The following is a 227,095-nucleotide window of genomic DNA, read 5'->3' as shown; positions in this document are numbered from 1 at the left end:
AGCCATCAAAGAACGTGTTTTCGCCCATTCTGCCGCTGTGTACATGGAGCAGAGCGGCTCCATGCCAAGCCATTTCTGTTCCTTTCCGCCAGTGAGCATCGTCATCTGGCTGACCGGACTCGTCGTTTCATGGCAATCGGGCAGAACTTGACGGCAAACCAACAAACGCGGCTGTAAAAAGTTTCATGAACGGTTTTTATGTGAGCCTGAAGCTTGCACCCGGGAAAGCAACAGGCGCTGGCTCAGAGCAGAAAACGTTAACCATCGCTTTTAACCAAGCCGCAAGGATGTTGGGCCAGTGTCTGTTTCAATCCATGAGGAGGATCTGAGATGGACGAGTGGTCGGGGCGCAAGTGGGAGCCTGTTACCGAGGAGCGTCTGCTCCGGGCAATCGATGTCCTCGTCGACATCGCCAAAGAGCATGGGTCAGCCTTCGACCCTGTTCTGGAGACGGTGAGGCAGGAGCTTCACGATTTCCGCCGCCGGCATTCAGCCTCCGGACAAGCCGAGCATGAGACGGACATTCTCCTCCGCAAGGCAGGCTAAGTCATCCTGCATGGCGGTCTGCCAGGACCGCCTGCGGTGACACTATGCCGAAGCTTTGGTTAGACAGGCCGCAACTGCTCTTCACGGACGAGACGCGCAGGACCCTCATGGGTCCCTCGCACGTGATACTGGAAGCCTGCCTGATCGGCCGGCAATAGACGGGTGACCTCCCATACGTCGTCAGGGCGTGTCGCATCGGTGGTTGTCACCATGTTCAGAAAAGCTTCGACCGTGTTGGTGCTTGCAAGCTTGACCAGATGTACTCGGTCTCCGACTTTGAACTTGTGCGACGTCATGGCGCGATCCCCCGCTCGATAACCACCTGAGCAGTAGGAACTAACATAGGTTAGTTTCGTTCCAAGCCTCATGATGAACAGCTATTCACACCGCTCTCCTGTCGTTCTGCTGGTCGAAGATGAACCGCTTGTGCGCATGGCAGCGGCCGACGATCTGCAGGATGCCGGTTTTCACGTCCTTGAGGCTGCTAATGCCGATGTCGCCTTGGCGGTTCTGGAATCGTGCTCCGATGACGTGCAGGTTCTCTTTACGGACATCGATATGCCAGGTTCCATGAACGGGCTCGACCTCGCTGAGAACGTCCAGCAGCGTTGGCCGCACATCTCGCTCCTGATTTCCTCAGCTTATCACCGTCCAGGTCCTGAGACGCTTCCCGATGACGGGCGCTTCGTGCCGAAACCCTATTGCAGCGATGATGTCGTGAAGCAGATCCGCGACCTCGTGACGAGCCATTGAATTTCAGCCAGTCGTTTACACCGGCGACCGACCGGGAGGCTTGACAGTTACACCGATTGCGAAGCGGCGCGTTTCTCCAGGCTGAATGGAAACAACCCCGGGCTTCTCCGAGAATTCGCCCGCAAAGTCTTGCGGATCCGCATGGCCCTGCCAAGGCTCGATGCAGATGAAACCTGCTCCCGGTTTGGTCCAGATGCCTAAATGCGGCATTTCAGGAAAGTCGACGCGAAGCGAGGCGCTGTCATGCGCGCCATACTCGACGGAACGGCTTCTCAGCTGATCGAACACAAGAGCATCCGTCTCGAAGAGATCGTCACGCAAAGCAAGGGTGCGCCCCTGCACAGGTGATGGTTCAGGTTCACGCTTCATCAGACCTTCAAGAGGCCGCCGGATCGGTGCCGTTTCCTCCTGCTCGAACTGAATGTCATGGGCCGCGCGCGGGGCGTCATAGGGCAGGGGCCACCGAAAGGCCGGGTGGAAGCCAAATGAGACAGGCATGCCGGAGGAGCCGGTATTCGTCACGCTCGCGGCGATGCCCAAAGTGGCGCCCTCAACCGCATAGCTCACATCGAGCTGAAAGGGAAACGGATAGCGCGAGAGCGTGGCTTCGTTGGAGCGGAGACGGAAGCGGCACTGAGATGGATGAGCTTCTTCTATGTCGAAGCGTGACGTGCGGGCAAAGCCATGCCTGGGCAATCCGTACTCTCGGCCATCGACACGAATGCGGTCATCCCTCACGCGCCCGACGATCGGAAAGAGCAGGGGAGAGCGCCCGGTCCAGACGGCAGGGTCTCCGTCCCACAACCAGTCACGTCCCTGCTCATCCTGAAGCCGAATGAGCTCGGCCCCATCGGCAGACACCTGTGCACGCAGCTGTGAACTGGAGATGACGACGCTCATTCTTCAAGCTCCCTTTTCCCTTGATGCCGGTCTTAGCATGAAGGCGCAGACAGGCAGATGGGGCCGGAAGCATGATGGACAAGGCAGAAGGGGGCTCAAGAAGGCCGGGCACCTTTCTCTGTCTCATCACACGCTGTGTGCCATGCCTAGTTGCCGAGCAGTTTTGCCATCTTGTCGGAGCGGGGCCTCACAAGCATGGAGTTCCACCGGCTGACGAGATCCGGAACCTGCGAGGCGGCCATGGGCTTCGCATACAGAAAGCCCTGGGCATGATCGCAACCCAAATCGCGCAGTCGCCTGGCCTGTCCATGCGTCTCCACCCCTTCGGCCGTAACCTGGAGCTGCAGGCTCTTTCCGAGGCTGATAACCGCCGCAACGATCGCCTCGTCATCGGAGTCCTGTTCAAGATCCCGGACGAAGCTTCTGTCGATCTTAATATGATCGACCGGAAACTGCTTCAGATGTGTCAGGGAGGCATATCCGGTTCCGAAATCGTCCAGCGCGATCTGGATCCCCTGCCGGCGGAACTCAGCGAGGGCCGAAGACACGTTGTCCGAGTTCCTGCCAAGAAGAACGGTTTCCGTAACCTCCACCTCGAATGTTGAGGCTGGCACACTCAACCGGTCAAGCGTTCGCAGAAGGTTGTCGACGATGGCCGCTTGGCTGAACTCAGCCGGTGAGAGGTTCAGGGCGACCCGGCCAAACAAGAGGTTCTGATCCAGCCAGCCGCGCACATCTGCAGCAACCTTTGTGATCAGCTGCTTGCCGATTGATGCTGCGATATCATGATCCTCGAATACAGCGCCAAAGTATCCCGGGGTAAGAATGCCCTCGACCGGATGCTGCCAGCGTGCCAGCGCCTCAAGTCCGATAATCTCCCCTGTCGTGAGACAGATCTTCGGCTGATAGAAAGGAACAATCTCATCGTTGGAGATGGCCTCGCGCATGTCGCGCCCGAGAGAAACGCGCTGCTCGATGACGTTCCGCATCTCAGGAGTGTACGTAATGACCCGGTTCCGCCCCTGAGACTTCGCCTGGTACATCGCGATGTCGGCATCCTTGATGAGTTCAGCCGGATTCCCGTCATGATCGGGATAGGCGGCGATGCCGATGCTCACGCGGCTGATCAATGTCCGCTTTTGATAGATGAAGGGCTGTCGAAGCAGTTCGGCAATCAACGAACCAAGCCTTGTCGCGTTCTCCAGCTTCAGCGGATCGACGACGAGTACTGCGAATTCATCTCCGCCAATTCGCGCCACGGTATCGCAGCCACGCACCATGGTAGAGAGGCGGCGAGCCGTTTCCTGTAGCAGAGCGTCCCCGGCATCGTGACCAAGGGTATCGTTGATGTCCTTGAAATCGTCCAGGTCGATCAGGAGCAGGCTGACACTTGTGCCATTTTGCCGTGCATGATCAAGAGCCGCATCGAGCCGATGCTGGAACAGGGTGCGGTTCGGAAGACCGGTCAGAGCATCGTGATTGGCTGAGCGCCAGATTTCCTGTTCCGCTTCCTTCTGCTCGCTGACATCGAAGGTGACGCCCACGATGCGATCAGGCCCGGCCTGCTCGCCTCGTGCACGCAACCATCGTATCTCTCCGCTGGGCAGGACATAGCGGCACTCGGTGGAACTGGCTCCCTCGGACTGGATCTCCCGCAGGAAGCTTTCGACCTTCTGATGGTCATCGGGGTGGATGCCCGTCATGAAGGTCCTGTCGGCACCGGGCCTGATGCCAAGCAGCGCCAATGAGTTCTCGGAGCGGGTGGTTGCTCCCGTTTGCGGGGTGAACTCCCACGCGATCATGTGGGCGGCCTTCAAGGCGAGTTGCAGACGCTCCTCGCTTTTCCTCAGAGCCTGCTCCGACTGCTTGCGTTCGTGAATGTCCATGGCAATGCCGAACCATTGCTCAGTCCGACCCTGCTCGTTCTTCAAGGGTTGGCCACGCACGATGAACCAGCGGTGCATGCCATCCGAGGCACGACGCAAGGGCATCTCTATTTCAAAGGATGTGCCTTTGCCGAGGGCGTCCTGCCATACACCGAGGATCTGCTCCCGGTATATGGGATCAATAACCGAAATCCAGCCACCAGTCGGCCCGTCTTCGGAGCGAAAGCCGGTGTATTCGTACCAGACATCGTTGCAATAGGTGAAATCTCCATCCGGAGCGCTAAACCAGACAATCTGCGGGGAACTCATGGATGCAGGCATTGCATCCACAAGGGTACGGAGACGCCTTTCGCTTCTCCGAAGGCGCTCCTCGGTTGCGCAAAATTCGGTGATGTCCCGTGAGATGCAAAGGAAACCCTGTGGGATGCTATCTTGTCCCATGATGGGAGTCACAACGACATCCCACCACTTCTGGGTTCCTGTCATCGTTGCGCATGGGCCCTGAAAGCGCCCGATCCCACCCGACTTCACGGCTTTGATGGCCGCGCTGGTGTCCTCCCCGGCAATGTTGCTCCAGATCTCAGTCCAGTGGCGGCCCTTGATCGCATGGAAATCCTCGACTTCCATGGCACGCATGCCGCCTTGGCTCATGAAGCGGAGACGCCCCTTCAGGTCGAAAACCTTGATGCAGTCGTCGGAGCTTGCCAGAAGGCGACGCGTGAACTCCTCGCTTTCCGCTGCCGCCTTGCTGGAGAGTTTTAACTCAAGCTGGCACATGACGGCTTGGGCAAGCGTGGTAAGCGCTTCTCCCTGCTGTTCAGTGAGGCCCTCAGGGCGTGCGACGTGATCGAGAACGCAGAGCATCCCGAGTGGCAGGCCATCCCTCGTTCGGAGTGGAACTCCTGCGTAGAAACTTACGTCTGGCTCGCCTTCGACACGAACCCTGTCCTTGAAGCGGGGGTCACGGCTCAAATCGGAAACGACAGAAAGCCCAGGCTGCAGGATGGCATGATTGCAAACCGAGTTCTCGCGAGGAGTCTCTGTCAGTTCCAGTCCAATCCTGGCCTTGAAGCGCTGCCGATGTTCGTCAAGGAACGAAATATAGGCGATCGGGGTACTGCAGATTTCAGCCGCTATCTTCGCAATATTGTCGAACTCAATTTCCGGAGTGGTATCCAGAATGTCGAACCTCTGGAGCGCAGCCAAGCGTTCAACTTCTTCCCAATGTGGCAGTTCGCTGTGACCAGAACACTCTTGCATGTGAAAACTGCCCGTTGGGAAGCATAGGAGCTTTTCAGAAATGTCGGATGTGCCGACTCAACGGAGGGGCATCATGCCTCGAGCATTCACTCGATCCGTTGCAAACCTATGATCCGGGCTGACCGGTAAAATGGCAGTGCGTCATGCTGATCCTCAGCGAGGACCTGCCATAGTGCTGATAAACTCTTGGTTCTAATGATTGAAAGATTTTCAAACAAATGAGGTAATTGCCACCTTTCGTAAGGTCAAGAAGTGGCGCCGTGACACCACGCTTTAGGGTTAACAGAGGCCTCACATCCGGCTCACCCGCTGCGTCTACAGGTGCCCGCTCGGTATTATGGCACACCGCCGTCACTAGCGCCTGCAGGAGTTCTTCCTCTCAGTAATCTGGGTCATGTTTCACGCAATCCGACCTCGAACAGCTGCTGTCTTCGCAGACCGCGTAGGTGGTTCTACGTAGGCTCGAATTTCGGGAACTACGTAGTTACATGAAATCATAACGGCTCCTCCGGAAGAAACATGGGAGGGAACTGAGTTCCATCTCTCGAAAAATCTTAGATCCTTCAATCCCTTGAGCCTTCTGCTCGCGCGTTCCTGACAAGATCGCATGAGACATTCTGCCTATGAAAGCTTTGATTAACGTTCGTTAAGGAGCGTTAACCATAAGCGAGTAACAACTCCCATTATTTACGTATTGTCCGTTGAGGGGCCAAAATATAGTTTCTGCCTCAGCCGCTTAACGAAACTGAATCAAGTAAATAAACGTGAGCGGTAAGCATAAGATCATTAAACGCACTTAATTACTAAGGCGGGGCAGAAAACATGTATATCGTCGTCGATGACCGGCAGATGGTTACGTCCGGATATGTTGCGAGCTTCAAGCGTGAAGGCATATCCTCCCTTGGCTTATACGCAGACGAGTTCAGCGATTGGCTTGAGACGGCTTCCGACTCCGATTTGGAAGCCGTTCAGGGCTTCGTGCTGGGCACCTTCGAAGAGCGGGTTCATTCCGCCGAAAGCATCCGGCGCTATTCGAAGGCACCCATCATTGCCTTGAGCGACGTCCGCTCTCTGGAAGAGACCCTGGAACTCTTCACCGCGAAGTTTGATGATGTTGTCCGTAAGCCCGTTCATGTCCGGGAAATTCTCGCACGGACCGAAGCCGTGTGGCGCCGCGTGAACGCAAGCGCGGGAAAGAAGGCCCAGGACAACAGCGACAGGCTGAAGGTCTTCTTCGATGGACGTGATCCGGAGATCGATGGTCTTCCCCTTTCTCTCCCACGCCGTGAGAGGCACATCCTAGAGTATCTGGTCCGCAAGAAGGGGCACCGGCTCACCAAGAAGCAGATCTTCGACGCGGTCTACGGGATCTACAGCGATGATGTCGAAGACAGTGTTGTCGAGGGGCACATCAGCAAACTCCGCAAAAAGCTGCGGCAGCGCCTCGGCTACGATCCGATCGATGCCAAGCGGTACATCGGCTATTCCTACGTAGGAATCGCGGCCTAAAGTTTCGTCGGTAGAATGTACAGCTCCCTCAACTATCTGCGGGAGCTGTATGCGTTTGACGCTCGTACAGGACAAGAGCGATCCCTGGAAGCTTTCAGGCTTGGTTCAAGCCACCCACTGCAAGGTGAGCCGGCAGCTCGCATCCCCGACGTGATCATACTTGCCGAGCCTGTGATTTCTGACTGCATCGTGCATTGCTAACAGCTTAGTATCTGCGGACCCTTTGCGACACTCCAGCACTGAGATCCTCTCGCTGATCGACGGATCCTTCAGATTGAATGTGCCAGACCGCTACGGATGGCATTAATGACCGCGGTAGAAGATACATCGGGGCCTACAGACGTGGGAGCAGTGTCAAACGCAACAATGATGCTGTTTCGCAGGGCGATTTTATCTGAAATCACGTCGATTCAGCATTCATCCTCCCCGGACGTTAACTCTATTGCAGGAAACGCCGCCTTATTCTTACTCAACGTCATGGCTGCGACCCAAGAGGCTTAAAGCTCAACGGATCAAAGTTTCGTCTGAGAACAATCGAAGCAATGATCGAGGCCAGCAGACCAGCCTCGGTGGCTGACAAAGTGATGTAGTGAATGAGGCGTACTGGGGCATTGTCATAACGATTAGAACTCGCGGGTTGCCGTTTGCATGCAGCTGATGCGCAGCGGGCACTTCCCTGATCTTCAATCTTAAACCGACACCTGCCTTTCAGTTCCCAGGCCTGAACATGAGGTTCAGCGCTTTATTGCCGGCGTGAAGGCCGAACGATTCTCCCAATCTGAAGCGCCAGACAACCGGCGCCGTTCAGTTCACATAGTAAGAGTTGAGACACGGCAATGGACGACCTTCTTCTTGAGTTTCTTACCGAGACCAATGAGCACCTCGAAACGGTCGACGTGGAGATGGTTCGTTTCGAGCAGGATCCAAACAACGAAGCGATCCTCAGCAACATCTTCCGCTTGGTTCATACAATCAAGGGAACCTGCGGCTTCCTTGGTCTGCCCCGGCTCGAAGCACTGGCCCATGCCGCCGAAACGCTTATGGGCAAGTTCCGGGATGGAATGCCGGTCACGACTCCTGCCGTTTCGCTGATTCTTGGCACCCTTGATCGCATCAAGGAAATTCTCGGGGAACTCGAGCGTCAAGGAACCGAGCCAGAAGGATCCGACGGCGACCTCATCGCATTGCTGGACAAGATGGCAACGCAAGAACCACCTGTTCCGGAAGCCGCTCCGGCTCCGCAGACGGTGCAAACCTCGGCCCCCGTAGTTCTCCAAGTGCTCGAACGGGAGCTGAAGCCGGGCGAGGTCTCCCTCGATGAGTTGGAGCGCGCCTTTCAGGAGGCTCCTGGTCCAGCGAAGGACGTGACGGCTGGTACCCTCACTTATCAGGTGCTTGAGCGCCCGTTGAAGGCTGGCGAGGTTTCACTCGATGAACTGGAGCGCGCGTTCCGCGAGGCCCCGGGGCCGGCTCCTCTCGTGATTGACAAGCCCGCGGAGAAGGCACCAAGCCAGGCGCCCACAATTGCCGCCACAGCGCCTGCAGCTCCCAAGAAGAGCGGCGAACCAGCCGAGGCTGGAGAGGCCGGAGAAGGGCTCTCCGGCAAGGTTCAGACGATCCGCGTCAATGTGGATACCCTCGAACACCTCATGACGATGGTATCCGAACTCGTTCTGACCCGGAACCAGCTGCTTGAGATCGCCCGACGCAGCTCGGAGGATCATGGCTACAAGGTGCCGCTGCAGCGTCTGTCGCAGGTTACGGCCGAGTTGCAGGACGGGGTGATGAAGACCCGGATGCAGCCGATCGGCAATGCATGGCAGAAGCTGCCTCGCGTCGTTCGCGACCTCTCGAACGAGCTCTCGAAGAAGATCGAGCTCGTGATGCAGGGCGCGGACACGGAGCTCGACCGGCAGGTCCTGGAGGTCATCAAGGATCCTCTCACCCACATGGTCCGCAACTCGGCAGACCACGGAATCGAGAGCCCGGCCGAACGAAAGGCTGGCGGCAAGCACGAGAAGGGCACGATCCGTCTCAATGCCTACCATGAAGGCGGTTCGATCACGATCGAGATCGCCGACGATGGCAAGGGGCTGAACTTCGCGGCCATCAGGAAGAAGGCCGCTGAACGCGGAATTGCAAGCGATGCCGAACTAGAGCGGATGAGCGATGCCCAGGTGGCGAAGTTCATCTTCCATCCTGGCTTCTCGACAGCCGCGAAGGTCACATCCGTCTCAGGCCGCGGCGTTGGCATGGATGTGGTCAAAACCAACATCGAACTGATCGGCGGAACCGTCGATATTCGCTCGGAGCAGGGTCGAGGAACAACCTTCACGATCAAAATCCCACTGACGCTCGCCATCGTGGCAGCGCTCATCGTGTCGTCCAAGGATCAGCGCTTCGCCATTCCGCAAATAGCGGTATCGGAGCTCGTCCGGGTGTCGCCCACCTCCGAGCATTCCATTGAGCGCATCAACGGAACGCCGATCCTGCGCCTGCGCGACCGCCTGCTGCCAATCGTGCCGCTGTCGAAGGTCATGGGACTGTCGGGAAATGAGGACGCCAATCATGGCTTCGTGGTGGTGACGCAGGTTGCTCATCAGCGCTTCGGCATTCTTGTCGATGGTGTGTTTCACACCGAGGAGATCGTGGTGAAGCCGATGTCCTCGAAGCTGCGGCACATCCAACTCTTCTCAGGGAACACTATCCTGGGCGACGGCGCCGTCGTGCTGATCATTGATCCCAATGGACTTGCGCGCATGGTGGGTTCGGAGTCGGACCGCAACGAGTTCCAGAGCGACGCTAACCCTGAGCAGGCGGTCGTTGCTGCGGACGAAATGACAAGCCTACTTGTCTTCCGTGGCGGCAGTGAGAGCCTGAAAGCTGTTCCGCTCTCTCTGGTGACGCGCCTTGAGGAGATCGAAGCATCCACGATCGAGTGGTCGAGTGGTCGCCCCGTCGTTCAATACCGCGGGCGCCTGATGCCCCTGGTCTCCTGTGACGAAGAACTCGCGATCAAACGTGAGGGCATGCAGTCGCTTCTGGTGTTCTCGGACGGAGATGTGTCGATGGGTCTGGCCGTGGCCGAGATCGTCGATATTGTGGAGGACAAACTCGATATCGAACTTCTCGCCGAACGCTCTGATCTCGTCGGTTCAGCCGTTGTCAGAGGTCGAACAACCGAGATCGTCAATGTCGCGCACTACCTGCCGATGGTTCTTGAAACATGGTCGCGCAAGGAGCGAAAGGGCGGACCGGAGCGGTCTCTGCTCCTCGTCGACAGCTCGACCTTCTTCCGGGATATGCTCGTGCCGGTTCTCAAGGCATCTGGATACCGCGTCCAGACCGCCTCGACCGCCCAGGACGCTGTTCGCCTGCTCTCGAACGGATTGCATGTTGACGTGGTCGTCACAGATCTTGAGCTTTCAGGTCATTCCGGCTTTGCCCTGGTTGCCTCTTTGAGGGCAGACCCACAACACAGCGCAACCCCTGTAATCGGCCTGACGGTCAAGCCTGATCCGCAACAGATTGCCTTGGCGAGAAAGCTGCAGATTTCCGAGATCGTCTCGAAGATCGACCGCAGAGGCCTGCTCTCCGCTCTCGCTGAACTCAACGGAACGCTCGAAGAGGCCGCCTAATCATGAAGCTCATAGATTCAATCCCTTCGGGGACCGTAAAAACAGCCTCCAAGCAGATGGAATTCGTCACAGTCACGGTGGCCGGGCAGCTGCTGGGCCTCCCCATCAGCCGCGTACACGACGTCTTCGTTGTGAGCGAGATGACCACCGTTCCTCTCGCGCCAGGAGAGATCGCCGGTCTCTTGAACCTTCGTGGACGGGTCGTCACAGCAGTGTCACTGCGCCGCCGTCTAGGGTTGGGCGACACCGCAGAGTCTGGGCGGCGTATGGCTGTCGGCCTTGAGAACCAGGGCGAGGCTTATGGGCTTCTCGTAGACGAGGTCGGTGAGGTTCTCAAGCTGGATCCGGACGAGATGCAGCCGAACCCGGTTCACATGGATCGGGGTTGGGTGGGACTGTCGCAGGGCGTTCACCAGTTGCGGGACCAACTGCTGATCGTGCTCGATGTTGACGCCGTCCTGGCCTTCGAGACGGAGCGTGAGGCTGCGTAAGCTAAAATCGTCGAGCGCATGTCCTCCAGTTTATGTAATCAGAATACAGGAAATTTGCCGTGAGCCTTGATCTATCCACCCCTGTTCTCATCGTTGACGACTATCAGACGATGCTGCGCATTATCCGCAACCTGCTGAAGCAGATCGGCTTCAACGACGTCGACGAGGCGAAGGACGGCTCGGAGGCTCTGGGCAAGCTCAAGGAGAAGAAGTACGGGCTGGTGATCTCCGACTGGAACATGGCGCCCATGACCGGCTTCGAGCTGCTGCAGCAGGTGCGCGCCGACGCGGAGCTGGGCAGCCTTCCCTTCATCATGATCACCGCCGAGGCCAAGACCGAGAACGTGGTCGCGGCCAAGCAGGCGGGCGTCAACAACTACATCGTCAAGCCCTTCAACGCCGATACCCTGCGGTCAAAAATCAGCGCTGTCTTTGGTGCGTAAGCGGAACGAGAGCGAGATCATGATCCATAGAAAAAGCTATCGTATCGAGGCGAATCTGGGCGTTGTTTCGCAGGACGAAGGAGTTCTGGAGCGCCACTCCGAAGTTATAGGGCTCCTGGCCGCCATCAAGGAGTCGATCGTTCCTGCAAAGGACATCTCGACCTCTCTGCTGGAGGAGCACCGCCGTGACATGCAGGAGGCTCTTCGCCTGAAGGCAGAGCTCGATTCGATCTATCAGGCGATCGAGCGCACGAAGATAGAAATCGCCACGCTTCGATATGCCGGTGCTCAGGGAAAAGAGATCACCCGAGTCACGGACGAGCTTGGCGCCATCGTCACCGGAACGGAAACAGCTACCAATTCCATTCTGGCAGCGGCGGAAAGAATTGACGATCTCTCCAGCAATCTCTCGTCCAGACTGGCTGGAAGTGACCAGGACATCGCCCGTGAGATCCTCGATCACGTGATCAATATCTTCGAGGCCTGCAACTTCCAGGACATTACCGGCCAGCGCATCAGTAAGGTGGTCGGCGCGATGAGGTTCGTTGAAGAACGTGTTCATCACATGATGGAAATCTGGGGTGGCATGGAAAGCTTCAAGGATGTCGAGACCATCGACGATCCGAAGCGTCAGGGAGAGAAGGCGCTTCTGAATGGACCCGCTTTGGCCTACGACAATGGCGTGACATCTCAGGACGACATTGACGCACTGTTCAACTAGCCTGAGCGAGAGGCAATAGAAGCTATATCTCACTTGAGCCCAGCCATTCGAGGCTGGGCTCTTCTTTTAAGTCAAGCGCAGTTCTGCGGAAGAGCTAGACCAGCAGGTCCTGTACCTGCTGCGAGGCAATGACGTTCATCAGGCTCCTCAAGCTTTCTTCCGTTATTGCAAGGATCACGCCGCCGCAGATGTCTGATGCACCGTTAAAACCGTAGCTCAGCACATTGGCAGGCTTGAGGCCGCCAGTGCCATTTGAGAGATAGCCCTGCATGGATCCAGCCCGGCCGGGAGACCCATTCTGAACCTTGAAGCCGGTAAACTGTCCTGCAAAAGAATGAGGAACAATGCGCAGCCTATCCCGCTTGTGAAAAGCGATGGCGAGATTACTCTTGGCAAGGGCAACAGCGATATTGTCTTCAATATGAAGGTGGGCTTCAAAGCTATTAGAGGTTTGCGAGGATCGAAAGTGATCAAGGATAGCGACAGCGTTCATGTCATCCATGCACACAAAGATGCGTGAATGCCTGTAGCAAGGACCATGCACGTTTGTGCCGATCCGAACTGCATGGGCGTTGTCTAGGGAGCGTGTTACTTCAAGCCAACCAAGACCCGCAGTCTGCTCGCGAGAGTTCGGGATGGCGACATTGTGGGCGCGTGACGAGAGTAGGTACTGACGCACAGGACCCGCCTCCATAGATCCTGATCCACCCGGATCTGTGATCCACTTTACTCCGCGAGCGGAGTAAACAAAGGAGGTGCAATCGTGATGTCCGTTGTCATGCTTCTGCTCGTTGATCGAAGCGCAAAGATGGCTCCAATCCGGTTTCTGCATGTAGTTTCGAATGGTGATAAGCCCGGCGTGATCTGATGCGTGGAGCCTTGGGCCCAAAGGGTACGCTAACTCTTCCGCGAGCGCCTGATCCGACAGGAGATGCCGTCCATATCCAGAGATGAGGCGCCGGAGCCAGGAGGCGTGATGGAGCGTGCTCGGAGAGTCTCCAAATGGAGCAAGCATACCTGCTGGGTTTGTCGCCGCAACAACGGATTTCAAACTGTCCTTCAGACGATCAGCAAGAAGCTGCCGGAGGTCCTCAGCTTCATGGTAATCCTTAAGGTGCTGCGCCAAGATCATGCCAATTGAGATGAGTTCCAATCGGTAGTGCTGGGACTGCTCATTCGATGATCCGTTAGGGCCGAGAAGATGGTCGAACCCGTTGCGAAGTTGAGCAAGGGCTACTGATTTCCAGTACAAAGAGAGAGGGAAATTTGAGAGGCCGGTCGAGGCGCTCAAAAGGGCGCAGGCGACACGAACCTGCAGCATGGAATGCACGAAGATGTTCTGGCTCAGAATCTCGGCAAGTGCGAAGCCATGCTGAATGACCTCCGCAACGAGCATGCGCAGCTTTCCGATCGGCTTGTTCTTGTGCGCAGTCGTAGCCGCGAGCAGCCGAAGCAGAACCTCTGTGCGTGTGGCAGCGGACGCAGGATAGGCACTAAGTGGATCTTTAGGACGGCCTGATGGATTTTCGTGGGACCAAGAAGCGGCCAAGTCCACGGCCTTGTTTACTCCGCTCGCTCCCTGGTGGCCAATTAGGTCCAGGAGCCAGGACAAGGACTGATATTCCATGCGCCATGCAGGTGACTGGTAAGGATCTTCCGTCCAGTCCAGTGCTGAAGGCAGCGACCACGCCGGAAAGCTGCCAAGAGTAAGCTGGCTTCCGACAAAGGCCCTCGACTGACCTTGCTGAACCGCCTGTAGCTTGTCTTGTATGGTTGGAGCCGCTGCTAGGGTCCGGTGATCGATCAGACGGTCAATAGTGTCGGTATCTTCGATCATAGCTCTAGAGCTAGGGGCGGCACGAAGCCGTCTGAAGATCTCGCCGGCAACAGCAGAGGAGTCTAGGATCTCTTCGCCGACGATGCTTTCAAGCAGAAGATCATCGTCTAATGATGTCTCGAGGGGTGTCACAAGACTGATCAGCGCCTCATCGCGCCAGACCTGAAAACCAAGATCCACCGTTTCTGCCTGATCCGGCGGGCTGAGCTCAAGCGTGAAGCGCCTCGTCTGCCGGTTGACCGGAATATCAATGTATGCGCCGACGATAGGCGAGGTCGGCAGATCGTCCTGCGACGCGACGATTTCTCCGCTCCTGTTGCGAAAGACCACACGGGCCAAGGCACCCTCGGCGCTTCCACTCTGGTTGATCAACTGGCCACGGACGAAAAGTGTCTTGGCTGGAACAACTCCGTAGGTCAGCCATGTTGGTTCAGTCTTCAGCCGGATCCAAGAACGGCGAGGGTCATTCGGGGTTGGAGAAGGAACCGGTCGGGCTGAATCGACTTGAACATCATCACCTGTAGGTTGGACAACCTGCAGGAGCTTCGGATCGAGAATCGTGAACGGATGGGAGTTGCGCCAACTGCGGACGTTCACCGAGATGTGTTTCGTTGGAGAAGGAAGCAGAAAGGTGCAGTGAACCCTTGCCGAATGCGTCAGGTCGCTGCTTGGGTCATAGTAGTCAGGTCCGGCAATGTGGCAGCTCTGAGGGTCAATCTGAGCTCTGGTTAAGCCCGGAACATTGGCGAAGTCGATGCTCGACCCGTCCTCTGTCAGGAAGTCGATCCCGATGACCGCAAAATCATGCGCTGTTCGGCTTTTCTCTTCAGGGTGCCAGCAAATCTGAAAAGCCAGCTCACACCAGGCATCCTGAGAAAGATCTCTAAATTCGAGGGTGGCTCTCGACCAGCGGTTCTCGTTCGAGACAATATATTGCCGGATGCCGGTCTCTTCCTGAAGGGAATCGCCGCCATGATCTCGAGGCGTCGGAAGGATTTGTCTGACATCGGCCATCGAGGCACCAGAATTCCAGGTTGGAATTAATCGAGAGGGGTTTGCCTTCACGCCTGCGCTGAGCCACAGGCTCTGATAAGATTTATTGTGCTTCCGGCAGGTCCGGGCGTCAGTCAACTCTACCTTCGCGGTTTCGCTGCGGCGCGGCGGACTGAGCTTTGACGCTGTCTGGCGGCGCGCCTAGATCCCTGTCGCGACCTCCAGGAACAGGGCCATACGGATCAGTTCAGACAGACTCTTGGCTTCCATCTTCGCCATGACATTTGAACGATGAATCTCGACAGTCCGGATGCTGATGTTCAACTCGTGAGCAATCATCTTGTTGGCCTTGCCGGCAACCAAACCGTCCAGCACCTGCCGCTCCCGCTGCGATAGAGATTGCAGCCGTGCCTGCGTTCTGAGGAGTTCCTGGTTCCGGCGAACGCTCTTCTCGTCGCAGACCAGCGCAAAGCGGACCACCTCCAGGAAGCGGTCTTCCCGGAAAGGTTTTTCGAGAAAGTCGATAGCTCCGGTCTTCATGGCTTCCACGGCGAGGGGGATATCCGCATGGCCAGTCATGACGACAACAGGAACATTCAGCCCGCGTGCATTGAGGCGCCGAATAAACTCTAGGCCGTCGATGCCGGGCATCCGCACGTCCGTGACAATGCAGCATTGTCCGGGATCGCTGACCTCGTCGAGAAAGGCTTTGGCGGACTCATACAGGCGAACGTTCAGGCCAGCGGACACCAGCAGGAAGGAGAGGGCCTTTCGCACTCCGACATCATCATCCACCACATACACGATCGGCGTGTTCGACACTGGCCATGTCCTCCTTGTCGACAGTTCTCAGAGTAAAATGAAAGGTGGTGCCTTCACCGGGAAGCGACTCGGCCCAGATTTTTCCGCCATGGGACTCCACGATCGTCCGGCTGATTGAGAGCCCCACGCCCATGCCGCTGCGCTTCGTGGTGGTAAATGGCTTGAAAAGGTTCTTCAAGACCTCTGGGGCAATCCCGGATCCGGTGTCCTGAACGCTGACCTGGACCGTTGACTCGAACGGCACAGGCTTCGCCCTGATCACCAACTCACGAAGGTCCGATTCCTGCATCGCCTCGATGGCGTTGCGGATCAGGTTGAGCAGAACCTGCTGGATCTGAACACGATTGACGAACACCAGTGGATTGTCGGACGGAAAGTCGTATTCGACCTTCACGTCCTTTTCCTTTGCGCCCACAAGGGCCAAGGCGCTGGCCTCTTCCACCAGACGCTGAAGCCCTTCGATCTGGTGCTCGCTGCCTCCCCTGGCCACGAACTCCCGCAACTGCCGGATGACTTCTCCGGCGCGCAAAGCTTCTTCGGCAGCCTCGTTCACAGCATGACGGACTAGAGAGATCTTGTCGCCTTCCACATCGCTCAGAATGAGGCCACAGCCCTTCAGGTAACTTGTGATGGCTGTCAGAGGTTGGTTGATCTCATGGGCCAGCGTCGATCCCATCTCTCCCAAGGCGGTGAAACGGGACATGTAGGCAAGTTCGGCTTGCAATTCCTGCATGCGCGTTTCGGTGCGCTGGCGCTCCGTCAGATCACGAATGAACGCGGTGAAGAAGCGCTCCCCGTCCGATTCCATCTCACCGACCTGAACCTCCATCGGGAAGGTCGAGCCGTCTTTGCGCTGAGCAACCACCACGCGCCCGCTTCCGATGATCCGCCGTTCTCCTGTCTCGCGATAGCGGCGGATATAACCATCATGCTGCTCGCGGTAAGGCAGAGGCATCAGGAACTTGACGTTCGTGCCGATGACCTCCTCGGGCTGATAGCCGAACATGTTCACGGCTGTCGCGCTGAACGACCGGATAATGCCGCTCTCATCAGCCACAACCATGGCGTCGGGAACGGTCTCGAGAATGGACCTGAGATGAGCCTCTCTGGTCCGCAGGCGCTCTTCGCTCGACCGCAGGGCATTCTCGGCCAGCTTGCGCTCTGTGATGTCCTGAACCGTTCCGATTTTGCGGATGGGCCGCCCGTCATCATCAACCAAGGTGCGGCCGATAGCCGTAACCCAGCGCTCCTCGCCCGTATCGGCGCGAATGATCCTGAAGCTGCCGCTATAGGTCAGGTCGCTGCCGGGCTGGTCGTCATAGAAGGTCATCGCCATTCGATTGCGATCATCGGGGTGAACGCAATCAAGGATGGCCTCGCGTGTGATGGTCACATCCGGTGCCAAGCCAAGGATCTGCCGCGCCTCGGGCATCCATTGACGTCGGCCGGTGATAAGATCCTGATCCCAAATGCCGAGGGCCGTCGTCTCGATGGCCAGGCGCAACCTCTCTTCGCTGCTGCGTAGTCTTATCTCGGCCCGACGCTGATCGTGGATGTCCGTGACGGTGCCAACCCATTCCTGAACTTGGCCGTCCTCATTCAACAATGGAACTGCCCGAGCAAGCATCCAGCGGTATTTGCCATCGAGGCGGCGGACGCGGTACTCAAGCATCCCCGGCTCTTCCGCCGTGCGGATACCTTCCCACTGGGTAAGAAGCTTTGCCCGGTCGTCCGGATGGACGGTGTTGAGGAACCCGAAGCCCGTATAGTTCTCATTGGACTGGCCGCTGAAGGTTTCCCACCCCCATACCTTGGTGATTGCTCCATCTGTCGCCGCGCGCCAGACGATGGCGGACCCGGCTTCAATCAGGGCGCGATACTGCTCTTCGCTGCGGCGCAGCCGTTCAGCGGCCAGCTTCTGCTCATGGATGTCCGTGACAGTTCCAATCCATTCCTGAACCACTCCATCTGCGTCGTGAAGAGGAACGGCTCTCGTCAGGACCCAGCGGTATTCGCCGTCAGGCGCAAGCACCCTATATTCGTCAGTGCCTGCTTTCTCCGAAGCCAGCGTTTCCAGCCACGCTGCGGTCACGCGCTCCCGATCTTCAGGATGAACGGCATCCAGCCAGGCATAGTCTCCGCCATTCTCCGGCGATGTAGAGGGAGAGGCCTCCCAACTCAGCGACCCGTCAACGATCATCCCGCTAGCGTCTGCACGCCAGACCATTGCCGAACTTGCTTCGATGAGAGCCCGGTAGCGCTCCTCCTGGGTTTTCAGGGCCGCTTCCGCAGCCATGAAGCGGCTGATGTCCCGAGCCGTCAAAACAAAGCTGCAATCTGCGCCTGCCATAGGGCTGATTGCATCAAGGGTCACCCGGCACAGAATATGAATGCCGTCTTTCGTTCTGCAGCGTATCTGATCGCCGGAGTGTCCGGACATGGCTGCCGTGTTGAGATCTTGAAGGGGCTTTTCGCGAAGCTGAGCATCTGAAGAGTAGAGAAGAGAGAAGTGGCGGTTCAATATCTCATCTGATCGCCAGCCAAAAATACGCTCTGCTCCAACATTCCACGATATAATATTTCCGACATGGTCGAGCGTGATCAAAGCAAAGTCGGTGACCCCGTCGAGAACGCGGGCAGGATCAGGGCTCGCGTGAACCGCGGGCCCATTCACGATGCCCGTTAACGCAGATATGTGAGTCATAACCCCCCAACCCAAGAGCTGCGTTGCTTGCAGGTTTTTAACCGATTGGCAATTGGTCGCGCAAATCGGTAGCCTCGACTGGATCACCCATCATGGGACACTGTTTCGACAACCGCGCTCTTCATGAGGATAGCTGGCTGAAAAGCAACTGATTCGGTTGCGACATGGTATCGCTCAGAGGGCTGTCGTAACGTGGTTTCGTTTCGACAAATATGGAATAGAGTTGCACAAAGTCCATCGAAAATCAGCAACGCATATGTAGGCCAGAGTGAACCTCTGAAGACGTTGCTTGGCCATAGCCAACCTCCCGGCCTCTGAAGAGCCCAAGTCAGCCTCGTGCAAGGTTGGAGGCTTAAATCCCTCTTTACCATGTTTGCTCGGAGATTCCTGTGACGGCACCTGTCTATCTGTTCGATCTGGCATCGCGACAGTCTCAGTGGCTTGCGGCTCGCCAGACGACGATTTCCGGCAATGTCGCCAATGCCAATACTCCCGGCTATCACGCCCGCGATGTCGAGCCTTTTGCTGACGTCTTGGACAAGACGAAGCTGGTTATGGCGGCGACGAACAACGGACATATCGGGATTTCTCCTTCGCGCACCGAAGCCACGAAGGTCAAGAAATCTGAGAGCTGGGACACGGTCTATTCGAAGAACTCCGTAAGCCTTGAGCAGGAGCTCATCAAGGCAGGCGAGGTCAATCGCCAGCACACCCTGAACACGACCATCGTCAAGTCATTCCACAGAATGCTGCTGACCAGCGTGAGGACCCCGTCATGATCGATCCGTTGATTGCTTCCGGCAAACTGTCCAGCGCCGGCCTGGAGGCGCAGTCGGCGCGTCTGCGTGTGGTATCGGAGAACATCGCCAACGCGAACTCGACCGGTCGAACTCCGGGCTCCGATCCCTATGCCCGCAAAACCATCACCTTCCGCTCCGAGCTTGAGCGAACACTCGGTGCTGCTTCGGTATCAGTGAAGGATGTCGGACAGGACGAGGCACCTTTCCCGGTAGAATATGACCCCGGCAACCCGGCCGCCGACGAGAACGGGATGGTCAAGAAGCCGAACGTGAACATGCTGATTGAAATGGCCGACATGCGTGAGGCCAATCGATCCTATCAGGCCAACCTGCAGATGATGAAGCAGGCGAGAGCCATGATCTCCGCAACAATTGACCTCATGAGAGGCTGATATGATCAGTGCCGTATCCTCCATCTCTTCAATGATCGACAGCCCTGCGGCGGTCACGGCCGTTCCAGCCTTCGGCACGACAACGCCGGCCGCCGGAGCCGTTGCCGGCGCATCGCCCGTGAGCTTCAGCGACATGATGGCTCAAGTGGCGACGTCAGCCGTCGACACCATGAAGGCAGGCGAGGCTGCATCGATTGCCGGCATCCAGGGAAAAGCCTCTGTGCAGCAGGTGGTCGAAGCCGTGATGTCCGCCGAGCAGACCCTTCAGACAGCGATTGCCATCCGCGACAAGGTGGTTGCGGCCTATCAGGAAATCGCCCGGATGGCGATCTAAGAGGATAAGATAATGAGAGCGCTTGCGATTGCCGCCACCGGAATGAATGCACAGCAGCTGAATGTCGAGGTGATCGCCAACAACATCTCGAACGTCAACACCACCGCCTTCAAGGCGGCACGGGCGGAGTTCACGGATCTTCTGTACCAGACCGAGCGTTCGCAGGCCGTTCCGAACCAGGCGGGCTCCAGCCCTGTTCCTGAAGGAGCCATATTGGGCCTCGGCGTGAAGACGGCTGCCATCCGCAATCTTCACCGGCAGGGCTCCCTGACAAACACAGCGAACCAGTTCGACCTTGCTCTCAACGGTCGCGGCTGGTTCCAGGTGAACGCACCGAGCGGTGAGATCGTCTACACCCGGGCGGGATCCTTCAATAAGAATGGCGATGGACAACTCGTCACCCTCGACGGTTATACCCTCAACCCGCCGATTATCGTTCCGCCCAACACGCTTGACGTGACGATAAACGAATCAGGCGAGATCTTCGCGAAGATCGCCGGGGAGGCTCAGCCCCAGAACCTGGGTCAGCTGACGCTCGCGAACTTTGCCAACGATGCGGGCTTGGAGCCTATGGGAGGCAACTACTATCGTGAGACTTTGGCTTCGGGCGCTCCTGCCGTGGGCATCCCGTCCGATCCCGGCTACGGAAAGATCCACCAGGGATATCTCGAAGCCTCGAACGTGGATCCTATCAAGGAAATCACGAATCTGATTTCGGCCCAGCGCGCTTTCGAGATGAACTCCAAGGTCATCCAGGCTGCCGACGACATGGCCGGTACCGTCTCAAAGGGCATCCGCTAAAGGCGGTATCCGGGTGATTTCATCATGAAGCATTTTGTCCAACTCGCTCTTGCCGCGACCATCGTCAGCATCGTAACGCTGCATGGTGCGGTTGCCGAGGATCGCATTCTCCCGGTTCCCGCCGTGACTATCTATGCGGGCGATACGATCCAGGAGTCGATGCTCAAGGACAGAGCTTTCCCGGAGAACTACCGTTACCGTACCGCAGTTGTTGAATCCCCACGCGTTCTGGCCGGAAAGATGGCGCGCCGGACGCTTCTGCCGGGCGAGCCCATCCCGATGAATGCGGTCGACGATCCCAAACTCGTCACACGGGGCGTTCAGGCTCAGATCGTGTTCGAGGAAGGCGGGCTCTCGATCATGGGGATCGGCATTCCTCTGCAGTCCGGCACCATGGGTGAGACGATCCAGGTGAAGAACGCTGACAGCGGGCGCATCATCACCGGGCGCGTTCAGGCCGACGGCCGAATCCGGATTGGAGTCTATTGATGCTCCGCGTTATCCTCTTTCTCTTCGCCGCTCTGTTTGCCGTGCAGGCTCAGGCTGCCACCCGCATCAAGGATGTGGCGTCGGTTCAGGGCGTCAGGGACAATCAGCTGATCGGCTATGGGCTCGTGATGGGCCTGCAGGGCACGGGTGATACGCTTCGCAACTCCCAGTTCACCGAGCAGTCCCTGCAATCCATGCTCGATCGCATGGGCGTGAACGTTCGTGACATCAACCTGCGCACCCGCAATGTCGCAGCGGTCATCATCACGGCCGACCTGCCACCCTTCGTTGGAACCGGATCTCGCATCGACGTGACCGTCACGTCGATGGGCGATGCGACCTCGCTGAAAGGCGGCACCCTCATGCTGACTGCTCTGCAAGGCGGCGATGGACAGGTCTATGCGGTTGCTCAAGGTGCGATCGTGGTGTCTGGGTTCTCCGCGCAGGGTCAGGCCGAGACGCTGACCTCCGGCGTCGCGACGGCAGGCCGCATTCCGAACGGTGCGTTGATCGAACGTGAGGTCCAGGGGGGCTTTGATGCCGTCGGCGGATTAGCCTTCGAGCTCAAGAATCCCGATTACAAGACAGCGACGCTGATCACCGACGCGATCAACCAATATGCCCAGCAGCGGTTCGGCGTTCGTGTCGCATCTCCCCGCGACTTTCGAACCGTCGTGCTGCAGAAGCCGAAGAATATTGCGGCGACGCGCTTCATTGCCGAACTCGGTGACCTTGAGATCAGGCCCGATACGCCGGCCCGCATCGTCATCGATCAACGGACCGGAACGGTTGTGATCGGCAAGAACGTGCAGATTTCGACTGTGGCCATAACCCACGGGGCTCTCACGATCCGCGTGACGGAGACACCCGAAGTCTCGCAGCCGGATCCATTTTCCATGGGCCAGACCGTGGTGGTGCCGCGTACGCAAATCACGGCGGCAGAGGAGCGCGTTCCCCTCGCGATCGTCCGGGGTTCGGATCTGCAGACCCTCGTCAAGGGCCTGAACCAAATGGGCCTCAAGCCGTCCGATGTCATCGCGATCCTCCAGGCGGTCAAGACGGCCGGAGCTCTTCAAGCGGAGTTGGTGATCCAATGATCTCTCGCACGATGTGCCAGACAGCGCGGCGGATGGCAGCCTGTGGCTTGGTTCTGGGAGCCATGGCTTCTGGCGGTGCTCAGGCGCAGGAGGCAAATGCGCCTGCCAAGAACAGCCAGTTTTGCACCAATATCGCCGATGCGGCCTCCGATGCGCGCTTTGCGCTGCAGAAGCAGGCCCTTGCCGACATGGAAAAAGAGATCGAGGGCCGCATCAAGGTCCTGGAGGCAAAGCGCGCCGAGTATGAGGAATGGCTCAAGCGCCGAAACGAGGTGCTGGAGAAGGCGGATGAGACGATCGTCATGATCTACTCGCGGATGCGCCCGGACGCGGCGGCTCTCCAGCTCATGAACATGGATGAGGAGATCGCGGCTGCTGTCATCGCCAAGCTCAATCCGCGGGCCGCAAGCGCGGTTCTGAATGAGATGGAGCCGGCCCGAGCCGCTCAGCTGGCTAACGTGATTACCGACGCTCCCAAGCGCGAAAAGAACCCCGTGAGGCAAAATTGAAGCATCTTGTTGCCATCCTTGGTCTATGTTTCCTCGCCGCGTGCGCAACAAGGCCGGAGGAAATAGGGCGCGAGCCAGGCATGACGCCTGTGGGCTCAGGTGTCGCTGTCGACCGCGAACCGCTCCCGCACCTGTTCAAAGGCAGCGGCCCGGCGGCTGCGAACTCCACCTGGAGCAATGCCAGTGCCGATCTCTTCACCAGCCCGCGAGCCCGGCAGGTAGGCGACATCGTGACGGTGAACATCCAGATCGATGACAAGGCGGAGTTCGAAAACGCCAGCGACCGGTCGAGGCGCTCCTCGGTTAGCGCTGGCCTCGACTATGCACTCTCGTTTGAGGGCTGGAACGCGGATGGCACGGCGGATGCCGGCATCAACTCCTCATCCAACTCGAAAGGGCAGGGGACCATCGACCGCTCGGAGAAGCTGCGCCTGTCGGTCGCCGCGGTTGTTAATGAGGTCTTGCCGAACGGCAACGTGGTGATCAGCGGCTCGCAAGAAGTGCGTGTCAACTACGAACTCCGTGTGCTCAATATCGCTGGTATCGTTCGGCCCCGAGACATTTCGCCGAAGAACACCATCAGCTATGACAAAATCGCCGAGGCCAGAGTCTCTTATGGCGGCCGTGGGCGCCTCATGGAAGTCCAGCAGCCTGCTTATGGGCAGCAGTTGTTTGATGCCGTGACACCCTTCTAGGCGGCATAAGAGGATCAGAACGATGGCCAAGGCACTGGCACTTCCGGCACCAGCCGACAGCGCACCGGCTCGCGAGGGATCGTTGAGGTGGCTCCTGACGCTCGGCCTCCTGACCCTGCTCTCCGCAGCGATCGGGGGTGGGTTCGGCCTCGTGATGGTCTCCGGCATCGAGAAGCGGGTCGAGGAGAAGTACAAGGCCCAGCCTGAGAAGACCGAGGTTGCAAGCCCCTATGCTGGCAATATCGGGATCAAGAAACTCGCTCCGGTCGTCACGAATCTCGCCGCCTCGACCGAAGATTGGGTGAGGGTGGAAGCTTCCATCGTCTTCAAGACGAGCGAAGAGCAGAACCCGGATGTGATGGCCGGCGAGATCCGGCAGGATATCCTGGCCTATCTCCGCACCCTGTCGCTGGCGCAGATCCAGGGGCCGAGCGGCCTTCTGCACCTCAGGGAAGACCTGAACGAGCGCGTCAAATTGCGCTCGAAGGGTGTCATTCAGGAGCTTGTTCTCGAAACCCTTATCGTTCAGTAGGTCGAACGCAATCTGAATTTTCAAGCCGCCTGTTCATTCTCCCGAAAGATCATTGCCATGCCTCTTCGTCTGATCCTTGCCGGCGCATTCATCCTGCTGGCGTCTGGCGCCCATGCCCAGCTGGCGGATCTCCAGGCTCTGCTCCCTTCAGGAGAAGGTGCGATCAGCGGACGCATGATCCAACTCGTCGTTCTCCTGACGGTACTGTCGCTCGCGCCGGGGCTTTTGATCATGGTGACGAGCTTCACCCGGTTCGTGGTAGCCTTCTCATTCCTGCGCTCCGGACTCGGCCTTCAGAGCACCCCGGCCAACGTCTTCCTGATCAGCCTGTCCTTGTTCATGACCTTCTTCGTCATGGGACCGACCTTCGACAAAGCGTGGAATGAGGGTGTTCGGCCGCTGACGGAGAACCGCATCTCCGAAACCGAGGCGTTCACCAAGACGACGGAGCCTTTCCGGGACTTCATGCTGACGCATGTGAGACCGAAGGACCTTCAGATGTTCAGCGATCTGGCAGCGGTCAATTACCCGAAGCCCCAGGAGGGCGAGAAGATCGACCTGCGAATCCTGATCCCCGCCTTCATGATCTCCGAACTGAGGCGCGGGTTCGAGATCGGCTTTCTCATCGCCCTTCCGTTCCTCGTGATCGACATGATAGTCGCCACCTTGGTGATGTCCATGGGCATGATGATGATGCCGCCGACCGTTCTGGCGTTGCCGTTCAAGATCCTCTTTTTTGTTCTGATCGACGGGTGGAATATCCTCGTAAGCGGTCTCGTCCGCTCCTACTTCTGATCTCTATCGACACCACCAGTCCCTCAGCAACGATTTGATCGATATCTGAGGGGCAGCAACCTTCGCACAAGGTTGGCGACGCAAAAGTAATCTCGATAACCTTTACCAGTACCGAGATTCTTCATGCCTGGTCGTCAACAAGCCGAAAGACTCTGGAGTAGTTTGCTGCTGCTGGGGCCGCGTCGCCTGGCCGCCTTGGCCGCTATCGGCCTTGCCGTCTTCCTGTCCGTCGGTATCGGGGCCTATTACCTCAGCCGCCCGGCTCAGGAGACCTTGTACACCGGCTTGGATCGCGAAGATGTCGGCCGGATGGGCGCCGTTCTCAAGGATGCCGGCATTCCCTTCGATGTGAGCGCCGACGGAACGGCTCTTCTGGTCAGCTATGGCAATACGGCCTCCGCCAGGATGCTGCTTGCCGAGAAGGGGCTGCCGCACAGCACGAAGTCCGGCTACGAACTTTTCAACGATCTCGGCTCTCTTGGCCTGACCTCGTTCATGCAGGAGGTCACGAAGGTTCGCGCTCTTGAGGGAGAACTGGCGCGCACCATCCAGGGGATGAAAGGAATCAAGGCCGCCCGCGTCCATATCGTTCTTCCGGACCGTGGCTCCTTCCGTCGTGAGCAGCAGGCGCCCTCCGCCTCCGTGGTCATCCGCACCTCGCCGGCCGATGATGCTTCGTCGGCCCAGGCGATCCGGCATCTGGTTGCGGCTGCCATCCCGGGCATGGCGGTGGACAAGGTGACCGTCATGAACACGGACGGCACTCTTCTGATGTCCGGGGATGACGCCGCCAATGCCACGACGGGCAAGATGGCCCGCCTTGAAAAGACGGTGGGCCTGGAGATCCAGGACAATGTCCGCCGAACCCTTGCTCCCTATCTCGGCACCGGCAATTTCGAGATCAGCGTGGCCGCTCGCCTGAGCACGGACAAGGTCAACACCAGCGAGACGATCTTCAATCCTGAATCGAAGGTCGAGCGCTCGGTGCGCACGGTCAAGGAAACCGAAGTCGCGCAGAACAGGAGCGGCCAAAAGCCGACCACCGTTCAGCAGAATCTGCCGGACGAGAGCGTCCGTGCCGAATCGGGAGACAGCTCGAGCGAAGACAACCAGCGCCGCGAGGAGCTGACCAATTACGAGATCTCGTCGAAGACGATCCAGACCATCAGCGACGGCTATCAGATCAAGAATCTCTCGGTTGCCGTGCTGGTGAACAGGTCCCGGATTGCCTCCCTGCTGGGTGAGAATGCCACGCCTGCAGAGATGGATGCCAAGATTACGGAGATCGAGCAGCTGGTTTCATCGGCCACAGGCTTCAGCAAGACCCGAGGCGACCAGATCAAGGTCGCGGCTGTGAGCTTCGTCGACGATGGCGGCATGCTGCAGCCGGTGCCTGGTCCGTCCCTGACCGAGATCCTGATGCGTCAGTTCGGCACGGTCGTGAATGCCCTCACCATCCTGGCTCTGTGCGCGATGATGATCTGGTTCGGGCTGCGTCCAGCGGTGAGAATGCTGATGGCCCGTCATCAGGCCGAGCTCGAGCTCCAGCGCGAGCAGGCAGCTGCTCTGGCCGCAGCCGAGGCCGAGGAAGCCGAGAATGAGTCTGGACGGCAGGCATTGCAGGCCGCTCTTGATCGGGAGGAGCAGAACCTCATCGAGATGCCCCGCACGCCGCAGCGCAAGCTGGAGCAGATCATTGAGCTCAGCGAAGAGCATGCTGCCGCTGTCCTGAAGCAGTGGCTCGGGCGGGAGGCCGCGTGATGGCAGGAGCAATCGCCAGCCTGCTGGAGGATTTCTCGCCCGGTCCCCGGAGCGAGCCAGTCGGGATCGGTGTTCTGCGTGCCGTCAAGGCCTCAGCCGAACCCGACCCTGTGCCGCCGCCACCGGTGGTGGACCGGCAAGCCGAACTCATCAAAGCTGTCGAAGCGAAGGTGAGAGCTGAGGAAAGGGATGCTGCTCGGCGGCAGCTTGACGAGGCTGTGTCAGCCGAGAAGGTCCGCTGCGAGGAAGAGCTGGCGTCACAGCGCGTGATCTGGGTGGAGCAACAGGCAAGCCAGCTCTCGACATTGATCGTGGAGGGCATCGGCCGGATGGAAGACATGCTCTCGGAGAGGGTTGCGAACATCATGAAACCGTTCGTTTCCGAAGCCTTCCGGCAGCAAAGCATCATCGAGTTCAAGGAGGCTCTCGCAACGCTTCTTCTCGGCGAAGGGACAGGGCCGATGAAGATTGCCGGACCCGAGGACCTCTTGCTGGCTCTGAAAGAGAACCTTGGCCCTCACGGAGGCGCGATAGAGTTCCTTCCAGGCGACCATGTCGAGGTGAGCGTCACCGCCCGCGATACGACCGTGCAAACCCAGTTGCAGGCTTGGTCTGATCGGCTGGAGCAGGTTTTGAAAGCTGAGTCATGATGTCGAAATCGGATAAGCAGGAAATCATCATCGTCAGGAGAGGCGACGACGCTGAGGATGTTGTAAAGGGTGGTGCGTGGAAGATCGCTCACGCTGACTTCATGACCGCCATGATGGCTTTCTTTCTCGTCATGTGGCTCATCAGCTTGACCGATGAAGAAACGCGCAGCGGCGTGGCCAATTACTTCAACCCGGTGCAGCTTGCGGAATCGACTCCGAACAAGAAGGGACTCGACGACCCACAGAACGTGCCGCCTGACAACGAGACCGACAACACGAAGGACGGCAAGGAGAAGGGAAGCGGCGAGGGTACGGGCGGAAAGTCCCACCAATTGCAGAAGCCTCGGTTCAAGGAAGGGGCTCTGTTCCAGGATCCCTATGCCGTGCTTGCCCGAATCGCAGACGAAATCGAGGCAACGCCGCACGACACGCTCGGTGCCGACGTCACTCCCGGCGAAAGCGACGTGCCTGGGCTGAAAGCCGGTGAGGCTTTCCGCGATCCGTTCGACCCGCTCTATTGGCAGGTGGCACCCATCGAGGAAATGAAGACGGACAGCCCGTTGAAGCCGGGCACGGCGCCGTCTGCACCGTCCAAAGCTGTCATGGATGCAATTGCGTCCTTGAGCGAAAAGCCCCAGGCAGGCCACAAGGCGCAGTCGCAATCGCAGGCGCCGTCAGCAGGCGGTCAGGCCGCTGCTCCCGGATCTTCCGGAGAGCAGACCGCCGCAGAGGCGAATGCCGCTGATCAAAAGGCTGCGGAACTGAAGCGCGAAATCTTCAAGGCTGTCCAGACGACGAAGGATGTTACGCCCCAACCACATATCGAGGTTCGCCGCACTGGTGCAGGAACCCTGATCAGCCTCACGGACGATTTTGATTTCACGATGTTCGCGGTCGGATCCGCGGAGCCGCACGCCAAGGTCGTACGCGCCATGGCCGAGATCGCCAAGATCCTCCAGGCCCGACCGGGCAAGATCGTGATCCGTGGTCACACCGATGCCCGACCCTTCAAGTCAGCTAATTACGACAACTGGCGCTTGTCCCATGCCAGAGCTCAGATGGCTCTGTACATGCTCGTGCGCGGAGGCTTGGACGAAAAGAGAATCGTGCGCGTCGAAGGGCACGCAGACCGTGAGCCGAAGATGCCGTCCGATCCGAATGCCGATCAGAACCGGCGCGTCGAGATTCTTTTGCAGGAGTGATGACGGTGGAGGTGCGCCAGCTCGCTGCTCTTGGAATGACTCTGCTGTTTGCCGCGGGTGCAGCCGCCAATGAGAGCAGCCGCCCTACCCATGCTGCGGCGGACCCAGCCGTCGAGCAGGAGGCTCGACCGTTGTCGGCTCCCAGCCCCCTTCAGATGGTGCGCACGCTGCACCTGATGCAGGATCAGATCGCAACAGGCTCGACGGAAGCTCATATCGGGCAGCGAGGCCTGTTGGGTGTCCTGGACATGCGGTTCATGGAACTCGCGCCGGAGGCGTGGCAGAATGGCAAGAACGTTCATGCCGCCGTGTCCTTCGTTCTCAGCGGTGGTAATCCCGGTCTCTTGAGGAAGCTCCTGGATCTGGGCTCGTCCGTGGTCACGGAGAATGACAGGCCCCTTGTCGAGGGCGCCCTTGCCTATGTGGAGGGACGGGAAGAGGCCGCCTACAACGCCCTGGTGTCCCTGGACCCGCGCACCTTTCCCCCGACCATGAGTGCGCAACTGTCATTGGTCCAGTCGGCGCTCGTGGTCAGGAAGGATCCTGCGAAATCCGATCAACTCCTCGACTTCGTGCGTCTCCAGGCTCCTGGCACACTTCTGGAGGAGGCTGCGCTGCGTCGACAAGTTTTCGTTGCGAGCCAAACCGGGCATGTCGAGAAGTTTCAATCCCTTGCAACGGATTATCTGAGACGCTTCCGGCACTCGGTCTATGCCGGCAACTTCCGGCAGCGTCTGGCTTCGGCGACGACGCGCATCGATTTCGGTCAGGATAAGTCCCGCTTCGATAGCTTTGTCACAATGATGCAGGAGCTGGAACCCGAGGCAAGGCGCGACCTCTACCTTCTTGCCGCTCGCTCGTCTGTCGAGCAGGGGTTCACGAAATCGGCTCGCCTGCTGTCGGAGGAAGCGCAGAAGCTCGTGGAGGGCGACCCAGCGAGCGCCTCGCGCGCAAAGCTCTATCGCGCGGCCTCGATGATTACGTCACCCGAGACCATCAAAGTCGCTGCCGAGGACCTCCGCCAGATCGACCGGTCACTTCTCCCTGCCAGTGACGTGGCTTTGCTGGACTCGGCCATCGCCATGGCAGGACACATCCAGACGATGCCGGGCACAGCGGGAGCACTGGCTGAGAAACCGAAACCTTTGCTCACGAAAGCCGCCGCCGAGAAGACCGTGGATACAAGCACGCAAGTGCAAGGGCTGGAACAGCTTCAGGCCTTATCCAAAGCTCGTGACGCCCTGAACCGCGTCGACAAGTTAATCAAGAATCAGGCGTCCGTAACGCAATGAACCGTCTCGATCTCATGCCGCAGACACCATCTCGCGTTGCAGACGCGACGCAGACATCACGTAGTCCTTCCTCCGCCACCGATGCTCAGCAGAGCGGCAAGGGCTCCGGAAGCGGGATGTCGGGGTTCGACACGCTGCTCGAAGGCTTCTCACGAGAGCAAAGCCGGGAGAACATGGATCCCCTTCAGGATGATACTCTGCTGAGCCTGACGGAGTCGACAGCGGAAACATCGGCGATCGACACGACAGCATTGCAGGCTCTGCTCTCGGCCACCACGCCGGATGCGTCCACGTCCGGAGCAGCCGTTCCCCCTGCGGGAAGTCAGGCCTATTCCGTTCTAGAGAGCCTTCTGCCCCGGATTCTGTCACAGAGTGGGGCAAGCGGCCAGCCCGAAGCTGAAATGCACAACGGTGCTTCCTCGATGCTGCCGCTGCTCACCTCTGACGCCACTGCTGACAGCATCCTGAGTCCTACCCTCGGGCCGAAGCTATCGGTCTCCGTTCAAAGTCAGGAGACTCATTTCCGACCTGTTGTCGAAGGCTTCGAAACAGCGCTCCAGGAGGCGTCGTCAACCGAAGGAGCCGATCTATCGAGCGAAGTTCTTCCGAACGCTTTTGGCGTCAGGAAAGCCACGGAAGCCGCAGCGAAGCAGCCTCAATCCAATCTGCAGCCGCGATTGGGCGACGATCCGGTTATCCCCGATGCTGAGACGGCCCGCTTCCGTGAGCGGGATAAGGAGCAGGGCTTCGACAGAATCGCTCTCAACCGCATGGCTGATCGCGCTGAGGTGCAGAAGCAAGCTGCTCCCGGCCTTCAGAAGGCAGAGGGCGGTTCACTGCCGGCCGGAACGCTCCACCAGATGGCCAGGGCGATCTTGGACGATGTGTCGGAAGTCTCTGGCGTTCACCAGCCGGCCCTCCAGGGTGATGGCGTGCACCGTGTTGCCGTGGCCCGCGCTTCAGGGGGAGTTCTGAGGGTTCTCAGCCTGCAGCTCAATCCAGTGGAGCTGGGGCTTGTGACGATCAAGATGCGTCTCTCCGGCGACAGCTTGGAGATGGAGCTTCAGGTCGAGAAACAGGAAACGGCTGAACTCCTCAGAAACGATGCCGAAAAACTCTCTAGCCTGCTGAGAACCTCCGGATACCGGCCAGACGTGATCAACATCCAGACTGCTGAATCCACCAGCCATGACCGAAATTCATTCCAGCGCATGCAACCAGGTTCGCAAGAGCAGAGCTTCCAGGGCAATGCAGACGGCCAGAACCATTCTTCCAAGCATCATGGCCCGTTTGGTCGAGGCGAGGCGGAATCCCACAATGAGTCGAAACAGAATCGGACTGCTGATAGCAGCAGCACTAGCGGGATCTACCTCTAGCGTCATTCACGTGACCTCGGCCGCTGCTCAGCCTCAATCCGGGCTGTGCGAGCGGGAGATGATGCGCGCCTCTGCCTTGTATGGCGTTCCGCTAGGAATGCTCTACTCCGTGGGCCTCACTGAGACCGGCAACCGCGGAAGCTTGCAGCCCTATGCCATGAATGTCGAAGGCAAGGCAGTCTTTTCGAACAACGCGGTCGAAGCGATCCAGAAGTTCGAGCAGGCGAGCCGGTCCGGAGCAAGGCTGATCGACATGGGTTGCATGCAGATCAATCATCTGTATCACCGTGAGAAGTTCCCATCGCTGGAGAGCATGCTGAACCCGCGCATGAACGTGGAGTACGCTGCGCGCTTTCTCAAGGAGCTGAAGGGACGCCATGAGACGTGGACGATGGCGGTCGCGCGCTATCACGCCGGTCCCAACAACGATCCGGCGCAGAAGCGCTATGTCTGCCGGGTGATCGCCAACATGGTCGCATCGGGCTTCGGCGCATGGACCCCCGGGGCCCGTTCATTCTGCGAAGATGCTCCCGGCCTCAAGCCCGGGCAAACGGCTGCTGCAGATTAAAGGATTCCACTGCATGAGACTTATGGCGAGACGTCTTGTTCTAGCGCGTCATCGTCAGAGCAGCCTCAGAATCGTTCAGCCTGCCCGACAAAGCCGCCTCGGCGCCTGACAGGCGGGCGACAACCTGTCCGCGGGAGAACAGAATGACCTGATTGTCGCGGATGCTCCATCCGTTAACCGTCTTCAGGGCATTGTTGGAGCAGGCTTGTACTGATGCCTTATAAAGATCGAGCGAGGGGACGCTCGAGAGCTGGATGCGGCATGAGGCGGAGCCGACGCTGGCTTTCCACATCCCGGCATAGGACGATGGGCGCTGAGGCGGCGTGAAGACCCCTGGGGCGCTGGCCTGGGCATCGGCGCCGTTTTCGCGTTGCGACGAGGCGAACTGCTGAGGAGCAGGTGCGGGCAGAGTCTCTGGGCCTGAGCCGGCATCAAGCGCCGGCCGGTCCAGAGGAGGCAGTTCCGGTTCCAAATGGACCTCATAGCCCTTCCGGACGGGATGCAAAGGCGTTTCCACAACATGGAGTCGCTCATAAACCGGCTGAACGGCAACCGTGTATGCGGCGACAGCCGGCTTTCCGCCCCAAGGCGCAGAGTATGCAGGGTAGCTCCTCGCAGTGGAGACATGTCCCCATGGACCCTGGCGATAGGAGCCTTCTGTCGAGTTGCAAGCCGAGACCATGCCTGAAACCACGAACATGGCGGCCTTGGAAAACGATTTGCGATGCATGTAGGTAAGCCGCCGGCGCTCAGCCATCAGTGCCGCGCAGTTCCGGCGAGGCAGTAGGGTGACTGGAAACGAGGAGGAAGAGGCCTCAAGCGCGCAGAGGAGACCATGCGCGCGAAGGAGGATAGATTGAACTCGGACCGCTTGAAGGCCGGATCGAGGAGAACCTTGCTGATCTTCACCCCGATGTAGTAATCGCCGAAGATAAGCTGGAAGAAGACAGTCACCGCGTCGTGGACGAACTCCATATCGAGGACGACGCAGGAGTGATCATCCCGGCCCGTGCTGACATGGGCGACATGGCTGTATGACAGCGTCTCGCCCTTGAAGAACAGCTCGGCGGATGAGGTCATCATCTCGTCCATGTTTCCGTGCAGCTGATTGTCAGCGTAGAACCTGATGATATCGGCATCCGCGAGACAGAAATCGGCAATGACATCCTTGATATTACAAGCGAGTACCTCTTCGAAAGCATGAATATCCAGATGCTCGCGTGAGGAAGCCACCATGTCTACGGTGCGAAGGCTTCTCATTTCGACCTCGTGAGAATGTAGAACAGGATCTGTGCGACAGCTTTGTAGAAGTCAGGCGGAATCATTCGATCCACTTCAACATGATTGTACATGGATCTTGCCAGAGGCTTGTCTTCGATGACGGGAACGCCGTTCTTCTCTGCGATCTCGCGAATTTTGAGCGCGATCAGGTCCTGCCCCTTGGCAACGACGATCGGTGCGCTCGCTTCACTGCGTTCGTAGCGCAGGGCGATGGCATAGTGAGTCGGATTCGCGATGACGAAAGTGGCCTTTGGCACGGCAGCCAGCATCCGCTTGCGGCTTCGATCCTGGGCTAGCGAGCGCATGCGCGCTTTGACCATGGGATCGCCTTCCATCTGCTTGTATTCCTCCTTCACCTCCTGCTTGGTCATCTTCAGGTCGCTGCGCCATTTGAACCGTGCCCAGAGCAGGTCAGCGGCGACGAGAACGATCGTGGCGATCGCGATGGCGGAGACGAGGCGCATCGCCATGGTCAACATCAGTTCCGGAAGCAAGGACGGATCACTGAACATGGCATTCAAGACCTTATATTGCTCCGATCTCAGGAGCAGGATGCTGACCAGTGTCATCGTTCCGAACTTGAACAATGACTTCAAGAATTCCACGAGACCCTGCCGGCCGAAGATGCGCTTCCAGCCGCCCATGGGAGAGATCCGGTTCCATTGCGGCCTGATTCTCTCCGTCACCATGGACGGCATGTTCTGCAGGATCGAGGCAGAGAGGCTGCAGGCAGCCAGGATGACAATGACGGGAATCAGGCACTGTCCGACCTCGAGGGCAACAGCCTGGATCAGGGACGCCGCGTCAGCGCCCGTCTCTAGGCGAAAATCCTGCGGCCGGTTGATGAAAAGCGACAGTTTCTCCGTCAGCGTCTTGGTGTTGCTGCGGACTGCAAAAGCCAGGCCGATGAGGATGCCCAGGATCGAGGCGAAAAGGGGAGCCTCCCTGGAGAAGGGGATGTTTCCCTTCTCCACGGCATCGCGAACCTTCTTATCGGAAGGTGCTTCTGTTTTGCTGTCCTTGTCATCCGTATCAGACATGGGCTGAAGCCGGTCGGTTAGAAGTAGGCTTCATCCTCGGTCTCTGAATTGATGACGATCTCTCCGCGACCGGCCATTTCGAGCGCAAGGTCCGTGATGGTCCGGCGGGCTTCGGCGATATCGCGGTGCGACGAGGGTTCCTTGCTGTTCAGTTCGTGCTCGATCATGCGGCGGACGCGCGAAGAGAGAGCCGATAGGACAACCTTGCGGAACTCGTCGTTCGTGCCCTTGAGCGCGAGGACGACGCGATCTGGCGGCACCTGGTCGAACAGGGTCGTGCGATCCTTGGGCGTAAGCTTGACGATATCGTCGAACGTGAAGAGCAGCCCCCGCAGGATCTCGGCTGATTTCGGACGGACGGTCGAAAGATTGGTCAGGACGTCTTCCATGTGATCGCGTTCCATCTTGTTGATGATGTCGGCGATCTTGGCGTGGGTGTCCGCACCGGCGTTCTTCGAGAAGTTCGCCATGAAGTCCTCATGGAGCGTCTTCTCGATATTCTTCATGGTCTCGTCCACGATCGGCTTCATGCTGAGCATGCGACGCATGAGGTTGTTGCGAAGCGGCTGAGGAAGCTGGGCCATCACCTTTGCGGCGCAGGAGGGCTTGACCTTGGAGAGGATCAGGGCCGCCGTCTGCGGGTGCTCCTTCATGAGATAGGAGGCGATGGCGCTTTCCGACACCGTCGAGATTCGCTCCCAGATGCTCCTGTTGGCGTTCCCGACCACCTCGCTCATGATGCTGGCGATCTGTTCCGGGCTTAAGATGCCGGTCAGCAGCTTCTCGATGTGGGAGGCGCCTCCGATGAGGTCCGCTCCATCCGTGAAGTTGGAGGCGAACTCCTCCACCAGCTGCTCGATCTGCGTGGGCGAGACAGGCCCCAGCGCCGCAGCCGACTTCGTGACGAGGCGGATCTCGTCCTCGCTGAAATGCTTGAGGACCCTACTGGCAGCAGGTTTCCCCATTGCGAAGAGAAGTGTTGCGACACGCTCAGGCCCCTTGAGGACTTTTGAGCCATTCGCCTTCATGGGAACTGGTGCGACCATGCGGAAAAGCCACTTCAGCCGTTAAGATCGTTGCTCGGAGGGCCGACGATCTCGGTGAGCGAGATCCCGAAGCGGGAGTTGTCGTCTTCGACCACCACCACCTCGCCGCGGGCGATGATGCGGCCGTTGACAACGACGTCGACAGGTTCGCCCACACGGTGATCCAGGGGAACGATGGCGCCCCTGCCGAGCTTCATCAGGTTGGCGACAGGCATGGTTGCGGAGCCGAGAACGACCTGGATCGTGACCGGGATGCGCAGGATCGAGTCCAAATTCCTGCCGCCGCCGAGCTTGTCGTCCTGCGAGGAGATGGCGCTCTCCTGCTGCCAGATGGCCTTGTCTTGAGACTTAGGATCGAAGGGATTTGTCATAGGAACGAACCTTACGAATTAAGAGAATTGGAGCGTGACTGGTTATGCCGGCTTGCCTCTCGCGTGAGGGTTTCCAGCTGGGCCGCGACCGCCTTAGCCTCCTCGATGCGCGCACCGAGCATGGCGAGCGTCTCTTTGCCCTCAGTTCCGAAGCTCATGACGGCCATCTGAGCGCCCTTGAGAGCGTCCCCGGTCCTGTCGAAGATCTGCTGATACTCGGCATGGTACCGATCAAGCTTCTTGAGCTTCACATACATGACCGCAACCATGATGCTGGTTGTCACGAGGGCCAAGAAGAGGATGATGTTAGCGAGGGAGGACATCGTCGAGGAATTCCTTTTCTTGATCGATGTGTTCGTCGACCTTAAGGACATAGGTGCCGTCGGACTGGCCGATATTGCACCAGAACAGGCCTTGATGATTGCCTTCGAGCTTGACTCGGCTCCGGGGCGTCGCCTGCAGCTCGATCACATCGCCCACCTTCAGATCGGCAATCTCGCCCAGTGAGAGGAAGCGCTCCTCGAGAACCGCCTTGAGCGTCACCTCGGTCTTCTTCACCTCGGTTGCGATCTGCTTCATCCAGCGGGGATCCCGGCCGGAGGATTCGCTGGAGACCACGCGGGAGAGCACCTTGCGCATCGGGTTCAACACCGATTGCGGGATGACGACGAACATCTCGCCGCCGCGGTTCAGCGCCTGGAGCAGGAACTTCGCAGCGACTGCCTGATTGTTCCGGCGCCCGATGACCGCGAAGTCCATGCGGGTCTCGATGCGTTCGAGCTTGAACTTGGTGTCGGCGACCAGCGCAAAGGAGGCCTGCAGAGCCTTGGCCACCTGCTCGAACAGCGTCTGCGCCATGCGCAGCTCGATGGTCGAGAAGCCGCGAGCCTCCTCGACGGGCGCTTCGGATCCGTCGGATCCGAAGAGCACTTCCACCATCGTGTAGATGAAGTCGCGATCGAACCCGATCAGGATGTGGCTGTCCCATTCGGGAGCATGAAAGATGCCGGCGACTGCATTGGCCTCGTAGATTTCGAGAATTTCGCTGACCCGCCCGCTCTCGAGGCCGCTGAGCGAGTAGTACATGGGCGAGGCCGCCATATGCCGCAGATGCTCGGCGCAGCTCGTGGTCATGCGGTCGAAGATGACATGCAGCATCGGAAGGCGGTCGAGCGAGAGGCCCGCCGAGTCCAGCAGCATGTCGCGAATGTCGTTGGCGCTCTGTGTTCCGCTCATCGGTTAGGCCGCCTCTTTCAGATCTTCGGACCGGCCGCCCGTCGTGGTGGCGGCTTCGACCTCATCGATAGTCGGGCGGTATTCCACCGAAATGCCCTTGCGGCCATGCTCGACGGCAATCTGCGGCAGAGCGCCGTTCATGTAGGCGATGAGCGCCTGCTTCACGATGACGTAGACGCGGGTCTGCTTCTCGCGTGTCGCCTTGACCTTGTTGGCGAGCGGCGAGAGGAACGCATAGGAGATGAAGATGCCCACGAATGTTCCCACGAGCGCCGAGGCGATCAGGCCGCCCAGGATCGCCGGGGATTGATCGATGGCGCCCAGCGCCTTCACGATTCCAAGCACAGCAGCCACGATGCCAAGAGCGGGCAGGGCTTCCGAGACCGTGTTGATGGAATAATAAGGCTTCGTGCGATCGCGCTTGAGGGTTGCGATCTCCTCTTCCATGAGCGCTTCGATCTCATGAGGACGGGCATTGCCGATGATGATCAGGCGGGCGTAGTCGCAGATGAAGAGGGTCAGGTCCTTGTCCTTCAGGACGCTCGGGAACGACTTGAAGATCTCCGATTCTTCGGGCTGGTCGATGTGACCCTCGACCTCGTTGCGCGGCCTGTTCTTCAGCTCCCGCATCAGGGCGTAGAGGAGGCCCAGGATCGAGAGGTAGTGCTCCCGCTTCGGGACAGCGCCGGAGATCGCCTCACGGGCAGCGCGCCCGGTGTCCTTCACCAGGGACATGGGATTGGCAATGATGAAGGTGCCGATCGCGATGCCGCAGATGATCACATATTCCCAAGGCTGCCAGATAACAGCCAAATGCCCACCCATGGCGACATAGCCGCTGACGAGCGAGCCGATGGCAACTGCCAGTCCGATCAAAACGCCCAATGCCTTAGTCCCCTATCGAAATTCAACCTGTTGACGATGTCCTAATCCCGGAGGCTTGCGCGAAGCTGGAACTGCGGGAGCAAGCCTCATGCAAGGCTGCTCGACTATCGCTCCTGCATGGATCACCGGGCCTGCAGCTGCCGTACCTGGCAAGGCTGGCGCGCCACCCGGTAACATCGGTGTCCCGCGGGACGCAGGCTGGAGGAGTTCAGATGCAATCTTCGCTTTATGTGTCGCTGTCCGCCCAAGTGGCCATGGAAAAGCGCCTCAGCACGATTGCGAACAATGTTGCCAACATCAACACGGGCGGTTTTCGCGCCGACGAGGTGAAATTCGAGGAGATCCTGTCGCTGGCCGCAAAGGAGAACGTCTCCTTTGCATCGTCCGGACAGAACTTCGTGTCCCGGCGCACGGGTCCCGTCGTCAAGACGGACAACCCGCTCGATGTCGCGATCCAAGGCGAGGGTTGGTTCGCCTTCAGCGGTCCCAACGGCCCCGTCTACACCCGGGACGGCCGCCTCAAGATGAACGAGAACGGTGATCTGCTGACCGTCGAGGGATTCCAGGTTCTTGATGCGGGCGGAGCTCCCATTGCGCTCGACCCGATGGCAGGAACTCCCACGATCAGCCGGGATGGCACGATCTCCCAGGGGACTAACCAAGTCGGGGCTATCGGCCTCTTCAGCCTGAATCCAGACGCCAAGCTCTCACGTTATGGAAACTCGGGAGTGATCTCGAGCATCCCTGGCGCTGTCGTTCAGGACTTCAACGCGAACGGGATCCAGCAGGGCTATAGTGAGGGTTCCAACGTCAATCCGGTCCTGGAAATGACCAAGATGATTGCCGTTCAGAGGAGCTTCGAGAGCGCCGCGACGACAATCCAGGAGAGCGAATCAACGCTCATGGATGCGATCAAAACCCTGGGCCCTAGCACCTGATGGCTGCCATGAACGCGTTGCAGTCGCTCGAAGAGCTTGTTCTCACCGAAGGTGGGGCGCGACGGAAGGTCAGGATCAGCGGCGTCATCAATGAGGTCACGCCGAGCTATTACCGCGTCGCCGGCCTGTCTCAGTTCGTCAAGCTCGGAGATCGGGTCGGGTTCTCAGCTCAGAGCAAAACTGAAATCGGAGAGGTCGTCCGCATCGACGGCGGCGGCGTCACGGTCAAACCCTTCAACGGAAGGATCGAGGCCGGCCTCGGCATGCCCGCCTTCCTAGTCGGAGATGTCGGCTTAAGCCCCAATCACAGCTGGCGCGGGAGGGTGATCAACGCCCTGGGAGAACCTCTGGACGGATTGGGTCCTCTCATCCCGGGCGCGACAACGGTCCAGAACGATGCCGAGCCCCCATCGGCCATGCTGCGCTCCAGGGTCAAGGAACCACTCAGGACCGGCGTAAAGGCGATCGACCTGTTCACTCCCATCTGCAAGGGGCAGCGCATCGGCATCTTCGCCGGTTCGGGCGTCGGCAAGTCCACCCTCCTGACCATGCTGGCGAAGTGCGATGGCTTCGACACGATTGTGGTCGCTCTGGTGGGTGAGCGCGGGCGCGAGGTCCGGGAGTTTCTGGAGGGGCCCATCCAGGCCAATCTCCACAAGTCCATCATGGTTGTGTCCACCGGCGACGAAAGCCCGATGATGCGCCGCCAGGCGCCGAGAACGGCCGTGGCGCTGGCGGAGTACTTCCGCGATTGCGGCGAATCGGTCCTTCTCATCGTCGACTCCGTGACCCGTTATGCCCACGCGGCCCGCGACGTGGCGCTTGCTGCGGGCGAGCCCGCCGTCGCGCGCGGATACACACCCAGCGTGTTCAGCGATCTGCCGCGCCTTCTCGAGCGCGCCGGCCCGGGCGAGGAGGGGAAGGGGGCCATCACCGGCATCTTCTCGGTGCTCATCGATGGAGACGACCACAACGACCCGGTGGCCGACAACATCCGCGGAACGCTCGACGGTCATATCGTTCTTGATCGCGCCATTGCCGATCAGGGGCGCTATCCGGCTATCAACGTTCTGGGCTCCATCTCGCGTCTGGCCGATCACGTGTGGTCGAGCGATCAGAAGGAGCTCGTCCGCCGCCTGCGCAGCCTCATCGCTCGATTCGAGGATACGCGCGATCTCAGACTCATGGGCGGATATCACCCCGGGAACGATCAGGAACTCGACCAGGCCGCGGTGCTCGTCCCGAAGATCTACGAGGCCCTGCGGCAGGATCCGTCCATGCCGGCCAGCCGTGATGCCTTCATGGATCTGGCCCAGATCCTGAGACAATAGCATGTCCCCTTCGACCCCATCCAAAACACGGGCCAACACAGCCTCGCACAAGCGTCGTGGTGTTAAGTCCAAGCTGAAACCTAGGAGCTATCCATGAGTCTTTACGGCGTTCTTCGTAGCGGCGTCTCTGGCATGAACGCCCAGTCCAATAAGCTGGGGACTGTCGCCGAGAACATCCAGAATTCGAGCACGACTGGATATAAGCGCGCCTCGACGGAGTTCTCGTCGCTCATCCTGCCCTCGAGCGAAGGCAACTATAACTCCGGCTCCGTCACAAGCCGTGTCCGCTACACCATCGCCGACCAGGGGCCCATCGCCTACACGACGTCGGGATCGGACCTGGCGATCTCAGGCAACGGCTTCTTCGTGGTGTCGGATCCGAGCGGCTCTCCGTATCTCACCCGTGCCGGCAACTTCGTCAAAGATGGCCGAACCGGCAACCTGATCAACGCAGCCGGCTTCACGCTGATGGGCTACAAGCTCGGAACCGAGGCGGTTGATCCTTCCCTGAACAGCCTCGATGGCGTCGAGCCGGTCAACATGGCTTCCTTCGGCATGCAGGCGACGGGATCGACGGCAGGGACGTTCAAAGGCAATCTTCCATTCGGCCAGCCTGTCGCAGTCGCGACCGGTGCAACAACGCCTGCAAGCGCAGCGCCGCCCGTGGCCGGCAGCGTTCTCTTCTCGGCTCCCAGCGTGAGCCGTGGCGCGCAGATCGCGTTCAGCGTCGGTGGCGGCGCGAACCAGTATTTTGACGTCACAACACAGAAGACGCCTGCCGAAGTCGCCACAGCCATCAACGCTGCGGTAACCGCCGGTACCCTCACTGGCGTCAACGCTTCCACGAATGCGACCGGCGACTTGATCCTGACGTCCACCGATCCGGCCTTCTCGACCAATGTGGCGGGCTCTTTCACCGCGGTGAGCAAGGCATCGTCGCTCCAGGTCTATGACAAGGTCGGTAATCCGATCAAAATCGACATCGCGCTTTCGAAGATCGATGCCGATACATGGACTGTCAGCGTCTTCAACGGCAGCGATCCCACCAAGCCGCTCACCGGTACGACATCGATGGAGCTGAACTTCGATGCGGACGGGAAGCTGACCGGATCGGGCGCGCTGGGCTTCAACATCCCCGGTGGCGAGGCGTTCAGCCTCGACATGACCGGCATGACGCAGCTCGCAGGCGAATACAACGTTACCGGCAGCTCCAATGGCAACGCACCGTCGGCCGTCAAGGACGTGGAGTTCGCCGCCGATGGAACGGTCTACGCGGTCTATGAGGACGGCACCCGCGTGGGCGCCTATCGGATCCCGCTTGCGACAGTCCCGAGCCCCGACAACCTCAGCCCCCGGGCTGGCAACGTGTACGAGACGACGGCGGCTTCCGGCGGCTATCAGGTCGGCTTCCCTGAGATGTCCGGCTTCGGCTCGATCGCTTCAGGAGCCCTTGAGGGGTCGAACGTCGATATCGGCACCGAGCTCACGGCGATGATCGAGGCCCAGACCAGCTACACGGCGAACTCGAAGGTCTTCCAGACCGGGTCGGAGCTGCTCGACGTTCTGATGAACCTGAAGCGGTAACCTGCACTCTTGCCCCAGGGCCATTGATCCATGTCTTTGTCTGTTGCCTACAACACGGCACGTTCATCGCTCCAGGCTTCGCAGTCCCAGATGGCGCTCGTGTCGCGCAATACGGCTGGCGCTGCGGACCCAAGCTATTCCCGCAAGATCGGGGCGCTCACGACAACGGGCGGGTTCGCCAGGATCACGGTGCTGCGCGCAAGCGACAGTGCCCTGTTGTCGAAAATGCTGGAGACCACCTCCAGTGCCGCAACCCAGAAGGCTCTTCTCGAGGGACTGCAGAAGCTCAGCGCGACCATTGGCGACACGGAGCTCGACCAATCGCCTGCGGCCCGCATGGGAACCCTGAACAGCGCGCTCCAGCTCTATGCGAATGCGCCGGACAATCCTGACCTTGCCCAGGCTTTCGTCAAGGCCGCCACGGAGATGGCGACGAGCCTCAACGATGCCACGTCCACGGTTCAGGTTGTCCGCCTGGAAGCCGACGGCCAGATCGGTGACTCGGTTGCGCGCATCAACGACCTCCTTCTCAAATACGAGAAGGCAAACAACCAGGTGATGAGCGGATCGGCTCTGGGAGCCGACGTGAGCGATGCGATGGATCAGCGCGATAGCCTGATCGCGCAGCTGTCGGAGGAGATCGGCATCACGGTCGTCCCCCGTGCCGGCAACGATGTCGCTCTCTATACCGACAGCGGCGTTCCGCTCTTCGATCGGATCCCAAGAACGGTGACGTTCTCACGGACGACCGTGTTCGGGCCTGCGGTGACGGGAGCGGATGTGCTGATCGACGGCATCCGCGTCACAGGGCCGGGTGCACCGATGCCGTTGAATTCCGGCAACATCGCGGGGCTGACCCAGCTGCGTGACGGTGCATCCGTCACCTACCAGGAGCAGCTCGACGAGATCGCCAGAACCCTCGTCGAAGCCTTCGCGGAGAGGGACCAGACGGTGCCTGCAAAGGCCGACAGGCCGGGCATCTTCACCTATCCGGCTGCCATTGGAGTGCCGGGAACGCCGGCTCCAACAGGTCTTGCCGGGGTGCTTCGCGTGAACGCTGCGGTCAATCCGGCCGAGGGCGGCAAGTTCGCGTTGATCCGCGACGGCGGAATCAATGGGGCGGACTACACCTATAACCCTGCCGGTGGAGCCAATGCCGCCTTCTCCGGGCGCCTGTCCGGCCTCGTGGATGCCATGTCGGTTCAGCGTCCAATCAACACCGGCTTGGGGTTCGGACCTCAGGCATCGCTTCTGAGCCTTGCCTCGTCCTCGGGCAGCTGGCTTGAGGCGACGCGCCAGAGCGCCCATCAGCGGGTGGAATACCAGACGACCCTTCTCGGCCATGCATCCGAGGCGCTGTCCAACGCGACGGACGTCAACATGGATGACGAGACCGCGCTCATGCTGCAGCTGGAGAAATCCTATTCCGCTTCGGCCAAGCTTCTCTCCGTCATCGATCAGATGCTCAAGACACTCCTCAGCGTGGTGGGCTAATCCATGAGAACGACTTTTGTCTCGACGCTGGCGCTCTGGAATTCATCCAAGACGTCGCTCGATAAGCTGCAGACAGGCATTGTGAAGGCGAACAAGGAGCTTGTCACCGGCCGCGACGCGGATGTGGGCTTGAAGCTCGGCTACAAGACCGGCCAGACCCTGTCCCTGCGCCAGGATCGTGCCGAGATCGACGCCCTGATCGACAGCAATGCCTCGATCCTGCTCAGGATGAAGTCGAGCACCACGTCCCTCGATCAAGTCCGTACCACCGGCGACAAGTTCATGGATGCACTCATCGCGACGCCGCTGGGCTCATCCAGCATCCCGACGCTGATGTATCAGGCGAAAGCCAATCTCCAGAACCTGATTTCGTCCATGAACAGCAATGTGGGCGGGCAATACATCTTCGGGGGCATCAACTCCCAGGAGAAGCCGCTGAACGATTATGAGGGCGGAACGCCTCCCTTGCGTGCGGATGTCAGCATTCCCGTGTCGGGCTTGTCCCCCGGAGACGTCATCAGGTTCAGCGTCGGCGGAACGCCGGATCAGGTATTCAGTGTCACCACAGAGGCCACCGTCGACGATCTTGTGGCGTCGATCAATGCAGCGGTCACCGCCAGCACCCTCAGCGGAGTACAGGCGTCGCGCGATCCGGTAAATGGAAACCTCGTGCTGAAATCGACCGATCTGACAGGCAAGACCGATGTGACCGGATCCTTCACGGATATGGACGGCACGGCAATCCCTGTCGCGGGTTCCGTCACGAGAAGTCCTCAAGCGGCCATTGCCTCGGCCTTCAGGTCAACCTTCGGCTTCGGGGTGAATGATGCGGCCATGTCGACGATCACGCCAGACGCCATGAAAGCCTTCCTGGATGGTCCTTTCGCGACGCTTTTCGAAGGGTCCAACTGGCAGGACTGGTCGAATGCATCGAGCCAGAACATCCAGAGCAGGATCTCCGCGACGGAAAAGGTGGAGGCATCTACCAACGCCAACGGTCAGGGGATCCAGAAGATGGCTATGGCCTACTCGATGATCTTTGAGCTTGGTCTCGATCGCCTCGGTGAGAAAACACGGGATGCTCTCGTCAACACGGCGATCTCAACCTTCTCCGAAGCCACCACCGGCGTGACCACCATGCAGTCCAAGCTTGGGGCCGTTCAGGAGAAGGTTGAGGAGGCTGACGAGCGGATGAGCCTGCAGAAGGATATCTTCGATGCGAAGATCATCCATCTGGAGGCGGTGGACCCGGCCGAGGCAAAGATCAGGGTCGATCGGCTGATGACCCAGATCCAGACGTCCTACTCGCTGACGGCACAACTCAAGGCCATGAGCCTGATCAACTATTTGTAATGGGTGGAGTGAAGTATGTACCGTTTCTCCTACGCCGAAGTCATTGAAGACTCCTCCAGAGATTGCCGCGACCGCGAATACCAGCTTTTCGACCAAGCCATATCGAAGATGAAGGCTGCGAACGGGAAGCCGTCCCAGTCCCTGGAAATGCTTGAGGCCATCGTCTTCGTTCAGCGTCTCTGGACGTACCTGATTAAGGATATCGGTCATCCCGACAATGGTCTTCCGGACAAACTGAAGGGACAGCTCATCTCCATCGGCCTCTGGGTCATGCGTGAATCCGACCGCGTGGTCAGAGGTGAACACAACAACCTCGAATCTCTGATTGATATCAATGCCATGATCCAGGAAGGCCTGAAATGAAAGCGAAGATGCGGTTTTCCCTCAAGGCGGGCGAGCGGATTTTCATCAACGGCGCGGTTCTGACCGTGAGCCAGAAAGTCACCTTGAGCCTTCTGAACGAAGCACGCTTTCTCCTGGAGAGCCATGTGCTTCAGGTCACGGAAGCGACCACGCCGATGCGCCAGCTCTACTTCGTGGCGCAGTCCATCCTGATCAACCCTCAGGATGCCGAAAAGGTCATGGGCGCCTTCCGCAAGCTGTACGACTCGATCCTGCTGGTCACCACCGACGAGCCCGCTCGGGAAGCGCTTCGCAGGGCCGGCGACTTGGTTGAAGCAGACAGGATCTTCGAGGCTCTCAAGGTCATCAGGACTCTGTTCGAGCCGACCGCAATTGCCGTCACCACACCTCCCGCAGCGGTCCAGGCCGCTTAAACCGGAGCCCCATCATGAATGTGACCTCTGTCGCATCACCGCTTGCAAGCCGACAAGCTGCGACCAGCCCGTCCACTGCGACCGCGACCTATGACAACTTCCTGAAGCTCCTGATGGCCCAGATGAAGAATCAGGACCCGACGGAGCCCATGAAGTCCACCGAGTACATGGCTCAGCTCGCCACCTTCTCCCAGGTGGAGCAGACGGTGCAGAGCAACGCCAAGCTCGATGCGCTGCTGGCATCGTCGGCTCTGACTCAGGCCGATACCGTCATCGGCCGAACCGTGACGACGGCAGACGGCAAGATCTCGGGCAAGGTGGAGTCGGTGATGATCACCAACGAGGGCGCGGTCGCCAAGCTGACGGGCGGTGCCCAGGTTCTGCTCGGACCAGGCATCGTGGTGAGCTGACATGAACGAAGTCGATGCCCTGGAACTGGTCCGCGCCGCGATTTGGACCGTCATCATCGGAGCCGGACCGGCCGTGGCCGCCGCCATGGTCATCGGCATCGTCATCGCCCTCGTTCAGGCGCTGACCCAGATCCAAGAGGTCACCCTCACGTTCATCCCGAAGATCATCGCGATCCTCGTCGTAACCTTGGTGACGGGCTCTTTCGTCGGCTCCCAGATCTTCGCCTTTACGGAACTCGTCTACGGCCGAATCGTAACAGGGTTCTAACAGCGTCCGGTATCCCTCTGCAGGGAGCGAGGACGATACGCTCCCGTTTTGGAGAGCTTGCGACCTCCGCGCAAGCTTCATGGTGCATCTGTCAGGTTCAACGTTCAATCGGTGAGCTTGCAGGCACATGGAAGCAGTTCAAACTACAGCGCTGGGCCGCAGCAGGGATCTGGCTTTCGCCGGGGGCGTGGTGGCCATCCTGGCCATTCTCTTCCTGCCGATTCCTCCTCTGCTGATCGACATGGGTCTCGCCCTTTCGGTCGCCATGTCCGTCCTGATCCTGATGGTGGCTCTCTGGATTCAGAAGCCTCTGGAATTCTCGGCCTTCCCGACTGTTCTCCTCATTGCGACCCTGTTGCGCCTCGCCCTCAGCATCGCGTCGACCCGCCTGATCCTCTCGGATGGACATAAGGGTGTCGATGCGGCCGGGCACGTGATCAGTGGGTTCTCCCAGTTTGTGATGAGCGGCGACTTCGTCATCGGTATCGTCGTCTTCATCATTCTCATCACCGTCAACTTCCTGGTCATCACGAAAGGCGCCACCCGCATCGCGGAAGTCGGCGCCCGCTTCACCCTCGATGCCATTCCCGGCAAGCAGATGGCGATCGACGCAGATCTGTCGGCTGGCCTGATCGATGAGAAGGAAGCCCAGAACCGGCGGCGGGAGCTCGAGGAGGAAAGCGCCTTCTTCGGTTCCATGGACGGCGCCTCCAAGTTCGTCCGCGGCGAGGCGATCGCGAGCCTGATCACCATTGCCGTGAACATCTTCGGTGGGATCATCATCGGCGTGACCCGGCATGGCATGCCGCTCTCCAAGGCAGCCGACGTGTTCACGCAGCTCTCTGTGGGCGATGGCCTCGTCAGCCAGATTCCGGCCCTGGTGGTGTCCCTTGCCGCAGGTCTTCTGGTCTCGAAGGGCGGTACGCGCGGTCAGGCGCAGCAGGCGGTTCTCGATCAGCTGGGGGCCTATCCGCGGGCCTTGATGGTGGCTTCCGCCCTGATGTTCGTGTTCGCCATCATGCCAGGCCTGCCCATGATTCCCTTCCTGCTGCTGGGCGGCTGCATGGCTTTCATCGCCTATGCGATCCCAAAGCAACGGGCCGATCAGGAAGCAAAGGTCAAGGCCAAGGTCGCCGAAGAGCAGCAGAAGAACCTTTTGGAGTCGCGGGATTCGGTGAAGGAGTCCCTGAAGCTCGCGGAGATCGAGGTTTGCCTCGGCAAGCATCTCGCGTCGTATCTCGCAAGCTCCCACGGCGATCTCGCGCACCGCGTCAGCAAGATGCGCAAGAAATTCGCCCAGGATTACGGCTTCGTTCTTCCCGACGTGAAGCTCTCTGACAGCCTGATGATCCCGCCGAAGAGCTATCAAATCAAGATTCATGGAACGGTGGTGGCAACGCAGGAGATCCGCCCGGGCGATCTTCTCGTCGTTCTCGGCGATGGCCCGATGCCCGACGTGCCTGGCGACGAGGTTCGCGAGCCCGCTTTCGGAATGAAGTCCTTGTGGATCTCTGACGTCTATATGAACGAGATCAAACGGCAGGGCTTTACAGCTGTCGACGGGGCGTCGGTCCTCCTCACGCACCTGAGCGAGGTGATCCGCAACAATCTTCCCCAGCTTCTTTCCTACAAGGACGTTCGCAACCTCCTGGACGGCCTCGATAGCGAGTACAAGCGGCTGCTCGATGATATCTGCCCCTCGCAGATTTCCTATTCGGGCCTTCAGGCCGTGCTGAAGCTCCTGCTGGCGGAGCGGGTTTCGATCCGCAATCTCAGTCTCATCCTCGAAGCGATTGCCGAGATTGCCCCGCATGCTCGGCGCGCCGAGCAGTTGGTGGAGCATGTGCGCGTGCGCATCGCCCAGCAGATCTGTGGTGATCTCGCAGAAGGAGGCGCCCTGAATGTGCTGCGTCTGGGCAACAAGTGGGACATCGCCTTCCATCAGAGCCTGAAGCGGGACGCAAAGGGTGATGTGGTCGAGTTCGATATCGATCCGCGTCTGGTCGAGCAGTTCGGCACCGAGGCCTCCGAGGCGATCAAGACCCGGATGGGACAGGTGCAGAGCTTCGCCATTGTAACCGCGCCGGATGCGCGCCCCTATGTGCGGATGATCATCGAGCGCATGTTTTCCTCGCTGCCTGTCCTATCCCATCTGGAGATCGCGCGCGGCGTGGAGGTGAATTCCCTCGGAACGGTCTCGTGACTCAAGCCTCTTCCGAGATCCTACTCGGGATTTTCCTGATCTTCTGCCGGATCGGCGGCTGCCTTCTCATCGCTCCCGGCTTCTCGAGCTTCCGGATCCCGCTTCAGGTTCGCCTGTTCATTGCTTTGACCACAAGCCTCGCCCTGTCCCCTGTTCTGCTGACGAAAATGCGCGATGGGGTGACGGCGCTCGCGTCCGCCACGATTCTCGCCTCGATCGCATCCGAGCTGCTCACAGGACTTCTGATCGGGCTGCTGGGGCGGGTTTACTTCCTGGCCCTGCAGACGATGCTGAGCGCCGTTGCCATGGCACTGGGCCTCGGCGGCATGCCAGGAACTCCTATCGACGAGAGCGAGCCCCTCCCGCCCATCAGCACCTTCATCATGATGGCGGCAACGGCGGTTCTGTTCTTCTCCGACCTGCACTGGGAGCTCTATCGCGGTCTGGTGGAATCCTATACCCGGCTGCCGATAGGCGAGGGCCTCGGCGCGCGCCTGTCCCTGACCCAGCTTGTGGACCAGATCGCCGCAGCCTTCGTACTCGCCCTCAGGATCAGCAGCCCGTTCATCCTCTATTCCGTCATCGTCAACCTGGCCGTGGGGCTCACCAACAAGCTGACGCCGCAAATCCCGGTCTACTTCCTGGCGACGCCCTTCATCATGCTCGGTGGCCTGTTCATCATGTACTTCGCCGCCCAGGATTATATCCTTCTCTTCATGGACACTTTCTCCTCTTGGCTTAAAAACGGGTAGGCTTCATGAAGCAGCGCATCCGAAAGATTGATCGCATTCTGAAGGTTCAGGAGCGCCTCAAGCAGGAGGCCGAGTTGAAGGTGTCTCTTCTCGAGCGAGAAGTTGCAGAGCTGCGAGCATCGCAAGAGGCGATCATTCACTCGATGAACGACCACGACACCCTTCACGGCCTGTTCGTGGACGTAGCCGCCAAGCGATTGCAGGCGCTGTCGACGCAGGAATGTCATGTGGAGAAAGCGAAGATCGCGCAGAAAGCCGTTGCTCTCGACAAAGCCATGCAGGCGAAGCGGACGGAGAAGATGCTGTCGAACCTTAAAGACAAGAGCCGGCGGGAGACGGAGAAGAAAGATCTCGTATCGATCCTGGAGACGCTGGCCAAGGGCGGCAGCGCAAGCTTCCCGTAAGCTAGCCGATGTAGAAAAGGCTGAACGCAAGAACCGAGAGTGACGCGATGGCGATCAGCCCGCCCTCAGACATTATCAACGACGTCGCAAGAGCAGCCGACCCGACCCGCCTGCAGGCCGCCTCCCGCAAGCTCATGGAAGGTGCGTCTCCGGCGGAGGGTGCGAGCTTCGACGACGCCGTGAAGGCAGCCGCGGACAAGCCCCTCATGATGCCCGGTGCCGACATCTATTCCATCCGCAACTCGCTGCGCAATGACGCCGAGACTGCGAATGCCGATAAGGTGCGGAAAGCCCATCAGGATTTCGAGGCCTACATCCTGCAGACCTTCGTCGAATCGATGCTGCCCAAGGACGCCGAGAATACCTACGGCAAAGGCAATGCAGGCTCGATCTGGAAATCCATGCTGGCGGAGCAGATTGGCGAGCAGCTGTCGAAGGCTGGCGGGATCGGGATCGCCGACAGGCTTCTCAGTGCTCGCAAGCAGGATCCTTCCGCCGCTACGCCGCAGGTGCCGAGCCACCCGGTGAACAGCCTGCTCGGCAAAGTATAGCGTCGGCCGCAAGAGATCATTCGAACAGAGGAATATGCCCATGCTGATGAAATCGCTGGATCGCCTTGAAGAGACGCTCGACATGGAAACATCGGCGCTTCTGGCGCGGGATCTCTCAAACCTGGATGAGTTCAACCGCCGCAAGAGCCAGTGCCTCCTCGAGATCAGCCGGATCGTCCGGACCGCCGAAATCAGCGCTCTGGATCCCAACGCCACCAAGCGCCTCCAGAACCTGCAGGGCAAGATCGAGCACAATCAGGACATCCTCCGGCGCCACATGCATGCCGTGCAGGAGGTCGCAAGCATCATCTCGAATGCGATCCAGAAGGCTGAGTCCGACAGCACCTACTCGGCTCATGTCGCCAAGGCAGGTTACGGCACATGATCAAGAACGTCATGGCGGGTTTCTGGGTCTGCGCCGTCACGCTGGCCTCGTGCTACGCGGCGGTGACATGGACCGTCGGAAAGGCGCCAGTCGAGGACAAGGGAAATTATGAAGGCTTGCAGTACAAGAAGCTGCCGCCCATGAACATTCCGGTCATCGCCGAGGGAGCCGTCCAGGGATACGTGATTGCCAATCTGGTCTTCACGGCAGATGCCAAGACGTTGCGGGAAATTTCGATCCCGCCGGAAGCCTTCATTCAGGATGAGGTTTTTCGGTATGTCTATGCAGACGAGACCCTCGATTTCAGGAAGCTGTCCCGGTACAACGTCAATGGAATGATCGGCAACGTTCGAGACAGGATCAACAAGCGCCTGGGTGCCGAGATCGTCAAGGAAATCCTGGTCGAAAATTTCAACTTCGTCGACAAGTCCGCCATTCGCTCCTAGCCGATATGCGCTCCGCCAGGAGCCGAATTGCCAGGAACAGGAAATATTTAAATGAGTTATTGCTTGATCATTGATGACTCGCGCGTCATCCGGAAAGTCTCCCGCGAGATCGCCGAAGGACTGTCCTTCCGTGTGGGTGAGGCCGAGAACGGCGAGGTGGGGCTGCAGGCGTGCAGGGCAGAGATGCCCGACGTGATTCTCCTCGATTGGAACATGCCCGTCATGGATGGGTACAGCTTCCTCAAGCATCTGCGCGCAACGCCGGAGGGGCAGGCCCCGAAGGTTGTGTTCTGCACGACGGAGAACGATCTCGATCATATCACGCGCGCTTTGGACGCTGGAGCGAACGAGTACATCATGAAGCCGTTCGACCGGGACATCCTTGCAGCCAAGTTCCAGGAACTCGGCGTCCTTCCCGTCTCCCACTCAGCGTGACACCATGTCGATTGCTCCCGTCATTCAACCTGGTTCTGCGCAGAACAGACCGACCCGCGTCATGATCGTCGATGACAGCGCCGTCATCCGCGGGATGATTGCGCGCTGGCTCACCGAAGCCGGCGGCTTCGAGATTGTCGCTACGGCGGCCAATGGGCGTATGGCGGTCGATGCTGCCGAACGCTCCAAGCCGGAGATCATCCTGCTCGATATCGAGATGCCGGAGGTTGACGGTCTTGCGGCTCTCCCCATGATCCTCAAGGTTCAGCCGGCGAGCAAGGTCATCGTCATCTCGACTCTCACCCAGAGAAATGCCGAGATCTCGCTGAAGTGCCTTTCACTAGGGGCTGTCGATTACCTGGCAAAGCCGGAAAGTGCCCGCGCGGCAGGAGCGGCGGCCGACTTCCAGCGCGATCTTATCGCGAAGCTGCGCGCCCTCGGCGAAGCGAAGAGCCGCCAGGCGAGAACGTCGGCACCGACCCTCTCCGTCCTGCCGACGCCTAGTGCTGCGCCCGTTGCGAAGCCCGGCACGGTGAGGCCGCAATGCCTGCTGATCGGATCCTCCACCGGCGGTCCTCGTGCGGTCGAACGAGTCCTGCTCGATCTCAAGCCAGCTCTTTCGAGCATCCCGGTGCTGATCGTGCAGCACATGCCCGCGATGTTCACGGCCGTCTTCGCCGAGCATCTGCAGTCCTTCCTCTCCGTTCCGGCCCGGGAGGCCCGGGATGGTGACGCGGTCAGCCCCGGAACGATCCTCGTCGCCCCCGGCGGGCGGCACATGGGCGTGGTCTCGTCCGGCGGCAAGGCCGTCATCCGGCTCAACGACGGGCCGCCTGAGAATTTCTGCCGCCCCGCCGTCGACGTGCTCTTCCGGGAAGCCGCAGGCGTGTTCGGCGCCTCGGTCATCGCAGCGGTGCTCACAGGCATGGGGTCGGACGGAACGCATGGAGCGCGCCACCTCACCAAGGCTGGCGCCACAATCATCGCCCAGGACGAAGCCACGAGCATCGTCTGGGGAATGCCGGGAAGCATCGTGAAGGCCGGGCTGGCCCATGAGATCCTTCCCCTGGAATCCATCGGCCGCTCTCTGAAGGGCCACATTACCGGATCCGCAAAATGACCGAGGCCGAATTCGACGCGCTGCGCGCCTTTCTCAAAACCCGCTCGGGACTGGCGCTGTCCCCGGACAAGCGATATCTCGTGGAAAGCCGCCTCTCGTCGGTCTGCACGCGTTTCAAGATCGACAGCCTGTCGCATCTGGTGCGCGAGATCAGGGCAGGGCGGTCCATTGCCCTGGAGAAGGCCACCATTGAGGCCATGACCACGAACGAGACCTTCTTCTTCCGGGACAAGGCGCCGTTCGATCTATTTCAGGATGTCCTGCTGCCGAAGTACCTGAAGGAGCGCGCATCGACCCGCAGGCTGCGGATCTGGTGCGCGGCGGCCTCCACCGGCCAGGAGCCGTATTCCCTCGCCATGCTGCTGAAGGAAGCCGCGCCGCGCATGCCGGGCTGGCACATCGAGATCGTGGCGTCCGATATCTCAACCGAGGTTTTGGAAAAGGCGAAGGCCGGATTCTACAACCAGTTCGAGGTGCAGCGCGGCCTGCCGATCCGCCTGCTGGTCAAATACTTCACGCAGGTGGGGGATCAGTGGCAGATCGCGCCCGAGATCCGCGCGATGGTGGATTACCGCTACCTGAACCTGATCGAGGACTTCAACCGCTTGGGCCAGTTCGACATCGTTTATTGTCGCAACGTGCTGATCTATTTCGATCCCAACCTGAAGGCCGATGTGCTGCGCCGGATCGCGAACGTCATGGTGCCTGACGGCTCCCTTCTGCTCGGCGCCTCGGAGACGGTGCTCGGCGTGACCGACGCGCTGACGCTCGATCCTGCTCATCGCGGCCTGTATTCGAAGAACGGTGCGAGCGCCGCGCCCAAGATGTTCGCCGTCGGCGGACGGTAAAATGGGTGCGAGAACGCATTCGCTTTAGATTTCGTTCCCGCAGAGGCACCAATCGATCTCTGACTGGTGTCCGGGAATAGTAAAACGACCTGACATTCATAGTTAACGAAAGATTAACAGCAAAAATTCTGCTCCAACTTCGATCTTATTGCTTGACGCTAAGAGAGGGGGTTGGTAGACAAGAGCTGCGAGCACCGCAGTCGGATATCGCAAGGTATCCAGGTGCAGAGAAAGCACTATGGTACGCCTTCTTACGAAGGCTAGGCATGATGCCACTTCCATTTTGCCGGTAAAAGCCCGGATGTCATGTGAGCAGCGGATCGAGATTCTCTCGAGGCATGAAGCCACTCCGCTGGGTCGGTTAGATCCCGACATTCCCTGAACAATCACATCATTCAAGGAAGAAGCACATGTCTTCGATCAACACGAACCTCTCCGCCATGACCGCCCTGCAGGCTCTGAAGAGCACGCAGACCGCCATGAACAAGAACCAGAGCCAGATCTCCACGGGTCTGCGCGTTGGAGAGGCCTCCCACAACGCGTCTTACTGGTCGATCTCGACGAAGATGAAGTCCGACAACGGTGCTCTCGGCGCTGTGAAGGACTCGATTAAGCAGTCCAAGGCGATGATCGACACCTATTCGTCGGCTTTGGACAAGACCCTGGGTTATCTCAACAAGATCAAGACAGGTCTTGTTTCGGCGAAGCAGCCGGGTGCTGATCTGGCCAAAATCCAGACCGAGTTCGAGGCTAATCTGGCTGGTCTCAAGAGCACTGCCGCGTCCGCAACGTTCAACGGCCAAAACTGGCTCAACGCGACCAGCACGACCAGTGCCACTACTCAAGCCAAGCTTGTGACTTCCTACGATGGTCAGAACAAGTCCATTGGTACACTTGACATCGATATCACGAAGGTCCGTCTTTATGACGCCGCGACTCCCACGAGCGGCCTTCTGAACGATGTGGAGGATGTGGACCTCAATAACCTCCAGACACCTGCGAAGGTTACATTCACTTCTGCCTCTCTGGCAGGTCTGACCACGGGCGACACACTGGCGCTCGAGATGACGAACGGAACCAACACGTACAACCTGTCCTTCGCGGCTCCTGCTGGAATGGCTGCTGATGACAAGGTGGCATTTGCCCAGGCCATTAACAACGACAGCTCCATGAGCTCTCTCGTTGAGGCAAAGGTCGATACGAACGGTAACCTGGTCATTGAGTCCAAGATCGCAAATCTGAACTTCAGCGTAACGGCTGGAGACAATCAGATCACCGGTACGACTGTTACCCCCGCTCCGGGCACTCCTACTGCCTGGGGTCCCGGTGCCGGAACCATCGCGAGCTTCCTGCAGGACGTAGACACCGCTATCAATAAGGTGACTGAGGGTTCTGCAATGCTGGGCGCTAACAAGGCCCTTCTGGAAGCGCAGGAAGAGTTCATCAGCACACTTACCGACTCGCTCACCGCCGGCGTTAGCGCCTTCATCGATGCCGATATGAACGAAGTGTCGACCCGCAACCAGGCTCTGCAGACTCAGCAGCAGCTCGGCGTGCAGGCTCTCTCGATGGCTAACCAGAACAGCCAGATGATCCTGAAGCTCTTCCAGTAAGAGTTTTAGCATCGACCTGAAGGGAGCCTCACCTTGAGAAAGGTGAGGCTCCTTTCGTTTGAGAAGAGCGTGTGATGTTCTCCAAGCAATCCAACGGTCACCGATCCCGTCTGCGGGTTCTTGCCATGGGCGCCGCAGTCGCCGTTTCCAGCATGACTTATTCCAGCGGGAGCTATGGGCTCGCCACATGGTTCGGTGCCTGGGATTATGTTCTGAGGCATGACGAGGAGGGGCAGCCCCAGGCCGCCTTCGCCCGCCTGCGCGGGGAGAACGGATCCCTGCTCTGGCTGACGTGCCAGCGACTTGTCTCCGATGCCGACCAGCCTCCCGTACCCTTTGCGACTGTGGCCGTTGCCCAGAAGCAGTTCCTTGGACGCAGCGACACTCATGGACGCAGCACCGTCTACTGGTTTGACGGCGGCAGTCCCGAGGTCGGCCACTGGGTGTATCGGGACCGGCACGGTCAAATTCCAGATCCCGGTCAGGTGCGGGCCTTCATCGACAAGCTGGCCGCTGCGCAAAGTTTGACGATTGAGCTGTCGAATTTTCGCTACGAGACGCGGCAGCACGAATTCCGCTTCGATCCGAAGGACGCCAGGACGATGGCCGACAGGTTCAGAAAAGATTGCAACGATATTCTTCGCAAAAGCGATTTGTAGCTTGCCTGCCGTTCTCGCCAGACCGGTTTAGCGCTGGAGAAATCCGCCATGATCAACACATCGACACGCTATCAACTCGTCACCAAGGACTTGGCGAAGACCAAGGCCCTGATCGAAAAGGAGCCGATGACGAAACGCGAGATCGACTATTACAAGGCCAACATCAGAAGCATCAAAACCATTGACGACTTCATCAAGAACGATCGTATCTTCAAGTTCGCTATGAAGGCTTATGGGCTCGAGGATATGGCTTACGCCAAAGGGCTCTTCAAGAAGCTGCTCCAGGAAGGAGTGAGCAACCCTTTGAGCATGGCCAACAAGATGTCGAATCCGCTCTACAAGGAGTTCGCCAAGGCATTCGACTTCAAGACCAAGGGATCTGCCGCGACCTCGGCTGCCAGTGCCACTACGGAGGCCGTGCAGAAATACGTCCAGCTCAGTCTCGAGAAGAGAGAGGGCGAGCAGAACCAAGGGGTCCAGCTCGCCATGTATTTCAAGCGCAAGGCCTCGTCGGTGACCACGACGATGGGTCTGCTGGCCGACAAGGCGCTTCTCAAGTTCGTGCAGACGACCTTCAACATCCCGACGACGGCCTCCAAGGCGGATCTCGACATCCAGGTGAGAAACCTCGAGAAGCACATCAACATCAAGGATCTGCAGGACCCCAAGAAGGTCGACAAGCTGATTCAGCGTTTCAATGCCATGTGGGATGTGACCAATCCTAGCGCGGCCACCATTTCGCCCGTCATGACATTGTTCGATCAGTCATCGGTCCAGCAGAACTTCAGCGTGGACCTGATGATGAGCATCGCCAAGCTCCGTCCGGGCGGCTTCTAGACCTCGCGAGAGCGCTTTGGTTGAGCAGCTCTCTTGAAGTCACTTAGCCCTTCGCCCGCACACCCACGACAATTCGCTCCGATACCGGCATGGCGTCCGACGGAGCGTGGACCACGTATACGCCTTGGCACACCCGCGTGATCTTCCGGACAGGCGTGTGGTGCTTGTCCGCCCCCGTCAGGTAGTTCACGGTGTAGTAGGGTTCGCCGCCCACATAGGTTGTCGTCCTGGTCTTGAAGACATAGCCGACTTGGCTGGAGTTGATGCGGTACACGGATGTGGGCGGGCCATAGGCCGCGATGTGCGACGAGATCGGCTTTCCGATATATTCCGAGCAGGACATCTCGGCCGCCTCGTAAGTGGTTGTCGTGCAACCGCCGGCACCAAAAGTAATCGCAAGCAAGGCGAAAACGGGTCTCAAGCAGGCCTCCCAATGATCTGCAGAATGTATCATGGAAGTTCTGGCGCTCCGATTCATTGCAATGAGCCTTCGCGCTACGTGGTAAAGACGGCATTCCCTTCGCCCGGTGCCCGTTCCGCGAACTTCAGATGCAGGTGCGTGCCAGTTTCGCACAAGGCTGCCGACGCATGATGCACCCGGAACGACAGTGCCGTCGAACGTCAGGGGAGAGCGCATGAGTATCATTTTGGTGCCGGTTATTGCCGGATCGCTGATCGGGCTCGTGGGCACGCCCACCATTCGCCTCCTGGCATCATCGAAAAGAGCGAGAACCTGGGCAAGGAGCCAGAGCGGGTTTCTGCGCCGTTACTGAAGACGTTCGGGTGGGAGCTGGAAAAGACGATGCGGTGACGGCGGTTTGCTCGACCAGATCATGGCATTTCTTTCGGGCCAAGACGTTTGAGCAGGCGGCAGGGTCGATTGCTCCGCTCCTCTTCATTCGAAGAGTATCGGCGCGAGACGCAGGATTCGTTCGTCGTTCTGTTGCTTGAAGTCAACACTGCGACATCGTTCTGACATCTTACTCCGAATCGCGCTTGCGCAGATCCCGTGCGGCTGACAGCTTTGATGAAAAGAAGCGGATGGGTGCGGGGGCATGAACAGAACCGGTCTCTTAAAGCATAGAGGAAGGCAGCTGCTGGCTGCCGCAGGCATGGGTGTCGTGACCCTGTCGGCCGTCGCGACGGCGAATACAGCTCACGCGTTTCCGCAGTTGAACATGCCGGTGATGAGCGCCGCCATCCTGTCGTCCGGACAGGCCGGGCCGACGCCGGCCTGGATCGCCTTCTGCAGGCAGATGCCTGTCGAATGTGCGCACGACCCTTCCGAGCCTGCCGTGATTGCGCTGAACCAGGAGACGTGGAAGCTCCTCGTCGATGTCAACGAGCGCGTGAACGCCACGATCCTGCCGGTAACGGATCAGGATCATTGGGGCGTGGCCGATCGCTGGGACTACCCGGATGACGGGATCGGCGATTGCGAGGACATTCAGATCCTGAAGCGCCGCATGCTCATCCAGGCAGGCCTGCCGCGGCGGGCTCTGCGGATGACGGTGGTGATCGACGAGCTCGGCGCCGGCCACGCGGTGCTGATGGCGCGCACCAACCGGGGCGACTACATCCTCGACAACAAGCGCGCGGCTGTCCTGTCCTGGCAGGAGACCGGCTACCGTTATGTGAAGCGGGAGGGAACGGAGAGCGCAGCCTGGGTTTGGCTCGGCAATCAGGCCGCCCCGATGGTGACGGCCACCAAGTAATCCGATTGATCGAACATTGCATGAGCGCGAGCCGCGCTCATGCAGATCAAGGAAACTTCTTAGCTCGCAGCTTTCGCGGTCGGCCGCTGGCTGATCATCGTCTCCGACGTCAGAACGACCCAGCCGTTGTCGGAGCGCTCAATCGAGATGATCTGGCCAATGCCGGGAAGCGTCATGCCCGGGGTGACCCACCAGACGCCTTCCGGTCCTTCGATCAGGGCTGACTCGCTCGTCGCCCTGTGGATCACGTAGCGCTGGAACTGGCTCTGGCGATCGATGGCCAGGGCTGCCTTGTCGGTCTTGGCTTCCGCGACCAAATCCATGTTCTTCTGCCTGGTCAACGAGCCTGTCGTTGCCGGGCTGAGATCAACTGCACGCGCGGTCTTGGTGTCCGCGCCCTTGCTCATCACCAAGCCGTTTCCTGCGCTCTGGAGATAGGCGTAGCCATCGCTGAGATAGACCGCATAAACTGGAAGCGCGACGGCCGAGAGGGTGAGCGCCAGCCCGAGGCACATGACGATGCGGTCGCCCACCACCTCGCGGGCCCGGATCAGATCCTCCAGGCGCCGCACCTTGCGCTCTCGGGTTTCGATGGCGGCTCCGCGTCCGGGCTGTCCCGCCCTGGCCACCTGCTCCAATACTTTATCGAACCGTACGCCCATGGAAACCGCCGCTATGAGAATCGACCGCAATCATTCCTATTAGGTTATGCTTAACAATCCGTCACCTCACGCAGAGAAAGCCTGTTGAAAAATTGGATAGGCCAGAGCAAGCCTCGCACAAGCGTTCTGTGAATACTGCGCCTGTATTCAAGCAATTTTGCTGATCAGGACTTTTGGGGGATGCATGAAGATCAGAACGAAGATATTTGCGCTCGTCGCGGCCTTGAGCTTCGTCGCGATGGTCATCGCCGCCGTCGGCATCAGCACCCTGCAAACCTATAATCAGGCGGTTGCCGACGTGCGGCTCGCCGCCACGCGTGCCCTCTATGGCGAGCGCCTGAACCGGCTTGTGACGCATGTGGTCATGGAAGCGCGCGGGATCTATGCCTCGAAGACGACCGCCGATGCCCGCAAGTTCGGCGAAGGACTGACCACCAATCTCAATGAGATCGACAAGCTGCTGAAAGAGTGGGCGCCGATCGTCCCGGATTCGCACAAGGCGCTGTTCGACGCCGTGGTCAAGGACGCCGCCGCCTTCAAGACATTCCGCTCCGAGACCGTGCGCCTGGGTGCCGAAGTGTCGCCTGAGGCTGCCAACGCCCAGGGCAACACCGATGGCAACCGGGCCAACCGGAAGGCTTTCCAGGTCAGCATCGACGCCTTGACGCAGAAGGGCAGCGAAGAGATCGCCGCGGTCGACCGCTATTCCGCTGAGCTCTACAGCGAGCGTCTCACCCTGCTCGTCTCCATCGCGCTCGGCGGCACGATCTTGGCGCTGCTGATCGGCTGGCTCGTGGGTCATAGGCAGATCGCCCGTCCGCTGAAGGTCGTCACCGAGGCGATCCAGAAGCTGGCCTCCGGCGACTACAACCTGCCGAAGGCAAAGGCCGGCAACGACGAGATCGGCGACATCTGGAAGGCCACGCAGGTCTTCGCCGGCACCATGCAGGAAGCCGACGGGCTGCGGCGCCAGCAGACGGAATCCGAAAAGCAGGCCGCCGAGCGCCGCAGGCTCGAGATGATGGCGCTCGCGCAGAACTTCGAGGGCAGCGTGGGTGGTCTCGTGCAGCATCTCTCCGTCGCCGCCCAGCAGATGGAGTCCACGGCCCGCTCGATGGCCAGCACCGCCCAGCAGACGAACCAGCAATCGAACGCGGTGGCGGCTGCGGCCGAGCAGACCTCCAGCAACGTGCAGGCCGTAGCCGCCGCCACGGAGGAGCTTGCCGCATCGTCGAACGAGATCGGCAGCCAGGTGTCGCAAACGTCCGCGGCCGCGGCTCGCGCCGTGCAGAATGCGCGCAAGACCAACGAGCTCGTGGAGACGCTTGCGGACGGCGCGCAGAAGATCGGCGAGGTCGTTGCCCTCATCAACAGCATCGCGAGCCAGACCAACCTGCTGGCGCTCAACGCCACCATCGAGGCGGCCCGTGCAGGGGAGGCCGGAAAAGGCTTCGCCGTGGTGGCTGCCGAGGTGAAGGAGCTGGCGAACCAGACCTCGCGGGCGACCGAGGACATCACCTCGCACATCAACCAGATCCAGCAATCCACCAAGGGCGCCGTGGACGCCATCCGCGAGATCGGCCTCACCATCGAGGAGGTGCACCAGATCGCCACCAACGTGGCCGCCGCCGTCGAGGAGCAGCAGGCGGCCACGCAGGAGATCGCCCGCAATGTCAGCGAGGCCGCCCGCGGCACCCAGGAGGTGACCCAGAGCATCGTCCAGGTGCAGGGAGCGGCAACCCATGCCGGCTCGGCGGCCTCCCAGGTGCTGGCGGCGGCCGGGGAGTTGTCGACCAACTCGTCGGCCCTGACCCGGGAAGTCGAAGGCTTCCTGCAGGGTGTCCGGGCGGCGTGACGCTGCCGGTTCGACCGGCATTAACCACGCGAATCAAAAGGCGCAGCTTCGGGCTGCGCCTTTCCTATGCCGGCATTCCCCTGGGAAGCCTCAGGCCGTCTTGGAGATGTCCTCGGCCGGAGCAGTACCGCCTGCTGCGCCAGCCTCACGCCTGAGCCGGCGCGCCTCCTGGGCCTTCCTGGCCGCGGCCTGGACGTAGGACAGGAGCGTGGCATTCAGATAGGGCTTGGCGAGAAAGACCGCTCCCGGCGGCAGATCTTCCTCCTTTGGCCACTCGCGGCCTGAGGAGACGATGATTTCCACCCCGGGCCAGTCCCGGTGCACGTGGCCTACCAGTTCGTAGCCGTTCATGCCGGGCGGCATCTCCACGTCAGAGAGCAGGACATCCACGGCAACCTCGGCTTTCAGCACGCGCAGGGCCTCCTCGGCGTCACCGGCCTCGATGACGCGGAAGTTCGCCTCCAGCAGGATGTCGGCCGTGACGAGCCGCACCAGCGGTTCGTCTTCGACCAGGAGAACGACGCCTATGGGTTGCTGGTGGGACACGGGACCGAGGGGACAGAGGGCAGGGCTGATGGCAAACGTGGCCATTGATAGACGGTTCCACGTGCGAGAGCCACCCTTTCCCGCGTGGTGACTTAGCGCACGGCGCAGGAGAACCCACAGGGCGCCACCACGTTGTCCGCCTGTTGTATGCGTCTGGGGCAAGAATGAGTGCTGCATCCGTTACGGTTCTTCCACGCCGGACCCCGCCGACGATCCTTGTTGTCGAAGGGGATATCCGGATCCGGTATCGTGTCAGCGACGAGCTGCGGGCTTGGGGGTTCAAGGTGCTGGAGGCCGGCTCCGCACCGGAGGCGCTGACCGTGCTCGATGCCGTCCCGGTCGATCTTCTGGTCCTGGCCCTTGACCTGCCGGGTGCTGGCGGCTGGGACGTGGTACGTCACCTTCGCGAGAGCCCGGTCCCGACGAAGATGATCGTCACGTCCGGGGAGACGGATCTGCCAGACAACCTCGGACCTTTCGTCCGCAAGCCCTACCAGGCTGCCGAGATTGCCGCGCTCGCCGCGCAGAGCCTGAACTGGCAGCCGCCTCCACAAGCTTGACCGCAGGAACAAAGGCAAAAGCTCGGCGGTTAGCTTTGCGTGAGCACGTCATCGACCCATCTTTCGGCCGAGGCCGACACCCCCCTCCAGACCATCCTCGTCGTCGAGGATGAGGTCCTGATCCGTCTTGTGGTTGCCGAATACCTGCGAGAATGCGGCTATCGGGTCCATGAGGCTGTCAGCGCCGAGGAGGCCATCCTCATCCTCCAAGCCCCGGAGGTGTCCGTCGACATCGTGTTCAGCGACGTCGAGATGCCGGGGGACATGGACGGCTTTTGGCTTGCCCGCTGGGTCCGGTCCAATATGCCCGACACACAGGTCATCCTCACCTCCGGGGCCGAGCGGTCGGCCGACATCGCCGGAACCCTCTGCGAAGCCGGCCCCCTGATGAAGAAGCCGTATCACACGCAGGAGGTCGTTGACCGAATCAAGCAGCTGAAGGCCACGGCCAAGCGCTTCTGATCCTGCCTCCCCCCTACGATCGCTGCGCCGCAGCATCACGGCTCCTCGATGGCAGGGAACCTGACAAAGTCATACCCGTTTCTTGCAGGATGAAACCGCACCGCCGCATCGTAAAGCACCCTGTTGTTCTGCTGGTGGAGGACGAACCTCTTGTTCGCCTCACCCAGGTCGACATTCTCAAAGAGTCCGAGTTCTGGGTTGTCGAGGCTCAGGACGCCGATGAGGCGTTCGAGCTCCTGAAATCGCGACCCGAGATCGACGCCATCCTGACCGACGTGGACATGCCCGGCTCCATGGACGGCTTCGAGTTTGCCCGTCTGGTCCGGCAGGGCTGGCCGGAGGTGGCCGTCCTGGTGATCTCCGGCAAGACCGGCCCGGGACCCGGCGACCTGCCGCCCAACGCCACCTTCCTGCACAAGCCCATCATGCCGGACGATCTGGTCGCAGCGCTGCACGACGTGATGGCCCGGCGGCCGCAGAACAGCGGCGTTTCCTGACAGGCTTGAGGGGAGCGCCTTCTCTCAACCGCCCTGCCACGGCTCATGCACGGACCTCCAACATCAAACCCACCGGCCTCATCCTGAGGAGCAGCCGTCAGGCTGCGTCTCGAAGGATCGTCCAGTGCTCTCTGGAGCCTCCTTCGAGACGGTCACTGCGTCACCTCCTCAGGATGAGGGCGGAAGGAGCCGCAGCGGTCCAAAGACGTGGATGGCCGGGACAAGCCCGGCCATGACGGAGAGAGTGTCATCCCCGGCGCACGAAGTGCGGGAAGGGGATCCATAGCGCCGCATGTGTGAGTGGATTCCCTTCCCCTCCGCTGCGCTCCGGCGGGGAATGACACCCTTATCGTCACATTCGTCATTCCGGGGCCGCGCAGCGGAGCCCGGAATCCATAAACGCTAACGGTGCAGAAAGAGGCGCTACGCTAATCGCTTATTCTTCAGACGTGGTGGTTATGGATTCCGGGCTCTCGCTAACGCTCGCCCCGGAATGACACGGACCAACAGGCACAGCTTCTCGACCCAAGCTGGTCGGGTTTTCACGCGTGAACGGCCTCGTGCGTCCGCGTGTCGATCACCTCCGGCTGCTCAGTCTCCCGTGCCCACAGGCGCTCCACCTCCGCCTGAACCTTGTGGATGGCCGCTTCCTTCACCGGGCCGTAGCCGCGGATGTCCATTGGAGCCTGCGCGATCGCCAGCAGGTCGGTGAAGCGCTCCGCCTTGAGGCTTGCAAGAATACGCTCGACCTGCGCCTCGTACCAGCCGATCAGAGCGCGCTCCGTGCGCCGCTCGGCCGTATAGCCGAAGATGTCGAACGGCGTGCCGCGAACGATCTTCATCTTCGCCAGCACCCGCATGGGCGTCTGAACCCACTGGCCGAAGGCGCGCTTCTTCGGGCGGCCCCGCGCGTCGCGCTTGGAGGCGAGAAGCGGCGGCGCCAGATGGTACTTCACCGTAAAGTCGCCGTCGAATTCCTGCTGCAGCTTGTCGAGGAAGCCGCTCTCCATGTGAAGGCGCGCGACCTCGTACTCGTCCTTGTAGGCCATGAGCTTGAACAATGAGCGCGCCACCGCATCGGTGAGGGTCTCGGACCCAAGCGCAATTTCAGCTTTACGGACCCGGGACACCATCATCGCGTAGCGGCCGGCGTAGAGCGCATCCTGATAATCGGTGAGGAAAGCAACCCGCCGGGCGATCACCTGATCCAGCGTTTCGGGCTCGTCCGGCTTATCGTTCGCGATCTCATGCACGACATCCGGGTCGGCGCTGAGCAGGCGTCCCCAGGCGAAGGCCTGCCGGTTGCGCTCGACCGCCACGCCGTTGAGTTCGATGGCGCGCGACAGGGCTTCGAACGAGACCGGCACGAGCCCCTGCTGCCAGGCAAAGCCCAGCATCATCACGTTGGCGAAAACCGTGTCGCCGAGCAGCGTCTCGGCCAACGCATTGGCATTGACGGTTGCCATGTTGCCCGCACCGATGACGCGTTCGATGGCGCGAAGCCGCGTGCGGCTCGCGAGATCCGCGTCGCGGAAGCGCACCACATCGCCGGTGGGCATCTCGGCGGTGTTCATCACCGCCCTGGTGCCGTGCCGGTATGTGCCGGAGGCCTTGGGCGAGGAGCTGACCACGAGATCGCAGCCGATCAGCGCATCCGCCGCGCCCTGGTCGATGCGCACCTGGTTCAGTTCGGTCGGATCGGCAGCGATGCGCAGATAGCTCAGCACCGGTCCGAACTTCTGCGCGAAGCCCGTGAAGTCGAGCACCGACACGCCGCGCCCTTCGAGATGCGCCGCCATGCTGATGAGCGCGCCGATCGTGACGACGCCCGTGCCGCCGACGCCCGTGACGAGCAGGTCGAAGGGTTTCTCTAGCGCGGGGAGAACCGGTGAGGGCAGGGACGCGGCGCGTGCCGCCGCATCGAAGGCGGACGTGGTCTTCGCCCGGCGCGTAGCGCCCTCGACCGTGACAAAGCTCGGGCAGAAGCCGTCCAGGCACGAGAAGTCCTTGTTGCAGGTGGAGAGGTTGATCTTGCGCTTGCGCCCGAAGGGGGTTTCCTTCGGCTCCACGCTCAGGCAGTTCGACGCCACCGAGCAGTCGCCGCAGCCTTCGCAGACAAGATCGTTGATAGTGGCAAAGCGCTTCGGGTCCTCCATCTGGCCGCGCTTGCGGCGGCGGCGCTTCTCGGTGGCGCAGGTCTGCTCGTAGATCAGCACCGTCACGCCGGAGATGTTGCGCAGCTCCTTCTGCACTCCATCGAGGTCGTCGCGATGGTGGATCGTCACGCCTTTCGGCAGATCGGCGGGAATGAATTTGTCAGGATCGTCCGACACGAGCGCGATGCGCTGCACGCCTTCCGCCCTCACGCTGTGCGCGATGGCATAGACGCTGATGGGTCCATCCACCGGCTGGCCGCCGGTCATGGCGACCGCGTCGTTGAAGAGGATCTTGTAGGTGATGTTGGCGCCCGCGGCCATGGCCTGTCGGATCGCCATGGAGCCCGAATGGTAATAGGTGCCTTCGCCCAGATTCTGGAAGATGTGGCCCTGGCCGGTGAACTTGGATGACGCCGCCCAGTTCACGCCTTCGCCGCCCATCTGGATCAGGGACGAGGTCTCGCGGTCCATCCAGCTTGCCATGAAGTGGCAGCCGATGCCGGCCAGCGCTTTCGAGCCTTCCGGCACCTTGGTGGAGGTGTTGTGCGGGCAGCCGGGGCAGAAATAGGGCGTGCGCGTTGCGCCCGGCACCGCGATCACGCGTTCCGCGTCGGGCGTGAGGGCGGCGACGCGCTGCGCGAGGTTGAGATCGGGAAAGATCGGGTCGAGGCGCTTGGCCAGAACGTCGGCGAGAAAGCGCGGCGTGAGCTCTCCCGTCCAGGGGATGAGCCGCTGGCCCATCTCATCGTGCTTGCCGACCATGCGCTCGGGCTTCGAGCCCGGGTAGTCGTAGAAGTATTCCTTGAACTGGCTCTCGATGATGCCGCGTTTCTCCTCGACCACGAGGATCTCGCGCTTGCCCCTCACGAATTCCATGGCGTCGTGCAGCGGCAGCGGCCACACCATGCCGACCTTGTAGATGTCGATGCCGTGCAGACGGCAGGCCGCCTCGTCGAGGCCGATGAGGCGAAGCGCCTCCATGAGGTCGAGATGGGCCTTGCCGGCCGTGACGATGCCGTAGGAGGCATCCGGGATGTCGTAGATGCGCCGGTCGATGGGGTTGGCTTTGGCGAAGGCATAGACCGCGTGCTTCTTCGCCTCCATGCGCTCTTCGATCTGCGGTCCCGGCAGATCCGGCCAGCGGTAATGCAGGCCTCCGGGAGGCGGGGTGAAATCGGGCTCGGCGAACCGGCGCGCCGGGCGCAGCTCGACGGAGGTGCCGGATTCGACGATCTCGGACACCGCCTTGAAGCCGACCCACATGCCGGAGAAGCGGCTCAGTGCATAACCGTACTCGCCGAACTCCAGGTACTCGGCCACACTCGCTGGATGCAGCGTCGGCATGAACCAACTCATGAAGGCGACGTCGGATTGGTGCGGCATCGACGAGGACACGCAGCCATGGTCATCGCCCGCCACCACCAGCACGCCGCCATGGGGCGACGAGCCATAGGCGTTGCCGTGCTTCAGGGCATCGCCCGAGCGGTCGACGCCGGGTCCCTTGCCGTACCAGAGGCCGAACACGCCCTCGACCTGCCGGTTGGGGTCGGTCTCCACCTGCTGCGAGCCCAGCACCGCGGTTGCGGCGAGATCCTCGTTGACGGCGGGCAGGAATTCGATCCGGTGCTCCTTCAGCTGCTCCTTGATGCGCCAGAATTCGAGATCGACGCCGCCGAGCGGCGAGCCGCGATAGCCCGACACAAAGCCGGCCGTGTTGAGGCCAGTCAGCCGGTCGCGTTTGGCTTGGTCGAGCACGATGCGGATGATGGCCTGTGTGCCGGTGAGCAACACCCGGCCGGTCTCGCGGGCATAGCGGTCGGAGAGCCGGTAATCGTCAAGGGACGGAACGCGTGTCATCAGCCTGACCTCAAGGAGAAGCTCTGTTCTGGCTAACTATGGTAGTCCCGAACGGCTGGTAGGTGCTTTCTCTTTGTTCCTCGTCAGGGCCTCTTTGTGGTAGATGCTCCGAACCTGAGCGCTATATTTGGTAAGAACTACCAATGGGAAGGCGCGATGTTGGAGAAGCAGGACGAGCATATTCTAGCGCAGCTGCAGAATGAGGGACGCACCACAAACCAGCAGCTGGCCGAGAACGTGGGCATGTCGACCTCCGCCTGCTGGCGGCGCGTTCGGGCGCTGGAAGAAATCGGGGTAATCACCGGCTATTCCGCCCTGGTGGATCGGGAGAAGGCCGGCTTCACCACCTCGGCGATCCTTCACGTGTCCCTGGAGCGGCACGACGCAACATTCGTCGACGAGTTCGTTTCACGTGTGACAGAGCGGGCCGAGGTGCTGGAATGCTTCGCCACCACGGGCGACGCCGATTACCACCTGCGGGTCGTGGTGCGCGACATGAAGGCCTACAACGCGTTTCTCGACGAATTCATGTTCCGCCTGCCCGGCATCCGATATGTGCGCACCAACGTGGTCCTGAAAGAGATCAAGACCAGCGTGGCACTGCCGTTCTGAAGTACGGCTGATTTTATTTGCTCTCAGGCAGCAGCGCGTAAGCAAGCTGCGCGATGGCGACGGGCCGGCTGTCGCCAACCGTGGTGAGCGTCACGCTGCCGAAGGCCATGGTCCGCCCCAAGCGCACCACCTTCGCCTCCGCCAGCACATCGGCGCTCGCCGCCGGACGCAGGAAGTGCATCGTCTGATCGACCGTGGTCATGGGCCTATAGGCACCTCCAGCCGAGGAGACGGCGAACACCATGGCAGTGTCGGCCAGGCTCATGAGCGCCTGCCCGCAGATCACGCCATTGTCGCGGCACAGCCTCTCCGAGAACGGCATGCGCAGAACCGCGCCCTCAGGGCTGAGGCTCTCGATGGAGAGTTCGAGCGCCTGAATCCAGGGCGCAAAGACATCGGTGAGCATCCGCTCGGCGGTGGCCTGGTCGAACGTGGACATTGATTCCCCCAAACATTCTTCTGATATCCGCTCCCAGCCGTGACGAAGCGGCAGATACCAGTCTTATCTCAAAGCAACCGGCATGCGCTGCCAATAATCTTCCATCACGCACGCACTGCATTCATCGTCAGGAGATCATAGGTCGCCACTGTCTCGTCCTTGTCGGTGGTGATCTCCACATCCCAGCGCACCTCGCCATACTGCTCGTTGCGTGGCGACTTGGATTTTGCCGTCAACCGGACCTTGATGGTCTCGCCCGGCTGAACAGGCTTGAGGAAGCGCAGGGAATCGAGGCCGTAATTGGCCAGAACCGGCCCCAGATCCGGATCGACGAACAGGCCTGCCGCGAAGGCCAGGAGCAGGTAGCCATGGGCAACGCGGCCGGGGAAGAACGGGTGGTCCTTCGTATCTTCTTCACTCATGTGGGCATAGAAGGTGTCGCCGGTGAACTCGGCAAAATGCTCGATATCCCCAAGAGTGATCGTGCGCTCCTTCGAGATGAAGGTCTGGCCGATGGCGAGGTCCTCGAAGTGGTAGCGGAAGGGGTGCCGCCCCTCCTGGACCATGGGAGCGCCCTTGATCCAGCTCTGCGTCACGCGCGACAGCATGGCGGGCGAGCCCTGCAAGGCCGTGCGCTGCATGTAGTGATGCACGCCGCGCATGCCGCCGAGCTCCTCGCCGCCGCCAGCGCGTCCCGGCCCGCCATGCACCATGTGCGGCATCGGCGAGCCGTGACCGGTCTGTTCCTTGGCACAGTCGCGATCGATCAGCACGAGACGTCCGTGGAAAGCGCCGACACCGAAGACGAGATCGGATGCCACTGCGGGATCATAGGTATAGATCGAGGCCACAAGGCTGCCGTCGCCGCGATTCGCAAGCGCCATTGCCTGGTCGAGCCCGTCATAGCCCATGACGGTGCAGACCGGGCCGAAGGCCTCGACGCTATGCACATTGGTGGCGCGGATCGGATCCGGGCAGTGCAGCAGAAGCGGCGGAATGAAGGCGCCGCGCTCGCGGTCCGCGCCCTCGACCGTGAAATTCTCCGGATCACCGACGACGATGTCAGCCTCGCTCCGCAGCTTCGTCACCTGCGCCAGCACATCGCGGCGCTGGCCGAGACCGACGACCGGGCCCATGCGGACGTTCTCAAGTTCGGGGTTGCCGACCGTGACCTTGGAGAGCCGCTCACGCAAAGCCTCGATGACTGCAGGAACATGCGCGTTGGGAGCGATGGCGCGACGGATTGCGGTGCATTTCTGACCGGCCTTGACGGTCATCTCCTTCGCGACCTCCTTGATGAAAAGGTCGAATTCCGGCGAGCCAGGTCCGGCGTCGGGGGCAAGAATGGCAGCGTTGAGTGAATCGCGCTCGGCGATGAAGCGGACGGACTCCCGAGCAATCACCGGATGCCGCTGCAGCTTCTGTGCCGTGTCGGCGGAGCCCGTGAAGGACACCACGTCCTGGCAGGTGAGGTGGTCGAACAGATCGCCGGTGGAGCCGATGATGCACTGGAGAGCGCCTTCGGGAAGAATGCGGGACTCCGCGATCATGCGCACGAGGGCATGGGTCACGTAGGACGTGATCGTCGCGGGCTTCGTCACCACCGGCACGCCGGCCAGGATCGCTGGCGCGAGCTTCTCCAGCATGCCCCAGCAGGGGAAATTGAAGGCGTTGATGTGGACGGCGACACCGGCCAGGGGCGCCATCACGTGCTGGCCGACGAAGCTGCCGCCCTTCGACAAGGGCTCCACGGCGCCATCGATGAGGAAGGTGGTGTTGGGCAGCTCGCGGCGGCCTTTGGAGGCATAGACGAACAGGGTGCCGATGCCGCCGTCCACATCGATGAAATTGTCGGATCGCGTGGTACCTGTCTGATAGGAGAGCTTGTAGAGTTGCTCCTTGCGCTCTGACAGATAGATGGCAAGAGCTTTCAGAAGCTCTGCACGCTGGTGGAAGGTCAGACGTCGCAGATTAGGGCCGCCGACCTGCCGGGCATAGGCCAGCACCTCGCCCATATCGAGACCGCCGCTGGCAACCTCGGCAACCACGTCGCCGGTCACCGCGCCGCGAACCTCAGTGAGTTCCTGGCCGGGCGACATCCAACTTCCGCGAACGAAGCTTTCAAGTCTCATGGGGCACCTTGGATGATGAATGGTGGCTGCATCGGCATCGCCGGGTCCATGCAGCATTATTGACCGACCGGTCGGTTAGTCAAGGAATTTTGCCAGCACCAGTTCGGGCCATATCTCGACAATTCGGGGAAAGAATCGATAGGTGAGAACTGCAGCCGAGAGGCGGCTTCGTATCCGACAAGCAAATGGAGTGGGTTTGAATGGCCGGGTTTGTCGAAGCCCTCCTCGACAGGTTCCACGAGCGAACCCCGATCAGGGCAGGCTCCCTGATCGTGACCGTCTTCGGGGATGCGGTGGCACCTCGGGGCGGGGTGTTGTCGCTGGCTTCGCTTCACGAGATCATGCGGGCATTCCGGATCAGCGATACGCTCGTGAGAACGGCCTTGTCCCGCCTCGTGTCGGACGGATGGTTCGAGCGGTGGAAGTTGGGGCGCAACAGCTATTACCGGCTCGCTCCTCAGGGGCGGCAGGCCTTTGCCCAAGCGACGCAGCGGATCTATGCCGATCTGCCCCAGGATTGGCATGGCTCCTTCGACCTTCTGCTGCTTGAGAATGCCCAGGACCGGACCGCCCTCAAGGCCGAGCTGTCGGAGGCCGGGTATGGGATTCTTGGAACGGATCTCATGATTGCCGCTTCCGCATCAGCCGGAGAAGCCGCCACCTTTCTGCGGCTTTCCGCTGTGCCGGCCGATCTGCCCACAGCCCAGCGGCTCGTGGAACGGGCTTGGCCGCTCGCGGACATCGAAAGCCGGTATCAGCGCTTTATCGACACCTATTCCGGCACGCTCTCGGCTCTTGAGCGGGGGAGCGGGTTCACGAATCTGGATGCCCTCCTGGTCCGGATCCTGTTGATCCACGACTATCGTCGCGCTGTCCTGAAGGATCCCCTGCTGCCGGCGCAACTCCTTCCGAAGCCATGGGCGGGAGCGAGCGCCCGCGCACTCTGCGGGACGATCTACAAGACCCTGCTGCCGGCCTCCGAGCGATGGATCGACACCCATGCCCAGGACGACAAGGGGCCGCTGCCGGAGGCCGACAGGGGCTTCGCGGAACGGTTCGAGTCGATCCCGGCCTCAGCCAAGCTGAAGGTTGTCTGAAAGATAAGTTACAAGAAAATCTTGAATAACTAATTTTTTGTGACATATTAAGTGAAGCGCTGACGGGGCAATCCGCCTTGCCTTGGAGCGCTAACGACCGGAACAGCGTTGACTATGCGCCCGGGTGGGCAATGGCCTCCAACCCTTCGAAGCTGCCTGGTTCTCATTTCAGGGGGGTGGCTTGGGAGGAGTGAACCGAACGAAGGCTCAAGGAGAAGCGCCGTGTACGCACAGATGGTGAAGACGGGCGTCGATCATATCCAGTCCAAGGAAGAGATGTCCCCTGAGGAGCGCGCCTTCCAGGATCGCGTCGACCAGGACATCAAGATCGAGCCCAAGGAGTGGATGCCGGAAGCCTATCGCAAGACCCTCATCCGGCAGATCTCCCAGCATGCCCATTCCGAGATCATCGGCATGCAGCCCGAGGGCAACTGGATCACCCGCGCGCCGACGCTGGAGCGCAAGGCCATCCTGCTCGCCAAGGTGCAGGACGAGGCGGGCCATGGTCTCTATCTCTATTGCGCCGCCGAGACGCTCGGCGTGAGCCGCGACGAGCTTATGGAGCAGCTCAACAGCGGCAAGGCGAAGTATTCGAGCATCTTCAATTACCCGACGATCACCTGGGCCGATATCGGCGCCATCGGCTGGCTCGTGGACGGTGCCGCGATCATGAACCAGGTGCCGCTGCAGCGCTGCTCCTATGGTCCCTATTCCCGCGCCATGATCCGCATCTGCAAGGAGGAGAGCTTCCACCAGCGCCAGGGCTACGACGCGATGACGAAGCTCGCCCGCGGCACCCCCGAGCAGAAGGCGATGGCGCAGGATGCGCTGAACCGCTGGTGGTGGCCATCCCTGATGATGTTCGGTCCGTCCGATGCGGAGTCGGTTCACAGCGCCCAGTCCATGCGCTGGAAGATCAAGATCAACTCCAACGATGAGCTGCGCCAGAAATTCGTCGACCAGACGGTCCCGCAGGCCGAGTATCTCGGACTGACCGTTCCCGATCCCGATCTCAAGTGGAACGCCGAACGCGGGCACTACGATTTCGGCGAGGTCAACTGGGACGAGTTCTATCAGGTGATCGCCGGCAACGGCCCCTGCAACCGGGACCGCCTGCGCACGCGGGTGAAGGCCTATGAAGAAGGCCGGTGGGTGCGCGATGCCGCCGACGCCTACGCGGCCAAGAAAGCAGCGCGCGCCAAAGCCAAGGCTGCGTGAGCGGGAGAGCGACGATGACCGACAAGAAGGAATGGCCTCTCTGGGAGGTGTTCATCCGCAGCCAGCACGGGCTCGCCCATCGTCATGTGGGCAGCCTGCATGCGCCGGATGCCGAGATGGCGATCATGAATGCGCGCGACGTCTATACGCGCCGCAATGAGGGTGTGAGCATCTGGGTGGTGCGCGCCTCCGACATTGCGGCGAGCTCGCCGAGCGAGAAGGGTCCGCTGTTCGATCCGGCCAACAGCAAGGTCTACCGGCACCCGACCTTCTACGAAATCCCCGAAGAGCTGGGGCACATGTAATGACCGGGCAGGAGGCTCTCTTCGAGTATCTGCTGCGCCTCGGCGACAACGCCCTGATCCTCGGGCATCGCCTGTCGGAATGGTGCGGGCATTCGCCGGCGCTGGAAGAGGATCTGGCGCTCTCCAACGTCGCCCTCGACCTCATCGGGCAGACGCAGCTCTGGCTCAACCTGGCAGGCGAGATCGAGGGCAAGGGGCGGGACGCCGACAAGCTCGCTTACCTGCGCGATGCCCGCGACTTCCGCAATCTCCTGCTCGTCGAGCAGCCGAACGGCGACTTTGCCGCCACCATGGCGCGCCAGTTCTATTTCGACGCCTGGCATTACCTGCTGCTGCGGGAGCTCACGGGCTCAAAGGATGCGCGCATTGCCGAGATCGCCGCCAAGGGTCTTAAAGAGGTTACCTATCACCTGGAGCGCAGCCAGGAGTGGGTGCTGCGCCTCGGCGACGGCACGGAAGAGAGCCATCGCCGCATGCAGGCGGCCATTGACGATCTCTGGATGTACACGGGCGAGATGTTCGAATCCGACGAGGTGGACCAAGCGATGATGCGTGAGAGCGTCGGTCCCGATCTCGCAGCCCTGCACGAGCCATGGCTCGGCCTGATGCGAACGACCGCCGAGGACGCCACGCTCACCCTGCCGCAGCCCGGATGGGCGCAGCGGGGCGGCAAGCGGGGCATGCACTCGGAGCATCTCGGCTACATCCTGGCGGATCTCCAGTTCCTGCAGCGAGCTTATCCCAACGCAACTTGGTGAGGCGGCGATGACGAGCAGCCTGACGCGGCCGGATCTGGAGCAGATCAGAACGTGGCTGGAAGAGGTTCCGGACCCGGAAGTGCCTGCCGTCTCCGTCATGGATCTCGGCATCGTCCGCGATGTGCAATGGTCGGGCGACGACCTCGTCGTGGCGATCACACCCACCTATTCGGGCTGCCCTGCAACGAGTGTCATTGCGCTCGACATCGAGTCAGCCCTGCGAGCGAAGGGACTTGATCGCCTGCGCGTCGAACGCCGGCTATCCCCGCCTTGGACAACGGACTGGATCAGTGCTGAAGGAAGGCGCAAGCTCGAAGCTTACGGCATCGCGCCGCCGGCCGAGAACGCGGGAGGCCCCTCGGTATTCGACCGCCTGCTGCGCAAGCCGCTGACGATTGCCTGCCCGCGCTGCAAATCCGAGAATACCGCCCGCATCAGCGAGTTCGGCTCGACGCCCTGCAAGGCGCAGTACCGATGCGACGATTGCCTCGAGCCTTTCGACTACTTCAAGTGCATTTGAAACGAGCGGACGCTCCATGACAAAGTTCTACCCCGTCACTGTTGCCGACGTCAGGCGCGAGACGCGCGATGCCATCATCCTCACGCTGGACGTGCCGGATGAGCACAAGGAGGCGTTTAGTTTCTCGCCGGGGCAATACCTGACCCTGCGCACGAATATCGATGGCGACGAGGTCCGGCGGTCCTATTCCATCTGCGCCGCTCCGACGGAGGGAAAGCTCCGGATCGGCATCAAGAAGATCGCAGGCGGTGTGTTCTCGAACTGGGTAAGCGAGCAGCTGGCCTCCGGCCATGTGATCGAGGCCATGCCGCCGATGGGCAACTTCTTCGTGCCCCTCGACAAGACGCAGAAAAGGCATTTTGTGGGCTTTGCGGCGGGCAGCGGAATCACACCGCTGCTGAGCATCATCAAGACGACGCTTCTGGCAGAGCCGCAATCCTCCTTCACCCTCTTCTACGGCAACCGTGCATCGAGCTCCATCATGTTCCGGGAGGAGTTGGAGGATCTCAAGAGCGAGCATCTCGAGCGCTTCAGCCTCATCCATATCCTCAGCCGCGAGCAGCAGGACATCGACCTGTTCAACGGCCGTCTGACCAAGGAGAAGTGCGACCAGCTTCTCGAACACTGGATCGACGCGTCCACCATCGACACCGCCTTCATCTGCGGGCCGCAGGACATGATGCTGGGGGTCGCGAAAAGCCTTGAGGAACACGGGCTCGACAAGCGCAAGATCAAGTTCGAGCTCTTCGCCACATCCACGCCAAGCCGCCGCCCGCGCAAGCCCGAAGAAGAGCAGGCCCGAAATCACAAGGATCTCTGCGAGGCCACCATCGTCATTGACGGACGCGCCCGGACCCTGTCGTTCGAGAAAGGCACCGCGTCGGTGCTCGATGCCGCCACCCAGGAAGGGCTTGAGTTGCCTTACGCCTGCAAGGGCGGAGTCTGCTCCACCTGCCGGGCGATGCTGGTCGAGGGTGAGGTCGACATGGATGCCAACTTCGCCTTGGAGGATTACGAGATCACCCGGGGCTATATTCTCACCTGCCAGAGCTATCCGGTGAGCGACAAGATCCTGGTCGATTTCGACAAGTGACCGAGGAGGTGCGCCATGGTCGATGAAGAAGGCCTTGTCAGCTTCGTGGCCGGCGGCGGCCGCCTGAGCGCGCCCGACAATGTGACGCCCCGATATCGCGCGGAGCTCATGCGCCTGATGTCGATCTTCGTCGATTCCGAGATGGCCGGCGCTTCAGGCTTTGCCGACTGCATCAACCTGGCGCCTGGCCTCAGGGAGCGGATCACAGCCACGCACATCGTGCTGCAGAAATTCGATCATGCCCGCCAGGTTCTCGAATTGATGGAGCAGTTCGGGGCCAACATGGATCAGTATGTGGGGGCTCACCCCTGGGCCTCGCGCCTCGATCGCAGCGTTACACTCGGCATGCGGCGTATGGACGGAGACATGCGCCTTAATGTGTTTCACTATCCGATCAACGGCTGGGTTGATGCGGTGGTCATGAACTGCCTTATGGGACAGGCGACCGTGGTGCAGCTCGATGAGCTCAGCCGCGGCTCCTACCAGCCTCTTGCTGATGTCCTCACAGCCGTCCTACCCGTCGAGAGGCACCACGCGGAACTCGGTGAGCACGGGCTGCAGGCGGCACTGGAGAAGGGTCACGACAGGACTGATGCTCAAGCCTCAGTGAACTACTGGTATCCGCGGGTTGCTGATACTTTCGGGAGCAGCATGTCGGATCATTTCGCGCAGCATCGGAAGTACGGATTGCGCCAGAAGGGCAGGGCGGAACTTCTCGCCCAATGGCAGGGCATCGTCCGCCCGATTCTCTCGCGGTTCGGTCTTATTGCTCCCGGTGCCGCACCGCATGAGGTCGACGGACAGGTCTCCTTGCAGTAATCTCAAACCCGTGCAGAGTTGCCCGTTCGTTACTCCGCGGCCGTGACGCGACGTGGCGCCGCTGCGGAGTCGGCGTGGAGATTGCGCGTTCCGTCCACGATCAGCTGCGCGACAAGCTCCGCATAATCCGCTCGCGTCACTTCGCCGTTGCTCTTGAACCAGAGATAGTGCCAGTTGATCATGCCGAAGAGGGACATGGTCACGGGCTTGAGCAGCTTCGTTCCCTTGAGCTGAGGCGCGACGCCGGCCACCGCGTCGGAGAAGATCTTTACCAGATCGCGTTCCATGGATTTGAGCTCGGCCTGACGGTCGGACGGCAGCAGGCGAAGGCCGTTGATCTGAACGCTGTGTTGGGCATCCGCGTCCCGGTAGGCTTCAAGGATCGCGGCAACGAGCGTCCTGAGACGATCGCCGGGTGCAAGGTCCGGCCGGTCGGCGGCTTCCACCACCTCAAGCAGTTCCTCGAGGTGGAAGCGGATCACGTCGAAGAGCAGTTCCTCCTTGTCCCGGTAGTAATGGTAGAGGTTTGCTTTAGAGACCCCGCAGGCCTCGGCGATCTTGCTCATGGAGGCGCGGTCATAGCCATGCTCGGCAAAGAGCTCGGCTGAGCGATCGAGGATCGCCCGGCGTTTGTCGTCGTAATTGCTGGCGCGGGTGCGGGCCATGGGTTTGCTATTCTTTCGGTCTGCGGTCGATCACGCGCTTCGCCTTACCCAGCGAACGCTCGATCCCTTCAGGGTCGAGGACGTTTACCTGAGCTGTGATGCCAATGGTATCCTTGATTGCCTGTCCCAAGCGGTCCGCGGCCGCCTTGCGGGTTTCCGGGTAGTCGGCCTCCGGCCGGATCTCGGCCCGGATCTCCATCTGGTCCATGCGGCCATCGCGGGTCAGCACGATCTGGTAGTGGCCCGACAGGGTCGGGATCTGCAGGAGCTTTTCCTCGATCTGGGTGGGGAAGACGTTCACGCCGCGGATGATCATCATGTCATCGGTGCGGCCGGTGACCTTCTCCATGCGCCGCATGGTGCGCGCGGTGCCGGGCATGAGCCGGGTCAGGTCGCGGGTGCGGTAGCGGATGACGGGCATGGCCTCCTTGGTCAGCGACGTGAAGACAAGCTCACCCTCCTCGCCGTCGGGCAGCACCTCGCCCGTGACCGGATGGATCACCTCCGGGTAGAAGTGATCCTCCCAGATGTGCAGGCCATCCTTGGTCTCGATGCACTCGCAGGCGACGCCCGGACCCATGACCTCGGAGAGGCCGTAGATGTCCACCGCATGGATGTCGAAGGCCTCCTCGATCTCGGCCCGCATGGCGTTCGTCCAGGGCTCCGCGCCGAAGATGCCGACTTTAAGCGACGATTGGCGTGGATCGAGACCCTGCTTGCGGAATTCGTCCAGGATCGCCAGCATGTATGAGGGCGTGACCATGATCACGTCGGGCTGGAAATCCTGGATGAGCTGCACCTGGCGCTCGGTCATGCCGCCCGACATGGGGATCACCATGCAGCCGAGGCGCTCCGCGCCGTAATGTGCGCCCAACCCGCCGGTGAAGAGACCGTAGCCATAGGCCACATGCACCTTCATGCCCGGACGCGCGCCGCTCGCCCGGATCGAGCGCGCCATCACATCGGCCCAGGTATCGATGTCGCGCTTGGTATAACCCACGACCGTGGGCTTGCCGGTGGTGCCCGACGAGCCGTGCACGCGGGCGACCTGATCCTGAGGCACGGCGAACATGCCGAAGGGATAATTGTCGCGCAGGTCCGCCTTGGTGGTGAACGGAAATTTGGCGAGGTCGCCGAGATCCTTGAAGTCGTCCGGATGAACGCCGGCTGCGTCGAACTTTGCTCGGTAGTGCGGCACGTTCTCGTAGGCGTGGCGCAGGGACCAGGCGAGGCGCTCGCGCTGCCATGCGGAGAGCTCGTCACGGGATGCGAGTTCCAGCCGGTCGAGGGAAGAGGACTGGGGTTTGAGTTCGGACAGCTTGCGGAGCGGAATCTGGTTCAAGCAAACCTCCCATTCATTTTGTTGTTGGTTCCGTCTCGGCCGTCCCTGACGCGAGCAGCGTGCCGGCGATCGTGCGCGAATGCCCGCGGAACTCGGCAACAACCTCGCCCTGACCGTTGCGAACCGTCACATCGTAAATGCCGGAGCGGCCGGAGCGATTGCGCTCCACTGCATGGGCCGTGAGCGTGTCGCCCCGCCGGCCGGGCTGCAGGAACGTGACAGTGCATTGCTGCGCGACGGTGCGCTGGTTGTAGGTGTTGCAGGCGAACGCAAAGGCCGAGTCGGCCAGCGTGAAGATGAAGCCGCCGTGGCAGATGCCGTGGCCGTTCGTCATGTCGGGGCGGATCGGCATGGACAGAACCGCCTCGCCGGGTGCCACCCGCTCCACCACCATGCCGAGGCCCTGGCTCGCCTGATCCTCGGCCCACATGGCTTGCGCGCAGGCTTGCGCGACGTCGTGGGCGGCGATGACGGAGGAGGGCGCGTCCATCAGGCTTTTCCCGTGAACTTGGGCTGCCGCTTCTCGAAGAAGGCCATGACGCCTTCCACGTAGTCCGGCGTACGGCCGGCCCGGCCCTGCAGGTCTCGCTCCAAATCGAGTTGCTGACTGAGATCATTCGTCTGCGAAGCATCGAGCGCTTGCTTGATCAGCCCAAGACCGACGGTCGGCTGCGTCGCGAAGTGAGCTGCCAGGCGATGCGCCTCGTCCATGAGGCTTGCATCGTCGACCGCCTTCCAGATCATGCCCCAGGCTTCCGCCTGCTCAGCCTGCACCGGTTCGGCGAGCAGGGCGAGAGCACGGGCGCGGGCTGGGCCGACGAGGCGCGGCAGGAACCAGGTTCCCCCAGAGTCGGGAACGAGGCCGAGCTTCGCAAAGGCCTGGATGAATTTTGCCGAGCGCGCCGCCAGTATGATGTCGCAGGCGAGCGCGATGTTGGCGCCGGCACCGGCCGCCACGCCGTTGACGGCGCAGATGACGGGCATCTGCAATGCGCGCAGCTTGCGCACGAGCGGGTTGTAGAGCCGCTCCAGCGTGGAGGAGAGATCGGGCGCCTGCCCCGGGCTGAAGACGCGGTCCGACAGGTCCTGGCCGGCGCAGAATCCGCGCCCGGCGCCGGTGAGGATCAGCGCTCGGCAATCACCATCAGCCTCCGCATCGAGAAGCGCCGTCATCAGGGCCGCATGCATCGCCTCGTTGAAGGAGTTGAGGCGATCGGGCCGGTTGAGGGTGATGACGCGGTAGCCCTCTCGCCTGTCCGTGAGGATGAGATCATTCTCCACCATGGCCCTCCCGAATTCTTCGCTGATGGCAAGCGGGTCGTCTTGCGACTTGTTTACTATTGACCAACCGTTCGGTCAATTATATTGATGTTGGACAAAGGGTCAATGAGAGCATTCACAGCTCGCACGGAGCCGCATGAGATGGGATTTTTCGAAGACCATCGGGATACGCTCACCCAAGCCTCGCAGGCTGTGCACCCACATGACTGCCGAAGCATCGACGCCTGCTTCACCCGTACGGCTTTCCCATTCCACCGTGTTCGAGCCGCCATGACCTGAAGGGTCGCTGGTGGGACGACTCACGGTGCAAGAACACATAAAAACAAACGACGACAACCAGGAGGAAACGGATGAAATCACAAACGACGCTCAAGATGATGCTGGCTGCCGGCGCTCTCAGTGTTGGCATGTCTCACGGCGCCAACGCGCAGGATACCGTCAAGATCGGATCGGTGCTCTCGGTCACCGGCCCATCGTCGTTCCTTGGAGAGCCCGAGGACAAGACGCTGCGGCTCTATGTCGACAAGATCAACGCGGCCGGCGGTGTTGCCGGCAAGAAGATCGAACTCGTGATCTACGACGATGGCGGCGACGCCAACAAGGCCCGCACCTTCGCGACACGCCTCGTCGAGGATGACGAGGTGATTGCCATGGTCGGCGGCACGACCACCGGCAGCACCATGGCGATGATTCCGGTGTTCGAGGATGCCAAGATCCCCTTCATTTCGCTCGCGGGTGCCATCGAGGTGATCGACCCCGTGCGCAAGTTTGTCTTCAAGACGCCGCATACCGACAAGATGGCCTGCGAGAAGATCTTCGAGGATCTCAAGCGGCGCAATCTTACCAAGATCGGCCTGATCTCAGGAACCGACGGCTTCGGCGCTTCCATGCGGGCGCAATGTGTGAAGGTCGCGCCGAATTACGGCATGCAGATCGTCGCCGACGAGAATTACGGCCCGCGCGACAGTGACATGACCGCTCAGCTCACCAAGATCAAGAACACCGCCGGCGTGCAGGCCGTGGTGAACCCAGGCTTCGGCCAGGGTCCTGCCATCGTGACCCGCAACTATGCGCAGCTCGGCATGAACAGCATCCCGTTCTACCAGAGCCACGGCGTTGCCTCGAAGAGCTTCATCGATCTCGCGGGTGCTGCGGCGGAAGGTGTTCGCCTGCCGGCCGCAGCCCTGCTCGTGGGCGACAAGCTGCCTGACAGCGATCCGCAGAAGAAGGTGGTGACCGAGTACAAGCAGGCCTACGAGAGCGCCACGAAGCAACCCGTCTCGACTTTCGGCGGCCATGCCTATGACGGTCTCTTCATCCTGGTCGAGGCGATGAAGCGCGCCAACTCCACGGATTCCGGGAAGATCCGTGACGAGATCGAGAAGACCAAGGGCTTCGTGGGAACCGGCGGCATCGTGAACATGTCGGCCACGGATCATCTCGGCCTCGATCTCTCGGCCTTCCGCATGCTCGAGATCAAGGGTGGCGACTGGAACCTGGTGGCATCAGGCAGCTGATCCTCGCCGGTATGGACCAAACGGGAGGCTGATCATCGGCCTCCCGTTCGTCACTCTGACGAACGCGGGACAGCATCATGGCCGAGTTCCTCCAGTTTCTCATCTCCGGTCTGACGGTGGGCGCGGTCTATGCGCTCGTCGCGCTGGGCTTCACGCTGATTTACAATGCATCCGGCGTGGTGAACTTCGCCCAGGGCGAGTTCGTCATGCTCGGTGGGATGGTGACGGTGTTCGCATCGGCCGCCGGCGTGCCGCTGCCTCTGGCTGCTGTCATTGCCGTTGTGGCCGCTGTGGTGATCGGGCTTCTCCTCCATCGCTTCGCTATCGAGCCTGCCCGCGGTGCGTCGGCTGTAACCCTCATCATCATCACCATCGGTGCGTCGATCCTGCTCCGTGGTCTTGCCGCGATCGTCTTCGACAAGCAGTTCCACAAACTTCCCGGCTTCACGGGCGAGACACCGATCGACATCCTTGGCGCGGCCGTTCAGCCGCAGAGCTTCTGGGTTCTCGGCGGAACAGCAGTGGTCGTGGTGGCGCTTTACGTCTTCCTTGAGCACACGCTTCTCGGCAAGGCTGTTCTGGCCACTGCGGCCAACAGGCTGGCAGCCCGGCTAGTGGGCATCAACACGACCACGATCATGGCACTGGCTTTCGGAGGTTCCGCGGCCATCGGTGCGATCGCGGGCATTCTCGTCACGCCGATCACCCTGACGAATTACGATGTCGGGACGCTGCTGGCCCTGAAAGGGTTCGCCGCCGCCATGTTGGGAGGCATGGGCAACCCGTTGGGAGCCGTCGTGGGTGGGCTTCTGCTCGGTCTTCTGGAAGCCTTCGGTGCGGGCTACCTGAGTTCCACCTATAAGGACGCCTTCGCGTTCCTGGTCATTCTCATCGTCCTGTTCGCAGCCCCACAGGGCCTGTTCGGACGCCGAGCCGTCGAGAGGGTGTGAGAATGGGTGCTCTCCTGAACCAGCGCTTCGTGACCCTCGCCGTGCTGGCGGCCGTCATCGCAGTGCTCCCGCTCGTCTTTCCTTCAAGCTACTACTTCCGCGTGGCGTCGCTCGTGTGGGTGTCGGCGCTGGCGGCTATCGGCCTCAACATTCTCATGGGGCAGGCAGGCCAGGTCAGTCTCGGCCACGCGGCGTTTTTCGGGATCGGAGCCTATGCCGTTGCCATCGGGCCGACGCATCTCGGCATCCCGCCCTGGGCGGCACTTCTCATTGGTGCCGTCCTCTCCGCGGTACTTGCCTATCTGGTCGGACGCCCGATCCTGCGGCTGAAGGGGCATTATCTCGCCATTGCAACCCTCGGCCTCGGCGTGCTCATCGCGCTCGTGATCTCGACGGAAAGCCGTTGGACCGGCGGGCCGGACGGCATGCCGGTCGAGCGTCTGACCCTGTTCGGCTGGCGCGTCAGCGGATCGTACACATGGTATTGGGTAACGGGTGCCCTCCTGCTCGTCGGAACCTGGATCGCGCTCAACCTCGACGAGACCCCGACGGGGCGGGCCTTCCGTGCGCTGCATGACAGCGAAGTGGCGGCCCAGGTGGTGGGCGTCGATGTCGCCCGCTTCAAGCTGCAGGCCTTCGTGATCGCCGCCGTCTATGCCTCGATCGCCGGCTCGGCGCTCGCGTTCATGAACGGTTTCATCAACCCGGATCAGGCCGGGTTCCTGCATTCTGTGGAACTCGTCACCATCGTGGTTCTCGGCGGGCTTGGGTCCGTCGTCGGCAGCATCGTCGGCGCGGCCGTCCTGGTGACGTTGCCGCAGGCGCTGACGGTCTTCCACGAATACGAGCATCTGTTGCTCGGCCTCATCATCATCGTGTCCATGATCTTCATGCGAAACGGCATCGTGCCGAGCCTCTCGGGCTTGTTCCTCAGGAGGGCACGGTCATGACGATCCTCAAGGCCACGGATATCGGCATTTCCTTCGGCGGCGTGAAAGCCGTCGATGGCGTGAGCTTCACGGTGAGCCCCGGCCAGATCCTCTCGATCATCGGGCCGAACGGGGCCGGAAAAACAACGCTGTTCAACATCGTTTCCGGCATCTACGCCGCAAGCCGTGGCACGATCCACTTGGCCGACGAGGATGTAACCGGTCTGTCACCCCACAAGCTGGCTGCTCGGGGCCTCTCCCGCACATTCCAGAACCTGCAGATCTTCCAGCGCATGACGGCTTGCGAGAACGTGATGGTTGGGCGCCATCTCCGCGAAAAGTGCAGTCTCCTGCCAGCGCTGTTCAGAACGACGTCCGTGACGCGCCAGAACCGGGAGACGCGGGCTGCCGCGCTTGATCTCCTTGTCTCTGTGGGCCTCAAGGATGCTGCGGACGTGCCGGCCGGGTCGCTCCCTTATGGCGCCTGCAAGCGCCTCGAGATCGCCCGCGCCCTCGCGGCCGAACCGCGCGTGCTGCTTCTCGATGAACCGGCGGCCGGCTGCAATGCGGTCGAGACCGAGGAAATCGATCACCTGATCCGGCAGGTTGCCGACAGGGGTGTCGCCGTCGTGCTCGTGGAGCACGACATGAAGCTTGTCATGAAGATCTCCGACAGGATCCTGGTTCTGGAGCGAGGCAGGCCGCTGGCCGAAGGAACGCCGCGGGAGGTGCGCGATGATCCAAGGGTCCTTGAGGCTTATCTGGGACAGCACGGTGCCCGGGAGGCTGCCCGTGCTTGAAGTGGAGAACCTGCGCAGCGCCTATGGCCGGATCGAAGTTCTGAAAGGTGTCAGCCTTGAGGTGCGTACTGGTGAGGTCGTGGCGCTCGTCGGCGCGAATGGCGCGGGAAAGACCACCCTGCTGCGCGCTCTCTCTGGCGTGCAGCCGATGACCGGCGGAGAGATACGCTTCAAAGGACAGCGCATCGATCGCCTGCCGCCTCATCAGCGGGTGGAACTCGGCATTACCCAATCGCCCGAGGGTCGTCAGGTGTTCGGACCTCTCACCGTCGAGGACAATCTGAGACTTGGGGCCTACAGGCGGCGTGACAAGGAGATCGAGCAGGATCGCGATCGCGTCTTCGCGATGTTCCCGATCCTGGCCGAGAAGCGTCACCTCCTGGCCGGTGGGTTGTCCGGCGGTCAGCAGCAGATGCTGGCCATCGGCCGGGCGCTGATGGGGCGCCCCAAGCTCCTGCTGCTGGACGAGCCGTCGCTCGGTTTGTCGCCGCTTCTGGTCGATCAGATCCTGGATGCCATCGTGTCCCTGAGGAAGGACGGAATCACGGTGCTTCTCGTGGAGCAGAACGCCAGCGCGGCTTTAGGCATCGCCGATCGCGGCTATGTGCTTGAGACCGGCAAGGTTGCTTATAGCGGAACGGGTTCTTCCCTGCTTGCAGATCCTCAAGTGAAAGCGGCCTATCTCGGGATCGCGTAGCAAGATCTGATCACTCCGACGTGGGTTCCACGGGCTCCATGCTCTGCTTCGCGAGAGCAATGGCCTCCTGGAGCACCGCGTGCTCGCCGATGTGATTAGCCAGGATCAGGACAAGGCGGCTGTTGAGGGCCGCGCTGTCCTCATCCGACAACCCTCGATGCGCCTCGATCAGCGTACGATAGGTTTGATCCGGGTCGGCCAGACGGCTCTCGGTAGTGAGCGTGGTCATGCATGGCCTCCCTCAAACCCTCGCAAACGATAGGAGGCGCCTTTAATCAGCGAGGGTGTCCCATGGCGCCAGCGTGCTGCGAGGTGCTGGTCGGGACGCACGAGATAGGTGCTGCCAGGGCTCGCATCGAATCGCTGTGCGAAGGTGCCGTGCGCGTCGATAAGATCGTCACCGATGACGAGAACGCGGGAGCCCGTCGGGAGCTGAGCTCCGTTCGGCACATGCAGGATCGTCTCCTCACCGCCAATCGCATCAAGCAACCAGATCGGCCGTCCGTTACGGTCCTGCATGGGAGCGTCGGGAAGAGGGGCGCCGAGGCGAGCAGAGCCGGACCAGGTGTCCACATCCGGCGTCGAAAGCGGTGTGTCGTAAGTGGACGGCATCGATAGCCTTCCCGAATTCACCATCCGCTTGGCAAAGGGAGCATGGCGCGCGAGGGCCAGAGCCGCATTGCGGAAGCGAAGTTCCTGCGCCGAGCGTGGCGCGATGAAGTCGGTCGAACGGGTCGAGTGACCGATATTCTCATCGGCGGCGGCAGAGCGTTCGAGATCGTATGATTCGATCAGCCGCTCCGGCGCCTCACCCTTGAGAACGAGATCAAGCTTCCAAGCCAGATTGTCCGCATCCTGAATGCCGGAATTTGCGCCTCGCGCGCCGAAGGGCGAGACCTGATGGGCTGCGTCTCCGGCAAACACCACGCGGCCATGAACGAAGCGCTCCAGGCGACGGCACTGAAAGGTGTAGACCGAGACCCATTCGAGCGAGAAATTGTCGTGGCCCAGCATCTGCCTGAGCCGCGGCATCACACGCTCAGGCGCCTGCTCGGCTCTCACATCCGCATCACGCCCGAGCTGCAGGTCGATCCGCCAGACATCGTCCGGCTGCTTGTGCAGGAGAGCGGATTGGCCGTCATGGAAGGGTGGATCGAACCAGAACCAGCGCTCGGGCGGAAAATCGCCTTTCATCTTCACGTCGGCAATGAGGAACCGGTCCTCGAAGGCCTCACCCTGGAACGCCAGTCCCAGCATGGCGCGCAAAGGGGAGCGCGCGCCATCGGCAGCGACAATCCATTCGGCGTCGAGATCATAGAGGCCTTCGGGCGTCTCGATGGTGAGCTTAGCCCCGTCGTTGTGGCGTTTAAGGTCCACCACCTTGTTCCGCCAGCGGATCTCAAGGTTCGGGAGTGCAGCAGCGCGCTCCACGAGGGCGTGCTCCAGATAGTATTGCTGGAGATTGATGAAGGCGGGCATCTTGTGCCCTTCCTCGGGCAGAAGATCGAAGGCGTAGAGCAGGTCGTCGTTTTGAAAGACCTTGCCGATCTTCCAGGTCACCCCCTTCTCGAGGCAAGGCTCCGCAACCCCGAGACGGTCGAGGATCTCGAGCGTGCGCTTGGCATAGCAGATGCCGCGCGACCCTTCGCCGATCCGGTCTGCGTCGTCGAGGAGCACCACGGGGATGCCGCGCTGCGCGAGATCGATGGCCGTGCACAGCCCGACAGGTCCTGCGCCGACCACCACCACGGAATGGCGGGCAGGAGAGGGGCGATCCTGATCGGGGCAGCGGCGGTAGCCGTATTGATAGAGGACTTTGCGGGTGTTCATGGCGCTTCCCATCCCTCCATCTCGAACCGAGCGTCAGCTCTGGAGGGCCGCCCACATCTCGCGATCCCGCTCAGCGGTCCAGATCACGGGATGATCGATGCCTGAGGCCTCGTCGAAGGCGCGCGAGACGTTGAAGGGAAGGCAGTGCTCATAGATGGCGAAGTCTCCGAACTTCGGATCCATGACCTCGCGGGTTGCGGCAAACGTCTCCTTCAGCGAGCGACCACGCGCCGCCGACAGTTCAGCTGCGCCATAGAGCGTGGTGACGAAGTCGCGGGTCATGGCCGCTGCCTCGCGAACCTGCTGGCTGCCGCGCAAGGCAGCGCCGCGACCGGGAGCGATGGCCTGCGGCTGGAAGTCCAGGATGGCGTCGAGCGTCAGCGGCCATTCGCGCAAATAGGCGTCTCCGCAATAGCAGGCCGAGTGATACTCCATGAGATCGCCGGTGAACATGACCTCCGCGTCCGGCACCCAGGCCACGATGTCGCCCGCCGTGTGGCCGGCGCCGAGATGAAAAAGCTTCACCTCACGCTTGCCCAGAAACACCGACATGCCGCTCTCGAAGGTGAGGGTGGGCCAGGTGAGGCCGGGCGGGATGCTGCTCTCGCCTTTGAACAAACGCGGGAAGCGTCCGATCTCTGAAGCCTTGTCCTGCTCGCCGCGCTCGACAATGAGGTCATACGTGGCATTCGAGGCGATGATTCCTTGAGCGCTATAGGCCGATGCGCCAAGCACGCGCACAGCGTGGTAGTGCGAGAGCACCACGTATTTGATCGGCTTGTCGGTCACGGATCGTACGCGGGCGATCACATCCTCGGCCATCATCGGGGTGGCCTGCGCGTCGATCACCATGCAGCCGTCATCGCCGACGATCACACCGGTATTGGGATCGCCCTCGGCGGTATAGGCGTAAAGATCCGGCCCGATCCCGGTGAAGGACACGGTCTTGTCGGCCATATCTCCCGTTGAGGCGAAAGCCTTGTCAGCCATGCTGCTCCTCCCGCTGGCCGCGGTCCTTCTTCCGTCGCTGGCAGGACGGTCAGATGACCAAAGGCGCTGTTCGTGAGCAGGTTAAACCCGATCCTGCGACCGTCAAGTTCACAGGCCTCAAGACGGAGAAGATCATCAGCGCAGATTGAAACGCAGCGGTACGGAGATCGAGAATTGCTGCTGCGGGAGAGCCGCTGGTGCTGGAGGAAGCGATGAGCCCGGACTTGCCGCAGCAATCGCAGCTTGGTCGAGAGCCGGATGTCCGGCGCTTCGGGTCACGGTCGAGCTGATGATGCGGCCGGAGCGATCCATGGTGAAGCGCAGGGTTGCCACGCCATCGATCCCTTGAGTGCGGGCGACATCCGGATAGCGCAGGCGGTTCCGCAGGGCTGCGGTAAGACTTGCCACATACCGGTTGAGTGCCGTCGGATCGGCCGAGGCCGCAGCGCCTCCCGTGTTCTCGCGTGAAGAAGAGGCCTGTCCCTGGCGTTCTTCGGACGGCGGCTGCGGCTGGGCGACAGTCCGGCGTGGAGGAGGTTTCCGCTCCACGGGCTTAGGCGGTGGCGGCTTCTTCTCGGGCTTCGGCGGAGGTGGCTGCTCAACAGGCTTTGCGACAACCACCTCGGGTGGGGGAAGAGCCACGGCCGGTTCAGGTTCCATGGCCATTTCTGCCTCGACCGGAGGCACTTCAGTGGTGTCCTGCGGTTCAGGGAGTTCGGCCGCTTCCACAGGCTGCTCCGCCGTCACTTCTTCAGGCACCACGGGCTCGACGCTCTCCGGTACGAGCGGCACCGGTTCCGGGGGAGGCGCCGCAACTGCGGACATCTCCGCAGGTGCGACGGACATCGCCTCCTCCATGGCAGGAGCAAGATCAATGATGATCTCCTGCTCGCCAGGGGCGTTATCCATCTTGTTGGATCGCCAGAGCGTCAGCGCTCCCAGAACGGCTCCATGCAGGGCGAGCGCCATGCAGAAGGCAATTCCGAGCCGGCTCGGCTCATGCGTCGAACGGATGCTTTGTGCGGACATCGGGCTTGGTTCAGGTGCTACCGGGCCGGCATTCCGCCTGATGCCTGAGCGATGAGCGAGACCTTGCTGAAGCCGGCCGCACTGACCTGTCCCATGATCTCGACGATGCGCCCGTATGAGACTGCCCTGTCGCCTCGCACCAGCACGACTTGCGCTGGATCCTGCGCGGCCAATGCCTTGAGACGCGGCATCATCATGTCCGGCGTGAGCGGCTCTTTGTCGAGGAACGGCTGACCCTGCGCGTCGATGCTGATCACGACCGGCTGCTTCGGCTGCGATACCTTCGCGGCTGCCGTTTTCGGCAGGTTCACCGGCACGCCGACGGTCATCAGAGGTGCGGCCACCATGAAGATGATGAGCAGCACAAGCATCACGTCGACAAGCGGCGTGACATTGATCTCGGACAGAGGCGCAACGCCGAACTCGTCGTCCGGCTCGCCTGTGCGGAGCGGTCCCATGCCCATTATTCGGCGGCCTCTGTGCGCAGGTGGGGCTTGCGATCGCGTGCGAGCCGGTCGCCGAGCGCCGTGATGCCTGCCGTGAAGGATTGCTGCAGGCGGCCAAGATCGGTCGTGAGCTTGTTGTAGGCGATCACCGCCGGAATGGCGGCCACGAGGCCGATGGCTGTTGCAAACAGGGCCTCGGCAATACCGGGAGCGACCACCGAGAGGCTGGTGTCCTGGCTTGCGGCGATGGCGGAGAATGAGTTCATGATTCCCCAGACTGTGCCGAACAAGCCGATAAATGGCGCGGCCGATCCTGTGGTGGCCAGGAACGGCAATCCCACCTGGAGCTGGCGCATGTCGGCCGACAGCGCAGCGCGCATGGCCCGCTCGATCCGCTCCCGACGCTCCGCGCGGCTCTCCGACGCGTCCTGATCGCGCCACGCCTCTTGGCCAGCGGCAACAATCCGTCCGGTTGTTCCAGTCGATTGCTGGCGAAGTTTCTCAGGCGAGCGGGCAGCCATTTCGAAGGCGCGCGCCTGACGACGGACGCTCCTGAAACGCAGAAGTTTATCGACCACGATCGTCCAGCACCCAAGCGATGCGAGAACGAGCAGGATCATGACGCCTTTGACGATCGGATCGGCTTGCAGGAACAGTCCGACAAAGGAGAGATCGTGCGGGGCGGGAGCTACGATGTCGTTCATCACAGCAATCTCACTTCGTGAACGAAACGGCGTCGATCTTGGAGGAGGTCTCGAGGGCCGACAGACACTCTTCGCGGGAATTCGCAGCACCCTCGCAGGTCATGACATCGTTGAGGAGAACGCGTCCGAATCGGGAGCAGCTCAAGCCAGGAAAGTCGAACAGCTTGATGAGGGTCTTGCGGCCGGGCACGGGGCCGACTTCAACAGCCAGACGCTTGGCCGCGACACCGTCCGTATCGAGGGCAAAAAGATCAAGCTTCAGGGAGCGCCAGCTGTCGCCCTTCTGATTATCGATCAGGAAATAGGTTCGGCAGTTCTCGCCCGCAGCCTCGATCTTGTTCAGCTCGATGCGCAGAGGCGAGAGCGAAGCACGATCCTGAGCCAGAGCCGCTCCGCTGAAGGGGAGGAGCAGGGCGAGACATGCCCATATGCCTCCTGTCGAAAACCCAGGCTCGTTCCACGGGCTTGTCCTCATGAACCTCTCCTTCTCGTTCGCATGGACGAGCGCGCAGATGCGCAGCCTTACCCATGCAAGAGAATACGCCAGCATCCCTGTGAACCGCCGTTACGGGCGCATGTCCGAAACCAGCCAAACGTCTTCGGGGCGGTCAGATGAGATATCTGGGAGAAGCTATCCAGATCAAGGGCTTAGACGAAAATCAGAGGCGTTCTAAAACAAGCGCTACAGTGTTGAGAACGGGAGCGATTTCGCTTCCTTACAATGCCTTCAAAGTAGGTTTTTGCGGCTTTTAAGTGCGCCAAGGCTGCTGAAGGGGTCTCACCCACGCTCGTACACGCATCATCGGCGGTTCACAAAAATACCATTTTGGAAATGAACAAGGGACTGAACTGGCACTTTGTATCAGGGAGTTGCAGCGTGGGTTTCAAAGGTCACGACAAGCCGTTTCCCACTTGGTATCCATACGCCTTCGTCGGCGGGGTCGCTGCTCTCGCAACAGCGCTTTATGTGCTGGTCTGACGCCGAGTCGTGACAGGCGCTTCGCCCGCATCCGTCAAGATATTCTGTTTTCGGTGATGAGTTCAGGGGCTTGCTGATGCCCTTGACACTGCATCCCAAAGCGAAGCGAGGCAGTACATCCGTGCCTCGTTCACTTATGGGAGAGTGTTGATCCGTCTACTGGATCAGCCCGAGCATGGTTGCGGGAATATGGTTAACACATCGTTAAAAGACACTTCCCTATGGGAAGAATCTGCCTTTATCGCAGCCTGTCGGCTGTTCATGAACGGCGGTCAACCCTCGGTCACATGACGGCGCCCACCTGCCAGGGAACGAACTCAAGGTCGCCATAACCCAGCTCCTCCGACTTCGTGGGCTCTCCGGAAGCGACTTTCAGCAGGATATCGAAGATTTCCTGCCCTTTTGCTTCCAGGGAAACGCCGTCAAGGATGTCGCCGCAATTGATGTCCATGTCGTCGATCATCCGGCGGTAGATGTCAGAGTTGGTGGCGAGCTTGAGGGATGGAGCAGGCTTGCACCCGAAAGCGGATCCTCGCCCTGTGGTGAAGGCAATGAGATTCGCACCGCCTGCCACCTGGCCCGTGGCGGCAACAGGATCGTAGCCGGGGGTGTCCATATAGACGAAGCCGTGATCCTTCACCTGCTCGGCATACTCGTACACGGCCTGAAGCGTGGAGCGGCCGCCCTTTGCAGTGGCGCCCAGGGACTTCTCGAGAATCGTCGTGAGGCCGCCTGCCTTGTTACCCGGTGACGGGTTGTTGTTCATCTCGCCACCGTTGCGCTCGGTATAGGCTTCCCACCACCTGATCCGTGAAACCAGCTTTTCACCGACGTCCCGGGTTGCGGCCCGGCGGGTGAGCAGATGCTCCGCGCCGTAGATCTCCGGGGTCTCGGACAGGATGGATGTTCCGCCGTGACGCACGAGCAGATCGGACGCGACACCCAGGGCCGGATTGGCGGTGAGACCGGAGTAACCGTCGGAGCCGCCGCATTGAAGAGCCAGGATCAGTTCCGAAGCGGGGCGTGTCTCCCGCTGCGCCTTCGCGACGATCGGGAGCATGGCTTTCACCGCGTCGGCAATGGCCTGAACCGTCCGCCGGGTTCCGCCGGTTTCCTGGATCGTCAGGGTGCGGAAGGTGTCCGTCTCCGTGAGGCCGTACTCCTGCTTCATGCGACCGATCTGAAACACCTCGCAACCCAGGCCGACCATGATCACGCCCGCAAAGTTGGGGTGGCTGGCATAGCCCCATTGAGTCCGGCGCAGGATCTCGAACCCCTCACCATAGGCTGCATGGCCGCAGCCCGTGCCGTGAACAATGGCAACGATGCCGTCGATGCCCGGATAGTCGCGCAGAATGCCAGAGCGTTCCACCTCTGCCGCAGCGAAGCGCGCAACGGAGGCCGAGCAGTTCACCGATGTGAGGATGCCGATGTAGTTGCGCGTCCCGGTCTTGCCCGAGGCGCGCCGGTATCCTTGGAAGGTCGCCTGCAGTTCCGGCGGAAGCAGGTCGTTCTCTCTTGCCTCGGTGCAGAAGGCGTAATCCCGCTCGAAATCGTGCAGGCCCACATTGTGCTCGTGCACCCATTCGCCTGGCGCGATATGGCTCTTGGCGAAACCGATGATCTGGCCGAATTTCCGGATCGGCTCCCCCTCGCGGATCGGCTCCACGGCCATCTTGTGGCCGCGCAGGATGCGCTCGCGGGCTGTCAGGCCGGCAGCGTCGGTACCTTGGTTCACAAGGTCGATGGCAATAACGACGTTGTCATCAGGTGAAAGACGGATCGTGCGTGGAGTGTTCATGGCAATCACTTTTCAAAATCAGAGGTAGCCGTTTTCCTTGAGGAATTGCGGCAGCCAAAGGACGGTTTCAGGGACAAAGGTGATGAGGAAAAGAACGAGAAGCAAGGGCACCAGCCAAGGGGCACAGGCCTTCATGCATTCCTCGAAGGAGATGTTCGCCACGCGGGTGAGCACATACAGAACCATTCCGACCGGAGGCGTGAGCAACCCGATCATCAGGTTGAGGACCATGATGAGGCCAAAGTGAACCGGATCGATGCCGAGCTTGACGGCAACCGGCAGCAGCACGGGGGTCAGAATGGTGATGGCTGCAATCGTCTCCATGAAGCAGCCGACGATCAGCAGAAAGACGTTCACCAGGATCAGGAAGGTGATCGGATCGGCCGCATAGGTGATGATCCATTCGCCGAGAGCGTCGGTGGTGCGGGTTGTGGTCAGCACCCAGCCGAAGATCGAGGCTCCTGCCACAATGAGAAGCACCACGGCCGTCGTCTCAACCGTGTCCATGGTCACACGGATGAACTGGCGCAGGCTCAGCACCGAATAGCGGGGCCGCTGTCCGCGCGCGGCAAGCACCATGTTGAAGCCGCGGTGGATCACGGTCGATAGCAGGAGCGCATAGGCGCAGGCGAAGACCGCCGCTTCCGTGGGCGTGAACAGGCCGAAGCTCATACCGCCGATGATGATGGCGGGCGTGAGGAGAGGTAGGAACGCATTGACAAAGGAGCGCCCGAGACGCCTGAACTCGAACTTCGCATCGCGCCCGATCCCATAGTAATGGGCATAGAGAGCCACAGTGGCCGACATGAAGAGCGCCATGATCAAGCCAGGAACGATGCCTGCGACGAAGAGTGCATTGATCGACGCGTTGGCAACCACACCGTAGATGACAAGCGGCAGAGACGGCGGAATGATGGGTCCGATGGTCGATGACGCCGCAGTGAGACCCACGGCGAACTTCGTGTCGTAGCCATGATCGCGCATGGCCTTGATCTCGATCGTTCCAAGGCCGCCTGCATCCGCCACGGCTGTGCCCGACATTCCGGCGAAGATAACGGAGCCGGCGACGTTCACGTGGCCAAGGCCGCCCTTCAGCCAGCCGACAGCCGCGACGGCAAAGTCGTAGATTTGCTTGGTGATGCCGGCGGAGTTCATCAGGTTTCCGGCCATGATGAAGAAGGGCACCGCCAGCAGGGGGAAGGAATCGACACCGTTCACCATCCGGTGAATCACCGTGATCACCGGGGTCGTGATCTCACCCGTGATGTTTCCGATGAAAAGGAACAGGAGTGAGGATCCTGCCAAAGCCACCGCGATCGGGACGCCGATGACGATCATGATCAGGAGGGCAACAAGCATCAGGGTAATGAGCATGGTAGATATCCGCCCTCAGTCGATTGTCAGGCTGTGAGGGGCATCCGCCTCACGGCGGCGCAGGCGTCGCAGAAATCGTAAGGCCGCGTGCACGGTCACGCCGGCCAGGGCCGCAGACACCGCCCAATACAGGTAGCTTTTCGGAATATCGATCGAGACCATGTAGCCTGGAGCGAGTGCGCCGAGCTGATAGGCATACCACGCCATGGCGCCGCAGAAGAGGGCGACGAGGCCGTCCACCGCAACAAGGGTCCAGTGCCTCGCTTCGCGGGGAACATAGATCAGAAGCGCCTCGACGGCGATGTGCGAACCCTTGCGCATGGCCGTGACCGACCCGACAAAGGTGATCAGGATGAGAAAATACCGGGCTATTTCCTCCGTCCATCCCAGCGAGTTGTTCAGAACATAACGGGTGAAGAACTGCAGAAAGACGATCCCGAACAGGATCCAGAAGATCCCAAAGACCAACACATCCGACCACCGACGATCGGAGAGGTCTACATGGGCCTCCTCCTCGCGCCATTGTTCGAAGAGTTCATCCATCTCCTGATGGATGTCTCCCGAAGGAGCCGCATCGGTCCTCGCTTCGTTGATGGCAGGGGCCTGGGTGTTCTGCATCGTGGGCCTTCGTTCCAGCTTTTCTCAATGAGAAGTGTGAGGCTCCCTCCACGAGGAAGGGAGCCTCGAGGATCGTGCTAGTTGGTGGCTGCCTTGATCGCCTGGAGACGGTCGTAGACTGCCTTATCCCAGGTGGCATCAGAACCCATGTGCATCTTGACCACCGCTTCACGGAACGGCGCCCGATCCACCGTCACCACGTTCTTGCCCTGGCCCTTGAACCATTCGACAAGCTCCTTCTCCATCTTGGCGATGTCGTCGGTGCACTTGTCGGCCGCCTCCTGCAGAACCTCGGTCAAGGCTTTCTGCTCCTCGGCTGAGAGGCGTTTCATCGTGCCGCCGGAAACGATGCTGAGAAGGGCATCCGTGATGTGCCCGGTCAGCACGATGTTCTTCTGGACCTCATGGAACTTCTTGGCCTGGATGGTGACGAGCGGGTTCTCCTGCGCATCAACCACGCCTTGCGAGAGCGCCAGGTAGACCTCCGCGAAGGCAATCGGCGTCGGATTCGCGCCGACGGCCCTTGGGAACATTGTGTAGAGCGGCGCATCGGGCACGCGGATCTTCACACCCTTCATGTCCTCGGGCTTGGTGATGTCCTTGTTGGCCGTCACATGCCGCTCGCCGTAATAGGTGAGGCTCACGACCCGATGCCCGGTCTTCTTCTCGTATCCCTGGCCAAGCTCCTTGAAGAGATCGGACTTCCGGAAGGCATTCCAGTGGCCGAAGTCCCGGAACATGTAGGGGGCGCCGCCGATGGCGACCGGCCCATGGGCACGGCCGGCAAAGAGCTGGCCGGTATAGATGATGTCGACCGTGCCGAGGGACAGGCCCTCGTTGATGTCGCTCTCCTTGCCGAGCGACGAGGCCGGGAAGACCTCGATCGTGTACTTGCCGTTGGTCCGCTTCTTAAGCTCCTCGCCGGCCCAGAGGGCCCATTTGTGATAGGGCTCCGACGTCTCGTAGACGTGAGCCCATTTGAGCTTGGTCTGGGCACTTGCCGGAAGGGCGGGGAGGGCGATGGTTGCGGCCGCGATAAGGCCGAAAGCTAGGCGGCGGGTCAAAGATGGCATAGGCGTTCCTCCGAAGAAGCCCGGCTCTGCGGCCGGCTCGTGATGATCGGCGAGTGGTGATCTCGCCGGAGGCACCCGACAAGCTTGTGGCTTTTGCCCATCGGTTGAGCTAACATGTTAGAGATATGGACGCGTTCGACAAGAGAAAATACGACCAATTCCTAACTCCCTTGGAGCGAGGGCCACGGGGGAACACCACCGAGCAGGTCGAGCGCTCGCTTCGATCGGCTATCGTCAATCTCGATTTCGAGCCGGGCGAGTTCATCGACAAGGGAGCTGTTTGCGTTGCCCTCGGCGTCTCCCGATTTCCCGTCTCGGAGGCCCTCGCCCGTCTCGCGACGGAGGGTCTCGTCGAAATCCTGCCGCAGCGCGGCAGCCGGGCCGCCCGCATCCGCCTGCCTGAGATCAGGGAATCGATGCTGATCCGCCAGGCTCTCGAATGCATGGTGGCGGAAAAGGCAGCCGAACACCTGTCGATGGTCGATATGGACACCCTTCGTGAAAACCTGCGGGCGCAGCAGGAGGCTGTCGAGCGAGGAGACCGCCCCGGCTTCTATGCCCTGGATCTCGCGTTCCACACGATTCTGGTCGAGGGTCTGAGCCTGCCTCGCGTGGCTGCGGTCATCGATGCATCCCGTGCCAATATCGACCGGGTCCGCCGGCTCCTCTCGTCGCCCCGCCGCCATACCGTAACCCTGGCCGAACATCGCGAGATCTTCCACGCGATTGAGACGCGAGACCCGCAAGCGGCACACAGGGCCATGGCGGCGCACCTCGATGAGGTCATGGAAGAGCTGGGGCGCTTCTCGGCCGAACATGCGGACGTGTTCGTACATATCTGACACCCGCCAGGTCGAATGATGGGGAGGCCCTTTCCCCAGGTCTCATTTCCACCTCGTTGCACCTATGGCCGGATGGTGTTTCTTTCCTAGTTCTCTCCGGAGGAGAACAACAAATCATGACGACTGACGCACCTCTGTCCCTTCACGTGCCGGAGCCGGCCGTTCGCCCGGGGGGAGCCCCGGATTTCTCGAATGTCAAGATTCCCAAGGCAGGAGCTGTCCCTAAGCCGGACATCGATGTCGATCCTGAGTCCATCCGGGATCTCGCCTTTTCGATCATTCGCGTTCTGAACCGGCGTGGCGAAGCCGTTGGTCCGTGGGCCGGTCTGCTGAGCGAGGAGGAGCTGATCGAGGGCATGCGTCATATGATGACGCTGCGGGCCTTCGACGCCCGGATGCTGATTGCCCAGCGCCAGGGAAAGACATCCTTCTACATGCAGCATCTCGGAGAGGAGGCGATCAGCTGCGCCTTCCGCAGGGCGCTCTCCCCAGGCGACATGAACTTTCCGACCTATCGCCAGGCTGGCCTCCTGATCGCGGATGGGTATCCCATGGTCGACATGATGTGCCAGATTTATTCCAACGCGCGCGATCCGCTCAAAGGACGCCAGCTGCCCGTCATGTACAGCTCCAAGGAGCATGGCTTCTTCACAATCTCCGGCAATCTTGCGACCCAGTACATACAGGCTGTCGGCTGGGCGATGGCCTCGGCGATCCGCAACGATAGCAAGATCGCCGCCGCGTGGATCGGGGACGGCTCGACCGCCGAGTCCGATTTCCATGCCGCCCTCGTCTTCGCCTCAACCTACAAGGCGCCGGTCATCCTCAACATCGTCAACAACCAATGGGCGATCTCGACCTTCCAAGGCATCGCCCGGGGAGGATCGGGCACCTTCGCGGCCAGGGGCCTGGGTTTCGGCATTCCGTCGCTGCGGGTGGACGGCAATGACTATCTGGCCGTTTATGCCGTGGCAAAATGGGCCGTCGAGCGGGCCCGTCGCAATCTCGGGCCGACGCTCGTCGAATACGTGACCTACCGGGCCGGCGCACATTCCACATCCGACGATCCGTCGGCCTATCGGCCGAAGACCGAGTCCGATGCCTGGCCCCTCGGCGATCCGATCATCCGCTTGAAGAACCACCTGATCGTGCGAGGCGTCTGGTCCGAGGAGCGGCACAAGCAAGCCGAGGCCGAGATTCTCGATACGGTGATTGCCGCACAGAAGGAGGCGGAGAGCTACGGCACGCTGCATGCCGGCGGAAAGCCCTCCGCGCGCGACATGTTCGACGGCGTCTATGCCGAGATGCCGCCTCATCTGCGCCGGCAGCGTCAGCAGGCGGGGGTCTGATCCATGGCACGCATGACGATGATCGAAGCCATCCGGGACGCGATGGACGTGATGATGGCGCGTGACGAACGCGTCGTCGTCTTCGGCGAGGATGTCGGCTATTTCGGCGGCGTCTTCCGCTGCACGGCAGGCCTGCAGCAGAAATACGGGAAGACCCGCTGCTTCGATGCCCCAATCAACGAAGCAGGCATCGTGGGAGCCGCCATCGGCATGGCGGCTTACGGGCTTCATCCCTGCATCGAGATTCAGTTCGCCGATTACATGTATCCGGCCTATGACCAAATCGTGTCGGAGGCAGCGCGCCTGCGGTACCGGTCGAACGGCGAGTTCACCTGTCCGCTCGTTGTCCGCATGCCGACCGGTGGCGGAATTTTCGGTGGGCAGACCCACAGTCAGAGCCCCGAAGCCCTGTTCACCCATGTGTCCGGGTTGAAGACTGTCGTGCCGTCAAATCCGCACGATGCCAAAGGCCTGCTCATCGCGGCCATCGAGGATCCCGATCCGGTGATCTTCCTGGAGCCGAAACGGCTCTACAACGGGCCGTTCGATGGCCATCACGACCGTCCGATCACGCCGTGGTCGAAGCACGATCTCGGAGAGGTTCCGAGCGGACATTTCACATTGCCGCTCGGCAAGGCATCCATCGTGCGTGAGGGGGCAGCCGTGACCGTGCTGGCCTACGGGACGATGGTGTACGTCGCGCAGGCTGCTGCAGCGGAGACAGGGGTCGACGCGGAGATCATCGATCTGCGCACCCTGCTTCCCCTCGACATGGAGACGATCGTTGCGTCCATTCGGAAGACGGGCCGTTGCGTGATCGTCCATGAGGCGACGCTCACATCGGGATTCGGAGCGGAGCTGGCGGCACTCGTTCAGGAAGCCTGCTTCTTTCAACTCGAGGCGCCGATTGCGCGCGTGACCGGATGGGACACGCCTTATCCGCATGCGCAGGAATGGGATTACTTCCCAGGGCCTGCTCGGGTCGGTCGCGCGCTTATCGAGACGGTGGAGGCCTAACATGAGTGAGCACCTGATCAAGATGCCCGATGTGGGCGAGGGAATCGCTGAGGCCGAACTCGTGGAATGGCACGTCAAGGTCGGCGATCTTGTGCGCGAGGACGCCTTGCTCGCAGCCGTGATGACCGACAAGGCGACGGTGGAGATTCCCTCTCCCGTCGATGGAGAGGTTCTGTGGCTCGGCGCGGACATCGGAGACGTGGTCGCGATCGGATCTCCCCTGATCCGCTTGAAGACAGGAGATGAGGCGGGCGCTGCCTACGATCTCGACACATCCGATAAGGCACCTGAGGCACCGTCACGGCCGAAGGATATCGAGGCGCAGGCCGATGGCGCGGTCAAAACCTCGGAGGCCGTTGTCGAGAAGCAGGCGAGGGAAGCGCCCCGGCCTCAACCTGTCGAGGTTCCGAAAAGCCCGCCCGTGAGAGTACACCGCCCCTCCGTCCCGCGCACCGAAGGTGAAAAGCCGGTCGCTTCGCCGGCGGTCCGTCTGCGGGCCCGCGAAGCCGGGATCGACCTGAGGCAGGTTCCAGGCTCCGGACCCGCCGGCCGGATCACCCATGAAGATCTGGACGCGTTCCTCACCCACGGCCCGCAGGTCACCAAAGCCCAGGGCCTGGTTCAGGATACATCCGTCCAACATGTCAAAGTGATTGGGCTGCGCCGCAAGATTGCGGAGAAGATGGCGATTGCGAAATCGCGCATCCCGCATATCACCTATGTCGAAGAGGTGGATGTCACCGCCCTTGAAGACCTGCGGACGACACTCAACGCAACCAAACGATCCGACAGACCCAAGCTGACCCTGCTGCCCTTCCTGATGCGCGCCATGGTCAAGGCCATCGCCGAACAACCGCATTTGAACGCCATCTATGACGACGAGGCGGGCGTCGTTCATCAGCACGGCGGCGTTCATATCGGCATTGCCACCCAGACCGGTTCAGGCCTGATGGTGCCCGTCGTCCGGCATGCGGAAGCGCGGGATATCTGGGGCTGCGCCACGGAGTTGACCCGCCTGTCTGAAGCCGCCAAAGCCGGTCTCGCCACCCGAGAGGAATTGAGCGGCTCGACGATCACCATCACGTCGCTCGGCGCAATGGGTGGCATCGTCACGACACCGGTGATCAACTATCCCGAGGTTGCCATCGTCGGCGTCAATAAGATCATGGTACGGCCTGTTTGGGATGGTTCGACGTTCGTTCCCCGCAAGATGATGAATCTGTCCTCCAGTTTCGATCACCGGATCATCGACGGCTGGGATGCGGCGGTCTTCGTGCAGCGTATCAAGACGCTGCTGGAGACACCTGCAATGATCTTCGTGGAGGCTTGACGTCAATGAAGGACATCTCCTGCAAGCTCCTCGTCATCGGAGCAGGGCCGGGCGGCTATGTCTGCGCCATTCGCGCCGGACAACTCGGCATCGATACAGTCATCGTGGAAGAGAGGAAACCCGGCGGGACCTGTCTCAATGTGGGCTGCATTCCATCCAAGGCGCTCATTCATGCCGCTGAGGAATACGACCGGGTTGTTCATCTGGCATCGGGGAAGAACCCGCTCGGGATCAAAACGACGAAACCCGAGATCGATCTGTCGCAAACCATCGCTTGGAAAGACACCGTTGTAGGCCGGTTGAACAGCGGTGTGTCGGGTCTCCTCAAGAAATCCAAGGTCAAGATGGTCCAAGGCCGGGCGCGGTTTCGCGACGGCAGGACGGTCGAGGTGGAAACGGAAACCGGCCGGCAGATCATCCGAGCCGAGAATGTGGTGATCGCAACCGGATCGGCTCCGGTCGAACTCTCCAGCCTGCCATTCGGCGGAGCCGTCATCTCCTCGACCGAAGCGCTTTCGCTGACGGCCGTTCCGGAGCGGCTGGTTGTCGTCGGTGGCGGCTATATCGGTCTCGAGCTTGGGACAGCCTTCGCCAAGATGGGCGCAAAGGTAACCGTCGTCGAGGCGCAGGCGCGCATCCTGCCGCAATATGATGCGGAACTCACCCGGCCGGTGTCCAAGAGGTTGCAGGCGCTCGGCATCGACGTCATGACACGCGCAAAAGCCAGGGGGCTGACCAAATCCGGTGGCGCTCTTCTGGTCGAAACCGAGAACGGATCCGAAGTGTCGCTGGCGGCCGACAGGATTCTCGTGACGGTTGGCCGAAGGCCGGTGACGCAAGGCTGGGGGATGGAGGAACTCGTCCTCGATATGGATGGGCCTTTCATCCGGATCGACGAGAAATGCCAGACCTCGATGCGGGGCATCTACGCCATCGGTGACGTGACGGGCGAGCCGATGCTGGCCCATCGGGCCATGGCGCAGGGTGAGATGGTGGCCGAGATCATCGCAGGCCACAAGCGGGTCTGGGACAAGCGAGCCATTCCGGCGGTGTGCTTCACCGATCCTGAGATCGTCGCCGTCGGCTTGACCTCGGACGAGGCTCAGAAGACCGGTGGTGAGATCAGGGTAGGCCATTTCCCGTTCTCAGCGAATGGCCGCGCCATGACGAAACTTGGCGAAGAAGGCTTCGTGCGCGTCGTGGCCCGGGCGGACAATCACTTGGTTCTCGGCATCCAAGCCGTCGGGCAGGGCGTGTCCGAACTCTCTGCTGCGTTCGGCCTTGCCGTTGAGATGGGGGCACGTCTTGAGGATATCGCCGGCACCATTCACGCGCACCCCACCCAGGGCGAGGCTTTCCAGGAGAGTGCCCTGAAGTCACTCGGGCGCGAACTCCATATCTGAGAGCGGCGGACGGCCAGGAGCCGTCCGCCTCATCTATCCTGGAGGGGCAATCCTGTAGGCGTCGATAGCGCCCTTGCCCTTGATGAGAACAGGTCCCAGGGGGGCGGCATCGACACGCGTCCGAATGCGCTCCCAGGCAGTAGCGCTCAGATTGATGCCGCTCTGCCTGCCGTGCCCGGCGAGCCGTGCGGCGACATTCACCGTATCCCCCCAGATATCGAAGCTGAATTTCTGCCGCCCGACGACGCCCGCAACAACAGGGCCGACGTGGATGCCAACGCGCACATCCCAAGGCAGAGGCAGATCACGGGCCGATGCGATGGTCGACATGGCACATTTGACGCTTGCCATCACCGGATCCGCATTGGGCAGGAGCAGGCCGGCAGTGGCGAGAAATCCGTCGCCAACAGTCTTGATCTTCTCGAGGCCATGCTGCGAGGCGATCTCTTCGAAGCTTGAGGCGTACACATGAAGGTTCGCGACAATCTCCTCGGGGGCAAGGAGATCGCAATAGGCGGTAAATCCGACGATGTCGGCGAAGAACACGACGACATCATCGTGGCGGCGGGGCGTCACGGTCTGGGACTGCTCAAGCTCGTCGACCGCCTGCGACGGCAGAATGGCATGAAGAAGTGCCTCGGCGCGACGCCGCTGATGATCGATCTCGGTGAGGTAGCTGAGTTCCTGATCGTGCAGTCTCTTCTTCTCAAGGCAGGCTCTCACGCGTGCTCTCAAGAGCGCCGGGTTGAACGGCTTGGGCAGATAGTCCTCGGCTCCGAGTTCAATGCAGCGGACGACACTCTCGAATTCCGATAGGGCGGAAATCATCAGGACCGGGATGTCGCGCGTCGTCGAGTCCGTCTTGAGATGCTTCAGGACTTCGTAGCCATTGACCTCGGGCATCATAATATCGAGGAGAACGAGGTCGAAGCGCTCATGGGCAATCAGAGTGAGAGCCTCGCGCCCATTCTCAGCTGTCGCCAGATCCGCCCATCCCTCACGTTGAAGCCTTCGCGTCAGCGTGTACCGGTTGTCTTCGTTGTCATCGACCACAAGGATGCGGACGCCGGCGTTGGTCATGGAAAGCTCCGATCCTGGATCAATGCGCCGATTGTCTCAAGCAATCTCTCGAGGTCGACCGGTTTGGTATCACAGGTGCTCAGGGCCCCATCGTCCTCGATATTGAGAATTCTGATCACATTTTCTCCTGGTGCTCCACTCGGCCGAGCCGCAGACAATCGGCGATGACGTCCCGCAACGTGGCGAGAACTTCATCGCGGTCGCCGAGCTTCTTGCGCAAGATTCTTCGAATGCCGCCGCTCAGGCGCCGCTGGGCTTCCTCGTCGACGTCGGCAGCCGTCAGAACGATGAGGGGAAGATGTCGCATCTCCTCGCTTCGACGGATCTCATCGACCAACTCGAACCCGTCCATTTCCGGCATGATCAGGTCGAGGAGGATGATATCGGGCTTGACGAGCGGGAGACGGTCCAGGGCAACCCGCCCGTTTTCGGCTTCGGCCACCTCCCACCCGTCCTCGCGCAAGATCCGGGCAAGCCATCCTCGGGTGTGCGGATCATCCTCCACGACCAGAACCCGAGAGCTCGCATGATCGGCTCGGCAGGCAGCAAGAGCCTTCAGGAGGCTCTCGCGGTTGACGGGCTTCGTCAGATAGGCGGCGGCCCCAAGGGCATAGGCCTGGTTCTCCTCGTCGACGATGGTGACCATGATGACCGGGATATCTTGAAGGTCCGGATCACGCTTCAACTGCTGGAGAGTGCTCCAGCCATCGAGGTCCGGCATCAGGACATCCAGGGTGATGACCGATGGCCTGATCTCACGGGCGATCTCGACGCCTCGTCGGCCGCTCTCCGCCGTCGACACTTCGAAGCCCTCACGCATCAGGATCTGGCGCAGGATCTCTCGCGATGTCGCCTCGTCATCGATGATCAGCGCGCGTCTTCCTCGTCCGAGAGGCTGCGGGATCGCCGGGGAACTTCCTGCGATGGAGCGTCTTCTGGGAGGGCCTATCACCCCGCCTGCCGGCAGGGAGACGGTGAAAGTGCTGCCCACCCCCATAGCGCTTTGCACGTTTATGTCGCCGCCCATGACGCGGCAAAGCCGGCGGCTGATGGCAAGTCCGAGCCCGGTCCCCCCGAACTTGCGTGTCGTCGTGCTGTCCGCCTGGCTGAACTCCTGAAAGAGCTTGTCGCATTGCTCGGTCGTCATGCCGATACCCGTGTCATGAACCGCAATCATTATTGTATCTCCTCCTCGGTTCACGATCCGGGAAGCCTTTATTGTCACGGTTCCGTCTTTCGTGAACTTACAGGCATTGCTCAGCAGATTCAGCAGTACCTGTCGCAGGCGAACGGGATCGGTCTGCATCCTGCCAATATCAGGGGCGATCTCGACCTTGAGCTGGTTGTTGTTGCTTCTCGCAAGAGGATCAGCCGTCAATGAAGCATCCCTGAGCAAGGCATCAAGATCGATTTCCTCCGGATGGAGCTCCAGCTTGCCTGCCTCGATCTTGGCGAGGTCGAGGATTTCATTGATAAGGGTCAGGAGATGCGTACCGGCGTGACGGATCCTGTCCAGCGGTTCGACCAGGGGCTCATCTCCCGTCTCTTCGGCCTCGTCCTTGAGCATCTCGGTAATGCCGATGATGGCGTTCAGCGGCGTCCTCAGCTCATGGCTCATGTTCGTCAGGAACTGGCTCTTTGCCCGCGTCGCCGCCATGGCTTCATCACGGGCGAGCTCAAGCTGCGTCGCATGGTGCTTGATTTCCGTGATGTCGGTGTAGACCGCGACAGTCCCGCCTCCTGCGATCCGGCGCTCGCAGACCTGGATCCAGCGATTGCCGTCTCGGTGTTGGATCTCGGCCGCGACCGGATTTCTGTGGCGCGCCAGCCTTTCGGCCACCCAGGTGTCGACCCGCCCTTTCGCCTCCAGGATGAGGCCTCGCTCCGCGGCACGCCGGATCACCGTCTCGAATGACGTTCCAGGCTCCATGGGAACGCCGGATCCAGGATAAAGGAGCTCCTCGTAGCGGCTGTTGCACAGAATGAGGCGATCCTCGGCGTCGTAGAGGGCGAAGCCCTCGTTGATGCTCTCGATTGCATCAATCAGCCGTTGCCGGGCGCTGGCGACCTCGCGCAGGTTTTTCTCCTCGACCTCGATTGCCGTATCTCGGAAGACGGCGAGAGCCTTTGCCATCTGCCCGATCTCGTCCCCTCCATCCCGTGGCAGAGGTGTGCGCAGATTGCCTCCGGCAATCGCCAGCATGCTGTTGCTCAGGTTCTGCAGCCGCGCGACCAGATTGCGATCGACATAGAGCCAGACGATGAGCAGAGAACTCAGAAGGCTGAGAGACACGACACTCAGCAGAATGTTTCGGCCGATGCGTTGAGCCATCAAAGCCTCACCGCTTGCAGCACTTATGTCGTCACGGGCCATCGTGACGAGACCGTCGACTGCTTTCGTCAGCTGTGCAGAAAGGCCTGCATTCTCTGCAAGAAGCCGCTCGGCATCCTCGACGAGGATGAGCTCCGTCCTCCGTGCCGACAGGATGCTGTCCTGCCCATCGGTCAAACGAGCGAAATCCGAGATGCGCTGATCGAAGCGGGATCGCAGGCGTTGATCCGCCAATTCAGAGGCGATCTGGCGCAAGGCCGACAGGGAGCGGTTGAGAGGAAAGCTCATCACCGCGATATCGGCAGCCTTCTCGGCAAGTGATGCTTTGAGCAGGCCGTCGCTGATCGCGGCGAATTCAAGCTGCGCCTTCTGCATGAGAAGGTTTTCGGCAATCTCCTGCACGATCACCGAAGGAGGTTGCGGAAAGCCTGCAGTTGTCTGCTCGCCACGGTCTATGCGACGGGAGGCTGCAAACTTCGCGTCCAGGACCACGAGGGCAGGGGCGATCAGGCGTTGCGCCGCCACCGTTGCGTTTGAGAGGCGCTGGACCAGCGCATCCTTTTGCGCTGCTACGGCGAGGCGTCCTGCCACAAGGCCAGCAAGACCTGTGAGGTTGCGCCGCAATCCCGCGACAGCGGGCTCCATGGCGGCGATCGTGGCTGGATCAACCTCGCTCCGGATCTGGGCAAGCAGATCTTCGAGGCGTTCGACTTCCGCCGTAATGGCAGCCGATGTCTCCTGGTACTGGGCCTGCGTGTGAGCCGTGAGAAGCGTTGGCGCTGCCGCAACGATGCGCTCGGCTTGCCGTGAGAGGTCAAGAGCCGAAAGAGCAGAAGGCACGCGCTGCTCGGTGATCTGCTCGATCACTTGAGCCATCTGACGGAAAGCATAGGTCCCAGTGGCTGCAGCCAACACCGCGAAGGTGCTGATGCCGAGAAAGGCAAGAAGCAAGCGCCAGCGGACACTCAGGTAGAAGGGCATGCTGACAGGGGCATGGCCCCTTCCTCATTCCAAGGGCACATAATGACCACTCCGCCAGATGAACCATTCGAAGCCGGGTTGTCGCACATCTCCCTTGGCATCGAAGCTGACCCGACCGAGAATGGTTTCAAACTCGTTCGCATGAAGGGCGCCGATCACGGCTTGGGGCTCGATCGAGCCGGCCTTCACGACCGCCTGGGCCCAGGCTTGTACGGCGCCGTAGCTATAGAGGGTGTAGCCTTCTGGCTCGAATCCTTTTTGACGAAATCGCTCGACGAGAGAGGTCGCGCCGGGGTTTCTGCGCGGGTCGCGGAAGGAAGTGAAGACCGTTCCTTCGCCAGCCTCACCTGTCACCTGGATGAAAGCTTCGCTCGCGATGCTGTCGCCGGATACGAGCTGAAGATTGTAGCCCTGCTCGCGTGCATTGCGGATCAGGATGGCTGCTTCCCGATAGTATCCGGCGAAATAGACAATGTGAATTCCGCCAGCCTGCAACTTCGCAATGAGAGTTGAATAGTCGCTCAGGCCTGGCTCAAGTTCACCATAGAGTGTCTCGGTGCCACCATTGTTGCGAAGGTGGCGTTGCGTTTCCTCGGTCAGCCCTTTTCCATAGATCGATCCGTCGCTGAGAATGGCGATCCTGGTGTCCCGCCCCTGTGCTGCGAGATAGGCACCCGCGATCGCGCCTTGCTGGTCATCCCTCCCACAAATGCGAAAGACGTTCGAGCGGCCCGCTTCCGTCAGGCGTGGGCTGGTTGAGGCCGGCGTCATCTGAATGATACCGGCCCTCTCATAGATGCCAGCCGCCGGAATGGAAGCGCCCGAGCATTGGTGCCCGACGACAAAAGTTACCTTCTCAGCAACAAGCTTGTGAGCCGCCGCAGTCGCTTGGCCGCTGTCGCAGGCGTCGTCGACAGAAATAAGCCTCAGTTTCTGGCCGAGCACGCCACCAGCGGCATTGATGTCCTCGATGGCCAGTTCAACGCCCTGTTGCTGCTGCTCACCCTGGTATGCATTAGGACCCGTCAGGGCTCCTGCCATGCCAATGAGGATCTCAGCGCCAGCCGAACTGGCATTCGCCATCGCAAAGACGAGGGCCGCAGCGAGAACCGACAGTTTGCGTTCCATGGCGAGCCTCCCGCCACTGAGCTGCACCAACGTCTTCGGAGCGCTTGCCTGCTGCAAGACACAACAAGTCTTCAGCCGCAAGTGACTGCTTGCGCTCCAGATTGCATCTTAGTCGATACGGTAGCGAGGGTCGATTCATGAATGGTCGCGATGCTGGCCTTTCAAGGCTATTAGGGAATACGCCACAAGGGGTGCAGCCGAGGTCCGTCAGAGCCGACGAACTGTTGACATTGTTACAGGCGATGTTGATGGGTGGAGGAAAGTCATCCATGAATTCACATCTCTGCCGCGACCAACAAAAGCCAGCATCATGAGCCGAATCCTGAACCTGAACCATCTCGCGAACCTGCCGCCTGCCATAGCCCGGCCGAATTACCATCGTGCAGAACTCAGGGCCGGGATCCTCCATATCGGCATCGGCAACTTCCACCGCGCTCATCAGGCGGTGTATCTGGACGAGCTGTTCAATGCGGGCAAGGATCGTGATTGGGCCCTCATCGGCGCAGGCATCCGCTCTGGTGACAGGGCAATGCGACAGGCGCTCGAGCCTCAGGATTGGCTCACCACCGTGGTGGAACTCGAGCCCGGAGCCAATCATGCTCGGGTCACCGGCGCAATGGTCGATTTCGTTCCCGTTGGAGAGGATGGTCGCGCGATTGTGCAAGCCCTCGACGATCCGGCATTGCGTATCGTGTCCCTCACGATCACGGAGGGTGGATATTGCATCGATCCGGGCACAGGGGCTTTCAATCCCGAGAATCCGGACATCGTGCATGATGCTGCGCACCTGCAGACGCCCAGGGGCGTGTTTGGAGTAATCCTGGCAGCCCTCAAGCGCCGCCGGGATGAAGGTCTTGCGCCCTTCACGATCATGTCGTGTGACAACATTCATCACAACGGGAATGTCGCGCGGGAGGCCGTTGCTGGCCTTGCGGACCTGATCGAGCCGTCTCTTGCGGCTTATGTGCGCGAGCAGGTGGCCTTTCCCAACAGCATGGTCGACCGCATCACGCCAGCAACCACCGACAGGGAGCGCACCGCTCTGGTCGAGCGCTTCGGCGTGCAGGATAACTGGCCCGTTTTTTGCGAGCCGTTCCGTCAGTGGGTGCTGGAAGATCATTTCCCCACCGGTCGTCCGGCTTTGGAAGAGGTCGGCGTCACCTTCACGCCCCATGTGGCAGCATTCGAGTTCATGAAGCTGCGCATTCTCAATGGCGGACATGCGGCCATCGCTTATCCGGCTGGACTTCTGGGCATTCACTACGTCCATCAGGCCATGGAGGATCCGCTGGTGCGCGGCTTCCTCGACAAACTGGAGATGGAGGAAATCATTCCCTGTGTGCCGCCTGTGCCGGGTGTCGACCTCCAGGATTACTATCAGCTGATCGCCAGCCGCTTCAGCAATCCCGATGTCGGCGACACGATACCCCGTCTTGCCCAGGACGGCTCCAATCGGCAGCCCAAGTTCATCCTGCCCTCCACGCGTAATCGGTTGAGGGATGGCGCAGATGTCACGGGGCTGGCTCTCGTATCGGCCCTGTGGTGCCGGTACTGCGCGGGTGTGAACGATCAGGGCCAGCCGTTCGCACTTGACGATCCGAATGCCGGCCGCCTGCAACCGGCAGCTTTGGCTGCAAGAGAGGATGCGTCTAGCTTCCTCAACCTGAGGGACATCTTTGGTGATGTTTCCGAAAGCCCTGTCTTCCGCTCCCGCTTCGAGGCGGCATTGAATGGGCTATGGCGTGAAGGCACTCGCGCAACCCTGCAGCGCTACCTGAGCAACCAACTCTAAAAACATCCATGGGGCATTGGGAGCAGCCTGCTCCCAATATGTCAGGTCAATCTCGACGCTCTCCCATGCAGCCTACGTTCTCAGGGTGTCGTGGCTTTGAACTTGACTTGGGATTGTGCGACAGGTGTTTCCTCTGCCTGAGGTGGGCACAGGTTTGTCGCTTGCAAAAGGCCGTTTCCGTAGGTTCGGTCACGACCCGGCTTGCCTAAATCCATTGTGCTGCTCTCGAGAGCAGCCTCAAGGTCGGCCGGGTTCAGGCTTGTGTTTGAAGCGTGGAGGACTGCAGCAGCGGCGGAGATGAATGGCACGGCATAAGATGTGCCACTCTTCGTCGTTCCGCCTCCGCCCGGCGCGGCAACCCACAGGTCGACTCCGGGCGCAGCCAAGTCAATGTAGTCGCCCTGGGTCGCGCGGCGATAGACATCGCGCTTGTTGTCGACGGCCGTGACGGCGATCACCCCCGGATAGGCGGCTGGATAGGAAGGCTCGGCGCCTGCCCCGTTGTTCCCTGCGGCCGCGATGATGGTCATGCCCTTCGCCTGCGCAGATTCGATAGCTTTCCTGAGGACCTCGTTAGGGGGGCCGGACAAACTCATGTTGACGATGCGTACGTTCTTATCCGCCAGCGCCTCCAGAGCCATCACGAGTGCCGTCACATCTGTTCGGTCCGCTGTTCCACCCTCTCGATAGAAGGCATCCACCGCCAGAAGGCGTGCTTGGGGCAGGAGGCCTGGAGCCTCGCTTCCGCTTCGTCCAACGAGAAGGGCCGCCACAGCCGTGCCATGGTCGCGCTGAGAGGGATCGCCGCGAAGCTGCAACCCGGAGACGGTCTCGATAAATTGGCCCTTCAGGGCCTCATGCTCGCGGTCAATGCCTGTATCGATAAGGCCGATTGTTGGAACTGGCCCACATTGTTTAGCGGCCGGCAGGCTCCAGCCCACGAGGGAGACTGCCTCGCAGCCAGTGCCGGTGCAGCCTGCAGCCCCATCTGTATAGTAAAAATGATCGAAATCGGCCGTAGCCCCTGCATCGGCGACGCGCACGGCACGCTGAGCCTGAGCAAGCGACATGCCGCTCGGCGGAATGAGCCGCACCACGCTCGCGAGCGTGCCCTTGGTCTGCCTCTCGGCCTGGAAGCCCTGCGTCCTTAACTGGGCCAAGCTCTTCGATGTGAGGCCGACAGCCACGATCGAGCGCGATGCTTGCCTGGGTTTGGGAAGGGTTTGGTCCGCTGCCGGATTCGCCGTCTGGGTTCGTCCGGGCTGAGGCGGTAGGTTGGCGAGAGAGCTGGGGGGCTTTGCAGCACCTGCCGCGGCTTTGTTGGGAGAAGGGGCGGCCTTCCCTGTCTGAACTGCCCCCTGCGATGAGGTTGGCTTGGATTTCGCGGATCGAGCAGGTTTGCTTTTCGGTGTGCTCCTGGGAGCCAAGACCTTCTCAATGGCTTTGACAGGTGCCGTTGCAATGGGGCGAAGACTGTTGGTGATCGTCCCTATGACCCCTGGCAGCCCTCCAGGCGCTTTGGAGCCGGGTGCCGTGGAGCGCGAAGCGCGGCTGTTCCCAGAGACGTTCCCTTGGGCGGATGAGTTGCCTCTGCCTGACGCTCCTCCAGCGTTTGCGGAGTCGTTTTGGCCTGAAGATCTGCCTTGACCAGCACTGTCGTTGCCAGCACCCCTGCCGTTGCCGTTGCCGTTGCCGTTGCCGTTGCCAGGAGCATTGCCTCCTGAAGAATTTCCAGCTCCTCCGGCATTGCCGTTCGCGCTGCCGTTGTTACCTGAGCCGCCCTGACCTCCTGCGTTTCCGCCGCTGCCGCGATCGCCAGCATTGCCATTGTTTCCGCGATCTCCGGAATTGCCGCTGTTGCCTGCATTCCCACTGTTGCCAGAGTTTCCTGGAGGCCCACCGTCTCCTTTCCCACCCCCGTTCCCACTATTGCCATTGCCGCCGTCATTCCCGGGCTTGGCCATAACTGGAACTTCGGTGAGAGCCAATCCGATCCCATCGCCAATTCCGAACTGAACCTTGGTCGGGCAAGCAATGGCAACACAAGATGCCAAAACCAGCAGGGAGCGTCGTTTCGATGTCATCATCCCGGCTCGCTAATGCGCCGCAACAGGGCCCTTGTTCCCTCAGTGGCTTTGTAGGTCCACTGAACCTTAGATAACGATCAAGGCGCCAGCATGTTTCAAGCGCTCTCAAAGTTCCAGAGGTGTTGTGGGCCGTCCAGCAAGTTACGGCTGATCAGCGGGAAATATGCATCTTTGTAAGCTTAGAAAAGTCACTAACATAAATATGGTAATGCTGGGCATCAATTGCCGCGTTCGCATTGTTCATAAGCATTGCTGAATATTAGGGAGATTTCCTGTTCATCATGCGTTCATTAATCTTTCTGCGACAGAGGCCGGCTGATCGAGATTGATTGCTTTGAAACTACTTCGGGTATGATGCGTTGTCGGTTGCCGGGTGATAATCCCGAAGCAATATTCAGGAGTCAGATCATGTCGAAGAAGATCCTTCTCACCAGCGTTGTTCTCGCTGCTCTCGCCCCTGCAGCGGCCTTTGCGCAGTCCGGTGGTGCCGCTGCGGGTGCAGCCACGGGTGCGGTCGGCGGCGCGATCGTAGGTGGCCCAGTTGGTGCAGCCGTGGGCGGCGTCACGGGCGCCATCGTGGGCGGTATCGCCGATCAGCAGCAGCCCGAGTTCCGCTCGTATGTGACCACCCAGAAGGTCCCGTCCTACACCTATCGCGAAGAGGTGCGCGTGGGCGCGACCCTGCCGGAATCCGGCGTGACCTATTACGAAGTGCCGGCCGAGTACAAGGTGAAGGGCTACAAGTACACCGTGGTGAACAATACTCCGGTGCTGGTGGAGCCCGGCAGCCGCAAGATCGTTCAGGTCGTCCGCTAACGATCATCGGCTACGGTCTTGAGTTGAGGGCGGCCTTCGGGCCGCCCTTTCATTTTGCTTCGGCCAGGAAAGGCTTTGCTCATCCCTTGGTTAGAGGCGCTTCCTCTTGAGGTTGGAATAAAACGACTAGCTTTCCCGTTATGGTTCTATCAGGTCACGCGGAGCAGGAATGGCAACAGCCATAGGACAGGAACTCGTGGCGCTTCTGCCGAGGCTCCGGCGCTTTGCGTTGGTGCTCTGCCGCTCGCAACCTCTTGCGGACGATCTTGTTCAAGGGGCCTGCGAACGCGCCCTTGCCAAAGCGGGCAGCTGGACGCCGGGCACCCGGTTCGATGCATGGATGTTCCGGATTCTCCGCAATCATTGGATCGACCACCTGAGACGATTGAGAGCCGAAGGCATGATGGAAGACGTGGAGACGCAGACGCAGCTGGTGGGTGATCCGGGCGAGGAGCCGATCATGAGCAAGCTCGCTTTGGCCGAGGTCCAGCGGGCGATCGACAGCCTGCCGCAGGAGCAGCGCGAGGTGCTTGCTCTGGTGTGTGGGGAAGATCTCACCTACCGGGAGGCTGCAGAGGTGCTGAATGTTCCTGTCGGGACCATCATGAGCCGCCTGGCTCGGGCCAGGAAACGATTGGTCGAAATGACAGCGGCTGCCTGAGGTCACATGAGATGAGAGTGGAGTAGAACAATGTCGGAACTGCATCTCACCGATGAGATCCTGATGGCCTTTGCGGACGGAGAGCTCGACGAGCCCGTCGCAGCCGCCGTCGCCCGTGTCATGGCACAAGACCCAACGATCGCGAGGAAAATCGTCGAGTTCCAGCAGAGCCGCCGTCTGACACGTTCATTCTTTGCCAGCAATCTCGCCCCTGAGGTACCAAGTGAGCTCCGCGCGGTCATTTCAGCCCAGATTGAGGCCTACGAGATGGCGAGTGCGGCCGGCAAGGCGCCAGAACCGGCCGAGACAAAGCGTATATGGCCAAGCAGGCTATTGACCACGAAGATGGCGATGGCCGCATCCCTCGCGGCTGTCGCGGTGGCCTCGGGCTATTTCATGGGGCGGCAATCACAGTCGGACGCAGGTCGCCTCGCCCATCTGGAAGACCCCCTTGTTCTTAAGGAGCTGAGCCGTCTCGAGTCCGGTCATGAGGTGGAGCTTCCCGTTGGGCGGCTCAGGGTGGTCTCCACATACCGGCTCCCAAACGAGTCCCTGTGCCGCGAGTTCAGGCTTCAGTCTGCCTCCTCCACAGCCGGGGCGGTGGCCTGCCGAACCGATGAATGGAGGGTAACCTTCGCTTTGGCAGAACCTGCCAAAGGCGCTGAGTACGTGCCCAGCTCAGGCGGTGATCTCGTGGATGCCTATCTCGGCAATCTGGGGGCCAGGAGCCCGCTGGAAAGTGAAGCGGAAGCTAAGGCACTGGCCGAATTCAGGCGCTGATTCGCAATCTACCTCGGAAGAGGTATGCCCTTTTTTGTAATGGATCGGAATAAACGTCAGGGTCGATCCGTTCTCTGTCCTAGCACGCTAGTGATAGAGGGTAATCATGCGAGCCGCGTATCATCTGGCTATCGCCGTGTTCTCCGTGGGCGCAATTGTAACTCCCACTATAGGACCTAACGCAACACACCAGGTTGGACTGCCCGTGTCAGCGGACCAGCAGCATGCATTCCTCGATGCCATGCGCAGCAATGCTGCCGAAGCCACCGTGAGGGACGCTTCACAGTTCGATGCGACCTTGGCCTCTCATTTCAGCCGTGGCGCGTTGATCGGGGAGACCCTGCCGGAGGAAATCGACCTTCACCCGATCCCGCGCCATGAAACCTATCGCTACGCGGTCATGAATGACCATCGGGTCATCGTGGACGCAGCTTCGCGCAGGATTGTCTACGTCGTTCGTTAGAGAGCTCCTGATTCAGGGGAGCGCGCAACAGATTATAAAATAGCGGGTTCATCCATGTCATTGCAAAGTTTAATCGAAGACCGGCGAATCCTTCATTTGGGAGAAAAGCCTCCGACGACGGTGTTTCCGGTATGTAGCAATCCACTCCTGCGGATCGGCTTGCAAACGGTTCTAGCCGGAGGACGATTCAATGTCTGGCACGAAGCCGTAGACGACATATCAACCCTACCGGAGGCTCAGGATGGAGGGCATGTTCTCTTCATCATCGATGGTCAGAGCTGTGGTGATAGCGCGACCAGCGTCATCCATCGAATTAAGACGCGCTTTCCCGATGCAAAAATCGTGATCCTGGCGGAAGTGTTTGAAGCCGACGCGGTATCGGCGGCCTGGAAGGCCGGAGTTCATGGCTTCTGCCTCACCAACAGCCAACGTGAGATTCTCATTGGATCCCTCGAACTTGTCATGCTTGGCGAAATGGTTCTGCCTTCAGCCTTCGTCCTGTCGATGACAGAGCCTCATGCAGGTTTTACCGCACCTTCGCCAGCAGAGAACGTCGGAAGAAGCGAAACCTACGGATCGTCAGGCCGAAAGCTTTCGGTGCGAGAGGCGCAGATCCTGGAATACCTGAGGGAGGGGGCGCCAAACAAAGTCATTGCCCGCCAGCTCAAACTATCTGAATCGACTGTGAAAGTTCACGTCAAGGCGATCCTAAAGAAGGTTGGAGCCTGCAATCGAACCCAGGCTGCACTTTGGGCGACACGCCACATCTCGACGGATGCTGAGGCCTAAGCACTTTGATCGATCGCGACGGAACTGCTGGTTCAGGATATGAGACCTTCTGATTTCGTTGCGTTCAAGTGCTACTTGAATTGAATCCGGATCTCGCGAAACTCTCATGTCTTTCGGCGATAGCTGAGGCCAACGATCCGTCCAGACCTAATTCGGTAATCATGCGGCTTGCCTCCCGCATTTCTGCCGCGCGCCGCACGCCATGCTGCTTCACGCGGGAGATCATCACCTTCGCGATATTGTCCCAATCCATTCCGGGATAGGACGCTCTCAAGCTCGCCAGCACGGCTGGCATCACGCCTGCCTTCTCGGAGGCTAGCGTGAAGTCCACCATGAGTGCTTCCAAGCCCTTGATGACGATACTGCGGCACAGCTTCGTTGCGGATGCTGTTCCGATTTCAGGACTGACAGGCGTGATCTTCATGCCGAGCTCATTGAGCCGCGCGGAGATCGTTTCGGCTGTCGCGCCACCGCTCAGAATGGGGACCTCGATGCCGACGCCTCCTACGGGAGCCATGACGGCGAACTCGATGAAAGCTGTGCCTCCCTGCTGAACTTGGGTGGCCACGTTTCGCTTCGTCGCGGGTGAGACGGAATTCAGATCGATATAGGTCTGCTGTGACTTTAAATGAGGCGCAGCTTGCTGCGCAGCCACGATCGCAGAAGCTGCCGTGACAGCCGAGATGACGATCTCTGCCATTGAGCAGGCCTCGGCCGTGCTGCCCACGGCGTGAACCTTTTCATTCGATGCTCGCTGCTTCAGCTCCGGGCCTCGGTTCGGGTCGTTGAAAAGGAGGTCGTAAACGGTCACGCGCACGCCTGGTTTGGCTGCAAGCTGGCGCGAGAAGAGTTGCCCGACTTCCCCATAGCCGATGAAGGCGATCTCAAGGCTCATGTGTTCTCACCATCTCTCAACAGGAGAAGGGCTGTGCCCTTACTCCTCATCCTTGTGCTCGACATAGACGAGACCAGCTTTCTCCAAGGGCTCGCGCATCTTGTAGAGATCAAGACCCAGAACTCCGGAGGCGAGTAGCTCGCGCTTCGAGCCTTCATTCGAAACACGCGCTTCACCGGCAACTGCTACGGCTTCGGCTTCCCCGCGCGGCACCACCAGAACACCGTCATCGTCGGCGACGACCACATCGCCAGGCTTCACCAGCGCACCTGCGCAAACCACGGGGACGTTGACGGAGCCGAGCGTCGCCTTCACTGTTCCCTTAGCGGAGATCGCCCGCGACCATACGGGAAAACCCATTTCGGTCAGGGTCTTCACGTCACGCACGCCCGCATCGATTACGAGACCGATCACGCCGCGAGCCTTAAGTGATGTTGCCAATAGATCTCCGAACATGCCGTCGGTGTTGTCGGTGGTGATCCCAACAACCAGGATGTCGCCCGGCTTGCACTGCTCGACGGCCACATGAATCATCCAGTTGTCGCCAGGCTGCGCCAGCACTGTCACGGCGCTGCCGGCTACTTGGGCCCCTGGCCAGATTGGCCGCATATAAGGCTTCATGAGCCCTGAACGGCCCAGAGCCTCATGAGCGGTTGCAACGCCGAGCTCCGCAAGCCGGTCAACGACGTCTTGGTTGATGCGCGGTGTATTGGTAACGACGATGGGCTTCATGCGAGTTCCTCAACGATCTGGGGGAAGATGCGCTGATAGGCCTCGCCATAGGTCATGGCGCGTCCGGAGTTGCGCCCGCCCTGCATGCCGCGGTTCAGGGCCACGCGGGTGTAGTACTCCCATAGGTGCTTCTGCGCAGCCAGGATCTCGAAGGCCTTGCGCTTCGTCTCCCACACATCGTCGATGTTGAGGATCACGTTGGGCTTGTAGTTGCACTGCTCAGGCTGGTGCGGCTCGAACAGGAAGACCGGCGGCGCATTGTAGGTTAGGTCCGGGTTGGGCTTGTGCCCGGCCGCCTGTGCGATGATGCGGGCTTCCTGCGCAAAGCGCGTCGCCTCCGGATGATCGACATTGTAGGGATCTTCCAGAGAATGGGTGAGTACGAACGAAGGCTTAAGCTCCCGGTACACGTCAACCAGACGATCGAGCATCTCCGGCGTGGTGTGAAGCGGATAGTCGCCCGCATCGAAGAACTCGATTTCGGCACCGAGCACCCCGGCGGCACGCTCAGCTTCCTCGCGCCGCTGCGCCTTGACCTCGCTGAGCGAGACGTCGCCTTTCTTCCAAGCCCATTGGCTTTCCCCACGTTCGCCGAATGAGAGGCAAACGATCTTCATGTAGTAGCCCTTCTTCGCATGAAGAGCGATGGCGCCACCTGCTCGCCACACGAAGTCACCAGGATGCGCGGTGACGACAAGTCCGGTCTTTCCAGTCATCATAGTGGCCTCAAAAGAAGGTGTTGCAACAAGCTAGGCGGCGTCTCGGCCGGCTTGGGAGGGCAGCGCCAGTGACTCATGCGCGAACACATGCCCCTCGAAGAGCAGGCGGGCGGTGCGCAGAAGGCCGGCTTTCTGGACGACAGGGTTCTCCTCAGTCCCTCCAACCTCAATCACCACGCTGAACTCGCCCGTCGGATGCTCGACCGAGAGAGTCTTCTCGCGTCCTGGTGGGATCTGTGCCACTCGCGATGCAGGTGAGCCCGGCAGCACACAGGCTGTCGCAACCGTCACTGCCGCAAAGACACCGATGGATGCATGGCATTCGTGTGGAATGAAGCTGCGGGTGCAGACATGCCCTCCGGCAGCGGGAGGCGCCACAAGGGCCACCTTCGGCACAACCTTGGAAGAGACGTCGCCAAGACCCATAAGCTTGCCGGCCTCTAAACGGATTTCCTCCAAGCGCGTCTTCAGCTCCGTGTCCTTGTCGAGCAGGTCGCGGGGTTCGTATCCCGTTCGCCCAACGGCATAAGCCTCAAGGACGACGACCGGCATGCCGTTGTCGATCAGAGTCACGTCCACACCGGCTACGTGATCCACCACGTTGCCGGTCGGCAGCAGGGAGCCACAAACCGAGCCGGCAGCATCGAGGAATTCGACTGCTATCGGTGCTGCGGTCCCCGGTACCCCGTCGATGCGCGCATCGCCGCCATAGACCACATGGCCATCACGCGTCTGCACTTTCAGCTCAGCGATTGTTCCCGTGTTGACCGTATGCACCCTCACTTGTGTTACGGGACCAACAGCTTTCACGAGGCCGCGCTCGATCGCGAAGGGTGCAACGCCTGCGAGGATGTTGCCGCAATTCGGCGTGACATCCACCTTCGGTTTGTCGATAGCGACTTGGCCGAACAGGAAGTCGATATCGCAGTCCGGGCGCTTGGATTTGGACACAATGGCAACCTTGCTCGTCAGAGGGTGGGCGCCACCGATGCCATCGATCTGGCGTGGATCGGGCGAACCCATGACCGACAGGAGCAATGCATCGCGACGCGCCGGATCGGATGGAAGGTCGTCAGCCAGAAAGTAGGCGCCCTTGGAGGTGCCGCCCCGAAGGATCATACAAGGAATACGAGGCTGAATGGTCCCTCTCCCCTGAACCGGTGAATGGTTCCGGGAGGGTGCATCAGGGGACTTTATGCAGCAAATGGTTTGTTTACGGCTTTTGATGAATTTTTTTCACGTTCAGATCAGGCTTCTTGGCTGCGCGCTTCTGAGGAGCGTACCCATCACCGGTAAATACCTCGACGATAATCTTTCGAAGCTCGTCAGCCAGCGGAGACAGAGGTGTGCCCCGCCGTGAAACGATGCCGAGCTGACGGGTGATGCTCGGGTTGCGCAGAGGAACGAGCCTGAGGCCACGCTCGTCAACGGAGTCGAAAGCGCGGCTCGGAATAACTGTCAGCGCGACCCCAGCCTTGACCAAGGCGACAGCCGTCTGGATGTGCTGGACCTCGAACCGCCAAGTCAGGCCTTCCCGGCGGCTGCCAAGGGCATCGTCGATGATCATCCGGTTGCCGGTTTGCGGGCTGATCCTGATCAAGGGCTCCTCCGTCAGATCGGACCAGCTCACGGCTGGTTGGGAGGCTAGCGGGTGATCTTCCGGGCAGACCAGGGTGAAGGGATCCTTGATCAGCATCTCGATATCGAAATCCCATCGGTGAGCTGCCACCAGAGTGATCCCGAAGGCGATCGTACCGTCTTGAACCAGATTGCTGATCTCGGTGGCAGAGTTGTCGTAGATCCGCAGCACCACGTCCGGGTGCCGTTCCTGAAAACGGCGCAGAGCTGAAGGCAGACGGCCTGATGCAATCGTGGGCAGGCAGCCGATGGACAGCGTTTCCTGACGGGCGCGCCCCTCGTGGCGGAGCTCGTCCAGTGAGACCGACAGGCTTTCGATGGTGCTTTTCACCTTGGGCAGCAGGTTGAGGCCAGCCTGGGTGAGCGACACCTCTCGGGTGGTCCGGGACAGGAGCTTCACTCCTAGATCTTCCTCCAGTTTACGGATTCTGTGACTGAGCGCCGTCTGGGAGAGGTTGAGATGAGCCGCCGCCAGTTGGAAGCTGCCCCGTTCGGCGATGGCCACGAAGGCGTGAAGACCCAGAAAGTCGATGCGCATGAAGGATCCGTAGATGTGGCTTGCTGCTACATATATGAAGTATATTCATCAATGCCCAAAAACAAACCATTTGCTTCATTTTGCCTGTCTTGCCTTTCTTACGGTCCAGTACCTGCTTTCTGATCCATGACGAGGGCCGATCAGCCGAATGACGTCAGTGCCGACGATCCCGCCGCCGCATCCTAATCCGCGGGTCCCCTCGTTTAGGCTCCCAGCCGGTAGCTGCGACACGCATTGCCATATCTTCGGGCCTGACCGCCTCTACCCTTATGTGCCGGAGCGGCCCTATACACCGCCGGATGCGCCGCTGGGGATGTTTCGAGCTTTGCATGACCGTCTCGGAATCGACCGGGCGGTGATCGTCAATGCTACGCCTCATGGACGCGACAACCGGGTCGTTACCGATGCGATCGCTCAAAGCGGCGGGCGGTACAGAGGCATTGCCAATATCGATGAGACATTCGGCGACCGGCAACTGAGGGAGCTTGCTGAAGCCGGAATTGAGGGGTGCCGGTTCACCTTCCTGCCCCGCCTCGGAACGATGCCTGACATGAGCGCCTTCGACCGGATCGTTGAGCGGATTGCGGGGCTCGGTTGGCACGTTGATCTCTACCTCCCGGCGATCCTCATCCCCGAATTCCGGCCTCGGCTGATGAACCTGCCGGTGTCCTACGTGATCGACCACATGGGCGTTGTCGATGCGAGCCACGGGCTTGAGCAGCCTGGTTTCACGGCACTGCTCGATCTTCTGCGCGATGACGAAAAGTGCTGGGTGAAGATCTCCTGTCCGGAGCGCATCTCGCGCACAGGGCCACCGTTCCACGATGTCGCCCCTTTCGGGCACGCGTTGGTCGAGGCCGCGCCGGACCGCGTTCTGTGGGGAACCGATTGGCCCCACCCGAACGTGCCTGTCATGCCTGATGACGGGGATCTGGTGGATCTGGTGCCGCTCTATGCGCCAGATTTCGGCATGCGGCAGAAGCTTCTCGTTGATAACCCAACGCGCCTGTTTCGCTTCGGATAACAACCTGAGATCAAGAGCAGAGAGGAAACGCACGCATGTTCGCAACGGCCACCAGACGATCCATGCTGCTGGGTTTGGCAGTGGCCGCAGGGCTGGCTCTCTCTGGTCCTGCGTCTGCGCAGACGGATTATCCGACACGTCCGGTCAAGATCATCGTGCCGTTCGGTGCTGGCGGCGTTGCCGACGTCACCATCCGGATCGTCGCCGAGAAGCTCAGCGAGAAGATGGGGCAGCGTTTCATCGTGGAGAACATGCCAGGGGCTGGCGGCATCACAGCTGCTCGCGCAGCCCTGTCGAGTCCGCCTGACGGGCAGACCCTGAAGATGCTCACGAACGGGACGGCCGTGAGCGTGCCGCTCTTTGCAAACCTGCCCTTCGACCCGTTGAGTGATTTCGTCCCGATCTCGACCCTCGGCACTTTCGACTTTCTATTCGTGGTGAACGCGGGCTCCGAGCATAAGAGCTTCAAGGATCTTATCCAGACTGCCAAGAAGAAGCCCGGTGAGTTGAACGTTGCGACCATTGCGGTCGGCAGCACGCAGCATCTCACCTCGGTTTTGTTCAGAGGCGAGGCAGGTGTCGATCTCCGGCATGTCCCGTACCGCAACACGCCGGACGCCATCGTGTCTCTGATCCGGAATGATGCGCATCTCCTGATCGACTCGCAGGCTGCGCTGAAGTCGGCCCTGGAAGGGCAGCAGGTGAGGGCGCTGGCCACGTCGGGGCCCCGTCGCTCGGCCGCGATGCCTGATGTGCCGACCGTTCAGGAGGCGGGAATCTCGGGTTTCGACGTTACTTCCTGGAATGCTCTCTTCGCGCCGAAGGGAACTCCGGAGCCAATCGTCCAGAAGCTGAACGCTACCCTCAAGGAGATCCTTGCGACCCAGGAGATCAAGACACGTCTGCTGGAGCTCGGCATCGAGGCACGTAGCGAAACTCCAGCTGAACTGACGGGGCGCCTCCGGTCCGACATCGAGAAGTGGCGGGCCGTGATCGAGAGGGCTGGAATTCCGAAACAGTGAGGACAAGACATTGATCGCGGTTCAGTCAAAAGGTGTCTGTGGAGCGTAACAATGACGGCACCTAACGAGCGCCCGACAATCCTGCTCCTGCCGGGGCTTCTGTGCGACGCCAGTGTCTGGAGGGCACAGGTGGAAGCCCTGCGCCCTCATGCCCATATCCTCGTCCCCGATTTCTCCCAACACGACTCCCTTGAGGCTATGGCTCGCTCTGCGCTCGCGATGGTGGAAGGGGCGATCATCGCGGTCGGCCACTCCATGGGCGCCCGGGTGGCCATGGAGATGATGCATCTTGAGCCCGAGCGGATTCAGAAATTGGCTCTGATCGATACGGGCATCGACTCCCGTCGAGAAGGAGAGGAAGCCAAGCGGCAGGTGCTGGTGGACCTGGCTTATGTTGAAGGCATGGGAGTTCTTGCCAACCGATGGCTCCCACCTATGGTTCATGCGGACAGGATCGACGATCAGGCCCTGTTGGCTCCCATGAGGGAAATGGTGATGCGGGCGACCCCCGAGCAGCATCAGCGGCAGATCCAAGCACTCCTGAATCGTCCGAACTTGGTGCCCCGTCTCGCGGACGTCACCTGCCCGACCCTGGTCATGGTAGGTCGCCAGGATCGGTGGAGCCCGCTCGCGCAGCACGAGGAGATGGCCGCACGGATTCCGAATGCGGAACTCGTGGTGATCGAAGACAGCGGCCACATGACCCTGCTCGAGCAGCCCGAGCAAGTGTCGAACGCCCTGTTGCGCTGGCTGGGCTTTGAGAACAAGCTTGCGAGCGCGCGTGGCGCCGCAAGGATGGGGAGCTAACATCATGGACGAGAAGCCAGGGCAGGATCGCATTCCTGACACGCCGCTCTTCGACCGCAAGCGTTCGCTGGGCGGCTATCGTATCAATAAAATGGCAATGGGCCTGAGCAAGCCTGAGAACCGTGAGGCCTTCAAGCAGGATGAAGGCGCCTATCTCGACCGCTTCGGCCTGACGCCGGAGGAGAAGGAGGCCGTCATGACGCGCAACTGGCGCGAGATGGTGAGGCTTGGCGGCAATCTGTTCTTCATCCTCAAGATCTCCGCCGTCGACCCGGTCCGCATCACTGAGATCGGCGCCCATCAGGCGGGCATGGAGCACGACGATTTTCTGCGCAACCGTTTAGGGAAGAAAGTGTAATGGCGAAGCTCATTGGAGGATTGGGAACGTCCCACGTGCCCTCGATCGGCGCAGCGATCGACAAAGGTTTGCGAGATACGCCGGATTGGAAGCCGTTCTTCGATGGATATATCCCAGGGCAGGATTGGGTGCAGGAGCACAAGCCCGACGTGGCGGTGGTGATCTTCAACGACCACGGCAACTCCTTCTTCCTCGATAAGGTGCCGACCTTCGCGGTCGGTTGTGCCGAAGAATATCGCCCGGTCGACGAGGGGTGGGGACCACGCGCTATTCCGCCCTTCAAAGGAGCGGTCGATTTCTCCTGGCATTTCATCGACACCTTGATCGAGAACCGGTTCGACCCAATGATCTGCCAGGAGATCGAAGTAGATCACGGCATTCAGGTGCCGATGGAGCTGTTCTGGGGCCGTCCCGCCGAGTGGCCGGTGCGCGTGGTGCCGATCTTCGTGAATGTGATCCAATATCCTATCCCGCTTCCGAGCCGCTGCTATGAGATGGGCCGTGTCCTGCGGCAGGCCATCGAGAGCTATCCAAGCGACGAACGCTTTGTTGTGCTCGGCACTGGCGGACTCTCCCACCAGCTTCAGGGGGCCCGCGCAGGGTTCGTGAACCCGGAGGCTGACCGAGCTTTCCTGAACGACATCGCCATCGATCCCGAGAAGCTCGCGAACATGTCACGGGAACAGTATGTGGAGATGTTCGGCAGCGAGGGGGCAGAGCTGATGATGTGGCTCGTCATGCGCGGCGCCATGGATCACGACGTGGAAGTCCGGCACAAGCACTACTTCGTCCCCGCTTCCATGACGGGCGCCGGCATGATCGTCATGGAGAACAAGTCGACTGCTTCTCCAGCCGTGGCGGGATAGGCTCATGTACTGGGTCATGATCTGCCGCCACAAACCGGGCATGCTCGAGCTGCGCGAGCAGCACAGAGACGCGCATCGCCAGCACGTCGCCACGGGTGGCGGCGGGCTCGCAAGGGTGCTGATCGGTAGCGCATTGACGGAGGACGATGCGGAGAGTCCGCTGGGGAATTTCGGGATCCTGGAGGCTCCCTCGCGGGAGGCTGCTCAGGCTTTTGCGGAGACCGATCCATTCGCCCGTGCAGGTCTTGTCGAATCCATCGAGATTACGGCTCTGGCCTCTCGCTTCCAAGCCCATCGAATCGATCCCATGACAGCTTGAAGAGGAGCGATGCTGCCTCGCATATATGAATTTCTCTAAGCAATGCCCCCGAAGAATTAATTTGTTTCAGGAGTCGTTTGATGGCGTCTTATGGGCGCAACTGCTCAGCATGAACTGAGCGGAGCCTGGAGGAGACTTCGCATGACAAACGGCACGTCCGGAGAGTCTGTTGATCCCAACCTGACACGCCGCTATGTTCTGATGGGAGCAGCGGCCTGGACGACAGCCGCTACACTGTCCACGCGCGCTGCGGCACAAACTTATCCCAGCCAGAACATCATTCTAGTTGTCCCCTTCACGCCAGGTGGGTCGACTGACATCTTGGCTCGCCTGCTCGGGCAGAGGCTTGAGGCATCTCTTAAGAATCCGGTAATCGTCGAGTCCCGTCCGGGTGCGGGCGGCTCTGTCGGCGTGGCCTCTGTAGCTCGTGCGGCTGCCGATGGTCATACCCTAGTGATGGGTCATATCGGTACTTTCGCAGTCAATCCGGCGCTTTATCCGAAGCTGCAATATGACTCGATGAAGAGCTTCGAGCCTGTTAGCGGGATCGCGAACGTACACAACATGCTCGTCGTTCACCCCGATGTGCCGGCCAAGACGCTTCAAGAGCTGGTCGAGTACGCCAAGCAGAACCCCGGCAAGCTGAACTACGCGTCAGGCGGCATTGGAAGTGCGGCTCACATCGCTATGGTGGCGCTTGCTGATCGTGCCGGCATCTCCATGACCCACGTTCCCTACCGGGGGACGGCTCCTGCCGTCACGGATCTCCTTGGCGGACGTGTGCAGCTCACCTTCACCGGCGCTCCCAACCTGCTCCAGCATGTCGAGGCGGGCACGATGCGGGCACTTGCGGTCTCCGGCCTCTCGCGCCTCAAGGGAGCACCCACGGTCCCGACCGTCGCCGAGTCAGGCTATGCCGGTTTCGAGGCTTCTCAGTGGTATGGCATCTTAGTGCCGGCCGGCACGCCGAAAGCAGTGGTGGATCGGCTGAACACCGAAATCAGAGCGGCGATGGCCGCACCGGAAATCGCAGAGCGGTTATCGCTGGAAGGCGCTGAGGTCTGGACCAATACTCCGGCTGAGTTCCGCAAACACATCGCCACAGAAATGGTGCGGTGGGGCGATCTGGTGAAGCGTACCGGGATCAAGCCTGAATGAGTTGAGGAGCGTCTGAGAGGCGCTCCTTCCTTATATTCCTGTAAGAGGCCGCAAGTTTCTCATTGGGAAGACCGATGAAGTAAGAAGAGAGGGAGAAGAGGATGCGACGTCGGACATTTCTAGGTGCTGTAGCCCTGACGCTGGCCCTGAGCGGGGCGGCCCTGGCGCAGGAGACGGTGAAGATCGGGCTCATTCTGCCGATGACGGGGCCGTTCGCCTCGACGGGTCGACAGATCGAGGCAGCGGTCAAGCTGTACATGCAGCAGCAGGGCGACACGGTGGCGGGCAAGAAGATCCAGCTGATCGTGAAGGACGACACCGGCGTGGCGGACGTGACCAAGCGCCTGGCGCAGGAGCTGATCGTCAACGACAAGATCAGCGTCCTGGCAGGCTTCGGCCTCACGCCGCTCGCTCTTGCGTCAGCTCCATTAGCAACACAAGGCAAGGTTCCAGCAGTGGTGATGGCGGCCGCGACCTCGACCATCACAGAGGCTTCGCCCTTCGTAGTTCGAACTAGCTTTACGGCTGCGCAGGCGACCGTTCCCCTTGCCGATTGGGCTGCAAAGAACGGCATTAAGAAGGTGACGACGCTGGTCTCTGACTATGGTCCTGGAATCGACGTGGAGAAGTCGTTCACGGAAGTCTTCACTAAAGCCGGCGGTCAGGTTGAGAACCTGCGGGTGCCGCTGGCCAACCCGGACTTCTCACCCTTTCTGCAGAAGGTGGCCGACGCCAAGCCCGATGCCCTCCTGGCCTTTGTTCCCTCAGGTGTGGGTGCACAGTTCATGAAGCAGTTCGTGGAGCGCGGTCTCGACAAGAGCGGTATTCGTCTTCTCGCCGAAGGGAGTGTGACGGACGACGATCTGCTCAACAACATTGGGGATGTGGCGCTGGGCGCCATCACCACGCATCATTACTCGGTCGCGCATGACAGCCCTGAGAACAAGGCGTTCGTGGAGGCGTTCAAGAAGGCCAACAATAACATGCGCCCCAACTTCATGGCGGTGGGCGGCTATGACGGCATGCACCTGATCTACGAGGGCCTGAAGAAGACCAATGGCCAGGGCGGTCAGGCGCTGATCGATGCCATGAAGGGCATGAGCTGGACCAGCCCGCGCGGGCCCGTCTCCATCGATCCGCAGACCCGGGACATCATCCAGAACATCTATGTGCGGAAAGTGGAGCGTCGGGACGGGGAGCTCTACAACGTGGAGTTTGCCACGATCCCGAACGTCAAGGATCCGGTTAAAGCCGCCAAGGCCAACTGAGCACAACAACTAGGAAGCGCTGCTGAAGAGCGGCGCTTCCTGCTATGTATACAGCAGCCCAAATCGAATGCATTTTGCTGCTGTGCAGCAATTAAAAATCGCCACAATAGCCCTTCGTATAGTTGTCCCACGATCGGATCTGTATACATTCTGCATCCGCGGAGGAAGACGATGACAGAAGCGCGCCCATTCCCGTTGAACGCCTGGTATGCCGCGGCTTGGAGCCATGAAATCAAGCATGAGCTCGCGGCCCGGACAATCTGCAACAAGGACATGGTGCTCTACCGTCGGTCGGACGGTCAGGTGACTGCTCTTGAGGATGCGTGCTGGCACCGGCTGCTGCCGCTCTCCATGGGCCATCTCAAGGGTGACGAGGTGGTTTGCGGCTACCACGGACTCGTTTTTAATGCTGCCGGACGCTGCACCTACATGCCCGCGCAAAAGACCATCAATCCATCGGCCTGCGTGCGCGCCTATCCGGTCGCCGAACGCCACCGTCTCGTCTGGGTCTGGCCTGGTGATCCCGCGCTTGCCGATCCGAGCAAGATTCCAGATTTCCATTGGAATGACGGCACCGAATGGGTCGGCGAAGGTGGTACCTTCTACAGCCTGAAATGCGACTACCGTCTCGTGATCGATAACCTCATGGACCTGACGCACGAGACCTATGTCCATGCGGGCAGCATCGGCGACGAGGCGATCACCAGTGCGCCCTTCGACGTCACCCATACGGATCGCACGGCGACCGTGACCCGCTGGATGACCAACATCGAGCCGCCGCCGTTCTGGGCCAAGCAGCTCGACAGGCCGGGCGAACATGTGGATCGGTGGCAAATCATCTATTTTCAGGCGCCTTCGACGGTGGTTGGTGACGTGGGTGTGGCCGTGACCGGAACCGGCGCACCGCAAGGCGACCGTTCGCAAGGCGTCAATGGTGCATTTCTGGCAGCTATCACCCCGGAAACTGACAGAAGCTGCCACTACTTCTGGAATTTCGTGCGAACCTTCCGCACGGACGACGAGCAGCTCACGAAGGACATCAACAAGGCCCATGTGAACGAGGGCAAGGGCGTTTACGATCAGGACCACGTGGTGCTCGAAGCCCAGCAGGTGGCCATCGACAAGAACCCGCGTCTGCCCTTCTACAACCTCAACATCGATGCCGGGGCGCTCTGGGCCCGCAAGCTGATCGACACAATGCTCGAGGCAGAGGGCGGGCATCCGGTTCACATCCCGAGCGAGGCGGCCGAGTAGGTTCGCCATGAGCAAACAGGTGGAATGGCGAAAAGGGGTCTTGCGCTCGGTGCGGGACCTCACCCCGGATATTCGGCTCTTCGAGATTGAGCCGGAGGGCGAGTTCGTTGCGCCGACACCCGGGAGCCATATCAATGTGGGGGTGCAGATCGGGGAGCGGGCGGATGTCCGCTCCTACTCGGTCGTTGGCCCCTGCACCGACGGACTTTACCGGATCGCGGTGAAGCGCTTGCCTGAGAGCCGTGGTGGGTCGCTCTATATGTGGAGCCTCGTGCCCGGCGCTCAGCTCAGCATCTCGACACCCGGCAATCACTTCGATCTCAGCCTGGGCCGACCGGAATACCTCCTGCTCGCCGGTGGCATCGGCATCACGCCTATCTACACCATGGCCCTCGCCCTGGCGCATGCGGGCGCAAAATTCCGTGTGCTCTATGCCTGCCGGAGCCGCCAGGATATGGCCCTTGCTGACGCGATGCGGGAACACGTCGGCGAGCGGCTGCAGATGTTCCTCGACGAAGAAGGAGCCCGTGTGGACCACGACTCCGAGATCGCCCGTCTTGCACCCGGCGGCGAGCTCTATGTCTGCGGTCCCATCGGGATGCTGGAGGCGGCCAAGCGGGCTTGGCAGCGGAGCGGCAGGCCTGTGGATCAGCTGCGCTTCGAGACGTTCGGCAACAGCGGCCGGTTCGCCACCGAAGCGTTCAAGGTGAAGATCCCACGGCTCGGCATGGAGGTTGAGGTTCCGCCAAACAAGACCATGCTGGAGACCTTGGAGACGGCTGGTGTTGCGATGATCTCGGACTGCCGGCGCGGCGAGTGCGGCCTCTGTGCCTTGTACATTATCGAGACAAACGGGACGGTCGATCATCGGGACGTGTTCTTCAGCGACGAGGAGAAGGCCGAGAACAGGAAGCTCTGCACCTGCGTGTCCAGGGTCGCCGGCGGGGATATCACCATTGACACGGCTGACAGAGCCGCGTGAACGGCCTAGCTTGCGTGCGGAAAGGAATTGACGGAACCATGACCAAGGCCGCGGAGAATGGCAGCGATCGCTCGGTGACGCAGACCGTGAGGGCGCAACTTGCCCTGCGCGATCTCGTCCTGCGAGGCGAGCTCAACCCCGGCGAGCGGGTTTCCGAGTTGCAGATGGTCGAGCGCCTGGGCGTCTCGAGAACGCCGGTTCGCTCCGCACTCATCCGGCTGGAGGAAGAGGGGCTGCTGGAGGCAATCCCGTCTGGCGGCTTCTCCGTCAAGACCTTCTCGGAGAAGGAGGTTTTCGAGGCCATCGAGATCCGTGGAACCCTTGAGGGCCTCGCCGCACGTCTGGCTGCCGAGCGCGGCGTCAGCCGGACGGAGCTCCGGAACGCCGCCAACTGCCTCGAGGCTATCGACGAGCTCATGCGGCGCGACACGGGGGACATCGATCTATTGCGTTATGTGGAGTTGAATGCCCAGTTCCACGAGATTCTGATCGGCATGGCCGACAGTCAGGCCCTGGCCCGCCAGCTCGAGAGGGTCAGCGCATTGCCGTTCGCATCACCGAGTGCTCTGGTGCCCGTGCAGTCGCGCTTACCAGAGATGAATTACATTCTCAGCGTGGCCCAGGACCAACATCATTGTGTTCTCGCAGCTATCGAGCGGCGGGAGGGAGCCCGCGCCGAAGCCATTATGCGCGAGCACGCCCGTATTGCTCACCGCAACCTGGAACGTGCACTGACAAACCAGAGGGACATGGACCTCGTGCCAGGCTCGGTGCTGATCAAGAGGCGCATCCGCGCCTGATATGCAAAGGCGAATACGCCATAAAGAAAAGAGGGAGAAGAGGATGCGACGTCGGACATTTCTAGGTGCTGTAGCCCTGACGCTGGCCCTGAGCGGGGCGGCCCTGGCGCAGGAGACGGTGAAGATCGGGCTCATTCTGCCGATGACGGGGCCGTTCGCCTCGACGGGTCGACAGATCGAGGCAGCGGTCAAGCTGTACATGCAGCAGCAGGGCGACACGGTGGCGGGCAAGAAGATCCAGCTGATCGTGAAGGACGACACCGGCGTGGCGGACGTGACCAAGCGCCTGGCGCAGGAGCTGATCGTCAACGACAAGATCAGCGTCCTGGCAGGCTTCGGCCTCACGCCCCTGGCGCTTGCGCCCGCACCGCTCGCCACGCAGGCGAAGGTGCCGGCCGTTGTCATGGCCGCTGCTACGGCGACGACCACGGAAGCCTCGCCATTCATCGTTCGCACGAGCTTCACCCTGCCGCAGGCCACCGTGCCGATGGCGGATTGGGCTTCGCAGAACGGCATCAAGAAAGTCGTGACGCTGGTCTCCGACTACGGCCCCGGCATCGATGCTGAAAAGGCGTTCACCGGCGCGTTCACAGGTAAAGGCGGTCAGGTGGAGAACCTGCGCGTGCCGCTGGCGAACCCGGACTTCTCGCCCTTCTTGCAGAAGGTGGCTGATGCCAAGCCCGACGCACTCTTCGTGTTCGTGCCGTCCGGCATCGGTGCACAGTTCATGAAGCAGTTCGTGGAACGCGGTCTCGACAAGAGCGGCGTGAAGCTGATCGGCCCTGGTGACGTGACCGATGACGACATTCTGAATGGCATGGGCGATGTCGCTCTCGGCGCCATTACCACCCAGCACTACTCGACGGCTCATGACAGCCCTGAGAACAAGGCGTTTGTGGAGGCGTTCAAGAAGGCCAACAATAACATGCGCCCCAACTTCATGGCGGTGGGCGGCTATGACGGCATGCACCTGATCTACGAGGGCCTGAAGAAGACGAACGGCCAGGGTGGGCAGGCGCTGATCGATGCCATGAAGGGCATGAGCTGGACCAGCCCGCGCGGGCCTGTCTCCATCGATCCGCAGACCCGGGACATCATCCAGAACATCTATGTGCGGAAAGTGGAGCGTCGGGACGGGGAGCTCTACAACGTGGAGTTTGCCACGATCCCGAACGTCAAGGATCCGGTTAAAGCCACCAAGGCCAACTGATCACAACAACTAGGAAGCGCCACGCTGACGCGTGGCGCTTCTGATCAAGTTTTTCCGGAGAACGCGGTGCTCACCATTCTCTTCGACGGCATTGCCTACGGCATGTTGCTGTTCGTGCTGGCCTGCGGCTTGGCCGTCACGCTCGGCCTGATGAATTTCGTCAATCTCGCCCATGGCGCCTTCGCCATGGCGGGCGGTTATGTCACGGCCGTGCTGATGAACCGGATCGGCGTTCCCTTCCTGGCGACCCTGCCGCTCGCCTTCATCGTTCCGGCCATCCTTGGGCTGGTGCTTGAGAGAACGCTCTACAAGCGCCTCTACTCCCGCAGCCATCTCGATCAGGTGCTGTTCTCCATCGGCCTCGTCTTCATGGCGGTAGCCGCCGTCGACTACAGCTTCGGCTCGCAGCAGCAACTGATCCAGTTGCCGACATGGCTCCAGGGCCGCATCGACATTCTGGGCGTTCAGGTTGGCCTCTACCGCAGCTTCATCATCGTTATCTGTGGCGCGCTCGTCGTTGCCCTGCAGCTGATCTTGACCAAGACCCGCTTCGGCAGCCGGCTGAGGGCTGCGGTGGACGACCCACGGGTTGCGCGCGGGCTCGGCATCAATGTGAGCCTGATCTTCGCAACGACCTTCGCGTTCGGTTCCGGTCTTGCGGGATTAGGCGGTGCGCTCGGCGCAGAAATCCTCGGCCTCGATCCAACCTTCCCGCTCAAGTTCATGATCTACTTCCTAATCGTCGTCACTGTTGGCGGCACCACCAGCATCACCGGACCCTTTCTGGCCTCGCTGCTGCTCGGCATCGCCGATGTGGCGGGCAAGTACTATGTGCCGAGCGTCGGCGCCTTCGTCATCTACACGCTGATGATCGTCGTTCTCGTTCTGCGCCCGCAGGGACTTTTTGAACGTGCGCGCTGATCCAACAGGACCTGAACCCATGTCGACGAACATCGCCGATCACGTCAGAGCCACCTTGGTCCGCAGAGGGCGATGGGGCATTGGCGAAATCCTCTTCTGGCTGATCGCAGCCGCGACCCTGTACTTCTTGCCTGAGCGGCATCTGATCCTGAACGAGATTGTGATCATCGGTCTGTTCGCTCTCTCCCTCGATCTTATCCTGGGCTATGCCGGCATCGTGTCGCTCGGCCATGCAGCCTTCTTCGGGCTGGGAGCGTACACGGCTGGAATTCTGGCGAGAGATGGTATCGCAGACCCTTTGCTGGGATTGGGAGCCGCCGCCATCGCCGCAGCGCTATTGGGTTTCGTGACAAGCTTCCTCGTGCTGCGTGGGTCCGACCTCACCAAGCTGATGGTAACACTGGGCGTGGCGCTCGTTCTCGGCGAGATCGCCAACCAGGCCTCCTGGCTCACGGGCGGCGCGGACGGTCTCCAGGGAATCGCCATGGGCCCGATCCTCGGCTTGTTCGAGTTCGACATCTTCGGCACCACGGCTTACGGGTACAGCCTCACCGTGACCTTCCTGCTCTTCATCCTGGCACGCAGGATCGTGGTCTCGCCCTATGGCCTCTCGCTGCGTTCTATCCGCGACAATCCTCTGAAGGCTCGCGCCGTCGGTATACCAGTCAATCGTCGCCTCGTGGCGGTTTATACGCTTGCGGCGGCTTATGCCGGTATAGCGGGTGCGTTGCTGGCCCAGACCACTCAGTTCGTGTCGCTCGACGTCCTCGCCTTCCATCGCTCCGCCGACGTGATGCTGGTGCTGGTGATCGGCGGCGTCGGCTATCTGTATGGCGGACTCATCGGCGCCATCGTCTTCAAGGTTTTACAGGACGTGATCTCGGCCTGGACGCCGCAATACTGGCAGTTCTGGATCGGCCTTATCCTGGTCATCATCGTGCTCGCCGGTCGTGAGCGCCTGACCGAGCGGGTGAGGGTGCTCTGGAAGGGCGTGGCCGGCCGCACGGCCAAGAGCCCTGAGACGCTGCCGAAAACATCCGCCCGGGAGGTATGACGTGACCATCGCTCTCGAAACGAAAGGCCTCGTCAAGCGCTTCGGCGGCCTCGTCGCGACAGACAACGTGTCGTTCAAGCTGGAGCAGGGCGCGCGCCATGCGCTGATCGGCCCAAACGGCGCCGGCAAGACGACATTCATCAACCTGCTCACCGGGGTGATCAAACCGACGGCTGGACAGATCTTCCTGGAAGGTCAGGAGATCACAGGATTGCGCCCCGAGTTGCGGGTGCAGCGCGGTCTCGCCCGCACTTTCCAGATCAACCAACTCTTCCCGGCCATGACCCCGCTTGAGACCATCGGTCTTGCGGTGTCCGAGCGCACGGGCGGCGGGCACGATTGGTGGCGCGTGACGGGGAGCAAGAGAGAGATCATCGACGAGATCGTCGAGATTGCGCAACGCTTCCGCCTCACCGATGTGCTCGACGAGCGAACCTCCAATCTGGCCTACGGCAAGCAGCGCCTCCTGGAGATTGCGGTAGCCTTTGCCTGCAAACCCCGCGTGCTCCTGCTGGACGAGCCGGCCGCCGGCGTGCCGGAGGCGGAGCGGCACGAACTGCTTGCGACGGTAGCGGCGCTCCCGCGGGACGTTTCCGTTCTCCTGATCGAGCATGACATGGATCTGGTCTTCAGCTTCGCCGACCGGATCTCGGTTATGGTGAACGGCGCGCTGTTCACGGAAGGCACGGTTGAACAGGTCTCGACCGACCCGAAGGTTAGGGCTGTCTATCTCGGGGAGAGCGTCGATGAGTGATCTTCTTACCCTGCAGAAAGTCTCAGCAGGTTACGGTGACGCCGTTGTCATCTCGAACATCGACCTGCACCTCAAGCCGGGCGAGTCCCTGGCGGTGCTCGGCCGCAACGGCACGGGCAAGACGACGCTTCTGAACACCATCATCGGGGTCACCCGTCATCGTGGCGGCTCGATCATGCTTGATGGTCAAAACCTGACAGCGATGCGGTCCGACAAGCGTGCGCATGCGGGCATCGGCTGGGTTCCGCAGGAGCGCAACATCTTCAAGTCGCTGACCGTGGAGGAGAATCTCACGGCGGTGTCCCGTCCAGGGCCCTGGAACGTGAACCGAGTGTACGACATGTTCCCGCGCCTCAAGGAACGCCGGACCAATATGGGCAACCAGCTCTCCGGCGGCGAGCAGCAGATGCTGGCGGTGGCCCGTGCGCTGGTGCTCAATCCAAAGCTCCTGCTGCTGGACGAGCCGACGGAAGGGCTTGCGCCTATCATCATCGAGGAACTGCTTGCAGCACTAACCCGGATCATCCGCCGGGAGGGCATGTCGGCCATCGTGGTGGAGCAGCATGCGCAAAAGATCCTTGGCGTGACCGACAACGCGCTCATCCTCGATCGCGGCACCATCGTTCATGCAAGCTCAAGCCGGGCTCTCATTGATGACCCGGCTGCTCTCGAACAGCACCTCGGCGTGACGGCAAAGAAGAAGCCGATGCGCGCCGTATCCCATTAGCCTGAAGAACCGGAGTATCGACCCATGCAACGCACCAAGCCGCCTTTCCGCGCCGACATGGTCGGCAGCCTTCTGCGCACGGCAGCCCTCAAGGAGGCCCGTCACAAGCACCATGACGGGCAGATCTCGGACGAGGCTCTGAAAGAGGTCGAGGATCGTGAGATCCGGGCTCTCATCAAGCGCCAGGAGGAGATCGGCCTGCAGGCTGTGACCGATGGCGAGTTCCGCCGCGCCTACTGGCATTTCGACTTCCTGGAGCACCTCGACGGCGTCACGTCAGTCGAGGCTGATTCCGGCATGAACTTCAAGGGCGGCGTCGGCATTGCGAAGGCTCTGCGCGTGACCGGAAAAGTCGGCTTCTCGGGACAGCACCCGATGATCGATCATTTCCGCTTCGTGAAGGACAACACGGACCGGGTGGCGAAGATGACGATCCCCGGCCCGAGCATGCTGCATTATCGCGGCGGTCGGAAGATGATGAACATGGGCGTCTATCCGAACATGGACGACTTCTATGCCGATGTCGGCCAAGCCTACAACAAGGCAGTGCACGCCTTCTACGATGCAGGCTGCCGCTATCTTCAGCTCGACGACATCTCCTTTGCCTATCTCTGCGATCCGGACCAGCGCGAGATGCTGCGTCAACGCGGCGACGATCCGGAGAAGCAGCCTGAAATCTATGCCGGCATGGTGCGCGAGGCGCTCAAGGACAAGCCGGACGACCTGACGATCACGATGCACCTCTGCCGCGGCAATTTCCGCTCCACCTTCATCGCCTCTGGCGGCTATGAGCCCGTGGCCGAAGTGCTCTTCAACCGCATGCCGGTCGACGGCTACTTCATGGAATGGGACACGGACCGCGCCGGGGGCTTCGAGCCGCTGCGCTTCCTGCCGAAGGGCAAGTCCGTCATTCTGGGGCTCGTGACCTCCAAGACCGGCATTCTCGAGAACAAGGACGACATCAAGCGCCGCATCGACGAAGCTGCCAAGTACGTCGACCTCGACCAGCTCTGCCTCTCGCCGCAATGCGGCTTTGCCTCCACGGAGGAGGGCAACACCCTGGCCGAAGAGGAGCAATGGGCGAAGCTGCGCATGATCGTCGAAATCGCCGAGGAGGTCTGGGGCAGCCCCGGCTCCGGCGCCAGAAAGGCAGCCTGACCGTCAAAGCGGAAGCCTGGAGCGATCGCTTCGGGCTTCCGACCTGCGGCTGTGTAAGCCAAAGACATGGCGACGCAAGACGAAATCGTACTCCACGGAGCATCTAAGCCGAAGACGTGATCCTATACTGATAGAAGAGCATCTAGGTGGCCGATATGACGGCGCTCCTCTGCCGGGACATAAACAGGTAGTAGCTGACAGGTGCCGCCTCCGGGTTGGAGAAGCTGTAACTTGATGTCACATCGAAGCGCAACGCATCACCGGCTTCCATCAAGAATGTCTCCTCGCCGATTTTGACCACGAGCGGGCCGCTGGGCGAAAAGACGAGCTTGCGCGTCGGTACCGGATAGGGGGAGAGCAGGCCTGTCGATCGCAATCCGGGCAGAACGTGCCGTACAACTTCGATGTCATCACCCTCCGCAGGGGAGAAGACAGCCTCCCGTTCGAGACCTGTCGAGGGATCGCGAAAGCGGCTCCGACGATTGGCGCGCTGCAACTGAATAGAAGCGGATTGAGCCTGTTCGCCCAGCAATGCGGAAAGGCTTACATTGAGACCGGTCGCAATGCGTACCAGGATCCCCACGGTCGGCATCTTCTCGCCGCGCTCGATCTTCGAGATCATGGCTCGGCTGACTTGAGCACGTTGGGCCAGCATCTCCAAGGTCAGGGACTGTGTTCGGCGAAGCTCCCGGAGACGCAGGCCGAGGGTCGACAACAGCTCGTCAGCGGCCTCGCCGCCACCCTCATTCTCTCTGATCATGGGAGGAGTTGTAGTCATGAAATCAAGCCTGATCGAGGTAACATGAAGTGAGCGGCCTTACACGATGTCCACTTGCACACCTGCCGGCGCATCGCAAGACACCGCCGTAGAGGGTCGCTCCCGACAGCGCTTGTTTACTTGCTCGGGAAGCGCCTGAAGATGTCTGCTGCCCATCGTCCTCAACCATCGCAGTCATGAAGGCTTGAGCGGGGGCCAGCCTTCATCACCTGTCCGTCGAGCGTACGTCCCACCAGTTGCTCGGCCAATCGTGCCGCGTCGATCAGACGGATCAGATCCAGCCCCGTCTCGATGCCCATTTCATGAAGCATATGGACCATATCCTCCGTGCAGACGTTGCCGGCGGCATTGGGCGCAAACGGGCAACCGCCAAGCCCGCCCACGCTGCTTTCGAAACGCACAATTCCTTCCTGCAACGCAACCAGGACCCCCACCAATCCCAGTCCTCGCGTGTTGTGGAAATGAAATGCCGGATCGATCTTGGGCAGCTTGTCCCTTAGAGCTCCGGCGAGCGCCTTAACCTGTCGCGGCGTGCCCATCCCGGTTGTGTCGCAGAAGCTCACTCGCGAGATGCCGAGTTGCTGAATTCTGTCTGCAATTCCGATCACCTTTTCGACCGGCACATCGCCTTCGAAGGGGCAGCCGAACGCGACCGAGAGCGAAACGTCGATCCGAGCTCCGGCAGCGGGCGCCATCTTGATGATGTCGTGCAACTCTGCCAGGGACTCATGAGAGCTTCGATTGAGATTGCGTGCCCCGTGGGTGTCCGTGGCTGAGAGAACGAACACCAGCACATCAGCTTCCGCTGCGATGGCGCGTTCGGCACCGCGGATATTGGGAACCAGCGCTTTGAGTTCTACATTCTGCGTAGAGCGTAGCGCGGCGAGGAGTTCTGCAGCATCCGCAAGCTGCGGTACACGTGCGGGAGAGACAAAGGACGTCACCTCCAGAGACGTATGGCCAGCATCGATCAGCGCACGAGCAAATGCCAGCTTCTCGTCCGTTGACAGAATGCGCTTCTCGATCTGCAGGCCGTCGCGCAGGCCCACTTCGGTGATTGACACGCGATCGGGGAAGCGGGCCACGGCTCAGATCGTCCCGTCTTGCGATAGACGGTCCAGTTGAGCCTCATCCATGCTCAAGAGGCCGCAGTAGACATCCCGGTTGTGCGCTCCGACCTCAGGGCCGGTCCAGCGCACGTCACGCGAGGAAGAGCCAAACATTGGCACGGTTCCGGGATGCAGCACCTTGCCGAGCTTCGGATCCTCCACCCATTGCACCATCCTGCGAGCGTTGTACTGGGCATCCTCCGCGATGTCGGCGGCCGTATAGACGCGGCTGGATGGGATGTCGGCCTCAGCCAGTCGTTGCTCAAGGGATCTCGCATCGTGCCGGCGAGTCCACGCGGCAATCTCAGCCTCGAGATCATCGACGTTCCGGCAGCGCGCAGGGTTGTCAATATAGCGGGGATCCTCCGCCAGATCCGGACAATCCATCACGTCGCATAGGCTTCGAAAGAGCGCATCCGAGTTGGCTGCGATCAAGACCCAGCCGCCGTCGGCAGTCGGGAACGCATTCGTCGGTGCAGCGGTGCTGATGCGGCCGCCCGACGGCTCGCGCACGACGCCCGTGGCGCCATATTCCGGCAGCACGCCCTCCATGACGCTTAAGACAGATTCAGTCAGAGCCACATCCGCCACTCTGCCGGTGGGCGCCTTGGACCAGAGACCAGCCAGAACAGCGATCGCGGCATAAAGGCCAGCGAGTGAGTCGCCGATGCTGATGCCCACGCGTACCGGAGGCAGGTCGGTCGTGCCCGGCGTATGGTTCGACAGATGGCGCAGTCCGCCCAACGCTTCACCGATGGCGCCGAAACAGGCCCGGCCGCCCAATGGACCCGTCAACCCATAGCCGGAGACATGGCAGATGACCAAATCCGAACGGATCTCGTGCAGCCGCGTGTCATCGAAGCCGAGCCGCGCCAGTTGCCCGGGCCGCAGGTTCTCCACCAGAGCGTCCGATTTGGCCACCAACTCCTTCAGAAGCGCGCGGCCTTCTTCCGACTTGAGGTCGAGCGTGACGCATTTCTTGTTCCGGCCATGCACCGACCACCAATAGCTATGGCCGTCCCGGGCTGCTCCCCATTTCCGCACCGGGTCGCCGGAAACCGGAGGCTCGATCTTGATCACCTCGGCGCCCAAATCGGCCAGCAGCCGGGTTGCAAAGGGAGCCGCGATATAGTGACCGATCTCCAGAACCCTCAAGCCTTCCAGCGGCAGGCTCTCGGATGCAATCGGTTGAGCTGCGGTCATTGGTGGCCTGCCTTCTGGCGCTCCGAGCCGTTCAACCAAGAGCTGGGAAGAACCGCAATGATCTCACCCACGATTCCCTTGCGAAACAGCATGACGCAGATGATGAACGCCAAGCCGATGAAGATGGTGACTGGCACTGCCGTCGAGGCCATGTAGTTCTGGATGGTCAGCACGAGCGCGGCGCCGATGACAGGCCCAAGGAATGTCCCAACGCCGCCAAGCAGCGTCATGAGGATCACTTCGCCCGACATCTGCCACGCGACGTCCGTGAGCGTCGCAATCGGGAAGACTAAGACCTTGAGAGATCCTGCGAGCCCGGAGAGCGCAGCCGAAATGACGAACACCGTCAGCTTGTAGCGGTTGGTATGATAGCCAAGCGACAAAGCACGCTGCTCGTTCTCGCGGATGGCGGTCAGCGAAGCGCCGAACGGCGAGTGAATGACCCTCCAGATCACGGCCATGCCGATCAGGAACACGGCCACGACGAAGTAGTAGAGCGACATGTTGTCGGCAAGCGATACGAGCCCGAGGAAGTCGGGGCGCGGCACACGCTGGATGCCGTCTTCGGCATGCGTGAACGGGGCCTGGAAGAAGGCGAAATAGGCCATCTGCGACAACGCCAACGTGGTCATCGCGAAGTAGAAGCCCTGCCGGCGGATCGCGATGATGCCCATGAGAAAGCCGGTCACGAGGGCGAAAGCGACACCGATCAAGAGCCCGGACCCTGCTCCGAAGCCCCATTCCTTGAGAGCATGAGCCGTGACATAGGCTGCACCCCCGAAGAAGGTTGCATGGCCGAAGGCCACCATGCCGCCATAGCCCAGAACGAGATTCAACGCCGAGGCGAAGAGGCCGAAGCACAGCAGCTTCATCAGGAAGACGGGATAAAGAAACAGGGGCGCTACGGCGAGGAGTGCCAAGCCCGCGAGCAGCAGGATGATGTTGAGGTTCCTGCGCCGTTGCAGGGGAAGTGACAGCGATGCGGAGACCATGGTGATCACTCCCCTTTTCCGAAAAGTCCGCGCGGGCGCAGGAAGAGCACCACGGCCATGATGAGGAAGGGCACAAGATTAGCGGAAGGGGGCCAGTAGACTTTCGCCAGCGCCTCAAGCGTGCCCAGCATCAGCCCGCTGACAATGGCGCCCGTGATCGAGCCGAGCCCGCCGATGATGACCACTGCAAAGACGACGATGATGAGGTTGGCGCCCATGAGCGGGCTGACCTGAAACACCGGCGCGGCGACGACGCCCGCAAAGCCCGCCAGTGCTCCGCCGAAGGCGTAGGTGCATGTCAGCAGGAGCGGAACGTTGACCCCGAAGACCTCGAGCAGGCGGCTGTTCTCCGTCGCGGCGCGAAGCTTGGCTCCCAGGGAGGTGTACTCGATGATCAGCCACGTCAGCAGACACAGCAGAAGCGAGGTTGCAATGGCGAACGCGCGGTAGTGTGGGAGGAACATGAAGCCCAGATTGCTCGTGCCGCTGAGAATGTCCGGCACCTGATACGGCTGGCCGGCCACGCCGAAGTAGAACTGGAGCAATCCCTCGATGAGCAGCGCGATGCCGAAGGTCAGCAGCAGTCCGTAGAGTGCATCGAGCCCGTAGAGCTTTCTCAGAAGCGTCCGCTCCAGCACGGCTGCGAGCGCGGCGACGATCAGGGGAGCGATGAGAAGGCAGGCCCAGAAGCTGAAACCCGCGTAGCTCGTCAGAAGGAAAGCCGCGAAGGCTCCCACGGTGTAGAAGGCGCCATGGGTGAAATTGACCACGCGCAGGAGGCCAAAGATGACCCCGAGGCCCAGGCTGAGGAGTGCGTAGAATGCGCCGTTGAACAGGCCGATCACAAGCTGTGAGGCCAATGCCACGAGAGGAACGCCGAAGATCATTGTCACGGCTTATACTCCGATCAGGCTGGAGACGTTATCAAGACGCGCGTCAAGATCGCGGGCGGGGAAGTCGTCAACCACTCGCCCTTCTTCCATGAGGTAGAAGTGATCCGCCAAATGACGTGCGAAATGGAAGTTCTGCTCCACCAGCAGCATGGTCAGACCGTCTTTCTTCAACGCGTTCAGAACGCGGCCGATGTGCTGCACGATGACGGGCGACAATCCCTCGGTCGGCTCGTCGAGCACAAGAAGCTCGGGGCCGGCCCGCAGCACGCGCGCGATGGAGAGCATCTGCTGCTCGCCGCCTGAAAGGGTCCCGCCGGCGGCGCGGCGCCGCTCCTTCAGGTTCGGGAAAAGATCGAAGATCCGCTCAAGGCTCATCCCGCGATCGCTGATCTTCGGCAGCAGATCGAGATTCTCCTGAACCGAGAGCGACGCGTAGATGCCGCGCTCCTCGGGAACGTAGCCGATCCCCGTAGAAGCAATGCGGTGACGCGGCATGCCGATCAGTTCCGCGCCGTTCATGCGGATGGAACCCGTGGCGCGTGACAGAAGGCCCACGATGCCACGCAGGGTGGAGGTCTTCCCGACGCCGTTCCTTCCCAGAATGGCGATGGTCTGGCCGCGCGGCACCGATAGATTGACCCCATGCAGGATATGGCTTTCGCCATACCAGCCTTGCAGGTTCTCGATCCAAAGGAGAGGGTCATACCTCATAGCCGGCTCCGATATAGGCTTGGCGCACCGCGGCGTTGTCGCGGATCTCACTGTAGCTGCCTTCCGCCATGACCTCGCCGCGCACCAGGACGGTGACCCTGTCGCAGAGACTCTCGACCACCGAGAGATTATGCTCGACCATCACGACAGTGCGGTCTTTGGCGACACTGCGGATCAGCTCGACGATCATCGGGATGTCCCCCGCGGCCATGCCGGCAATCGGCTCATCGAGAAGCAGGACTTTCGGCTCCATGGCCAGGGTGGTGGCGATCTCGAGAGCACGCTTGCGTCCGTAGGAAACCTCCGAGCAGAGCCGATCCGCCAGGGGCGTCAGCCCGACGCGATGAAGCAATTGGTCGGCTTCGTCGTCAAAACGGCGCAGAACGCGCGAAGGCTGCCAGAATTGATGGCTGGAGCCATGACGGCGCTGGAGCGCGACACGCACGTTTTCGCGCAGCGTCAGGCCTGGGAAGATCGAGGAGATCTGAAAAGAGCGGCAAAGCCCGCGCAGCGCAACGTCGGCAGGCCCTTTGCCCGTAATATCCTCGCCTTTGAGGAAGATGCTGCCTGATGTTGTGGAGTGAAACCGTGTCAGGAGGCCAAACATTGTGGTCTTGCCCGCGCCGTTCGGGCCGATTAGGGCATGGATGCTGCCTTCCCGTACCTTGAGATCCACGCCCTTGACGGCGAAGAAGCCGCCAAAGCTCTTGCTGACTTGCCGGGCTTCGAGAACGATGCTCATCGGGCCGCCGCTCCGTCAATGGGTGTGAACTTGGTAAAGAGTGGCTTTGTGCTGGAGAGAGAGGGCCGATCTTTCAGCGCCGAAACCAAAGCAAGCAGATGCGGACGCGTTGCGGAGTCGAAAGCATCGCTAAACCTCATCTGCAGGTATTCCACGACGATCACCGGAAGAAAGGCCGCAATCCCAGGCCGGGTTAGCAACGCGTCGCGCTGTTCGGAAATCGATTGCTCCAGCGCTTCCAGGGTGCGGCGGATCGCGTCCTGCCTCCGATGGCCCACAGAGGAGGAATCGAAGGCTGTCTCGCTGACGGATCCCGAAGTCACCATGCGCCCTGCCATGATGGCGGCAGCGGCATCGATGATGCCGAAGCAGATGCCGCCGAGCTGGCGCTGAGCATCGGTTTGGAACCAGAGGCGCTCCGCATCGCCCGAACGGCGCGCTGCGAAATCCGCGATCAGGAGCGACTCCGTAATCACTTGCGCGCCACTTTCATCGCTCGAATCCAAAACCAGAGCCGGAACCCGGCCTGCCGGATTATGCCTCAACAGATCGGGCGGGTTCTGCCAGGGATCCAGGATGACGATCTCCAGCCCCTCAAGGCGAGCCTCAAGGCACATGACGCACGCCAGACGTGCGTAGGGAGATGTCGGGCTGACATAAAGTCTCATGGAAAATCTCCGCTATCGAGGACCTGCTCTGTCGAGCAGGTCCAAGCGGTTCGAGAAGGCTGGAGTGGATGATCCCGTCCAGCGGGATCACTTCACGTGCGGGCAGCCGCTTTCCTTGGCGGTGCGGAACAGGCCTTCGGCCGGGATCTTGGCGACGATCTTGTAGAGGTCGTTGGGACCTTTCGATTCCGCAGGAGTCTTCACCTCGACGAGCAGCATGTCATAGGTCACGCGGCCATTGGCCTGAATGCGCGGGTTCTCCCAGATGCCGGTGGTGATGGGGAGTTCCCGCATCTTGGCTGCCACCTTGTCCGGATCGTCCGACCCGACCGCCTTCACGGCTTCGAGATAGTGCGTGACCGCGCCATAAGCGCCCATATGACCCATGGTCGGAGTCTTGCCGCCATTCTTCGCCATCATTCTCTTGGCGAGCGTGCGCGTCTTGTCGTTCAGGTCCCAATAGGTGGAGACCGACATGCGCATGCCCTTGGAAGCCGCGAGGGTCAGCGCTTCGATGTTGTTCTCGTACACCATCATGGCGGCGAGCTTGCCGCCGACGCCGAACTGCCCGGCCTGCTTGACCGTGGTCTCAAGATCGGTGCCCGCATTGGCAAGGCCGATGACGTCGGCACCCGACCCTTGAGCCGTCAGCAAGGCCGAGGCCATGTCGTTCGAGTTGAGCGGATGCAGGGTCTGCCCGATCACCTTTCCGCCGGCGGCCTGGATCGACTTGCTTGCGTCAGCGATGAGCGTGTGACCAAAGACGTAATCGGCGGCGATCAGGTACCAGGTCTTCTTGCCTTCGCCGACGATGCGCGAGGTCACGGCGCGCGACAGCTCCTGGGTCGAGGGGGCGAACTGGAAGCCGTAGGGCGAGCACTGTGCTTCCGAGAAGTTGGGCGCATAGGCGCCGCTGGCGAGCGTGAACACCTTCGCTTCCGCTGCACGCGCTTGCGCGGCAAGTCCGACTGCGCTCGATCCACCGAGGGTGATGGCACGGACGCCCTGCTCCTGAATGTAGCGTTGGGCCTGGGCTGATCCTACGTCAGGCTTGTTCTGATGGTCCGCCTGAATGATTTCGATGGGACGTCCCAGCACCTTGCCGCCTGCGTCCTCAACGGCCATCTGCACGGCCAGCAGCGTGCCGGGGCCGCCATTGGCTGCGAAGATGCCTGACATATCGTCGAGCACCAGGATCTTCAGGGGACCGCCCTGAGCGACTGCTGCCATGGGCAAGGCAGTCGATAAAAGCGCGGCACCGAGCAGTGTCTTCCACTTGTTGTTCATGTCTTCCTCCCTCTCGTTTCGGCAGGTTCTGCGGATGTCCTCTCCGCGCGACGACGGGACTGCCTGCCAAGCCCCTCCAAACTTCCGACCCTCAACCCGCCCTGGGCAATTGGCTGCCTCTATTGCAGGGTGAAAGGGTTGGAAATTTTCGATTTCGGATTGATGAAGACGCTCTTCGCCTCAAGGTATTCGTAGATTGCGGCCTTGCCGTTCTCGCGTCCGATCCCTGAAGACTTGAAGCCTCCAAACGGTGCCATGTAGCTGACGACGCGATAGGCATTCACCCAGACGGTGCCGGCCCGCAGCCGGCGCGGCATCGTGATCGCGCGCTCCAGGCTCTGACTCCACATGCCGGCCGCCAGCCCATAAGGCGTGTCGTTGGCAAGCGCCACCGCTTCGTCATCGGTTCGGAACTTGAGGACGGACAGCACCGGCCCGAACACCTCTTCCCGGGCGATGCGCATCGTATTATCGACTCCGGTGAAGATGGTAGGCTCGACGAACCAGCCTTCCTTCAAACCCTCAGAATCGGGCCGCTTGCCGCCCAGCGCGCAGACCGCTCCCTCCGAGCGGGCGATGTCGATGAATTCCAGCGTCTTCGCCAGTTGCGGTTCGGTCGCGATGGGGCCGACATCGGTTGTGTCGCTGCGCGGATCGCCAAGGCGTGCCTGCCGCATCCGCTCCACCAGCTTTTCAACGAAGCTGTCGTGAATGCTCTCGTGAACGATGAGGCGTGAGCCAGCCATGCAGGTCTGCCCCGCGGCCGCGAAGATGCCTGAAATGACGCCCTTCACGGCAGCATCGAGATCGGCATCCTCGAAGATGATGTGAGGCGACTTGCCACCAAGCTCCAGCGATACGCGCTTGAAGCTTTCCGCCGCCGCGCGGGAGACCAGCCGCCCGCCGACGTCGGAGCCCGTGAAGGCGATCCGGTCCACCAGCGGATGTTCGGCGAGAGCAGCGCCCGCCTCATGCCCGAAGCCGGTGACCACATTGACGACCCCAGGTGGGAAGCCCGCCTGCTCGAAAAGCTCGAGGAACGCCAGCATTGAAACGGAAGCGTGCTCGGACGGCTTGATGACGACAGTGTTGCCGGCCGCAAGCGCGGGCGCGAGCTTCCACACGGTCAGGAGCAGCGGCGAATTCCACGGCGTGATCGCCCCGACGACACCCACAGGCTCGTACCGGATGTAGTGGAGCATGTCCCCTTTATCGATAGGCGTCACCGCGCCTTCGATCTTGTCCGCAAGCCCGCCGTAGTACTGGAACCAGCGCGGAATGTAGCGCATCTGTCCCAGCATCTCGATCATGAGCTTGCCGTTGTCCCGCACCTCGAGTTCGGCCAGACGTTGGGCGTTCTTCTCAATGAGATCGGCCAGGCGGTACAGGAGCATCCCGCGATCGCTGGCGAGCATCTTGGACCATGGGCCAGATGTGAACGCAGCATGGGCGGCCCGGACGGCGCGATCGACATCGTTCGCATTGCCGCGCGGCAGTCGCGCCCAGGGCTTGCCGCTATAGGGATCCTTCGTTTCGAACCAGGTTCCTGACGAGGCTTCGCACCACTCGCCTCCGATCAGCATTCGGAAGTCCTGGAGCGGTGATGTTCCGACGATTGAGGATCCCATGACACTCTCCCGTTCAGGTGTCGGTGGGATGGATTCCGGCAGGATGCCGAAACAAGTCCCTGTCGACTTATGATTCATTATTATGTTGCAGTATCTACCATGGTAGAAATCAGCTGAGCAAGGGAGAAAATCTCCTATAGTGGATTTTGTAACCTGAAGAGGCTCACGGCCTCATTTTTACAATCAAAAGTTGTAGAACTGTGTGATGGCAATGATGAGAGGTGCTCGGTCTCTCGAGCCCAGCCTGCGGGAGTTCGTCAGGTCAGCAAGACGGCGCCTGTAATGAGGCTTTTAGTCTGCAGCGAATATGACAAAGGGGAGCTAGCGCTCGTGATGCTGCTCCAGGCCAGGTCGCTTCCTGGAAATCAGCTAACCCTCAACGCGGGCACAATACCTGAGGCGCGTGGCTAGGGCTATGCGATGCAATATTTTGAATCATAATTAGCCCAGCCGCCGCAAACGCTAATGCCATGTGGCGGCTGGGCTCCTGACAGTAATCAGCGTCCCCATTTCAGGACGAGCGGATCCAAGCGCTTAGCAATTTCGATCAGGCCTTTGCGCGTTTCCGGGTGCAGGGGCTGCAGCGGATGGCGCACGGCCTCAGAGCCGATCACGCCGCCTTCCTTCATGAGCGCCTTGGCGGCTGACAGCCCGCATTGCCGGTTCTCATAATTGATCAGCGGCAGCCAGCGCTCGTAGGCTGCGGCGGCGGCCTCACGGTCACCGGCAAAGTACGGGTCGATGATCTGGCGGATGCCGTCCGGATAGGCGCCGCCCGTCATCGCACCCGTGGCACCTGCATCGAGGTCGGCCATCAGCGTAATGGCTTCCTCGCCGTCCCAGGGTCCCTCGATGGCGTTGCCGCCAAGGGCAATCAGGTCGCGCAGTTTCCCGGCAGTGCCGGCTACCTCGATCTTGAAGTAGGACACATTGGCGATCTCCTGCGCCATACGCGCGAGGAACGGCGCCGACAGGGACGTGCCGGCCATCGGTGCATCCTGGATCATGATCGGGATGCTGATCGCATCCGAGACCCGGCGGAAGAATTCGTAGATCCCGGGCTCCGACACTCGCAGGGTTGCGCCGAAGAACGGCGGCATGATCATCACCATGGCGGCACCAGCGTCCTGTGCGCGCCTGCTGCGCTCGGCGCAGATTTCTGTCGAGAAATGGCTGGTGGTGACGATGACCGGGACGCGGCCCGAGACGTGCTCGATCACCGTCGTCATGACGGCTTCGCGCTCCTCGTCGCGCAGCAGAAACTGCTCGGAGAAGTTCGCCAGGATACAGAGTCCGTCGGAGCCGGCATCGATCATGAAGTCGATGGCGCGCTTCTGACCTTCGAGATCAAGACGGCCGCTGTCGTCGAAGATGGTGGGCGCCACCGGGAACACGCCACGATAGGGGCGGGTGGAACTGCTGCCGGCTGCGGACATGGTCTTTTCCTTCATGATGGCTGTGTTGTCGTCTAGTGGTTGTCGCGCGGAACAGGCGAGCCGGTGCGGCCCACCAGGAAGTCCAGGTCTACGCCTTTGTCAGCCTGCAGAACATGATCGACATAGAGCTTGGCCCACCCGCGTGTGGCATGCGGCTCCGGCACCACCCATGCAGCCTGCCGTCGCTCCATCTCCTGCGCCTCCACGTGAAGATGCAGGCTGCGGGCCGGCACATCAAGGGTAATCAGGTCACCGTTCTGCACCAGCGCCAGAGGTCCGCCGGCGGCCGCTTCCGGCGCCACGTGCAGCACCACGGTGCCGTAGGCGGTGCCCGACATGCGCGCATCCGAGATGCGGATCATGTCGCGGACGCCTTTCTTGAGCAGCTTTTGCGGCAGGGGCATGTTGCCCACCTCTGCCATGCCCGGATATCCCTTGGGGCCACAGTTCTTGAGCACCATGATGCAGGTCTCGTCGATGTCGAGATCCTCGTCGTCGATCCGGTGGTGCAGGTCCTCGATCGTCTCGAACACCACCGCGCGGCCCGTGTGCTGCATCAGTTCAGGCGAGGCGGCCGACGGCTTGATGACCGCGCCGTTCGGCGCCAGATTGCCCTTGAGGATCGCAATGCCGGCCTCCGGCTTGAACGGCTCCTCGAAGGAGGTGATCACCTCCCGGTTCCAGCACGGCGCATCCTTGACGTTGTCCCAGATCGTCTTGCCGTTGATGGTGAGCGCATCCTTGTGCAGCAGGCCGCGTTCGCCGAGCGTGCGCAGAACTACCGGCAGACCGCCCGCATAGTAGAAATCCTCCATCAGGAACCGGCCGGAGGGCATGAGGTCGACGAGGCAGTGGATGTCGCGACCGAGTCGGTCGAAGTCGTCCAGCGTGAGATCAATGCCGACGCGGCCGGCAATCGCCAGCAGATGCACCACCGCATTGGTCGAGCCGCCAATAGCCGCCAGGGTGCGGATGGCATTCTCGAAAGCCTCGCGGGTCATGACCTTCGAGAGAACGAGATCCTCGTGCACCATCTCGACGATGCGCCGGCCTGCCATGCGGGCAAGCTGATTGCGGCGGGCATCGCTTGCCGGGATGGCGGCATTCTCCGGCAGGCCGACGCCGAGCGCCTCGACCATGGAGGCCATGGTGGAGCCCGTGCCCATGGTCATGCAGTGGCCGGCCGAGCGGTTCATGCCGCTCTCTGCCTCATGGAACTCCTCCAGCGTGACCTCACCGGCGCGCAGTTGCTCGCTCATGGAGATGATGTTGGTGCCGGATCCAATGTATTTGCCCCGATAGACGCCGCGCAGCTGCGGCCCGCCCGAGACGCCGATTGTGGGCAAGTCTGCGGAGGCCGCGCCCATGAGCAGGGCAGGAGTCGTCTTGTCGCAGCCCATGAGAAGGACGACGCCATCGAGCGGGTGGGCACGAATCGCCTCCTCCACGTCCATGGCGGCGAGGTTGCGGAACAGCATGGCAGTGGGGCGCATGGTCACTTCACCGAGCGAGGAGACGGGAAACTCGAGCGGGAAGCCGCCGGCATCGAGCACGCCGTACTTCACGTGCTCGGCAATGGTGCGGAAATGGGCGTTGCAGGGGGTGAGTTCGGACCAGGTGTTGCAGATGCCGATGACCGGGCGTCCGTCGAACTGGTCCTGGGGGAAGCCGCTGTTCTTGAGGAAGGAGCGGTAATAGAACCCCATCTTGTCCTGGCGCCCAAACCAGGCTTGGCTGCGGAGTTCACGCTTCTTGTCTTCGCTCATCGTGCTCGCCTTTGACACTGCCGCGCCATCCGAAGGGGGTTAAGACCCCACGACTTTGGTTGTATAGGCGCTCTCTTCAATTCATATAATACTACTAATAGGCAGCTGTTAAGGCTGCTAAAGTCGAAGAGCAACGACAAATTGAGGGAGAGAACGCATGAAGGCCCGTCATCTTCTGACGACAATCGGCATGGCTGCACTGATGCTGTCTTCGGGTGCCGCATACGCCCAGTCCAAAATGACCATCGGGTTCTCGCAGGTCGGGTCGGAATCCGGCTGGCGGGCTGCCGAGACGAAGGTTTCCAAGATCGAAGCCGACAAGCGCGGTGTCGACCTCAAGATCTCTGACGCGCAGCAGAAGCAGGAGAATCAGATCCGCGCCGTCCGGTCCTTCATTGCGCAGGGCGTCGACGGGATCTTCATTGCGCCAGTTGTGTCGACAGGCTGGGATGCCGTTCTCAAAGAAGCCAAGGATGCCAAAATCCCAGTTGTCCTCCTCGACCGTTCCATCGAGACGAAAGACGATTCGCTTTATCTGACGGCCGTCACCTCCGATACGGTCTATGAGGGTAAGGTCGCCGGTGAGTGGCTGGCCAAGGAGACGGGCGGCAAGTGCAATGTGGTGGAACTGCAGGGCACGGTCGGATCGAGCCCGGCGATCAACCGCAAGAAGGGATTCGATCAGGTCGTTGCCGCCAACCCCGGCATGAAGATCATCCGTACCCAGTCTGGCGACTTCACCCGCACCAAGGGCAAGGAAGTCATGGAGAGCTTCATCAAGGCCGAAGGCGGCGGCAAGAATATCTGCGCCGTCTATGCGCACAACGACGACATGGCGATCGGCGCCATCCAGGCCATCAAGGAAGCCGGTTTGAAGCCCGGTAAGGACATCAAGATCGTCTCCATCGACGCCGTTCCGGACATCTTTAAGGCCATGGCTGATGGTGAGGCCAACGTGACCGTTGAGCTGACTCCCAACATGGCAGGTCCGGCCCTCGATGCCTTGGCGGCGTTCAAGAAGGACGGCAAGCAGCCGCCGAAGTGGATCCAGACGGAGTCCAAGGTCTATACGCCAGAGACGGCAAAGGCCGAGTACGACAGGCGCAAGGATCTCTACTAAGATCATAAGGCATAAGTGGCAGCGGGCAGGTTCTGACTGCTGCCACTCGAACCCGCCAAGCTTCGGCGGTTTTGCGCATGGGCGGGTGAGAGCGTGATGCAGCCAGTGACAGAGCAGCCTCAACTCCTTGAGATACGCGGTCTCACGAAAGGTTTCCCAGGGGTGCAGGCCCTCGATCACGTGGATTTCACTCTCCATGCCGGGGAGATCCACGGTCTGCTCGGAGAGAACGGCGCCGGCAAGTCGACCTTGATCAAGGTGCTGACGGGCGTGTTGCGGCGCGATGCCGGCATCATCCGCCTTGAGGGGCACGAGGTCACGGCTCGGGACACCGCTGATGCGCTCTCTTTGGGAATCGGCACCGTCTATCAGGAGGTCAATCTCCTGCCGAACCTTTCCGCGGCGGAAAACCTTTTCATCGGCCGCCAACCGCATCGCTTCGGGCTCGTGCGCACCGGCGAAATGCGCCGCCGTGCGGTTGAACTGTTGTCCGGCTATGGCCTCGACATCGATGTCGCCAATCCGTTGAGCAGTTACTCCGTCGCCATTCAGCAGATTGTTGCGATTGCCCGCGCGGTCGATCTCTCGGCCAAGGTGCTGATCCTGGATGAGCCAACGGCAAGTCTCGATGCGCAGGAGGTCGAGACGCTCTTCGAAATTTTAAGACGATTGAAGAGCCGTGGCATCGGCATCGTGTTCGTCACGCATTTCCTCGATCAGGTTTATGCCGTCTGCGACCGCATCACTGTGCTGCGCAACGGTCGCCTTGTGGGCTCCCGCCCCATCGCCGAATTGCCGCGGATCGAACTCGTGTCCATGATGCTGGGGCGTGAGCTCGCCGCAGAGGCACTCCACCGCAATCAGCGTCCTGCCGTCGTGGGAGAGCCGCTCGTTGCTTTCAGAAATTACGGCAAGAGCCGCCTGATCGAGCCGTTCGATCTGGCTCTGCGACCCGGTGAAGTGGTGGGGCTTGCGGGGCTCCTCGGCTCCGGGCGAACCGAGACCGCGAAGCTAGTCTTCGGCATCGAACGGGCGGACAGCGGACAAGCCTTCGTCGATGGTAAACCCGTCCGCCTCGCGACCCCACGCGATGCTGCCCGATTGCGCTTCGGCTTCACGCCCGAGGATCGCAAGACGGAAGGCATCGTCGCGGAGCTGTCAGTCCGCGAGAACATCGTTCTGGCCTTGCAGGCGCAGCGCGGCTGGCTGCATAAGATCCCGCGAGCCAAGCAGGATGAGATTGCAAGCCGCTTCATCAAGCTTCTCGACATCCGCACGCCAGATGCGGAAAAACCGATCGGTCTTCTCTCCGGAGGCAACCAGCAGAAGGCGCTGCTGGCCCGCTGGCTTGCCACCGAGCCCCGCTTCCTCATCCTCGACGAGCCAACCCGCGGCATCGATGTGGGAGCCCATGCCGAGATCATCCGCTTGATCGAGCGGTTATGCGAGGAAGGGCTTGCGCTCCTTGTGATCTCCTCGGAACTCGAAGAGATTGCCTCCTACAGCGACCGTGTGGTTGTGCTGCGTGATCGCAGGCATGTGCGCGAGCTTTCGGGAGATGAAGTGAGTGCCGACACCATCATGACAACCATCGCGAGCCACTCATGAGCGGCATGATCCAGGCCATTGCTCCACGCACCTTCCCCAGGGGGCTGCCTCAGGTTGCGGCGCTTCTGATCGTCCTCGTCGTCAACTGGCTTGTCTTCCGCGACTTCTTCGCCCTGCGCCTGCAGGATGGCCGCCTGTTCGGCAGCCTCATCGACGTCCTGAACAGGGGCGCCCCTGTGGCGATTCTTGCCTTGGGCATGACGCTCGTCATCGCAACCCGAGGCATTGATCTCTCCGTCGGGGCCGTCATGGCGATTGCCGGCGCCGTGGCTGCAACTCTGACAGCTCAGGGCTATCCGCTTCCTGTTGCACTTATGGCGGCCGCAGGTGTCGGACTTCTCTGTGGTCTGTGGAATGGCATCCTCGTCGCCGTGCTGGAAATCCAGCCCTTCGTGGCGACCCTGATCCTGATGGTGGCCGGGCGTGGCTTTGCGCAGCTCGTCACGGAGGGCCAGATCATCACCTTCGTCAGCGAAGGTTTTGCAGTGATCGGCGGAGGATCGTTCCTGATGCTGCCGATGCCGGTGGTCATCGCCCTTGTGATGCTCCTCATCACTCATCTGGTGGTCAGGTATACGGCACTCGGGCTCTTCATCGAGTCCATCGGTGCCAACATCCGCTCCAGCGCTTACGCGGGGATCGGCACCAAGGCCGTCACCATTGCAGTCTACATGTGGTGCAGCCTCTGCGCGGCCATTGCGGGCCTGATCGTCACTGCCGACATCCGTGGGGCGGATGCCAATAACGCAGGCCTATGGCTCGAGCTCGACGCCATCCTGGCCGTGGTGATCGGCGGTACGTCCCTGTTCGGCGGGCGCTTCAGCCTTGGCCTCTCGGTCGTCGGCGCACTCATCATCCAGGCCATGAACACCGGCATCCTGCTGAGCGGCTACCCTCCCGAATACAACCTCATCGTGAAGGCCATCGTCGTGCTCGCTGTGCTCCTGGCCCAGTCCCCCGTTCTGTCAGCTGTTCGCGCGATCTGGAGGGCTAAGGCATGATCCGGCGGCATCTTCCGGTTCTCATCACGCTCGCCGTCTTCATCGTCGGCTACCTGATCTGCCTCGCTCAGTTCCCGAGCTTCGCCTCGACGCGCGTGGTCGGCAATCTCCTGACCGATAATGCCTTTCTCGGCATCGTGGCGGTCGGCATGACCTTCGTGATCCTGTCCGGCGGCATCGATCTGTCGGTTGGCTCTGTGATCGCCTTCACGGGCGTGTTTCTGGCGGTCGCCATCGAGCGGTATGGTGTCAACCCATACCTGGCCTTTGTCTTCATCCTCGGCTTGGCTGCCCTGTTCGGCGCCGGCATGGGCTTCCTGATCCACGCCTTCCAGATTCCGGCCTTCATCGTGACGTTGGCCGGCATGTTCCTGGCCCGTGGCCTCTGCTTCGTGCTCACCACGGACTCGATTCCGATCAATGCCCCGGCCTACGGCCAGATTGCCGACATTGCTTTTGCCCTGCCAGGCGGAGGGCGGCTGACCTTCATCGCCATCGTCATGCTCATGACCTTTGCCGCCGGCATTGTTCTGGCCCATTTCACGCGGTTCGGCGCCAATGTCTATGCGCTGGGCGGCAACAGGACATCGGCCGAACTGATGGGCGTTCCTGTCGGGAAGACGACGATTCGGATCTACATGCTGTCGAGCCTTCTTGCGGCCCTGGCGGGGATTGTCTTTTCCTTCTATACATCCGCAGGCTACTCCCTGGCTGCAACCGGGGTCGAGCTCGACACCATCGCGGCTGTGGTCATCGGCGGCACGCTGCTGACGGGGGGCTACGGAACGATCATCGGTACGCTTGTCGGCGTGCTGATCCAGGGGTTGATCCAGACCTATATTACCTTCGAGGGAACCCTGAGTTCCTGGTGGACGAAAATCGCCATCGGTGCTCTCCTGTTTGCATTCATCGTTTTGCAGCGGGGATTGTCGGCGGCATCTGTTCGGTCCCGGTCAACGTGAGAGAACAGGACAATGGCGTTGGTGAACGGTATCCACAGGCCCTCAAGAGCGCGATCGGCCCATGATCTCGTCACCCATGGGATCGGTCAGAACATCATGCAGGGGCACTTCCCTGTCGGAAGCATCCTGCCGGGCGATGGGGAGCTGATGGAGCTTTTCGGGGTTTCCCGTACGGCACTCCGGGAAGCCCTGAAGACCCTGGCGGCCAAGGGGCTGATCGAATCCAAGACGAAGGTCGGCACCAAGGTTCTCGATCGTAACAACTGGAACATGTTCGATGCCGACATCCTCGAATGGCATCTTGAGATGGGCGTCGATGCCCGCTTCCTCGGATGGCTGTTCGAGATCAGGCAGATGCTGGAGCCGCTCGCCTGCGCGACGGCGGCCCTGCGGCGGACGCCGGAGCAACTCAAGGCCATGCACAAAGCTCTTCAAGGTATGTATGGGTGCGAGAGCAACAGGCAGGGGTTCACGAAGGCCGATCTGGCCTTTCACCAAGCCATACTGGAAGCTTCCGGCAATCCCTTCCTGCAGTCGATCGGTTCCGTCATCGGAGCCGCGCTGGCAACCTCGTTTACCATCAGCTCTCCGGTTTCCAGTGACGCTCGTTTCAATGAGGTGATGCGCCAACATCAGGCCGTGTTCGATGCTATCGAGCAACGACATCCATCCGCCGCAAGTGATGCCATGGCTGCGCTCATTCTGCAGGCGGCGGAGAGGGTCAAGATCAAGCATGCTGAGAGTTCACTGGCCAAGATTCAGATCCATGCCTTCTCAGGAGCTGATTGACCTGTAAGGGCAGATGCTTGTTGCATGGGGGAGCAGTAGAGTATGATTCTTTCCTGATCGAGCTGAACACATTCGATTGGGCAGCGAGAAGGCCGGGCTGCGCAGAAGTGCTGCCGGCTTCGAGAACAAGATCAGACGGCCATTCGGATCGGACCGTGGCCATAAACTGACGAGAAGCTGTTGAGCGAAGGGTGCCGAATTGCATCAGGCATAATGATGATGGCCTGGGCATGAACAAGAGGGAGAACGACCTTGAAGACGTTTACGACCACATTGGCGGCTGTGGCCCTCGGGGCCTTTGGGCTGCTCGGCGCCGCACAGGCGCAGGACAAGGGCACCGTTGGGGTGGCCATGCCTACCAAGTCATCCGCACGCTGGATCGACGACGGCAACAACATGGTCAAGGTGCTGAAGGAGAAGGGCTACAACGTCGATCTTCAATATGCGGAAGACGATATTCCGAACCAGCTCTCCCAGATCGAGAACATGATCACCAAGGGCTCCAAGGTGCTCGTGATTGCGGCGATCGACGGAACCACCTTGTCCGACGCGCTGCAGCAGGCTGCAGACAAAGGCATCAAGATCATTGCCTATGACCGCCTGATCCGCAACTCCAAGAATGTCGACTACTACGCCACCTTCGACAACTTCCAGGTGGGCGTGCTCCAGGGCGGCTACATCGAGAAGGCGCTCGGTCTGAAGGAAGGCAAGGGCCCGTTCAATATCGAGCTGTTCGGCGGTTCGCCGGACGACAACAATGCCTTCTTCTTCTACAACGGCGCGATGTCCGTTCTCGACCCATACATCAAGAGCGGCAAGCTTAAGGTTCAAAGCGGCCAGACCGGCATGGACAAGGTTTCCACCCTACGCTGGGATGGTGCCGTCGCCCAAGCCCGGATGGATAACCTGCTCTCCGCCTATTACACCGACAAGCGGGTTGATGCGGTTCTCTCGCCTTACGATGGCCTGAGCATCGGCATCATCTCCTCGCTCAAAGGCGTAGGCTACGGCACGCCGAAGCAGCCGATGCCGGTCATCACCGGCCAGGATGCCGAGGTGCCTTCGATCAAATCGATCCTTGCCAAGGAGCAGACCTCGACAGTGTTCAAGGATACCCGTGAACTGGCCAAGGTGACGGTCAACATGGTCGATGCAGTGCTCTCCGGCAAGCAGCCGGAGGTCAACGACACCAAGACCTATGAGAATGGCGTGAAGACCGTGCCGGCCTACCTGCTGAAGCCGGTCAGCGTCGATGCGTCGAACTGGAAGGAAGTTCTGGTCGGCAGCGGCTACTACAAGGAAACCGAGTTCAAGTAACCGGCTTAATGCGAATGGACCCTGCGCGTTCGCGCGGGGTCCTTGTTCGTTTCAAGAGAGCTTGCCCGTCCGGTGCGGCTTGAGGTCATGTGATGAACGCAATCCTTGAGATGCGAGGGATCAGCAAGACGTTTCCTGGCGTGAAAGCGCTCGACAACGTCAACATCACCGTCAAGGCCGGTGAGATCCATGCGCTGGTGGGTGAAAACGGCGCGGGCAAATCCACGCTGATGAAGGTTCTGAGCGGCGTCTACCCGCACGGCTCCTATTCCGGCTCCATCGTCTACGAAGGTGAGGAACGCCGCTTCAAGGGTATCGCCGACAGCGAGGCGCTCGGCATCATCATCATCCATCAGGAGTTGGCGCTGGTGCCGCTCCTCTCGATTGCTGAAAACATCTTTCTCGGCAACGAACAGGCGAAATACGGCGTCATCGACTGGTCGCTGGCGTTTTCCCGCACCAAGGAATTGCTCAAGGTCGTCGGTCTCAATGAATCCCCCGAAACGCTTGTGACCAATCTCGGTGTCGGCAAGCAGCAGCTCGTGGAGATTGCCAAGGCGCTCTCGAAAAAGGTGAAGCTTCTCATCCTCGATGAGCCGACCGCCAGCCTGAACGAAAAGGATAGCGACGCGCTCTTGAACCTTCTGCTCCAGTTCAAGGCCCAGGGCATTTCCTCGATCCTGATCTCGCACAAGCTCAACGAGATCTCGAAGGTTGCGGATGCCATCACGGTTCTCCGGGACGGCGGCACGGTCGAAACACTGGACTGCCGGACAGAAGCCGTCAGTGAGGATCGTATCATCCGCGGCATGGTGGGCCGCACCATGGAGGATCGCTATCCCAAGCGCGATCCAAAGATCGGCGAGACGATTTTCCAAGTGGAGAACTGGTCCGCGTACCATCCGATCCACACTCAGGTGCAGGTGGTCAAGAACGTCAGCCTGAACATTCGGCGCGGCGAGATCGTCGGCATCGCCGGGCTGATGGGAGCAGGGCGGACCGAGTTCGCTATGAGCCTGTTCGGGCGCAGCTATGGCCAGAACATCTCCGGCCGCGTGGTGCTCCACGGCAAGGAGATCGACGTGAGTACAGTGGAGAAGGCGGTCTCGAACCGGATCGCCTACGCGACCGAGGATCGCAAGACCTATGGTCTGGTTCTGGCCGAGGATGTTCGTAAGAACGTAACCCTCGCCAATCTCGAAGGAGTCTCCAAGAGGTTTGTCATCGATGACATCCAGGAACTGGCGGTCGCCAACGATTATCGCGCCAGAATGCGGATCCGCAGCCCCAGCGTCTTCCAGGAGACGGTGAATCTGTCGGGCGGCAACCAGCAGAAGGTCGTTTTGAGCAAGTGGCTCTTTTCCGACCCTGAGATTCTTATCCTCGACGAACCGACCCGGGGCATCGACGTCGGCGCGAAGTACGAAATCTACACGATCATCAACAGGCTGGCCGATGCAGGCAAGGGTGTTCTCATGATATCCTCCGAGATGCCGGAACTGCTCGGCATGTGCGATAGGATCTATGTGATGAACGAAGGCTCCCTGATCGCCGAGTTTGGTATCGCCGAAGCGTCCCAGGAGAAAATCATGCACGCTATCGTCAAGTCCGGGAGACGCTGAGATGGATACGAGAACCGCTGACGAGCTTCGCGGCTCCCAGTCCAAGGCCTCGTGGATGGAGTTCATCAAGACCCATTTCCGCGATTATGGGATGCTGCTGTCGCTCCTCGTCATCATGCTGTTCTTCCAGGTGGTCACGAACGGCACCCTGCTGCGGCCTCTGAACCTCACCAATCTCGTGCTGCAGAACAGCTATATCGTCATCATGGCGCTCGGCATGCTGCTCGTCATCGTAGCCGGGCACATCGACCTCTCCGTCGGCTCCATCGTCGGCTTCGTCGGCGGTCTGGCCGCCATGATGATGGTCCGGTGGGGCTTCGATCCGGTGACGACCACCATTGCTTGCCTGATCGTCGGCGGCCTGATTGGTGCGGCTCAGGGTTATTGGGTGGCTTACTTCAAGGTTCCGTCCTTCATCGTGACGCTCGCCGGCATGCTTGTCTTCAAGGGCCTGACCCTCGCGCTTCTCGGCGGAATGTCGGTTGGTCCCTTCCCGGTAGTGTTCCAGCGCCTGAGCTCCGGTTTCATCCTGGATGTGTTTGGCGGGCAGGGCTTCAACTATACCGCTCTGTTCTTAGGGATGGCGAGTGTTGCAGCCATCATCTATTTCAGCTTCCGCAGCCGCGCCAACCAGCTCAAGCATGCCGTCGAGACCGCACCCTTCGGCCTGTTCCTCTTCAAGAACGGCCTGCTTGCTGTGCTCGTGGTCGCGTTCTGCTATCTGATGGCAACCTATCGCGGATTGCCGAACGTCCTTGTCATCATGGCGGTGCTGATCGCGCTTTATGCGTTTGTGACCAACCGCACGACCGTTGGCCGGCGGGTCTATGCCCTGGGTGGCAACGAGAAGGCTGCGAAGCTCTCAGGTATTAAGACTGAGCGCCTGACCTTTCTCACCTTCGTCAACATGGGCGTGCTGGCAGGCCTTGCCGGCCTGATCTTCGCGGCACGTCTCAACACGGCCACGCCGAAGGCGGGTCTTGGCTTCGAACTTGACGTGATCGCGGCCGTGTTCATCGGTGGCGCCTCGGCCACCGGTGGCGTCGGTAAAGTGACGGGTGCCGTCATCGGCGCCTTCGTCATGGGTGTGATGAACAACGGCATGTCGATCTTAGGTATCGGTATCGACTACCAGCAGGTCATCAAAGGTCTTGTGCTGCTGGCGGCTGTGTCCTTGGACGTCTACAATCGCAAGAAATAGTCATCGCGGGTTGGGCGAAAGGGGCGCCCAGCGAACTGCTCTTTGGCGCAGCCTTCGTGTTCACGAAGCCCTATAGCCCCTACAACCAAGATGTGCTCTGTCGGTCAGGCCCGTGCAAGCACCAGGCAGTCGAGCACGGCACCGTAGTGGCAGGCGGCCGCGACCAGGACGAAGGTGTGCCAGATCGCGTTCTGAAAGCGCAGGCTCTCCCAAAGGTGGAACACCACGCCGGACGTGTAGAGAACGCCCCCGATGCCAAGAAGCCAGAGGGTGGAGCCGGGAAGCGCGCCGAAAACGGTTTCGTACGCCATGACGCCGCTCCAGCTCAGAAGCAGGTAGAGCAGGATCGAGAGGCGGTCGAACCGGCCGGGGAAGCTGAGTTTGAGAGCGATTCCCACCGCAGATGTGAGCCACACCCCGACCAGCAGCACTAGTGACTCCGCACCTGTCTTCATCTGGGTGATGAACGGCGTGTAGGTGCCCGCAATCAGGAGGTAGATGGCTGAATGGTCGAACCTTCGGAGTATCCATTTGACCGGGGAGATCGGCCAGAGGTTGTAGAGAGCCGAGACGGTGAGCACTGTCAGAAGGCCAGCGCCATAGACCAGAATGGAGGTGAACTCCCATGCTCCGACGGTAGGGGCGGCCAGCACGAGCAGGGCGATGATGGAGACGGTTCCGAGAATCACTCCAACCGCATGCACGATGCCGTCGGCGATGATCTCGCGCCTATCGTAGTTCCATTTCAAGTTCGCTTCCTTTGCACGAGGCCCGCTGCATAAGGCTAACGCACGAAAGCACGTTTTGGAGTGTATGTGCGACAATATCCGCTCGATATTTGGATCCCGTCGATGCCATTCAATGTGTGCGATGCCTTTGAGAGGCGCATATCCAGTACGGAATAGCTCCCATCAGACTGGCATGAAGAAGGGAAGCCTCAGGTCTTACGGGCCTGTTCATGCAGTTCCTGAGGCTGGAGCATAGGGCAAAAGGTTGATCTCTTCTGTATATGGGCCTGCTCGATCTTAAATCAGTCGCATTCCTGTCGTGCCTTCGCCTCGTTTGAACTCTGACGTAACAGGCGTGTTGGGGATATGCAGGGATTTTGCAATGCAAGAGAACGAGTTATTTCCATTAGAAGCCGTTCCGCCCCGGGTGAAGTTCGCCATCCTGCGCGAGTTTGAAGGGCGCAGGCCCACTGTTCAGGAGGTCAGCCGGATCTGCGATAGAAGCTGGCTGACTGTTCCGGGAATTGGCCGGACTGCACTGGCGAACATCCGCCAAGCCACGGGCGACCAGCATCCCTTGAGCGTCCATCGATCTGCTGCCCGAATGTCGGATGCCGAGTTGCTGATGCGCCTTGATCTCCTGCAGGAGGAACTCCACAGCCTGAACGAGGTTCTCATTGCAACTTTGTCGTCGGCACAAAAGAAGGTATTCCGCTCTGGACGGATACGGCGAACGCCATCGACCGATCATGGGCATCAGGGTTCGGGTGTCGCCTTCTGACCCGCCGGCCACTTTCGCGTTCCTGCCTCAACAACCGGCTGCGTTTACAAAATCATGCAAAGCTTATCTTCTAAAGCTCTCTTCCTTTGGCGGCCTCCGCAATGAATGAATGGCGGTCGTTGAAGTCCGCGCCTCGCGATGGCTCCAGGCTCGATGTATGGACGGAAAACGGGGTCCGTTACATCGATGTATTCTGGCACCAAGGTCCTGGATTTCCTCAAGGCGCGTTCGTCTTCTACGATAGCCACATGCGTGACTACATCGACGTGGATGACGCAACTCACTGGATGCCCCCTCCAGCGCCACCGGATGTCGGAGAATCTTCCTGAAAGATCGCCACCCCGATGGTTGATGTGGATGCCTCTGAAATCGGAAGGAGGACGTACGCTCCTGACACCCATTATAGGCACTGATACCCTCAAAGGTATCATCGTTCTAAATTGCCAATGCAAATACATGGCGGGGCCACAATGCGGCCTAGTAATAGATCGTTACAGGGCTAGGTCATCTAAACGAGAGATTCCTGCGTCCTGGTATGACGGTGCGCCCTTCGTGTGAGCCATCGCCCGATGAAGATTAGAGAACAGAGGGCTGCTAATGACCCGGCAAATGTTCTGGCGATCTGGAGCAGTCCATGGAGAATGGCTTGCTCCATCAGCCTTGGGCACGAAGTGGTGGACGGTAATCGGCGCTTTTTGCGCAGTGAGCGTCACGGCATATCTATTGCCAAGCTTCGCAGACGGGAGACATAAAGGCGGAGGGCACTTGCCGGAGAAGGCCGATGTTCAGCCTGCTCCAAACAATGCGGATGCCAGCGGCGAGGCTTTGCTTGTTCCATTTGCCCCGATAGCGGAGAGGTGGAAAAGCCTGCCCTTGCTCGCCTTACAAAGCTCTGCGGAAGTTGCGACAGGTGGTGAAGTTCAGCTTCTAACCCTCCAGGCCGCTTTTGAGAGGGAACGAAACAGCGCTGCCGCCGCGCAGTTGCAAGTTGCCGCTCTTCAGGAACAACTGGCTAACCTGCAGGAAAAGCAGGAAGAGGTGTTGGTTCTCCGGGAGCAACTCGCTGACACAGAAGCGCATACACGGCAAACAACCGGACCTGCGATCGCGGAGACTGAGCAGAAGAAGCTTGCGGAACATGCATTGTTGAAAGTGACCGCGTTACAGGAAGAACTGGCAAGCCTCAGTGCGCAGGTTCTGAAAGCAAAAACAACAGCAGAAAGCGAGAAGGCAAGAGCTGCTTCTGCTCTTGCGCAGATGGAGGCTGCGCAGCGTCAGCTGGCTGTCGTCGCCCTTCTGCAAAGTGAGAGGGCGGCGGCCGACAGCCATGTGCGGCCGGAAGACGACCGGATGGTTGACCAGCCTCCTCTCGATGAACTCAGGGATGCCCACCCAGCAGAGCGGGCCTCCAAGCCTCCTTTGCTTCCCGGGATGAACACGGCCTCATTGATCGAGCAAGAAAAAGCGCCGCAACGAAGCATTCGATCTGACAAAAGTGAGCGGGCGATAGTCGGCAAGCCGCGCCCGGCCCTTTTGAATATCGAAATCAAACCGCCGGCCAGACCGCTCAGCAAGAGTGTGTCGGCTTCGGCTCGTGCACCTGAGCCTGACACGTCGAGGCTGACGCGACGGCAGGAGCCCAGAAACCAGAGTGCGCGATCCATTGAAAAATCCCAGCAACGGGCAAGTCAACAGCGCTCATTGCTTGCTCAGGATACCAAAAACCGGCGCGACCCTGGCGCTCTCAGTCTCCCAAGTGATCTGCTGCCGGACAGCAGGCTTTGGTGAGCTCCTGTCAGCTCTCTGTCTCAGCGATCGCGGGAATACCAACCAGCAGGAGGAGCCATGCTCCGGATCTCTCTCACGTCAATTGCCATCGCTGTATTGCTGGCCGCCCATCCTGTGACTGCCAAGAATGGGGGTAACGATGGAGGAAATGGCGGTGGCAATTCCGGTGGTCACGGCAATGGCGGAGGAGGGAAGGACGGCGGCCAAGGTAACGGAAATGGTGGCGGCCAGGATAATGGAAATGGTGGCGGCAAAGGTAACAGCGGAGGTGGTGCCAACAGCGACAGTGGCAGAAGCAGTGGCGGTAACAGTAACGGCAATAGTGATGGAGAGAAGGGCGGACGGAGCGGCCAGGATGGTGGGAGCGGCCGCGGAGGCGGTCATGGAGGACAGGGGGGAAGCAGCGGCAAGGGCGGAGGAAGTGCCGAGGGGCGTGGTAGTCAGGGGAACAGTACCAGCGGAGGAATTGCTGGAGGAACCAGCAGCCCGGATGCTGGGCAGGCCAACCCTGGGGGAGGAAGAGCCAATGTCGGAGGTCGCGAAGATCGGGACACTCGTAGTGTAGGCTCGCAGGCGGCGCCGAGCGCGCGGAATCCAGGGAATGTGGCGGCAACAGGATCTATCGCAACTCGGGAGAGCATGAGTGATGTGAGCCTGCCATCTTCGCTGATCCCCCGTCTTGAATCCTCGCGGGCCGAGAGGGGCCACCTGGTAGACGTGCGTACGATCCAAGCGGGCGTCTCAGGCCAGGTTATCGAACTATGCCGCACGTCCATCGCAGCGGCTGCGGTTCGTTATGGTGCAATCCGTGTGGACGCGGCAGGGGCTGGGCGGACGAGCCGTTTGGCGCATGGTGGCCTCATGGCTCCTCTCCAGGTCCGCGTCGTCTATGCCCGCGCGTCCGTCCGCCAGGTTCGCCAGTCTCGCGTTGCTTGCCAGCTTAACTCTGCTGGCGCGGTCGTGGCTCTGCGCTGAATCTCAACCATCAGCGTGGGATTTATTAGGTTGCCGCTCTCGAACTTTGCCGAGAGTGCTCTGCGACAGCCTCGTTCAACGCGAAGAGAAGAACGCCGATGTCGTCGTTCAGCAGTCTGATGGCATTCCGAGCATACTCCCGGGAGCGCTCTCTGCTGTGCGCAGACCCGTTGTCCCATGAGCGCACGTGTTGCTCAGCCTCGTAGATTGCCCGGGCCACGAGCTCAACTGTTGGGTCGGCTCTGACTTTGCTCATGATGAGGCCTCCTGCTCCCGAAGGTAGGAATATTCCGGCGCTGTCTTGTCAGATGCTGGCGAGCAAGAGGCTCGCGCCGATGAAAGAGCTGACGGAGGTCACGAAGAGGAACGATGCCCGCCCGAGCGAAGGGCCGGCGGAGCTATCCATCAGTTCCGAATGGATGTTTTGTGAATCTTGAGCCGGGGTCATGCGCCTATCCTGTGCGTTGGGTGAAAATGCATGGTTGGCAAACGCACGCGGCTGCCGGCCTATTCCTTCACGAACTGTGTATGAGTGTTTCCGGACTTCCGCCTCCGCGAAAAATCAGCGCTCAGTTTGAATCCGTCCTACTCGAATAGGTGATAATTGCCGGAGAAGGATGATGCGTCGTACATCCGGTTAGCTGCCGGTAGCGCAGCGTCAGCTCGGATGCCTCTGGCTGCTAGAGAAGGCTCAAAAATGGTTGCAGTTCAACGCTTTGGGGCAGATATTGGTGGAAGGGAGCGTCCGTTATACTCTGGTCTCTAGATATTCACATAGATATAAAAAGAAATGCATAAGCAGGGCGTTGCGCCGGAAACGCCTTTGAGATCGTCTATCTGCTCCCATTAAGATCCAGATCTGCTGTTAGGGCCATGTTGGGGCCTGATCCGGCATGAGCATGGCGCGGTCTGTTAATCGCTGATCCGCAAGAAGTGCCGCTACACTGAAATAACCTAGCCGCCACGCTGATGGGGGGCTTTGCCTCGCTATCTCGCCTGATGGTTCACGCCGCCGGTGGGTCTTTCTGTTTCGATGAAGGGAGCCAGGGCAGGCAGGCCCCGGCAAACTCAAGGAGATGGGTCTCGGCAGTGCTCACTCAGTGACGCTCCCTCAAGCTCGAGAGTTGACCGCAGCGGCTCGAACTATCCTCGCGAGTGGCCGCAACCCGCTTGAGTCCAAGAAGGCCGCCCGAGCCATTCCAACCTTTGGTGAGATGGCTGATGAGGTTATCGCCTCTCTGGAACTCGGGTGGCGGAACCCGAAGCACCGGGATCAATGGCGCATGACACTTCAGACCCGTTGTAGCTCCATTCGCAGCGCCCCCTTCGACCAAGTGACGACGGACCACGTCTTGGAGGTCCTAAAGCCGCTCTGGTCTTACCACCGAGTACCTCTCTGGCATGTTCTATGCGCATCCATCGCTACCAGTAGAGGACGTCAATATCCTCATCCACCTCGGCGTCGCGTCCAAAAGCCTATTTATGCTACTTCCTTCGCGCACAGGCCGCGTCGCGTGGGCTGATGGAGAGACCGTCACTTTTGAGGAGCATCTCAGATTTGAGATGGAACTCGAGCGCATCACTCTGATCCTGATTGTCGATCTCTGGGGCCAAGCCAACGATATTGCTGGGTGGGATCCCCATTCCGGCCGCCTCCGCACTTGGCTGCATCGAGCTTGAGCCCTTGGGGAGGGCACTGCCTTCGCGCCACGCCTATTGGAGCATGTTGCTTTGCCAGCGCGGCGCACGCCTCTCCGAGCCAGCGGCTTTCGCAAACCGGCTGAAGGAAACGGCTGCGCGCATTTACGGTACAGCCGGGCCAGCTTTCGTGGAGGTGATTGCATGTGATCCGAGGCCAGTGGCCGATAAAAATCGGGCGCAGGATCGAAGACATATCACGGCATCTGCTCGGCGATTGCCAATCTCCAGACGGGCAGATTTGCCGGGTTGCTGAACGCTTCTCGCTGGTTGCTGCCTCTGGTGAACTCGCCCGAGAGGCTTTGGGACTGCCATGGGCCCGGCGCCACACAACTTGAGCTGGGAGACAGGCGGACCAGATTACCCGCGGCGGCAGCGCATAGAGGATGGCAGCGAAGTGCAGGGTGGTTTCTCCCCCATTGCTCACAGTATGAGTCACCAGCTCCCACTGGTCGTAGCTGCTTCCTCAATCCATGTGAGAGAGCCAAGGCGGATGGTGCAGCTAGGCCATAATCGCCCCTCCGTATGCCACCCTCGGTCGAGGCGCAGTTCGTCGCCACCAGCAGGCTGGCTCCGCCATCCTGCCACGCAATGTTTGGATACTCAGGCAGACACCGGCACGGTCTTCACAGTCACCCGCAGGCAGTGGTGCTATGAGGTTTCGAGAGCAAGGGAAGCCGTGGAGCGGGTGCCGGTGTGTCCAAGCTTATCTGGTCTTTTTCCTCGACGGCTTGTCGGTAGTGCCGACCTCGCTCAGGCGCATCTCTATCCAAGTTGCTTCCTTCTTGAGAAGCGAAGCGATCTCTCTCTGGCGGGCTTCGCTCAACCGACTTTCGATCGCAGCAATGGAGAGCGCACCGATAGGTCGGCCATCCACACCACGGATGGGAACGCCGACACCCCAGGAGTTCTGGAGTATCAGGCCCGGATTGAGCGCGTAACCCTTCGCCCGGGTCTCCTGGACGAGCGTGCGGAGTACGGATGGCGAATGGTTGGGATATTTCTCAGCTAAGACTTCCGCGTTCGCGGCCAGGACTTCCTCCACCTCATGGTCCTGCAAGGCAGACAACAGGGCAAGACTTCCGGCTCCTACTCCTAGAGGGTGGCGGTCGCCGGCGTGAAGCGCATGGACCCGGATTGGGTACGGCCCTTCCTCGCGATGGACGCAAATGGAGTAGACGCCTCGAGGGACCGACAGGAAGGCTGTGTCGCCAGTCTCCTGGCTCAGCCGCACGAGAGAACGGAGAGAGATTGGATGTATGCCGAAACGAGCGCTTGCGAGGGTGCCTAGAACGTAGATCTCAGGTCCGATGTAGTAGCGTCGTGTTTCTGGATCCTGGTCGAGAAGGCCTGCTCTTACGAGAGCGAGAAGCATCCGCCGGACAGTAGGCTTGGGAAGATCGCATTGCTCTACAATCTCCGAGAGGCGAGCACCGAACGGCCCCGCTCGACCGACGAGGAGGAGCAGGGTGGCGGCACGGTCAATGCTTTGAGCGCCACCGGCAGCAGCATCGCCGATCACCTGCACGGCCTTCTTGGCTGAAGTGCTCCTTGGGTGTTCCATTATGTGGACCTTTCAGACGCTCCTGACGTGTTGATCAGAGGGGAAACAACAACTGTTTGACAAACCACAATCTACCGTTCTTGTTAGCCTGAGAAAATAAGAAGGTCCATCGGATGGACCCAAAACATCCAAGGAAACGCAAAGGTCCGGTGAGACCTGCCAGGAGGTTTACATGATTATCTCTCGTCGCCGTCTGCTCATTGCCGGCTCAACCGCATTCGCAGGCGGGGTTGTAGGGGCGCCGTTCATCGCACGCGCACAGCAGGCCGAGTTCACGTACAAATACGCCAACAACCTACCCATAACCCATCCGATGAACGTGCGGGCTCAGGAAATGGCCGCGGCGATCAAGGCTGAGACCAATGGCCGTTTTGATCTGCAAATCTTCCCTAGCAGCCAGCTCGGCTCCGATACTGACACGCTCAGCCAGGTACGCTCGGGCGGCGTCGAGTTCTTCACTCTGTCGGGGCTGATCCTGTCAACGCTCGTGCCAGCCGCCTCCATCAACGGGGTAGGCTTCGCCTTCCCGGACTACGCATCAGTCTGGAAGGCCATGGACGGGGACCTGGGCGCTTATGTCCGCCAGCAGATCGCCAAGGTGAACCTCGTTGTCATGGACAAGATCTGGGACAACGGCTTCCGCCAGACCACGTCGTCGACGAAGCCGATCAACACGCCCGACGACCTGAAGGGCTTCAAGATCCGGGTGCCGGTCTCGCCGCTCTGGACGTCCATGTACAAGGCGTTCGAGTCTGCGCCCACCTCGATCAACTTCAACGAGACCTATACCGCTCTTCAGACCAAGGTCGTCGACGGTCAGGAGAACCCGCTGGCGATCATCTCGACGGCGAAGCTGTTCGAGGTGCAGAAACACCTCTCCATGACCAACCACATGTGGGACGGCTTCTGGTTCCTGGGCAATCGGCGCGCATGGGAGCGGCTACCCCAGGATGTCCGCACTATCGTGGCCAAGCATGTCAATGCTGCGGCGGAGAAGGAGCGGGAGGACGTGGCCAAGCTCAATGCAAGCCTCCAGCAGGAGCTTGCCGCGAAGGGCATGGTTATCAACCAGCCCGATCCGGCGCCGTTCCGCGACAAGCTGCGCCAAGCCGGGTTCTATGCCGAATGGAAGGGCAAGTACGGTGACGAGGCTTGGGCAATCCTCGAGAAATCCGTCGGCACCCTGGCGTAGCGCGTCAGTGTCAGCGATCACGCCGCTGCATTAGAGGTCTCAGGGTCGTCCCCTCCGTGGATGACCCTCCCTCCATCGGACGGGATCCCGACAAATCCAAAGGAGCATTGGATATGGCTTCCTCTGCACACGTACTCGCCGCGCCGGAATCATTGCCCGTCGTCGAAGGCGAAGTCCGGCAGGGCTCCCGCCTTCTCAGGCCCTTCGAAATTATCTCGTCGGCGCTGCTCGTGGCCATCATTGTCCTGCTGCTGGCAGGCGTGATCTCCCGGTATGTATTCTCGCTTCCGGTGGTGTGGATCGATGAAGTCGCATCGCTGTGCTTTCTGTGGCTGGCGATGCTCGGGTCCGCGATCGCACTCGACCGCAACGAGCACCTCAGGCTGACGCTGTTCCTCAACATGATGCCGGAACGGGTACAGCGGTTCGTGGAGACCTTCGGACTTCTGGTAATCGTCTCCTTCCTTCTGTCGCTCGTCGCACCGGCCTTCGACTATGCGATGGAGGAGTGGTATATCACCACTGCCGCACTGGAAATCCCGAATACCTTCCGCGCGGCCGCCATTCCTTTCGGCATGATAGCCATGCTGGGGATCGTTCTCGCGTATGCCCTCCGGACTTCAACGTGGCGCGACCTGATCATCTCGGCCCTCGCAATTGCCGTGATCGCCGGCTTGCTGTGGTACTTCTCGCCCTCCCTCGTCAGACTCGGCAATGCCAAGATCGTTCTCTTCCTCGTGGTATTCGTCGCCGCATGCCTCGTCGCCGGCGTTCCCATCGCGTTCTGCTTCGGAATCGGCACGCTGAGCTACCTTGCCTTCGCGACGCAGGTCCCGACCTTCGTCATGATCGGCCGAATGGACGAGGGCATGTCCGGCCTCATCCTGCTGTCGGTTCCGATCTTCGTCTTCCTGGGCTGCATCCTCGATGCCACCGGCATGGGGAAGGCCATCATCGATTTCCTGGCTTCGCTGCTCGGCCATGTCCGCGCTGGCATGTCCTATGTGCTGCTCGGCTCGCTCTTCGTGGTCTCCGGCATTTCCGGCTCCAAGGTCTCCGATATGGCCACAGTCGCTCCTGCACTGTTCCCGGAGATGAAGCGGCGCGGCCACAGCCCGCGGGAGATGATCGCACTGCTCGCGACGGGCGCTGCCATGGCCGACACCGTGCCGCCCAGCATCGTGCTGATCGTGCTCGGCTCGGTCGCGGGCGTTTCCATCGCGGGCCTGTTCACCAGCGGCATCGTTGTCGCCATGGTCCTGCTCGCGGTCCTGGCGATCCTGGCTCGTTGGAAGAGCCGGCACGAAGACATGTCCAAGGTGCGCCGGGCGCCCATCTCTTTGATGGGGCGCACTCTCCTCGTTGCAGCGCCTGCCCTCGTTCTGCCGTTCCTCATCCGCAGCACGGTGGCCGGCGGGGTGGCGACGGCTACCGAGGTGTCGACCATTGCGGTGATCTATGCACTGTTCGTCGGCATCGTCCTCTACGGGGGCATCGGATGGCGCACGTTCTACGCCATGCTCGTGGAAACGGCGGCCCTCACCGGTTCGATCCTGCTGATCCTCGGCACCGCCCTTGCGATGGCGTGGGCAATCACACAGGCGGGCGTTGCCCAGAGCCTCGCGACATTCATGACGGGGCTGCCCGGCGGCTGGCTCTCGTTCATGGCCGTGACCATCGTGGTCTTCCTGATCCTGGGCAGCGTGCTCGAGGGCCTGCCTGCCATCGTGCTCATGGCTCCGCTCATGTTCCCCATCGCGAAGAACCTCGGAATCAACGACATCCACTACGCGATGGTCATCGTGACTGCGATGAACATCGGCCTCATGGCGCCGCCGATCGGGGTAGGTTTCTATCTCGCCTGCAAGATCGGCAACGTCCCGCCGGATGAAGCCATCGGCGCGATTTGGCCCTACCTCGTCGCGCTTCTCGTGGGCCTCATCATCATCGCTACGGTGCCGTGGGTTTCAGTCGGACTCCTCTGATGATCACCGTCGGACGGTCCGTCAGGGCTGCCCGGCCAGGAAACTTACGACAACGCTTTCACACGATCATAGATTGAAGGAATTGCATATATGGCACGTGCTTGCATCGTTGGCTGGGCCCATACGCCCTTCGGCAAACTGGAAGATCCCGATGTCGAAAGCCTGATGGCCAGAGTTTCGGGTGAGGCCCTCGCTCACGCTGGGGTTGGACCTGAGGATGTCGATGGGATTTACGTCGGTGTCATGAACAACGGCTTCTCGAAACAGGGATTCGAGGCCGCTCAGGTTGCGCTCGATCAGCCGGCTCTCGCCCACGTCCCGTCGACCCGTCTGGAGAATGCCTGCGCGACCGGGTCGGCCGCAATCTACACAGCCCTCGACTTCATCGAGAGCGGACGCGGGCGCATCGCTCTCGTCGTCGGAGCCGAGAAGATGACTGCCAAGTCTGTGGTTGAAACCAGCGATATCCTGCTGAGCGCCTCCTACAGGAAGGAAGAGGCCGACATCGATGGCGGCTTCGCCGGGGTGTTTGGCCGGATCGCCCAGAACTACTTCCAGCGCTATGGCGACCGAAGCGAGGAACTTGCTCGCATCTCCGCCAAAAACCACAGGAATGGCGTCGCAAATCCCTATGCGCAGATGCGACGCGACTTCGGTTTTGAGTTCTGTAATGCGGTCTCCGACAAGAACCCCTATGTGGCGGCCCCGCTGCGGCGGACCGACTGCTCACTGATCTCGGATGGAGCAGCTGCGCTCGTCGTGGCCGACGAGGAGACGGCCGAACGGCTCCAGCAGGCAATTGCCTTCCGCACCCGCCAGCATGTCAATGACATTCTGCCCCTATCGCGACGCGACCCGACGGCCTTTGCCGGTGCACGGATGGCATGGGAGAAGGCGCGGGCTCATGCAGGCGTGACACTGGACGACCTCGATCTCGTGGAGACCCATGACTGCTTCACCATCGCCGAGCTCATCGAATACGAGGCGATGGGATTGGCCGCACCAGGCGAGGGCTACCGCATCGTGCGGGAGGGCATCGCCGAGAAAGACGGCCGCCTGCCGATCAATCCATCCGGCGGCCTCAAGTCGAAGGGCCATCCAATCGGCGCCACCGGCGTGTCGATGCATATCATGGCCTGCCTCCAGCTCATGAATCAGGCTGGCGACATGCAGATCCCGGACGCCAAACTCGCGGGCGTCTTCAACATGGGCGGCGCGGCCGTCGCCAACTACGTTTCCATCCTGGAACGGCGCAAATGACGAGTCTCGGTCAAGCTCCCATCGGCGGCGTTGCACCCGTCTCCAAGCGTGTCATGAACCTCTCCCACTTCCTGCGTCAGGTGGCACGGCGGTATGGCGGAGAAATCGGCTTCGTTCGGGGGGAGGATACCTGGACTTGGGCCGACCTCGACCGCCGTGTGGACGCCATGGCGGCGGCGCTGGCCGCCCGGGGCGTGAAAAAGGGCGACCGCATCCTGGTGCAGTCCAAGAACGGCAACCAGATGTTTGAGTCGATGTTCGCCAGCTTCCGGCTTGGTGCGGTCTGGGTGCCAACGAACTACCGTCAAACTCCGGGCGAAGTCGCCTATCTTGCCCGGTCGAGCGGTGCCTCCGCGATGATCTGCCATTGCGACTTCCCGGACCATGTCGCCGCCGCGCGTGAGGCCGCGCCGAATATTCGTTTCGTCATCTCCATCGGGATGTCAGAATTCGGCGAGGATTACGATGCCCTCGTCGCACAGCACTCCGGGCAGACCGTACCGATGGCGTCCGTCGAGCACGACGATCCGTGCTGGTTCTTCTACACGTCGGGCACGACGGGACGTCCCAAGGCCGCCGTTCTCACCCATGGCCAAATGGCCTTCGTGATTACGAACCATCTCTGCGACCTGATGCCAGGCACCACGCATCGGGACGCCTCTCTGGTCCTGGCGCCACTCTCGCACGGGGCAGGCATTCACCAGCTCGTGCAAGTGGCGCGGGGTGTCAAGACTGTCCTGCTCAAGAGCGACCGGTTCGATGCCGACGAGGCCTGGGGACTGGTCGCGCATTGGCGCATCACCAACATGTTCACTGTCCCCACCATCGTAAAGATGCTGACTGAGCATCCTTCGGTGGACGCGCACGATCACTCGTCGCTGCGCTACGTAATCTACGCAGGTGCGCCCATGTACCGGGAGGACCAGAAGCACGCGCTGAAAAAGCTCGGAAAGGTCCTGGTCCAATACTTTGGGCTTGGCGAGGTCACCGGGAACATCACCGTGCTTCCGCCCGCGCTCCACGACACTGAGGATGCGCCCGGCGTAAAGGTGGGCACGTGCGGCTACGAGCGCACGGGGATGCAGGTATCGATCCAGGACGACCAAGGCCGCGAACTCAAGGCAGGCCAGACTGGGGAGATCTGCGTCTGCGGTCCGGCCGTGTTCGCCGGCTACTACGACAACCCGGATGCCAACGCGAAGGCCTTCCGGGACGGTTGGTTCCGGACTGGCGATCTCGGCCACCTCGACGAGGAAGGGTTTCTCTACATCACCGGACGTGCTTCCGACATGTACATCTCCGGCGGCTCGAACGTCTACCCGCGCGAGACGGAGGAGAAAATCCTGACGCACTCGGCCATCGCGGAGGTCGCAATCCTCGGCGTGCCGGACAAGACCTGGGGTGAGGTTGGCGTAGCGGTCTGCGTGCTGCGGCCGAACGCTACGCTCAACGAGCCGGAACTCCTGGCGTGGCTCGAAGGTAAGGTCGCCCGCTACAAGCTTCCAAAGCGGGTGTTCTTCTGGGATGCCCTGCCAAAGTCCGCGTACGGCAAGATCACCAAGAAGGATGTCCGGGCCGAACTCGAAGTGCGCGGCTGCCTGCCTCTCGACCGACCCGCTCAGGCCTCGGCCTGAGCCGAGACGGCATACTTCCTGAAGCACGACTGGCCCTACTGCGGGAGAGGCGGACATGAATCAAGAACAGACGGTACTGGTCACCGGCGGAGCGTCGGGCATCGGCCTTGCGGTCGTCCAAGCGATCCTCGCGGAGGGTTGGCGCGTCGTCGTCGCGGACCTGGATCAGGAAAGCCTCGGTCGATGCCGCGCTTCGCTCGGGGCACCTGACGACCGCGTTCGGTACGAGCAGATGAACGTCGCGCATGAGGACGCTGTTGTGTCCGCGATCGCGCGATGCGAGGCGGAGTTCGGACCCCTGACCGGGGTCGTCAATTCGGCTGGCATCGGGCGCGACGTTCCGGCACTCGACACGAGCGTCGATCTCTTCCGGAAGATGCTGGAGGTCAACCTGATCGGCAGCTTCGTGGTCTCGCGGGAGGCGGCCAGGCACATGCGCGAGCGCGGCGCAGGCTCAATCGTCAACATCGCGTCCGTTTCGGGAGTCATGGGCAACAAGGGACGCGTCGCATATGGCGCCTCCAAGGGAGGCGTGATCACCATGACCAAGGTCATGGCGGTCGAGTTGGCCTCCGTCGGCGTTCGTGTGAACGCGATCGCGCCCGGTCCAATCGAGACGCCGCTCGTGCAGGAGATCCATACACCGGAAGTGCGGGACGCCTGGATGGCAACCGTGCCGCAGCGGCGTTATGGATCCCCGACCGAGATCGCAGGGGCAGCCATTTTTCTCCTCGACAATCGCAAGTCCAGCTACGTGACCGGCCAGACGATCTGCGTCGATGGCGGGTTTACGGCCGCGGGCATCATCGGCAAGCCGTCCGCCGCTTTCGACCCACCTGTCCAGGCATAGAAGGCTCAAACGTGACTCATTTGTTCTCGCTTGCTGAAGCGGCACCTGTCCTTCCCCCGGAGGGCGAATACTGGATTGCCCCCAGTGCCGTTCTGGTCGGCAACGTTCGCCTCAAGCGCGAGGCCAGCATCTGGTTCGGCACGGTGTTGCGAGCCGACGACGACATCATCGAGATCGGCGAACGCAGCAATGTCCAAGACAACTGCGTACTCCATGTCGATCCCGGATTTCCGCTGACGATCGGTGAGGACTGCACGATCGGCCACAAGGTGATGCTGCATGGCTGCACCATCGGCTCAAACACCTTGATCGGCATGAACTCGACCATCCTCAACGGAGCGCGGATCGGCCGGAACTGCCTGATCGGCGCGAACACGCTGATCACCGAGAACAAAGTCATTCCCGACAATTCCCTTGTCATGGGTGTCCCGGGCCGTGTCGTCCGCGAGGTCGATGACGCCGGCGTGCAGAACCTGACCGAGGGTGCGGCTCTCTACGTCAGGCGCTGGCGCCGGTATGTGCGCGAGCTCGCACCTGCCTCGAGAGGTTCCTGATGAAGCGGGTAGTCACGACGCAACTGCCCCGGCCGCGTACCCTGATCCACCCCGGCCGGTTCAACCCAGTCCGCATCCAAAGTCTTCACTCTTCCAAAGGGCGGCATGTCCGACTGGCTCTGTTGCCCGGCGTGAGCCTCTTCGACGGCCTCGTGAAGCCACTGGCGGATATCGGGATCACGTCTGCCTCGACGACAATCCTCGGCGGCTATTTCGAGGGAGTTCAGTATTGCGTTGCACCTCCCGATCAGCAGGGGCGAGCCGTGATCGCCTATTCCAAGCCGATCCCCGCCGGCCGCACGTATATGATCTTCGGCAATGCGACGCTCGGAAAGAGCATCAATGGCTCGCCGCTCGTGCATTGCCATGCTGCGATCCGCACCGAAACCGGTGAGGTCAAGGGTGGTCACATCCTGACGGAAACCTGCATCGTCAGCCGCGATCCGATCCCGGTTCTCGTCACCTCACTCGATGAATTCGAACTCCGGCAGGCCTACGATCCCGAGACGAACATTCCGCTTCTTCAACCATACAAGGAAACGATCAATGGGTGAGATGATCGCAGTCGAGAACGGCTCAATGGGTCGCGTGGCCTACGCCAGGATCGCTCCCAACGAGGATCTCGTCCAAGGCGTGGAGAAGCTGTGTCTTGCCGAAGGTTTCAGAAACGCATTCGTGCGTGGAGCGCTGGGAAGCCTCGTGGATGCCTGCATGGGTACGATCGATGGCAAGTACCTCCAGATTCAGGGTCCCGCTGTGGAAATTGTCAGCCTGGCGGGCGAAGTTCGCTTAGGCGAGGACGGCTCGCTCAGGGCAGCACTCACAGGTGTCGTGGCGGACCCTGAGGGGAATGTCTACGGCGGACCTTTCGTCGCTGGCTTGAACCCGATCTGCATGACGTTTGAGGTCACCCTTGAGGAGTGGCTTCCTGCGAAGTGAACGGCTAGCGCCGTGGCGGTAGCGCCTGCGGCATTGGTCTTGGGAAATGGAGCGGAGATCAATGGCTGATCGTCTGAAGGGCAGGACTGCCATCGTGTTCGGGGCAGGGTCCTCGGGTCCGGGATGGGGAAACGGTAAGGCTGCTGCTGCCGCCTATGCACGGGAAGGGGCTCGCGTCGCCTGCATCGACCTGGTGCAGGAGGCCGCAGAGGAAACCGCATCCATTATTGCAGGTGAAGGCGGCGAGGCCGTAGCCGTTGCGGCCGACGTCACCGACACGGGCTCGGTTGAGAGCGCGGTAGCGCAGGTCGTCGAGCGTCTCGGGGGCATCAGCATCCTGCACAACAACGTCGGCGTCACACATATGGGAGGGCCGGTCGAGCTCAGCGAAGAGCAGTTCGAGGCCGCGCTCAAATTGAACATCGGCCCCATTTACCGCACGGCGAAGGTCGTCATCCCGCACATGCTGCGTCAGGGCGGTGGCGCCATCGTCAACATCTCCTCCCTCGCGGCGATCCGATGGACGGGCTATCCCTATTTCGCCTACTACGCCACCAAGGCGGCGGTGAACCAGGCCACCGTGGCACTCGCCATGCAATATGCCCGCCAGGGCATCCGCGCCAACTGCATCATGCCAGGCCTTATCGACACGCCGCTGATCTATCGCCAGATCTCCGGGCAATACGGCTCTGTGGAGGAGATGGTGGCGGCACGCAACGCGGCCGTTCCGGTCGGCAGGATGGGAACCGCCTGGGACATCGCCAATGCCGCCGTGTTCCTAGCCTCCGATGAGGCGCAGTTCATCACGGGCGTCTGCCTGCCTGTGGACGGTGGGCAGAGTTGCGCCGTTTCCGAGTTCCGTTGACGGAGGAGCCTGATGGCATTTGCAACTACGAGCGACGGCGTGCGGCTCTTCTACGAATCTACCGGAACGGGCACACCCATCGTGTTCGTCCACGAGTTCGGCGGGAATCATTGGAGCTGGGAGCCTCAGGTCGGCTACTTTTCGCGCAGGCACCTTTGCGTCACCTTCTCGGCCCGCGGGTATCCGCCGTCGGGCATTCCCGAGGATGTGGAGAAGTACTCCCAGGCCCGCGCGGCCGATGACATCATCGACATCATGAACGCAGCCGGACTCGACAGCGCCCATATCGTCGGCCTCTCTATGGGGGCTTTCGCCTGCCTCCATGCCGCTCTGCGCTATCCCGATCGCATTCGGTCCGCCGTCATCGCGGGAGCGGGATATGGCTCGGAGAGGGAGCATCAGGAGTTTTTCCGCCGCAATTCCGAGCAGGTGGCGCGAAGCTTCGAAGAGCGTGGCGCGCGGGCGTTTGCTCCGGTCTACGGGGAGAGCGCCTCGAGGGTGCAGTTTCAGGAGAAGGACCCACGGGGCTGGCAGCTCTTTGTAGAGCGGATGGCGCAGCATTCCGACAAGGGTGCCGCCAATACCATGCGCGGCGTGCAGATGCGGCGGGCGTCGCTCTATGACCTAGAGGCCGAGTTGGCGGCTCTTGAGGTGCCGCTACTCATCGTGGTCGGCGACGAGGACGATCACTCGATCCAACCGGGCATCTTCCTGAAGCGGACGATCCCACGTTCCGGTCTGGCCATGCTTCCCAAATCCGGTCACACCCTGAATCTTGAAGAGCCGGCCCTGTTCAACCAACTTATGACGGAATTCGTCACACGGGTGGAGGCGGGGCGCTGGGGAGCGCGGGACCCGCGAGCCGACCCGAACCAGATCATGCGGACCGACTCAGGGCTGCGGGAGGAGGGCCGATCATGAGACGCATCGATCATCCGGGGCCGGTTGCTGCGGAACGTTTTGCCGCCGTGACGGGCGAGGCGGTGCCGATCCGTTTTGTGCTGGAGCCCGGTCTGACAATCGACGAGGCAGTTGCGGCAGGAATGAGGGGGAGTGGCTGCATCGGCGGATTCGTGGAATTCCGGGGCGGCCGCTGCGAACCGTTCCGATATGTGATGCCTGCCGCATCATCCGATCCACGCTATGTGGCTTGGTACAGTGAGACCTTCGAACCGGACGGGCCTGTGAATGTGACGCGCGCCTGCGCGATCGTCGGCGTACGGGACGGAAAGACCTTTCTCCATTGCCACGGTCTCTGGGACACGAGGGAGGGGCCGCGGATGGGCCACATGCTTGCTCCCTTGTCCAGAGTCGCGGAGCCCATTAAGGTGGAGGGAATCGGGTTCAGGGATGCGACCTTCGAGGCCATGTCCGACAAGGAGACGAACTTCACCCTCTTCGAACCGGTTCAAAATTCTGGAAAGGTCTCCACGAAGACAGGCAGGCAAGTGCTGCTTGCAAAAGTGCGTCCCAATCGGGACATCAGCCTTGCCATCGAAGAGATCTGCATACGCCAGGGAATAGCAAGAGCGAATATCTACGGGATTGGTAGTTTGAATGGCGTGCGCTTCGTCGACGGAACGCGGGTGGACTCACATGCCACCGAGGTCCAGATCCGCGACGGCCACTTCACGAGTGAGGACGGGCACGGGCAGGCACGGCTAAACCTTGATGTCGTCGACATGGACGGAGCGATCGCCTCTGGAGAAATCGTTCGTGGTGATAATCCTGTATGCATCACCTTCGAGCTTGTGATTGAGGAGACCGGGCGGTGAAACAGCTATTGGTGCTTCGACTCCTCGATTCTGTAAACTCTCGAAAATAACAACTTCTCTTGCTTGCAATGCGAGCAACGAGAATTGCTCAATATGCGAAGATCTTCGGAGTTCGGTCCGGAGCGGACCTCTCATAGATATCTGCGCTAACATGCTGCTGCCATGTGGCAGCAGCATGCAGCCTTTGCATAGAACCTTAAAGGTAAGCTGTCGACAGCGCCGGGATCATAGCGATGACAAGGAGCCCAACGAAGAGCGCGCCAATGTAGGGCCAGATGGCGCCCATCGCTTCATCCGGCGAGACGTTGCCAATTTTGCAGGCGATATAGAACCCGATGCCGATGGGCGGCGCCATCAGGCCGACATTCATGGCCGTCACTACCACCATCGAATAGTGGATATCGTTGATCCCGAGAGTCTTTGCGATCGGGAACATGATGGGTGCCATCAAGACAATGGCCGGCAGCCCCTCCAATACGCAGCCGAGCACCATGAAGACTGCAATCGTCACGAGCATGTAGGTGACCCAGCCCCCCGGAAGATCAGTGACCAGTGCGGCCATCTTGAAGGCGAAGCCGGTCTGGGTCAGTGCCCAGGCCATGGCAGAGGCCGTGCCCAGGATAATCAGAATGGCGCCCGAGAGAGCTGCTGTCTCGACCAGCATGTCATAGATCTTGCTGGGGCGGATTCCACCATAGAGGACCATGCCGATGATGAGAGCGTAAAGCACGGCAATGGTTGAGACTTCGGTGGCCGTTGCCACGCCGCCGCCGACTGCGCTGCGGATCAGGAAAGGCAGGACCAAGGCCGGAGCGGCCACCGCCAGCGCCTTGCCAATCACCCGAAGGGGAGCCCGGCGGATCCCTTCCATGACTTCGCCCCGCGCCTTCCAGCGTGCGAGGATGGCGAGCACCACGAGCAACACCATGGCGATGACGAAGCCGCTCGTGAATAGTCCGGCGATCGACACGCCCGCGACCGAGCCGAGCACGATCAGCACGATCGAAGGCGGCACCGTGTCGGCCATGGCCGCACCGGTCGCGAGGAGCGCGATCATCTCCTTGGGCTTGTGCCCGCGCCGCTTCATTTCCGGAAACAGCGCCGGAGCGACCGTGGCCATGTCCGAGACCTTGGAGCCGGAGATGCCGGAGACCAAGAACAGTGAGCCGAGCAGCACATAGGACATGCCGGCCTTCACGTGCCCGAGCAGGGAGGCGAGGAACTCGACGATAGCCCGGCCCATGCCGGTGGCGTCCAGGATGCAGCCGAGGAGCACGAAGATCGGCACCGACAGCAGAATCAGGCTCGACATGCCCTCGTCAATTCGACCGATCATCACCATGGTCGGGACCGAGCTGGTAAAGGTCAGAAAGGTGAGTGCACCGAGACCGAAGCAGAAAGCAATCGGCACACCAATGGCGAGGAAGAAGGCAACGAAGCCCACGAGGAAGATGAGGATGTTGATATAGCCGAGCGAGGGCAGGGACGGGGAGGCAAGCCATAGCAGAGCGCCTGCAACTGCGATGACAGACGCCGCCAGCGCGATTTCAACTGCCTTGGCAGCACGCACCGTCTCCCTGAGTGCCAGGAGCGCCATCAGGCCGATCCCGACCGGAAGAGCGGCCACGCGCCAGCTCATGGGAATATTGAGCGCTGCCGAAGTGATGTATGATTCCTCGATGACGTACTCGATGGCAGGCCACAACATGCCCATCAGAAAGACCGCAACGAGAAGCGGCCCAAGCGCGCCGAAGAAGCCACGCAGCTTTTCTGGGAGCATATGAAGGAAGAGGGTCAGACGGAGGTGCTCATTGCGATCGATAGCAATGACTGCACCAAGCATTGCGAGCCAGAGGAAGCAGAAAGCGGCCGCCTCATCGATCCAGACGATGGGGAGCGAAAGGACATAGCGCGAGGTGACGCCCATCAGGAGGAGGCCGATGATCACCACCAGGATGACGGAAGCTATCATCTCAATGGGCTTAAGGAGCGCTGAGCCGCTTTTCAGACCGGTCGGCATGTCCTCGATTTCACCGACGCCGATGCTTTCTGTTGCCATCGTCATTGTCTCCTCCGTCGCTCTTGTCTCTATCTGGTTATTGTTATTCAACGTTGTGGGTGCTCGCCGTCAGGGCAGGTTCTCCCTGAAGACGACTTCGACGCGCATCGGGTTAGGCTGCTTGCTGGGCTTGTGCCCCTCCCGCAGGTCGCGGAACAGGGCAGCGCATTTGGCGATGGTGTCCTCGGCGCTTTGGGTAATCACGGCATCCATTGTTCCATCGAGCAGGAACTCGCGCGTATCGCTGGTCAGCCCGTGGCCGACGAAGACCACGTCCTTCTCGCGCCGTGCATCCTTGAGCGCGCGGCCGATGCCGGAAGCGCCACCACCGATATTATAGATCCCGTCCAGATCAGGATGGTGGGAGAGAAGCGCCCGCATCTGCCGGTAGTTGAGCGCCTCGTCGTCATGTCCTTCGCGCAGGCCGACCACTTCAATGTCAGGATAGAGTTCCTGCAGGATGTCGAGGAAGCCCATCTCGCGCTCCCCATGAGCGCGGTAGCTGAGACTGCCGGCGATCATGGCAACTTTGGCCGGCCGTTTAGCGATGAAGCGTGCAAGAAGATAGCCTGCCATGCGCCCTGCAGCCCGATTGTCGAGGCCGAAATAGGCCGTTCTCGTCGGACTGGCGACATCGGAGATCAAAGTCACCACAGGCTTCCCTGCGGCGGTGATGCGATTGACGGCCTCACGCACCACCGGATGCTCAATCGCCATGAAGGCTATTCCGTCCGCATGCTTGGCATGGCGGTGCAGCGTCTTCGCGAGCAGGTCCGGATTGAAGCTGTCGATATACTCGACTGTGGGCTTGATCGAGAAGCGCTCCAGTTGTGGCGCCATCTCGCTGATCATGCGGCCGAGCATGGTGATGTAACGGTTCGTGCCCTGGGGAAGAATGAACGAAATCTGCGCGAGCGGCCGCACGTCACGGATCCGCTCGTCGCTCTCGTCCACATAGCCGAGTTCAGCGGCGGCTTTCATGACCCGCTTGACAGTCGCCGCCTTGACGCCCTGTCGGCCGTTCAGAACCCGGTCGACGGTGGCGGTGGACACATCGGCCAGGCGCGCGATGTCCACGATGGTGACGCGCCGGCTGAAGGACGGAAGATCAACAAGAACACTCATGTTGTTACATCAAAAAACATCAAAATTATGATTTGACCACATCATATGTATGACGGATTTTTTCATCCGGAAAGAGCAAAACATCTTTTCGGGAGAAATGACGCCATGACCATCAGCCGAAGGACGCTTCTCAAAGGCATCGGAGCTGCTCCGGCCGCCGTTAGCCTCTTCTCAATTCCACGCTATGCTCATGCCGCAGAAATTACGCTGCGCTATGGCAACAACCTGCCGCTCAGCCATCCTCTGAACATCCGGGCCAAGGAAGCTGCCGACCGGATCGCCAAGGAGACGAACGGGCGCGTCGAGATGCTGATATTCCCGGCTAACCAGCTTGGCGGCGATACGGATATGCTCTCCCAGGTGCGCAATGGCGCTCTGACCTTCTTCACCCCTTCGGCGCTGGTGATCGCGACCCTTGTTCCGGTCGCGGCGATCAACGCTGTGGGCTTCGCGTTCAAAGACTACAACCAGGTCTGGGCTGCCATGGATGGCCCCGTTGGAGCCTTCGTACGCAAGGCGATTGCCGATTCCCGATTGCACGCGTTGGAAACCATGTGGGACAACGGCTTCCGCCAGATGACCACGAGCGGTGCACAGATCCAGGGCGCCGACTCGATGAAGGGGCTAAAGATTCGGGTTCCGGTGAGCCCGATCAGCATCTCGATGTTCTCCGGTCTCGGCGCTGCGCCGGCCAGCCTGCAGTTCAGCGAGGTTTACACCGCTCTCCAGACCAAAGTGGTCGACGCACAGGAGAACCCGCTACCGATCATCCAGGTGGCGAAGCTCTATGAGGTGCAATCCTCCTGCGCGCTCTCCAACCATATCTGGGACGGCTACTGGTTCATCGCCAACGGGCGCCAGTGGGCGGGGATGCCGGGAGACGTGCAGGAGATCGTATCCCGTGCCATCAACGAGGCAGGATTGAAGCAGCGGCAAGACATCAAGACTCTCAACGAATCCGTGCAGGCCGACCTCCAGAGCAAGGGGCTGTCGTTCAATCAGTGCGACACGGAAAGCTTCCGTGCGAAACTGCGCGAAGCCGGCTTCTACAAGGAATGGAAGCAGAAGTTCGGCCCAGAAGCCTGGGGCCATCTTGAGAGCGTCGTCGGAACGCTCGCCTGACGAGTGCCGTGCGATCCGACGGAAAGCATCGGATCTTCATCTTCCTTCGGCGCGGATGAGAAAGCCGCGCCCTCATCAGATATGCAGGTAAGATATGAGCCGATTTCTCGGAGAGATCAGGCAGGCCGGCTATGTTGTCGACGACATCGAGGCCGCCATGGATTATTGGTCGCGCGTTCTCGGCGTAGGACCGTTCTTCTATAAAGAACAGGTTCCGATCGAGAACTACATGTACCGTGGCGAGAGTTATCGGCCGCACAATTCCGTGGCGCTCGCCAATTCCGGTCCGCTCCAGGTCGAACTCATTCAGACACGCAACGATGCGCCATCCATGTACCGCGACTTCAAGCAAGCCGGTCACAGAGGCCTGCAGCATGTGGCCTACTGGACGGAGAGTTATGATTCCGATCTGGAGCGGCTGATGAAGCAGGGTTTTGCTCCCGTAATGAGCGGTGAAGTCGGCGAGCGCGGACGCTTCGTCTATTTCGACACGGAGTACCATCCAGGCACCGTCATCGAGCTGTCGGAAGTCGCCGGGCCGAAGGGCAAAATGTTTCAGCTGATCAGGGAGGCCTCCGAAGGTTGGGACGGACACGATCCGGTCCGGCCGTTCCCTGACCTTTCCCAGCTCTGAGGTCACTCATGGCGGATGCACATTACGAAGCGACCTATCTCGTCGAAACGCCCCTGCCGCTCGAGGCAGTGGCCGAGGTGATGGCGGGTGAACAATCCTGCGGAACCTTCACCCGAGTCGAGGGCGAGACCGACGAACTGCGCGAGCGGGCCCGTGCTCATGTCATCGCAATCCGGGATCTGGGTGATGTCGCACAGCCCTCCGTCCGCAGCTCCTGGCTTGACCGCAAAGGCCAATTGGCTCCCTCGCGCCGTGGCGAGGTGGTCGTGCGATTCCCGGTCGCGAATGTCGGAGTAAACTTGTCGACGCTTGCCGCGACTGTGGCCGGCAACCTCTTCGATCTCGGTGAGGTGACCGGCCTGCGGCTCGAAGCCCTCAAGCTGCCCAGCGACTATCGGAAACAATTTTCTCTGCCGCAGCATGGCGTTGCAGGAACACGACGCCTGACCGGTGCCGCGCATGGCGCACTGATCGGATCAATCATCAAACCGAATGTCGGGCTCCGCTCCGAGGAGATTGCGTCGCTGGTGGAGCGTCTGTGCGTCGCCGGACTCGATTTTATCAAGGATGATGAGATTGCAGCCAATCCAGTCCACGCGCCCCTGTCGACCCGCATTCCAGCTGTCATGGCCGCTGTGCGTCGCCACCAGGATCGAACCGGCAAGCATGTCATGGTGGCCTTCAACATCACCGACGAGACGGATGCCATGAGACGACATGCGGATCTGGTGGTGCAGGAGGGAGGAACCTGCGTCATGGCCAGTCTGAACTGGTGCGGGTTCTCAGGCATCGAGACTCTCCGGCGTAGTACCGATATGGTGATCCACGGCCATCGCAACGGCTACGGCGCATTCTCGCGCCATCCTGCGCTCGGCATCGGCTTTCAATCTTACCAGACGCTCTGGCGCCTCGCCGGCGTTGACCACATGCATGTGCACGGCCTAGGGGGTAAGTTCGCGCAAGCCGATGATGAGGTGGTGGAGAGCGCGAAGGATTGCTTGACATCACTCTGTGAGGTGGATGATCGAGTCATGCCGGCTTTCTCCTCTGGCCAGTGGGCGGGAACGGTTGAGCAGACCTATCGGGCCGTGAACACGTCTGATCTTCTCTTTATGGCCGGCGGTGGTGTCATGGCTCATCCAGGCGGCCCGGCGGAAGGCGTCGCGAGCATACGTGAGGCCTGGCGGGCTGTGGAGGCTGGCGAAAGCGTTGAGAGCGCACGTATCGAGCATCGCGCACTTGCGGATGCGTTCGGCTTCTTCTCAAAGCATTAGATGATGGAGTTGCCATGACACCGTCCTACGGGTGGTATGGGGACGATTTCACCGGTGCGACGGATACGCTCGCGACAGTGGCACGCCTCGGCCGTCGAGCCTTTCTCTTCCTGCGGGTTCCGGAGCCGCAGCAGCTGGCACGCGTCGGAGACCTTGACGCCGTTGGAATTGCGGGTGCGGCTCGCACGATGTCACCTGATGAGATGCGCGCCGAACTCGCGTCCGTCGGTGCCTTCTTCCGTGATCTCGGCGTCCGCGTGCTGCATTACAAGTGCTGTTCGACCTTCGACAGCGCATCGACGCGTGGAAACATCGCGGTGGCGACTGCGATCCTTCACAAGTATGTGGCGCACGAAACCGCTGCCATCATTGGCGGTCAACCATCCCTCGGTCGATACTGCGCATTCTCCAATCTGTTTGCGTCATTCGGCGCCGAGGGAGACGTTTTTCGGCTCGACCGTCACCCGACCATGAGCCGGCATCCTGCGACGCCCATGACTGAAGCCGATCTACGGCAACATCTCGCCACTCTCGGCATGCGGGACATAGCAGCAATTCACTGGCCTGTTCTGGCCGCTAGCCCAGAAATCATCGCCGGCGAATGGCAGCGTCTGTCAAAGTCGGCATCCACAATTCTGCTCGATGCGCTCGATACAAGGCATGTCGACGCCATTGGTCGTTTGCTTCAGACGGAAAGTCGGCGGCATTCTCTGTTGGCGGTGGGACCGAGCAGCGTCGCCCAAGCATTCTTCGCGAAGGCCGAAGTGCAGGCGGAGTCACCGTTGAGGTCCATCGATGGGCCTGTACTTGCCTTTGTAGGAAGCCTTTCGCCCACGACGAGAGTTCAGGTGGCGGCCGCGCGATCCTACACACGTCTGGCCGTGGATCCCGACAGTCTTCTTTCGAGTTCTGAGGCTCGAGGACAGATCATCAAGGAAGCCGCGGCTGCGTTGGCTCAGGGTGAACATGTCATGCTCTCGACGGCTCCTGAGGCAGGCGATGTTCCTCATTCCGCAACGGCCGATCTCGCAACCGCGAGCGCCTCCCTGGTCGATGAGGTTCTTAAACGTCATCCTGTTCGGCGGCTGGCTGTTGCCGGCGGTGATACATCGAGCCGCATCGTCGGTCATCTCGGCTACTGGGGTCTGGAATATCATAGCCAGATCAGCAATGGAGTTGCGGTCAGCCTAGCGCGGAGCGACGACCCATCCCGTGATGGGACGCTTGTGATGCTCAAAGGTGGCCAGATGGGCCACGAGGATTTGTTCGAGACATTCCTGGGCGATGAAGCTGGTCCGTGAGCAAGTGGGCTCGATCTCACCTCTCAGCAGGTGGAAGATAGAAGGTCTGCAACTGCCACATCCCGTAAGAAACGCTTTGGTCTGCTCATGTCGCGGTGAGCGGACCTTCATTTCATCTGCTGTTCGTTACTCTTTGACCCGGAGAGGACTTTCCGACCCGACAGCAGGGCTGAAGCAGCAGTGTCATTCGGACGGCTCGTCGTACCGACAATTGCGTTCGTAAGGATGCGATGAGCCTGGCTGACCTGCGCCGGGCAGCCAGGCTTCAGGTCTATCGCGCCGGTGTCAGCCTGATTGCCTCGCGAGCTGCACGTTCAACTGCCTCGCGCGAGTAGGCGAGCGGGACGTACTCGCCAGCTGCCCACACCGGGGCGAGGTCGCGGTAATGGGCGCTGAAGGGATCGCCCGATTGGCCGGGAGTGTTGACGGTCACGCTCTGATCCCAATTCCCAACATCCAGCACCATGCGGAAAGAGGCACCGGACGTCACCCGGAAGTCCGACTGGCGGTACGATGCCGCGAACGGGCTGAATGCAGACCCGCCTTTGGCAAGCCGGCCAACCGTCATCTGTGCCCTGGTCGCATCGTCCGCGAGAGGGGCGAGCGCATGCTCGAACTGAGCATGATGGAGCTTGCCCCAAGCCCAGCTTGAGGCATCCGGTCCGAGGAGCTGACGCACCTCGTCCACAGCGCCCTTCAGGCTCTCGAGCAGGATGGCGTCGCGGGTGGCCTTCGGATCAGGGCCCAGTGCGCTGTCAGGGTTCTCCAGGTAGGTGATGACGGCGTTGATGTCCGGAGTACCAAGGGCTGCCCGCGCCGGCTCGGGAATGGCCCTTGCCACGAGCGCCCGCCCCAGATGCTTGGTCATCCACACCTCGAACAAAGCAGCGCCAGCGCTGTTGGCCGATGTGCGATGATTCCACTCCTGGAGCAAATTCAGGCCCTCGCCCACCGCAGCGTCACTGGTATTCAGTGGCTGAAGTAAGCTGATCAGTCGCCGTCCGTTGACCGAATAATCGTCGGTCTGGAGGTCCATCGAGTCCGCCAACGTGATCTTCTCCTTCGACGAGAGGACTTCCTTGATACGGGTGATCCGCGAGGGGTCTGACCACTCGAAGCCAACCTTGCGCTCAGCAACCGGGTATCCGGCAGGGATGTTCATCTCGTTCGCGGTGGCAAACCACCCCGACTCCGGATTGAAGACCTGAGGCAGTTCCTCGCCTTTTAGAAAGCCAGACCATTCATAGCGGCCGTCCCCAGGAACAGGCATCAGCCCGTCCCAGTTCGGGCGCAGGGGCGAGCGTCCACCCACGATCCAGCCGATGTTACCGGACGTGTCGGCATAGACTTGGTTCTCGGACGGCGCGCCCCAGTTCGCCATCGCCTTCTTGAAGCCGTTCCAATCCTTGGCGGTCATGTACTCGGCGGAGTTGAAGTAGGCTGAAGTTCCCGGCTCGAACCAGACCGTCCGCATAGCAAAGGCCCGTCGTTGGGCCGGCTCGGCGTGGAGGATCGGACCGTGCCGGGTGAACCGCAGGTCAACTTCACGCGGTCTTTCTCCCTTCACCTCAATCATCTCGCGAACGACTCGCATGTCCTCCCAGCCGTCGCGGTAACGGTACTGGTTTAGGTTCTGCGGATTGGTCTCGTAGACGAAGAGATCCTCCTGATCGATAGCAAAGATCGTCAGGCCAAAGGCGATATGACCGTTGTGACCGATGGATATGCCAGGAAGAGCCGGTTCACCGGCTCCGATCACCGATAGGCCGGGAGCGTTGAGGTGCACGATGTAGCGTAGGGACGGGACCCCATGTGCACGGTGTGGATCATTCGCTAGGATCGGACGGCCGGTGGCTGTGCGGCTTGGCGCAATGGTCCAATTGTTCGATCCAACATCTGTCACCCGGTCAAGCGAGGTGCGCTGCTGGCCTGGACGAGCGAAGGTGACTTCGCGAGTGGCCAAGTTATAGTCGCTCAGCACCTCCCGCGGGATGGAGCAGGGATCGAGCCCCTCAGGGATCCTGTTCGTCCACTGTGGCTCTAGGATACGCCGGAACCGGTCCGTCTCAAGGCCGGCCGCGCAGGCGACCCGTGCCCGAGCGACCTCCGACTCAACGTTGCGGGTGAGGCCGTGGCTTCGGATCCGCACGACGTCCTCAGGGCTCCAGCGGTCGGGCATTGTGCCGGCGACCCTGAACTCGACCGGCATGGGCCTCCGGCCACTGCGCACCTCTTCGACGAATGCATTGACCCCCGCCACGAAGGCCTCGGTATAGTTCTTCGCATCGGGCCCGTAGGCAGCCCATTCCCTGTCCATGTCTCCCCGGTAGAGGAACATACGGGTGGCTCGGTCTTGCGCAACATAGGTTGGGCCGAAATCTCTCGCGAGCAGGCCGAGGCCGCGCTTGCGCCAGAGGTCGATTTGCCAAAGCCGGTCGCGGGCGGCGTTGTAGCCCTGCAGGAAAATCGCATCGCGGGTACTGCCAGCGTAAATGTGCGGAATGCCCCATTGGTCGATGATGAGTTCAGCAGGCTGCTGCAGGCCAGCGACCTCATGGCTACCCTGCCGTACCGCGGTTGACATGTCGGCCAAGGCCGATGAGGCAAGCAGAATGGTAGAGAGGGTTGTGAGGATGGCGACTGACCGGCTACTCAACTTGGATGCCAAAATTGAAGTCATTTTTATCCTCCCTTTGGGCGGGGAAAGAGTCTAGCGCCGGCATAAGGCAGACAGATGGCGTAGAGTGAGCCTTTGAGCCGCGTTGGCCTACCGGGCAAGGAATTAGGAGGTATTCTGAGCCCATATTCCTGAGTTACCTGCTGTTGCCTTGGAACTCTGCTCCCGGGTTCGCTGACTGACCCGTTGCGGACCTCCTCTCGTCAGGCTCTCGGCCGCAAAGTGCAGCGTGAGGCTAGGACCTCGCTTCCAATGCCCTTAGCCATTCCAGCCGCGCCTTTGTTCCCATCCGCCTGATAGCCTGCAAGGTCTAAATAGGTTGGTTTGCCTAAGTAGCATTGGGGCTGGCATAGGTTATGGTCGGGTGAGTGAATCTAGGCTTGAAAGAGTCTTCGAAACGCAGTGAATCTTGAATCAACTTTTATGAAGCCGCTTGAGGACGTGCGACTCACACGGCGCCGATCTCACCTTGGTTTGCTGCCATTGGGTGTGGAAAGGCCATGCGGCATCTTTCCAGCAGTTCCGGGAGACGAGGAGAACCAAGGCGCCCCCCGAAATGCTCGCACTTCATCGCTGCCGCGACGTTGGCTCTCTGAACCGTCTGTGCCAAGCTCCATCCGCTGACAAGGCCGTAGACATATGTGCCGTGCCAGACATCGCCGGCATTCAGGGTGTCCACTGCCAGAACAGGAATCGACGGGAACTCATCGGGGGAGCCTGCCGAGGCGCCGCGTTGCCATACCAATGCGCCTGCGGCACCGAGCGTCACTCCAACGACATCGGCATTGAGGTCTCCTGCTATCTCCTTCAATGCCTCTCGAGGTGAGTTGCTGGCTGCGAGGGTGAACAAGGCAGGCTCGGAGAACAACACATGATCTGCAAGGGCAGTCATCTCGCGGAGTGCTTCGGGGGACGAGACATCGGCGTCAAGAACAGTCGGTACGCCGTGACGGCGCGCTTCGCTAAGCAACGCCCTTGCCCCTTCAAGCCACCGCATGTCGACGAGAACGGCAGCCGCACCGGCAACTTCGTGGAGCGGAAGCCAAGTTGGATTGGGATCGAGTGACGGATCGGTATATGGTACAACCAGCCTTTCACCGAAGCTGTCGACGAGAATGGTCGAGAACGCCGTCCGAGCACCTGGGATCCTGCGGATCCGGTCGTTGCGAACAGTTTCCCGAGACAGGTCATGCAGGAAGCTATCGCCGGTTGGGTCATCGCCGACGCGCGCCCAGAGTTCGACGTTGCCGCCAAGGCGTGCGATGGTGGCTGCGGCGGCCGTCGCCATGCCTGAGGCCGCCTGAACGGCCTTTTCGGGCAGAACCTTGGTTCCATGGCCTGGTATTCGGTCGATCTTGAAGATGGTGTCCCAGAAGGCGCATCCGAGGCAGATTACTGGCTTCTGGTTCATCGTCCCTATCCAAAGCTATCGAGTACTGGTTTAGCCAACCTGTATCGTCTCTCGGTGCAACGAACCGGAAGCCGTTACTCGAGCCTGAGCGCTCGCGCCCGAGCATTCATGATGTGGGCAACGGACGCCTCAACCGCGGCCAAACTGTCACGGCGCTTCATGGCTGCGATGATAGCGAGGTGCTCCCGCATCACCGGAATCACAAGATCCTCATCAAGGCTCGTCTCGTTCTGACGAATGAGGCGGACCTTGATCCAGTTCACTCGATAAGCTCTCGAGATGATGTCGTTGTTGAGATCGTCGATAATCGTTTCGTGAAATTCCCGATCGACCCGCTGAGCATCGGCGACGAGTTTTTTCGTCAACCCGGTTTGAGCCGATGAGACAATCGATTGATGCGCAGCTTCGATCCGTCCGACTGCAGCATCGCTGGCGGTCTGCGTGAAGGAAGCGATTGCCTCCCGTTCCAGGATTAGCCGAAACTGAAATGCATTGCGGATCAACGCGATGTCCAGCGGTAGAATCTGCAATCCTCGTTGCGGAACGGTGACGATCAAGCCTTCCGCTTCCAGTCGTGGAATCAGTTCGCGGATTGCGCCGAGCGGTTGTCCCGTGAGGGTCACCAGTTCCCGCTGGGTCACGAACTGGCCAGGCTTGATCTCGCTTCGCAGCAACTGTTCGGTGAAGACGTCATAGGCCCGCTCACGCAGCTTGATTTCAGGGCGGTGAGCTGAGCGGACCATGCTCATGCCACGGCCTTGACCGCTTTCCCGAAGGGTTCGAGCAACGAAATGGCTCGTGCCGTGCTCTGCCCGTCCAATATCGAAAGCGGCGGCCTCGCAACCGCCCAGACCGGGTCTTGTCGCACATGAGCCACGAGAGCCTTCACCATGGGAACGATGGGATGTCGGCCGATCTCCATTACTAGTTCGACTATGCGAGGGTCGTCTCGACCGTTTTCCGCCAAGGCGGTCACGGCTTCGGGAAGAATGTTGGCCACACCGCATATGGATCCCGCGGCACCCGCAGCACACGCTCGGCCGAGATAGGTTTCATCACCCACAAGAATGTCGATATCGGGAAAGGCCTTGATCAGCGCGAACGTCGCCTCGGCATCACAACCGCTGTCTTTGATGCCTCTGATGGCAGCAGGGTAGCGCTCCTTCAAGCGGGATAAGATGGCATGGGACAGGGGAACACCAGTCATGCCGGGAATGTGGTAGAGAACAATGTCCCGCAGATTGCTGCCAACAGCCTCGAACACAGCCGAGTACCATTCGAGCACGGCATCGTCCGAAACAGAGCGGAAATAGAAGGGCGGTGCCAGCAGAACTGCATGTGCACCGCGGCGCAGGGCTTGGCTCGTGCTGTAAGCAGCCTCCTCCAGCGAGCAGGCGATCACACCCTCCACCAGTTTCTCCGCCGGGACACCATGGGCTACCATTTCCTTGGCGACGCGCTCGCGCTCAATAATACCGATGGAAGGGCCTTCGCCGGTTGTTCCGAACAGAGTCGCTGTCCGGCAGCCACGGGCAAGGCAGTCTTTGGCATGAGCCGCTAAGCGGGGAACATCCACTTTTCCATCTACAAAGGGGGTAACGAGAGCAGGGCTGATACCGAAGCTGAGCGACAAGGGAGCCTCCAGGAACAGTTCCGACACGAGGTCAAGCGACTGCTGTGTTGACACTAACATGTTACATGGTGCTTAATCGGTTGCAAGCACTGAAAAGGGTCCAAAGAGACCGTTACGTTGAAACACGGAGGACATGCCATGGCTGCAACAGGTGGATCAATTACGCGTCGTACCTTTCTCGCAAGCACCGCGGCGGCGACCGCATACGGTCTCGGTGGCGTGACACCTGCCTTTGCGGACGTGAACTGGAAGAAGTACGCCGGCACGAAAATCGGAGTGAACCTCATCAAGAGCCCACGCGGTGAAGTTCTGCAAAAGTACGAAAAGGAATTCACCGACCTGACGGGCATTCAGGTTTCGTCCGAGCAGACACCCGAGCAGCAGCAGCGCCAGAAAGCCGTGATCGAGTTGAACTCGGGAAGCCCGAGCTTCGACGTGGTTCACATCAGCTATCACGTGCAGAAGCGCCAGTTCGAGAAGGCCAACTGGCTCGCGGACCTGAACGCGTTCATGAAAAACCCCGAGTTGACGGAGGCTAGCCTCACCGAGAGCGACTTCTCTCAGGCCGGGCTGCTTTATGCGAAAAACCCGCAGGGTCAGATGTTGTCTCTGCCATTCTCGGTTGATTACTGGATGGTGTACTGGAACAAGGACCTTTTTGCCAAGAAGGGACTCGCCTATCCGCAGACCTTCGACGAGATGGTGAAGGTAGCAGAGGCGCTGACGGATCCGAAGGAGGGGACTTACGGTTTCGTCGCACGCGGCTTGAAGAATGCCAATGTTCCTGTCTGGACGAGTTTCCTCCTCGGCCAGGGCATCGATCCCGTCGATGCTAACGGAAATCTTATGACCGATTCGCCGGAGGCGATTGAGGCCGCGCGCCTATATCAGCGCCTTCTCACCAAATCTTCTCCCCAGGGCGTTGCAGGCTTCAACTGGTCCGAATGCCAATCGGCTTTCCTGCAAGGCAAGATCGGCATGTGGCTCGACGGCGTCGGCTTTGCACCTCCGCTGGAGGATCCGGAGAAGTCACGGGTCGTCGGCAAGGTCGGCTATGGCGTCATGCCCCGCGGACCGAAGGCACAGGCCTCGGCAACGTTTGGCGACGGCATCGGGGTTACTGCTGCAAGCAAGAACAAGGAGGCGGCCTATCTCTATTGCCAATGGGCGGTCTCGAAGCTGATGGGTGCGCGCCTGCTGCAGGCCGGCGGCGGCGTGCCGTTCCGCCAATCGATCCTCAACGACCCCGAGACCCGTAAAGGCGTGAAGATGCCGCCGGCTTGGATCGATGCGGTGGTGGAATCGGGCAAAATTAGCAAACTCGGCCTTCCTGTCATCCAACCGGTGACGGAGTTCCGCGACATCATCGGCATCGGCCTGACGAATCTGCTCGGAGGAGGGGATCCGGCTGTCGAGATGAAAAAGGCGACTGAACAGTTCAAGCCGGTCCTTGAGCGCAGCGAGAAGGCTTGATGCAATCCGGACGTGAGAAGATCAGCATGGTGGAGCAGTTGCATGGCCACCATTGCTGAACGCCAGGTCGCTCCTTTGGCAGGGACAGTCTCCGCCACGGGAGCCCGCCCGAAAACCGCCTACTGGCCCTTTGTTGTTCCCGCCGTGGCTGTGGTGGGATCAGTAATCGTTTTCCCGTGGGTCTTCACGGTTTGGATGAGCATGCATGAATGGACGGTTGGTGGAGCTCGGCGCTTCACCGGTTTGTCCAATTACATGCGTCTGGCGTCGGACGAGCGCTTCCTGACCTCAGTAGGTCACACGCTCGTCTATACCCTCCTCGCCGTGGTGCTGCCGTTGATCTTCGGCACTCTGGCAGCTCTCATTTTCAACTCGCGTCTACCGTTCCGGGGCGTTTTGCGCGGCGTGTTCGTCATGCCGATGATGGCCACGCCCGTTGCAGTCGCCCTCGTATGGACAATGATGTTTCATCCGCAACTGGGGGTTCTGAACTACCTTCTGTCACTGGTCGGGATTGGGCCTCAGGCCTGGGTCTTCAATCCCTCAACCGTGATCCCGTCGTTGGTTTTGGTCGAAACTTGGCAATGGACGCCGCTTGTCATGCTGATAGTCCTGGGGGGGCTCGCGGCTATTCCAACAGAGCCTTATGAAAGCGCGGCCATCGACGGAGCAACCGTTCTGCAACGCTTCCGCTACATCACGCTGCCGATGATTGCGCCGTTTCTGATGGTTGCCGTGATCATCAGAACCATCGATGCTCTGAAAAGCTTCGACATCATTTATGCCATCACCCAGGGTGGACCAGGCACCGCATCGGAAACAATCAATCTCTATCTCTACAGCGTCGCCTTCGCCTATTACGATGTCGGATACGGTTCAGCCATCGCGGTCGTGTTCTTCGCCATCGTCATCGCCCTGTCCCTCCTCATGCTCCATCTTCGTCAGCGCACGAAGTGGACCGACGTTCAGGCGTGAGCATGAGTTTTCGAAAAGCTGCCAATTCGCTCGGCCTGCTGTTTGTCGGCCTTGTGCTGGTTTCCCCGGCCGTTCTGTTCTTCCTCTGGATGGCTTCGCTCTCATTAAAATTCGAGGTCGATAACGCCGCTTACCCGCCTATTCTGATACCAGAAAGGTTCGCCTGGAAGAACTATACGGGCGTGTTCGAATCAAACCGTTTCGGCCTCTTCTTCCTCAACAGCCTGATCGTGACTGGGGCTGCAACTGGCCTTGCCCTCCTGATCGGCGTGCCTGCGGGTTATGGTATCGCCCGTATGAAGGCGACCAAAGCTGCCGTGGTCGTGCTCATTGCCCGCATGACTCCGGGGCTGTCGTACCTGATCCCGCTCTTCCTGCTGTTCCAATGGCTGGGGCTTATGGGCACTCTGGTGCCACAGATCATCGCCCACCTCGTGATTACGGTTCCGATCGTCATCTGGATTATGATCGGCTACTTCGAGACAACCCCGCTCGAGTTGGAGGAGGCAGCCGTCATCGATGGTGCTAATCGGTGGCATGTTTTTCGTTACATCGCGCTGCCTATTGCCAAGCCCGGCATTACCGTTGCCTTCATCCTTGCGGTGATCTTTTCCTGGAACAACTTTGTTTTCGGTATCGTGCTCGCGGGTCGGGAAACCCGAACCTTGCCCGTCGCGGTCTATAACATGCTGTCCTTCGAGCAGTTGAGCTGGGGTCCCTTGGCGGCGTCGGCACTGATCGTGACCCTGCCGGTCCTCGTGCTGACGATTGTTGCACAGAGACAGATCGTAGCCGGACTCACGGCAGGAGCAGTTAAGGGCGGTTAGGATCAATTCAGCGGAAGGATGAAGATCTGCAATGGTCGGCTCGGGTCAATCTTTAGGGCTGCCGCGATGATATTCCGGATCTCGGTATCGGACCGGATCTGTATGTCGCGGGCAGTGGGCGCATGGTTCCCCAGCAACTTTAGGCCCAGCAAGAATGGTGATAGACTGTTCATTGGACTAACCGCCAACGTTTCACCACGGTCAGGTTATAGTTTGGATCAAAATTGGCTGTCGCTTAGCCATCGTCAAATGCCTACGCCGACCCGCGAGTGACCCGTTGTCCGAAGTAGTCTAAGAGCGGCCACCTGAAGCCAAACTAAAAGTGGGGCAAATTGTGGGGCGGGCCCGGCTCGATTGGCAAACTGCCAGTCATGTCAAACCTTTAGTCTTAGGATATGGCGGAGGGAGCGGGATTCGAACCCGCGATACGGTTTCCCGTATACACACTTTCCAGGCGTGCGCCTTCAACCACTCGGCCACCCCTCCAGCGTGAGCCTTCTCGGCTCAGGAACCCTTGCCCACCATCCGGCAGGCAGTTCAGGTTCTCCGCTTCATCTGCGGAGCGCCCGTGTATCGCTAAATGTGGGCAAAAGGCAAGACCGAACTTATGACAAATCATCCGGAATCGCCTTTGCCATTGCCACAAAAAGGGCTAGATAATCTCCCCTCTGTTTGGAGAGGTATCCTCCCTTGAAGTTCTTAGCGCGTAGCCTTGGCCTTCTGCTCATTGCTGCAGGATTTGTCGGGTTGGTGATCGATGGAACACGCTCCATCGTCAACAATGCTGTATCGTTCGCTCCTATCGGGAAAGTGGCGGGTATTCTCTTTCCGGGAAGCATGGCCGGATTGGAGGGGGGAATGGCACAGCGCAGTTCCACATGGCTGTGGGAGCCGATCGCCACTTATGGCCTCCAGCTGCCTGCCTCGGTCACCGGATTCATCATCGGAGCCTTCCTGCTGTGGCTCGGCCAGAAGCCCCTCGAGCCCATCGGCTACCTGGCCGAGCGCTGAAGCCTTTCACGGCAAGGTGAGGCAAGCAGCCCCTCCCGTCAGAACAGCGCGATGATTATATAAGCGGGGTCACGCGAGGGATCCCCGATGTTCAGCTTCCGCAAACGCACCGACCTGCCGCAAGCCGCCGAGGCCCTGCCGGGGCGGTCGAGTCCCATCCCGACCGCGGAGCGGCATTTCATCAACGGCCGTCCGCTGCTGCCGCCCTATCCGGACGGTATGGAGAAGGCCGTATTCGGTCTGGGCTGCTTCTGGGGCGCGGAGCGCAAGTTCTGGCAGACGGGCGACGGCATCTGGATCACCGCCGCGGGCTATGCCGCCGGCATCACGCCGAACCCGACCTATGAGGAGGTCTGTTCAGGGCTCACCGGGCACAACGAGGTGGTGCTGGTGGTCTTCGATCCGAAGGTGATCTCCTACGACGCTCTGCTGAAGACCTTCTGGGAGAACCACGACCCAACCCAGGGCATGCGCCAGGGCAACGATGTGGGCACCCAGTACCGCTCCGGGATCTACGTGCACAACGAGGATCAGCGCAAGGCCGCCGAGGCCTCCAAGGCTGCTTACGCCCAAGCGCTTGCCGCCAAGGGCTACGGGCCGGTCACGACCGAGATCCTGGATGCAGGTCCATTCTACTTTGCTGAGGATTACCACCAGCAATACCTGGCCAAGAACCCGAACGGGTATTGCGGGCTGGGCGGCACCGGCGTGTCCTGCCCCATCGGCGTGGGCGTGGCGGCCGAATAGGCCGACCCTTCCATTTTCAAGACGCAGGAGAGCGGATCGACTCCGGCACGGGTCGATCCGCTTTCTTTTTATTCACGGCCCGTCAGGCGCCGCGAGAACGCTCCGGCACTCGTTGGGCAGCTGCGCCATGGTCAGAGGCGGGCGGGGCTTGCCCGGCTTCGGGTTCAGCATCTGGGGCGTGAACCAGCCCGCGAGCTCCGCTCCGCAGCCATCGCCGCCAGGCGGCGGGTCCTGGTCCGAGCACCCGGCATTGCCGGCCGGGCAGGCGAGGCGGATGTGGAAGTGATAGTTGTGGCCCCACATCGGCCGCACCTTGGCCAGCCAGCCACGGTCCGCGCCCGCCTCGCGGCAGAGCGCCTTCTTGATCGCGGGGTTCACGAAGATCCGGGCGACGCCACGTTCCTGGGCTGCCGCACGGATGAGGGCGGTGTGCTGGGGCGTCCAACGGTTCGGATCCACGTCGAGCCAGTCGTCGCGCACCATGTTGGTGGCCGACATCTCCTCCCGCTCGGCCCGGCTCAGGCGGCGGTTGGGCATGGGGGTGAGCCAGATGTCCGCATCGAGGCCGATCTGGTGCGAGGCGTGGCCCGTGATCATGGGTCCGCCGCGCGGCTGCGAGATATCGCCCACAAGAAGCCCCGGCCATCCGTTGACGGATGGAAGCCGTGTGGCAAACCTTTGCAGGAAGTCGATCAGCTGAGGATGGCCCCAGTTGCGGTTGCGGGACAGGCGCATGACCTGCCAGTTCTCCCCGTCGACCGGGATGGCCTCGGCGCCTGCAACACAGCCGCGGGCATAGCCGCCGATGGAGCGTGACTGCATGTCCGCCGGCGTGGTGCGGCGGCCGAAGAGCTCCTTCGCGGCCAGGTTCGGATCGCTCGGGTTGGCGAGCGGGGCTAAGGGCTTCGGGTTGAGGGTGCCCTTGTCCTGCGCGGCGGCAGAGCCGCCGATGACGAGAGCGAGCGCGATGGCGGAGAAGCGAATCGGGTTCATGCAGGAAGGCTAACCCGCATCCCGCGACTTCGGAATGTGCCGGTGGTGGCCATCTTGTCGCTCTTCAAGAAGAAGGGCCGGATGTGAGGTCCGGCCCTTGTTATGGTCAGTGTCGGGGTTGAGGGCGCCCCTCATAGGGCCCGCGCTGGCTCACATGGCCAGGGCCGAGGGTGCGCTTGTCGTGACCGTTGCCTGTGCGCCGCATGGTGGGCTGGTAGCGCGGCGTCGGGCGCTTGGCTTGGCGCCGGCGCTGTCCGCCGCTCAAGGATGGGATGAACAGCGCGGCGATGCCGGCAGCGACGCCGGCCAGAACGGCCGCCGTCACGAAAGGATGAAGCTGCGCCTCGAGCAGGAAGCTCGTCTTGCGCGGCTCGCCGGGCAGGGACGAGTACATGTCGCCATCCTCACGGGCCTGATAGAGGTTGTCGCGCATGCCGGGACGTTCCGGCTGATCCGTCGTCTGTGACCCGTAGCCGGTCCATTCCATGGCTTTGTCCATCAGGCGCGGAGCCACCTTGCCCATGGCGCCGATGACCCAGCCGCCGAACCCGACGGTGATCTCACGGCGCTGATGCTCGGCCGCGAACATGATCGCCTTGCCCACAAGGTGCGGATCGTAGGCCGGCGGAGGAACGGCGTTGTTCCGATCGAGATAGTTGCGGGCGTGCTCCACATAAGGCGTGTCGATGGACGACGGCTTGATCAGCGTGATCGCAATCGGAGCGTCCTGGTTCTCCAGCTCCATGCGCAGGCCATCGGTGAAGGCCTTCACGGCATGCTTGGAGGCGGAATACTGGGTCTGCAGGATCATGGCCCGCTCGGACAGGACGCTGCCCACATTGATGATGGTGCCGCCGCGGCGGCGCATGTGGTCGGCAGCGATCATGGAACCGTTGACCACACCCCAGTAATTCACGTCGAAGAGCTGCCGTTGATCCTCCATGGGGATCTCGTTGAGGTTGCCATACAGGGCGACCGCCGCATCGTTCACCCAGGTGTCGAAGCCGCCAAAGGTATCGATGGCCGTGCGCGCCACGCGCTCCAGATCCTCCCGCTTGCTCACATCCGCCGCCACCGCAATGGCGCGGGTATGGCCATGGCTGAGCTCATCGGCGATCTTGCGCAGGGCCTCCTCGTTGCGGGCGACGAGGACCAGACCTCTGGCCCCGCGCTCGGCGAACAGGTGCGCTGTTGCAAGTCCGATGCCGCTGGATGCGCCGGTGATGACGATGACCTGCTCCTCAACCGGCTTCTGGCGAACCGCCATGGCAATCTCCCTCATATCGTTCATTGCGGAAACGTTGATCAACGTGAGGGCGGTAAGGGGGTTCCTACGGCAGCGCTTCGCTCAGGAGCAAAGCCTTGGAAAGCTTGGAGAAGCGGGGCACGGAACCGGGTTTTCAACCCGAGCGTTGCCTTAGGATCTCACAGACGAAGGAGCGAGATGATGGAGACGACGGCACAGAGTGGCGACGTTCGCGAAACCCATAGCCTGATCGCCAGCGACAAGGTTGAGGGAACGCCCGTCCGCCGCTCGGACGGTGAGAAGATCGGGACGATCGAGCGCGTGATGATCGAGAAGCGGTCCGGCAAGGTGGCCTATGCGGTCATGAGCTTCGGCGGCTTCATGGGTCTCGGCGAGGAATACTACACGCTTCCCTGGGGCGTCCTGAAGTACAACACGGAGCTCGATGCCTACGAGCTGAACCTCAACGAAGATCAGCTGCGCGGCGCTCCCCGGCGCAGTGCGGAAGGGCACGATGCTTCTTACGATCGGGAATGGGAGGAGCACGTCCACCGCTACTACAATGCAACCCCTTACTGGGGTGCCAGCGACCCGATGAGCACGGGCCGGTAAGCCTCTTCAACGCGGACAAAAGAAATCGCCCGGTTTTCACCGGGCGATTTTTTATGCGCACGCGCCTGACGACAGGGAAGCCTATCCCGGCGCGTGCCGCATGGGGGTCTTAGCGCCTGGACTTCGACGGGCTCTTGCGGGAGCTCGACGAACGGGAGCTGGACGAACGCTTGGCGACCTTGCCCGACTTCTTCGTGGAAGAGGTCCGGCTCGTAGCAGCGGCAGCGCGCTTGGGCGCCGACTTGGAGCTGCTGCGCGACTTGGACGCCGAGCTGCGGGACGAGGACTTCACCGCGCCGCGGCTGGAGCTGCGCGAGGCCGTCTTCTTGGCCGAAGAGCGCGATGCGCCGGAGCGAGCCGACGAGGACTTGCGGGAAGCCGACGAGCTCGACTTGGCCGAAGCCTTCTTTGCGGTCGTCTTCTTGGCAGCGGTCTTCCTAGCGGTCGTCTTCTTAGCAGCTGTCTTCTTGGCGGTGGTCTTCTTGGCCGCCGACTTGGGGGAAGACTTTGCCGAGGTTTTCTTGGCAGCGGTCTTCTTGGCCGTGGTCTTCTTAGCAGCCGTCTTCTTCGCCGTGGACTTCTTGGCGCCGGACTTGGCCGAGGACTTCGATGCCGACTTCGAGGTCGACTTCGCAGCCGTCTTCTTGGCCGTCGCCTTCTTGGCGCCCGAGCTCTTCGAGCCCGACTTCTTGGTGCTGGACGAGCCGCTGCGCGAGCTGCTCTTCTTCGCGGTCTTCTTGGTGCTGGTCGCACCGGTGTCACCCGTGAACAGCATCGTCAGCGGGTTCTTGGTATCTGTCGGCATTGCCGCCTCCTTCAAGGGCCTTCGCGTGCAACCGTCACGCTTGCAAGGCAACGTCGTTATACCAAGGGGGTTCCGAATAACGGAAAGTGTAGACAGTAGAACGCGCACTTTTTCTGTGGATATGTTGCTCGACGCTGCTCTCTTCACTTGCCGATGCAAGACTCAATATCGGGTGCAGGATGAGTGAGTTAGAGTCGCTTGCAGAGAGGACGCGGCATGGTCGATCAACTTGGAAGGCCGTCGCATACTGTCGAAAAAATCATTTACTGTCAGATGCTTATATGATGTCAAAAGTTGATCTTCTCCAGCGCGCGAGTATTCGAACATCTTCAAGAACGTTCAACATCGCGGTGCAATCCTCCTCACTTGGAGAGGGAAGATCAGGGCCTTTCACGAGTCCGATGCCGCGCTCCGACACCGCGCGAAAAAAATCGTCTCTTCGGCATGACGTTCGGCATGAAAGCGACGGTTCGAGCCGAGAATCATGTTCGATGACTCATCGTGCGGGGTGTTGTCTGCCGACTTGAAGGCGATCAATCATGCGCGCCTTGGTCGCTGGAGGTCTGGTGTCGATGAAGGCTTCACGCGAGGGAAGCGGCGGGGTAAGCGGAAGGGACATTCACATCGTCCGGTCCATCGTGCCCCAACGCAGCATCCTTGCCGTCGTCCTCTGGATGAGCGGCGCGCTCCTCGCCTTCTCGGCAACCGCCATCGCCGTGCGCGCGCTCGCGCCTGCCTTCTCGATCTTCGAGATGCTGGCGGTGCGCAACGGTGCCGGCGTCCTGATCCTGCTCGCCCTTACCCTCGTCAGGCCGGAGCTCAGACCCGGCTTGAAGCCGCGGCGCTTCGGCCTGCATCTCACGCGCAACGTCCTGCATTTCGCCGGCACGGACGGATGGGCTTTCGGCCTCACGCTTCTGCCGTTAGCAACCGTCTTCGCGCTCGAGTTCACCACGCCGGCCTGGGTGGCGCTGCTGGCGATTCCGCTGCTGAAAGAGACGATGACACGAGGCCGATTGGTGGCTGTCATCCTTGGATTCATCGGCATTCTCGTGATCCTGCGGCCCGGCCTGGAAACCTTGCAGCCGGCCAGTTTCCTGATGCTCGGAGTGGCTTTCAGCTTCGCGCTCGTGGCCATCATGACCAAGCGTCTCACGATGACCGAGAGCACCTTCTCGATCCTGTTCTTCATGAACCTCCTGCAACTGCCCATGAACCTCGCGGGCGTGCGCCGGGCCTTCTGGTTGGAGGTGCAGTCGTCCCACGTGTTGCCCCTGATCGGCATCTCTCTTGGCGGCCTGCTCGCCCATTACTGCCTGACCAACGCCTATCGTCAGGGCGATGCCACGATGGTCGTGCCCCTGGACTTCATGCGCATCCCGCTGATCGCCTTCGTCGGCTGGCAATTCTATGGCGAGCCGCTCGATCCCTTTGTCTTCCTGGGAAGCTTCTGCATCATTGTCGGCCTCCTCTATTCTCTTCACCGCGAGGCACGAACCGTATGACCTGGTCGCCGCAACAGGACGCCGCCCTGAAAGCCGTCGCCGAGTGGCTGCGCCGCGGCGATCGCCCGGTGTTTCGCCTCTTCGGCTATGCCGGCACCGGCAAGACCACGCTCGCCAAGCATATCGCCGAGCATGTGGACGGCGAGGTGGCCTTCGGCGCCTATACGGGCAAGGCGGCGCTCGTGCTGCGCACGAAGGGCTGCACGGATGCCTCCACGATCCACTCGATGATCTACAAGTCGCGAGAGTCGGACGAGAACGGCCCGCAATTCGTCATCAACCGCCAGAGCCCGGCCTCCAAGGCCGATCTCATCATCATCGATGAATGCTCCATGGTGGACGAGGAACTGGGACGCGATCTCCTGTCCTTCGGTCAGCCGGTCCTTGTGCTCGGCGACCCGGCGCAGCTGCCTCCCGTCAAAGGGGGCGGCTTCTTCACGGAAGGCGAGCCCGACGTGATGCTCACGGAGGTGCATCGCCAGGCCAAGGACAATCCGATCATTCATCTCTCGATGCAGATCCGTGAAGGCGGGCGTCTCGAGCCGGGCATCTATGGCGAGAGCCGCATCATCCGCCGTCGCGAGATTGATGCCGCCGCCGTCATGGCAGCCGATCAGGTGCTGGTCGGTCTCAACAAGACGCGGCGCCTCTACAACACCCGCCTGCGCGAGTTGAACGGCTACCGGGACCCGATGCCGGCGGCTGGCGAGAAGCTCGTGTGCCTGCGCAACGACAAGACCAAGGGCCTGCTCAATGGCGGCACCTGGAGCATCCAGGCCCTGCGCGGCATCCGCAACGACTTCATTCGCATGGACGTGCTGCCCGACGACGATGCCCGCCGCCGCTCGGTGGAAGTGGCCGTGCACAAGGCTTTCTTCGAGGGCACGGAGGAGGAGGTGCCGTTCGTCCTGCGCAAGGAATCGGACGAGTTCACCTACGGCTACGCGCTGACCGTGCATAAGGCCCAAGGCTCGCAATGGGACGACCTTGTGCTCTTCGACGAGTCCTTTGCCTTTCGCGAGCATCGCAGCCGCTGGCTCTACACGGCCCTGACCCGGGCCGCCGAGAAGGTCACCGTTGTGGTCTGAAAGGCGATGTCCGGCGTCCCAGTGCTATCGGGAACCCGATCAGGCTTGAACGCTTATGGTAGAAGCTGGACAGTAAGCTGCAGGAGTTGCCGACATGCTCAAATGGGCTCTGATCTTTCTCGTCGTATCCCTCGTGGCCGGCGCCCTGGGCTTCACGGGAATCGCCTCGGGGGCGCGCAGCATCGCCAAGGTGTTGTTCGGCATCTTCCTGCTGATCTTCGTGATCTTCATCCTGCTCGCCTGGGGCGCGGGCGAACTGTTCTTCTAGGATGCTTTAACCCGCTCGCTGGGCCGGATCCGCGCTCAAGGCTGATCAATCGCAGGAAAAGGGCGGGCTTGGAGCCCGCCCTTTTCCGAATGTCACTGGCTCGCGAAAGCCGATGTATCTTCGCCCGCGAGCTTCTTTGCATAGAAGGCGATAGTCTTCGAATAGACCTGCGACTTGTTCCAGGCGCGGATCGCTTCGAAGTTCGGGGAGCCTGGCTCCCAATCCGCGCCTTTCACCCAGCCATGACCGCGCAGATAATTGGCCGTGGAGGCGAGCACGTCCGCCGGGCTGCGCAGGAGATCGGCGCGTCCGTCGCCGTCGAAATCGACGGCGTACTTGACGTAGGACGACGGCATGAACTGCGTCTGCCCCATCTCGCCCGCCCAGGCTCCGCGCATCTCGGCCGGAGACAGGTCGCCTTTATCGACGATCCTGAGAGCGTCGAACAGGTGAGCCTTGAAGAAGTCGGATCGACGGCAATCGTAGGCCAGCGTTGCAACCGAGCGGATGACCGGCAGGTTGCCGCGCACGGCACCGAAATCGGTCTCCAGCCCCCAGATCGCCACCAGCACCGGTCCCGGCACGCCGAAGCGCTGCTCGATGCGCTGGAGAGTGCCCGCATGCCGCTGCAGCATGTTGGCACCGCCCTTGAGGCGTCCGGCAGAAACCATGCGGCCGGCGAACTGCTCGAAGCTCTGCTTGAACACGCCCTGACCGCGATCCCTCTTGATCACACTCTGATCAAACGTGACGCCGGACAGGCCCTGCCGGACGGCCTGGGCCGAGATGCCCTGCGCCACGGCTTCCTGCCCAATGTCGTCGAGCCACTTCTCGAAACCGGCGGGATCCCGGCAGGTGGCAGCGGTCGCTTGGCCTGCCGCGAGCAGGGTGGCGGCGATGAGCGAGGCGCGTATGAAGGCCTGCATGAAGTCTCTCCAGGTTCATGATCGTTCCTGAGCGAGGTAGGGCCAATCTCCTGTAACTCAAGATCACGGCCCTTGAGGCAACCGGAGCAGTTCCCGCGCGTTGCCATGAAGATGAGGGGTTGTCCCAGTGGGAGGATCGAGTGCGTAGCGTCAAATCCTGGCGAGCAGGGGCATTCCAAGCCGCAACCCTGGTTCTGCTACTCTCTGCCGCTTCCAGCGTGCAGTCTGCGAACGGGCCACTCGACCAACCGATGAGCAGCGAGCCTGTGCAGGTGAGCTTCGATCCCATGATCCGCCAGACTTCTGTGAAGGGTGCCGTCCCGTCCGGCCTCTGCTTCTCCTTCTCGCTCCCGGAGGAATGGCGCTCGACCGCTCAGGGGCTGAAGGCTGCCCGCTCCGACGTCGAGATCGGCATCGGCCTTCGCTCCGCCGGCGAGCTTCGCGACATGCCGCAGCCCGATCTCGCGAGCCGCGACGCGGCCTTCCTGCAGAAGGACTACGAGGAGCTTCTCGGACGTCCGGCGCAATCGGTCTCCCTGTCCGCTCACGGGAAGGCGGCACGCTGGTCCGCAACCTGGATCGACGCCAACCTGCCGAGCGCCTCGCAGAGCATGACGGTCGAAACGCTGATCGTGCCGCTCTCGGGCGAATGGGTGCTCGAACTCTCCTTAAGTGGCGTCGAAAGCCAGGCGGCCCATGACGCGCTCGCGCAGCGCCTTCTCACGCGATTGCAGGTGCAGGGCAGGGCAGCCTGCCAGGGCTGAAGCACGCCTTGACGCTTGATGGGTTCATGATTCACCTCTAGCCATTGAGCACGGCCCGCAGAAGCGGGAATGCGCGACGACAGGGTTTGGCCATGGACGTGATCATCTACCACAATCCCCAATGCGGCACCTCCCGCAACACGCTTGCGATGATCCGCAATGCGGGGATCGAGCCGCACATCGTCGAGTACCTGAAGTGCCCGCCCACGCGCCTGCTCCTGCGCCAGCTCATCGACCGCATGGGTGTGAGCGTTCGCGACGTGATCCGCGAGAAGGGAACGCCGTTCCAGGACCTCGGTCTCGACGATCCCTCCCTCACCGACGATCACTTGCTCGACGCCATGATGGAGCACCCGGTCCTGATCAACAGGCCCATCGTGGTCACGCCGCTCGGCGTCAGGCTCTGCCGTCCCTCGGAAACGGTGCTCGACATCCTGCCGCCGCAGCAGGGCGAGTTCGTCAAGGAGGACGGCCAGCCGGTGGTCGATGCCGCGGGGCGGCGCGTCGGCATCGCCTGAAAGGCTGGAACAAGCTGGCGCTCCTCCGGTTCAGGAACAGACGATCCCATCACCGGAGGAACGGCACATGGAACTTCAAGGCAAGGTCGCGCTCGTCACGGGCGCAGGATCCGGCATCGGCAAGGCGGCGGCTCTGCGCTTTGCGCGTGAAGGCGCCATGGTCGGCGTGCTCAGCCATACGGAAGACGAGATCCGTAAAGTCGCGCAGGAGATCGAGCAGGCCGGAGGCAAGGCCATTCCGCTCGTCGCCGACGTAGCGAGCGAGGCCGAGATGCAGAAGGCCGTGGCCGATCTCGTCCAGGCCTACGGACGCCTCGACATCGTCTTCGCCAATGCGGGCATCAATGGCGTCTGGGCGCCGATCGACGAATTGCAGCCGGCGGAGTGGGATCGCACCATCAACACGAACCTGCGCGGCACCTACCTGACCATCCACTATGCGGTGCCGCACCTGAAGACAGCGGGCGGCTCGATCGTCATCACCGCCTCCATCAACGGCACGCGCACCTTCACGAGCGCGGGCGCCACGGCCTATTCCGCCACCAAGGCCGCCCAGGTGGCGATGGCCCAGATGCTGGCGGTGGAACTCGCCAAGCACAAGATCCGGGTGAACGTGGTCTGCCCGGGCAGGATCGGCACGCAGATCGCGGAGAACACCGACAAGCGCAACACCGAAGAGGCGGAGGTTCCCGCCGAATACCCTGCCGGCCCGATCCCGCTTACCGGCGAGGAGCCAGGCACCAGCGAGGAGGTGGCGGATCTCGTGCTCTTCCTTGCGTCTGATCGCGCCCGCCACATCACCGGCACGCCGGTCTGGATCGACGGCGCGCAGTCGCTTCTGGTGTAAGTCGCGAACTGGAGGCGCTAATGCGCCTCCAGCTGCGTTCCCACGGGAACGGTGGGCTCCGGCACGAAACTCTCCTTCGCCTCCGTAGGCGGTGCGGCGCGCTGGATGCTGCGATAGGCGCCCCAGATCGCCATGAGCAGTTGGGCGATGACGAAGACATAGACGAGCCCCAGGCGTCCGAACGGGGTCATGGCCGCACCTGCAATGACGGGCCCGATGGCGGCACCGAAGCCCAGCAGGATCAGGAGGCCGCCGGCGGCAGCCACGAACTCGCCGGGCTTCACCATGTCGTTCACATGCGCCGTGACGATGCTGTAGGTGGGGATCACGCTGCCGCCGAAGATCGCCACATAGATGAAGAGCAGCCAGGCCGGCACGGTGAGCGGCACGGAATGGATGAGCACCAGCAGGATCGAGGCCGCCATGGCGGCCGTTCCCATGATCACGTGGCGGCGGTCCATGCGGTCTGAAAGCCACCCGAGCGGCCACGTTGTGAGAAACCCGCCGAGCGTGCCGCAGGTCATGAAGAGCGCGATTTCCGTGGTGTCCAGGCCCCGCTCCTGCGCCCAAAGCGGGCCGAGCGCGAAGAACGAGCTGGTGGTGATGCCGCACAGAACCGCCGCCACCACGCCGAAGGGCGATTGCCGGTAGAGTTGCATCAGGTTGATCCTCGTGTCGCTCACCGCATGGGCCGGGGCGTTCGCCCGCGACAGGGCGGTTGGCACGAGAGCGAGCGAGATGAGGATAGCCACGAAGCAGAACAGCCGGAACCCATGCGGGTCGCCCGCCGGCAGGAGCATCTGCCCGCCGATGCCGGCTACCAGACCCGTCATGCTGTAGAGGCTCAAGGTCTGCCCGCGCGTCTGCGCCGTCACGGAGGCATTGAGCCAGCTTTCCACCACGATGAAGAGTCCCGCAAAGCAGAAGCCGGTGACGGCTCTTGCTGCGATCCACACGGCCGGGCTGATCACGAGCAGATGCAGCAGCACGGCCGAGGAAGCCACCGCCGCAAGGGCCGAGAACGCGCGTGTATGCCCCACCTGATGGATCACCCGTCCGGCCCAGAGGGAGCCCAGGACGATGCCACCCCAGAAAGCCGCAGCGACGGCGCCGATCTCGGTGGGCGTGAATTGCTCGATGCTCCCGCGCACGCTGAGGAGCGTGCCCTGCAGGGTATTGCCGACCTGCATGAGCGCATAGCCGAGAAGAAGGGCGAAGAGGGTCGGCAATGTGGTCCGCAGGGACGAAGTCATGGGCTCTCCTCGTGAAGCGAGATCCTGTGGCTTGGATACGCGGCGCATGGGAGCCTGGGCCTCCCCACTGGGCGTGCCAAATCCCGGCGTCGCGTGACCCCGCTCCTCGGCGAATAACAGTAGAGAGACCAAGCCCCGTGCCTGGGTTGAACTCTGCGGGGCAGGGGATGTTCCAATGTTCGATTATGCAGGGCCGTCGCAAAGAAAAAGGCCCAGCTGCGAGTGAGCTGGGCCTGTTTGGCTTCAACGATGGGGCAGAGGGCGGCTCACGTATCCATCTTCAGCGCGGCGATGAAAGCTTCCTGCGGGATATCGACCTTACCGAACTGGCGCATCCGCTTCTTGCCTTCCTTCTGCTTGTCGAGCAGCTTGCGCTTGCGCGAGGCGTCGCCGCCGTAGCATTTGGCGGTCACGTCCTTGCGCAGCGCCCGGATGGTCTCGCGGGCGATGATCTTGCCGCCGATCGCCGCCTGCACCGGGATCTGGAACATGTGCGGCGGAATCAGTTCCTTCAGCTTCTCGCACATGGCGCGGCCGCGGCCTTCCGCGCGGTCGCGGTGGACCAGCATGGAGAGCGCATCGACAGGCTCGGCATTGACCAGAACCGACATCTTCACGAGGTCGCCCTCGCGGTAGTCGGAGATATGGTAGTCGAACGAGGCGTAACCCTTCGAGATCGACTTCAGGCGGTCGTAGAAGTCGAACACGACCTCGTTGAGCGGCAGGTCATAGACCACCATGGCGCGCTTGCCGACGTAGTTCAGGTCGATCTGGACGCCGCGCCGCTCCTGGCACAGCTTGAGCACGGAGCCGAGGTAATCGTCAGGCGTGAGGATCGTGGCGCGGATCCACGGCTCCTCGATGGTTTCGATCTTCATCACGTCCGGCATGTCGGCCGGGTTGTGCAGTTCGATGGTGGAGCCGTCGCGCAGCTTCAGGTGATAGACGACGGAAGGCGCGGTGGAGATGAGGTCGAGGTTGAACTCGCGCTCCAGACGCTCTTGGATGATCTCGAGGTGCAGCAGCCCGAGGAAGCCGCAGCGGAAGCCGAAACCGAGCGCTGCGGAGGTTTCCATCTCGTAGGAGAAGCTCGCGTCATTGAGGCGGAGTTTCCCCATGGCGGCGCGCAGGTTCTCGAACTCGGCGGCGTCCACCGGGAAGAGGCCGCAGAACACCACCGGCTGCACGGGCTTGAAGCCCGGAAGCGCCTGGGCCGTGGGCTTGCGCTCGTCCGTGATGGTATCGCCGACACGGGTATCGGCCACTTCCTTGATCGAGGCGGTGAAGAAGCCGACCTCGCCGGGGCCGAGCTGCGCCAGCTCGGTCATCTTCGGGTTGAACACGCCGACGCGGTCGAGGCTGTAGGAAGCGTTGGTGCCCATCATCTTGATGGTCGAGCCCTTCCTCATGGACCCGTCGATGATGCGCACGAGCACGACCACGCCGAGATAGGCGTCATACCAGGAATCGACCAGGAGAGCCTTCAGCGGCGCGTCAGGGTCGCCCTTCGGTGGCGGCAGCTTGGTGACGATGGCCTCCAGCACGCCCTCGATGTTGAGGCCGGTCTTGGCCGAGATCGGCACGGCGTCCGAGGCGTCGATGCCGATCACCTCCTCGATCTGCTCCTTGATCCGGTCCGGATCGGCGGCGGGCAGGTCGATCTTGTTGAGAACCGGGACGATCTCGTGGTTGGCGTCGATGGCCTGGTAGACGTTGGCGAGCGTCTGCGCCTCCACGCCCTGGGAGGCGTCGACCACCAAGAGCGAGCCCTCGCAGGCGGCGAGCGAGCGCGAGACCTCGTAGGCGAAGTCCACGTGGCCGGGTGTGTCCATGAGGTTCAGGATATAGGTCTTGCCGTCCTGCGCCTTGTATTCCAGGCGCACGGTCTGCGCCTTGATGGTGATGCCGCGCTCGCGCTCGATATCCATGTTGTCGAGCACCTGCTCCGTCATCTCGCGGGCAGTCAGCGCCCCGGTGGTCTGGATCAGGCGGTCGGCGAGCGTGGACTTGCCGTGGTCGATATGGGCCACGATGGAGAAGTTGCGGATATTGTCGAAAGTGCGAGCGGTCATCAGTAAACTCTGGCGGGTGTGAAACCCTGTTGGCCGGGCAATAGCAGCCCGGCCCCCTTATGCCAAGGGAAGGCGGTGTCGCGTGGGGGCTTTCCAGGGTTTCGGGCGCCTTAGTGGCCTGCCGCGAGGCTGGACCCCTCCTTCTGATGGGTGCCCAGCTTCTCGACCAGGGTGGCGCTCGCCTCGTTGAGGCTCACGATCTCCACCGGGATGTCGTGATGGCGGAACTTCAATACCACCCGGTCCAGGGCGTTGATGCCGGTAATGTCCCAGAAATGGGAGGCCGTCACGTCGATCACCACCTTTTCCAAGTCTTCCTCACGGAAGTCAAAGGCGCTGTGGAAGGCCTCGGCCGTGGCAAAGAAGATCTCGCCGTTGACCCGGTAGGTCCGCACGTCGCCTTCGCGCTCCGAGGCAACGGTGAAGAACTTGGCGACCTTCCGGGCGAAGAAGATACCGCTCAGGATCACGCCCACCAGCACGCCCTTGGCGAGGTCATGGGTGAAGACCACCACGGCGACGGTCGCCACCATGACGATGCTGGAGCTTTTGGGGTGGAGGCGCATGGCCAGGAGCGACCCCCACTGGAAGGTGTTGATCGACACCATGATCATCACCGCGACCAGGGCGGCCATGGGGATCTGCCGCACCCAGTCGTCGAGGACGAGGATGAGGAAGAGCAGGAAGGCGCCGGCCCAGAGGGTCGAGAGCCGCCCGCGCCCGCCGGACGAGACGTTGATCACCGACTGACCGATCATGGCGCAGCCCGCCATGCCGCCGAACAGGCCGGCCACGATGTTGGCGAGGCCCTGTCCGCCGCATTCCCGGTTCTTGGAGCTGTCCGTATCCGTCATCTCGTCCACGATGGCGGCCGTCATGAGGGATTCGAGCAGGCCCACCATGGCGAGCGTGAGCGAGTAGGGCAGGATGATCTGAAGCGTCTTCAAATTGAGTGGCACGTCAGGCAGGGCGAAGGCTGGCAGGTCGCTCGGCAACTGGCCCATGTCGCCCACCGTGCGCAGGTCGAACCCGAAGTAAATCGAAACCGCCGTCAGCAGGACGATGGTGACGAGGGCGGAGGGAACGGCCTTCGTGACCAGCGGCAGGAAGTAGATGATTGCAAGGCCCACCGCGACCATGCCGTACATGAGCGGGCCCTGACCGACGAACTCGGGCAACTGCGCCATGAAGATCAGGATGGCGAGCGCGTTGACGAAGCCCGTCACCACGGAGCGGGAGACGAAACGCATGAGGTCGCCGAGGCGAAGCAGGCCTGCCACGATCTGCAGCGCCCCCGTGAGAAGCGTGGCGGCGAGCAGATATTGCAGTCCGTGCTCCTTCACCAGGGTGACCATGACGAGCGCCATGGCGCCCGTGGCGGCGGAAATCATGCCCGGGCGTCCGCCCGCGACGGCGGTGACGACGGCGATGCAGAAGGAGGCATAGAGGCCGACCTTCGGGTCAACGCCGGCGATGATCGAGAAGGCGATGGCCTCCGGGATCAGGGCGAGGGCCACCACGGTGCCGGCAAGAAGATCGCGGGGCACGTTGGGAAACCACTCGGCCTTGAGGCGGGAGAGATGGGTCATGTCAAAAGTCTCGTGAGCCCTGCTGGCGAGGGCATGATGCGCTACGGGCAAAAGCCCTGCTGTGGGGCAGGAGCGGCCGTGGCGACGAAGGAAATGGAAGCAGGTTCAGGGCGGCGATGCGCCCAACGCGCCGCGCTACGGCGGGGTCATCCCTGAGATCGTCGCAAGGGTGCTGTGGTGAACCATGCCCCTCCATATCAGCTTAATCCTGCGGCGCAACCGGCGGTCCTGGGATCAGGGCATGTTCACGGCGCATGTGGGCGGATCGGCTCGAAATCCTGCCCCGTCGCCCGTACTCGGCCGAAGCAACCAAGCACCGGAGGCGGTGATAGCAGGAATCCTCACGCTCATTGAGCGCCAACACCCGATCCCTTTTGGGACGGGAGCCGTCCGAAGGGCCACCCCGGAAGAGTTTTAGGGGAGTGGTGCGCAGGTGCGTAGGATCACCGCGACGCAAGGAAAACAGGTGTATCCATCGGTATGCTTTCATCCTGAAAGCAAGGGAAGACATGCATGGCCAAGGTGCTTGCCACCACGAAGCTGTTGCAGTCTCGTCAGGGTTACTGGCCGGTCGCCGTCGGTGCGGTGCTGATCCTGCTCTTCGCTTCGATCCCGAATGTTCCGGCGATCCCGCAGCCTGCGACGGCGATCCCGCCATCGACGCTTCCCGAAACCGGCCTCTACGCCGATCCTGTCACCTTGCAGGTCGATCCCGCGCACCTCGCGTTCGCGCCGCAATACCCGCTGTGGAGCGATGGCGCCACCAAGCGCCGCTGGATCTCCCTGCCGCCGGGCACCGCCATCGACGGGTCCGATCCGGAAGCCTGGATCTTCCCGGTCGGCACGCGCTTCTGGAAAGAATTCTCCTTCAACGGCCAGCGGGTCGAGACGCGCTATCTCGAACGCCGGGCTGACGGCCAATGGCTCTACGCCGCCTATGCCTGGAGCCCCGATGGCCGCGAGGCGCAGCTGGTCTCGGCCCGCGGCAAGCGCGGCGCGTATCCGCTCGCAGGCGGGCGCTCGCACACGATACCGGGCGTGACAGACTGCAAGGCCTGCCATCAGGGAGGGCCGTCAGAGGTTCTCGGCTTCGGGACGCTTCAGCTGTCGTCGGAGCGGGATGCCGGTGCGCCCCATGCCGAACTTCAGCCCGAGCCGCATGTGGATCTCAGATATCTTGTCGATAGAGGTCTGCTCGTCGGCCTGCCCAAGGCCGTGCTCGATGTGCCGCCGCGGATCGCCGGCGTGAACGAAACGGAGCGTGCGGCTCTCGGCTACATGCATGGCAATTGCGGTCATTGCCACAACGAGCGTGGCTCGTTGCAGAACATCGCGCTCTTTCTGCGCCACAGCGTCATGAACGCAGGTGAGCCGGCCAGCACGAGCACCGTCGGGCAGGCCGTCAAGAAGCCTGCTCCCGGGCAGTCGCCGGACGCCGTGCTTCGCGTTGAGCCGGGGCATCCCGGCCGCAGTGCATTGATGCAGCGGGTCTCATCCCGCTCCCCCGCCTTGCAGATGCCGCCGCTCGGAACCGAGATGATCGATAATGAAGCCGTGCGCCTGCTTTACCGCTGGATCGAAGAGAAAGGTGCTTCCGTCCAGCAAGCGCACGCAAACGCAGAAGGGAGATGACCATGCACCGCGCCCTACCGTTGATGTTGACGACTGCCTTGCTGATGCCAAGCACCGTGTCTTCTCAGGACAGCGCTGGCGCCCAGGTGAAGCGCGGTGAGTACCTGGTCTCCATTGCCGGTTGCCACGATTGCCATACGCCTTGGATGATGGGCTCTGCCGGTCCCGAGCCTGACATGAAGCGGGCCTTGTCGGGCCACCCGCAGGATGTGACGATCTCCGCACCGGCCACTCTCTCACCACCCTGGAGCGGCGCCATGAATCCAACCTCGACCGGTTGGTCTGGAACCTGGGGCGTCAGTTTCTCCGCCAATCTCACGTCCGATCCGGAAACAGGTGTGCTGAGGGATTTCACCGAGCAGCAGTTCATCCAGACCATGCGCACGGGGCGCCACCAGGGCCAGGGCCGGCCGATCCTGCCGCCGATGCCATGGCCAGCCTACGGAAACATGACCGATGACGATCTGAAAGCCGTGTTCGCCTACCTCCGCCAAGTCCCTCCCGTGAAGAACAAGGTGCCCGATCCGCTGCCGCCGAAACCGTGACCGGTTCAATCGAGCAGACGAGGAAAACTCAAGGGTGACCGGTCCATCGCGTCGGTTTGATCGACAGCGGGAGAGGCGGCACAGGATGGCGGCTCTCCATTGTCCGGATCTTTTCCTCGACCAGATCGGCCAAAGCGCTTCTGGGGCTCAAGGCGCGCAACTCCCGCACGGCTTCCTTGATCTGGCTCAGATCGAAGGGCTGCGTGGCACCCGTCTGCTCCTGAAACGGCCGGTCTGACGTCATGCTGGTTCTCCGTTGTGTCACGGGCGGCGAAGGGTTCAATCCGAAGCAGGATCAACCTTAAGCTTTGCCGGATGCCTGCCGCATTGCGGGAGGATTACGATTTCGTAAGGGAGGCGATCACGCGGCGAGTGGTCAGCCTGGAGGGCCGGAACTGTGGATCCTAACGGCCCTTCTCCAAGATGCGCGAGATCACCTTGGCGGTGTAGTCCACCATCGGGACGATGCGGGCGTAGTTGAGCCGCGTCGGGCCGATGACGCCGAGAACGCCGACGATCTTCTGGCTGCCGTCCCGGAACGGGGCGGCGATCATCGAGGAGCCGGAAAGCGAGAACAGCTTGTTCTCCGAGCCGATGAAGATGCGCACCCCTTCGCCACCCTCGGCGCGGCTCAGCAAGTCGATCACGTCGGTCTGGGTCTCGAGGTCCGAGAACAGCAGGCGGATGCGATCCAGGTCTTCCGCCGCCTTCAGGTCGTCCAGGAGGTTGGCTTGGCCGCGCACGATGAGCTGGCGGGATTCCGCCGGTCCCACCGTGGTGGCGAGACCCGCCTCCACCAGCCGGGCGGTGAGCACATCGAGCTCGCGCTCCATGTCGCCGCGGCGCGCCTGGATCTCCTGCTTGATGTCGCCGAGCGTCTTGCCCTGGATGCGGGCGTTGAGAAAATTGCCGGCCTCCACGAGGGCCCCGGCCGGAAGGCCTGCGGGCAGGTCGAGAAGGCGGTTTTCCACCGAGCCGTCCTCGGAGACCAAGACCACCAGGGCGCGGGCTGGGTCGAGGCGCACGAACTCGATGTGCTTGAGCCGCGTGTTGGACTTGGAGGTCACCACCACGCCGGCGCCGCGCGAGACGCCGGAGAGAAGCGCCGAGGCTTCGGCCAGCGCCGTTTCCATGGTGTGGCCGGAGGCGGCCGCCCTCATCTGCGCCTCGATCCGCGCCCGCTCGTCGGAGGTGACGTCGCCGATCTCCATCATGGCATCGACGAAGAAGCGCAGGCCCGTCTCCGTGGGCAGGCGCCCAGCGCTGGTATGGGGGGCGAAGATCAGGCCCGCGGTCTCCAGATCCGCCATGACATTGCGGATCGAGGCCGGCGAGAGGGTCATCGGCAGGATACGCGACAGGTGGCGCGAGCCCACGGGCTCGCCCGTGATCAGGTAACTCTCGACGATCTGGCGGAAGATCTCGCGGGAACGGTCGTTCAGCTCCGCGATGGCGCGGGCTTCCGACAGATGGGAGAAGGGCCCGGTGGCGTGCATCCGATGGGTTCTACGCTCTCAACAACTCGACGCTGCAATGAAGCATTATGTGCGGGTCCAGGGCCTATTAGGCAAGGCTTGACCCTTGCGCAAAGTGCCCGGGGGGCTCAAACAGGCGTGAATCACGAGATCTGAAGGAGAATCCCGCCATGCGCCCGTCCAACCGTGCCCCCGACGAATTGCGCCCCGTCACCCTGGAGCGCGGCGTCGCGCGCTATGCGGAGGGCTCCTGCCTCGTCTCCTTCGGCAACACGAAGGTCATCTGCACCGCCTCGCTGGAGGAGAAGGGGCCGCCGTGGCTGCGCGGCACGGGCAAGGGCTGGGTGACGGCGGAATATTCCATGCTGCCCCGCGCCACCCATGAGCGCACCCGGCGCGAGGTCAATTCCGGCAAGCCCTCCGGCCGCACGCAGGAGATCCAGCGCCTCATCGGCCGCTCCTTGCGCGCCGTGGTCAACCTGCCGGCCATGGGCGAGCGGCAGATCGTGGTCGATTGCGACGTGATCCAGGCCGATGGCGGAACCCGCACCGCGTCCATCACCGGCGCCTGGGTGGCCCTGCACGATTGCTTCGCCTGGATGCAGAGCCGCTCCATCATCTCGATCAACCCCCTGCGCGAGCCCGTCGCCGCCATCTCCTGCGGCATCTACAAGGGCACGCCGGTGCTGGACCTCGATTACGCCGAGGACTCGGTCGCCGAGACGGATTCCAATTTCGTGATCACGGGCTCCGGCGGCATCGTCGAGGTGCAGGGCACGGCCGAGGGCAAGCCCTTCTCCGAGGAGGAGTTCCTGCACCTCCTGCGCCTTGCCAAGGCCGGCGTGGCGCAACTCGTGGACCTGCAGAAGAAGGCGGTGGCATGAGCCTGCATCGCTCCCTGACCGGCAAGGTCGTCATTGCCACCCACAATGCGGGCAAGCTGCGCGAGATGCAGGAGCTGCTCGCGCCTTTCGGCATCGAGGCCGTGTCGGCGGGAGAACTCGGCCTGCCGGTGCCCGACGAGACGGGGCACATGTTCGCCGAGAACGCCGCCATCAAGGCCCATGCGGCCGCCAGGGCCACGGGCCTGCCGGCGCTCTCCGACGATTCAGGCCTGTGTGTGGATGCGCTCGACGGCGCGCCGGGGCTGTTCACGGCCGACTGGGCCGGTCCGAACAGGGACTTCTACGCCGCTATGGAGCGGGTGATAGGCGAGCTGAAGAAGCGTGACGCGACGGACCGGCGTGCGCACTTCGTCTCGGCCCTGGTCATCGCCTGGCCCGATGGACATGAGGAGCTGTTCGAGGGCCGCATCTTCGGCCAAGTGGTCTGGCCGCCGCGCGGCGACAAAGGTTTTGGGTACGACCCCATGTTCCAGCCGGACGGCTTCTCCGAGACCTTCGGGGAGATTTCGTCGGAGGAGAAGCACGGCATCGACTGGTCGAAGCCGCAGCCCTCGGGCCTCTCCCACCGCGCGCGCGCTTTCGTGAAGCTGGCCGCCGGGTGCTTGGACAGGTCTTGATCAGGCTTTCCGGAGAGTAGCCAGCCGTGCTGACGGTGATCCACATCAATGGACCTATCAACAGCGGCAAGTCCACCCTTGGTCGGGCTTTGACCGATTCTCTCCCCAGAGCCTCTTTCATCGACGGTGACGATCATGAAGCCCCGGATGACGCCCCTCTGAACGTCCGTATCGAGGCTGCCCTTCGCCGTATTGAAAGGGAGATTGCGACGAGGCAGGGGCGCTACCTTGTTGTGGCCTATCCTTTGGACGACGCTGACCATGAAAGGCTGAAAGCGGCCACGGATAGGCGTAGGGCTCGGTTTCTGGTTCTGACGCTGGCGCCGTCGGTTGAGGTTGCGTTGACCAACCGGGGGCAGCGGGCTCTCATCTGAAGAGAAGATCCGCATCGTCGAAATGTATGACGAGGGGTATCATGCCCGTCCCTTCAGCGATCTCGTTCTCGACACTTCTCTGTTGAGCCTTTCCGAGTGTGTCGAGAAAGCGAGCGCGGTCATCCTCGCAAGCGACCCCTGAAAAGAAAGAGCGCCCCGAAGGGCGCTCTCGCTGCTGATTAAGCCGCTTTAGACGTTGGTCGGGCCGTTGCCGCGGCGCCTGGCCATGTAGGCGTCGAACTCCTCGCGGTCCTTGGCCCGCTTCAGCTCCTCGACGAAGTTGCGGAAGTCACGGGCCTCCTCGTCGAGCTTGCGGCGCTCTTCCTCGAGGCGCTCGATCTCGCTGCGGCGGTAATCGTCGAAGGCCGCGTTGCCGGTGCTGGCAAAGCCCCCAAAGCCGGCTGCACCGCGGGACGCGAGATCATCGCGCGCCCGGCCGAAGGTGTCGCGGAGGAAGGACTTGGCCTCGTCGTATTTCGGATATTCACACATTTTCCACACCAGATAGGCCAGCGCGAGCGGCCAGACGAAGATGAAGCCCAGAATGATGCCGGCGATCTCCAGACCGCGACCGGGCTTGCGCCCATGGCGGCGGGTGGTCCGATTATCCCACGGCCCCGCGTGCGGGCCCGCGTTCCAGGCGGCGGAGGCAGAATCTGACATCGAAAGGGTTCCTATGTTAATGCTAACAACATTAACATGCGGATCGATTTGGGCGCTTTCAAGAGATCGATCTTGGAAAAATCGACTGGGCGCTTAGGCTTTGCCCTTGAGGGCGCCGTGGACGAGGGCAAGCACACCGGCCCGCAGGAGTTCGTACTTATCCGGCAGGCCCGGCCCCCTCGGCAACTGGCCGGCGGCGTCAAGGGTGGCGATGCCATGGGAGAGCGCCCAGACCTCGATGGCGATGAACCGGGCGTCGACGGTCTGAAAGCCTTCCGGGAAGGTGTCGGCGAGAGCCTTGACCAGGAAATCGAACGCGTTGCCAGCGGGCTTGCCCCCGCTTTCCACAGCCTTGGCCCAGAAGGGGCCGCAGGAGGTCTCGCCTTCGGTGGTCTTCGCCGAGAACATGGCCGTATAGAAGCCGGGCTCCTGCTCGGCGAAGGCGAGATAGGCCTCGCCCATGCGGGTGAAGCGTTCCAGCGCCGTGCCGTCGCTCTGCAGCGCCCGGCCAAGCCGCTTCGCGAGTTCGTCGTAGCCGCGGAAGGCCACCTCGGCCACCAGGGCATCCCGGCCCCGGAAATGCCGGTAGAGCGCTGCCGGTGTGACGCCTACGAGCTTGGCCGCATCGGCCAGCGTGAACCCGCCAATGCCCCGCTCGGCAATGAAGCGCTGCGCCGCCTCGATCAGCGCCTCCTTCAGATTGCCGTGATGATAGCCCTGCCGGTCGAACGGACCGCGCCAATGCCGCATGATGGGTTCCTAACTCTCTGCCGGCCATCTTAGGCTTGCCGCATGGCGGAAGCCAGGATGGAACGGCTCATAGAGTGAACATCATTGTGGGTGAAGAGGTTCAGAAAAGTTTGTCTCGGGACATAGCGAAGGGCGTCATCCCGGTCGAGCAAAGCGAGAGCCGGGATCGCGTGCAGGATGAGGCGCGGGTCTCCCTCTCCCGGGTGGGAGAGGGTTGGGGGGAGGGGTTACAGGCCTGTCCGGAAAGGACGCTAACCCCTCACCCGCGCCTGAAAGCGCGACCTCTCCCACTGGGAGAAGTGAATCAGCGCCATTCTCGTCTGACGATCCCGGATTCCCTGCGGCGTCCGGGATGACTGCGCGCCTGGATCAAACAACGCGACACCTGCACCCGTGACGTTCGGCCTCCGACCTGCCATATACGCCCCATGATCGATCACCCGACGCGCGACGTGGGCTTTGGCGTTTATGTCCATTGGCCCTTCTGCGCCTCCAAGTGCCCCTATTGCGACTTCAACAGCCATGTCCGCCACCAGCCGGTGGATCAGGAGCGGTTTCTGGCGGCGTTCAAGCGCGAGATCGCCCACACGGCGGCGCGCATTCCGGGGCGCACCGTCACGAGCGTATTCTTCGGCGGCGGCACGCCCTCCCTGATGAAGCCGCAGACCGTAGGTGCCATTCTCGATGCCATCGGCGGCGCCTGGGGCATCGACCCGAAGGCTGAGGTCACGCTGGAGGCCAATCCCACCAGCGTCGAGGCCGAGCGCTTCCGCGGCTATCGCGGTGCCGGAATCAACCGGGTGTCGCTCGGCGTGCAGGCGCTCAACGATCCCGATCTCAAGCGCTTGGGACGCATGCATTCCGTCGACGAGGCGCTCGGTGCGGTGAAGATCGCCGCCTCCATCTTCGAGCGCTACTCCTTCGACCTGATCTATGCCCGTCCGGGCCAGACGCCAGAGAGCTGGGGCGCGGAGCTGGAGCAGGCGATCAGCCATGCCGTCGAGCACCTGTCGCTCTATCAGCTCACCATCGAGCCGGGCACCTGGTTTCAGCGCCTCTACGATGCGGGAAAAATCACGGTGCCGGACGAGGAGACCGGCCGCGCGCTCTACGACATCACGCAGGAAACCTGCGAGAAGCACGGTCTTCCGGCCTACGAGATCTCGAACCATGCGAGGCCCGGCGCGGAATCGCAGCACAACCTGCTCTACTGGCGCTACGGCGAATATGCCGGCATCGGCCCCGGCGCCCATGGGCGTCTGGTGACAGGCAACGCGCGGCTCGCCACCGCGACGGAGAAGCATCCTGAGACCTGGCTGGAACGGGTCGAGCGCGAGGGCCATGGCGTCATCGACGAGGAGGTTCTGACCTCCGAGGCCGAGGGGGACGAGTTCCTGCTCATGGGTCTTCGCCTCAAGGAAGGCGTCGACCCGCGCCGCTTCGAGGCGTTCACGGGCAAGACGCTCAATCAACGCGGCGTGCGGATCCTCAGAGAGGAAGGCCTGATCCAGGTGGATGGTGCACGCCTCGCGGTGACGCCGAAGGGTTTCCCGGTGCTCAATGCGGTCATTGCGGAGCTGGCGGCTTGAGAACCCACTGTCATTCCGGGGCGCCGCAGGCGAGCCCGGAATCCATAAACGCTGACGGTGCGCAAGAACGCGCAACGCTGATCGACCTCTTTGAAAACGTCGTGGTTATGGATCCCCGCCTTCGCGGGGATGACAATGTTGAGGTTCCAGAGATCACCGGTCCTGCGATCCCGGATCGCCTGCGGCGTCCGGGATGACGCCTCGGTTACCGCTTCACCTTCGACTCGATCACATCCCACACCGTCACCGCGAGATCCGGCCCGCCGAGGCGCTTGATGGCGCGGATGCCGGTGGGGGCCGTCACGTTGATTTCGGTGAGATTGCCGTCGATCACGTCGATGCCCACGAGGATCAGGCCCATGCGCTTGAGATCGGGGCCGATGGTCTCGCAGATCTCGCGCTCGCGGGGCGTCAGATCCGTGGGCTTTGCCGCCCCGCCGCGCACCATGTTGGACCGGATGTCGTTGGCCGCCGGCACCCGATTGATGGCACCTGCTGCCTCGCCGTCGATGAGGATGATCCGCTTGTCGCCTTCCGTGATCTTGGGCAGGAAGCGCTGGATCACCCACGGCTCGCGGAACAGGTTGGCGAAGAGGTCATAGAGCGAGCCGAAATTGGGATCCTCCCGCCCGACCTTGAACACGCTGGCACCCCCGTGGCCGTAGAGCGGCTTCATCACCACGTCGCCATGCTCGCGGCGAAACTCCTCGATCTCCTGTTTGTCGCGGGAAATCAGCGTCGGCGGCATCAGGTGCGGGAAGTGGGTGACGAAGATCTTTTCCGGCGCATTGCGCACATGGGTCGGATCGTTGACCACCACGGTCTTGGGGTGGATGCGCTCCAGGAAATGGGTGGCGGTGATGTAGGCGAGGTCAAAGGGTGGGTCCTGGCGCATGAGCACCGCATCGACGGTGGAGAGATCGACCCGCTCGGGCGTTCCAAGGGTGAAGTGGTCGCCCTCCACGTCGCGGGCTTCGACGGTCTCGGCCATGGCGATCACGGCACCGTCACGCAGGGACAGGCGGTCGGGCGTGTAATGCAGAACCCGGTGACCCCGCCGTTGGGCTTCGAGCAGCAGCGCGAAGCCGGTATCACCCGCAATCTTGAGGCTGCGGATGTGATCCATCTGGAACGCAACGGTGAGGGTCATGAGTCGGGCCTCCTGGGAAGCAGGGTTATTGGGCCTAAACTGTGGTATGGCAACCGTTCATCCCGCATGGCCTGAACGAAAGCCGGGGATGCGGGTTATCCAACGGCCCCGCTTGGGGACCGCCCCTTGCCGGTCGCTTCAAGCTTTTCCATGTGAGAGTCTATGCCCCGCCGTGCCCTTCTGATCGTCAATGCCAAGAGCCGCAGCGGTGCCGCCCAGCGCGACATGGCCGTCGAGCGTCTGAAGGACCATGGAATCGAGCCGGTTCACGTGGATTGCGGCCGCCGGGAGGACCTGTCGCCCCTCATCGTCAAGCATGCGAAAGATGTGGATTGCGCCGTGGTCGGCGGGGGAGACGGCACGCTCAACGCAGCAGCCTTCGGGGTGATCGAGACAGGCCTGCCGCTCGGCATCCTGCCGCTGGGCACAGCCAACGACCTCGCCCGCACCCTCGAAATCCCCACAGACCTCGACGCTGCCGCCCAGGTGATCGCCGACGGCCACACCCGCAAGATCGATCTCGGCATCGTCAATGGCGAGCCCTTTTTCAACGTGGCGAGCATCGGGCTCTCGGCGGAACTCGCCCAGCAGCTGACGCGCGACATTAAGCGCCGCTGGGGACGACTCGGCTACGCCATGGTGGCCCTGAACGTTCTGATGCACGCAAAGCCGTTCCGGGCGACGATCTACAGCGAGAACGAGGCGGCGCGCGTGCGCACGCTCCAGGTCGCCGTGGGCAATGGCCGCTTCTATGGCGGCGGCAATGCGGTCGAGCAGGATGCCACCATCGACGACCACCACCTCGATCTCTACAGCCTCGAGCTTGATCGCGCCTGGAAGCTCGCCCTCATGGCCCGTTCGTTCCGGCACGGCCGGCATGGCGCCTGGAACGAGGTGCGGGCGGTGCGCGCCAAGGAATTCGACATCCGCACGCGCAAGCCCAAGCCCGTCAACGCCGATGGCGAGATCGTCACGCAGACCCCGGCCCACTTCTCGATCCGCCCTTCGGCCGTGACGGTGTTCGCGCCGAAGAAGGCCATCACGTAGGTTCTCACTTCGTCTCCGCTGTCATTCCGGGGCCGCGCAGCGGAGCCCGACCCGAAGGGCCGCGCCATAGGCGTGGAAATCCATAACCGGTGACAATGCAGGAAGAGGCGCGACGCTGGTCGCCCTTGCTTGATGCGTCGTGTTTATGGATTCCGGGCTCGTCCTCCGGCCGCCCCGGAAAGACAGTGATAGAGCTGGTATTGTTTACTGCATCTCCAACTCGAACGCGCTCACGATGTGCTGCGGCCATTTCTTTGGCGCGATGAACACGGCATCTGCGCGCCACGTCTTGTCCGCCGCCCATTCATTCCGTGACAGCCATGCCCGCACCGCGCGCGAAAAGCGCTGGCGCTTGCGCCCCGTGATGGCGGAGAGCGCATCGTCCATGAGTGCACGCGCCTTCACCTCGACGAACGCGATAGTGTCGCCGCGCATGACGATGAGGTCGATCTCGCCGCCGGATGCTGCATAGCGGCGCGCGAGGGGTCGATAGCCCTTTGAGATCAGGAACAGCAGTGCGATCCATTCCGCGCGGTGGCCGCGCAGAAAGGTTGCTTGGCGACGATCGAGCGCGCTCTTCATTCGCTCTTCTTGGCGAGCACCAGGGCGCGGGCATAGATCTCCCGCTTGGGCAGATCGAGTTCCGCGGCAACGAGGGCCGCCGCGTCCTTGATCGAGTGGTTCTTCAAGGCCGCTTCGAGTTTTTCGTCGAGGGCCGCATCGGCTTCCGCCGCATGCATGGCCTTGGTGGCTTCGCCGATCAGCACCACGATCTCGCCCTTGGGCGGGCCTTCCTCGGCGAATTGCCGGGCAAGCTCCGGGAGTGTGCCGCGCCGGATCGTCTCGAACATCTTGGTGAGTTCGCGCGCCACCACGGCCTGCCGCTCGCCCAGCACCTCGGCGGCGTCCGCCAGCATCTCGGGCAGGCGGTGCGGACCCTCGAAGAGCATGAGCGTGCCGGGAATGGTGCCGATCTCGGCCAGCCTCGTGCGGCGCGCGCCGCTCTTCGAGGGCAGGAAGCCCTCGAAGAAGAACCGGTCCGTGGGCAGACCCGAGGCCACGAGCGCGGTGAGCACGGCGGACGGGCCGGGGATTGGGGTGACCGGAAGCCCCTCCTCGATGGCTGCCTGCACGAGCTTGTAGCCGGGATCCGACACCAATGGCGTACCGGCATCGGAAACCAGGGCGAGCGCCTGTCCCTCGCGGATGCGGTGGACCATGCGTTCGCGCACGGCCTCGTTGGAATGCTCATGATAGGCCACCAGCGGGGTGGTGATGCCGTAGTGCGCGAGCAGGGTCTTCGTCACCCGCGTGTCCTCGGCCAGGACAGCGTCCGCTGCCGCCAGCACGCTGAGCGCGCGGAAGGACACGTCCTGCAGGTTGCCGATGGGGGTCGCGACCACATAGAGGCCGGGCGAGAGGGGCTTGGCCTCGGCCGCGAGGCCGAAGGCGGTGAAGGTGGCGATCCGCTCATTGGGCTCGCGCCGCTTCGTTCGATTGTCGATTCTCTGAGTCATGGGATCGGCACTCTCGCATGAAGGGGCGCCTTCGCGAAAGCCGGGTTGTCAGGCCTTCGCATGGTCTGTGAGAAACAATGTTTACTTTTCTGTGCCACGGTACGTTCCAATAACAAGGGCTGTTTCCAAAGGGGGTGGAGATGGCACACGTGTCGTGTGGTCGGGCTCGGAGCTTTCCGGGTCGTGTGGCCTGGGCTTTTGTCCTGGCCGCGTCACTGGGCCTAGCAGGGTGTATGGGCACAGAGAGCCGTGTGTCATCCCGCAAGGTCAGCCGGCCTCAGGCTGCTCCCGTCGAGCCGTCCTATGCGGCCGGGGTGACGCCGCCCGCTCTCCCGATGCAGGCTCTTGCGGCGGGGCAGCCTCTCGGCTCCACCACCATCGGCACCGGCCCCGTCAAAGTCGCCTTGATCCTGCCCATGAGCGCTGCCGGCCAGGGAAGCGGCGTAGCCCAGAGCATGCGCAATGCCGCCGAGATGGCGGTGAGCGAATTTCAAGGTCAGGACATCACGCTCCTCGTGAAGGACGACAGCGGCACGCCCGAGGGCGCGCGAACCGCCGCGCAGCAGGCGCTCGCGGAAGGGGCCGAACTCATCATCGGCCCGGTCTTTTCGGGCTCCGTCCAGGCCGCCGCCCAGGTGGCGCGCGAGCGGGGCAAATCCGTCATCGGCTTCTCGTCGGATGCGAGCGTCGCCACCCGTGGCGTCTATCTTCTGAGCTTCCTTGTGCAGGAGGAGGTCGACCGCATCGTCGCCTTTGCGGCTGCCCAAGGCCGCCGTTCCATCGCGGCTCTGATCCCGGAAACGCAGTACGGCCGGGTGGCCGAGGCGCGGCTGCAGCAGGCTGCGGCCCGGCAGGGTCTGCGCATCGCCGCGCTCGAATATTACCCAGCCGGTCAGCCGCAGGTGGGTGTGCAGCGCCTGTCCCGTGTGATCGGCGGAGCCGCTCCGCAGGCGGATGCTCTGTTCATTCCCGATAACGGTGACGGCCTGCCGGCGGTTGCTCAGGCGCTGCAGATGGCGGGCTTCGATCCCGCACGGGTGAAGCCGCTCGGTACCGGCGTTTGGAACGAGCCCCGCATCTTTGCACTGCCCGCCCTGCAGGGCGGCTGGTTCGCTGCACCCGACAATCGCGGCTTCGAGGCCTTCGCCGAGCGCTACCGGGCACGCTTCAACGCCGACCCGATCCGCCTTGCGACGCTCTCCTACGACGCCGTCACCCTGGCGGCGGCGCTCGCGCGCATGCAGGGCGCTCAAGCGTTCAGTGACGCGATGCTGACCAATCCGGCGGGCTTTGCCGGCGCCGACGGCGTGTTCCGTTTCAACCCTGACGGCACCAATGCCCGTGCGCTCACCGTGCAGGAGATCAGGAACGGCACTGCCGTTGCGATCAGCGGCGCGCCGCGGACGCTGGTGGCGGGGAACTGACACTATTTCAAAAGACTCAACCTCATCCTGAGGAGCAGCCGTGAGGCTGCGTCTCGAAGGATCATCCAGAGAGCACTGGAGCCTCCTTCGAGACGGCCGCTGCGCGACCTCCTCAGGATGAGGGCAGTGGGAGTGGAAAGCTTATTTGCGCGTCAGCGTCGCGCTCAACTCGGGTTTGTTGTTGAGGCTCTGGAACACCACGCAATAACGCTCGGTGAGCTTGAGCAGTTGGTCGATCTTCTCCTGCGGCGCATCCGTGTCGACCTCGAAGGAGAGGCGGATGTTCTTGAAGCCCACGGGCGCGGCCTTGTCGACGCCGAGCGTGCCGCGGAAATCGAGATCGCCTTCCGCCTTCACGGCGCCGTGGCGCAGGTCGATTTCAAGCGCGGTCGCCACGGCTTTCAGCGTCACGCCCGCGCAGGCCACGAGCGCCTCCAGCAGCATGTCGCCGGAGCACAGCTCCGCGCCGGAGCCCCCGGTGGCCGGGTGGAGGCCCGCAACCGCGAGCGCGCGACCGGTCTCGACCTTGCAGGCGATGTGCTGGTCGTCGAGGGTGCCTTGCGCCTTCAAGGTGATGACGGCGGAGTTCGGGTCGCTGCGGTACTGATCCTTCAACGGCGCCTGGAGAGCGCGGAGGGCGGTCACATCCATGATGGTGTCCTTGAGCTGTGTTACCACCACAACGCGGCGGCCTGACGGTCGCGTTCGCGCTGGGGCTGCTGTTGAGGAGCTTTGAGGGAATGGTCGAGGGCCGTCAAGACGCGGCGCACGGAAGTCTCGAAGGGAAGCCCCGTCCTGTCGCGCGGACGCGCAAGCGTGAGCGGCAGTTCGTCGAAGATGCGGCCGGGCTTGGGCTGCATGACGATGGCGCGGTCGGCCAGCGTGACCGCCTCCTGCACGTCATGCGTGACGAGCACTACGGTCGGGCGCGTTTCCTCCCACAGGCCGAGCAGATGCTCGTGCAGGCTCGCGCGGGTGAAGGCATCGAGGGCCGAGAAAGGCTCGTCGAGGAGCAGCACCTTCGGGTTGGTCACGAAGGCACGGGCGATCGACACGCGCTGCTGCTGGCCACCTGAAAGATCACGCGGCCAGCGGCCGGCGTGCTCGACGAGACCGACTTTTTCGAGCGCATGCGTCACGCGCGCTTTCTTCTCGGCTGTGCTAAATCCATCAAGGCCGAAGGCGATGTTGTCGGCAACCGACAGCCACGGCAGCAGGCGTGGCTCCTGGAACACGATCCCGACGGCAGGGTGCGGACCGGACAGCACTTCGCCGTCGAGGCGGATGCGGCCGGCGCTTTCCCGGTCGAGGCCGGCGATGAGGCGCAGCAACGTGGTCTTGCCGCAGCCCGAGCCGCCGATCAGCGCGACGATCTCGCCTTCGTGCACGGTGAGATTGATATCGGAGAGCGCGCGCGTGCCGTCGGCGTATGTCTTGGCGAGGTGCTCGAAGCTCAGCATGAAGGGCCTCTTCTATGCAGATGTTCTGCCCGAACGATATAAGCACTGTCATTCCGGGGCCGCGCAGCGGAGCCCGGAATCCATAACCACGACATCAAAGGATTAGGTGCAGTGGGTCCTGCTGCGCTTTCTTCTGCAGCGTCAGCGTTTATGGATTCCGGGCTCGGCCTATGGCCGCCCCGGAATGACAGCGGGAAGCAGGTGGCAATCATTACAACCTCTCCCGCACCGTGTCCTGCCAGCGCACAAGCGGCTTGGTGGCGGCAACCAGCAGGCTGTCGGCCGTCTTGCCGAGCAGCGCGAAGGCGATGATGGCTGCGAGGATCTGGTCGGGCTTGCCCATCTGCTGTCCGTCGACGAGCAGATAGCCGAGGCCTTCCGATGCGCCCATGAACTCGGCTGCGACCACGAACATGAAGCCGAGTCCGAGGCCTGAGCGCAGCGCGATCACGGCTTCCGGCAGAACGGCCGGCAGCAGGATGCGGCGGGCAAGCTGGACGCGCGAGAGGCGGAACACGTGTCCGACTTCCACGAGCTTGCGGTCGACGGAGAGGATCGCGCCCGCGATGCCGAGATAAACCGGGAAGAACACGCCCACCGCGATGAGTGCCACTTTCGACGCCTCGAAGATGCCGAGCCACAGAATGAACAGCGGCACCCAGGCGATGGACGGAATGGCCCGCAGGGCCTGCAGGGTCGGGTCGAGCAATTGCCGAAGGGTCTGGCTGGAGCCTGAGAGAGCGCCGAGCACGATGCCGGACAAGGCGCCGATGACGAAGCCGACGAGAACGCGCCACAGCGTCATCCAGGCATGGGTCCACAGCTCGCCCGTTTGCGCGAGCCCCCAGAGCATGGCGATGATGCGGCTCGGCGGCGGCACGAGGCGGCCTTCCGCGAGGCCGAGGGTGACCGCAGCCTCCCAGAGAAGCGCAATGGCGACAGGCAAGAAAAAGCCGAGAAGGAGGCGCCAGTCGAAGGCGCGTCGCTTCTCGGTGGAGGTTGGGGCCGCGAGAGCGGCGGCACCCTCATGGGAGGACCAGGCTTGGCTTGTGGCTTGGCCTGTCACGGCGCTCTCCCGTGATGAAATCATCAGCGCGACGCGGTGGCGAAGCGGCGGTCGATTAGCGAGTCGACGGCGGCCCGCACATTGGTCTCCGGGGTGATGACGCCGGCCTGCTGCAGGGCGAGTCCTGCGGCGAGGATGGTGTCGACCTGAGGCTGACCAATGGAGGAGTGCGTGAGCTCCGTGCGCTCGAGCTGCCGCTCGATCACCGGCTCTGCGAGCTTGGTGTAGGCGATCAGGGACTTCTTCAGCTCGTCCTTGTTGGCCAGGGCATATTTGCGCGCTTCCTCATAGGCCTTGAGCACGCGCTCCACGAGAGCGGGGTTCTCCTTGGCGAAAGCTTCCGAGACGTTGAGCACGCCCCAGGTGTTGGCGCCGGCATTGCGGTAGAACAGCTGAGCGCCGGTTTCCACTTCGGCTGCTGCCATCAGCGGGTCGAGACCGGCCCAGGCATCCACGTCGCCGCGCTCAAGCGCCGTGCGTCCGTCCGGATGCTGGAGCAGGACGAGCTTCACGTCCTTCTCGGTGAGCTTGGCCTCCTGCAGGGCGCGTACCAGGAAGATGTGCGGATCGGTGCCGCGGGTCACCGCCACGCGCTTGCCCTTCAGGTCTTCGACCTTGCTGATGCCCGTATCCTTGCGGGTCACGAGCGCCGTCCATTCAGGGCGGGAATAGACATAGATCGATTTGATCGGGTTGCCGTTGATCTTGCCGATGAGCGCCGCGGCACCGGCCGTGGAGCCGAAATCGATCGAGCCGGCATTGAGGAATTCAAGCGCTTTGTTCGAGCCGAGCGACTGCACCCAGCGCACCTTGATGCCATCCTTCTCCAGCTCCTTCTCGAGGAAGCCCTTGTCCTTGAGAACGAGGCTCACCGGGTTATAGGTGGCGAAGTCGATCTTGATTTCCTTAGGCTGCGCAATAGCGCCGTTCGCGAGCAATGTCAGGCTGGTGGCGACGGAGGCGGCGAGGAGAAGGCGGCGGGTCAGGCTCATCGTGTTGGTCCCATGTTTGGCGCATGGGAGCTTCGTGAGAGGCGCCCGGCGCTTTAGCTGCACTTATTTCGCGCCCGCAATCTGCATGCTTCAAATCGGCGCGTGTCCTTTTTATAGAACCGAGCGTTTTTTATGTCAAACGCTATCTCTTATAAAGAACATCTTATCCGCTTTTCCGGATAAGGCCAGTCCGCCCTTGGGTGGAGGTCGTTTCTGGTGGTAAGCCGAACGACACCTCGTATACGGTTGTTCCATGCCATCCCTGAAGCCACAGACCATCCTGCAAAGCCTTGGCAGCCAGACGATCGAGGATGCTGCTGGCTTACGTGCCGGGCTCGTTCCCCTGCTCAAGACCTTCCTCGACGAGGGGAGGGCGGAGGCCGAGGCGAAGCTTCTGGAGAACCAGGACGGGCTGGTTTGCGCCCGCTACCTGTGCGAGCGCATGGATGAGCTGGTGCGCATCGTCCACGATGCAGTCGTCCAGCACCTCTACCCCAGTGCCAATCCCTCCGCCGGAGAGCGCCTCGCCGTGGCGGCGACCGGCGGTTACGGGCGCGGCACCCTGGCGCCGGGCTCCGACGTCGATCTCCTGTTCCTTCTGCCCTACAAGCAGACTGCCTGGAGCGAGAGCGTGGTCGAGGCCATGCTCTATGTGCTGTGGGATCTAAAGCTCAAGGTCGGGCACGCGACACGCTCCGTGGAGGAGTGCCTGCGCGAGGCGCACGCGGACATGACGATCCGCACGTCGCTTCTCGAAACGCGCTTCCTGTTCGGGGACCGGGAGCTGTTCGACGATCTGACCAGGCGCTTCGACAAGGAAATCATCGCCACCTCGGCTCCCGCCTTCGTCGATGCCAAGCTCAAAGAGCGCGATGCGCGCGTCGCCAAGGCGGGCGCCTCCCGCTACCTCGTCGAGCCCAATGTGAAGGACGGCAAGGGGGGCTTGCGCGATCTCAACACGCTCTTCTGGATTGCGAAGTACGTCTACCGGGTGAAGGAGCCCGAGGAACTGGTGACCGCGGGCCTGTTCACGCAGGACGAGTTCAATCTGTTCGCGCGCTGCGAGGAGTTCCTGTGGCGCGTGCGCTGCCACATGCATTTCGCCACCGGCCGTTCTGAGGAGCGCCTGACCTTCGACCTGCAGCGCACGATTGCCGAGCGCATCGGCTATGCGCCCCGGGGCGGCTTGTCGGCGGTCGAGCGGTTCATGAAAGCCTACTTCCTCATCGCCAAGGATGTGGGCGATCTCACCGCTATCGTCTGCGCCGAACTCGAAGCGCGCCAGACCAAGCCCCGCCCCATGCTCGACCGTGTATTCGGCCGCTTCCGCCGTCGTCGTGGCGGTGCGCTCGTGGGTGACGGCTTCATCATCGACAACAACCGCCTCAACGTCGAGAACGAAGACGTCTTCGAGCACGACCCCGTCAACCTGATCCGCCTGTTCTGGCTTGCCGACCGCCACAATCTGGCGATCCATCCCGACGCCAAGCGTCTGGCGACACGCTCGCTCAAGCTCATCGGTCCGAGCCTGCGCAACGATCCGGAAGCCAACCGGCTGTTTCTCGAGATCATCACGTCCAAGAACGCCCCGGAGGTGGTGCTGCGCCAGATGAACGAGGCTGGTGTGCTCGGGCGCCTCGTTCCGGATTTCGGCCGCATCGTCGCAATGATGCAGTTCAACATGTACCACCACTATACGGTGGACGAGCATCTCGTCCGCTCGGTCGGCGTGCTCACCGAGATCGAGGCGGGGCATCTCGGCGGCGAGCATCCGCTGGCGAACCGGATCTTCCCCACCATCCAGAACCGGCGGGCGCTCTATGTCGCCGTCTTCCTGCACGACATCGCCAAGGGGCGGCCGGAGGATCACTCGACGGCCGGTGCCGTGATCGCCCGCAAGCTCGGGCCGCGCTTCGGCCTCTCCGACGCGGAGACCGACACGGTCGCTTGGCTCATCGAGCATCACCTGCTCATGTCGAACACGGCGCAGAGCCGCGATCTCTCCGATCCCGCCACCATCAAGAGCTTCGCCGAGGTGGTGCAGACCATGGAGCGCTTGAAGCTCCTGCTGGTGCTCACCATCGCGGACATCAAGGCCGTGGGACCGGGCACCTGGACCGGATGGAAGGGCCAGCTCCTGCGCAACCTGTATCACGAGACCGAGGTGCTCCTTGGCGGCGGGGCCGCGGATCTCGCCCGCTCCGAGCGCGTGCGCCTGGCTCAGGAGCAGCTGCGCGCTGAGCTGCCCGATTGGTCGGACGAGGAGTTC

General features: G+C 61.3%; 226 protein-coding genes, 1 tRNA gene and 1 pseudogene (1 of these 228 cut by a window edge). 144 read left to right on the top strand and 84 right to left on the bottom strand.

Annotated features, from left to right (window positions below):
- Nucleotides 1-330: 330 nt before the first annotated feature.
- Nucleotides 331-546, top strand: a complete 216-nt coding sequence (locus IC232_RS02565; RefSeq protein ID WP_190843312.1) for a hypothetical protein — start codon at nt 331-333, stop codon at nt 544-546.
- Nucleotides 547-605: 59 nt separating this feature from the next.
- Here IC232_RS02565 and IC232_RS02560 read toward each other — a convergent pair whose 3' ends face one another.
- A complete protein-coding gene (locus IC232_RS02560) occupies nt 606-842 on the bottom strand; it encodes a hypothetical protein (RefSeq protein ID WP_190843311.1) in 237 nt (78 codons plus the stop codon).
- 70 nt (nt 843-912) lie between these two features.
- Here IC232_RS02560 and IC232_RS02555 point away from each other — a divergent pair, with 70 nt between their 5' ends.
- On the top strand, nt 913-1,299 hold the full coding sequence (locus IC232_RS02555) for a response regulator (RefSeq protein WP_190843310.1): 387 nt from the start codon (nt 913-915) through the stop codon (nt 1,297-1,299).
- Between the two features lie 15 nt (nt 1,300-1,314).
- Here IC232_RS02555 and IC232_RS02550 read toward each other — a convergent pair whose 3' ends face one another.
- Both IC232_RS02550 and IC232_RS32810 read right to left on the bottom strand, forming a co-directional pair.
- Nucleotides 1,315-2,199, bottom strand: a complete 885-nt coding sequence (locus IC232_RS02550; protein ID WP_190843309.1) for an aldose 1-epimerase family protein — start codon at nt 2,197-2,199, stop codon at nt 1,315-1,317.
- A gap of 146 nt (nt 2,200-2,345) precedes the next feature.
- Nucleotides 2,346-4,949, bottom strand: a complete 2,604-nt coding sequence (locus IC232_RS32810) for an EAL domain-containing protein (protein ID WP_190843308.1) — start codon at nt 4,947-4,949, stop codon at nt 2,346-2,348.
- On the opposite strand from IC232_RS32810, the gene IC232_RS02540 reads away from it, so the two are divergent.
- From IC232_RS02540 to IC232_RS02515, 6 genes are all read left to right on the top strand, one after another.
- Nucleotides 4,929-5,372 (top strand): hypothetical protein, encoded by a 444-nt coding sequence (locus tag IC232_RS02540; RefSeq protein ID WP_190843307.1) that lies wholly within the window; start codon nt 4,929-4,931, stop codon nt 5,370-5,372. The two genes, IC232_RS32810 and IC232_RS02540, sit on opposite strands and share 21 nt — an antisense overlap.
- 795 nt (nt 5,373-6,167) lie before the next feature.
- On the top strand, nt 6,168-6,854 hold the full coding sequence (locus IC232_RS02535) for a response regulator transcription factor (protein WP_190843306.1): 687 nt from the start codon (nt 6,168-6,170) through the stop codon (nt 6,852-6,854).
- Nucleotides 6,855-7,690: 836 nt separating this feature from the next.
- Complete coding sequence (locus IC232_RS02530) at nt 7,691-10,492, top strand: hybrid sensor histidine kinase/response regulator (protein ID WP_190843305.1); 2,802 nt, start codon at nt 7,691-7,693, stop codon at nt 10,490-10,492.
- Nucleotides 10,493-10,548: 56 nt separating this feature from the next.
- A complete protein-coding gene (locus IC232_RS02525) occupies nt 10,549-10,983 on the top strand; it encodes a chemotaxis protein CheW (RefSeq protein ID WP_246811997.1) in 435 nt (144 codons plus the stop codon).
- Between the two features lie 59 nt (nt 10,984-11,042).
- Nucleotides 11,043-11,426, top strand: a complete 384-nt coding sequence (locus tag IC232_RS02520; RefSeq protein WP_036358805.1) for a response regulator — start codon at nt 11,043-11,045, stop codon at nt 11,424-11,426.
- Nucleotides 11,427-11,445: 19 nt separating this feature from the next.
- Nucleotides 11,446-12,147 (top strand): protein phosphatase CheZ, encoded by a 702-nt coding sequence (locus IC232_RS02515; RefSeq protein WP_190843303.1) that lies wholly within the window; start codon nt 11,446-11,448, stop codon nt 12,145-12,147.
- 94 nt (nt 12,148-12,241) lie between these two features.
- On the opposite strand, the gene IC232_RS02510 is transcribed toward IC232_RS02515, so the two are convergent.
- The 3 genes from IC232_RS02510 to IC232_RS33195 all read right to left on the bottom strand — a co-directional run bounded on the left by IC232_RS02510 (nt 12,242) and on the right by IC232_RS33195 (nt 18,503).
- A complete protein-coding gene (locus IC232_RS02510; protein ID WP_190843302.1) occupies nt 12,242-15,115 on the bottom strand; it encodes a heparinase II/III family protein in 2,874 nt (957 codons plus the stop codon).
- Nucleotides 15,116-15,178: 63 nt separating this feature from the next.
- Nucleotides 15,179-15,799, bottom strand: coding sequence for a response regulator FixJ (gene fixJ / locus IC232_RS02505; RefSeq protein WP_190843301.1), 621 nt, complete (start codon nt 15,797-15,799; stop codon nt 15,179-15,181).
- A complete protein-coding gene (locus IC232_RS33195; protein WP_190843300.1) occupies nt 15,765-18,503 on the bottom strand; it encodes a PAS domain S-box protein in 2,739 nt (912 codons plus the stop codon). Before IC232_RS33195 ends, fixJ begins: the two co-directional genes overlap by 35 nt.
- A gap of 389 nt (nt 18,504-18,892) precedes the next feature.
- Here IC232_RS33195 and flgB point away from each other — a divergent pair, with 389 nt between their 5' ends.
- The 16 genes from flgB (at nt 18,893) to IC232_RS02420 (ending at nt 31,796) form a co-directional block, all read left to right on the top strand.
- On the top strand, nt 18,893-19,282 hold the full coding sequence (gene flgB, locus IC232_RS02495; protein WP_190843299.1) for a flagellar basal body rod protein FlgB: 390 nt from the start codon (nt 18,893-18,895) through the stop codon (nt 19,280-19,282).
- Nucleotides 19,279-19,695, top strand: coding sequence for a flagellar basal body rod protein FlgC (gene flgC / locus IC232_RS02490; RefSeq protein WP_190843298.1), 417 nt, complete (start codon nt 19,279-19,281; stop codon nt 19,693-19,695). The genes flgB and flgC overlap by 4 nt, the downstream gene beginning before the upstream one ends.
- A gap of 1 nt (nt 19,696) precedes the next feature.
- Complete coding sequence (locus IC232_RS02485; protein ID WP_190843297.1) at nt 19,697-20,029, top strand: flagellar hook-basal body complex protein FliE; 333 nt, start codon at nt 19,697-19,699, stop codon at nt 20,027-20,029.
- 12 nt (nt 20,030-20,041) lie between these two features.
- Entirely contained in the window at nt 20,042-20,830 is a 789-nt protein-coding gene (flgG, locus tag IC232_RS02480; protein WP_190843296.1) for a flagellar basal-body rod protein FlgG, read from the top strand.
- Nucleotides 20,831-20,854: 24 nt separating this feature from the next.
- A complete protein-coding gene (flgA, locus tag IC232_RS02475; protein WP_190843295.1) occupies nt 20,855-21,319 on the top strand; it encodes a flagellar basal body P-ring formation chaperone FlgA in 465 nt (154 codons plus the stop codon).
- On the top strand, nt 21,319-22,416 hold the full coding sequence (gene flgI, locus IC232_RS02470) for a flagellar basal body P-ring protein FlgI (protein ID WP_190843294.1): 1,098 nt from the start codon (nt 21,319-21,321) through the stop codon (nt 22,414-22,416). The genes flgA and flgI overlap by 1 nt, the downstream gene beginning before the upstream one ends.
- A complete protein-coding gene (locus tag IC232_RS02465) occupies nt 22,413-22,925 on the top strand; it encodes a MotE family protein (protein WP_246811996.1) in 513 nt (170 codons plus the stop codon). Before flgI ends, IC232_RS02465 begins: the two co-directional genes overlap by 4 nt.
- Complete coding sequence (gene flgH / locus IC232_RS02460; RefSeq protein WP_190843293.1) at nt 22,922-23,620, top strand: flagellar basal body L-ring protein FlgH; 699 nt, start codon at nt 22,922-22,924, stop codon at nt 23,618-23,620. The genes IC232_RS02465 and flgH overlap by 4 nt, the downstream gene beginning before the upstream one ends.
- A gap of 22 nt (nt 23,621-23,642) precedes the next feature.
- On the top strand, nt 23,643-24,152 hold the full coding sequence (locus tag IC232_RS02455) for a flagellar basal body-associated FliL family protein (RefSeq protein ID WP_190843292.1): 510 nt from the start codon (nt 23,643-23,645) through the stop codon (nt 24,150-24,152).
- A gap of 57 nt (nt 24,153-24,209) precedes the next feature.
- On the top strand, nt 24,210-24,947 hold the full coding sequence (gene fliP / locus IC232_RS02450) for a flagellar type III secretion system pore protein FliP (RefSeq protein ID WP_190843291.1): 738 nt from the start codon (nt 24,210-24,212) through the stop codon (nt 24,945-24,947).
- A gap of 123 nt (nt 24,948-25,070) precedes the next feature.
- Nucleotides 25,071-26,708, top strand: coding sequence for a flagellar basal-body MS-ring/collar protein FliF (gene fliF, locus IC232_RS02445; protein WP_190843290.1), 1,638 nt, complete (start codon nt 25,071-25,073; stop codon nt 26,706-26,708).
- The gene (locus IC232_RS02440; protein ID WP_190843289.1) at nt 26,708-27,358 is read left to right on the top strand and encodes a hypothetical protein; all 651 of its coding nucleotides are present in this window, start codon (nt 26,708-26,710) and stop codon (nt 27,356-27,358) included. The genes fliF and IC232_RS02440 overlap by 1 nt, the downstream gene beginning before the upstream one ends.
- Nucleotides 27,355-28,560, top strand: coding sequence for a MotB family protein (locus tag IC232_RS02435; protein ID WP_246811995.1), 1,206 nt, complete (start codon nt 27,355-27,357; stop codon nt 28,558-28,560). The genes IC232_RS02440 and IC232_RS02435 overlap by 4 nt, the downstream gene beginning before the upstream one ends.
- Nucleotides 28,560-29,852, top strand: a complete 1,293-nt coding sequence (locus IC232_RS02430; RefSeq protein ID WP_190843288.1) for a chemotaxis protein MotC — start codon at nt 28,560-28,562, stop codon at nt 29,850-29,852. The genes IC232_RS02435 and IC232_RS02430 overlap by 1 nt, the downstream gene beginning before the upstream one ends.
- On the top strand, nt 29,849-31,228 hold the full coding sequence (locus IC232_RS02425) for a flagellar hook-length control protein FliK (protein ID WP_190843287.1): 1,380 nt from the start codon (nt 29,849-29,851) through the stop codon (nt 31,226-31,228). Before IC232_RS02430 ends, IC232_RS02425 begins: the two co-directional genes overlap by 4 nt.
- Entirely contained in the window at nt 31,170-31,796 is a 627-nt protein-coding gene (locus IC232_RS02420) for a transglycosylase SLT domain-containing protein (RefSeq protein ID WP_190843286.1), read from the top strand. The genes IC232_RS02425 and IC232_RS02420 overlap by 59 nt, the downstream gene beginning before the upstream one ends.
- Before the next feature lie 40 nt (nt 31,797-31,836).
- Here the strand turns inward: IC232_RS02420 and IC232_RS02415 are convergent, their stop codons facing one another.
- From IC232_RS02415 to motA, 8 genes are all read right to left on the bottom strand, one after another.
- Nucleotides 31,837-32,301 carry an AprI/Inh family metalloprotease inhibitor gene (locus IC232_RS02415; RefSeq protein WP_190843285.1) on the bottom strand — a complete coding sequence of 155 codons (465 nt, stop codon included), beginning with the start codon at nt 32,299-32,301 and terminating at the stop codon, nt 31,837-31,839.
- A 251-nt stretch (nt 32,302-32,552) separates the two neighbouring features.
- Nucleotides 32,553-33,056, bottom strand: a complete 504-nt coding sequence (locus IC232_RS02410) for a hypothetical protein (protein ID WP_190843284.1) — start codon at nt 33,054-33,056, stop codon at nt 32,553-32,555.
- Nucleotides 33,053-34,117 carry a flagellar biosynthesis protein FlhB gene (gene flhB, locus IC232_RS02405; protein ID WP_190843283.1) on the bottom strand — a complete coding sequence of 355 codons (1,065 nt, stop codon included), beginning with the start codon at nt 34,115-34,117 and terminating at the stop codon, nt 33,053-33,055. Before flhB ends, IC232_RS02410 begins: the two co-directional genes overlap by 4 nt.
- Nucleotides 34,118-34,134: 17 nt before the next feature.
- Nucleotides 34,135-35,163 (bottom strand): flagellar motor switch protein FliG, encoded by a 1,029-nt coding sequence (locus IC232_RS02400; RefSeq protein WP_246811994.1) that lies wholly within the window; start codon nt 35,161-35,163, stop codon nt 34,135-34,137.
- Nucleotides 35,164-35,177: 14 nt separating this feature from the next.
- Nucleotides 35,178-35,534, bottom strand: coding sequence for a flagellar motor switch protein FliN (fliN, locus tag IC232_RS02395; RefSeq protein ID WP_210335188.1), 357 nt, complete (start codon nt 35,532-35,534; stop codon nt 35,178-35,180).
- An 11-nt stretch (nt 35,535-35,545) separates the two neighbouring features.
- Nucleotides 35,546-35,857, bottom strand: a complete 312-nt coding sequence (locus IC232_RS02390; protein ID WP_190843282.1) for a hypothetical protein — start codon at nt 35,855-35,857, stop codon at nt 35,546-35,548.
- On the bottom strand, nt 35,841-36,770 hold the full coding sequence (locus tag IC232_RS02385) for a flagellar motor switch protein FliM (protein WP_190843281.1): 930 nt from the start codon (nt 36,768-36,770) through the stop codon (nt 35,841-35,843). Before IC232_RS02385 ends, IC232_RS02390 begins: the two co-directional genes overlap by 17 nt.
- Before the next feature lie 3 nt (nt 36,771-36,773).
- A complete protein-coding gene (motA, locus tag IC232_RS02380) occupies nt 36,774-37,655 on the bottom strand; it encodes a flagellar motor stator protein MotA (RefSeq protein WP_190843280.1) in 882 nt (293 codons plus the stop codon).
- A 212-nt stretch (nt 37,656-37,867) separates the two neighbouring features.
- On the opposite strand from motA, the gene flgF reads away from it, so the two are divergent.
- From flgF to IC232_RS02275, 21 genes are all read left to right on the top strand, one after another.
- Nucleotides 37,868-38,593 carry a flagellar basal-body rod protein FlgF gene (gene flgF, locus IC232_RS02375; protein WP_190843279.1) on the top strand — a complete coding sequence of 242 codons (726 nt, stop codon included), beginning with the start codon at nt 37,868-37,870 and terminating at the stop codon, nt 38,591-38,593.
- Between the two features lie 8 nt (nt 38,594-38,601).
- Nucleotides 38,602-39,924, top strand: coding sequence for a flagellar protein export ATPase FliI (gene fliI, locus IC232_RS02370; RefSeq protein ID WP_190843278.1), 1,323 nt, complete (start codon nt 38,602-38,604; stop codon nt 39,922-39,924).
- Between the two features lie 93 nt (nt 39,925-40,017).
- The gene (locus IC232_RS02365; RefSeq protein ID WP_190843277.1) at nt 40,018-41,508 is read left to right on the top strand and encodes a flagellar hook protein FlgE; all 1,491 of its coding nucleotides are present in this window, start codon (nt 40,018-40,020) and stop codon (nt 41,506-41,508) included.
- 30 nt (nt 41,509-41,538) lie between these two features.
- Nucleotides 41,539-43,002, top strand: coding sequence for a flagellar hook-associated protein FlgK (gene flgK, locus IC232_RS02360; RefSeq protein WP_190843276.1), 1,464 nt, complete (start codon nt 41,539-41,541; stop codon nt 43,000-43,002).
- A gap of 3 nt (nt 43,003-43,005) precedes the next feature.
- Complete coding sequence (locus IC232_RS02355; RefSeq protein WP_190843275.1) at nt 43,006-44,355, top strand: flagellin; 1,350 nt, start codon at nt 43,006-43,008, stop codon at nt 44,353-44,355.
- 15 nt (nt 44,356-44,370) lie between these two features.
- A complete protein-coding gene (gene flaF / locus IC232_RS02350) occupies nt 44,371-44,718 on the top strand; it encodes a flagellar biosynthesis regulator FlaF (RefSeq protein WP_190843274.1) in 348 nt (115 codons plus the stop codon).
- The gene (flbT, locus tag IC232_RS02345) at nt 44,715-45,131 is read left to right on the top strand and encodes a flagellar biosynthesis repressor FlbT (RefSeq protein ID WP_190843273.1); all 417 of its coding nucleotides are present in this window, start codon (nt 44,715-44,717) and stop codon (nt 45,129-45,131) included. The genes flaF and flbT overlap by 4 nt, the downstream gene beginning before the upstream one ends.
- A gap of 14 nt (nt 45,132-45,145) precedes the next feature.
- Nucleotides 45,146-45,541: a flagellar hook assembly protein FlgD gene (flgD, locus tag IC232_RS02340; protein ID WP_190843272.1), complete on the top strand. Its 396-nt coding sequence runs from the start codon at nt 45,146-45,148 to the stop codon at nt 45,539-45,541.
- 1 nt (nt 45,542) lies between these two features.
- The gene (locus IC232_RS02335; RefSeq protein ID WP_190843271.1) at nt 45,543-45,809 is read left to right on the top strand and encodes a flagellar biosynthetic protein FliQ; all 267 of its coding nucleotides are present in this window, start codon (nt 45,543-45,545) and stop codon (nt 45,807-45,809) included.
- A gap of 127 nt (nt 45,810-45,936) precedes the next feature.
- A complete protein-coding gene (flhA, locus tag IC232_RS02330; RefSeq protein ID WP_190843270.1) occupies nt 45,937-48,012 on the top strand; it encodes a flagellar biosynthesis protein FlhA in 2,076 nt (691 codons plus the stop codon).
- Nucleotides 48,009-48,764, top strand: a complete 756-nt coding sequence (gene fliR / locus IC232_RS02325; RefSeq protein ID WP_190843269.1) for a flagellar biosynthesis protein FliR — start codon at nt 48,009-48,011, stop codon at nt 48,762-48,764. Before flhA ends, fliR begins: the two co-directional genes overlap by 4 nt.
- 5 nt (nt 48,765-48,769) lie before the next feature.
- Nucleotides 48,770-49,168, top strand: coding sequence for a hypothetical protein (locus IC232_RS02320; RefSeq protein ID WP_190843268.1), 399 nt, complete (start codon nt 48,770-48,772; stop codon nt 49,166-49,168).
- 47 nt (nt 49,169-49,215) lie between these two features.
- Nucleotides 49,216-49,719 carry a rod-binding protein gene (locus tag IC232_RS02315; protein ID WP_190843267.1) on the top strand — a complete coding sequence of 168 codons (504 nt, stop codon included), beginning with the start codon at nt 49,216-49,218 and terminating at the stop codon, nt 49,717-49,719.
- A 40-nt stretch (nt 49,720-49,759) separates the two neighbouring features.
- Entirely contained in the window at nt 49,760-50,104 is a 345-nt protein-coding gene (locus tag IC232_RS02310) for a flagellar protein FlgN (protein ID WP_190843266.1), read from the top strand.
- Nucleotides 50,101-50,550, top strand: coding sequence for a hypothetical protein (locus IC232_RS02305; protein WP_190843265.1), 450 nt, complete (start codon nt 50,101-50,103; stop codon nt 50,548-50,550). Before IC232_RS02310 ends, IC232_RS02305 begins: the two co-directional genes overlap by 4 nt.
- Nucleotides 50,551-50,601: 51 nt before the next feature.
- Nucleotides 50,602-50,985, top strand: coding sequence for a PleD family two-component system response regulator (locus IC232_RS02300; RefSeq protein ID WP_190843264.1), 384 nt, complete (start codon nt 50,602-50,604; stop codon nt 50,983-50,985).
- 4 nt (nt 50,986-50,989) lie between these two features.
- Nucleotides 50,990-52,105, top strand: coding sequence for a chemotaxis response regulator protein-glutamate methylesterase (locus tag IC232_RS02295; RefSeq protein WP_190843263.1), 1,116 nt, complete (start codon nt 50,990-50,992; stop codon nt 52,103-52,105).
- Nucleotides 52,102-52,953, top strand: a complete 852-nt coding sequence (locus tag IC232_RS02290; protein WP_190843262.1) for a CheR family methyltransferase — start codon at nt 52,102-52,104, stop codon at nt 52,951-52,953. Before IC232_RS02295 ends, IC232_RS02290 begins: the two co-directional genes overlap by 4 nt.
- A 410-nt stretch (nt 52,954-53,363) precedes the next feature.
- Nucleotides 53,364-54,566, top strand: a complete 1,203-nt coding sequence (locus IC232_RS02285) for a flagellin (RefSeq protein ID WP_190843261.1) — start codon at nt 53,364-53,366, stop codon at nt 54,564-54,566.
- A gap of 74 nt (nt 54,567-54,640) precedes the next feature.
- The gene (locus tag IC232_RS02280; RefSeq protein ID WP_190843260.1) at nt 54,641-55,225 is read left to right on the top strand and encodes a hypothetical protein; all 585 of its coding nucleotides are present in this window, start codon (nt 54,641-54,643) and stop codon (nt 55,223-55,225) included.
- 48 nt (nt 55,226-55,273) lie between these two features.
- Nucleotides 55,274-56,062 carry a DUF1217 domain-containing protein gene (locus tag IC232_RS02275; protein ID WP_190843259.1) on the top strand — a complete coding sequence of 263 codons (789 nt, stop codon included), beginning with the start codon at nt 55,274-55,276 and terminating at the stop codon, nt 56,060-56,062.
- Nucleotides 56,063-56,105: 43 nt separating this feature from the next.
- On the opposite strand, the gene IC232_RS02270 is transcribed toward IC232_RS02275, so the two are convergent.
- A complete protein-coding gene (locus tag IC232_RS02270) occupies nt 56,106-56,483 on the bottom strand; it encodes a hypothetical protein (RefSeq protein ID WP_190843258.1) in 378 nt (125 codons plus the stop codon).
- Between the two features lie 214 nt (nt 56,484-56,697).
- Between IC232_RS02270 and IC232_RS02265 the strand changes: the two genes are divergently transcribed.
- On the top strand, nt 56,698-56,835 hold the full coding sequence (locus tag IC232_RS02265; protein WP_190843257.1) for a hypothetical protein: 138 nt from the start codon (nt 56,698-56,700) through the stop codon (nt 56,833-56,835).
- A gap of 282 nt (nt 56,836-57,117) precedes the next feature.
- A complete protein-coding gene (locus IC232_RS02260) occupies nt 57,118-57,777 on the top strand; it encodes a transglutaminase-like cysteine peptidase (protein WP_190843256.1) in 660 nt (219 codons plus the stop codon).
- A gap of 59 nt (nt 57,778-57,836) precedes the next feature.
- Here IC232_RS02260 and IC232_RS02255 read toward each other — a convergent pair whose 3' ends face one another.
- Nucleotides 57,837-58,439, bottom strand: a complete 603-nt coding sequence (locus IC232_RS02255) for a hypothetical protein (protein WP_190843255.1) — start codon at nt 58,437-58,439, stop codon at nt 57,837-57,839.
- A 184-nt stretch (nt 58,440-58,623) separates the two neighbouring features.
- Between IC232_RS02255 and IC232_RS02250 the strand changes: the two genes are divergently transcribed.
- Nucleotides 58,624-60,294 carry a methyl-accepting chemotaxis protein gene (locus IC232_RS02250; protein WP_190843254.1) on the top strand — a complete coding sequence of 557 codons (1,671 nt, stop codon included), beginning with the start codon at nt 58,624-58,626 and terminating at the stop codon, nt 60,292-60,294.
- 90 nt (nt 60,295-60,384) lie between these two features.
- On the opposite strand, the gene IC232_RS02245 is transcribed toward IC232_RS02250, so the two are convergent.
- Nucleotides 60,385-60,885 (bottom strand): response regulator, encoded by a 501-nt coding sequence (locus IC232_RS02245; protein WP_190843253.1) that lies wholly within the window; start codon nt 60,883-60,885, stop codon nt 60,385-60,387.
- Between the two features lie 119 nt (nt 60,886-61,004).
- Between IC232_RS02245 and IC232_RS02240 the strand changes: the two genes are divergently transcribed.
- From IC232_RS02240 to IC232_RS02230, 3 genes are all read left to right on the top strand, one after another.
- Nucleotides 61,005-61,400: a response regulator gene (locus tag IC232_RS02240; RefSeq protein ID WP_190843252.1), complete on the top strand. Its 396-nt coding sequence runs from the start codon at nt 61,005-61,007 to the stop codon at nt 61,398-61,400.
- Between the two features lie 39 nt (nt 61,401-61,439).
- Complete coding sequence (locus IC232_RS02235) at nt 61,440-61,862, top strand: response regulator transcription factor (RefSeq protein ID WP_190843251.1); 423 nt, start codon at nt 61,440-61,442, stop codon at nt 61,860-61,862.
- An 89-nt stretch (nt 61,863-61,951) separates the two neighbouring features.
- Nucleotides 61,952-62,359, top strand: coding sequence for a response regulator (locus IC232_RS02230; RefSeq protein WP_190843250.1), 408 nt, complete (start codon nt 61,952-61,954; stop codon nt 62,357-62,359).
- Between the two features lie 542 nt (nt 62,360-62,901).
- On the opposite strand, the gene IC232_RS02225 is transcribed toward IC232_RS02230, so the two are convergent.
- The gene (locus IC232_RS02225; RefSeq protein WP_190843249.1) at nt 62,902-66,372 is read right to left on the bottom strand and encodes an indolepyruvate ferredoxin oxidoreductase family protein; all 3,471 of its coding nucleotides are present in this window, start codon (nt 66,370-66,372) and stop codon (nt 62,902-62,904) included.
- Between the two features lie 156 nt (nt 66,373-66,528).
- Here IC232_RS02225 and IC232_RS02220 point away from each other — a divergent pair, with 156 nt between their 5' ends.
- On the top strand, nt 66,529-66,984 hold the full coding sequence (locus IC232_RS02220) for an Lrp/AsnC family transcriptional regulator (protein WP_190843248.1): 456 nt from the start codon (nt 66,529-66,531) through the stop codon (nt 66,982-66,984).
- A 13-nt stretch (nt 66,985-66,997) separates the two neighbouring features.
- Here IC232_RS02220 and IC232_RS02215 read toward each other — a convergent pair whose 3' ends face one another.
- Nucleotides 66,998-67,423, bottom strand: a complete 426-nt coding sequence (locus IC232_RS02215; protein WP_190843247.1) for a PaaI family thioesterase — start codon at nt 67,421-67,423, stop codon at nt 66,998-67,000.
- Between the two features lie 104 nt (nt 67,424-67,527).
- On the bottom strand, nt 67,528-69,555 hold the full coding sequence (gene paaZ / locus IC232_RS02210) for a phenylacetic acid degradation bifunctional protein PaaZ (protein WP_190843246.1): 2,028 nt from the start codon (nt 69,553-69,555) through the stop codon (nt 67,528-67,530).
- A gap of 200 nt (nt 69,556-69,755) precedes the next feature.
- On the opposite strand from paaZ, the gene IC232_RS02205 reads away from it, so the two are divergent.
- The 7 genes from IC232_RS02205 to IC232_RS02175 all read left to right on the top strand — a co-directional run bounded on the left by IC232_RS02205 (nt 69,756) and on the right by IC232_RS02175 (nt 75,365).
- Nucleotides 69,756-70,652: a PaaX family transcriptional regulator C-terminal domain-containing protein gene (locus IC232_RS02205; RefSeq protein WP_190843245.1), complete on the top strand. Its 897-nt coding sequence runs from the start codon at nt 69,756-69,758 to the stop codon at nt 70,650-70,652.
- A 222-nt stretch (nt 70,653-70,874) separates the two neighbouring features.
- Nucleotides 70,875-71,870: a 1,2-phenylacetyl-CoA epoxidase subunit PaaA gene (paaA, locus tag IC232_RS02200; protein WP_190843244.1), complete on the top strand. Its 996-nt coding sequence runs from the start codon at nt 70,875-70,877 to the stop codon at nt 71,868-71,870.
- Nucleotides 71,871-71,884: 14 nt separating this feature from the next.
- Nucleotides 71,885-72,175, top strand: a complete 291-nt coding sequence (gene paaB, locus IC232_RS02195; protein ID WP_036358944.1) for a 1,2-phenylacetyl-CoA epoxidase subunit PaaB — start codon at nt 71,885-71,887, stop codon at nt 72,173-72,175.
- On the top strand, nt 72,175-72,933 hold the full coding sequence (paaC, locus tag IC232_RS02190; protein ID WP_190843243.1) for a 1,2-phenylacetyl-CoA epoxidase subunit PaaC: 759 nt from the start codon (nt 72,175-72,177) through the stop codon (nt 72,931-72,933). The genes paaB and paaC overlap by 1 nt, the downstream gene beginning before the upstream one ends.
- Before the next feature lie 7 nt (nt 72,934-72,940).
- Nucleotides 72,941-73,453 carry a 1,2-phenylacetyl-CoA epoxidase subunit PaaD gene (paaD, locus tag IC232_RS02185; RefSeq protein ID WP_190843242.1) on the top strand — a complete coding sequence of 171 codons (513 nt, stop codon included), beginning with the start codon at nt 72,941-72,943 and terminating at the stop codon, nt 73,451-73,453.
- Nucleotides 73,454-73,469: 16 nt separating this feature from the next.
- Entirely contained in the window at nt 73,470-74,546 is a 1,077-nt protein-coding gene (gene paaE / locus IC232_RS02180; protein WP_190843241.1) for a 1,2-phenylacetyl-CoA epoxidase subunit PaaE, read from the top strand.
- Nucleotides 74,547-74,561: 15 nt separating this feature from the next.
- The gene (locus tag IC232_RS02175; protein WP_190843240.1) at nt 74,562-75,365 is read left to right on the top strand and encodes a Phenylacetic acid catabolic protein; all 804 of its coding nucleotides are present in this window, start codon (nt 74,562-74,564) and stop codon (nt 75,363-75,365) included.
- A 29-nt stretch (nt 75,366-75,394) separates the two neighbouring features.
- On the opposite strand, the gene IC232_RS02170 is transcribed toward IC232_RS02175, so the two are convergent.
- From IC232_RS02170 to paaG, 4 genes are read right to left on the bottom strand one after another with little or no spacing between them, the layout of a single operon-like run.
- Nucleotides 75,395-76,030 (bottom strand): TetR/AcrR family transcriptional regulator, encoded by a 636-nt coding sequence (locus IC232_RS02170; protein ID WP_190843239.1) that lies wholly within the window; start codon nt 76,028-76,030, stop codon nt 75,395-75,397.
- A gap of 7 nt (nt 76,031-76,037) precedes the next feature.
- A complete protein-coding gene (gene paaK, locus IC232_RS02165; protein ID WP_190843238.1) occupies nt 76,038-77,372 on the bottom strand; it encodes a phenylacetate--CoA ligase PaaK in 1,335 nt (444 codons plus the stop codon).
- Between the two features lie 13 nt (nt 77,373-77,385).
- Nucleotides 77,386-77,862, bottom strand: coding sequence for a hydroxyphenylacetyl-CoA thioesterase PaaI (gene paaI, locus IC232_RS02160; RefSeq protein ID WP_190843237.1), 477 nt, complete (start codon nt 77,860-77,862; stop codon nt 77,386-77,388).
- A complete protein-coding gene (gene paaG, locus IC232_RS02155) occupies nt 77,862-78,653 on the bottom strand; it encodes a 2-(1,2-epoxy-1,2-dihydrophenyl)acetyl-CoA isomerase PaaG (protein WP_190843437.1) in 792 nt (263 codons plus the stop codon). Before paaG ends, paaI begins: the two co-directional genes overlap by 1 nt.
- A gap of 350 nt (nt 78,654-79,003) precedes the next feature.
- Here paaG and IC232_RS02150 point away from each other — a divergent pair, with 350 nt between their 5' ends.
- The 5 genes from IC232_RS02150 to IC232_RS02130 all read left to right on the top strand — a co-directional run bounded on the left by IC232_RS02150 (nt 79,004) and on the right by IC232_RS02130 (nt 83,546).
- Entirely contained in the window at nt 79,004-80,170 is a 1,167-nt protein-coding gene (locus IC232_RS02150) for an ABC transporter substrate-binding protein (protein ID WP_190843236.1), read from the top strand.
- Between the two features lie 77 nt (nt 80,171-80,247).
- On the top strand, nt 80,248-81,120 hold the full coding sequence (locus IC232_RS02145) for a branched-chain amino acid ABC transporter permease (protein WP_190843235.1): 873 nt from the start codon (nt 80,248-80,250) through the stop codon (nt 81,118-81,120).
- 2 nt (nt 81,121-81,122) lie between these two features.
- Complete coding sequence (locus IC232_RS02140; protein WP_190843234.1) at nt 81,123-82,070, top strand: branched-chain amino acid ABC transporter permease; 948 nt, start codon at nt 81,123-81,125, stop codon at nt 82,068-82,070.
- Nucleotides 82,067-82,849, top strand: a complete 783-nt coding sequence (locus IC232_RS02135) for an ABC transporter ATP-binding protein (protein WP_190843233.1) — start codon at nt 82,067-82,069, stop codon at nt 82,847-82,849. The genes IC232_RS02140 and IC232_RS02135 overlap by 4 nt, the downstream gene beginning before the upstream one ends.
- Entirely contained in the window at nt 82,842-83,546 is a 705-nt protein-coding gene (locus IC232_RS02130; RefSeq protein WP_190843232.1) for an ABC transporter ATP-binding protein, read from the top strand. The genes IC232_RS02135 and IC232_RS02130 overlap by 8 nt, the downstream gene beginning before the upstream one ends.
- 10 nt (nt 83,547-83,556) lie before the next feature.
- Here IC232_RS02130 and IC232_RS02125 read toward each other — a convergent pair whose 3' ends face one another.
- From IC232_RS02125 to IC232_RS02075, 11 genes are all read right to left on the bottom strand, one after another.
- The gene (locus IC232_RS02125) at nt 83,557-83,775 is read right to left on the bottom strand and encodes a DUF2783 domain-containing protein (protein WP_190843231.1); all 219 of its coding nucleotides are present in this window, start codon (nt 83,773-83,775) and stop codon (nt 83,557-83,559) included.
- The gene (locus tag IC232_RS02120) at nt 83,772-85,376 is read right to left on the bottom strand and encodes an FAD-dependent oxidoreductase (RefSeq protein WP_190843230.1); all 1,605 of its coding nucleotides are present in this window, start codon (nt 85,374-85,376) and stop codon (nt 83,772-83,774) included. Before IC232_RS02120 ends, IC232_RS02125 begins: the two co-directional genes overlap by 4 nt.
- Before the next feature lie 33 nt (nt 85,377-85,409).
- Nucleotides 85,410-86,366 (bottom strand): MBL fold metallo-hydrolase, encoded by a 957-nt coding sequence (locus tag IC232_RS02115; protein ID WP_190843229.1) that lies wholly within the window; start codon nt 86,364-86,366, stop codon nt 85,410-85,412.
- Nucleotides 86,367-86,501: 135 nt separating this feature from the next.
- The gene (locus IC232_RS02110) at nt 86,502-87,395 is read right to left on the bottom strand and encodes an energy transducer TonB (protein WP_190843228.1); all 894 of its coding nucleotides are present in this window, start codon (nt 87,393-87,395) and stop codon (nt 86,502-86,504) included.
- 17 nt (nt 87,396-87,412) lie between these two features.
- The gene (gene tolR, locus IC232_RS02105; RefSeq protein WP_190843227.1) at nt 87,413-87,859 is read right to left on the bottom strand and encodes a protein TolR; all 447 of its coding nucleotides are present in this window, start codon (nt 87,857-87,859) and stop codon (nt 87,413-87,415) included.
- On the bottom strand, nt 87,859-88,545 hold the full coding sequence (locus IC232_RS02100) for a MotA/TolQ/ExbB proton channel family protein (protein WP_190843226.1): 687 nt from the start codon (nt 88,543-88,545) through the stop codon (nt 87,859-87,861). The genes tolR and IC232_RS02100 overlap by 1 nt, the downstream gene beginning before the upstream one ends.
- A 10-nt stretch (nt 88,546-88,555) precedes the next feature.
- Nucleotides 88,556-89,020, bottom strand: a complete 465-nt coding sequence (locus tag IC232_RS02095; RefSeq protein WP_190843225.1) for a Tat pathway signal protein — start codon at nt 89,018-89,020, stop codon at nt 88,556-88,558.
- A 787-nt stretch (nt 89,021-89,807) separates the two neighbouring features.
- On the bottom strand, nt 89,808-91,325 hold the full coding sequence (locus IC232_RS02090; RefSeq protein WP_190843224.1) for a UxaA family hydrolase: 1,518 nt from the start codon (nt 91,323-91,325) through the stop codon (nt 89,808-89,810).
- Between the two features lie 18 nt (nt 91,326-91,343).
- On the bottom strand, nt 91,344-92,693 hold the full coding sequence (locus IC232_RS02085) for a TRAP transporter large permease (RefSeq protein ID WP_312895098.1): 1,350 nt from the start codon (nt 92,691-92,693) through the stop codon (nt 91,344-91,346).
- Nucleotides 92,694-92,714: 21 nt separating this feature from the next.
- Nucleotides 92,715-93,317 (bottom strand): TRAP transporter small permease, encoded by a 603-nt coding sequence (locus tag IC232_RS02080; protein WP_190843222.1) that lies wholly within the window; start codon nt 93,315-93,317, stop codon nt 92,715-92,717.
- A gap of 77 nt (nt 93,318-93,394) precedes the next feature.
- Entirely contained in the window at nt 93,395-94,381 is a 987-nt protein-coding gene (locus IC232_RS02075) for a sialic acid TRAP transporter substrate-binding protein SiaP (RefSeq protein WP_210335210.1), read from the bottom strand.
- 134 nt (nt 94,382-94,515) lie between these two features.
- Between IC232_RS02075 and IC232_RS02070 the strand changes: the two genes are divergently transcribed.
- The 5 genes from IC232_RS02070 to lpdA all read left to right on the top strand — a co-directional run bounded on the left by IC232_RS02070 (nt 94,516) and on the right by lpdA (nt 100,331).
- Nucleotides 94,516-95,232: a GntR family transcriptional regulator gene (locus IC232_RS02070; protein WP_190843220.1), complete on the top strand. Its 717-nt coding sequence runs from the start codon at nt 94,516-94,518 to the stop codon at nt 95,230-95,232.
- A 116-nt stretch (nt 95,233-95,348) separates the two neighbouring features.
- Entirely contained in the window at nt 95,349-96,581 is a 1,233-nt protein-coding gene (locus tag IC232_RS02065) for a 3-methyl-2-oxobutanoate dehydrogenase (2-methylpropanoyl-transferring) subunit alpha (RefSeq protein ID WP_190843219.1), read from the top strand.
- A 3-nt stretch (nt 96,582-96,584) separates the two neighbouring features.
- A complete protein-coding gene (locus IC232_RS02060; RefSeq protein WP_190843218.1) occupies nt 96,585-97,598 on the top strand; it encodes an alpha-ketoacid dehydrogenase subunit beta in 1,014 nt (337 codons plus the stop codon).
- Between the two features lies 1 nt (nt 97,599).
- Nucleotides 97,600-98,928, top strand: a complete 1,329-nt coding sequence (locus IC232_RS02055) for a dihydrolipoamide acetyltransferase family protein (RefSeq protein WP_190843217.1) — start codon at nt 97,600-97,602, stop codon at nt 98,926-98,928.
- Between the two features lie 5 nt (nt 98,929-98,933).
- Nucleotides 98,934-100,331 (top strand): dihydrolipoyl dehydrogenase, encoded by a 1,398-nt coding sequence (lpdA, locus tag IC232_RS02050; RefSeq protein WP_190843216.1) that lies wholly within the window; start codon nt 98,934-98,936, stop codon nt 100,329-100,331.
- A gap of 33 nt (nt 100,332-100,364) precedes the next feature.
- On the opposite strand, the gene IC232_RS02045 is transcribed toward lpdA, so the two are convergent.
- From IC232_RS02045 to IC232_RS02035, 3 genes are all read right to left on the bottom strand, one after another.
- On the bottom strand, nt 100,365-101,411 hold the full coding sequence (locus IC232_RS02045) for an adenylate/guanylate cyclase domain-containing protein (protein WP_190843215.1): 1,047 nt from the start codon (nt 101,409-101,411) through the stop codon (nt 100,365-100,367).
- 115 nt (nt 101,412-101,526) lie between these two features.
- Entirely contained in the window at nt 101,527-104,724 is a 3,198-nt protein-coding gene (locus tag IC232_RS02040; RefSeq protein ID WP_190843214.1) for a response regulator, read from the bottom strand.
- 24 nt (nt 104,725-104,748) lie between these two features.
- On the bottom strand, nt 104,749-105,852 hold the full coding sequence (locus tag IC232_RS02035) for a branched-chain amino acid ABC transporter substrate-binding protein (protein WP_190843213.1): 1,104 nt from the start codon (nt 105,850-105,852) through the stop codon (nt 104,749-104,751).
- Nucleotides 105,853-106,162: 310 nt separating this feature from the next.
- On the opposite strand from IC232_RS02035, the gene IC232_RS02030 reads away from it, so the two are divergent.
- The gene (locus IC232_RS02030; RefSeq protein WP_190843212.1) at nt 106,163-107,644 is read left to right on the top strand and encodes a mannitol dehydrogenase family protein; all 1,482 of its coding nucleotides are present in this window, start codon (nt 106,163-106,165) and stop codon (nt 107,642-107,644) included.
- Nucleotides 107,645-107,724: 80 nt separating this feature from the next.
- On the opposite strand, the gene IC232_RS02025 is transcribed toward IC232_RS02030, so the two are convergent.
- Both IC232_RS02025 and IC232_RS02020 read right to left on the bottom strand, forming a co-directional pair.
- The gene (locus IC232_RS02025) at nt 107,725-108,804 is read right to left on the bottom strand and encodes a S8 family serine peptidase (protein WP_190843211.1); all 1,080 of its coding nucleotides are present in this window, start codon (nt 108,802-108,804) and stop codon (nt 107,725-107,727) included.
- A 329-nt stretch (nt 108,805-109,133) separates the two neighbouring features.
- Entirely contained in the window at nt 109,134-109,559 is a 426-nt protein-coding gene (locus IC232_RS02020) for a hypothetical protein (RefSeq protein ID WP_190843210.1), read from the bottom strand.
- Between the two features lie 580 nt (nt 109,560-110,139).
- Here IC232_RS02020 and IC232_RS02015 point away from each other — a divergent pair.
- The 5 genes from IC232_RS02015 (at nt 110,140) to IC232_RS01995 (ending at nt 113,240) form a co-directional block, all read left to right on the top strand.
- Nucleotides 110,140-110,547 (top strand): DUF1236 domain-containing protein, encoded by a 408-nt coding sequence (locus IC232_RS02015; protein WP_190843209.1) that lies wholly within the window; start codon nt 110,140-110,142, stop codon nt 110,545-110,547.
- Nucleotides 110,548-110,716: 169 nt separating this feature from the next.
- Complete coding sequence (locus tag IC232_RS02010) at nt 110,717-111,208, top strand: RNA polymerase sigma factor (protein ID WP_190843208.1); 492 nt, start codon at nt 110,717-110,719, stop codon at nt 111,206-111,208.
- Nucleotides 111,209-111,238: 30 nt separating this feature from the next.
- On the top strand, nt 111,239-111,988 hold the full coding sequence (locus IC232_RS02005; protein WP_190843207.1) for a hypothetical protein: 750 nt from the start codon (nt 111,239-111,241) through the stop codon (nt 111,986-111,988).
- Nucleotides 111,989-112,193: 205 nt separating this feature from the next.
- On the top strand, nt 112,194-112,451 hold the full coding sequence (locus IC232_RS32195) for a DUF1236 domain-containing protein (protein ID WP_312895092.1): 258 nt from the start codon (nt 112,194-112,196) through the stop codon (nt 112,449-112,451).
- Nucleotides 112,452-112,505: 54 nt separating this feature from the next.
- A complete protein-coding gene (locus IC232_RS01995) occupies nt 112,506-113,240 on the top strand; it encodes a LuxR C-terminal-related transcriptional regulator (protein ID WP_190843205.1) in 735 nt (244 codons plus the stop codon).
- Nucleotides 113,241-113,304: 64 nt separating this feature from the next.
- On the opposite strand, the gene IC232_RS01990 is transcribed toward IC232_RS01995, so the two are convergent.
- The 5 genes from IC232_RS01990 to IC232_RS01970 form a co-directional block, all read right to left on the bottom strand.
- The gene (locus IC232_RS01990; protein WP_190843204.1) at nt 113,305-114,135 is read right to left on the bottom strand and encodes a DUF1932 domain-containing protein; all 831 of its coding nucleotides are present in this window, start codon (nt 114,133-114,135) and stop codon (nt 113,305-113,307) included.
- Between the two features lie 39 nt (nt 114,136-114,174).
- Nucleotides 114,175-114,867 (bottom strand): 4-carboxy-4-hydroxy-2-oxoadipate aldolase/oxaloacetate decarboxylase, encoded by a 693-nt coding sequence (locus IC232_RS01985; protein WP_190843203.1) that lies wholly within the window; start codon nt 114,865-114,867, stop codon nt 114,175-114,177.
- The gene (locus tag IC232_RS01980; protein ID WP_190843436.1) at nt 114,864-115,583 is read right to left on the bottom strand and encodes a PIG-L deacetylase family protein; all 720 of its coding nucleotides are present in this window, start codon (nt 115,581-115,583) and stop codon (nt 114,864-114,866) included. The genes IC232_RS01985 and IC232_RS01980 overlap by 4 nt, the downstream gene beginning before the upstream one ends.
- 33 nt (nt 115,584-115,616) lie before the next feature.
- The gene (locus IC232_RS01975; RefSeq protein ID WP_190843202.1) at nt 115,617-116,705 is read right to left on the bottom strand and encodes a 4-oxalomesaconate tautomerase; all 1,089 of its coding nucleotides are present in this window, start codon (nt 116,703-116,705) and stop codon (nt 115,617-115,619) included.
- 94 nt (nt 116,706-116,799) lie between these two features.
- Nucleotides 116,800-117,762, bottom strand: a complete 963-nt coding sequence (locus tag IC232_RS01970; RefSeq protein WP_190843201.1) for a LysR family transcriptional regulator — start codon at nt 117,760-117,762, stop codon at nt 116,800-116,802.
- Between the two features lie 148 nt (nt 117,763-117,910).
- On the opposite strand from IC232_RS01970, the gene IC232_RS01965 reads away from it, so the two are divergent.
- The 17 genes from IC232_RS01965 to IC232_RS01885 all read left to right on the top strand — a co-directional run bounded on the left by IC232_RS01965 (nt 117,911) and on the right by IC232_RS01885 (nt 133,444).
- Entirely contained in the window at nt 117,911-118,786 is an 876-nt protein-coding gene (locus tag IC232_RS01965) for an amidohydrolase family protein (RefSeq protein WP_190843200.1), read from the top strand.
- Between the two features lie 35 nt (nt 118,787-118,821).
- The gene (locus IC232_RS01960; RefSeq protein ID WP_190843199.1) at nt 118,822-119,808 is read left to right on the top strand and encodes a Bug family tripartite tricarboxylate transporter substrate binding protein; all 987 of its coding nucleotides are present in this window, start codon (nt 118,822-118,824) and stop codon (nt 119,806-119,808) included.
- Nucleotides 119,809-119,859: 51 nt separating this feature from the next.
- Complete coding sequence (locus tag IC232_RS01955) at nt 119,860-120,615, top strand: alpha/beta fold hydrolase (protein ID WP_210335185.1); 756 nt, start codon at nt 119,860-119,862, stop codon at nt 120,613-120,615.
- A gap of 4 nt (nt 120,616-120,619) precedes the next feature.
- Entirely contained in the window at nt 120,620-120,973 is a 354-nt protein-coding gene (locus IC232_RS01950) for an extradiol ring-cleavage dioxygenase (RefSeq protein WP_190843198.1), read from the top strand.
- Nucleotides 120,973-121,839: a class III extradiol dioxygenase family protein gene (locus IC232_RS01945; RefSeq protein ID WP_190843197.1), complete on the top strand. Its 867-nt coding sequence runs from the start codon at nt 120,973-120,975 to the stop codon at nt 121,837-121,839. The genes IC232_RS01950 and IC232_RS01945 overlap by 1 nt, the downstream gene beginning before the upstream one ends.
- A 4-nt stretch (nt 121,840-121,843) precedes the next feature.
- Nucleotides 121,844-122,158: a YciI family protein gene (locus IC232_RS01940; protein ID WP_190843196.1), complete on the top strand. Its 315-nt coding sequence runs from the start codon at nt 121,844-121,846 to the stop codon at nt 122,156-122,158.
- Between the two features lie 141 nt (nt 122,159-122,299).
- The gene (locus tag IC232_RS01935; RefSeq protein ID WP_190843195.1) at nt 122,300-123,316 is read left to right on the top strand and encodes a Bug family tripartite tricarboxylate transporter substrate binding protein; all 1,017 of its coding nucleotides are present in this window, start codon (nt 122,300-122,302) and stop codon (nt 123,314-123,316) included.
- A gap of 101 nt (nt 123,317-123,417) precedes the next feature.
- Entirely contained in the window at nt 123,418-124,584 is a 1,167-nt protein-coding gene (locus IC232_RS01930; protein WP_190843194.1) for an ABC transporter substrate-binding protein, read from the top strand.
- 171 nt (nt 124,585-124,755) lie between these two features.
- Entirely contained in the window at nt 124,756-125,838 is a 1,083-nt protein-coding gene (locus tag IC232_RS01925) for an aromatic ring-hydroxylating dioxygenase subunit alpha (protein ID WP_190843193.1), read from the top strand.
- Between the two features lie 7 nt (nt 125,839-125,845).
- Entirely contained in the window at nt 125,846-126,820 is a 975-nt protein-coding gene (locus tag IC232_RS01920; RefSeq protein ID WP_190843192.1) for a PDR/VanB family oxidoreductase, read from the top strand.
- A gap of 38 nt (nt 126,821-126,858) precedes the next feature.
- Nucleotides 126,859-127,620: a GntR family transcriptional regulator gene (locus IC232_RS01915; RefSeq protein WP_190843191.1), complete on the top strand. Its 762-nt coding sequence runs from the start codon at nt 126,859-126,861 to the stop codon at nt 127,618-127,620.
- A gap of 43 nt (nt 127,621-127,663) precedes the next feature.
- Nucleotides 127,664-128,830, top strand: coding sequence for an ABC transporter substrate-binding protein (locus tag IC232_RS01910; RefSeq protein WP_190843190.1), 1,167 nt, complete (start codon nt 127,664-127,666; stop codon nt 128,828-128,830).
- A 66-nt stretch (nt 128,831-128,896) separates the two neighbouring features.
- Nucleotides 128,897-129,751 (top strand): branched-chain amino acid ABC transporter permease, encoded by an 855-nt coding sequence (locus IC232_RS01905; protein WP_190843189.1) that lies wholly within the window; start codon nt 128,897-128,899, stop codon nt 129,749-129,751.
- Between the two features lie 19 nt (nt 129,752-129,770).
- Nucleotides 129,771-130,805, top strand: coding sequence for a branched-chain amino acid ABC transporter permease (locus tag IC232_RS01900; RefSeq protein ID WP_190843188.1), 1,035 nt, complete (start codon nt 129,771-129,773; stop codon nt 130,803-130,805).
- Between the two features lies 1 nt (nt 130,806).
- Entirely contained in the window at nt 130,807-131,559 is a 753-nt protein-coding gene (locus IC232_RS01895) for an ABC transporter ATP-binding protein (RefSeq protein WP_190843187.1), read from the top strand.
- The gene (locus IC232_RS01890) at nt 131,552-132,286 is read left to right on the top strand and encodes an ABC transporter ATP-binding protein (protein ID WP_190843186.1); all 735 of its coding nucleotides are present in this window, start codon (nt 131,552-131,554) and stop codon (nt 132,284-132,286) included. The genes IC232_RS01895 and IC232_RS01890 overlap by 8 nt, the downstream gene beginning before the upstream one ends.
- A gap of 24 nt (nt 132,287-132,310) precedes the next feature.
- A complete protein-coding gene (locus tag IC232_RS01885; protein WP_190843185.1) occupies nt 132,311-133,444 on the top strand; it encodes a 5-methyltetrahydropteroyltriglutamate--homocysteine S-methyltransferase in 1,134 nt (377 codons plus the stop codon).
- Nucleotides 133,445-133,586: 142 nt separating this feature from the next.
- On the opposite strand, the gene IC232_RS01880 is transcribed toward IC232_RS01885, so the two are convergent.
- The 12 genes from IC232_RS01880 to IC232_RS01825 form a co-directional block, all read right to left on the bottom strand.
- Nucleotides 133,587-134,204: a helix-turn-helix domain-containing protein gene (locus IC232_RS01880; protein WP_281413329.1), complete on the bottom strand. Its 618-nt coding sequence runs from the start codon at nt 134,202-134,204 to the stop codon at nt 133,587-133,589.
- A 179-nt stretch (nt 134,205-134,383) separates the two neighbouring features.
- Nucleotides 134,384-135,307 (bottom strand): hydroxymethylglutaryl-CoA lyase, encoded by a 924-nt coding sequence (locus tag IC232_RS01875; protein ID WP_190843183.1) that lies wholly within the window; start codon nt 135,305-135,307, stop codon nt 134,384-134,386.
- A gap of 3 nt (nt 135,308-135,310) precedes the next feature.
- Nucleotides 135,311-136,534 carry a CaiB/BaiF CoA transferase family protein gene (locus IC232_RS01870; protein ID WP_190843182.1) on the bottom strand — a complete coding sequence of 408 codons (1,224 nt, stop codon included), beginning with the start codon at nt 136,532-136,534 and terminating at the stop codon, nt 135,311-135,313.
- Nucleotides 136,531-137,526 (bottom strand): branched-chain amino acid ABC transporter permease, encoded by a 996-nt coding sequence (locus tag IC232_RS01865; RefSeq protein WP_190843181.1) that lies wholly within the window; start codon nt 137,524-137,526, stop codon nt 136,531-136,533. Before IC232_RS01865 ends, IC232_RS01870 begins: the two co-directional genes overlap by 4 nt.
- Nucleotides 137,527-137,531: 5 nt before the next feature.
- On the bottom strand, nt 137,532-138,419 hold the full coding sequence (locus tag IC232_RS01860; protein ID WP_190843180.1) for a branched-chain amino acid ABC transporter permease: 888 nt from the start codon (nt 138,417-138,419) through the stop codon (nt 137,532-137,534).
- 3 nt (nt 138,420-138,422) lie between these two features.
- Entirely contained in the window at nt 138,423-139,130 is a 708-nt protein-coding gene (locus IC232_RS01855) for an ABC transporter ATP-binding protein (protein ID WP_190843179.1), read from the bottom strand.
- Nucleotides 139,120-139,872: an ABC transporter ATP-binding protein gene (locus tag IC232_RS01850; RefSeq protein ID WP_190843178.1), complete on the bottom strand. Its 753-nt coding sequence runs from the start codon at nt 139,870-139,872 to the stop codon at nt 139,120-139,122. The genes IC232_RS01855 and IC232_RS01850 overlap by 11 nt, the downstream gene beginning before the upstream one ends.
- Nucleotides 139,869-140,540, bottom strand: coding sequence for a glutathione S-transferase family protein (locus tag IC232_RS01845; protein WP_190843177.1), 672 nt, complete (start codon nt 140,538-140,540; stop codon nt 139,869-139,871). The genes IC232_RS01850 and IC232_RS01845 overlap by 4 nt, the downstream gene beginning before the upstream one ends.
- A gap of 87 nt (nt 140,541-140,627) precedes the next feature.
- Nucleotides 140,628-141,827: an ABC transporter substrate-binding protein gene (locus IC232_RS01840; RefSeq protein ID WP_190843176.1), complete on the bottom strand. Its 1,200-nt coding sequence runs from the start codon at nt 141,825-141,827 to the stop codon at nt 140,628-140,630.
- A 119-nt stretch (nt 141,828-141,946) separates the two neighbouring features.
- Nucleotides 141,947-143,455, bottom strand: a complete 1,509-nt coding sequence (locus IC232_RS01835) for an aldehyde dehydrogenase (protein WP_190843175.1) — start codon at nt 143,453-143,455, stop codon at nt 141,947-141,949.
- Between the two features lie 497 nt (nt 143,456-143,952).
- Entirely contained in the window at nt 143,953-144,891 is a 939-nt protein-coding gene (locus tag IC232_RS01830; RefSeq protein WP_190843174.1) for a dihydrodipicolinate synthase family protein, read from the bottom strand.
- Between the two features lie 32 nt (nt 144,892-144,923).
- A complete protein-coding gene (locus IC232_RS01825; RefSeq protein WP_190843173.1) occupies nt 144,924-146,657 on the bottom strand; it encodes an IlvD/Edd family dehydratase in 1,734 nt (577 codons plus the stop codon).
- Nucleotides 146,658-146,814: 157 nt separating this feature from the next.
- Between IC232_RS01825 and ytfQ the strand changes: the two genes are divergently transcribed.
- From ytfQ to mmsB, 8 genes are all read left to right on the top strand, one after another.
- Complete coding sequence (gene ytfQ / locus IC232_RS01820; protein WP_190843172.1) at nt 146,815-147,777, top strand: galactofuranose ABC transporter, galactofuranose-binding protein YtfQ; 963 nt, start codon at nt 146,815-146,817, stop codon at nt 147,775-147,777.
- Nucleotides 147,778-147,873: 96 nt separating this feature from the next.
- The gene (gene ytfR, locus IC232_RS01815; protein ID WP_190843171.1) at nt 147,874-149,385 is read left to right on the top strand and encodes a galactofuranose ABC transporter, ATP-binding protein YtfR; all 1,512 of its coding nucleotides are present in this window, start codon (nt 147,874-147,876) and stop codon (nt 149,383-149,385) included.
- Entirely contained in the window at nt 149,382-150,386 is a 1,005-nt protein-coding gene (gene ytfT, locus IC232_RS01810) for a galactofuranose ABC transporter, ATP-binding protein YtfT (RefSeq protein WP_190843170.1), read from the top strand. The genes ytfR and ytfT overlap by 4 nt, the downstream gene beginning before the upstream one ends.
- Nucleotides 150,383-151,348: a galactofuranose ABC transporter, permease protein YjfF gene (gene yjfF / locus IC232_RS01805; protein ID WP_190843169.1), complete on the top strand. Its 966-nt coding sequence runs from the start codon at nt 150,383-150,385 to the stop codon at nt 151,346-151,348. Before ytfT ends, yjfF begins: the two co-directional genes overlap by 4 nt.
- 12 nt (nt 151,349-151,360) lie before the next feature.
- Nucleotides 151,361-152,137 carry a FadR/GntR family transcriptional regulator gene (locus IC232_RS01800; RefSeq protein ID WP_190843168.1) on the top strand — a complete coding sequence of 259 codons (777 nt, stop codon included), beginning with the start codon at nt 151,361-151,363 and terminating at the stop codon, nt 152,135-152,137.
- Between the two features lie 273 nt (nt 152,138-152,410).
- Complete coding sequence (chvE, locus tag IC232_RS01795) at nt 152,411-153,454, top strand: multiple monosaccharide ABC transporter substrate-binding protein (RefSeq protein ID WP_409564843.1); 1,044 nt, start codon at nt 152,411-152,413, stop codon at nt 153,452-153,454.
- A 92-nt stretch (nt 153,455-153,546) separates the two neighbouring features.
- Complete coding sequence (gene mmsA / locus IC232_RS01790; RefSeq protein ID WP_210335184.1) at nt 153,547-155,076, top strand: multiple monosaccharide ABC transporter ATP-binding protein; 1,530 nt, start codon at nt 153,547-153,549, stop codon at nt 155,074-155,076.
- A gap of 55 nt (nt 155,077-155,131) precedes the next feature.
- The gene (gene mmsB / locus IC232_RS01785; RefSeq protein ID WP_409564842.1) at nt 155,132-156,277 is read left to right on the top strand and encodes a multiple monosaccharide ABC transporter permease; all 1,146 of its coding nucleotides are present in this window, start codon (nt 155,132-155,134) and stop codon (nt 156,275-156,277) included.
- 104 nt (nt 156,278-156,381) lie between these two features.
- Here mmsB and trhA read toward each other — a convergent pair whose 3' ends face one another.
- On the bottom strand, nt 156,382-157,026 hold the full coding sequence (gene trhA / locus IC232_RS01780; RefSeq protein WP_246811993.1) for a PAQR family membrane homeostasis protein TrhA: 645 nt from the start codon (nt 157,024-157,026) through the stop codon (nt 156,382-156,384).
- Nucleotides 157,027-157,387: 361 nt separating this feature from the next.
- On the opposite strand from trhA, the gene IC232_RS01775 reads away from it, so the two are divergent.
- The 4 genes from IC232_RS01775 (at nt 157,388) to IC232_RS01760 (ending at nt 160,549) form a co-directional block, all read left to right on the top strand.
- Complete coding sequence (locus IC232_RS01775; RefSeq protein WP_190843164.1) at nt 157,388-157,786, top strand: hypothetical protein; 399 nt, start codon at nt 157,388-157,390, stop codon at nt 157,784-157,786.
- Nucleotides 157,787-158,551: 765 nt separating this feature from the next.
- Nucleotides 158,552-159,574 (top strand): hypothetical protein, encoded by a 1,023-nt coding sequence (locus IC232_RS01770; RefSeq protein WP_190843163.1) that lies wholly within the window; start codon nt 158,552-158,554, stop codon nt 159,572-159,574.
- 148 nt (nt 159,575-159,722) lie between these two features.
- The gene (locus IC232_RS01765) at nt 159,723-160,139 is read left to right on the top strand and encodes a hypothetical protein (RefSeq protein WP_190843162.1); all 417 of its coding nucleotides are present in this window, start codon (nt 159,723-159,725) and stop codon (nt 160,137-160,139) included.
- Between the two features lie 74 nt (nt 160,140-160,213).
- Nucleotides 160,214-160,549, top strand: coding sequence for a hypothetical protein (locus IC232_RS01760; protein ID WP_190843161.1), 336 nt, complete (start codon nt 160,214-160,216; stop codon nt 160,547-160,549).
- A 304-nt stretch (nt 160,550-160,853) separates the two neighbouring features.
- Here IC232_RS01760 and IC232_RS01755 read toward each other — a convergent pair whose 3' ends face one another.
- A complete protein-coding gene (locus tag IC232_RS01755; protein WP_190843160.1) occupies nt 160,854-160,997 on the bottom strand; it encodes a hypothetical protein in 144 nt (47 codons plus the stop codon).
- A 625-nt stretch (nt 160,998-161,622) separates the two neighbouring features.
- On the opposite strand from IC232_RS01755, the pseudogene IC232_RS33190 reads away from it, so the two are divergent.
- Nucleotides 161,623-161,727, top strand: a pseudogene (locus IC232_RS33190) (integrase); the annotation flags it as partial.
- A gap of 36 nt (nt 161,728-161,763) precedes the next feature.
- Entirely contained in the window at nt 161,764-162,072 is a 309-nt protein-coding gene (locus tag IC232_RS33185; RefSeq protein WP_409564832.1) for a phage integrase central domain-containing protein, read from the top strand.
- 881 nt (nt 162,073-162,953) lie between these two features.
- On the opposite strand, the gene IC232_RS01750 is transcribed toward IC232_RS33185, so the two are convergent.
- The gene (locus tag IC232_RS01750; protein ID WP_246812011.1) at nt 162,954-163,715 is read right to left on the bottom strand and encodes an IclR family transcriptional regulator; all 762 of its coding nucleotides are present in this window, start codon (nt 163,713-163,715) and stop codon (nt 162,954-162,956) included.
- On the opposite strand from IC232_RS01750, the gene IC232_RS32190 reads away from it, so the two are divergent.
- From IC232_RS32190 to IC232_RS01695, 12 genes are all read left to right on the top strand, one after another.
- The gene (locus tag IC232_RS32190; protein ID WP_246812025.1) at nt 163,653-163,790 is read left to right on the top strand and encodes a hypothetical protein; all 138 of its coding nucleotides are present in this window, start codon (nt 163,653-163,655) and stop codon (nt 163,788-163,790) included. The genes IC232_RS01750 and IC232_RS32190 overlap by 63 nt on opposite strands.
- 193 nt (nt 163,791-163,983) lie before the next feature.
- Nucleotides 163,984-165,003, top strand: a complete 1,020-nt coding sequence (locus tag IC232_RS01745; RefSeq protein ID WP_190843158.1) for a TRAP transporter substrate-binding protein — start codon at nt 163,984-163,986, stop codon at nt 165,001-165,003.
- Between the two features lie 113 nt (nt 165,004-165,116).
- Nucleotides 165,117-166,988: a TRAP transporter large permease subunit gene (locus IC232_RS01740; RefSeq protein ID WP_190843157.1), complete on the top strand. Its 1,872-nt coding sequence runs from the start codon at nt 165,117-165,119 to the stop codon at nt 166,986-166,988.
- Between the two features lie 90 nt (nt 166,989-167,078).
- Nucleotides 167,079-168,248: an acetyl-CoA acetyltransferase gene (locus IC232_RS01735; protein WP_190843156.1), complete on the top strand. Its 1,170-nt coding sequence runs from the start codon at nt 167,079-167,081 to the stop codon at nt 168,246-168,248.
- The gene (locus IC232_RS01730) at nt 168,245-169,882 is read left to right on the top strand and encodes an acyl-CoA synthetase (RefSeq protein WP_190843155.1); all 1,638 of its coding nucleotides are present in this window, start codon (nt 168,245-168,247) and stop codon (nt 169,880-169,882) included. Before IC232_RS01735 ends, IC232_RS01730 begins: the two co-directional genes overlap by 4 nt.
- Before the next feature lie 55 nt (nt 169,883-169,937).
- Nucleotides 169,938-170,732 (top strand): SDR family NAD(P)-dependent oxidoreductase, encoded by a 795-nt coding sequence (locus tag IC232_RS01725; RefSeq protein ID WP_190843154.1) that lies wholly within the window; start codon nt 169,938-169,940, stop codon nt 170,730-170,732.
- Between the two features lie 11 nt (nt 170,733-170,743).
- On the top strand, nt 170,744-171,286 hold the full coding sequence (locus IC232_RS01720; protein ID WP_190843153.1) for a gamma carbonic anhydrase family protein: 543 nt from the start codon (nt 170,744-170,746) through the stop codon (nt 171,284-171,286).
- A complete protein-coding gene (locus IC232_RS01715) occupies nt 171,286-171,840 on the top strand; it encodes a PPC domain-containing DNA-binding protein (RefSeq protein WP_190843152.1) in 555 nt (184 codons plus the stop codon). The genes IC232_RS01720 and IC232_RS01715 overlap by 1 nt, the downstream gene beginning before the upstream one ends.
- On the top strand, nt 171,833-172,225 hold the full coding sequence (locus IC232_RS01710) for a PPC domain-containing DNA-binding protein (protein WP_244610289.1): 393 nt from the start codon (nt 171,833-171,835) through the stop codon (nt 172,223-172,225). The genes IC232_RS01715 and IC232_RS01710 overlap by 8 nt, the downstream gene beginning before the upstream one ends.
- Before the next feature lie 61 nt (nt 172,226-172,286).
- Nucleotides 172,287-173,090, top strand: a complete 804-nt coding sequence (locus tag IC232_RS01705) for an SDR family NAD(P)-dependent oxidoreductase (protein WP_190843151.1) — start codon at nt 172,287-172,289, stop codon at nt 173,088-173,090.
- Between the two features lie 12 nt (nt 173,091-173,102).
- On the top strand, nt 173,103-174,011 hold the full coding sequence (locus IC232_RS01700; RefSeq protein ID WP_190843150.1) for an alpha/beta fold hydrolase: 909 nt from the start codon (nt 173,103-173,105) through the stop codon (nt 174,009-174,011).
- Complete coding sequence (locus IC232_RS01695; protein ID WP_190843149.1) at nt 174,008-174,865, top strand: PCC domain-containing protein; 858 nt, start codon at nt 174,008-174,010, stop codon at nt 174,863-174,865. The genes IC232_RS01700 and IC232_RS01695 overlap by 4 nt, the downstream gene beginning before the upstream one ends.
- Nucleotides 174,866-175,061: 196 nt before the next feature.
- Here the strand turns inward: IC232_RS01695 and IC232_RS01690 are convergent, their stop codons facing one another.
- Together IC232_RS01690 and IC232_RS01685 are read right to left on the bottom strand one after the other, a co-directional pair.
- Nucleotides 175,062-176,924: a TRAP transporter large permease subunit gene (locus IC232_RS01690; RefSeq protein ID WP_409564831.1), complete on the bottom strand. Its 1,863-nt coding sequence runs from the start codon at nt 176,922-176,924 to the stop codon at nt 175,062-175,064.
- A 69-nt stretch (nt 176,925-176,993) separates the two neighbouring features.
- Nucleotides 176,994-178,049, bottom strand: coding sequence for a LacI family DNA-binding transcriptional regulator (locus IC232_RS01685; protein ID WP_190843147.1), 1,056 nt, complete (start codon nt 178,047-178,049; stop codon nt 176,994-176,996).
- Between the two features lie 105 nt (nt 178,050-178,154).
- Between IC232_RS01685 and IC232_RS01680 the strand changes: the two genes are divergently transcribed.
- The 4 genes from IC232_RS01680 to IC232_RS01665 all read left to right on the top strand — a co-directional run bounded on the left by IC232_RS01680 (nt 178,155) and on the right by IC232_RS01665 (nt 182,380).
- On the top strand, nt 178,155-179,171 hold the full coding sequence (locus IC232_RS01680) for a TRAP transporter substrate-binding protein (RefSeq protein ID WP_190843146.1): 1,017 nt from the start codon (nt 178,155-178,157) through the stop codon (nt 179,169-179,171).
- Between the two features lie 94 nt (nt 179,172-179,265).
- Complete coding sequence (locus IC232_RS01675) at nt 179,266-179,805, top strand: VOC family protein (RefSeq protein WP_190843145.1); 540 nt, start codon at nt 179,266-179,268, stop codon at nt 179,803-179,805.
- Between the two features lie 8 nt (nt 179,806-179,813).
- Complete coding sequence (locus IC232_RS01670) at nt 179,814-181,079, top strand: ribulose-bisphosphate carboxylase large subunit family protein (RefSeq protein WP_190843144.1); 1,266 nt, start codon at nt 179,814-179,816, stop codon at nt 181,077-181,079.
- A 14-nt stretch (nt 181,080-181,093) separates the two neighbouring features.
- Entirely contained in the window at nt 181,094-182,380 is a 1,287-nt protein-coding gene (locus tag IC232_RS01665; RefSeq protein ID WP_190843143.1) for a four-carbon acid sugar kinase family protein, read from the top strand.
- Between the two features lie 271 nt (nt 182,381-182,651).
- Here IC232_RS01665 and IC232_RS01660 read toward each other — a convergent pair whose 3' ends face one another.
- From IC232_RS01660 to IC232_RS01645, 4 genes are all read right to left on the bottom strand, one after another.
- On the bottom strand, nt 182,652-184,964 hold the full coding sequence (locus IC232_RS01660) for a penicillin acylase family protein (RefSeq protein ID WP_409564841.1): 2,313 nt from the start codon (nt 184,962-184,964) through the stop codon (nt 182,652-182,654).
- A gap of 541 nt (nt 184,965-185,505) precedes the next feature.
- Nucleotides 185,506-186,468, bottom strand: a complete 963-nt coding sequence (locus tag IC232_RS01655) for a PfkB family carbohydrate kinase (RefSeq protein WP_190843141.1) — start codon at nt 186,466-186,468, stop codon at nt 185,506-185,508.
- A 74-nt stretch (nt 186,469-186,542) separates the two neighbouring features.
- Nucleotides 186,543-187,211, bottom strand: a complete 669-nt coding sequence (locus IC232_RS01650; RefSeq protein WP_409564840.1) for a GntR family transcriptional regulator — start codon at nt 187,209-187,211, stop codon at nt 186,543-186,545.
- Between the two features lie 2 nt (nt 187,212-187,213).
- Nucleotides 187,214-188,161 carry a dihydrodipicolinate synthase family protein gene (locus IC232_RS01645; protein ID WP_190843139.1) on the bottom strand — a complete coding sequence of 316 codons (948 nt, stop codon included), beginning with the start codon at nt 188,159-188,161 and terminating at the stop codon, nt 187,214-187,216.
- A gap of 78 nt (nt 188,162-188,239) precedes the next feature.
- Between IC232_RS01645 and IC232_RS01640 the strand changes: the two genes are divergently transcribed.
- From IC232_RS01640 to IC232_RS01630, 3 genes are read left to right on the top strand one after another with little or no spacing between them, the layout of a single operon-like run.
- A complete protein-coding gene (locus IC232_RS01640) occupies nt 188,240-189,574 on the top strand; it encodes an ABC transporter substrate-binding protein (RefSeq protein ID WP_190843138.1) in 1,335 nt (444 codons plus the stop codon).
- 42 nt (nt 189,575-189,616) lie between these two features.
- The gene (locus IC232_RS01635) at nt 189,617-190,549 is read left to right on the top strand and encodes a carbohydrate ABC transporter permease (protein WP_190843137.1); all 933 of its coding nucleotides are present in this window, start codon (nt 189,617-189,619) and stop codon (nt 190,547-190,549) included.
- 2 nt (nt 190,550-190,551) lie between these two features.
- The gene (locus IC232_RS01630) at nt 190,552-191,376 is read left to right on the top strand and encodes a carbohydrate ABC transporter permease (protein WP_190843433.1); all 825 of its coding nucleotides are present in this window, start codon (nt 190,552-190,554) and stop codon (nt 191,374-191,376) included.
- Nucleotides 191,377-191,772: 396 nt separating this feature from the next.
- Here IC232_RS01630 and IC232_RS01625 read toward each other — a convergent pair.
- A tRNA-Ser gene (locus tag IC232_RS01625) sits at nt 191,773-191,862 on the bottom strand.
- A gap of 372 nt (nt 191,863-192,234) precedes the next feature.
- Here IC232_RS01625 and IC232_RS01620 point away from each other — a divergent pair.
- Nucleotides 192,235-192,387 (top strand): hypothetical protein, encoded by a 153-nt coding sequence (locus IC232_RS01620; protein WP_190843136.1) that lies wholly within the window; start codon nt 192,235-192,237, stop codon nt 192,385-192,387.
- 87 nt (nt 192,388-192,474) lie between these two features.
- Complete coding sequence (gene msrA, locus IC232_RS01615; RefSeq protein ID WP_190843135.1) at nt 192,475-193,134, top strand: peptide-methionine (S)-S-oxide reductase MsrA; 660 nt, start codon at nt 192,475-192,477, stop codon at nt 193,132-193,134.
- Between the two features lie 72 nt (nt 193,135-193,206).
- Here the strand turns inward: msrA and mepA are convergent, their stop codons facing one another.
- Together mepA and IC232_RS01605 are read right to left on the bottom strand one after the other, a co-directional pair.
- Entirely contained in the window at nt 193,207-194,127 is a 921-nt protein-coding gene (gene mepA / locus IC232_RS01610) for a penicillin-insensitive murein endopeptidase (RefSeq protein ID WP_190843134.1), read from the bottom strand.
- 106 nt (nt 194,128-194,233) lie between these two features.
- On the bottom strand, nt 194,234-195,394 hold the full coding sequence (locus IC232_RS01605; protein WP_190843133.1) for an SDR family oxidoreductase: 1,161 nt from the start codon (nt 195,392-195,394) through the stop codon (nt 194,234-194,236).
- A gap of 180 nt (nt 195,395-195,574) precedes the next feature.
- On the opposite strand from IC232_RS01605, the gene IC232_RS01600 reads away from it, so the two are divergent.
- The 5 genes from IC232_RS01600 to IC232_RS01580 all read left to right on the top strand — a co-directional run bounded on the left by IC232_RS01600 (nt 195,575) and on the right by IC232_RS01580 (nt 199,651).
- Nucleotides 195,575-195,985: a PRC-barrel domain-containing protein gene (locus tag IC232_RS01600; protein ID WP_190843432.1), complete on the top strand. Its 411-nt coding sequence runs from the start codon at nt 195,575-195,577 to the stop codon at nt 195,983-195,985.
- 134 nt (nt 195,986-196,119) lie between these two features.
- Nucleotides 196,120-196,977: a hypothetical protein gene (locus tag IC232_RS01595; protein WP_190843132.1), complete on the top strand. Its 858-nt coding sequence runs from the start codon at nt 196,120-196,122 to the stop codon at nt 196,975-196,977.
- Between the two features lie 352 nt (nt 196,978-197,329).
- The gene (locus tag IC232_RS01590; RefSeq protein WP_246811992.1) at nt 197,330-198,295 is read left to right on the top strand and encodes a DMT family transporter; all 966 of its coding nucleotides are present in this window, start codon (nt 197,330-197,332) and stop codon (nt 198,293-198,295) included.
- On the top strand, nt 198,292-199,383 hold the full coding sequence (locus tag IC232_RS01585; protein WP_190843131.1) for an ATP-dependent RecD-like DNA helicase: 1,092 nt from the start codon (nt 198,292-198,294) through the stop codon (nt 199,381-199,383). Before IC232_RS01590 ends, IC232_RS01585 begins: the two co-directional genes overlap by 4 nt.
- A gap of 94 nt (nt 199,384-199,477) precedes the next feature.
- Nucleotides 199,478-199,651: a DUF1328 domain-containing protein gene (locus IC232_RS01580; protein WP_190843130.1), complete on the top strand. Its 174-nt coding sequence runs from the start codon at nt 199,478-199,480 to the stop codon at nt 199,649-199,651.
- 92 nt (nt 199,652-199,743) lie between these two features.
- Here the strand turns inward: IC232_RS01580 and IC232_RS01575 are convergent, their stop codons facing one another.
- A complete protein-coding gene (locus tag IC232_RS01575; RefSeq protein ID WP_190843129.1) occupies nt 199,744-200,577 on the bottom strand; it encodes a lytic transglycosylase domain-containing protein in 834 nt (277 codons plus the stop codon).
- A 140-nt stretch (nt 200,578-200,717) separates the two neighbouring features.
- On the opposite strand from IC232_RS01575, the gene IC232_RS01570 reads away from it, so the two are divergent.
- The 3 genes from IC232_RS01570 (at nt 200,718) to IC232_RS01560 (ending at nt 202,706) form a co-directional block, all read left to right on the top strand.
- The gene (locus IC232_RS01570; RefSeq protein WP_190843128.1) at nt 200,718-201,341 is read left to right on the top strand and encodes a hypothetical protein; all 624 of its coding nucleotides are present in this window, start codon (nt 200,718-200,720) and stop codon (nt 201,339-201,341) included.
- A 92-nt stretch (nt 201,342-201,433) separates the two neighbouring features.
- Nucleotides 201,434-201,859, top strand: coding sequence for an arsenate reductase (glutaredoxin) (gene arsC / locus IC232_RS01565; protein WP_190843127.1), 426 nt, complete (start codon nt 201,434-201,436; stop codon nt 201,857-201,859).
- Between the two features lie 67 nt (nt 201,860-201,926).
- On the top strand, nt 201,927-202,706 hold the full coding sequence (locus IC232_RS01560; RefSeq protein WP_190843126.1) for an SDR family oxidoreductase: 780 nt from the start codon (nt 201,927-201,929) through the stop codon (nt 202,704-202,706).
- 17 nt (nt 202,707-202,723) lie between these two features.
- On the opposite strand, the gene IC232_RS01555 is transcribed toward IC232_RS01560, so the two are convergent.
- From IC232_RS01555 to IC232_RS01545, 3 genes are all read right to left on the bottom strand, one after another.
- Nucleotides 202,724-203,959, bottom strand: a complete 1,236-nt coding sequence (locus IC232_RS01555; RefSeq protein WP_190843125.1) for an MFS transporter — start codon at nt 203,957-203,959, stop codon at nt 202,724-202,726.
- A 266-nt stretch (nt 203,960-204,225) separates the two neighbouring features.
- Entirely contained in the window at nt 204,226-206,031 is a 1,806-nt protein-coding gene (gene lepA, locus IC232_RS01550; protein ID WP_190843124.1) for a translation elongation factor 4, read from the bottom strand.
- A gap of 110 nt (nt 206,032-206,141) precedes the next feature.
- Nucleotides 206,142-207,620, bottom strand: a complete 1,479-nt coding sequence (locus IC232_RS01545; protein ID WP_190843123.1) for a SulP family inorganic anion transporter — start codon at nt 207,618-207,620, stop codon at nt 206,142-206,144.
- A gap of 513 nt (nt 207,621-208,133) precedes the next feature.
- Here IC232_RS01545 and IC232_RS01540 point away from each other — a divergent pair.
- Together IC232_RS01540 and IC232_RS01535 are read left to right on the top strand one after the other, a co-directional pair.
- Complete coding sequence (locus IC232_RS01540) at nt 208,134-209,252, top strand: hypothetical protein (protein WP_190843122.1); 1,119 nt, start codon at nt 208,134-208,136, stop codon at nt 209,250-209,252.
- A gap of 2 nt (nt 209,253-209,254) precedes the next feature.
- Complete coding sequence (locus IC232_RS01535) at nt 209,255-209,797, top strand: c-type cytochrome (RefSeq protein ID WP_190843121.1); 543 nt, start codon at nt 209,255-209,257, stop codon at nt 209,795-209,797.
- Nucleotides 209,798-209,825: 28 nt separating this feature from the next.
- Here IC232_RS01535 and IC232_RS01530 read toward each other — a convergent pair whose 3' ends face one another.
- Both IC232_RS01530 and hrcA read right to left on the bottom strand, forming a co-directional pair.
- Nucleotides 209,826-210,041, bottom strand: coding sequence for a hypothetical protein (locus IC232_RS01530; RefSeq protein WP_190843120.1), 216 nt, complete (start codon nt 210,039-210,041; stop codon nt 209,826-209,828).
- Nucleotides 210,042-210,201: 160 nt separating this feature from the next.
- Nucleotides 210,202-211,293, bottom strand: coding sequence for a heat-inducible transcriptional repressor HrcA (gene hrcA / locus IC232_RS01525; protein ID WP_190843119.1), 1,092 nt, complete (start codon nt 211,291-211,293; stop codon nt 210,202-210,204).
- A 149-nt stretch (nt 211,294-211,442) separates the two neighbouring features.
- Here hrcA and rph point away from each other — a divergent pair, with 149 nt between their 5' ends.
- Genes rph through IC232_RS01510 form a run of 3 tightly spaced genes read left to right on the top strand, consistent with a single transcriptional unit; the run spans nt 211,443 to nt 213,168 of the window.
- Nucleotides 211,443-212,156 (top strand): ribonuclease PH, encoded by a 714-nt coding sequence (gene rph / locus IC232_RS01520; protein WP_190843118.1) that lies wholly within the window; start codon nt 211,443-211,445, stop codon nt 212,154-212,156.
- The gene (rdgB, locus tag IC232_RS01515) at nt 212,153-212,794 is read left to right on the top strand and encodes an RdgB/HAM1 family non-canonical purine NTP pyrophosphatase (RefSeq protein WP_190843117.1); all 642 of its coding nucleotides are present in this window, start codon (nt 212,153-212,155) and stop codon (nt 212,792-212,794) included. The genes rph and rdgB overlap by 4 nt, the downstream gene beginning before the upstream one ends.
- A 26-nt stretch (nt 212,795-212,820) precedes the next feature.
- The gene (locus IC232_RS01510; protein ID WP_210335182.1) at nt 212,821-213,168 is read left to right on the top strand and encodes a hypothetical protein; all 348 of its coding nucleotides are present in this window, start codon (nt 212,821-212,823) and stop codon (nt 213,166-213,168) included.
- Nucleotides 213,169-213,357: 189 nt separating this feature from the next.
- On the opposite strand, the gene IC232_RS01505 is transcribed toward IC232_RS01510, so the two are convergent.
- Complete coding sequence (locus IC232_RS01505; protein ID WP_190843116.1) at nt 213,358-213,831, bottom strand: DUF2852 domain-containing protein; 474 nt, start codon at nt 213,829-213,831, stop codon at nt 213,358-213,360.
- Nucleotides 213,832-213,924: 93 nt separating this feature from the next.
- The gene (locus IC232_RS01500; RefSeq protein ID WP_190843115.1) at nt 213,925-214,581 is read right to left on the bottom strand and encodes a TetR/AcrR family transcriptional regulator; all 657 of its coding nucleotides are present in this window, start codon (nt 214,579-214,581) and stop codon (nt 213,925-213,927) included.
- Nucleotides 214,582-215,009: 428 nt separating this feature from the next.
- On the opposite strand from IC232_RS01500, the gene hemW reads away from it, so the two are divergent.
- Nucleotides 215,010-216,170, top strand: coding sequence for a radical SAM family heme chaperone HemW (gene hemW, locus IC232_RS01495; RefSeq protein WP_190843114.1), 1,161 nt, complete (start codon nt 215,010-215,012; stop codon nt 216,168-216,170).
- Between the two features lie 205 nt (nt 216,171-216,375).
- Here hemW and gshB read toward each other — a convergent pair whose 3' ends face one another.
- A complete protein-coding gene (gshB, locus tag IC232_RS01490) occupies nt 216,376-217,320 on the bottom strand; it encodes a glutathione synthase (protein WP_190843113.1) in 945 nt (314 codons plus the stop codon).
- A 162-nt stretch (nt 217,321-217,482) separates the two neighbouring features.
- Here gshB and IC232_RS01485 point away from each other — a divergent pair, with 162 nt between their 5' ends.
- Nucleotides 217,483-218,367 (top strand): lipid kinase, encoded by an 885-nt coding sequence (locus IC232_RS01485; RefSeq protein WP_190843112.1) that lies wholly within the window; start codon nt 217,483-217,485, stop codon nt 218,365-218,367.
- A gap of 204 nt (nt 218,368-218,571) precedes the next feature.
- On the opposite strand, the gene IC232_RS01480 is transcribed toward IC232_RS01485, so the two are convergent.
- Both IC232_RS01480 and rsmI read right to left on the bottom strand, forming a co-directional pair.
- Entirely contained in the window at nt 218,572-218,949 is a 378-nt protein-coding gene (locus IC232_RS01480) for a YraN family protein (protein ID WP_190843111.1), read from the bottom strand.
- Nucleotides 218,946-219,884 carry a 16S rRNA (cytidine(1402)-2'-O)-methyltransferase gene (rsmI, locus tag IC232_RS01475; protein ID WP_190843110.1) on the bottom strand — a complete coding sequence of 313 codons (939 nt, stop codon included), beginning with the start codon at nt 219,882-219,884 and terminating at the stop codon, nt 218,946-218,948. Before rsmI ends, IC232_RS01480 begins: the two co-directional genes overlap by 4 nt.
- Nucleotides 219,885-220,024: 140 nt before the next feature.
- On the opposite strand from rsmI, the gene IC232_RS01470 reads away from it, so the two are divergent.
- The gene (locus IC232_RS01470; RefSeq protein WP_246811991.1) at nt 220,025-221,308 is read left to right on the top strand and encodes a penicillin-binding protein activator; all 1,284 of its coding nucleotides are present in this window, start codon (nt 220,025-220,027) and stop codon (nt 221,306-221,308) included.
- A gap of 141 nt (nt 221,309-221,449) precedes the next feature.
- Here IC232_RS01470 and IC232_RS01465 read toward each other — a convergent pair whose 3' ends face one another.
- The 4 genes from IC232_RS01465 to IC232_RS01450 all read right to left on the bottom strand — a co-directional run bounded on the left by IC232_RS01465 (nt 221,450) and on the right by IC232_RS01450 (nt 224,826).
- The gene (locus IC232_RS01465) at nt 221,450-221,959 is read right to left on the bottom strand and encodes an OsmC family protein (RefSeq protein WP_190843108.1); all 510 of its coding nucleotides are present in this window, start codon (nt 221,957-221,959) and stop codon (nt 221,450-221,452) included.
- Between the two features lie 20 nt (nt 221,960-221,979).
- On the bottom strand, nt 221,980-222,768 hold the full coding sequence (locus tag IC232_RS01460) for an ABC transporter ATP-binding protein (protein WP_190843107.1): 789 nt from the start codon (nt 222,766-222,768) through the stop codon (nt 221,980-221,982).
- A 211-nt stretch (nt 222,769-222,979) separates the two neighbouring features.
- Nucleotides 222,980-223,834 (bottom strand): ABC transporter permease, encoded by an 855-nt coding sequence (locus IC232_RS01455; protein WP_190843106.1) that lies wholly within the window; start codon nt 223,832-223,834, stop codon nt 222,980-222,982.
- A gap of 23 nt (nt 223,835-223,857) precedes the next feature.
- The gene (locus IC232_RS01450) at nt 223,858-224,826 is read right to left on the bottom strand and encodes an aliphatic sulfonate ABC transporter substrate-binding protein (RefSeq protein WP_190843105.1); all 969 of its coding nucleotides are present in this window, start codon (nt 224,824-224,826) and stop codon (nt 223,858-223,860) included.
- Nucleotides 224,827-225,079: 253 nt separating this feature from the next.
- Between IC232_RS01450 and IC232_RS01445 the strand changes: the two genes are divergently transcribed.
- On the top strand, nt 225,080-227,095 hold the 5' portion of the coding sequence (locus IC232_RS01445) for a [protein-PII] uridylyltransferase (protein ID WP_190843104.1). It continues 735 nt past the right edge of the window; the window shows 2,016 of its 2,751 coding nt (coding positions 1-2,016); its start codon is at nt 225,080-225,082; its stop codon lies off the right edge, out of view.

The sequence above is a fragment of the Microvirga sp. genome (assembly GCF_014699075.1).
Taxonomy (GTDB): domain Bacteria; phylum Pseudomonadota; class Alphaproteobacteria; order Rhizobiales; family Beijerinckiaceae; genus Microvirga.
Note: the sequence above shows the minus strand (reverse complement) of the source record. Positions and strands in the feature narration are given on the sequence as shown.

Bases quoted from the DNA above. Each gene is read 5' to 3' on its own strand.
- IC232_RS02255 (WP_190843255.1), bottom strand. From the start codon at position 58,439: ATGGGCGTACGGTTCGATAAAGTATTGGAGCAGGTGGCCAGGGCGGGA.
- IC232_RS01745 (WP_190843158.1), top strand. From the start codon at position 163,984: ATGATTATCTCTCGTCGCCGTCTGCTCATTGCCGGCTCAACCGCATTC.
- IC232_RS02150 (WP_190843236.1), top strand. From the start codon at position 79,004: ATGAAATCACAAACGACGCTCAAGATGATGCTGGCTGCCGGCGCTCTC.
- IC232_RS02035 (WP_190843213.1), bottom strand. From the start codon at position 105,852: ATGGAACGCAAACTGTCGGTTCTCGCTGCGGCCCTCGTCTTTGCGATG.
- IC232_RS01555 (WP_190843125.1), bottom strand. From the start codon at position 203,959: ATGACTTCGTCCCTGCGGACCACATTGCCGACCCTCTTCGCCCTTCTT.
- IC232_RS01635 (WP_190843137.1), top strand. From the start codon at position 189,617: ATGGCCACCATTGCTGAACGCCAGGTCGCTCCTTTGGCAGGGACAGTC.
- IC232_RS01855 (WP_190843179.1), bottom strand. From the start codon at position 139,130: ATGAGGTATGACCCTCTCCTTTGGATCGAGAACCTGCAAGGCTGGTAT.
- IC232_RS02055 (WP_190843217.1), top strand. From the start codon at position 97,600: ATGAGTGAGCACCTGATCAAGATGCCCGATGTGGGCGAGGGAATCGCT.
- IC232_RS01535 (WP_190843121.1), top strand. From the start codon at position 209,255: ATGCACCGCGCCCTACCGTTGATGTTGACGACTGCCTTGCTGATGCCA.
- IC232_RS01540 (WP_190843122.1), top strand. From the start codon at position 208,134: ATGGCCAAGGTGCTTGCCACCACGAAGCTGTTGCAGTCTCGTCAGGGT.
- IC232_RS01865 (WP_190843181.1), bottom strand. From the start codon at position 137,526: ATGGTCTCCGCATCGCTGTCACTTCCCCTGCAACGGCGCAGGAACCTC.
- IC232_RS02425 (WP_190843287.1), top strand. From the start codon at position 29,849: ATGAACCGTCTCGATCTCATGCCGCAGACACCATCTCGCGTTGCAGAC.
- IC232_RS02515 (WP_190843303.1), top strand. From the start codon at position 11,446: ATGATCCATAGAAAAAGCTATCGTATCGAGGCGAATCTGGGCGTTGTT.
- IC232_RS01930 (WP_190843194.1), top strand. From the start codon at position 123,418: ATGCGACGTCGGACATTTCTAGGTGCTGTAGCCCTGACGCTGGCCCTG.
- IC232_RS01840 (WP_190843176.1), bottom strand. From the start codon at position 141,827: ATGAACAACAAGTGGAAGACACTGCTCGGTGCCGCGCTTTTATCGACT.
- IC232_RS33185 (WP_409564832.1), top strand. From the start codon at position 161,764: ATGGCTGATGAGGTTATCGCCTCTCTGGAACTCGGGTGGCGGAACCCG.
- flgC (WP_190843298.1), top strand. From the start codon at position 19,279: ATGATCGATCCGTTGATTGCTTCCGGCAAACTGTCCAGCGCCGGCCTG.
- IC232_RS01740 (WP_190843157.1), top strand. From the start codon at position 165,117: ATGGCTTCCTCTGCACACGTACTCGCCGCGCCGGAATCATTGCCCGTC.
- IC232_RS02225 (WP_190843249.1), bottom strand. From the start codon at position 66,372: ATGACACGCGTTCCGTCCCTTGACGATTACCGGCTCTCCGACCGCTAT.
- IC232_RS01950 (WP_190843198.1), top strand. From the start codon at position 120,620: ATGGACGAGAAGCCAGGGCAGGATCGCATTCCTGACACGCCGCTCTTC.
- IC232_RS01850 (WP_190843178.1), bottom strand. From the start codon at position 139,872: ATGAGCATCGTTCTCGAAGCCCGGCAAGTCAGCAAGAGCTTTGGCGGC.
- IC232_RS02145 (WP_190843235.1), top strand. From the start codon at position 80,248: ATGGCCGAGTTCCTCCAGTTTCTCATCTCCGGTCTGACGGTGGGCGCG.
- IC232_RS01485 (WP_190843112.1), top strand. From the start codon at position 217,483: ATGCCCCGCCGTGCCCTTCTGATCGTCAATGCCAAGAGCCGCAGCGGT.
- IC232_RS02090 (WP_190843224.1), bottom strand. From the start codon at position 91,325: ATGAACACTCCACGCACGATCCGTCTTTCACCTGATGACAACGTCGTT.
- IC232_RS02400 (WP_246811994.1), bottom strand. From the start codon at position 35,163: ATGGTCGCACCAGTTCCCATGAAGGCGAATGGCTCAAAAGTCCTCAAG.
- IC232_RS02290 (WP_190843262.1), top strand. From the start codon at position 52,102: ATGACCGAGGCCGAATTCGACGCGCTGCGCGCCTTTCTCAAAACCCGC.
- IC232_RS01960 (WP_190843199.1), top strand. From the start codon at position 118,822: ATGTTCGCAACGGCCACCAGACGATCCATGCTGCTGGGTTTGGCAGTG.
- IC232_RS01830 (WP_190843174.1), bottom strand. From the start codon at position 144,891: ATGTCCGCAGCCGGCAGCAGTTCCACCCGCCCCTATCGTGGCGTGTTC.
- IC232_RS01985 (WP_190843203.1), bottom strand. From the start codon at position 114,867: ATGAAGCCCATCGTCGTTACCAATACACCGCGCATCAACCAAGACGTC.
- fliF (WP_190843290.1), top strand. From the start codon at position 25,071: ATGCCTGGTCGTCAACAAGCCGAAAGACTCTGGAGTAGTTTGCTGCTG.
- IC232_RS01990 (WP_190843204.1), bottom strand. From the start codon at position 114,135: ATGAGCCTTGAGATCGCCTTCATCGGCTATGGGGAAGTCGGGCAACTC.
- paaI (WP_190843237.1), bottom strand. From the start codon at position 77,862: ATGGACGCGCCCTCCTCCGTCATCGCCGCCCACGACGTCGCGCAAGCC.
- IC232_RS02005 (WP_190843207.1), top strand. From the start codon at position 111,239: ATGTCGGAACTGCATCTCACCGATGAGATCCTGATGGCCTTTGCGGAC.
- flhA (WP_190843270.1), top strand. From the start codon at position 45,937: ATGGAAGCAGTTCAAACTACAGCGCTGGGCCGCAGCAGGGATCTGGCT.
- hemW (WP_190843114.1), top strand. From the start codon at position 215,010: ATGATCGATCACCCGACGCGCGACGTGGGCTTTGGCGTTTATGTCCAT.
- yjfF (WP_190843169.1), top strand. From the start codon at position 150,383: ATGATCCGGCGGCATCTTCCGGTTCTCATCACGCTCGCCGTCTTCATC.
- IC232_RS01715 (WP_190843152.1), top strand. From the start codon at position 171,286: ATGAAGCGGGTAGTCACGACGCAACTGCCCCGGCCGCGTACCCTGATC.
- tolR (WP_190843227.1), bottom strand. From the start codon at position 87,859: ATGGGCATGGGACCGCTCCGCACAGGCGAGCCGGACGACGAGTTCGGC.
- IC232_RS02070 (WP_190843220.1), top strand. From the start codon at position 94,516: ATGGACGCGTTCGACAAGAGAAAATACGACCAATTCCTAACTCCCTTG.
- IC232_RS02135 (WP_190843233.1), top strand. From the start codon at position 82,067: ATGACGATCCTCAAGGCCACGGATATCGGCATTTCCTTCGGCGGCGTG.
- IC232_RS02125 (WP_190843231.1), bottom strand. From the start codon at position 83,775: ATGACCACGCTCACTACCGAGAGCCGTCTGGCCGACCCGGATCAAACC.
- IC232_RS01685 (WP_190843147.1), bottom strand. From the start codon at position 178,049: ATGAGTGTTCTTGTTGATCTTCCGTCCTTCAGCCGGCGCGTCACCATC.
- IC232_RS01560 (WP_190843126.1), top strand. From the start codon at position 201,927: ATGGAACTTCAAGGCAAGGTCGCGCTCGTCACGGGCGCAGGATCCGGC.
- IC232_RS02530 (WP_190843305.1), top strand. From the start codon at position 7,691: ATGGACGACCTTCTTCTTGAGTTTCTTACCGAGACCAATGAGCACCTC.
- IC232_RS01845 (WP_190843177.1), bottom strand. From the start codon at position 140,540: ATGAGACTTTATGTCAGCCCGACATCTCCCTACGCACGTCTGGCGTGC.
- mmsA (WP_210335184.1), top strand. From the start codon at position 153,547: ATGAACGCAATCCTTGAGATGCGAGGGATCAGCAAGACGTTTCCTGGC.
- rdgB (WP_190843117.1), top strand. From the start codon at position 212,153: ATGAGCCTGCATCGCTCCCTGACCGGCAAGGTCGTCATTGCCACCCAC.
- IC232_RS01470 (WP_246811991.1), top strand. From the start codon at position 220,025: ATGGCACACGTGTCGTGTGGTCGGGCTCGGAGCTTTCCGGGTCGTGTG.
- IC232_RS01965 (WP_190843200.1), top strand. From the start codon at position 117,911: ATGACGTCAGTGCCGACGATCCCGCCGCCGCATCCTAATCCGCGGGTC.
- IC232_RS02535 (WP_190843306.1), top strand. From the start codon at position 6,168: ATGTATATCGTCGTCGATGACCGGCAGATGGTTACGTCCGGATATGTT.
- arsC (WP_190843127.1), top strand. From the start codon at position 201,434: ATGGACGTGATCATCTACCACAATCCCCAATGCGGCACCTCCCGCAAC.
- IC232_RS01605 (WP_190843133.1), bottom strand. From the start codon at position 195,394: ATGGCGGTTCGCCAGAAGCCGGTTGAGGAGCAGGTCATCGTCATCACC.
- IC232_RS02250 (WP_190843254.1), top strand. From the start codon at position 58,624: ATGAAGATCAGAACGAAGATATTTGCGCTCGTCGCGGCCTTGAGCTTC.
- IC232_RS02525 (WP_246811997.1), top strand. From the start codon at position 10,549: ATGGAATTCGTCACAGTCACGGTGGCCGGGCAGCTGCTGGGCCTCCCC.
- IC232_RS01710 (WP_244610289.1), top strand. From the start codon at position 171,833: ATGGGTGAGATGATCGCAGTCGAGAACGGCTCAATGGGTCGCGTGGCC.
- IC232_RS01760 (WP_190843161.1), top strand. From the start codon at position 160,214: ATGAGTGATGTGAGCCTGCCATCTTCGCTGATCCCCCGTCTTGAATCC.
- IC232_RS01935 (WP_190843195.1), top strand. From the start codon at position 122,300: ATGACAAACGGCACGTCCGGAGAGTCTGTTGATCCCAACCTGACACGC.
- rsmI (WP_190843110.1), bottom strand. From the start codon at position 219,884: ATGACTCAGAGAATCGACAATCGAACGAAGCGGCGCGAGCCCAATGAG.
- IC232_RS01645 (WP_190843139.1), bottom strand. From the start codon at position 188,161: ATGTTAGTGTCAACACAGCAGTCGCTTGACCTCGTGTCGGAACTGTTC.
- flgF (WP_190843279.1), top strand. From the start codon at position 37,868: ATGCAATCTTCGCTTTATGTGTCGCTGTCCGCCCAAGTGGCCATGGAA.
- IC232_RS01980 (WP_190843436.1), bottom strand. From the start codon at position 115,583: ATGACTGGAAAGACCGGACTTGTCGTCACCGCGCATCCTGGTGACTTC.
- IC232_RS01500 (WP_190843115.1), bottom strand. From the start codon at position 214,581: ATGCGGCATTGGCGCGGTCCGTTCGACCGGCAGGGCTATCATCACGGC.
- IC232_RS01640 (WP_190843138.1), top strand. From the start codon at position 188,240: ATGGCTGCAACAGGTGGATCAATTACGCGTCGTACCTTTCTCGCAAGC.
- paaZ (WP_190843246.1), bottom strand. From the start codon at position 69,555: ATGAGACTTGAAAGCTTCGTTCGCGGAAGTTGGATGTCGCCCGGCCAG.
- IC232_RS01505 (WP_190843116.1), bottom strand. From the start codon at position 213,831: ATGTCAGATTCTGCCTCCGCCGCCTGGAACGCGGGCCCGCACGCGGGG.
- IC232_RS01755 (WP_190843160.1), bottom strand. From the start codon at position 160,997: ATGACCCCGGCTCAAGATTCACAAAACATCCATTCGGAACTGATGGAT.
- IC232_RS02560 (WP_190843311.1), bottom strand. From the start codon at position 842: ATGACGTCGCACAAGTTCAAAGTCGGAGACCGAGTACATCTGGTCAAG.
- IC232_RS02010 (WP_190843208.1), top strand. From the start codon at position 110,717: ATGGCAACAGCCATAGGACAGGAACTCGTGGCGCTTCTGCCGAGGCTC.
- IC232_RS01925 (WP_190843193.1), top strand. From the start codon at position 124,756: ATGACAGAAGCGCGCCCATTCCCGTTGAACGCCTGGTATGCCGCGGCT.
- IC232_RS02045 (WP_190843215.1), bottom strand. From the start codon at position 101,411: ATGACCAACGCCGGCGTCCGCATCCTTGTGGTCGATGACAACGAAGAC.
- IC232_RS01870 (WP_190843182.1), bottom strand. From the start codon at position 136,534: ATGACCGCAGCTCAACCGATTGCATCCGAGAGCCTGCCGCTGGAAGGC.
- flaF (WP_190843274.1), top strand. From the start codon at position 44,371: ATGTACCGTTTCTCCTACGCCGAAGTCATTGAAGACTCCTCCAGAGAT.
- paaD (WP_190843242.1), top strand. From the start codon at position 72,941: ATGACGAGCAGCCTGACGCGGCCGGATCTGGAGCAGATCAGAACGTGG.
- IC232_RS01460 (WP_190843107.1), bottom strand. From the start codon at position 222,768: ATGCTGAGCTTCGAGCACCTCGCCAAGACATACGCCGACGGCACGCGC.
- flbT (WP_190843273.1), top strand. From the start codon at position 44,715: ATGAAAGCGAAGATGCGGTTTTCCCTCAAGGCGGGCGAGCGGATTTTC.
- flgI (WP_190843294.1), top strand. From the start codon at position 21,319: ATGCTCCGCGTTATCCTCTTTCTCTTCGCCGCTCTGTTTGCCGTGCAG.
- IC232_RS01955 (WP_210335185.1), top strand. From the start codon at position 119,860: ATGACGGCACCTAACGAGCGCCCGACAATCCTGCTCCTGCCGGGGCTT.
- IC232_RS01680 (WP_190843146.1), top strand. From the start codon at position 178,155: ATGACCATCAGCCGAAGGACGCTTCTCAAAGGCATCGGAGCTGCTCCG.
- IC232_RS02100 (WP_190843226.1), bottom strand. From the start codon at position 88,545: ATGAACGACATCGTAGCTCCCGCCCCGCACGATCTCTCCTTTGTCGGA.
- IC232_RS02140 (WP_190843234.1), top strand. From the start codon at position 81,123: ATGGGTGCTCTCCTGAACCAGCGCTTCGTGACCCTCGCCGTGCTGGCG.
- IC232_RS01450 (WP_190843105.1), bottom strand. From the start codon at position 224,826: ATGAGCCTGACCCGCCGCCTTCTCCTCGCCGCCTCCGTCGCCACCAGC.
- IC232_RS02565 (WP_190843312.1), top strand. From the start codon at position 331: ATGGACGAGTGGTCGGGGCGCAAGTGGGAGCCTGTTACCGAGGAGCGT.
- IC232_RS02420 (WP_190843286.1), top strand. From the start codon at position 31,170: ATGAGTCGAAACAGAATCGGACTGCTGATAGCAGCAGCACTAGCGGGA.
- IC232_RS02285 (WP_190843261.1), top strand. From the start codon at position 53,364: ATGTCTTCGATCAACACGAACCTCTCCGCCATGACCGCCCTGCAGGCT.
- IC232_RS01900 (WP_190843188.1), top strand. From the start codon at position 129,771: ATGTCGACGAACATCGCCGATCACGTCAGAGCCACCTTGGTCCGCAGA.
- IC232_RS01995 (WP_190843205.1), top strand. From the start codon at position 112,506: ATGTCATTGCAAAGTTTAATCGAAGACCGGCGAATCCTTCATTTGGGA.
- IC232_RS01695 (WP_190843149.1), top strand. From the start codon at position 174,008: ATGAGACGCATCGATCATCCGGGGCCGGTTGCTGCGGAACGTTTTGCC.
- IC232_RS01545 (WP_190843123.1), bottom strand. From the start codon at position 207,620: ATGACCCATCTCTCCCGCCTCAAGGCCGAGTGGTTTCCCAACGTGCCC.
- IC232_RS01800 (WP_190843168.1), top strand. From the start codon at position 151,361: ATGGCGTTGGTGAACGGTATCCACAGGCCCTCAAGAGCGCGATCGGCC.
- IC232_RS02335 (WP_190843271.1), top strand. From the start codon at position 45,543: ATGAACGAAGTCGATGCCCTGGAACTGGTCCGCGCCGCGATTTGGACC.
- IC232_RS02365 (WP_190843277.1), top strand. From the start codon at position 40,018: ATGAGTCTTTACGGCGTTCTTCGTAGCGGCGTCTCTGGCATGAACGCC.
- IC232_RS01765 (WP_190843162.1), top strand. From the start codon at position 159,723: ATGGCGGTGGCAATTCCGGTGGTCACGGCAATGGCGGAGGAGGGAAGG.
- IC232_RS02430 (WP_190843288.1), top strand. From the start codon at position 28,560: ATGACGGTGGAGGTGCGCCAGCTCGCTGCTCTTGGAATGACTCTGCTG.
- IC232_RS02310 (WP_190843266.1), top strand. From the start codon at position 49,760: ATGCTGATGAAATCGCTGGATCGCCTTGAAGAGACGCTCGACATGGAA.
- IC232_RS02220 (WP_190843248.1), top strand. From the start codon at position 66,529: ATGTTGGAGAAGCAGGACGAGCATATTCTAGCGCAGCTGCAGAATGAG.
- paaC (WP_190843243.1), top strand. From the start codon at position 72,175: ATGACCGGGCAGGAGGCTCTCTTCGAGTATCTGCTGCGCCTCGGCGAC.
- IC232_RS01665 (WP_190843143.1), top strand. From the start codon at position 181,094: ATGACACCGTCCTACGGGTGGTATGGGGACGATTTCACCGGTGCGACG.
- IC232_RS02265 (WP_190843257.1), top strand. From the start codon at position 56,698: ATGAGTATCATTTTGGTGCCGGTTATTGCCGGATCGCTGATCGGGCTC.
- IC232_RS01725 (WP_190843154.1), top strand. From the start codon at position 169,938: ATGAATCAAGAACAGACGGTACTGGTCACCGGCGGAGCGTCGGGCATC.
- IC232_RS01880 (WP_281413329.1), bottom strand. From the start codon at position 134,204: ATGATCAGAGAGAATGAGGGTGGCGGCGAGGCCGCTGACGAGCTGTTG.
- lepA (WP_190843124.1), bottom strand. From the start codon at position 206,031: ATGACCGCTCGCACTTTCGACAATATCCGCAACTTCTCCATCGTGGCC.
- IC232_RS02110 (WP_190843228.1), bottom strand. From the start codon at position 87,395: ATGTCCGCACAAAGCATCCGTTCGACGCATGAGCCGAGCCGGCTCGGA.
- IC232_RS02435 (WP_246811995.1), top strand. From the start codon at position 27,355: ATGATGTCGAAATCGGATAAGCAGGAAATCATCATCGTCAGGAGAGGC.
- fliN (WP_210335188.1), bottom strand. From the start codon at position 35,534: ATGACAAATCCCTTCGATCCTAAGTCTCAAGACAAGGCCATCTGGCAG.
- IC232_RS02030 (WP_190843212.1), top strand. From the start codon at position 106,163: ATGAGCCGAATCCTGAACCTGAACCATCTCGCGAACCTGCCGCCTGCC.
- IC232_RS01585 (WP_190843131.1), top strand. From the start codon at position 198,292: ATGACCTGGTCGCCGCAACAGGACGCCGCCCTGAAAGCCGTCGCCGAG.
- IC232_RS01945 (WP_190843197.1), top strand. From the start codon at position 120,973: ATGGCGAAGCTCATTGGAGGATTGGGAACGTCCCACGTGCCCTCGATC.
- ytfR (WP_190843171.1), top strand. From the start codon at position 147,874: ATGCAGCCAGTGACAGAGCAGCCTCAACTCCTTGAGATACGCGGTCTC.
- IC232_RS02120 (WP_190843230.1), bottom strand. From the start codon at position 85,376: ATGAACACCCGCAAAGTCCTCTATCAATACGGCTACCGCCGCTGCCCC.
- IC232_RS01885 (WP_190843185.1), top strand. From the start codon at position 132,311: ATGCAACGCACCAAGCCGCCTTTCCGCGCCGACATGGTCGGCAGCCTT.
- flgG (WP_190843296.1), top strand. From the start codon at position 20,042: ATGAGAGCGCTTGCGATTGCCGCCACCGGAATGAATGCACAGCAGCTG.
- IC232_RS02215 (WP_190843247.1), bottom strand. From the start codon at position 67,423: ATGTCCACGTTCGACCAGGCCACCGCCGAGCGGATGCTCACCGATGTC.
- IC232_RS01650 (WP_409564840.1), bottom strand. From the start codon at position 187,211: ATGGTCCGCTCAGCTCACCGCCCTGAAATCAAGCTGCGTGAGCGGGCC.
- IC232_RS33195 (WP_190843300.1), bottom strand. From the start codon at position 18,503: ATGACTCACATATCTGCGTTAACGGGCATCGTGAATGGGCCCGCGGTT.
- IC232_RS01890 (WP_190843186.1), top strand. From the start codon at position 131,552: ATGAGTGATCTTCTTACCCTGCAGAAAGTCTCAGCAGGTTACGGTGAC.
- IC232_RS02115 (WP_190843229.1), bottom strand. From the start codon at position 86,366: ATGGCTGACAAGGCTTTCGCCTCAACGGGAGATATGGCCGACAAGACC.
- IC232_RS02170 (WP_190843239.1), bottom strand. From the start codon at position 76,030: ATGGCCCGCACCCGCGCCAGCAATTACGACGACAAACGCCGGGCGATC.
- paaB (WP_036358944.1), top strand. From the start codon at position 71,885: ATGACCGACAAGAAGGAATGGCCTCTCTGGGAGGTGTTCATCCGCAGC.
- fliP (WP_190843291.1), top strand. From the start codon at position 24,210: ATGCCTCTTCGTCTGATCCTTGCCGGCGCATTCATCCTGCTGGCGTCT.
- IC232_RS02040 (WP_190843214.1), bottom strand. From the start codon at position 104,724: ATGCCCTTCTACCTGAGTGTCCGCTGGCGCTTGCTTCTTGCCTTTCTC.
- IC232_RS01920 (WP_190843192.1), top strand. From the start codon at position 125,846: ATGAGCAAACAGGTGGAATGGCGAAAAGGGGTCTTGCGCTCGGTGCGG.
- IC232_RS02205 (WP_190843245.1), top strand. From the start codon at position 69,756: ATGGCCGGGTTTGTCGAAGCCCTCCTCGACAGGTTCCACGAGCGAACC.
- flgD (WP_190843272.1), top strand. From the start codon at position 45,146: ATGAATGTGACCTCTGTCGCATCACCGCTTGCAAGCCGACAAGCTGCG.
- IC232_RS01735 (WP_190843156.1), top strand. From the start codon at position 167,079: ATGGCACGTGCTTGCATCGTTGGCTGGGCCCATACGCCCTTCGGCAAA.
- paaE (WP_190843241.1), top strand. From the start codon at position 73,470: ATGACAAAGTTCTACCCCGTCACTGTTGCCGACGTCAGGCGCGAGACG.
- IC232_RS01620 (WP_190843136.1), top strand. From the start codon at position 192,235: ATGGCACAGCGCAGTTCCACATGGCTGTGGGAGCCGATCGCCACTTAT.
- IC232_RS02295 (WP_190843263.1), top strand. From the start codon at position 50,990: ATGTCGATTGCTCCCGTCATTCAACCTGGTTCTGCGCAGAACAGACCG.
- IC232_RS02550 (WP_190843309.1), bottom strand. From the start codon at position 2,199: ATGAGCGTCGTCATCTCCAGTTCACAGCTGCGTGCACAGGTGTCTGCC.
- IC232_RS02555 (WP_190843310.1), top strand. From the start codon at position 913: ATGATGAACAGCTATTCACACCGCTCTCCTGTCGTTCTGCTGGTCGAA.
- IC232_RS01465 (WP_190843108.1), bottom strand. From the start codon at position 221,959: ATGGATGTGACCGCCCTCCGCGCTCTCCAGGCGCCGTTGAAGGATCAG.
- IC232_RS02465 (WP_246811996.1), top strand. From the start codon at position 22,413: ATGATCTCTCGCACGATGTGCCAGACAGCGCGGCGGATGGCAGCCTGT.
- IC232_RS01700 (WP_190843150.1), top strand. From the start codon at position 173,103: ATGGCATTTGCAACTACGAGCGACGGCGTGCGGCTCTTCTACGAATCT.
- IC232_RS01940 (WP_190843196.1), top strand. From the start codon at position 121,844: ATGTACTGGGTCATGATCTGCCGCCACAAACCGGGCATGCTCGAGCTG.
- IC232_RS01970 (WP_190843201.1), bottom strand. From the start codon at position 117,762: ATGCGCATCGACTTTCTGGGTCTTCACGCCTTCGTGGCCATCGCCGAA.
- IC232_RS02440 (WP_190843289.1), top strand. From the start codon at position 26,708: ATGGCAGGAGCAATCGCCAGCCTGCTGGAGGATTTCTCGCCCGGTCCC.
- IC232_RS01775 (WP_190843164.1), top strand. From the start codon at position 157,388: ATGCAAGAGAACGAGTTATTTCCATTAGAAGCCGTTCCGCCCCGGGTG.
- IC232_RS01590 (WP_246811992.1), top strand. From the start codon at position 197,330: ATGCGCGCCTTGGTCGCTGGAGGTCTGGTGTCGATGAAGGCTTCACGC.
- IC232_RS02095 (WP_190843225.1), bottom strand. From the start codon at position 89,020: ATGAGGACAAGCCCGTGGAACGAGCCTGGGTTTTCGACAGGAGGCATA.
- IC232_RS01730 (WP_190843155.1), top strand. From the start codon at position 168,245: ATGACGAGTCTCGGTCAAGCTCCCATCGGCGGCGTTGCACCCGTCTCC.
- flgK (WP_190843276.1), top strand. From the start codon at position 41,539: ATGTCTTTGTCTGTTGCCTACAACACGGCACGTTCATCGCTCCAGGCT.
- IC232_RS02315 (WP_190843267.1), top strand. From the start codon at position 49,216: ATGGCGATCAGCCCGCCCTCAGACATTATCAACGACGTCGCAAGAGCA.
- IC232_RS01655 (WP_190843141.1), bottom strand. From the start codon at position 186,468: ATGAACCAGAAGCCAGTAATCTGCCTCGGATGCGCCTTCTGGGACACC.
- IC232_RS32810 (WP_190843308.1), bottom strand. From the start codon at position 4,949: ATGCTCTGCGTTCTCGATCACGTCGCACGCCCTGAGGGCCTCACTGAA.
- IC232_RS01825 (WP_190843173.1), bottom strand. From the start codon at position 146,657: ATGAGCGAAGACAAGAAGCGTGAACTCCGCAGCCAAGCCTGGTTTGGG.
- IC232_RS01910 (WP_190843190.1), top strand. From the start codon at position 127,664: ATGCGACGTCGGACATTTCTAGGTGCTGTAGCCCTGACGCTGGCCCTG.
- fliI (WP_190843278.1), top strand. From the start codon at position 38,602: ATGAACGCGTTGCAGTCGCTCGAAGAGCTTGTTCTCACCGAAGGTGGG.
- IC232_RS02305 (WP_190843265.1), top strand. From the start codon at position 50,101: ATGATCAAGAACGTCATGGCGGGTTTCTGGGTCTGCGCCGTCACGCTG.
- IC232_RS01690 (WP_409564831.1), bottom strand. From the start codon at position 176,924: ATGGCAACAGAAAGCATCGGCGTCGGTGAAATCGAGGACATGCCGACC.
- IC232_RS02245 (WP_190843253.1), bottom strand. From the start codon at position 60,885: ATGGCCACGTTTGCCATCAGCCCTGCCCTCTGTCCCCTCGGTCCCGTG.
- IC232_RS02410 (WP_190843284.1), bottom strand. From the start codon at position 33,056: ATGAGAAGCCTTCGCACCGTAGACATGGTGGCTTCCTCACGCGAGCAT.
- IC232_RS02065 (WP_190843219.1), top strand. From the start codon at position 95,349: ATGACGACTGACGCACCTCTGTCCCTTCACGTGCCGGAGCCGGCCGTT.
- IC232_RS01480 (WP_190843111.1), bottom strand. From the start codon at position 218,949: ATGAAGAGCGCGCTCGATCGTCGCCAAGCAACCTTTCTGCGCGGCCAC.
- IC232_RS02015 (WP_190843209.1), top strand. From the start codon at position 110,140: ATGTCGAAGAAGATCCTTCTCACCAGCGTTGTTCTCGCTGCTCTCGCC.
- flhB (WP_190843283.1), bottom strand. From the start codon at position 34,117: ATGTCTGATACGGATGACAAGGACAGCAAAACAGAAGCACCTTCCGAT.
- IC232_RS02390 (WP_190843282.1), bottom strand. From the start codon at position 35,857: ATGTCCTCCCTCGCTAACATCATCCTCTTCTTGGCCCTCGTGACAACC.
- IC232_RS01660 (WP_409564841.1), bottom strand. From the start codon at position 184,964: ATGTCAACCGCGGTACGGCAGGGTAGCCATGAGGTCGCTGGCCTGCAG.
- mepA (WP_190843134.1), bottom strand. From the start codon at position 194,127: ATGAACCCGATTCGCTTCTCCGCCATCGCGCTCGCTCTCGTCATCGGC.
- IC232_RS01675 (WP_190843145.1), top strand. From the start codon at position 179,266: ATGAGCCGATTTCTCGGAGAGATCAGGCAGGCCGGCTATGTTGTCGAC.
- IC232_RS01580 (WP_190843130.1), top strand. From the start codon at position 199,478: ATGCTCAAATGGGCTCTGATCTTTCTCGTCGTATCCCTCGTGGCCGGC.
- ytfQ (WP_190843172.1), top strand. From the start codon at position 146,815: ATGAAGGCCCGTCATCTTCTGACGACAATCGGCATGGCTGCACTGATG.
- IC232_RS02455 (WP_190843292.1), top strand. From the start codon at position 23,643: ATGGCCAAGGCACTGGCACTTCCGGCACCAGCCGACAGCGCACCGGCT.
- IC232_RS01600 (WP_190843432.1), top strand. From the start codon at position 195,575: ATGGAGACGACGGCACAGAGTGGCGACGTTCGCGAAACCCATAGCCTG.
- IC232_RS02280 (WP_190843260.1), top strand. From the start codon at position 54,641: ATGTTCTCCAAGCAATCCAACGGTCACCGATCCCGTCTGCGGGTTCTT.
- IC232_RS02230 (WP_190843250.1), top strand. From the start codon at position 61,952: ATGAAACCGCACCGCCGCATCGTAAAGCACCCTGTTGTTCTGCTGGTG.
- IC232_RS02275 (WP_190843259.1), top strand. From the start codon at position 55,274: ATGATCAACACATCGACACGCTATCAACTCGTCACCAAGGACTTGGCG.
- IC232_RS02060 (WP_190843218.1), top strand. From the start codon at position 96,585: ATGGCACGCATGACGATGATCGAAGCCATCCGGGACGCGATGGACGTG.
- IC232_RS02485 (WP_190843297.1), top strand. From the start codon at position 19,697: ATGATCAGTGCCGTATCCTCCATCTCTTCAATGATCGACAGCCCTGCG.
- msrA (WP_190843135.1), top strand. From the start codon at position 192,475: ATGTTCAGCTTCCGCAAACGCACCGACCTGCCGCAAGCCGCCGAGGCC.
- gshB (WP_190843113.1), bottom strand. From the start codon at position 217,320: ATGACCCTCACCGTTGCGTTCCAGATGGATCACATCCGCAGCCTCAAG.
- IC232_RS02385 (WP_190843281.1), bottom strand. From the start codon at position 36,770: ATGAGCGGAACACAGAGCGCCAACGACATTCGCGACATGCTGCTGGAC.
- IC232_RS01915 (WP_190843191.1), top strand. From the start codon at position 126,859: ATGACCAAGGCCGCGGAGAATGGCAGCGATCGCTCGGTGACGCAGACC.
- IC232_RS02320 (WP_190843268.1), top strand. From the start codon at position 48,770: ATGAAGCAGCGCATCCGAAAGATTGATCGCATTCTGAAGGTTCAGGAG.
- IC232_RS02300 (WP_190843264.1), top strand. From the start codon at position 50,602: ATGAGTTATTGCTTGATCATTGATGACTCGCGCGTCATCCGGAAAGTC.
- IC232_RS02355 (WP_190843275.1), top strand. From the start codon at position 43,006: ATGAGAACGACTTTTGTCTCGACGCTGGCGCTCTGGAATTCATCCAAG.
- IC232_RS01705 (WP_190843151.1), top strand. From the start codon at position 172,287: ATGGCTGATCGTCTGAAGGGCAGGACTGCCATCGTGTTCGGGGCAGGG.
- IC232_RS01630 (WP_190843433.1), top strand. From the start codon at position 190,552: ATGAGTTTTCGAAAAGCTGCCAATTCGCTCGGCCTGCTGTTTGTCGGC.
- IC232_RS01670 (WP_190843144.1), top strand. From the start codon at position 179,814: ATGGCGGATGCACATTACGAAGCGACCTATCTCGTCGAAACGCCCCTG.
- IC232_RS02175 (WP_190843240.1), top strand. From the start codon at position 74,562: ATGGTCGATGAAGAAGGCCTTGTCAGCTTCGTGGCCGGCGGCGGCCGC.
- mmsB (WP_409564842.1), top strand. From the start codon at position 155,132: ATGGAGTTCATCAAGACCCATTTCCGCGATTATGGGATGCTGCTGTCG.
- IC232_RS01575 (WP_190843129.1), bottom strand. From the start codon at position 200,577: ATGCAGGCCTTCATACGCGCCTCGCTCATCGCCGCCACCCTGCTCGCG.
- lpdA (WP_190843216.1), top strand. From the start codon at position 98,934: ATGAAGGACATCTCCTGCAAGCTCCTCGTCATCGGAGCAGGGCCGGGC.
- IC232_RS01975 (WP_190843202.1), bottom strand. From the start codon at position 116,705: ATGATCCTTCGGGGCGGCACCTCCAAGGGCGCCTACTTTCTGGCTGAC.
- IC232_RS02080 (WP_190843222.1), bottom strand. From the start codon at position 93,317: ATGCAGAACACCCAGGCCCCTGCCATCAACGAAGCGAGGACCGATGCG.
- ytfT (WP_190843170.1), top strand. From the start codon at position 149,382: ATGAGCGGCATGATCCAGGCCATTGCTCCACGCACCTTCCCCAGGGGG.
- IC232_RS02240 (WP_190843252.1), top strand. From the start codon at position 61,005: ATGAGTGCTGCATCCGTTACGGTTCTTCCACGCCGGACCCCGCCGACG.
- hrcA (WP_190843119.1), bottom strand. From the start codon at position 211,293: ATGCACGCCACCGGGCCCTTCTCCCATCTGTCGGAAGCCCGCGCCATC.
- IC232_RS02260 (WP_190843256.1), top strand. From the start codon at position 57,118: ATGAACAGAACCGGTCTCTTAAAGCATAGAGGAAGGCAGCTGCTGGCT.
- rph (WP_190843118.1), top strand. From the start codon at position 211,443: ATGCGCCCGTCCAACCGTGCCCCCGACGAATTGCGCCCCGTCACCCTG.
- IC232_RS01530 (WP_190843120.1), bottom strand. From the start codon at position 210,041: ATGACGTCAGACCGGCCGTTTCAGGAGCAGACGGGTGCCACGCAGCCC.
- flgA (WP_190843295.1), top strand. From the start codon at position 20,855: ATGAAGCATTTTGTCCAACTCGCTCTTGCCGCGACCATCGTCAGCATC.
- IC232_RS01835 (WP_190843175.1), bottom strand. From the start codon at position 143,455: ATGGGATCCTCAATCGTCGGAACATCACCGCTCCAGGACTTCCGAATG.